The 230,686-nt window shown below is 38.6% G+C and carries 214 protein-coding genes, 3 tRNA genes, 1 other RNA gene, 4 pseudogenes and 2 riboswitches (1 of these 224 only partly in view); of the genes and pseudogenes, 48 read left to right on the top strand and 174 right to left on the bottom strand.

Annotated elements, in window-relative coordinates:
- Positions 1-1,594, top strand: the 3' portion of a protein-coding gene (gene efbA / locus RBL01_RS06700) for a fibronectin-binding protein EfbA (protein WP_307780889.1). Its footprint begins 98 nt before the window's first position; 1,594 of the gene's 1,692 nt are visible here — the last part of the coding sequence; the start codon falls outside the window, past its left edge; it ends in the stop codon at positions 1,592-1,594.
- A gap of 171 nt (positions 1,595-1,765) precedes the next feature.
- Here efbA and RBL01_RS06705 read toward each other — a convergent pair whose 3' ends face one another.
- From RBL01_RS06705 to RBL01_RS06795, 19 genes are all read right to left on the bottom strand, one after another.
- The gene (locus RBL01_RS06705) at positions 1,766-2,668 is read right to left on the bottom strand and encodes a LysR family transcriptional regulator (protein WP_002327919.1); all 903 of its coding nucleotides are present in this window, start codon (positions 2,666-2,668) and stop codon (positions 1,766-1,768) included.
- Positions 2,665-3,357, bottom strand: a complete 693-nt coding sequence (locus RBL01_RS06710) for a carbonic anhydrase family protein (RefSeq protein ID WP_002376854.1) — start codon at positions 3,355-3,357, stop codon at positions 2,665-2,667. Before RBL01_RS06710 ends, RBL01_RS06705 begins: the two co-directional genes overlap by 4 nt.
- Before the next feature lie 42 nt (positions 3,358-3,399).
- Entirely contained in the window at positions 3,400-4,041 is a 642-nt protein-coding gene (locus tag RBL01_RS06715; protein WP_002288886.1) for a YfbR-like 5'-deoxynucleotidase, read from the bottom strand.
- A 37-nt stretch (positions 4,042-4,078) separates the two neighbouring features.
- Positions 4,079-4,393, bottom strand: a complete 315-nt coding sequence (locus RBL01_RS06720; RefSeq protein WP_002288892.1) for a hypothetical protein — start codon at positions 4,391-4,393, stop codon at positions 4,079-4,081.
- Positions 4,381-5,010, bottom strand: coding sequence for an orotate phosphoribosyltransferase (gene pyrE, locus RBL01_RS06725; protein ID WP_002288884.1), 630 nt, complete (start codon positions 5,008-5,010; stop codon positions 4,381-4,383). Before pyrE ends, RBL01_RS06720 begins: the two co-directional genes overlap by 13 nt.
- A gap of 6 nt (positions 5,011-5,016) precedes the next feature.
- Positions 5,017-5,733, bottom strand: coding sequence for an orotidine-5'-phosphate decarboxylase (pyrF, locus tag RBL01_RS06730; protein ID WP_072538457.1), 717 nt, complete (start codon positions 5,731-5,733; stop codon positions 5,017-5,019).
- Entirely contained in the window at positions 5,730-6,662 is a 933-nt protein-coding gene (locus RBL01_RS06735) for a dihydroorotate dehydrogenase (RefSeq protein ID WP_002318759.1), read from the bottom strand. The genes pyrF and RBL01_RS06735 overlap by 4 nt, the downstream gene beginning before the upstream one ends.
- Positions 6,659-7,435, bottom strand: coding sequence for a dihydroorotate dehydrogenase electron transfer subunit (locus RBL01_RS06740; RefSeq protein WP_307780888.1), 777 nt, complete (start codon positions 7,433-7,435; stop codon positions 6,659-6,661). The genes RBL01_RS06735 and RBL01_RS06740 overlap by 4 nt, the downstream gene beginning before the upstream one ends.
- 53 nt (positions 7,436-7,488) lie before the next feature.
- Entirely contained in the window at positions 7,489-10,674 is a 3,186-nt protein-coding gene (carB, locus tag RBL01_RS06745; RefSeq protein ID WP_002318757.1) for a carbamoyl-phosphate synthase large subunit, read from the bottom strand.
- Positions 10,675-10,678: 4 nt separating this feature from the next.
- Positions 10,679-11,755: a carbamoyl phosphate synthase small subunit gene (locus RBL01_RS06750; protein ID WP_002288877.1), complete on the bottom strand. Its 1,077-nt coding sequence runs from the start codon at positions 11,753-11,755 to the stop codon at positions 10,679-10,681.
- A gap of 4 nt (positions 11,756-11,759) precedes the next feature.
- The gene (locus RBL01_RS06755) at positions 11,760-13,040 is read right to left on the bottom strand and encodes a dihydroorotase (RefSeq protein WP_002327046.1); all 1,281 of its coding nucleotides are present in this window, start codon (positions 13,038-13,040) and stop codon (positions 11,760-11,762) included.
- An 18-nt stretch (positions 13,041-13,058) separates the two neighbouring features.
- Positions 13,059-13,985, bottom strand: a complete 927-nt coding sequence (locus RBL01_RS06760) for an aspartate carbamoyltransferase catalytic subunit (RefSeq protein WP_002288872.1) — start codon at positions 13,983-13,985, stop codon at positions 13,059-13,061.
- A 12-nt stretch (positions 13,986-13,997) separates the two neighbouring features.
- Complete coding sequence (locus RBL01_RS06765) at positions 13,998-15,281, bottom strand: solute carrier family 23 protein (RefSeq protein ID WP_002327047.1); 1,284 nt, start codon at positions 15,279-15,281, stop codon at positions 13,998-14,000.
- Between the two features lie 13 nt (positions 15,282-15,294).
- On the bottom strand, positions 15,295-15,834 hold the full coding sequence (pyrR, locus tag RBL01_RS06770) for a bifunctional pyr operon transcriptional regulator/uracil phosphoribosyltransferase PyrR (RefSeq protein ID WP_002295862.1): 540 nt from the start codon (positions 15,832-15,834) through the stop codon (positions 15,295-15,297).
- Between the two features lie 234 nt (positions 15,835-16,068).
- Positions 16,069-16,980 (bottom strand): RluA family pseudouridine synthase, encoded by a 912-nt coding sequence (locus tag RBL01_RS06775; RefSeq protein ID WP_072538455.1) that lies wholly within the window; start codon positions 16,978-16,980, stop codon positions 16,069-16,071.
- A complete protein-coding gene (gene lspA / locus RBL01_RS06780) occupies positions 16,977-17,441 on the bottom strand; it encodes a signal peptidase II (protein ID WP_002327048.1) in 465 nt (154 codons plus the stop codon). The genes RBL01_RS06775 and lspA overlap by 4 nt, the downstream gene beginning before the upstream one ends.
- Positions 17,442-17,445: 4 nt before the next feature.
- The gene (locus RBL01_RS06785; RefSeq protein WP_002295857.1) at positions 17,446-18,144 is read right to left on the bottom strand and encodes a CBS domain-containing protein; all 699 of its coding nucleotides are present in this window, start codon (positions 18,142-18,144) and stop codon (positions 17,446-17,448) included.
- Positions 18,131-18,517, bottom strand: a complete 387-nt coding sequence (locus RBL01_RS06790) for a hypothetical protein (RefSeq protein ID WP_002295856.1) — start codon at positions 18,515-18,517, stop codon at positions 18,131-18,133. Before RBL01_RS06790 ends, RBL01_RS06785 begins: the two co-directional genes overlap by 14 nt.
- 171 nt (positions 18,518-18,688) lie before the next feature.
- Positions 18,689-20,359, bottom strand: a complete 1,671-nt coding sequence (locus RBL01_RS06795; protein ID WP_080489867.1) for a formate--tetrahydrofolate ligase — start codon at positions 20,357-20,359, stop codon at positions 18,689-18,691.
- Between the two features lie 182 nt (positions 20,360-20,541).
- Between RBL01_RS06795 and RBL01_RS06800 the strand changes: the two genes are divergently transcribed.
- On the top strand, positions 20,542-20,775 hold the full coding sequence (locus RBL01_RS06800; RefSeq protein WP_002303804.1) for a cold-shock protein: 234 nt from the start codon (positions 20,542-20,544) through the stop codon (positions 20,773-20,775).
- 98 nt (positions 20,776-20,873) lie between these two features.
- On the opposite strand, the gene RBL01_RS06805 is transcribed toward RBL01_RS06800, so the two are convergent.
- The gene (locus RBL01_RS06805; protein WP_002327050.1) at positions 20,874-21,305 is read right to left on the bottom strand and encodes an EbsA family protein; all 432 of its coding nucleotides are present in this window, start codon (positions 21,303-21,305) and stop codon (positions 20,874-20,876) included.
- 78 nt (positions 21,306-21,383) lie between these two features.
- On the opposite strand from RBL01_RS06805, the gene RBL01_RS06810 reads away from it, so the two are divergent.
- The gene (locus RBL01_RS06810) at positions 21,384-21,797 is read left to right on the top strand and encodes a ribonuclease HI family protein (RefSeq protein ID WP_002306768.1); all 414 of its coding nucleotides are present in this window, start codon (positions 21,384-21,386) and stop codon (positions 21,795-21,797) included.
- A gap of 37 nt (positions 21,798-21,834) precedes the next feature.
- On the opposite strand, the gene RBL01_RS06815 is transcribed toward RBL01_RS06810, so the two are convergent.
- The 3 genes from RBL01_RS06815 to alaS all read right to left on the bottom strand — a co-directional run bounded on the left by RBL01_RS06815 (position 21,835) and on the right by alaS (position 26,543).
- Positions 21,835-22,983 carry a cation diffusion facilitator family transporter gene (locus tag RBL01_RS06815; protein ID WP_002299705.1) on the bottom strand — a complete coding sequence of 383 codons (1,149 nt, stop codon included), beginning with the start codon at positions 22,981-22,983 and terminating at the stop codon, positions 21,835-21,837.
- Between the two features lie 121 nt (positions 22,984-23,104).
- Positions 23,105-23,701 (bottom strand): ECF transporter S component, encoded by a 597-nt coding sequence (locus RBL01_RS06820; RefSeq protein ID WP_002295844.1) that lies wholly within the window; start codon positions 23,699-23,701, stop codon positions 23,105-23,107.
- A 199-nt stretch (positions 23,702-23,900) separates the two neighbouring features.
- Positions 23,901-26,543 carry an alanine--tRNA ligase gene (gene alaS / locus RBL01_RS06825; protein WP_002299704.1) on the bottom strand — a complete coding sequence of 881 codons (2,643 nt, stop codon included), beginning with the start codon at positions 26,541-26,543 and terminating at the stop codon, positions 23,901-23,903.
- A 387-nt stretch (positions 26,544-26,930) separates the two neighbouring features.
- Between alaS and RBL01_RS06830 the strand changes: the two genes are divergently transcribed.
- Positions 26,931-27,362 carry a GNAT family N-acetyltransferase gene (locus RBL01_RS06830; protein WP_002295842.1) on the top strand — a complete coding sequence of 144 codons (432 nt, stop codon included), beginning with the start codon at positions 26,931-26,933 and terminating at the stop codon, positions 27,360-27,362.
- A 44-nt stretch (positions 27,363-27,406) separates the two neighbouring features.
- On the opposite strand, the gene RBL01_RS06835 is transcribed toward RBL01_RS06830, so the two are convergent.
- Positions 27,407-28,756 (bottom strand): DEAD/DEAH box helicase, encoded by a 1,350-nt coding sequence (locus RBL01_RS06835; RefSeq protein WP_307780887.1) that lies wholly within the window; start codon positions 28,754-28,756, stop codon positions 27,407-27,409.
- Between the two features lie 69 nt (positions 28,757-28,825).
- Complete coding sequence (locus RBL01_RS06840; protein WP_002300710.1) at positions 28,826-29,989, bottom strand: VanZ family protein; 1,164 nt, start codon at positions 29,987-29,989, stop codon at positions 28,826-28,828.
- A 128-nt stretch (positions 29,990-30,117) separates the two neighbouring features.
- Between RBL01_RS06840 and RBL01_RS06845 the strand changes: the two genes are divergently transcribed.
- Positions 30,118-30,441 carry a hypothetical protein gene (locus RBL01_RS06845; RefSeq protein WP_002318749.1) on the top strand — a complete coding sequence of 108 codons (324 nt, stop codon included), beginning with the start codon at positions 30,118-30,120 and terminating at the stop codon, positions 30,439-30,441.
- A gap of 182 nt (positions 30,442-30,623) precedes the next feature.
- On the opposite strand, the gene RBL01_RS06850 is transcribed toward RBL01_RS06845, so the two are convergent.
- The 9 genes and pseudogenes from RBL01_RS06850 to RBL01_RS06890 all read right to left on the bottom strand — a co-directional run bounded on the left by RBL01_RS06850 (position 30,624) and on the right by RBL01_RS06890 (position 39,643).
- Positions 30,624-31,973, bottom strand: coding sequence for an APC family permease (locus RBL01_RS06850; protein WP_002296108.1), 1,350 nt, complete (start codon positions 31,971-31,973; stop codon positions 30,624-30,626).
- Between the two features lie 68 nt (positions 31,974-32,041).
- A complete protein-coding gene (locus RBL01_RS06855; RefSeq protein WP_307780886.1) occupies positions 32,042-32,995 on the bottom strand; it encodes an L-threonine 3-dehydrogenase in 954 nt (317 codons plus the stop codon).
- A gap of 101 nt (positions 32,996-33,096) precedes the next feature.
- Positions 33,097-33,995, bottom strand: a pseudogene (locus RBL01_RS06860) (aminotransferase class I/II-fold pyridoxal phosphate-dependent enzyme); the annotation flags it as partial.
- A gap of 529 nt (positions 33,996-34,524) precedes the next feature.
- Positions 34,525-35,208: an HD domain-containing protein gene (locus tag RBL01_RS06865; RefSeq protein ID WP_002289185.1), complete on the bottom strand. Its 684-nt coding sequence runs from the start codon at positions 35,206-35,208 to the stop codon at positions 34,525-34,527.
- Between the two features lie 80 nt (positions 35,209-35,288).
- Positions 35,289-36,785 carry a carboxypeptidase M32 gene (locus RBL01_RS06870; protein WP_002289184.1) on the bottom strand — a complete coding sequence of 499 codons (1,497 nt, stop codon included), beginning with the start codon at positions 36,783-36,785 and terminating at the stop codon, positions 35,289-35,291.
- 45 nt (positions 36,786-36,830) lie between these two features.
- Entirely contained in the window at positions 36,831-37,997 is a 1,167-nt protein-coding gene (locus RBL01_RS06875; RefSeq protein ID WP_002318745.1) for a class I SAM-dependent RNA methyltransferase, read from the bottom strand.
- 208 nt (positions 37,998-38,205) lie between these two features.
- Positions 38,206-38,573, bottom strand: an RNA gene (gene rnpB, locus RBL01_RS06880) — RNase P RNA component class B.
- Positions 38,574-38,594: 21 nt separating this feature from the next.
- Positions 38,595-39,014: a cell division regulator GpsB gene (gpsB, locus tag RBL01_RS06885; protein WP_002295835.1), complete on the bottom strand. Its 420-nt coding sequence runs from the start codon at positions 39,012-39,014 to the stop codon at positions 38,595-38,597.
- Between the two features lie 89 nt (positions 39,015-39,103).
- Complete coding sequence (locus tag RBL01_RS06890; RefSeq protein ID WP_002318743.1) at positions 39,104-39,643, bottom strand: DUF1273 domain-containing protein; 540 nt, start codon at positions 39,641-39,643, stop codon at positions 39,104-39,106.
- A 63-nt stretch (positions 39,644-39,706) separates the two neighbouring features.
- Between RBL01_RS06890 and recU the strand changes: the two genes are divergently transcribed.
- The 3 genes from recU to RBL01_RS06905 all read left to right on the top strand — a co-directional run bounded on the left by recU (position 39,707) and on the right by RBL01_RS06905 (position 43,556).
- A complete protein-coding gene (gene recU, locus RBL01_RS06895) occupies positions 39,707-40,354 on the top strand; it encodes a Holliday junction resolvase RecU (protein ID WP_072538448.1) in 648 nt (215 codons plus the stop codon).
- Complete coding sequence (locus RBL01_RS06900) at positions 40,344-42,725, top strand: PBP1A family penicillin-binding protein (protein ID WP_010721743.1); 2,382 nt, start codon at positions 40,344-40,346, stop codon at positions 42,723-42,725. The genes recU and RBL01_RS06900 overlap by 11 nt, the downstream gene beginning before the upstream one ends.
- 297 nt (positions 42,726-43,022) lie before the next feature.
- A complete protein-coding gene (locus tag RBL01_RS06905; protein WP_025478951.1) occupies positions 43,023-43,556 on the top strand; it encodes a hypothetical protein in 534 nt (177 codons plus the stop codon).
- 125 nt (positions 43,557-43,681) lie between these two features.
- On the opposite strand, the gene nth is transcribed toward RBL01_RS06905, so the two are convergent.
- Together nth and RBL01_RS06915 are read right to left on the bottom strand one after the other, a co-directional pair.
- On the bottom strand, positions 43,682-44,359 hold the full coding sequence (gene nth, locus RBL01_RS06910) for an endonuclease III (protein WP_307780885.1): 678 nt from the start codon (positions 44,357-44,359) through the stop codon (positions 43,682-43,684).
- Between the two features lie 6 nt (positions 44,360-44,365).
- Complete coding sequence (locus RBL01_RS06915; RefSeq protein ID WP_002289610.1) at positions 44,366-45,064, bottom strand: DnaD domain-containing protein; 699 nt, start codon at positions 45,062-45,064, stop codon at positions 44,366-44,368.
- A gap of 267 nt (positions 45,065-45,331) precedes the next feature.
- Here RBL01_RS06915 and RBL01_RS06920 point away from each other — a divergent pair, with 267 nt between their 5' ends.
- A complete protein-coding gene (locus RBL01_RS06920; RefSeq protein ID WP_002318740.1) occupies positions 45,332-46,516 on the top strand; it encodes a tetracycline resistance MFS efflux pump in 1,185 nt (394 codons plus the stop codon).
- Positions 46,517-46,521: 5 nt separating this feature from the next.
- Here RBL01_RS06920 and RBL01_RS06925 read toward each other — a convergent pair whose 3' ends face one another.
- The 8 genes from RBL01_RS06925 to RBL01_RS06960 form a co-directional block, all read right to left on the bottom strand.
- Complete coding sequence (locus RBL01_RS06925) at positions 46,522-46,965, bottom strand: MarR family winged helix-turn-helix transcriptional regulator (protein ID WP_002289545.1); 444 nt, start codon at positions 46,963-46,965, stop codon at positions 46,522-46,524.
- A gap of 225 nt (positions 46,966-47,190) precedes the next feature.
- Positions 47,191-47,478, bottom strand: a complete 288-nt coding sequence (locus tag RBL01_RS06930) for a DUF5960 family protein (RefSeq protein ID WP_002289544.1) — start codon at positions 47,476-47,478, stop codon at positions 47,191-47,193.
- Positions 47,479-47,646: 168 nt separating this feature from the next.
- Positions 47,647-48,999 (bottom strand): NADH oxidase, encoded by a 1,353-nt coding sequence (locus tag RBL01_RS06935; RefSeq protein ID WP_002327056.1) that lies wholly within the window; start codon positions 48,997-48,999, stop codon positions 47,647-47,649.
- A 272-nt stretch (positions 49,000-49,271) separates the two neighbouring features.
- Positions 49,272-49,718, bottom strand: coding sequence for a Fur family transcriptional regulator (locus RBL01_RS06940; protein WP_002318739.1), 447 nt, complete (start codon positions 49,716-49,718; stop codon positions 49,272-49,274).
- A gap of 235 nt (positions 49,719-49,953) precedes the next feature.
- Positions 49,954-50,880: a cysteine synthase A gene (gene cysK, locus RBL01_RS06945; protein WP_307780884.1), complete on the bottom strand. Its 927-nt coding sequence runs from the start codon at positions 50,878-50,880 to the stop codon at positions 49,954-49,956.
- Positions 50,881-51,018: 138 nt separating this feature from the next.
- Complete coding sequence (locus tag RBL01_RS06950) at positions 51,019-51,906, bottom strand: glucosaminidase domain-containing protein (RefSeq protein ID WP_002295819.1); 888 nt, start codon at positions 51,904-51,906, stop codon at positions 51,019-51,021.
- A 245-nt stretch (positions 51,907-52,151) separates the two neighbouring features.
- Positions 52,152-54,149: a transketolase gene (gene tkt / locus RBL01_RS06955; protein ID WP_307780883.1), complete on the bottom strand. Its 1,998-nt coding sequence runs from the start codon at positions 54,147-54,149 to the stop codon at positions 52,152-52,154.
- Between the two features lie 101 nt (positions 54,150-54,250).
- On the bottom strand, positions 54,251-54,502 hold the full coding sequence (locus RBL01_RS06960) for a DUF896 family protein (RefSeq protein WP_002327058.1): 252 nt from the start codon (positions 54,500-54,502) through the stop codon (positions 54,251-54,253).
- 146 nt (positions 54,503-54,648) lie between these two features.
- Between RBL01_RS06960 and lexA the strand changes: the two genes are divergently transcribed.
- Both lexA and RBL01_RS06970 read left to right on the top strand, forming a co-directional pair.
- A complete protein-coding gene (gene lexA, locus RBL01_RS06965) occupies positions 54,649-55,272 on the top strand; it encodes a transcriptional repressor LexA (protein ID WP_002296572.1) in 624 nt (207 codons plus the stop codon).
- Between the two features lie 175 nt (positions 55,273-55,447).
- Complete coding sequence (locus tag RBL01_RS06970) at positions 55,448-55,666, top strand: hypothetical protein (protein ID WP_002297436.1); 219 nt, start codon at positions 55,448-55,450, stop codon at positions 55,664-55,666.
- A 287-nt stretch (positions 55,667-55,953) separates the two neighbouring features.
- Here the strand turns inward: RBL01_RS06970 and RBL01_RS06975 are convergent, their stop codons facing one another.
- From RBL01_RS06975 to obgE, 7 genes are all read right to left on the bottom strand, one after another.
- Positions 55,954-56,466, bottom strand: a complete 513-nt coding sequence (locus tag RBL01_RS06975; protein WP_002295813.1) for an adenine phosphoribosyltransferase — start codon at positions 56,464-56,466, stop codon at positions 55,954-55,956.
- Between the two features lie 13 nt (positions 56,467-56,479).
- Positions 56,480-58,777: a single-stranded-DNA-specific exonuclease RecJ gene (gene recJ, locus RBL01_RS06980; protein ID WP_002327059.1), complete on the bottom strand. Its 2,298-nt coding sequence runs from the start codon at positions 58,775-58,777 to the stop codon at positions 56,480-56,482.
- Between the two features lie 146 nt (positions 58,778-58,923).
- The gene (locus tag RBL01_RS06985) at positions 58,924-59,367 is read right to left on the bottom strand and encodes a lipopolysaccharide assembly LapA domain-containing protein (RefSeq protein WP_195419025.1); all 444 of its coding nucleotides are present in this window, start codon (positions 59,365-59,367) and stop codon (positions 58,924-58,926) included.
- On the bottom strand, positions 59,368-60,156 hold the full coding sequence (locus tag RBL01_RS06990; RefSeq protein ID WP_002328419.1) for an SDR family NAD(P)-dependent oxidoreductase: 789 nt from the start codon (positions 60,154-60,156) through the stop codon (positions 59,368-59,370).
- Positions 60,153-61,094, bottom strand: a complete 942-nt coding sequence (gene rnz, locus RBL01_RS06995) for a ribonuclease Z (protein ID WP_002295809.1) — start codon at positions 61,092-61,094, stop codon at positions 60,153-60,155. The genes RBL01_RS06990 and rnz overlap by 4 nt, the downstream gene beginning before the upstream one ends.
- A 175-nt stretch (positions 61,095-61,269) precedes the next feature.
- Positions 61,270-61,857, bottom strand: a complete 588-nt coding sequence (locus RBL01_RS07000; RefSeq protein WP_002295807.1) for a hypothetical protein — start codon at positions 61,855-61,857, stop codon at positions 61,270-61,272.
- Positions 61,858-62,077: 220 nt separating this feature from the next.
- Entirely contained in the window at positions 62,078-63,391 is a 1,314-nt protein-coding gene (gene obgE, locus RBL01_RS07005) for a GTPase ObgE (RefSeq protein ID WP_002318731.1), read from the bottom strand.
- A gap of 287 nt (positions 63,392-63,678) precedes the next feature.
- Here obgE and gap point away from each other — a divergent pair, with 287 nt between their 5' ends.
- On the top strand, positions 63,679-64,689 hold the full coding sequence (gap, locus tag RBL01_RS07010) for a type I glyceraldehyde-3-phosphate dehydrogenase (RefSeq protein ID WP_002289734.1): 1,011 nt from the start codon (positions 63,679-63,681) through the stop codon (positions 64,687-64,689).
- A gap of 84 nt (positions 64,690-64,773) precedes the next feature.
- On the opposite strand, the gene RBL01_RS07015 is transcribed toward gap, so the two are convergent.
- Positions 64,774-65,709, bottom strand: a complete 936-nt coding sequence (locus RBL01_RS07015; protein ID WP_072538629.1) for an alpha/beta hydrolase — start codon at positions 65,707-65,709, stop codon at positions 64,774-64,776.
- Positions 65,710-65,871: 162 nt separating this feature from the next.
- A complete protein-coding gene (locus tag RBL01_RS07020) occupies positions 65,872-66,966 on the bottom strand; it encodes a DUF871 domain-containing protein (RefSeq protein ID WP_002295800.1) in 1,095 nt (364 codons plus the stop codon).
- Between the two features lie 188 nt (positions 66,967-67,154).
- On the opposite strand from RBL01_RS07020, the gene RBL01_RS07025 reads away from it, so the two are divergent.
- Positions 67,155-67,916, top strand: a complete 762-nt coding sequence (locus RBL01_RS07025) for a peptidylprolyl isomerase (protein WP_002318728.1) — start codon at positions 67,155-67,157, stop codon at positions 67,914-67,916.
- Between the two features lie 114 nt (positions 67,917-68,030).
- On the opposite strand, the gene fabZ is transcribed toward RBL01_RS07025, so the two are convergent.
- Positions 68,031-68,471, bottom strand: a complete 441-nt coding sequence (fabZ, locus tag RBL01_RS07030; RefSeq protein ID WP_002309395.1) for a 3-hydroxyacyl-ACP dehydratase FabZ — start codon at positions 68,469-68,471, stop codon at positions 68,031-68,033.
- A gap of 218 nt (positions 68,472-68,689) precedes the next feature.
- Here fabZ and fabI point away from each other — a divergent pair, with 218 nt between their 5' ends.
- On the top strand, positions 68,690-69,445 hold the full coding sequence (gene fabI, locus RBL01_RS07035; RefSeq protein ID WP_002295795.1) for an enoyl-ACP reductase FabI: 756 nt from the start codon (positions 68,690-68,692) through the stop codon (positions 69,443-69,445).
- 110 nt (positions 69,446-69,555) lie between these two features.
- On the opposite strand, the gene RBL01_RS07040 is transcribed toward fabI, so the two are convergent.
- Positions 69,556-70,608, bottom strand: coding sequence for a branched-chain amino acid aminotransferase (locus RBL01_RS07040; protein ID WP_002321517.1), 1,053 nt, complete (start codon positions 70,606-70,608; stop codon positions 69,556-69,558).
- Positions 70,609-70,733: 125 nt separating this feature from the next.
- Here RBL01_RS07040 and RBL01_RS07045 point away from each other — a divergent pair, with 125 nt between their 5' ends.
- Positions 70,734-71,654 (top strand): mechanosensitive ion channel family protein, encoded by a 921-nt coding sequence (locus RBL01_RS07045; protein WP_002327061.1) that lies wholly within the window; start codon positions 70,734-70,736, stop codon positions 71,652-71,654.
- 279 nt (positions 71,655-71,933) lie between these two features.
- Here RBL01_RS07045 and cbpB read toward each other — a convergent pair whose 3' ends face one another.
- The 8 genes from cbpB to RBL01_RS07085 form a co-directional block, all read right to left on the bottom strand.
- Positions 71,934-72,434 (bottom strand): cyclic-di-AMP-binding protein CbpB, encoded by a 501-nt coding sequence (cbpB, locus tag RBL01_RS07050; protein ID WP_072538630.1) that lies wholly within the window; start codon positions 72,432-72,434, stop codon positions 71,934-71,936.
- A gap of 106 nt (positions 72,435-72,540) precedes the next feature.
- Complete coding sequence (locus RBL01_RS07055; protein ID WP_002288030.1) at positions 72,541-73,059, bottom strand: metallophosphoesterase; 519 nt, start codon at positions 73,057-73,059, stop codon at positions 72,541-72,543.
- Positions 73,060-74,415, bottom strand: coding sequence for a ribonuclease PH (gene rph, locus RBL01_RS07060; RefSeq protein WP_002319030.1), 1,356 nt, complete (start codon positions 74,413-74,415; stop codon positions 73,060-73,062).
- Between the two features lie 2 nt (positions 74,416-74,417).
- Positions 74,418-75,239, bottom strand: coding sequence for a glutamate racemase (racE, locus tag RBL01_RS07065; protein ID WP_033602723.1), 822 nt, complete (start codon positions 75,237-75,239; stop codon positions 74,418-74,420).
- A 163-nt stretch (positions 75,240-75,402) separates the two neighbouring features.
- Positions 75,403-76,059, bottom strand: a complete 657-nt coding sequence (locus RBL01_RS07070; RefSeq protein WP_002295785.1) for an amino acid ABC transporter permease — start codon at positions 76,057-76,059, stop codon at positions 75,403-75,405.
- A 15-nt stretch (positions 76,060-76,074) separates the two neighbouring features.
- On the bottom strand, positions 76,075-76,722 hold the full coding sequence (locus tag RBL01_RS07075) for an amino acid ABC transporter permease (RefSeq protein WP_002288038.1): 648 nt from the start codon (positions 76,720-76,722) through the stop codon (positions 76,075-76,077).
- 12 nt (positions 76,723-76,734) lie between these two features.
- Positions 76,735-77,550, bottom strand: coding sequence for a transporter substrate-binding domain-containing protein (locus RBL01_RS07080; protein WP_002288041.1), 816 nt, complete (start codon positions 77,548-77,550; stop codon positions 76,735-76,737).
- 13 nt (positions 77,551-77,563) lie between these two features.
- Positions 77,564-78,301, bottom strand: a complete 738-nt coding sequence (locus RBL01_RS07085; RefSeq protein WP_307780882.1) for an amino acid ABC transporter ATP-binding protein — start codon at positions 78,299-78,301, stop codon at positions 77,564-77,566.
- A 253-nt stretch (positions 78,302-78,554) separates the two neighbouring features.
- Between RBL01_RS07085 and trpS the strand changes: the two genes are divergently transcribed.
- Positions 78,555-79,565, top strand: coding sequence for a tryptophan--tRNA ligase (gene trpS, locus RBL01_RS07090; RefSeq protein ID WP_002319028.1), 1,011 nt, complete (start codon positions 78,555-78,557; stop codon positions 79,563-79,565).
- Positions 79,566-79,734: 169 nt separating this feature from the next.
- On the opposite strand, the gene pheT is transcribed toward trpS, so the two are convergent.
- From pheT to RBL01_RS07120, 6 genes are all read right to left on the bottom strand, one after another.
- Complete coding sequence (gene pheT, locus RBL01_RS07095) at positions 79,735-82,155, bottom strand: phenylalanine--tRNA ligase subunit beta (protein ID WP_195419113.1); 2,421 nt, start codon at positions 82,153-82,155, stop codon at positions 79,735-79,737.
- 4 nt (positions 82,156-82,159) lie between these two features.
- Positions 82,160-83,203, bottom strand: a complete 1,044-nt coding sequence (pheS, locus tag RBL01_RS07100) for a phenylalanine--tRNA ligase subunit alpha (protein WP_002295783.1) — start codon at positions 83,201-83,203, stop codon at positions 82,160-82,162.
- 308 nt (positions 83,204-83,511) lie between these two features.
- Complete coding sequence (locus RBL01_RS07105; RefSeq protein WP_002295781.1) at positions 83,512-83,853, bottom strand: winged helix-turn-helix transcriptional regulator; 342 nt, start codon at positions 83,851-83,853, stop codon at positions 83,512-83,514.
- Between the two features lie 68 nt (positions 83,854-83,921).
- The gene (addA, locus tag RBL01_RS07110) at positions 83,922-87,644 is read right to left on the bottom strand and encodes a helicase-exonuclease AddAB subunit AddA (protein WP_072538633.1); all 3,723 of its coding nucleotides are present in this window, start codon (positions 87,642-87,644) and stop codon (positions 83,922-83,924) included.
- A complete protein-coding gene (locus tag RBL01_RS07115; protein WP_072538634.1) occupies positions 87,641-91,168 on the bottom strand; it encodes a PD-(D/E)XK nuclease family protein in 3,528 nt (1,175 codons plus the stop codon). The genes addA and RBL01_RS07115 overlap by 4 nt, the downstream gene beginning before the upstream one ends.
- A gap of 178 nt (positions 91,169-91,346) precedes the next feature.
- A complete protein-coding gene (locus tag RBL01_RS07120; protein WP_002327067.1) occupies positions 91,347-92,813 on the bottom strand; it encodes a peptide MFS transporter in 1,467 nt (488 codons plus the stop codon).
- 387 nt (positions 92,814-93,200) lie between these two features.
- Between RBL01_RS07120 and RBL01_RS07125 the strand changes: the two genes are divergently transcribed.
- Positions 93,201-93,797: a nitroreductase family protein gene (locus RBL01_RS07125; RefSeq protein WP_002288054.1), complete on the top strand. Its 597-nt coding sequence runs from the start codon at positions 93,201-93,203 to the stop codon at positions 93,795-93,797.
- A gap of 57 nt (positions 93,798-93,854) precedes the next feature.
- On the opposite strand, the gene RBL01_RS07130 is transcribed toward RBL01_RS07125, so the two are convergent.
- The gene (locus tag RBL01_RS07130; RefSeq protein ID WP_002288056.1) at positions 93,855-94,337 is read right to left on the bottom strand and encodes a hypothetical protein; all 483 of its coding nucleotides are present in this window, start codon (positions 94,335-94,337) and stop codon (positions 93,855-93,857) included.
- Between the two features lie 105 nt (positions 94,338-94,442).
- The gene (locus tag RBL01_RS07135) at positions 94,443-94,640 is read right to left on the bottom strand and encodes a hypothetical protein (protein ID WP_002288059.1); all 198 of its coding nucleotides are present in this window, start codon (positions 94,638-94,640) and stop codon (positions 94,443-94,445) included.
- A 294-nt stretch (positions 94,641-94,934) separates the two neighbouring features.
- On the opposite strand from RBL01_RS07135, the gene RBL01_RS07140 reads away from it, so the two are divergent.
- The 3 genes from RBL01_RS07140 (at position 94,935) to RBL01_RS07150 (ending at position 96,299) form a co-directional block, all read left to right on the top strand.
- Complete coding sequence (locus RBL01_RS07140; RefSeq protein ID WP_002327068.1) at positions 94,935-95,693, top strand: C39 family peptidase; 759 nt, start codon at positions 94,935-94,937, stop codon at positions 95,691-95,693.
- 59 nt (positions 95,694-95,752) lie between these two features.
- On the top strand, positions 95,753-96,181 hold the full coding sequence (locus RBL01_RS07145; RefSeq protein WP_002295776.1) for a hypothetical protein: 429 nt from the start codon (positions 95,753-95,755) through the stop codon (positions 96,179-96,181).
- 45 nt (positions 96,182-96,226) lie between these two features.
- A tRNA-Gln gene (locus RBL01_RS07150) sits at positions 96,227-96,299 on the top strand.
- 149 nt (positions 96,300-96,448) lie between these two features.
- On the opposite strand, the gene RBL01_RS07155 is transcribed toward RBL01_RS07150, so the two are convergent.
- Entirely contained in the window at positions 96,449-96,820 is a 372-nt protein-coding gene (locus tag RBL01_RS07155; protein ID WP_002288062.1) for a YxeA family protein, read from the bottom strand.
- 214 nt (positions 96,821-97,034) lie between these two features.
- Here RBL01_RS07155 and RBL01_RS07160 point away from each other — a divergent pair, with 214 nt between their 5' ends.
- Positions 97,035-97,220, top strand: a complete 186-nt coding sequence (locus tag RBL01_RS07160; RefSeq protein WP_002288064.1) for a hypothetical protein — start codon at positions 97,035-97,037, stop codon at positions 97,218-97,220.
- 82 nt (positions 97,221-97,302) lie between these two features.
- Here the strand turns inward: RBL01_RS07160 and RBL01_RS07165 are convergent, their stop codons facing one another.
- Together RBL01_RS07165 and RBL01_RS07170 are read right to left on the bottom strand one after the other, a co-directional pair.
- Positions 97,303-97,491, bottom strand: a complete 189-nt coding sequence (locus RBL01_RS07165; RefSeq protein ID WP_002288067.1) for a hypothetical protein — start codon at positions 97,489-97,491, stop codon at positions 97,303-97,305.
- A gap of 23 nt (positions 97,492-97,514) precedes the next feature.
- Positions 97,515-97,778 carry a hypothetical protein gene (locus RBL01_RS07170; protein WP_002292935.1) on the bottom strand — a complete coding sequence of 88 codons (264 nt, stop codon included), beginning with the start codon at positions 97,776-97,778 and terminating at the stop codon, positions 97,515-97,517.
- A 157-nt stretch (positions 97,779-97,935) separates the two neighbouring features.
- Between RBL01_RS07170 and RBL01_RS07175 the strand changes: the two genes are divergently transcribed.
- The gene (locus tag RBL01_RS07175) at positions 97,936-98,193 is read left to right on the top strand and encodes a glucose uptake protein (RefSeq protein ID WP_002321369.1); all 258 of its coding nucleotides are present in this window, start codon (positions 97,936-97,938) and stop codon (positions 98,191-98,193) included.
- Between the two features lie 70 nt (positions 98,194-98,263).
- On the opposite strand, the gene RBL01_RS07180 is transcribed toward RBL01_RS07175, so the two are convergent.
- The 3 genes from RBL01_RS07180 to RBL01_RS07190 all read right to left on the bottom strand — a co-directional run bounded on the left by RBL01_RS07180 (position 98,264) and on the right by RBL01_RS07190 (position 99,373).
- Positions 98,264-98,455, bottom strand: coding sequence for a hypothetical protein (locus tag RBL01_RS07180; protein ID WP_002318449.1), 192 nt, complete (start codon positions 98,453-98,455; stop codon positions 98,264-98,266).
- A gap of 140 nt (positions 98,456-98,595) precedes the next feature.
- The gene (locus RBL01_RS07185) at positions 98,596-98,916 is read right to left on the bottom strand and encodes a hypothetical protein (protein WP_307780881.1); all 321 of its coding nucleotides are present in this window, start codon (positions 98,914-98,916) and stop codon (positions 98,596-98,598) included.
- Between the two features lie 22 nt (positions 98,917-98,938).
- Positions 98,939-99,373, bottom strand: a complete 435-nt coding sequence (locus RBL01_RS07190) for a universal stress protein (RefSeq protein ID WP_307780880.1) — start codon at positions 99,371-99,373, stop codon at positions 98,939-98,941.
- 334 nt (positions 99,374-99,707) lie between these two features.
- On the opposite strand from RBL01_RS07190, the gene RBL01_RS07195 reads away from it, so the two are divergent.
- Positions 99,708-100,331, top strand: coding sequence for a LysM peptidoglycan-binding domain-containing protein (locus tag RBL01_RS07195; RefSeq protein WP_410779628.1), 624 nt, complete (start codon positions 99,708-99,710; stop codon positions 100,329-100,331).
- Between the two features lie 372 nt (positions 100,332-100,703).
- Here RBL01_RS07195 and RBL01_RS07200 read toward each other — a convergent pair.
- A tRNA-Leu gene (locus RBL01_RS07200) sits at positions 100,704-100,787 on the bottom strand.
- Between the two features lie 527 nt (positions 100,788-101,314).
- On the opposite strand from RBL01_RS07200, the gene RBL01_RS07205 reads away from it, so the two are divergent.
- Positions 101,315-101,815 carry a GNAT family N-acetyltransferase gene (locus RBL01_RS07205; protein WP_002318447.1) on the top strand — a complete coding sequence of 167 codons (501 nt, stop codon included), beginning with the start codon at positions 101,315-101,317 and terminating at the stop codon, positions 101,813-101,815.
- Positions 101,816-102,001: 186 nt separating this feature from the next.
- On the opposite strand, the gene RBL01_RS07210 is transcribed toward RBL01_RS07205, so the two are convergent.
- Positions 102,002-102,346 carry a metal-sulfur cluster assembly factor gene (locus RBL01_RS07210; protein ID WP_002289113.1) on the bottom strand — a complete coding sequence of 115 codons (345 nt, stop codon included), beginning with the start codon at positions 102,344-102,346 and terminating at the stop codon, positions 102,002-102,004.
- Between the two features lie 153 nt (positions 102,347-102,499).
- Positions 102,500-103,420 (bottom strand): YitT family protein, encoded by a 921-nt coding sequence (locus RBL01_RS07215; protein ID WP_002289114.1) that lies wholly within the window; start codon positions 103,418-103,420, stop codon positions 102,500-102,502.
- Positions 103,421-103,605: 185 nt separating this feature from the next.
- Between RBL01_RS07215 and RBL01_RS07220 the strand changes: the two genes are divergently transcribed.
- On the top strand, positions 103,606-104,097 hold the full coding sequence (locus RBL01_RS07220; RefSeq protein WP_002318446.1) for a YajQ family cyclic di-GMP-binding protein: 492 nt from the start codon (positions 103,606-103,608) through the stop codon (positions 104,095-104,097).
- A gap of 23 nt (positions 104,098-104,120) precedes the next feature.
- Here RBL01_RS07220 and RBL01_RS07225 read toward each other — a convergent pair whose 3' ends face one another.
- Positions 104,121-106,496: an ATP-dependent DNA helicase gene (locus RBL01_RS07225; protein ID WP_002318445.1), complete on the bottom strand. Its 2,376-nt coding sequence runs from the start codon at positions 106,494-106,496 to the stop codon at positions 104,121-104,123.
- A gap of 325 nt (positions 106,497-106,821) precedes the next feature.
- Between RBL01_RS07225 and RBL01_RS07230 the strand changes: the two genes are divergently transcribed.
- The 8 genes from RBL01_RS07230 (at position 106,822) to rpsT (ending at position 113,311) form a co-directional block, all read left to right on the top strand.
- Positions 106,822-107,448 carry an MBL fold metallo-hydrolase gene (locus RBL01_RS07230; protein ID WP_002289118.1) on the top strand — a complete coding sequence of 209 codons (627 nt, stop codon included), beginning with the start codon at positions 106,822-106,824 and terminating at the stop codon, positions 107,446-107,448.
- Positions 107,449-107,470: 22 nt separating this feature from the next.
- On the top strand, positions 107,471-108,175 hold the full coding sequence (locus RBL01_RS07235; RefSeq protein ID WP_002327073.1) for a histidine phosphatase family protein: 705 nt from the start codon (positions 107,471-107,473) through the stop codon (positions 108,173-108,175).
- Between the two features lie 191 nt (positions 108,176-108,366).
- A complete protein-coding gene (locus RBL01_RS07240; RefSeq protein WP_002298973.1) occupies positions 108,367-109,200 on the top strand; it encodes an undecaprenyl-diphosphate phosphatase in 834 nt (277 codons plus the stop codon).
- 196 nt (positions 109,201-109,396) lie between these two features.
- On the top strand, positions 109,397-111,325 hold the full coding sequence (locus RBL01_RS07245) for a heavy metal translocating P-type ATPase (RefSeq protein WP_002327074.1): 1,929 nt from the start codon (positions 109,397-109,399) through the stop codon (positions 111,323-111,325).
- A 137-nt stretch (positions 111,326-111,462) separates the two neighbouring features.
- Positions 111,463-111,918, top strand: a complete 456-nt coding sequence (locus tag RBL01_RS07250) for a DUF441 domain-containing protein (protein ID WP_307780924.1) — start codon at positions 111,463-111,465, stop codon at positions 111,916-111,918.
- 79 nt (positions 111,919-111,997) lie between these two features.
- Positions 111,998-112,126: a hypothetical protein gene (locus RBL01_RS07255; protein WP_002295511.1), complete on the top strand. Its 129-nt coding sequence runs from the start codon at positions 111,998-112,000 to the stop codon at positions 112,124-112,126.
- A gap of 261 nt (positions 112,127-112,387) precedes the next feature.
- Positions 112,388-112,657, top strand: a complete 270-nt coding sequence (locus RBL01_RS07260; RefSeq protein WP_002289125.1) for a hypothetical protein — start codon at positions 112,388-112,390, stop codon at positions 112,655-112,657.
- A 399-nt stretch (positions 112,658-113,056) separates the two neighbouring features.
- Positions 113,057-113,311 (top strand): 30S ribosomal protein S20, encoded by a 255-nt coding sequence (gene rpsT, locus RBL01_RS07265; RefSeq protein WP_002292188.1) that lies wholly within the window; start codon positions 113,057-113,059, stop codon positions 113,309-113,311.
- 88 nt (positions 113,312-113,399) lie between these two features.
- Here the strand turns inward: rpsT and holA are convergent, their stop codons facing one another.
- The 28 genes from holA to chvE all read right to left on the bottom strand — a co-directional run bounded on the left by holA (position 113,400) and on the right by chvE (position 145,701).
- Entirely contained in the window at positions 113,400-114,446 is a 1,047-nt protein-coding gene (gene holA, locus RBL01_RS07270; RefSeq protein WP_002327076.1) for a DNA polymerase III subunit delta, read from the bottom strand.
- 37 nt (positions 114,447-114,483) lie between these two features.
- On the bottom strand, positions 114,484-116,757 hold the full coding sequence (locus RBL01_RS07275) for a DNA internalization-related competence protein ComEC/Rec2 (protein WP_002328571.1): 2,274 nt from the start codon (positions 116,755-116,757) through the stop codon (positions 114,484-114,486).
- The gene (locus RBL01_RS07280) at positions 116,750-117,289 is read right to left on the bottom strand and encodes a ComE operon protein 2 (protein ID WP_002295503.1); all 540 of its coding nucleotides are present in this window, start codon (positions 117,287-117,289) and stop codon (positions 116,750-116,752) included. The genes RBL01_RS07275 and RBL01_RS07280 overlap by 8 nt, the downstream gene beginning before the upstream one ends.
- A gap of 135 nt (positions 117,290-117,424) precedes the next feature.
- Positions 117,425-117,643, bottom strand: a complete 219-nt coding sequence (locus tag RBL01_RS07285; protein ID WP_002318439.1) for a hypothetical protein — start codon at positions 117,641-117,643, stop codon at positions 117,425-117,427.
- On the bottom strand, positions 117,640-117,885 hold the full coding sequence (locus RBL01_RS07290; protein ID WP_002297231.1) for an SGNH/GDSL hydrolase family protein: 246 nt from the start codon (positions 117,883-117,885) through the stop codon (positions 117,640-117,642). The genes RBL01_RS07285 and RBL01_RS07290 overlap by 4 nt, the downstream gene beginning before the upstream one ends.
- 115 nt (positions 117,886-118,000) lie before the next feature.
- A complete protein-coding gene (locus RBL01_RS07295; protein ID WP_025477749.1) occupies positions 118,001-118,729 on the bottom strand; it encodes a helix-hairpin-helix domain-containing protein in 729 nt (242 codons plus the stop codon).
- Between the two features lie 158 nt (positions 118,730-118,887).
- Positions 118,888-119,931: a SepM family pheromone-processing serine protease gene (locus RBL01_RS07300; RefSeq protein WP_002327079.1), complete on the bottom strand. Its 1,044-nt coding sequence runs from the start codon at positions 119,929-119,931 to the stop codon at positions 118,888-118,890.
- Positions 119,921-120,412, bottom strand: coding sequence for a pantetheine-phosphate adenylyltransferase (coaD, locus tag RBL01_RS07305; RefSeq protein ID WP_002318437.1), 492 nt, complete (start codon positions 120,410-120,412; stop codon positions 119,921-119,923). Before coaD ends, RBL01_RS07300 begins: the two co-directional genes overlap by 11 nt.
- Complete coding sequence (rsmD, locus tag RBL01_RS07310; RefSeq protein ID WP_002318436.1) at positions 120,409-120,969, bottom strand: 16S rRNA (guanine(966)-N(2))-methyltransferase RsmD; 561 nt, start codon at positions 120,967-120,969, stop codon at positions 120,409-120,411. The genes coaD and rsmD overlap by 4 nt, the downstream gene beginning before the upstream one ends.
- A gap of 129 nt (positions 120,970-121,098) precedes the next feature.
- Positions 121,099-121,437, bottom strand: coding sequence for a YlbG family protein (locus tag RBL01_RS07315; RefSeq protein ID WP_002295490.1), 339 nt, complete (start codon positions 121,435-121,437; stop codon positions 121,099-121,101).
- The gene (locus RBL01_RS07320; protein WP_002298984.1) at positions 121,421-121,867 is read right to left on the bottom strand and encodes a YlbF family regulator; all 447 of its coding nucleotides are present in this window, start codon (positions 121,865-121,867) and stop codon (positions 121,421-121,423) included. Before RBL01_RS07320 ends, RBL01_RS07315 begins: the two co-directional genes overlap by 17 nt.
- Entirely contained in the window at positions 121,848-122,972 is a 1,125-nt protein-coding gene (locus RBL01_RS07325) for a CAP-associated domain-containing protein (protein ID WP_002318434.1), read from the bottom strand. The genes RBL01_RS07320 and RBL01_RS07325 overlap by 20 nt, the downstream gene beginning before the upstream one ends.
- A gap of 20 nt (positions 122,973-122,992) precedes the next feature.
- Positions 122,993-126,421 carry a pyruvate carboxylase gene (locus RBL01_RS07330; protein WP_002327081.1) on the bottom strand — a complete coding sequence of 1,143 codons (3,429 nt, stop codon included), beginning with the start codon at positions 126,419-126,421 and terminating at the stop codon, positions 122,993-122,995.
- A 25-nt stretch (positions 126,422-126,446) separates the two neighbouring features.
- A complete protein-coding gene (locus RBL01_RS07335; protein WP_002327082.1) occupies positions 126,447-127,610 on the bottom strand; it encodes an FtsW/RodA/SpoVE family cell cycle protein in 1,164 nt (387 codons plus the stop codon).
- Between the two features lie 2 nt (positions 127,611-127,612).
- The gene (locus tag RBL01_RS07340) at positions 127,613-127,915 is read right to left on the bottom strand and encodes a YlaN family protein (RefSeq protein WP_002298990.1); all 303 of its coding nucleotides are present in this window, start codon (positions 127,913-127,915) and stop codon (positions 127,613-127,615) included.
- 113 nt (positions 127,916-128,028) lie between these two features.
- Positions 128,029-129,801, bottom strand: a complete 1,773-nt coding sequence (gene recQ / locus RBL01_RS07345) for a DNA helicase RecQ (RefSeq protein ID WP_307780923.1) — start codon at positions 129,799-129,801, stop codon at positions 128,029-128,031.
- A 260-nt stretch (positions 129,802-130,061) separates the two neighbouring features.
- Positions 130,062-131,891 carry a translational GTPase TypA gene (gene typA, locus RBL01_RS07350; RefSeq protein ID WP_002288735.1) on the bottom strand — a complete coding sequence of 610 codons (1,830 nt, stop codon included), beginning with the start codon at positions 131,889-131,891 and terminating at the stop codon, positions 130,062-130,064.
- Between the two features lie 167 nt (positions 131,892-132,058).
- The gene (locus tag RBL01_RS07355; protein WP_002295483.1) at positions 132,059-132,826 is read right to left on the bottom strand and encodes an inositol monophosphatase family protein; all 768 of its coding nucleotides are present in this window, start codon (positions 132,824-132,826) and stop codon (positions 132,059-132,061) included.
- Positions 132,827-132,831: 5 nt separating this feature from the next.
- Complete coding sequence (locus tag RBL01_RS07360) at positions 132,832-133,107, bottom strand: UPF0223 family protein (RefSeq protein WP_002292206.1); 276 nt, start codon at positions 133,105-133,107, stop codon at positions 132,832-132,834.
- A 161-nt stretch (positions 133,108-133,268) separates the two neighbouring features.
- A complete protein-coding gene (gene lpdA, locus RBL01_RS07365; protein ID WP_002289686.1) occupies positions 133,269-134,675 on the bottom strand; it encodes a dihydrolipoyl dehydrogenase in 1,407 nt (468 codons plus the stop codon).
- Positions 134,676-134,682: 7 nt separating this feature from the next.
- Positions 134,683-136,326 carry a dihydrolipoyllysine-residue acetyltransferase gene (locus tag RBL01_RS07370; protein ID WP_002300399.1) on the bottom strand — a complete coding sequence of 548 codons (1,644 nt, stop codon included), beginning with the start codon at positions 136,324-136,326 and terminating at the stop codon, positions 134,683-134,685.
- Positions 136,327-136,350: 24 nt separating this feature from the next.
- Positions 136,351-137,328 (bottom strand): alpha-ketoacid dehydrogenase subunit beta, encoded by a 978-nt coding sequence (locus RBL01_RS07375; protein WP_002289688.1) that lies wholly within the window; start codon positions 137,326-137,328, stop codon positions 136,351-136,353.
- Between the two features lie 2 nt (positions 137,329-137,330).
- Positions 137,331-138,440 carry a pyruvate dehydrogenase (acetyl-transferring) E1 component subunit alpha gene (pdhA, locus tag RBL01_RS07380; RefSeq protein WP_002318428.1) on the bottom strand — a complete coding sequence of 370 codons (1,110 nt, stop codon included), beginning with the start codon at positions 138,438-138,440 and terminating at the stop codon, positions 137,331-137,333.
- A gap of 461 nt (positions 138,441-138,901) precedes the next feature.
- Positions 138,902-140,326, bottom strand: coding sequence for a PLP-dependent aminotransferase family protein (locus tag RBL01_RS07385; RefSeq protein ID WP_307780922.1), 1,425 nt, complete (start codon positions 140,324-140,326; stop codon positions 138,902-138,904).
- Positions 140,327-140,590: 264 nt separating this feature from the next.
- Positions 140,591-141,568, bottom strand: a complete 978-nt coding sequence (gene guaC, locus RBL01_RS07390; RefSeq protein WP_002287992.1) for a GMP reductase — start codon at positions 141,566-141,568, stop codon at positions 140,591-140,593.
- Positions 141,569-141,825: 257 nt separating this feature from the next.
- The gene (mmsB, locus tag RBL01_RS07395; RefSeq protein WP_002327086.1) at positions 141,826-143,031 is read right to left on the bottom strand and encodes a multiple monosaccharide ABC transporter permease; all 1,206 of its coding nucleotides are present in this window, start codon (positions 143,029-143,031) and stop codon (positions 141,826-141,828) included.
- Between the two features lies 1 nt (position 143,032).
- The gene (mmsA, locus tag RBL01_RS07400; protein WP_072538397.1) at positions 143,033-144,559 is read right to left on the bottom strand and encodes a multiple monosaccharide ABC transporter ATP-binding protein; all 1,527 of its coding nucleotides are present in this window, start codon (positions 144,557-144,559) and stop codon (positions 143,033-143,035) included.
- Between the two features lie 53 nt (positions 144,560-144,612).
- Entirely contained in the window at positions 144,613-145,701 is a 1,089-nt protein-coding gene (chvE, locus tag RBL01_RS07405; protein ID WP_307780921.1) for a multiple monosaccharide ABC transporter substrate-binding protein, read from the bottom strand.
- 219 nt (positions 145,702-145,920) lie between these two features.
- Here chvE and RBL01_RS07410 point away from each other — a divergent pair, with 219 nt between their 5' ends.
- From RBL01_RS07410 to RBL01_RS07420, 3 genes are read left to right on the top strand one after another with little or no spacing between them, the layout of a single operon-like run.
- Complete coding sequence (locus tag RBL01_RS07410; protein WP_002327087.1) at positions 145,921-146,937, top strand: ABC transporter substrate-binding protein; 1,017 nt, start codon at positions 145,921-145,923, stop codon at positions 146,935-146,937.
- A gap of 13 nt (positions 146,938-146,950) precedes the next feature.
- Positions 146,951-148,402, top strand: coding sequence for a sensor histidine kinase (locus tag RBL01_RS07415; RefSeq protein WP_002327088.1), 1,452 nt, complete (start codon positions 146,951-146,953; stop codon positions 148,400-148,402).
- Positions 148,395-149,960 (top strand): helix-turn-helix domain-containing protein, encoded by a 1,566-nt coding sequence (locus tag RBL01_RS07420; protein WP_002318421.1) that lies wholly within the window; start codon positions 148,395-148,397, stop codon positions 149,958-149,960. Before RBL01_RS07415 ends, RBL01_RS07420 begins: the two co-directional genes overlap by 8 nt.
- A gap of 132 nt (positions 149,961-150,092) precedes the next feature.
- Here RBL01_RS07420 and RBL01_RS07425 read toward each other — a convergent pair whose 3' ends face one another.
- From RBL01_RS07425 to purC, 10 genes are all read right to left on the bottom strand, one after another.
- Positions 150,093-151,007: an aldo/keto reductase family oxidoreductase gene (locus RBL01_RS07425; protein WP_002288005.1), complete on the bottom strand. Its 915-nt coding sequence runs from the start codon at positions 151,005-151,007 to the stop codon at positions 150,093-150,095.
- A gap of 121 nt (positions 151,008-151,128) precedes the next feature.
- Entirely contained in the window at positions 151,129-152,403 is a 1,275-nt protein-coding gene (purD, locus tag RBL01_RS07430; protein ID WP_072538399.1) for a phosphoribosylamine--glycine ligase, read from the bottom strand.
- 15 nt (positions 152,404-152,418) lie between these two features.
- Entirely contained in the window at positions 152,419-153,954 is a 1,536-nt protein-coding gene (gene purH / locus RBL01_RS07435) for a bifunctional phosphoribosylaminoimidazolecarboxamide formyltransferase/IMP cyclohydrolase (protein WP_002318419.1), read from the bottom strand.
- A complete protein-coding gene (gene purN, locus RBL01_RS07440; RefSeq protein ID WP_002318418.1) occupies positions 153,951-154,529 on the bottom strand; it encodes a phosphoribosylglycinamide formyltransferase in 579 nt (192 codons plus the stop codon). The genes purH and purN overlap by 4 nt, the downstream gene beginning before the upstream one ends.
- Positions 154,526-155,578, bottom strand: coding sequence for a phosphoribosylformylglycinamidine cyclo-ligase (purM, locus tag RBL01_RS07445; protein ID WP_002327089.1), 1,053 nt, complete (start codon positions 155,576-155,578; stop codon positions 154,526-154,528). Before purM ends, purN begins: the two co-directional genes overlap by 4 nt.
- 22 nt (positions 155,579-155,600) lie before the next feature.
- Positions 155,601-157,040: an amidophosphoribosyltransferase gene (purF, locus tag RBL01_RS07450; RefSeq protein WP_002318416.1), complete on the bottom strand. Its 1,440-nt coding sequence runs from the start codon at positions 157,038-157,040 to the stop codon at positions 155,601-155,603.
- Complete coding sequence (gene purL, locus RBL01_RS07455; RefSeq protein ID WP_002327090.1) at positions 157,025-159,247, bottom strand: phosphoribosylformylglycinamidine synthase subunit PurL; 2,223 nt, start codon at positions 159,245-159,247, stop codon at positions 157,025-157,027. The genes purF and purL overlap by 16 nt, the downstream gene beginning before the upstream one ends.
- Positions 159,248-159,919, bottom strand: a complete 672-nt coding sequence (gene purQ, locus RBL01_RS07460) for a phosphoribosylformylglycinamidine synthase subunit PurQ (protein WP_002302316.1) — start codon at positions 159,917-159,919, stop codon at positions 159,248-159,250.
- 1 nt (position 159,920) lies between these two features.
- Positions 159,921-160,175: a phosphoribosylformylglycinamidine synthase subunit PurS gene (purS, locus tag RBL01_RS07465; protein ID WP_002295474.1), complete on the bottom strand. Its 255-nt coding sequence runs from the start codon at positions 160,173-160,175 to the stop codon at positions 159,921-159,923.
- Positions 160,175-160,903, bottom strand: a complete 729-nt coding sequence (purC, locus tag RBL01_RS07470) for a phosphoribosylaminoimidazolesuccinocarboxamide synthase (protein WP_002288021.1) — start codon at positions 160,901-160,903, stop codon at positions 160,175-160,177. Before purC ends, purS begins: the two co-directional genes overlap by 1 nt.
- A 255-nt stretch (positions 160,904-161,158) precedes the next feature.
- Between purC and RBL01_RS07475 the strand changes: the two genes are divergently transcribed.
- The gene (locus tag RBL01_RS07475) at positions 161,159-161,536 is read left to right on the top strand and encodes a hypothetical protein (protein WP_010727810.1); all 378 of its coding nucleotides are present in this window, start codon (positions 161,159-161,161) and stop codon (positions 161,534-161,536) included.
- A 181-nt stretch (positions 161,537-161,717) separates the two neighbouring features.
- On the opposite strand, the gene purB is transcribed toward RBL01_RS07475, so the two are convergent.
- From purB to RBL01_RS07545, 14 genes and pseudogenes are all read right to left on the bottom strand, one after another.
- Entirely contained in the window at positions 161,718-163,013 is a 1,296-nt protein-coding gene (purB, locus tag RBL01_RS07480; RefSeq protein WP_002306865.1) for an adenylosuccinate lyase, read from the bottom strand.
- A 12-nt stretch (positions 163,014-163,025) separates the two neighbouring features.
- Positions 163,026-164,150: a 5-(carboxyamino)imidazole ribonucleotide synthase gene (gene purK / locus RBL01_RS07485; RefSeq protein ID WP_307780920.1), complete on the bottom strand. Its 1,125-nt coding sequence runs from the start codon at positions 164,148-164,150 to the stop codon at positions 163,026-163,028.
- Positions 164,143-164,631 (bottom strand): 5-(carboxyamino)imidazole ribonucleotide mutase, encoded by a 489-nt coding sequence (gene purE, locus RBL01_RS07490; protein ID WP_002303771.1) that lies wholly within the window; start codon positions 164,629-164,631, stop codon positions 164,143-164,145. Before purE ends, purK begins: the two co-directional genes overlap by 8 nt.
- A gap of 415 nt (positions 164,632-165,046) precedes the next feature.
- Positions 165,047-166,354: a nucleobase:cation symporter-2 family protein gene (locus RBL01_RS07495; protein WP_002295470.1), complete on the bottom strand. Its 1,308-nt coding sequence runs from the start codon at positions 166,352-166,354 to the stop codon at positions 165,047-165,049.
- A 2-nt stretch (positions 166,355-166,356) separates the two neighbouring features.
- Positions 166,357-166,938 (bottom strand): xanthine phosphoribosyltransferase, encoded by a 582-nt coding sequence (locus RBL01_RS07500; RefSeq protein WP_002306871.1) that lies wholly within the window; start codon positions 166,936-166,938, stop codon positions 166,357-166,359.
- Between the two features lie 115 nt (positions 166,939-167,053).
- Positions 167,054-167,151, bottom strand: a riboswitch (purine riboswitch).
- Positions 167,152-167,509: 358 nt separating this feature from the next.
- Complete coding sequence (locus RBL01_RS07505; RefSeq protein WP_002327093.1) at positions 167,510-168,799, bottom strand: Gfo/Idh/MocA family protein; 1,290 nt, start codon at positions 168,797-168,799, stop codon at positions 167,510-167,512.
- A pseudogene (locus tag RBL01_RS07510) lies at positions 168,796-169,418 on the bottom strand (hypothetical protein). Before RBL01_RS07510 ends, RBL01_RS07505 begins: the two are co-directional and overlap by 4 nt.
- 2 nt (positions 169,419-169,420) lie before the next feature.
- Positions 169,421-170,257 (bottom strand): carbohydrate ABC transporter permease, encoded by an 837-nt coding sequence (locus tag RBL01_RS07515; RefSeq protein WP_002306876.1) that lies wholly within the window; start codon positions 170,255-170,257, stop codon positions 169,421-169,423.
- 16 nt (positions 170,258-170,273) lie between these two features.
- A complete protein-coding gene (locus RBL01_RS07520) occupies positions 170,274-171,161 on the bottom strand; it encodes a carbohydrate ABC transporter permease (protein WP_002295465.1) in 888 nt (295 codons plus the stop codon).
- 15 nt (positions 171,162-171,176) lie between these two features.
- Positions 171,177-172,460, bottom strand: coding sequence for an ABC transporter substrate-binding protein (locus tag RBL01_RS07525; protein WP_080489857.1), 1,284 nt, complete (start codon positions 172,458-172,460; stop codon positions 171,177-171,179).
- A gap of 681 nt (positions 172,461-173,141) precedes the next feature.
- Positions 173,142-173,825 carry a hydrolase gene (locus RBL01_RS07530; RefSeq protein ID WP_002298744.1) on the bottom strand — a complete coding sequence of 228 codons (684 nt, stop codon included), beginning with the start codon at positions 173,823-173,825 and terminating at the stop codon, positions 173,142-173,144.
- Positions 173,826-173,842: 17 nt separating this feature from the next.
- On the bottom strand, positions 173,843-174,460 hold the full coding sequence (locus tag RBL01_RS07535) for a glycoside hydrolase family 73 protein (protein ID WP_002327096.1): 618 nt from the start codon (positions 174,458-174,460) through the stop codon (positions 173,843-173,845).
- A 9-nt stretch (positions 174,461-174,469) separates the two neighbouring features.
- Positions 174,470-175,294 (bottom strand): D-alanyl-D-alanine carboxypeptidase family protein, encoded by an 825-nt coding sequence (locus RBL01_RS07540; RefSeq protein WP_002327097.1) that lies wholly within the window; start codon positions 175,292-175,294, stop codon positions 174,470-174,472.
- Positions 175,287-175,847: a hypothetical protein gene (locus RBL01_RS07545; protein WP_002318405.1), complete on the bottom strand. Its 561-nt coding sequence runs from the start codon at positions 175,845-175,847 to the stop codon at positions 175,287-175,289. Before RBL01_RS07545 ends, RBL01_RS07540 begins: the two co-directional genes overlap by 8 nt.
- 173 nt (positions 175,848-176,020) lie before the next feature.
- Between RBL01_RS07545 and RBL01_RS07550 the strand changes: the two genes are divergently transcribed.
- The gene (locus tag RBL01_RS07550) at positions 176,021-176,977 is read left to right on the top strand and encodes a Gfo/Idh/MocA family protein (RefSeq protein ID WP_080489858.1); all 957 of its coding nucleotides are present in this window, start codon (positions 176,021-176,023) and stop codon (positions 176,975-176,977) included.
- A 427-nt stretch (positions 176,978-177,404) separates the two neighbouring features.
- Here the strand turns inward: RBL01_RS07550 and RBL01_RS07555 are convergent, their stop codons facing one another.
- A complete protein-coding gene (locus tag RBL01_RS07555) occupies positions 177,405-178,361 on the bottom strand; it encodes an aromatic acid exporter family protein (protein WP_002327099.1) in 957 nt (318 codons plus the stop codon).
- A gap of 104 nt (positions 178,362-178,465) precedes the next feature.
- Between RBL01_RS07555 and RBL01_RS07560 the strand changes: the two genes are divergently transcribed.
- On the top strand, positions 178,466-179,068 hold the full coding sequence (locus RBL01_RS07560) for an FUSC family protein (RefSeq protein WP_002295450.1): 603 nt from the start codon (positions 178,466-178,468) through the stop codon (positions 179,066-179,068).
- An 87-nt stretch (positions 179,069-179,155) separates the two neighbouring features.
- Here RBL01_RS07560 and RBL01_RS07565 read toward each other — a convergent pair whose 3' ends face one another.
- On the bottom strand, positions 179,156-180,655 hold the full coding sequence (locus tag RBL01_RS07565) for a flotillin family protein (protein ID WP_002318402.1): 1,500 nt from the start codon (positions 180,653-180,655) through the stop codon (positions 179,156-179,158).
- 15 nt (positions 180,656-180,670) lie between these two features.
- Positions 180,671-181,195 (bottom strand): NfeD family protein, encoded by a 525-nt coding sequence (locus tag RBL01_RS07570; RefSeq protein ID WP_002295447.1) that lies wholly within the window; start codon positions 181,193-181,195, stop codon positions 180,671-180,673.
- Between the two features lie 174 nt (positions 181,196-181,369).
- Between RBL01_RS07570 and RBL01_RS07575 the strand changes: the two genes are divergently transcribed.
- On the top strand, positions 181,370-183,019 hold the full coding sequence (locus RBL01_RS07575) for an ATP-binding protein (RefSeq protein WP_156249540.1): 1,650 nt from the start codon (positions 181,370-181,372) through the stop codon (positions 183,017-183,019).
- The gene (locus RBL01_RS07580; RefSeq protein ID WP_002327101.1) at positions 182,988-183,704 is read left to right on the top strand and encodes a response regulator; all 717 of its coding nucleotides are present in this window, start codon (positions 182,988-182,990) and stop codon (positions 183,702-183,704) included. The genes RBL01_RS07575 and RBL01_RS07580 overlap by 32 nt, the downstream gene beginning before the upstream one ends.
- Positions 183,705-183,805: 101 nt before the next feature.
- Here RBL01_RS07580 and RBL01_RS07585 read toward each other — a convergent pair whose 3' ends face one another.
- From RBL01_RS07585 to RBL01_RS07610, 6 genes are all read right to left on the bottom strand, one after another.
- Entirely contained in the window at positions 183,806-184,825 is a 1,020-nt protein-coding gene (locus RBL01_RS07585; RefSeq protein WP_002327102.1) for a 2-hydroxyacid dehydrogenase, read from the bottom strand.
- An 18-nt stretch (positions 184,826-184,843) separates the two neighbouring features.
- Positions 184,844-185,845 carry an AEC family transporter gene (locus tag RBL01_RS07590; protein ID WP_307780925.1) on the bottom strand — a complete coding sequence of 334 codons (1,002 nt, stop codon included), beginning with the start codon at positions 185,843-185,845 and terminating at the stop codon, positions 184,844-184,846.
- 277 nt (positions 185,846-186,122) lie between these two features.
- Positions 186,123-187,271, bottom strand: coding sequence for an N-acetylglucosamine-6-phosphate deacetylase (nagA, locus tag RBL01_RS07595; protein WP_002318397.1), 1,149 nt, complete (start codon positions 187,269-187,271; stop codon positions 186,123-186,125).
- A 75-nt stretch (positions 187,272-187,346) separates the two neighbouring features.
- The gene (locus tag RBL01_RS07600; RefSeq protein WP_002292704.1) at positions 187,347-188,183 is read right to left on the bottom strand and encodes a helix-turn-helix domain-containing protein; all 837 of its coding nucleotides are present in this window, start codon (positions 188,181-188,183) and stop codon (positions 187,347-187,349) included.
- Between the two features lie 183 nt (positions 188,184-188,366).
- Positions 188,367-189,584 (bottom strand): pyridoxal phosphate-dependent aminotransferase, encoded by a 1,218-nt coding sequence (locus tag RBL01_RS07605; protein WP_025477742.1) that lies wholly within the window; start codon positions 189,582-189,584, stop codon positions 188,367-188,369.
- A gap of 148 nt (positions 189,585-189,732) precedes the next feature.
- On the bottom strand, positions 189,733-189,912 hold the full coding sequence (locus RBL01_RS07610) for a hypothetical protein (protein ID WP_072538408.1): 180 nt from the start codon (positions 189,910-189,912) through the stop codon (positions 189,733-189,735).
- A 116-nt stretch (positions 189,913-190,028) separates the two neighbouring features.
- On the opposite strand from RBL01_RS07610, the gene RBL01_RS07615 reads away from it, so the two are divergent.
- Positions 190,029-190,112 (top strand) — tRNA-Leu (locus tag RBL01_RS07615).
- Positions 190,113-190,165: 53 nt separating this feature from the next.
- On the opposite strand, the gene RBL01_RS07620 is transcribed toward RBL01_RS07615, so the two are convergent.
- Both RBL01_RS07620 and RBL01_RS07625 read right to left on the bottom strand, forming a co-directional pair.
- On the bottom strand, positions 190,166-190,456 hold the full coding sequence (locus RBL01_RS07620) for a hypothetical protein (protein ID WP_002295437.1): 291 nt from the start codon (positions 190,454-190,456) through the stop codon (positions 190,166-190,168).
- Positions 190,457-190,662: 206 nt separating this feature from the next.
- Positions 190,663-191,355, bottom strand: a pseudogene (locus tag RBL01_RS07625) (DNA-directed RNA polymerase subunit omega).
- 372 nt (positions 191,356-191,727) lie between these two features.
- On the opposite strand from RBL01_RS07625, the gene RBL01_RS07630 reads away from it, so the two are divergent.
- A complete protein-coding gene (locus RBL01_RS07630) occupies positions 191,728-192,366 on the top strand; it encodes a LysM peptidoglycan-binding domain-containing protein (RefSeq protein ID WP_072538410.1) in 639 nt (212 codons plus the stop codon).
- Positions 192,367-192,450: 84 nt separating this feature from the next.
- Here RBL01_RS07630 and RBL01_RS07635 read toward each other — a convergent pair whose 3' ends face one another.
- The 8 genes from RBL01_RS07635 to RBL01_RS07670 all read right to left on the bottom strand — a co-directional run bounded on the left by RBL01_RS07635 (position 192,451) and on the right by RBL01_RS07670 (position 200,416).
- Positions 192,451-193,173, bottom strand: coding sequence for a TatD family hydrolase (locus tag RBL01_RS07635; RefSeq protein ID WP_002319430.1), 723 nt, complete (start codon positions 193,171-193,173; stop codon positions 192,451-192,453).
- Entirely contained in the window at positions 193,163-193,900 is a 738-nt protein-coding gene (locus RBL01_RS07640; RefSeq protein ID WP_002327103.1) for an ABC transporter ATP-binding protein, read from the bottom strand. Before RBL01_RS07640 ends, RBL01_RS07635 begins: the two co-directional genes overlap by 11 nt.
- 11 nt (positions 193,901-193,911) lie before the next feature.
- The gene (locus tag RBL01_RS07645) at positions 193,912-194,904 is read right to left on the bottom strand and encodes an ABC transporter substrate-binding protein (RefSeq protein ID WP_002327104.1); all 993 of its coding nucleotides are present in this window, start codon (positions 194,902-194,904) and stop codon (positions 193,912-193,914) included.
- Positions 194,905-194,918: 14 nt separating this feature from the next.
- A complete protein-coding gene (locus RBL01_RS07650) occupies positions 194,919-195,662 on the bottom strand; it encodes an ABC transporter permease (RefSeq protein WP_038809803.1) in 744 nt (247 codons plus the stop codon).
- Between the two features lie 73 nt (positions 195,663-195,735).
- A riboswitch (TPP riboswitch) is annotated at positions 195,736-195,840 on the bottom strand.
- A gap of 62 nt (positions 195,841-195,902) precedes the next feature.
- Positions 195,903-197,225 (bottom strand): dihydrolipoyl dehydrogenase family protein, encoded by a 1,323-nt coding sequence (locus RBL01_RS07655; protein ID WP_002319424.1) that lies wholly within the window; start codon positions 197,223-197,225, stop codon positions 195,903-195,905.
- The gene (locus tag RBL01_RS07660) at positions 197,212-198,177 is read right to left on the bottom strand and encodes an ABC transporter ATP-binding protein (RefSeq protein ID WP_002319423.1); all 966 of its coding nucleotides are present in this window, start codon (positions 198,175-198,177) and stop codon (positions 197,212-197,214) included. The genes RBL01_RS07655 and RBL01_RS07660 overlap by 14 nt, the downstream gene beginning before the upstream one ends.
- Complete coding sequence (locus tag RBL01_RS07665) at positions 198,174-199,712, bottom strand: ABC transporter permease/substrate-binding protein (protein WP_002289765.1); 1,539 nt, start codon at positions 199,710-199,712, stop codon at positions 198,174-198,176. The genes RBL01_RS07660 and RBL01_RS07665 overlap by 4 nt, the downstream gene beginning before the upstream one ends.
- 416 nt (positions 199,713-200,128) lie before the next feature.
- Positions 200,129-200,416, bottom strand: coding sequence for a hypothetical protein (locus tag RBL01_RS07670; RefSeq protein ID WP_002289767.1), 288 nt, complete (start codon positions 200,414-200,416; stop codon positions 200,129-200,131).
- A gap of 133 nt (positions 200,417-200,549) precedes the next feature.
- Between RBL01_RS07670 and RBL01_RS07675 the strand changes: the two genes are divergently transcribed.
- Together RBL01_RS07675 and RBL01_RS07680 are read left to right on the top strand one after the other, a co-directional pair.
- Positions 200,550-201,218, top strand: coding sequence for a YitT family protein (locus tag RBL01_RS07675; RefSeq protein WP_002297002.1), 669 nt, complete (start codon positions 200,550-200,552; stop codon positions 201,216-201,218).
- 432 nt (positions 201,219-201,650) lie between these two features.
- Positions 201,651-202,940, top strand: a pseudogene (locus RBL01_RS07680) (ISL3 family transposase).
- A 41-nt stretch (positions 202,941-202,981) separates the two neighbouring features.
- On the opposite strand, the gene RBL01_RS07685 reads toward RBL01_RS07680, so the two are convergent.
- From RBL01_RS07685 to RBL01_RS07700, 4 genes are all read right to left on the bottom strand, one after another.
- Complete coding sequence (locus tag RBL01_RS07685) at positions 202,982-203,758, bottom strand: hypothetical protein (RefSeq protein ID WP_307780949.1); 777 nt, start codon at positions 203,756-203,758, stop codon at positions 202,982-202,984.
- Between the two features lie 127 nt (positions 203,759-203,885).
- Positions 203,886-204,833 (bottom strand): LacI family DNA-binding transcriptional regulator, encoded by a 948-nt coding sequence (locus tag RBL01_RS07690; RefSeq protein ID WP_002327106.1) that lies wholly within the window; start codon positions 204,831-204,833, stop codon positions 203,886-203,888.
- Positions 204,834-204,961: 128 nt separating this feature from the next.
- Positions 204,962-205,726, bottom strand: a complete 765-nt coding sequence (locus RBL01_RS07695; protein ID WP_002289259.1) for an alpha/beta fold hydrolase — start codon at positions 205,724-205,726, stop codon at positions 204,962-204,964.
- 3 nt (positions 205,727-205,729) lie between these two features.
- Positions 205,730-206,119 carry a hypothetical protein gene (locus RBL01_RS07700; RefSeq protein WP_002297001.1) on the bottom strand — a complete coding sequence of 130 codons (390 nt, stop codon included), beginning with the start codon at positions 206,117-206,119 and terminating at the stop codon, positions 205,730-205,732.
- 134 nt (positions 206,120-206,253) lie between these two features.
- On the opposite strand from RBL01_RS07700, the gene RBL01_RS07705 reads away from it, so the two are divergent.
- Both RBL01_RS07705 and RBL01_RS07710 read left to right on the top strand, forming a co-directional pair.
- Positions 206,254-206,796: a DUF2179 domain-containing protein gene (locus RBL01_RS07705; RefSeq protein ID WP_002289260.1), complete on the top strand. Its 543-nt coding sequence runs from the start codon at positions 206,254-206,256 to the stop codon at positions 206,794-206,796.
- 147 nt (positions 206,797-206,943) lie between these two features.
- On the top strand, positions 206,944-207,576 hold the full coding sequence (locus tag RBL01_RS07710; RefSeq protein ID WP_002319418.1) for a hypothetical protein: 633 nt from the start codon (positions 206,944-206,946) through the stop codon (positions 207,574-207,576).
- Positions 207,577-207,710: 134 nt separating this feature from the next.
- Here RBL01_RS07710 and RBL01_RS07715 read toward each other — a convergent pair whose 3' ends face one another.
- The 8 genes from RBL01_RS07715 to RBL01_RS07750 form a co-directional block, all read right to left on the bottom strand.
- Positions 207,711-207,836, bottom strand: a complete 126-nt coding sequence (locus RBL01_RS07715; RefSeq protein ID WP_002296999.1) for a GNAT family protein — start codon at positions 207,834-207,836, stop codon at positions 207,711-207,713.
- Between the two features lie 140 nt (positions 207,837-207,976).
- Entirely contained in the window at positions 207,977-208,876 is a 900-nt protein-coding gene (locus RBL01_RS07720; protein ID WP_002327107.1) for a DUF1803 domain-containing protein, read from the bottom strand.
- Positions 208,877-209,057: 181 nt separating this feature from the next.
- Positions 209,058-209,984 (bottom strand): manganese-dependent inorganic pyrophosphatase, encoded by a 927-nt coding sequence (locus tag RBL01_RS07725; RefSeq protein WP_002289263.1) that lies wholly within the window; start codon positions 209,982-209,984, stop codon positions 209,058-209,060.
- An 84-nt stretch (positions 209,985-210,068) separates the two neighbouring features.
- Positions 210,069-210,830, bottom strand: a complete 762-nt coding sequence (gene pflA, locus RBL01_RS07730; protein WP_002289264.1) for a pyruvate formate-lyase-activating protein — start codon at positions 210,828-210,830, stop codon at positions 210,069-210,071.
- A 243-nt stretch (positions 210,831-211,073) separates the two neighbouring features.
- Positions 211,074-213,305 (bottom strand): formate C-acetyltransferase, encoded by a 2,232-nt coding sequence (gene pflB, locus RBL01_RS07735; RefSeq protein WP_002289265.1) that lies wholly within the window; start codon positions 213,303-213,305, stop codon positions 211,074-211,076.
- Between the two features lie 276 nt (positions 213,306-213,581).
- Entirely contained in the window at positions 213,582-216,032 is a 2,451-nt protein-coding gene (parC, locus tag RBL01_RS07740) for a DNA topoisomerase IV subunit A (protein ID WP_002296998.1), read from the bottom strand.
- 11 nt (positions 216,033-216,043) lie between these two features.
- Positions 216,044-218,089, bottom strand: coding sequence for a DNA topoisomerase IV subunit B (gene parE / locus RBL01_RS07745; RefSeq protein ID WP_002324664.1), 2,046 nt, complete (start codon positions 218,087-218,089; stop codon positions 216,044-216,046).
- Between the two features lie 165 nt (positions 218,090-218,254).
- Positions 218,255-218,689, bottom strand: a complete 435-nt coding sequence (locus tag RBL01_RS07750) for a CoA-binding protein (protein ID WP_002319414.1) — start codon at positions 218,687-218,689, stop codon at positions 218,255-218,257.
- Between the two features lie 126 nt (positions 218,690-218,815).
- Between RBL01_RS07750 and plsY the strand changes: the two genes are divergently transcribed.
- Positions 218,816-219,454, top strand: coding sequence for a glycerol-3-phosphate 1-O-acyltransferase PlsY (gene plsY / locus RBL01_RS07755; RefSeq protein ID WP_002296995.1), 639 nt, complete (start codon positions 218,816-218,818; stop codon positions 219,452-219,454).
- Between the two features lie 131 nt (positions 219,455-219,585).
- Here the strand turns inward: plsY and RBL01_RS07760 are convergent, their stop codons facing one another.
- The 10 genes from RBL01_RS07760 to ylqF all read right to left on the bottom strand — a co-directional run bounded on the left by RBL01_RS07760 (position 219,586) and on the right by ylqF (position 230,532).
- On the bottom strand, positions 219,586-220,461 hold the full coding sequence (locus tag RBL01_RS07760; RefSeq protein ID WP_002296994.1) for an aldose 1-epimerase family protein: 876 nt from the start codon (positions 220,459-220,461) through the stop codon (positions 219,586-219,588).
- Positions 220,462-220,542: 81 nt separating this feature from the next.
- The gene (gene codY / locus RBL01_RS07765) at positions 220,543-221,334 is read right to left on the bottom strand and encodes a GTP-sensing pleiotropic transcriptional regulator CodY (protein WP_002290223.1); all 792 of its coding nucleotides are present in this window, start codon (positions 221,332-221,334) and stop codon (positions 220,543-220,545) included.
- Between the two features lie 17 nt (positions 221,335-221,351).
- On the bottom strand, positions 221,352-222,752 hold the full coding sequence (gene hslU, locus RBL01_RS07770) for an ATP-dependent protease ATPase subunit HslU (RefSeq protein ID WP_002298110.1): 1,401 nt from the start codon (positions 222,750-222,752) through the stop codon (positions 221,352-221,354).
- Between the two features lie 13 nt (positions 222,753-222,765).
- Positions 222,766-223,314 carry an HslVU peptidase proteolytic subunit gene (hslV, locus tag RBL01_RS07775; RefSeq protein WP_002288419.1) on the bottom strand — a complete coding sequence of 183 codons (549 nt, stop codon included), beginning with the start codon at positions 223,312-223,314 and terminating at the stop codon, positions 222,766-222,768.
- Positions 223,315-223,350: 36 nt separating this feature from the next.
- Positions 223,351-224,256, bottom strand: coding sequence for a tyrosine recombinase XerC (xerC, locus tag RBL01_RS07780; protein ID WP_080489859.1), 906 nt, complete (start codon positions 224,254-224,256; stop codon positions 223,351-223,353).
- A 197-nt stretch (positions 224,257-224,453) separates the two neighbouring features.
- On the bottom strand, positions 224,454-225,830 hold the full coding sequence (gene trmFO / locus RBL01_RS07785; protein WP_002375651.1) for an FADH(2)-oxidizing methylenetetrahydrofolate--tRNA-(uracil(54)-C(5))-methyltransferase TrmFO: 1,377 nt from the start codon (positions 225,828-225,830) through the stop codon (positions 224,454-224,456).
- Complete coding sequence (gene topA, locus RBL01_RS07790; protein ID WP_002288411.1) at positions 225,799-227,877, bottom strand: type I DNA topoisomerase; 2,079 nt, start codon at positions 227,875-227,877, stop codon at positions 225,799-225,801. Before topA ends, trmFO begins: the two co-directional genes overlap by 32 nt.
- A 121-nt stretch (positions 227,878-227,998) precedes the next feature.
- Positions 227,999-228,856 (bottom strand): DNA-processing protein DprA, encoded by an 858-nt coding sequence (gene dprA, locus RBL01_RS07795; protein WP_002306921.1) that lies wholly within the window; start codon positions 228,854-228,856, stop codon positions 227,999-228,001.
- 55 nt (positions 228,857-228,911) lie between these two features.
- Complete coding sequence (locus RBL01_RS07800) at positions 228,912-229,679, bottom strand: ribonuclease HII (protein WP_002296990.1); 768 nt, start codon at positions 229,677-229,679, stop codon at positions 228,912-228,914.
- A complete protein-coding gene (gene ylqF / locus RBL01_RS07805) occupies positions 229,672-230,532 on the bottom strand; it encodes a ribosome biogenesis GTPase YlqF (RefSeq protein WP_002296988.1) in 861 nt (286 codons plus the stop codon). The genes RBL01_RS07800 and ylqF overlap by 8 nt, the downstream gene beginning before the upstream one ends.
- Positions 230,533-230,686 lie beyond the last annotated feature (154 nt).

Here is a 230,686-nt window from a genome sequence, read left to right on the forward strand (position 1 = left end):
TGAAATCGTGCTGGTGATTCGTTCACGCGGCAAAAACCATCCATTATTATTATCTGCGCACCCAAGTTATGCTCGTGTACAGATTACCCAAATCGATTATCAGAATCCTGATAATCCGCCTAACTTCGTGATGATGCTTCGAAAATATTTGGATGGCGCTATTTTAGAAGACATCGAACAAATCGAAAATGATCGAGTGATCCATTTCCACTTTACTAAACGAAACGAGTTGGGTGATCTACAAAATATCATATTGATCGTTGAATTAATGGGACGTCATAGTACGATCGTCTTAGTTAATCGAGAAACTGGAAAAATACTGGATGCGATCAAACACATTGGAAGCTCTCAAAACACTTATCGTTCTTTGCTTCCTGGTGTAGAATATGTTGCTCCGCCAAAACAAGAGGTCTTGAACCCATTTAGCTCCGAGAAAGAAAAAATCTTTCAGCGGCTTTCCCAAACTGAACTAGAGCCAAAAGCAATCCAACGTCAGTTTCAGGGAATCGGTTTCGATACCGCTCAAGAGCTGACCAAAAGATTACTGGAACGTCCTAATGAAAAGATGGTTGTATGGGACGAATTTTTCTCAGCCATCAGCCATCAGCCTATTCCTACTTTTTACGAAACGGAAAATAAAGATTTTTTCACACCGATTGCTTATCAGGTATTGTCCGAACAGGCATCTGCTGTAACAGCTTATCCAACACTCAGTCAATTATTAGATAGCTATTATCACGAAAAAGCAGAGAAAGATCGGGCAAAACAACAAGGCGGAGAACTGATTCGAAAAATCGAAAATGAACTAAAACGAAATAAAAATAAATTGAAAAAACGTGAACAAACACTCAAAGAATCCGAAAACGCTGAGAATTACCGTAGAGATGGCGAACTACTTACTACTTTTCTGACACAAGTACCACGCGGCGCAAAAGAAGTTGTTTTACCTAATTATTATGAAGAAGATCGGCCAATCAAAATAGCACTAGATCCGGCATTGACACCAAATCAAAATGCACAGAAATATTTCCATCGTTACCAAAAGCTGAAGAACGCTGTTAAGCTGATTGGCGAACAAATCCAAGAAGCCAAAGATGAAATCCAATATCTTGAATCTGTCTTATCTCAACTGGAAATTGCCGGCCCAATGGATATCGAAGCAATCAAAGAAGAATTGACTTCAGAAGGATACCTGAAAAAGAAGAACTTAAAAAAACAAAAACGTAAGAAACCATCTCAGCCTGATCAATACTTTTCTTCTGATGGAACGCTCATTCTTGTTGGTAAAAACAATCTTCAAAATGACCAGCTGACAATGAAGACAGCTAAAAAAACCGACTATTGGCTTCATGCAAAAAATATACCCGGTTCGCACGTCATCATTAAAAGTGACAAGCCCTCAGATGAAACAATTACAGAAGCTGCCGAGTTAGCTGCCTATTTTTCAAAATACCGATACTCTGCCCAAGTGCCGGTTGATCTTGTACAGGTAAAGCATATCCGAAAACCAAATGGCGCCAAGCCTGGTTATGTTATTTATGAAAACCAAAAGACGATTATCGTGACACCAGAAGAAGAAAAATTACAGCTATGAAACAAAACAGGTAATCAATGAGTGTTTCTAGAATCATATTTGCGTACTTTCCCACAACAGCAATTAGTTATAAATTGTTTGCTACAAAAAGAGGAGTTGTGACAAAATTCTGTCACAACCCCTCTTTTTTGATTAACGGTGTTCAACAAACAGCGTTCTCATCTGCTTTTCTTAGCTCTGCTGGTTCAGTAACCGAATAAGCTCTTTGATAAATCTTTGAGCGATTTCACTGAGCGGGCGTTTCGCCGAATAAATGATATAAAATTCATTTAGTTCGCCTTCTGCCAAAGGGATTAACCGCAAATGCTCGCGAATCCCTCCAATCACAATACCAGATCCTGAAGCGTAAGCATCAGTTTCAAGAACGATATTCATCAAAGTCCCTCGATCACTCGTATAAATCACTGTTTCTTGATCAGGGATCTCGATAAGGTCTTCATAAAAATACGGGAAATTATTTCCATCCTGTGTAAAACGAACTTGAGGATAAGATAACAATTCTTCTTTGGTGATCTCTGCGTGTGTAGCTAGCGGATGTCCTTGCCTTAAAAAAATATGCGTTTTGAATTTTCCAATGCTGCGGCCACTTAGCTCTCCTTGTTGTAAATATCTTCTGATACCAGCTTGATTATGCTCATTCATATAAATAATACCGATCTCACTGTGCTGCTCTTTGACTTCTTCGATCACTCTCGCCGTTGTCGTCTCCATGATCCGGAATTGTTTGATCTCGTCTTTGAATTCCTCGAGTAGCTGTGCGGTCAAAGGACCTAAGAAATCATAATGCTGGGCAGCAATCGAAAAATTGTCTCTCTTTTCACTCGTTAGATAGTGAGTTTCTAATGTATCAAGCTGGACCAGTATTTTCTCGGCACGATTTAAGAAGTCTTGCCCTTCTTCTGTTAAATATGCCCCTCGATTCGTTCGAGTAAACAGCGTGATCCCTAACTCGGTTTCTAATTCTTTGATACCAGCTGAAAGACTTGGCTGGGAGACAAACATTTTCTTTGCCGCTTCTCTGAAACTACCATTGTTTGCTACAGCGACCACGTATTTCATCTGCTGAATATTCATTGCTCAAACTCCTCGAAATAATAAATTTCTCTTCCATTCAAGGGCTGGATTGGTCGGTTGTTCGGTCGAGCATACTGACCATCGAAGGGGAGAAGAAACTCTTGGTTCAGTTTTCCTACATGATCCATTACAAACCATTGGATTGGCCCGCTGGTAGGCGGAGTTGTCAATGAGCCAATATAATGGAAATGGCTTTTTTGCTCCGGAAAGAACACATCCGGATTTACCCAATGCTCATGTTTTTCTAAGTTCCAACTTTCCCCATTTTCTTGATTATACAGCCAACCTTCCTGTACCATTAGCTGGTACATGACACCCACAACTAGATTCTCTTTTTTGCTGTTCATATGAACAAAATGAAATTCAATATCTTCCTGTTTTCCGTTGATGATATGTTCAGAAGGCAAGTGGAAATGAATATCTGTCAAATAATAGCGTTCTTTCTTGAACTCTACATAACTGAGTTGGTCAAAAGGTACTAAATGAATCGTGTTTTTGAATTCCTTGTCAGTAAACCGTTGCTTTTCATAATGAAAGGAAAGCGTGTCTCCTTCTATTTTGGTTTCTTCCCCCTTGGTCAAATGAATAGGCGACTGCAATGGAAATTCCGCACCTCTCGCAAACCAATCACATAAACTCGCCCAATTTTCCGGACCTTTGTCTCCAGAATAGCCCCATTCGACATCCATATTCTTTTTCAACTATACTTCCCCCTGCATCTCATATCATTTTTATTTTTCTTCTTTCTTTACAATCGTTGAGACGGTTTCTAAAAACGCCTCTTTTCCATAAAATTCCTGGTTCAATAGTTCCGGAAATATCTCTTTAAAGAAATACTGAACAGAAGGCCGATGTTCAAAGCTTTTAATCGTAGTCACTGCCTCAATGAACATCTCCTTATAAACTTTTTCCGGGTTATTTTTGATGATTTCATCAAAAGATTCATAAAGAAGGTCAACCTTATCTGAAATGGCTAATAGTTCTCCTTCTACGGTTTCATCTTTTCCTTCGAACAACCGACGGCGATAAACTTCTTGGAACTCAGCTGGAATCTCTTGGTTGATGAATTCGTCCGTCATCTTTTCTTCAACTGTTTGCAGCATCCCTCTTAACTCTTTGCTTGCGTATTTCACCGGCGTTTTGATATCACCAATAAAACGCTCTGTGTAGTCATGATTCAATGATTTTTCATAGAGCAGTTTCCAATCGATCGGTTGTCCATTCGCTTCTTCAATGTCTCCTAGAACTTGCGCAATAGATGCTACACGATACGAATGTGCTGCAACTGTATGCTCTGTATATTTAAAAAATCCAGGTGCCCTTGTGATCGTCTCTAAATTGTTCAATCCTAAAATAAATTCATTCAATCCCATAAAAGTTACCTCCCTTTGAGATTTCTTTTTCCGAATATCATATCATTAAATAACTGATATTCGCAACATTTCCGCTCTTTACCATTTTTGAAACAGCTCCCTTACCAAAAAATAGAGAAAATCTATATATAATAGAAAAAAGAGAAGAGATTATTCTCTTCTTTCTGCTAACCAGTCTTAGAAAAATGAATTTTAAAAAAATCAAAAACTGATCACGATAGAAGTTTCTTTTCATACCTGATGAAAAGATGCTTCTCGCAATCAGTTTTTGGATTTTTGCTATTCCAATTGATGATTCTGGAGACACAAATCGGATTTCTCTATCTTCATCAAGCGCGCTTAAATCTGCCAATTTTCAGGATCTTTTTTCCATTCTTTTAGCAGAGTTAATTCTTGCTCATCGATATAACGATCTTCTAAAGCTGCTTCAATCAATACAGAATAATTGGTCAACGTCATAAGAGGGATTTCGGCTTTTTCGAAATTTGCTTTTCCTTTTGGCAACTCATACGTAAAGATAGCCGCAACACCAAGGATATCCGCACCTTCTCTTTTTGCTGCTTCAGCTGCTTCCAAGACACTTCCGCCTGTAGAAATCAAATCCTCGATCACAACCATCTTCTGACCTTCAAATATACGTCCTTCGATTTGGTTACCTTTCCCATGATCTTTCGCCTTACTTCGAATATAGACCATTGGCAAATCCAGTATTTCCGCTACCCATGCAGCATGAGGGATTCCTGCTGTTGCAGTTCCAGCAATCACTTGTACTTCAGGGTAAGCTTCTTTGATTTTGCTTGCTAATCCTTTTGCGATCTCTTTTCGGACTTTTGGATAGCTCATCGTGATTCGGTTATCACAGTAAATTGGGCTTTTGATTCCACTTGCCCATGTAAAAGGATTACTTGGATTTAAAAATACTGCTTCAATTTCTAATAAGTCTTTTGCGATACTTTGTTCAACATTCATTTTAGGTTAGCTCCATTCTGTTTGAATCGTTTGATATGCTTTATAAGGATTAGTTGACTGAGTGATTGGTCGACCTATAACGATAAAAGTTGAGCCGATCTCTTTTGCCTGAGAAGGTGTGACTACTCTTGTCTGATCTCCTGCGACTGTTCCTTCTGGTCTTATACCCGGAGTTAAGCAAACAAATTCGTCTCCTGCCATTTCTTTGATCGCTTCTACTTCCCAAGCAGAAGAAACCACACCATCTAATCCTGCTTTTTTGGCACAGCTAGCATAATGGATCACACTTTTTTCTAAAGAAACTTCGATTAGTTGATCGGCATGCATTTCTTCTTCACTTGTAGAAGTAAGCTGAGTGATAGCTAGAAGTAGCGGACGTTTTCCACCTTCTGGAGTCCCCACTTTTAATCCTCGCATTGCCGCCTCCATCATACGAATACCGCCAGCGGCATGAACACAGGTGAGATCAACACCAAGCTTTGCCAATCCCCGCATTGCTTTTTCGACCGTATTCGGAATATCGTGAAGTTTCAGATCTAAAAATACATTATGACCAGCCTCTTTTAGATAACATACGATTTCAGGTCCTTCTTGGTAGAACAATTCCATTCCGATTTTCACAAACAATTTTTCTTCTTTCGGGAAAAATCGAAGAAAGTCTTCTACCTCTTGCCTAGTTGAAAAATCTAATGCAATAATTGGTCGTTGGTCTAGTTGATTCATCTTTCACGTTCCTCTCTCACTTCTTTGATTAATCTTTCCAGCGTTTCGATGCCTAGTTCGCTCATTCGCACAGGGAGCTCTTTAATTAGTTTAGGACAGATATACGGATCGGTGAAATTCGCGGTCCCTATAGCTACAGCACTTGCTCCAGCCATAAACATCTCAAGAACATCATCCACTGTCTGCACGCCGCCCATCCCAATGATTGGAAGGCTGGATATACTTGCTACTTGGTGAATCAAACGAATAGCGACAGGCTTGATTGCTGGTCCGGAGAGTCCACCTGTTTGATTGGCTAAAATCGGTTTTCTTGTCTTAAGGTCAATCCGCATACCAAGAAGAGTATTGATCATCGTAAACCCATCTGCCCCTCCAGCTTCGATTGCCTGAGCGATTGGAACGATGTCTGTTACATTTGGGGACAATTTGACATAGACAGGAACAGAAGAAACTTTCTTTACTGCTTGTGTTAATTGAAAAGCAACATCAGGATCTGTTCCAAAAGCAATTCCGCCATGTTTGACATTTGGGCAAGAAATATTCAGCTCGATTGCTTTCACATTTGGCGCTTCGCCAATTTTGCTACAAACTTCTACATAGTCTTCTTCACAAGCACCAGCAACATTTGCGATGATGGGTAACTCATTGTACTCCTCTAATTCTGGAAGAAGTTTATGCATAACAACGTCTAGACCAGGATTTTGCAAACCAATTGCATTCAACATGCCAGATGGTGTTTCCGCCACTCTTGGTGTGGGATTGCCAAAGCGGGCATTTGGAGTCGTTGCCTTGACCATGATCGATCCAAGCTGATTCAAATCATAGTATTTTCCGTATTCTTTGCCAAAACCGAAACAGCCGCTTGCCGGCATGATAGGATTTTTTAATTCTAGACCGGGGAGCTTGACTGCTAAAGGATTCTCATTCATATAATTACCTCTCCTATTTTAAAAATCGGTCCTTCGTCACAAACTTTCACACTTTTTGTTCCTGTTTCATCTTCCGGCGTATGACAAACGCAAGCATAGCAAGCCCCTATCCCACATGCCATGCGGGATTCTAATGATAACTGGATATTTTGATGCGAAGAAAACAGCTGTTCCACTGTCTTCAATAACCCGTTTGAACCACATGCAAAAACAGCTGTAGGTTCCGTCTTCGTTCCTAACAATAAATTACCGACATTTCCGTGCATACCGTATGTTCCATCGTCAGTAGCGATTCTTGTTTCTCCTAGACGATTAAATTCTTTTTCATAATAAACGACTTCATGTGTGGCAAAACCTAAAAAATGCGTTGGTTTAATTCCTTTTTCGACTAACTGTTTTGATAACTCATATAGAGGAGGGACACCGATTCCTCCACCGATTATAAATACTTCGTCTCCTGTATGAAGATTGGACAAATCAAAACCATTGCCTAAAGGACCCATGACATCTAAATGGTCTCCGGCAGAAAGAGTAGTGAAGACTCTAGTCCCCTCACCTTCCACCCGATAAATGATACGGCAAGTATTTGTTTCGTGGTCGATATGATTCAAGCTAATCGGTCGGCGTAATAGCAAGTCTGCACGCGGCACGAGAATATGCAAGAACTGTCCTGGTTGCTGCATTTCTTTTACTAGATCACCTTTCAATGTCATTTCAAAAATCTTTGGTGCCAGCTGTTTTTGCTGAACGATTTCCATCATTTCTTGTTTCATCTGTCCCCTCCTGCAACGGTTTTTCGTCTTTTTGTCTTAACATGTGCTCGCCGTTAAATAGGGTTAGTTGAAAAAGCACGGGATTCCATCACTCGAACGATCGCATCTGCTGTGTCTAAAGAAGTAAACAATGGAATACCATGTTCAACTGCTTCTCTTCGGATGATGAAACCGTCTTTAGAAGCATTTCCCCGATCTTTATCAATCGTATTGACAACCACTTGTGTTTTACCATCTCTTATTAAGTCGACTACATTTTTTTCTGCTGCTTCCTCAGAAATTTTCGCTACTGTTTCAACGACCAGACCATTTTTTTCGAAATAAGCAGCTGTATGTTTCGTTCCTATCAGACTATAGCCAATTTCTGTAAAACGTTTAGCTAATTCTAGTGCTTCTTCTTTTGTTTCGTCCGCAATCGTAAATAATACGGCTCCATATTCAGGCAAGTGTAATCCAGAAGCTTCGAATGCCTTGTACAAAGCTTTGTCTAATTGTCTGTCAGATCCCATTACTTCTCCAGTCGATTTCATTTCAGGCCCTAAGTAAGTATCAACTTTCTGCAATTTCGTAAAAGAAAAGACAGGTGCTTTAACATGAACTTCTTTTGTTTCTGGATAAAGTCCGTTTTCATAACCAAGTGTCTTTAGTTTCTCTCCCAAAATAGCTTTCGTCGCAATTTGTGCCATTGGAATTCCTGTCACCTTACTTAAGAATGGAACAGTCCGACTTGCTCGAGGATTGACTTCGATCACATAAACCTCATTTTCATGGATGACAAACTGGATATTCATCATCCCGACACAATTCAAACCTAATGCTAAGCGGATTGTGTAATCTTCGATCGTTTTCTTGATCGATTCAGATAATGTTTGAGGTGGATACACAGCCATTGAATCCCCTGAATGGACACCAGCACGCTCAATATGCTCCATGATCCCTGGGATGAGTACTGTTTCACCGTCACAAATCGCATCCACTTCGCATTCACCGCCAAGCAAGTAACGGTCCACTAGTACTGGATGTTCTGGAGATGCTTTCACGGCATGTTCCATGTAATCTTCTAAATCTCGCTGGTTTTCAACGATTTCCATCGCACGTCCGCCTAATACATAGCTTGGACGAACAAGAACTGGATAACCAATTCTCGAAGCGATAACCACGGCTTCTTCTTTACTTGTAGCAGTATCCCCTAAAGGTTGAGGAATATCCAACTCTTTCAGCGCTTGCTCGAATAAATCACGATTTTCCGCACGATCCAAGTCTTCGATCGTTGTCCCTAAGATTTTTACACCAGCAGCAGTCAAAGGTTCGGCTAAGTTGATTGCTGTCTGACCACCAAATTGAACGATTACTCCTATCGGCTGTTCTAGCTCGATCACATTCATCACATCTTCGAAGGTCAATGGCTCAAAATATAATTTATCCGAAATAGAAAAGTCAGTCGAAACTGTTTCAGGATTGCTGTTCATGATGATTGCTTCGTATCCTGCCTGCTGGATTGCTTTGACAGAATGCACAGTCGCATAGTCAAATTCAACCCCTTGTCCGATACGGATAGGACCAGATCCCAGTACTAGAACTGAGGGCTTTTCTGATCGTGAACTTTCATTTTCATATTCATAGGAACTATAAAAATAAGGTGTTTTTGATTCGAATTCCGCTGCACAAGTGTCAACCATCTTATATACAGGAATCAAATCATTTTCTTTTCTCATCTGGCGAACGGCTTCTTCGTTTATTTCCCACAGCTCCGCCACTTTTTTGTCTGTAAAACCGTTTTGTTTCGCTGTTTTCAATATCTTGTCATCCAACGGCTGCTGTTTCAACTGCTGTTCGATTTCTACGATATGCAACAGTTTATCTAAAAAGAATAAATCGATTTTTGTCAAATCCGCTAATTCTTCTATGGTGTACCCTCTTCTAATAGCTTCAGCTACATAAAACAGGCGATCATCTTGTGCTCGAACCACTTTTTGGATTAGGTCATCGTCCGTGATGTCTGCCAACTCAGGAAGTTCGATATGGTGTGTACCGATTTCTAAAGAACGCACAGCTTTCAATAAAGACTCTTCGATATTCCGACCGATAGCCATCACTTCACCAGTTGCTTTCATCTGCGTGCCTAAAAGCCGTTCTCCGTTTTCAAACTTATCAAACGGCCAGCGAGGAATTTTAGCTACAACATAATCTAATGCAGGTTCAAATTCTGCAAAAGTCGTTCCTGTAACAGGATTTTTCATTTCGTCTAATGTTAATCCAAGCGCTATTTTAGCAGCTAGCTTAGCGATCGGATAGCCAGTCGCCTTACTTGCTAACGCAGATGAACGAGAAACACGCGGATTGACTTCAATCACATAATAATTAAAACTATGTGGATCAAGAGCGAGTTGGACGTTACAGCCTCCCTCGATCTTAAGTGCTCGAATAATCGAAAGAGAAGCATCACGAAGCATTTGATATTCATGGTCAGACAATGTTTGACTAGGGGCAAATACGATAGAATCACCTGTATGGATACCCACTGGGTCAAAATTTTCCATATTGCAGACAACGATTGCATTATCAGCCGAATCTCTCATCACTTCATATTCAATTTCTTTAAAACCTGCAATACTTCGTTCAATCAAACATTGGGTAGCGGGGGAAAGACTTAATCCATTTTCTGATACGATACGTAATTCTTCTTCATTTTCACACATACCTCCACCAGTTCCGCCTAAAGTAAATGCTGGACGAACGATGACAGGATAGCCGATTTTATTTGCAAAATCTACAGCTTCTTCTACTGTATTGACGATTTCAGACTCGGGGATTGGCTGATTCAATTCTTTCATCAACTGTTTGAATAGATCACGATCTTCTGCTTGATCGATCGCAGAAAGCTTTGTTCCTAGAAGTTCTATGTTCAATTCTTCTAAAATACCTGATGCTGCCAGCTCCATTGCCATATTGAGGCCTGTCTGTCCGCCTAAAGTTGGAAGGAGAGCATCTGGACGCTCTTTTCGAAGAATCCTTGATACAAATTCAAGTGTGATCGGTTCGATATATACTTGATCTGCCACTTTTTTATCCGTCATGATCGTCGCAGGATTAGAATTTACTAAAACCACTTCATATCCTTCTTCTTTTAAGGCAAGGCAGGCTTGTGTTCCTGCGTAGTCAAATTCTGCGGCTTGACCAATGATGATCGGACCAGATCCAATCACCATAATTTTCTTGATATCTGTACGTTTCGGCATCTGTTTACTGCTCCTTTCCTGCGTCCATCATTTCCATAAATTCATCAAATAAATGTAGTGCATCATGCGGACCAGGGGCAGCATCTGGATGAAACTGCACACTGAAAGCGGGATAATCTCTGTGTTTGACTCCCTCTACTGTTCCGTCATTTACTTCTACATGAGTTACGATGAGTTTTTCTGGATCAATCGTGGCTTCATCGACTGCATAGCCATGATTTTGAGAAGTAAAATCAATTCTTCCGGTCGCTACTTCTCGTACCGGGTGATTTAATCCTCGATGTCCGAATTTCATTTTATAGGTATCTGCACCGTTGGCTAAAGCAAATAACTGGTGACCGAGACAAATACCAAAAATCGGTACTTTTCCTTGGATTTTTTTGATCATTTCGATTGCTTCTGGCACATCTTTTGGATCACCAGGTCCATTCGTCAGCATGACTCCGTCTGGTGATAGCGCTAAAATCGTCTCGGCATCTGTGTTATAGGGAAGTACTGTGAGGTTACAGTTTCTTTTACTCAATTCTCGTAAAATACTATGTTTTAAACCGAAGTCAATGACAATGACTTTCCGACCTGTTCCTGGACTTGGATAAGGTTTGTTAGTTGAGACTTGCTGCACTTGATTGGTTGCTAGAACGGTTGCTTTCAGCTGATCAAATGCATGTTCGAAGGAATCTCCAGCATCAACGATACTAGCTTTCATCGTTCCGACTTCACGGATTTTGCGAGTAAGGGCGCGCGTATCGATACCTGATATTCCAGGAATTCCTTTTTGTTTCAAAAATGAATCTAGCGTCATTTGGTTTCGCCAGTTTGAAGCTACACGTGCATGTTCTTTTACTACTACTCCTTTGCATGTTGGAGAAATCGATTCATAATCATCTCTATTTACCCCATAATTACCCACCATAGGATAGGTAAATGTAATGATTTGACCGTTAAAACTTTGATCAGTGATAGTTTCTTGATAACCAGTCATACTTGTTGTAAAAACGATTTCTCCGAAGACACTAGCATCTGCACCAAAAGCCTTTCCTTCGAAAACTGTTCCATCTTCTAATATAAGCAAACGTTCCATACTTTTATTCTCCCTTCTGCCACACAAGTTTTCCGTTGACAAAAGTCATTTGTGTTTCGCCTTTTACTTTCCAGCCGATAAAAGGTGTATTCTCCCCTTTTGATAAAAAGTCTTCTTTATCGATCGTGCAAGTTTGTGTAATATCAAAAACTGCCACATCAGCGGGGGCACCAACCGTTAGCGTTCCTGCATTCAAACCAAAAATCTCAGCCGGTTTAACTGCCAACCAATTGATCACTTGTTCCAACGTGAATCGACCAGTTTCTACAAAATGAGTATAGATCAGTTGAAACGCTGTTTCGCTTCCTACAATACCAAATGGTGATTTCATGAAACTTTGGCTTTTTTCTTCTAATCCATGGGGGGCATGGTCTGTAGCGATGCAATCGATCGTACCGTCAAGCAAGCCTTCGATCAAAGCTTCTCGGTCCTCCCGTCCTCTTAGCGGCGGGTTCATTTTCCAAAAGCCGAAATCTTCGGGAATATCTTCGTCGATCAAAATAAGATGATGGGGTGAAACTTCTGCTGTTACGTGGATTCCTGCTTTTTTTGCGTCTCTGATTACACGGACACTTTCTTTAGTAGAAACATGGCAAACATGGTAATGAACATCAGTTGCTTCAGCTAGCAACAGATCTCTAGCAATTTGAGAAGACTCGGTTACGCTTAAGATCCCGGGAAGACCAAGTTCTTCTGCCTTCTTGCCAGCGTGCATAACGCCGCCAAATAATAAAGATTCATCTTCTGTATGGGCTACTAGGGCTTTATTGTTTTTTGCAGCTTCTTTCATAGCCAGATACATCGTCCCAGCTGTTTGGACACCTACACCGTCATTTGTGAAAGCAAAAGCACCTTCTTCAATCAGTGCTTCTTGATCAACTAATTTCTCACTTCGCAGATTTTCTGTGATTGGCGCATACTGCAATACCTTCACAACTGCATCTTTTCTAATGATGTCATATACTTGTCTCAGCTTTTCTGCCGTATCAGGTACAGGATTTAAATTCGGCATCGCGCATACAGTAGTGAAACCGCCACGAGCAGCTGAGCGAGTCCCAGCTTCGATCGTCTCCTTGTATGTAAATCCTGGCTCTCTCAAATGAACATGGACGTCCACTAAACCAGGTGTGATCAATTGTCCCTTTGCATCAAACACTTCATCAAATTCGGCTTCTGAGAATCCTGTACCGATTGCTTTGATTCGCCCATCTTCTATCCAAATTTCTGCTGGTGTCGTCATATTTTTTCGTGTATTGATCTGACCGTTTTTAATGAGTGTTTTCATTTTTTCATCCTCCTATAATTACGCTTTTCCATTTAGCACTGCTTCTAAGATTGCCATTCTGACGAATACTCCATTGCTCATTTGCTGAACGATCCGCGACTGTAATCCTTCCACTAATGAATCAGCTAATTCTACATCGCGGTTAACTGGTGCTGGGTGCATAATGATTGCATGTTTTTGCAACTTCTTCGCACGCTCAACTGTTAACCCATGTTCCTGATGGTAGCCTTCTTTTGAGAAACTTTCTTTTCCATCATGGCGTTCGTGTTGCACCCGAAGCATCATCATGACATCAACTTGATCTAGTAGTTCATCCAATGGCATATAATGCCCGTACACTTCGAATTCATCGTCGTACCATTCTCTAGGACCTGAGAAGAATACTTGTGCGCCTAGACGTTTTAACATCTGCATATTGGATTTAGCTACGCGAGAGTGAGTGATATCACCTACGATGGCAACTTTCAGACCTTCAAAATGACCAAATTCTTCATAAATGGTCATCAAATCAAGCAAGCATTGGGTTGGATGCTGTCCGCTTCCGTCTCCTCCATTGATAATCGAACACTGGATTGTTTTACTTTGTATCAGTTCGTCATAATAGTTCTCATCACCATGACGGATAACCGCTACGTCTACGCCTAATGCTGACATCGTCAGTACTGTATCGTATAGTGTTTCCCCTTTTTGGACAGAGCTTGTGCTTGCTTCAAATTCAATCACTTCTAGCCCTAGTTTTTTCTCCGCTACATCGAAGCTTTTATGTGTGCGAGTACTATTTTCGAAAAAGAGGTTTGTAGCAAAGTACTGGCGCTTTTGCGGAGTCCAATTAGCACCTTGCTTGAATTCCTGCCCTCTGCGGATCAAGCCCATAACTTCTTGATCAGTAAGTGCCTCAACGGTCAATAAATGCTTTAAGCTGATACGTTCTGATTTGATGATCATAATGTTTCCTCCTTAGTTTTCTTCGCTTCGTGAAGTTTCTGGTAAGATAAGATTTAAAATGATGCCAAGTACAGTTGCTAATGCCATTGCCGACAATGTAAATGTGCCTACTTCAAAGACGAGTCCGCCAATTCCTACTACTAAGATAACTGAAGCAATCAACAGATTTTTCTTTTTATCAAAATCGATTTTGTTCTCGATTAAAATCTTCATTCCACTTGCCGCAATTACTCCAAATAAGATAAAACTGATTCCTGAGATGACTGGTCCAGGGATACTTAAAATCAAAGCGCTTAATTTTCCTACGAATCCTAAAATGACTGCAAATACTGCAGCTCCACCGATCACAAACACGCTATGGACACGTGTGATAGCCAGAACACCAATGTTTTCACCGTAACTTGTTACAGGAGGACCTCCGACAAAGGCTGCCACGATTTGTGCTAACCCATCACCTGTCAACGTCTTATGAAGACCCGGTTCTTCAAAGAAATTACGTTTAGTTAGTTTATTCAATACCATAAGATGGCCGATATGCTCTGTCATCGTCACAAAAGCGATGGGTGCCATTGTTGTGATTGCTCCAAGATATAGCTTTGGTTCATATTGTACAAAGGGAATCTCAAAGTTAGGAACAGCAAACCAGGCAGCGTCTACGATTGGCTTAGTATCCACGATTCCAAACAGCAAGGCTACGATGTATCCGCTAATGATACCTAGTAAAATCGGAATCAATCCGAGAAAACCTCTTAGCCACATGTTGAAGAAAATGGTCAATCCTAATGTGATCAGTGCTACAGCAATATACTTGAAATCATACGTGCCCTGATTATACATAGCATTTGTTGCTGCATTTGCCGCAAGTCCCAACCCGATAACCATGATGACTGGACCGACGACGATTGGAGGCAAGATTTTATCCAGCCATGATGAACCGATCTTTTTGATGATCAGCGCAACAATCAAATAGACTAATCCAGTTGTGACTGCTCCTTGTGCAATAGCTGGATAACCATCTGTTTTCATCAAAAGCTGCATCGCCGCAATGAAAGCGAAACTGCTTCCTAAGTACGCCGGTATCTTTCCTTTAGTAGTAAATAAGTACACCAATGTACCTAGTCCTGAACTGACTAGCGCGATACCTGGATCGATACCTACTAAGATGGGGACTAACACGGTTGCTCCGAACATCGTGAACAAGTGTTGTAAACTTAATCCTACCCAATGTCCTGGGGTTGGGCGATCGTGGATATCTAACACCACGTCATCATTATGAAATCTTTTTTTATCCGACATGTTTCTCTCTCCTCTAATCTTCCTCTTTCAAAATCATGATGCGATCTTGTCCATCAAGCTCTTGCATCTCTACTAAAATCTCTTCCGCCCGAGATGTTGGAATGTTCTTCCCAACATAATCTGCACGGATTGGCAATTCTCGATGCCCACGATCGACCAGGACTGCTAATGAAATTTTTCTTGGTCTACCAAAATCCATTACTGCGTCCATTGCTGCTCGAATCGTTCGTCCTGTATACAAAACATCATCAATCAAAATAACTTCTTTTCCTTCTAAGGAAACTGGGATGTCAGAAGAATGAAGTTCCGGTTCTTCTGGATTTTCTTTTTTGTCATCTCGGTATAAAGTGATATCCAGTTCTCCTACAGGAATATCGATATCTTCTAGCTGCTTCAGGCGTTCGGCAATCCTTGATGCAATGTAGATTCCTCGTGTTTTGATACCTACCAATACGATATCTTGGATACTATGGTTTCTCTCGATAATCTCATAAGTAATTCGAGTCAATGCTCGCTTCATGGTTACCTGATCTACTACTTCTTTTGCTTGCATATTCATTCCCCCTACTTTTTTGCATAAAAAAACTCCTGCCCTAAGAGGACAGGAGGAATGTTTAGACTGAGCGTATACTGATACACTGATAGCTATACTATGTCAATGAGCAATCTACTTATGGCGCACCATACGTATCCTTGCTCCCACCCTTCTTAGCCTCACGGGACTAAACTTAAAGGAATTCTATTAAGTTTTATGCTTTCGTTGTTAATTACTATACCGTTATCTAAATTAAAATGCAATGTTTTTTCTTAATTTTTCTAAAGTTTTTTCAAAAACTTCTGGAAGAGGTGCTTCAAAGAACATCTTTTCGTTTGTAGTCGGGTGCGTAAAACCTAACATTTGCGCATGGAGAAACTGACCATTGCCTTTCAAAGTTTTCTTCGGTCCGTATACTGGATCTCCAGCTAACGGATAACCGATATACTTCATATGCACACGGATCTGGTGTGTTCTTCCGGTTTCTAGTTTTAATTCAACCAGAGTAAATCCTTCGAAACGTTCCAATACAGTAAAATGTGTGACAGCCGGCTTCCCATCTTCTCTTATCGCCTGCATTATCCGGTTTTCCTTCGAACGGCCGATTGGCGCATTGATGGTTCCTTTTTCGTGAGGAATCTCTCCATGGACTAAAGCAACATATTTGCGCAAAGAGGTCTTATCTTTTAATTGCTGAGCTAATGATTCGTGTGCCTGGTCATTTTTGGCAACCATTAGCAGTCCGGAAGTATCTTTGTCGATTCGGTGAACAATACCTGGACGAATAACGCCGTTGATCGTAGAAAGATCCTTGATATGGTACATCAGCGCATTGACCATTGTGCCATGCGTATGACCTGCTGAAGGATGAACGACCATTCCTTGAGGTTTGTTTATCACCGCTACATCTTCATCTTCGTAAACGATCGTCAACGGGATATTTTCTGGGACCACATCTAATGTTTCTGGTTCGGGGATCAAGACAGTAATATCGTCTCCTTGTTTTACTTTGTAATTTGCTTTGACTGGCTGTCCATTGACAGAAACCGCTCCATTTTTCAGCCACAGCTGAATTTGCGAACGACTGTAATCGGTGAATAAATTAGTCAATACTTTATCGATCCTACCAGATTCATGGTGAATCGTCGTTTTAAGTTCTGTCATTTTTTTCTTTGATCCTTTTCATCTAAAATAATATAAATTAATATACAAATCACTCCACATACAAGTGTCACATCTGCTACGTTAAAAATCGGAAAGCTCATAAAATCTGTCTGGAACATATCTACTACATAGCCAAGACGAATACGGTCGATAAAATTGCCAATCGCACCAGCTAGAATCAAACTCAATCCAATCATGAACCAGCGATTACCTTTTTCACGATTTTTAATCATCAATGTGAGAATCACAACGACTGCAATGAGTGTCACTATAGTAAAGAACCACATCTTCCCTTCTAGCATACTCCATGCGGCTCCATTGTTTCGAATATGATTCAGTGACAAAATACCTGGTATAAGATTTTTCGTCTCTCCAAGCGCAAGATTATCAGTGATCCACCATTTGACCAACTGATCCACTCCTACTAGCAAAGCGCTGAATATCCAATAAATAATTAACAAAAAATCAATCCTTTTCTATTTGTTTATAAATATCACGAGGTCGTACGATCCCGAGCAGATTACCATCGGGATTCCCATCTTTAGTGATAAGTACGGCTTCCAAAGTCCCTTGCTCACGAAACATCGCTTCAACCTCGTAAATATGTGTTTTAGCTGGAACAAAATGATAATTTGTGTACTTTCCGTTTTGGATAATCAAATCCAACGCTCGTTTATTTGTTAAATCAACCGGACCTTTTTGGCTTTCTTTTGCTAGCCAAAACCCTATATTACGTAAAGTAATCAATGCTACAAATTTTCCTTTATTGTATAACGGAAATTGTGAATACCTTTTTTCTGCTACTATCTTTAACAGTTCAAGTAACGGAAGATCTTGTTCAAAACCTGTTACACGTTTTGCAAATCGAGGCAGCACGGTTTCAGGCTGAATCAGTTCTTGTTCGATCAGCTGGATTCGCTTGACTGTCCAATCATTTGGCTCTGCAATGACAAAATCGACTGCGATCCGATCATGGACGATCGCATTCCTTAACTGAGCAAGCTGTAAAAGATCATCTTCGTACTTTCTGATCATTAATTGTTTTCTTTGAGCTAGGCGTCTGACAAGTTCAGTAAATCCCATATTTCGTGCATTTCCCATCTCGTCTCTCATCCATTTTTCGATTCGATTGAAACTGATTAAAAAAAGATCAGAGTTTGCCATAATTTTCCTCCTTGATCAAATATGCCCGGTTTTTTATATAGAAAAAGAACGCAATCAACACAATAACTGCAAAAAAACTGAAAAATAAATTTTGTAGGAAAACGGCCCCCAACCCAGTTGCTAGAAATAAAAACGGATAGATTTGAAGAATCAAGTAATTCATTGTGATCACATAAGCAGGCTTTGCTTCTTTCACTGTATAAACGGGGCTTTTTAGCCAATAAAAGGTGACCTGCATCGTAAAGGGCACTTCCAGATCAAGCGTTATCTTTTGTTCATGACTGAGAACACTGCGTTTTTCATTGTTGATTCTTAGCTGAATCGAGCTACCCATACCGTAAAAACCGGTTTTTCTTATAAATGTCGTTTTCATCATACCCTCCTATTATGCTTTAGTATAGCTCAAAATACAATAAAGAAAAAGAATGATCCTAGTGTAAACAAAATTAATTCCCTATCGTCTAAAAAAAGAAGCTGTAGTCAAAATACAGCTCCTTCGATGTTTAATGAAAGTTATTTAGTATACGGTAGATTATAATCAAGCTTAAAACAATCCCAACACTTCTCCGTCATTTGTCACGTCCATATTCAATGCAGCAGGTTTTTTAGGCAAACCAGGCATCGTCATAACATCTCCAGTCAAGGCTACTAAAAATCCTGCCCCTAATTTTGGGATGATTTCGCGGATCGTGATGGTGAAATCTTCCGGTGCACCTAGCAGTGAAGGATCATCAGAAAATGAATACTGTGTTTTTGCCATACAAATCGGCAGTTTGTCCCATCCATTCTTCGTAAACTCTTCTATTTGTTTTTGCGCTTTTTTGCTGAAAACAACACCATTTCCTCCGTAAATTTTCTTGACGATTATTTCTGTCTTTTCTTGTATCGTTTCTTCTAGGCGGTATAATGGCTTGTAATTAGCTTCTTTTCTATCAATCAATCGTACTACAGCTTTTGCTAAATCAACGCCGCCTTCTGCTCCATCTGCCCATACACTCGCTCTCTTGGCAATAATCCCCTGATTTTCACACAAGTGCTCCAACAGTGTGAGTTCATTGTCTGTATCTGTTACGAATTCATTGATTGCGACGATCACAGGTAGCTGATATTGTTCCATATTACGTATATGGCGCTTTAAATTTGCAAAACCTACTTTCAAAGCATCAAGATTCTCATTTTTAAGTTCATCTTTTTTCATTCCGCCATGCATTTTCAATGCACGGACAGTGGCGACAATCACCACAGCATCTGGCGCTTTTTTCAAGTTAGGTACTTTGATATCTAAAAATTTCTCTCCGCCAAGATCTGCACCAAATCCTGCCTCTGTGACAACGTAATCTGCTAATCTCAATGCTGTCTTGGTAGCTAAAATACTATTGCAGCCATGAGCGATATTGGCAAACGGTCCCCCGTGGACAAAAGCTGGTGTTCCGTAAATTGTTTGTACAAGATTCGGCTTGATTGCATCTTTCAGCAGTAATGCCAGAGCGCCTTCTGCTTTCAAGTCTCCAGCAGTCACAGGCTGACGGTCAAATGTATAGCCGACAACGAGCCTTGCAAGACGAGCCTTTAAATCTTCAAGGTCTGCCGCAAGACACAAGATAGCCATGATTTCGCTGGCAACTGTGATATCAAATCCATCTTCTCTTGGGACACCTTGGATTGGCCCACCCAAGCCAACAATTACTTTACGCAGTTCACGATCATTGAGATCGACTACCCGTTTCCAAATCACTCGGCGGGCATCGATGTTCAATTCATTTCCTTGATGAATATGATTATCTAAAAGAGCAGATAATGCATTATTAGCTGTTGTGATAGCATGCATGTCACCAGTAAAATGCAAGTTGATATCTTCCATAGGCAATACCTGTGCATATCCTCCGCCTGCAGCACCGCCTTTGATTCCCATCACAGGACCAAGTGAGGGTTCTCGCAATGCAATAACAGATTTTTTATTGATTTTATTGAGCGCGTCTCCTAACCCTACAGTGATCGTTGACTTTCCTTCGCCAGCTGGTGTTGGATTGATGGAAGTAACTAAGATCAAATGCCCCTCAGCGTTATCCTTTGATCGATTGATTCCAGAAAAATTGATTTTCGCCTTATATTTCCCATACAGTTCCAAATCGTCTTCCTTAAGATCTAATTTACTAGCCACTTCAACAATCGGTTCTAGCTCTGTTTCTTGTGAAATTCGCAGATCATTCTTCATTTGATTACCCCTTTTCACGAACTTTATTCAACAAAATATCTTCTTTGTTAAGATATGCCAATTATACCTTTTTTTATTCAGAAAAAAAACATAAAATTACAGGTTTTTAATTTATTTGACGTACTTATAAATACTCTTTATAATGAAGGCTATGATCAGACTTTAGAAAGGTCGTGAGTGCTTTGACCACAGGAATTGTAAAATGGTTTGACAACAAAAAAGGATACGGCTTTATCAGTTATGATGACACAGAAGAAATTTTTGTACATTTTACTGCGATTGAAGAAGAGGGATTCAAAACTTTGGAAGAAAATCAAGTGGTCGAATTTGAGATCATCGAAGGGAATCGAGGAACACAAGCTGCCCATGTCAAGAAAGGCAACGTTCAGACTACCGATACTAGTATGCATGAATAGATAAACAAATAGAGTGAGACGCTAAACGGGATGAACCGTACGTCTCACTCTTTTCTTTTCCTGTAAAAATTCGTTTTTTTAGGTTCTGATTTTTAAAATTAGCTTTTTCTTTTTTTCGTATAAGGATAAGGAATTGATTCTGATTTGGGTCCGTTTTTTTCAAAATGATCAAAAAGGACTACTTGATCTTTTTTTCGCATCATGAAAACAGATGGGTCTTTCTCATCTTGCAACATCATTTGCACCCCAGTATTAGTTGGCGTCAAAGATCGAATCTGTCCGACAGATATTTCTCGGTCTTTCCAAAAAGCAGCATAACGTATAATCACAGAGTTTGATTTTAAAATAAAAGAACGTCGCAAACCTAGAAATAGAAAAACAAGAAAAATACCTAGAACAAAATTGCTTTTCCAATAAGGACCTGTGTTTTCTAAAGAAAGAATCAGACTAAAAAACAGAATGATCAAGGTCAATGACCAATAGATGATCGTATGTGCCAGTTCAGGCTGCCATCGAATATTTTTTTTCATTCTCTAACCTCTCACCGATTCAGTAATGATATAATCTTACCATAACATTAGTTTGAACAAAAAGGAGAATCTCTTTTTATGTTAAAAGTATACATTGATGCCTCTACAAAAGGCAACCCTGGTCCTAGTGGAGGCGGAATCTTGATTGTCTATCAAGGTAAACAAGAACAGCTATCTATCCCGCTTTCTATAGGGACAAACCATCAAGCAGAGTTCGAAGTCTTTTTAAAAACTTTAGAATTTCTAAAGAAAAACGACTTACAGAATGAAACGATTTTCTGTTTTTCAGACAGCAAAACACTAGTTTCTACGGTCGACAAAAACGCAACGAAGAACGAGCTCTTCCTTCCCTACCTTCAAAGAATCCAAGAACTTCTATCCGAATTTTCTTTATTGATCCTGCAATGGTTGCCCGAAAACAAAAATAAAGGAGCAGATAATCTTGCACGTCAGGCTCTCTATAAACAATTAAAAGAAAAAAAGACTCTTTAAATTAAAAACTTTAAGGAGTCTTTTTATAGTTTCTCATTTAATATAAAAGGTAATTGTGATCAAACGTAATTTCCAATTGGTAATCTCCGATTTTTTCTTCTATTTGACTACGTAAGATTCTTTCTAGTTCTGTATCATCAAACTGGAATTTCTCAGGGACCACTACATCAAATTGCAGCGTTTTTCCTTGATGAATTACTCTAAAATCATGAATGTTAAGCCCTGTACCTGTTTCAAGAAGAATTTGCTTTAACTGCCGCAAGATATTATAGTATTTTTCGTTATCAACAGGCATTGGATCCAAGTGACAGACAAGTTCCACATCCAAAGACTTTTTAAAATCTTTTTCTATCAGATCAATAATCTTATGAGCCACATTCAAATTCATTGATTCATCTACTTCGATGTGGACTGATGCAAAGCGTTTATTGGGTCCATAGTTATGCACCAATAAATCATGATAGCCAAGTATATCATCGCAAGCATTTAAATGCTCTTCCATTTCTTCAATCTCTGCTGGCGTTGGGCGACTTCCTAATAGTTCGTATACAAAATTTCGAAGCATCGTCAATCCACTATAAAGGATATATAATGCTAAAGCAAAACCTATATATCCATCGATACGCCATCCAGTTACCCATTCGATTGCTGCTGAAAGCAATACAGCCAGTGTAGTAAAGACATCATTATAACTATCTGTTGCTGTAGCTCTCAATGTTTCAGAATCAATGGATTGCGCAATAACCTGATACATTTTGCCTTGTGCAAATTTCAAAAAGATGGAAATGATTAGGACAAAAAAGACGATGGGTGTTAAAGAGACATTTTCTGGATGGATGATTTTTTCAGCAGAAGACTCTAAAAATTGAAATCCTACATAAGTAATGATGATCGAAACAAATAACCCACTGATATATTCGAAGCGTTCGTGTCCATAAGGATGTTCCTGATCTGCTGGCTTTGCAGCAATTTTAAATCCGATCAAAGTCAATATGGATGAAGCAGTATCTGATAGACTGTTCACTGCATCAGCCATAATGGAGACACTTCCTGAAAAAAGCCCGATCATTAGCTTAGAGACAAACAAGATCAGATTCGTAACCAATCCTAAGATACCCGCTAGTACTCCTTTTTTTGTCCGCTGTTGCGGTATTTGTTTCTTTTTTTCTTCTTGTTTCTTAGCCAAGTTTTTTACCCCTTCTAGTTTGCTTGTTGCTCAGGTAAAAAGATGGAGAGGACGATTGTTTTCCTCTCCTCTCTTCCTTTTTCTATCTATCGTGCGTCCTATTACTATTAAAAGATGGTCATTATTCTGGTTTCAACGGTGTTGCTGCAAATAACGCTTTTGCTAGTAATGGTGTTATGATTCCCGCACCTATTGCTTCTGGTATCCCATTGATTGCTGCAACCCCTGCTAAGGTTTTAAATAAAAGAGCAGAATCTACACCATAGGCATCTGCCGTTGCACCTGTATAAAATAATCCCATGAATCCTAACACTAAGACTGTATTGACCAATGAACCCAGTACCCCTGCAAAGGCTGAGCTGATCGTTATTGATTTATTTTTTTGATAAATCCAGTGGAAAACCAAGCCTGCTACTAAGCCAACAAGTACTCTGGGAACTACCGAGATAATCGGATTCGTGAACACTAATGTATCAAATGGCGTTGTTGGCATGGCATAGGCACGAACAATTGTAGCGATTCCCCAAAACAAGCCAATCACCATGCCATCTTTTGGGCCTAATACTACTGCAGCAATAATTACTGTGATATGGATAATTGTTAAACTAATGAATCCTAATGGAATAAACCCCAGCCAAGGAACCATCGCTTGTACGATGATGATTGCTAACAAGATCGCACGTAAGACTAGTCGAAAGGTCTTATTTCTACTATTCATTTTTTCACCCCTTTTTATTTATACTAATCGTAAAAATTTCTGTCACTTTCGTCAACTAAAGACCATCCGAATCCGACCATTTGATTAGATGCGCCAGCCAATTGAAAAAAGTATGAGGGCAAGACATGTTTGTCTTCGCCCCCATAATCATGTTTCGTTCAATGTTTGAACTTTTGTTTTTCTGTCAAACGTAAACGCCCTATTGTTGCGCAACCCATTCTTTCGCAGCTTTAAGTGCATCTGGAATACCAGCAGGATTTTTCCCGCCAGCTTGTGCCATGTCTGGACGTCCACCACCGCCACCGCCTACTTTCGGTGCGATTGCTTTAATCAAGTCGCCAGCTTTTAGTCCAGCTTCATTTGATTCTTTCGTCATTGCCGCTAGCAGACTGACTTTTCCTTCTTGTTCGTTTGCTAAAACAAGAATATCTGAAATATTTTTTTGTTTCCATTGGTCAGCTAATTGACGCAGCTGATTCATATCTTTCACTTTTACTTGTGCTGCAATGATTGTTTTTCCATTGATCGTTTCTGGATCTTTGAATACATCACCAGCTTGTTGATTCGCTAACTTGCTAGCTAATTGTTCATTTTCCTTTTGTAGCTCTCTTACTTGCTGTTGCAATTGTTCCGCTTTTGAAACAACTTCCTTCAATTGAGGTGATTTAACAATTGTTGCTACTTGTTTTAGTTGTTTTTCTTCTTCTTCAAGTAGTTCGTACGCTTCTTTACTTGTTACAGCCTCGATTCGTCGCACGCCCGCACCAATTCCTGATTCAGAAACGATTTTGAAGATTCCGATGTTTTCTGTATTTGCTACATGTGTGCCTCCGCACAGTTCGATTGACCAGCCGCCAATATTTACTACTCGAACGTCATGTCCGTATTTTTCACCAAACAAAGCCATTGCACCCATGTTTTTGGCTGTATCGATATCTGTTTCAATTGTTTCAACTGGGATAGCTTCCCAGATTTTTTCGTTGACGATTCTTTCCATTTCAGCTAATTCATCTGAAGTGATTTGACCAAAGTGGGTAAAGTCGAATCGTAAATGTCCAGGAGCGACTAAAGAACCAGCTTGATTTGCATGCTCGCCAAGTACTTCTTTCAATGCCTTGTGCAGTAGATGGGTTGCTGTATGGTTTTTGATGATCCGATTGCGCATCGATTGATCAATCAATAGATGATAGGTTTGTCCTTCACTCATTGGTGCTTTTACTTCTACGGTGTGCATAAATTGACCATTAGGCGCTTTTTGAACATCTGTAACAACTGCTACGATTTCGCCTACTTCATTCATGATCCATCCTTGATCCGCTACTTGCCCACCCATTTCTGCATAGAAAGGTGTTTGATCAAAGATCATTTGAGCTTCACCTTCTGCGACTTCATTCAAAAGAGACTCACCTTTAACGATGACCAATAATTGACTATCTGATTCTTGTTCTGTGTATCCAATGAATTTACTTTCTACTTTGATATCTGTCAATAAAGCAGATTGTACCCCCATTGATTTTTCAGTACTGCGGGCAGAGCGAGCACGTTCGCGTTGTGCATCCATTTCTTTTTCAAAACCAGCATGATCAACTTTCAGTCCTTCATCTTCTGCCACCTCTTCCGTTAATTCTACTGGGAAGCCATATGTGTCGTATAGTTTGAAGATGTCTTTTCCTGCTAGAGTCGTCCCGTTTTCGTTTTTTACTTCTTGGATCACTTGATTTAAGATTTCCAAACCTTCATTGATTGTTTCATTGAAACGTTCTTCTTCTGTACGGATAACTTTTTCAATAAATTCTTTTTGTTGAAGTACTTCAGGATAATAACTTACCATGATTTCCCCAACAACAGGGACTAAACGATATAAGAATGCTTGTTCAATACCTAATTTTTTCCCATGCATGACAGCACGACGAAGCAAACGGCGTAAGACATACCCTCTCCCTTCATTCGATGGCAATGCACCGTCGCCAATAGCAAATGAAAGGGCGCGAATATGATCTGCGATTACTTTGTAAGAAATATCTGTTACTGGGTTTTCACCATATTTTACTTGTTTGCTTAGCTTTTCTACGGCGTGGATAATAGGCATAAACAAGTCTGTCTCAAAGTTCGTTGGCGCATCTTGAACGATTGAGACCATGCGTTCCAATCCCATCCCCGTATCAATGTTTTTATGAGGAAGTGGTTCAAATGTGTTATCAGGCTTATGGTTGAATTCTGAAAATACTAAGTTCCAGATTTCTAAATAACGTTCATTTTCTCCTCCTGGATAGTTTTCAGGATCGTCTTCTGCTAAATCGTTATAAGCTTCTCCACGGTCATAGAAAATTTCCGTATCCGGACCACATGGGCCTGCACCGATATCCCAGAAGTTGTCTTCTACATCAATAATGTGATCTAGTGGCAGGCCAACTTCTTCATGCCAGATGCGTTTTGCTTCTGTATCTTTTGGATAAACTGTTACATAAAGTTTTTCTGGATCGAATGCCATCCATTTTGGATCAGTCAAAAATTCCCATGCCCAGTGGATGGCTTCATTTTTGAAATAGTCACCAATCGAAAAATTACCCAGCATCTCAAACATCGTATGGTGCCGTGCTGTTTTACCGACATTTTCGATATCATTTGTTCGAATAGATTTTTGGGCATTTGTGATTCTTGGATTTTCTGGCACAACTGAACCATCAAAATATTTTTTCAATGTTGCAACACCAGAGTTGATCCACAATAAGGTTGGATCGTTCACGGGGATCAAAGACGCACTAGGTTCAATCGTATGTCCTTTAGATTGGAAGAAATCAAGAAACATTTGTCGAACTTGTGCACTACTTAATTGTTTCATGTCATTACCTGCTTTCTATAAATTAAATACAAAAAAACACCATCACAGCCAAGGACGAAAACTCGCGGTACCACCTTGATTGCAATGATGTGTAATCATTACCTCTTAAACTCGATAACGCTGAGCTGCGTCGGTATTTCTACCAAAATAGAAAAAGGGAGCAATTTGATTAGTGACTATTCTTTTTTCAGCCAAGAAAGAATTTTCTGTGAGTCTTAAAAAACAAATCATATCCTTTTCGTACTTAATTAGTATACGCATTCTATTGATCACTGTCAATATCTCAATTTTTATTTTCATTTCCTTTTGGTCATACTCCACGATTTTTGGTACGATAAGAATAAAGGAATCAATACATCTCTGCTATTCATGACAAGGAGGAATATGATGAAAAAAATAGTTGGAGCGGATGAATGGATACGCGCAGCTAGCTGCTTTTTGAGATATCAAGTTTTTGTATTAGAACAAGGGATTCCTGCAGAACTAGAATTCGACGGAAAAGATATCCCGCAACAAACCTATTATCTATTTCTTGATCAAAAAAGACCAGTAGCTACTTTGCGTTATGAAAAGAAAACACCTACTTGCTTCAAGCCGGAACGATTTTGCGTAGCAAAAGAATACCGAGGAAAAGGGTTAGGCGGTCAGTTGCTTGAAGCTGCTGAAAAACGGGCGGTTTCAGAAGGTTGTCAGACTAGTTATGTAGTAGCTGAAATGACGGCTGTAGATTTTTATGAAAAACAAGGGTATCATACTTGCACAGAACCTTTTATTGAAGATGAAGTACTTTGTATCGGAATGGAAAAAAGTCTAGCTTAAAAACAAGAGATTGTGACACGCCTTTTGTCACAACCTCTTGTTTTTTATTTATGTGAATTTTTCTTATTTTTACGAGCAGTACGGCTTTGCTGTCTGCGTTCGATTTTGCGTTCTTTTTTATTTTTTTCTGCAATTGCCCAATCGATTTTTTTCTTATAACCAGGCTTGATCTTTTTCTTTTTCTTCTTCACAAGACCAATCAGCGTGGGATCTAATACATCTTTTGATTTTTCTCGTTTGGCACGTCTATTACGATCGTATGTTTTGACGATTTCCCCGTTTTTGATTTCTTTTGGTTCAAATGAGACGCCCAATTTTTCTATCGCATCAATGGCTTGCTCATCATTTGGCGAATATAACGTAATGGCCGTTCCTTTTAAGCCATTACGTCCAGTACGTCCGACACGATGGATAAAGAAGTCTAGATCTTCTGGAATTTCTGCATTGATAACATGAGAAACACCTTCGATATCGATCCCTCTAGCAGCTAAATCAGTCGCTACAACATATTGATACTCCAGATTCTGTACTTGTCGCATCACTCGTTTTCTCTCTCTTGGGGTGATGTCTCCATGAATCTTTGCTACTTTCAAGCCTTGGTTTTTCAAGTAATCGGCAATTTCATCCACATGCTGTTTTGTATTGGCAAATACGATTGCTAAATAAGGATGACCAATTGTCAGCAGTTGATAAATCATTTGATTCTCATCTTTACCTTTTGTTGAAATCAGCCAATTTTCAATGTCTTCAGAAATAACTGCTTTTGGTTTGATTACTTCAATGATTGGATTTTCCATGTATTTTCGTAAGAATGGACGAAGTTTTTCTGGAATAGTGGCAGAAAAAACTAAAAACTGCAGCTTTTCTGGTAATCGACTTGCAATTTGGTCTACTTCATTTAAAAAACCCATATCCAATGTCATATCCGCTTCATCGACAACAAATGCAAATGCGGTGTGAATCTTCAGCGCTTGTTCATTCATCATGTCTAATATTCTACCAGGCGTGCCTACTACAACCTGTGGCTGTTGGTGATGCAGACGATTTAATTGACGCTGTTTGTCTGTACCGCCGACAAAATTCGAGACACGGATCTCCGGTGTAGAAAATTTAGCGATTTGTGTAGCTGCTTCATAGATCTGTGCAGCTAGTTCCCTACTTGGAGCTGTAATAACAACTTGTACTTCCTCTTTTTCTGCATTGATTTTTTCAAACAAAGGCAACAAAAACGTATGTGTTTTTCCTGTACCAGTTTGAGATTGCCCAATGATATTTTTTCCTTTTGCAATTAAAGGAATCAAACGTTCCTGGACCTCTGTGGGCTGTTTGAAGCCCTTTGCGGTTAACGCTTCATTGATAAACGGTTTGAAGCGGAATATATCAAAATTATTCATTCGTGCACCTCTTCTCTTTAAATTATCACGACTTTGGCATTATAACACAGACAAAGCGTTTTTGCTCAGCTAATTTCGAGAATCATCATCCTTTGTTTGGCCAATCGTGCTAACAGTATATGTGTGACTAGCTTTTTCATAAAACAGAATCCGTTTTTTTCTCAAAAATGATAGCAAGATATTTAAAATAAAAATACCTTGCAGTAACAAGACACCGAGAGAAATGAATACTGCACTCATCTGCAACACCGTATTCGTTGTCGAATTCATGATTTGCTGAAGCAACTGCCCCAACCAGCTTAAACCATAAAAAAGAAAGTACAGATACCCGTAGCGGATCATCAATGCTTTTAAAGAAATTCGTTCGCGGTCTTCTTCCACCAAACGGATACGCACAATTTTTTTGCCAAGTGTCCATCCATTGGTTATAAACGGTACAATCATAAAGTATACCCCTACTTCTAATAAAAGCCACCAGATATGAGAAGTAACTGTCCCTGAATCGAACGCAAGTTTAAAGAAAATCGCCGCTACCAAATTAATAAGAGATAAAAATGTCCAGTCGATCAAATAAGCGACCAAGCGTCGAGTCAATGAGACAGTCTTTCCTTTTTCATAAGAAAGTTCATCCATTCGTCTTCTTGTAGGAAGCATAAATGTAAATAACGGCGTAACGACAAAACCAATGATTCCACCCAATGTATTTGTCACTAAATCATTCACATCAAATAAGCGGTATGGTCTTGGGTAGATAAAATAAAGTCCACTTAGCTGCGTCAATTCAAAAAATAGAGAAAGGCAGAAACTAGCAATCATCGTTTTCATAAAAGAAAGCCGGAAATAATATCTTAAATAAATGCCAAATGGTATGAGTAATAAAACATTAAAAGCTGGTTCCAAAAATACACTCTGCTTCATTGCCGGCAGGTAGGTACTAGGTTCAGACAAGACCAATACCGTGTTGTCTCTGAAATGTTGCCATGAGGCAAATAAATGCAGCTCCATCTTTGGCCCTGTCATTTGGGCAACCGTCTCCTTTGCCGGAAGTGGTAAGATCACCAAAAAATACGCACACAATAAATAAAAAACGAAAGAATACAAAATAACTGCCCTTGTTACTAGAAATGTTCCATACTTTCGATATTCATAAATAAAAAAAACAGATGAGATCGCTAAGGCTAAAAATGGAAAAACAATCAGCGCAAAACGAATCGGTTCGATATAACTTGCCATATGACTCCTCCTTGATTCTTTGTATCTCTCTTATCTTAGCAGTCCTTTGCTGTTTCAAGCAAGTAACGAGGCTATTATTTCTCATTTCTTTCAAAGTAAAGTAAGATAAACACAAAGGGGGTGTCGAGATGCTGAATATGTACTTTGTTTTTGGCGTACCTATTTTTTTACTGTTCCTTTATGCTACGATCGCTTATGTAAGAAAAAGAACTACAATTCATTATTTAGGATTTATTCTCCTGATTATTTCGGGTTTCATGCTAGTCTTCAATCTTCAGACTTGGCAGCAAGCACTTCTTGAAATGGATAAAATTTCTCCACAAGCTTTGTCTAAAGTGCTTGGCTACCCTGTCTATCTGATTTGGCTTCCCATTTTCATTTCTGGTTGCTTGGTTTTATTAAATATTTATCGCGGCGTACGCCGAATAGTTCAGTTACGCAAATCAAAGTAAAAGGCAGAAATCGGTTGAGCCCGATTTCTGTCTTTTACTTTGCTATTTCATCGTAGACAAAACGACATTTACGTGATCAAAATTAACGAGTACTTTTGACATTTCTTCCACGTACTCCTCATTTAAATAAAATATTTTGTTTGGCAGAGAAGTGCAGTTCTAATAAAATTCGAATGTTTTAGCTATCTACGTTTTAAATAGAGATAAATCGGGATACCAGCAAGTGTCAATACTATCCCCATCGAAGCTAAAAAGGTCTGAGTGATAAGCGTGCTTGATACGATAAAAGTCCCTCCAATGATTGCTACTAGTGGAATAAACGGATACATTGGAACTTTGTATGGTCGAAACAAATCAGGTTCTTTTTTACGAAGAAGAATGACACCAACAAAGACCATCGTATAAAAAATCCAAATGACAAAGATCAGCATATCCGTTAGTGTATCAAAACCACCGATCATCATCATGCCAATAGCGATGACTAGCTCTAAGATACCTGCGGCTACAGGAACTTTAGTTTTATCATGAAGTTTAGCAAAGAGCTTGCTAAAAGGCAGGTTGTTTTCTTTTGCCATAACATAAGGGAGACGCATTCCAGTAAGGGTATAGCCATTGATGGTTCCATAAACAGAAATCAAGATACCAACTGTGACCAGTCTTCCACCGAAGCCGCCAAAAATCATTTTTGCAACGTCACTTGCCGCATTGCTGTTTCCTGCGACTCCGTCGATAGATGCGGTTCTTAAGAACACCGCATTTACTAATAAATAAACGATCATGATTCCGATGATTCCTAAAGAAATTGCTTTTGGCAAATCTTTCGCCGGCTTTTTCAATTCTCCCGAAATATTTCCTACGTGTATCCAACCGTCGTATGCGAACATCGTTGCTAGCAAGCCCGCTCCCAAGGCTGAGAAAAATGAAAGATTTTCTCCTGCTTGGATCGGAAACAGTTGGAAGTCTACTCCTTCTTGTCGGAACAAACCGAAAATGACGATCACAAACAAAGGGATAAGCTTGCAGACAAGCGTAATCGACTGAAAAGCCCCTCCAGCTTTAGAACCTAAAAAATTAATCAGCAGGATCGATACAGCAGCTGTAACAGCTACGGGAACAATCATTGACTGGGAAAGACCAAATAGATTGACGAACTGTGTACCGAAAATGATCGACAAGGCTGCTACATTTGCTGGAAAATAAATCACGACTTGCGCCCAGCCCAATAAAAAAGCTGCTGTATTTCCGTAAATCCGTTCGATATATTTAATCATCCCTCCTGTTTCTGGAATAGCAGCTGCCAGTTCAGCTCCTGTTAGTCCTGCACAGACAGAAATCATACCACCGAGAAACCAAGAAAACATATGCAAACTGGCGGATCCTGTAACTTCTGCTACGCTTGCGGCTTTAAAAAATACCCCTGCACCGATCACTGTGCCCATAACAGTCGATAAAGCAGTAAAAAATCCCATCGTACGTTTTAATTCATTTTCTATTTTTACTTCTTTTACTGGCGTGGCTTGATATTCTTCCATCCCTTGTCCCCTTTCATACCATAGCCAATCCCAAAAGTATAAAAAACTTTTTAGATGTGGTTCTTGTTTTATACCGTCTCTACCAATTTTTCTTTCAGTTTTTCCAACATATCCTTTGTCATCGCATCTAAGTCGTATTTCGGCGAAAAGCCCCATTCCTCTTGCGCACAAGAAACATCTAGTGAATTTGGCCAAGATTCTGCTATTGACTGACGTACAGGATCCACATCATAATCCATTTCAAAATCTGGTATGATTTTTTGAATAGATGCTTTGATCTCTTCCGGGTCAAAAGACATCGCCGATATATTGAAGGCATTTCGATGAACCAATCGATCAGGATCTGCATTCATGAGTTTTATAATGGCATCGATCGCATCTGGCATATACATCATATCCATTGATGCACCTTGATCAATGAAACTAGTGTACTTTCCTTCTTTGATTGCTGAATAATAAATATCGACTGCGTAGTCTGTCGTACCGCCTCCTGGCAAGGTTGCATAAGAAATCAATCCAGGGAAAGGGACACCACGAGTATCTACGCCATATTTCACATAATAATAATCACATAGTAGTTCTCCAGCTACCTTCGTTACCCCATACATGGTTGTAGGACGCTGAAGAGTATCTTGTGGGGTATGATCTTTTGGAGTATTTGGACCAAACGCGCCGATTGAACTTGGCGTAAAAAATTTCAGCTGGAATTCTCTAGCGACTTCCAATGCATTGACCAGCCCAATCACGTTCAAATCCCAGGCTAATTGTGGTTTTGCTTCTGCAACAGCTGACAAAAGAGCAGCCAAATGAATCAATGTGTCCACTTGATATTGTTCTGCTATGCTGCGCATTTTTTCGTAATCCATTACATCTAGGATCTCAAAGATATCGTTTTTCTCAATGACTTCAGGCATGCGTATATCTGTCGCAATGACATTTTCACTGCCTAGTTCTTGACGTAGCCGTGTGATCAACTCTGAACCAATTTGTCCTAAACATCCTGTCACCAATACTTTTTTCATGATGATCCTCCCTGATCTTTTTTACTACTATCTTCAGATGATTAACAATATATGCGTGAACATGTTCTCTAATTTTAAATAGACGAAAAAACTAAATTTAGTTAAATAATTTCCATTTCTTTTCCTATTTTTTGATAAACTGCTACTGCTTCATCAAGCATTTCCCTCGTATGTTCCGCAGTCGGCATATTTCTGATCCTGCCTGTCCCAAGAGGCACAGTTGGATAAACGATTGGTTTAGCATAAATCCCATGTTCGATCAGCTTCTTAGAGAAAGTCTGAGTCACTTTTTCGTCTCCCAAAATGACTGGAGTAATAGGTGTTTCAGACATACCGATGTTATAGCCTACTTTTTTCAATTCTTCTTTAAAATAATTAGCATTTTCCCAAACTTTTTCGACAAGTTCCGGATGTTCTTGCATCAAAGTAATCGAAGCCAATGCAGCTGCAGCTGCACCTGGAGTTAGCGAGGTAGAAAATAGGAATGGCCGACTTCTAGCTTTCAACCAGTCGATTAGTGTTTTCGATCCAGCTACATAACCCCCAACAACACCTATAGCTTTCGATAACGTGCCCATTTGCATATCGATTTTGTCGCTTAATCCAAAATGCTTGACGGTTCCTGCACCTTTTCCAGTTACGCCTGAGCCGTGCGCATCATCAACGTAGGTGATCAGTCCATATTTTTCAACAATCGGAATAATTTCCGGCAATCGTGCAATGTCTCCATCCATGGAGAAAACACCATCTGTGATATACATGATTTTTTTATATTTCTTACTTTCTATCGCTTCCTTTGCTTTTTTCTCAAGGTCTTTCATATCTTGATGTTTAATTCATCCGATAAGATAGCATCTTCTTTTGTCATTACTGCAGAGATAGCGCCCATATTGCAGTTGAATCCAGATTGAAAGGCGATTGCTGCTTCTGTCCCTTTGAATTCTGCGATTTTTTCTTCTAATTGCTGATGGATTTTCAGCGAACCACTGATTGTGAGAATTATTTAACCACATTTTTTATTTACAATATCTTTTTACTTTCAAATGACTTATATAGTATGAACAATTACCTTTTAGATAATGATCTATTTTACTCTACCTGGGCAGATAAATACAACACAACCATTGATAGAAGCCCTTTCGTTAAAATCAATTGTATTCTGAATATTTAATTTATTTATTGCATAGACCAATAAAAATACATAAAACTTCCATCTTCATTTATCAGCAATTTTTAATTTTACTCTCTGAATATTTCTTAAAAGTTTTACTTGTTGAATTCGAAAAAAGGACTGTGACAAAAGTCTTGTCACAATCCTATTCTTCCGAATAAACGGTGTTCTCCTGCCAATTCCGAATCACAAGTTACAATATTTATCAAACATGAGAAGCTATTTTTTGAAATTGTTCCTTGTGACTCGGAGCTGAACGGCAGGCTCACGACCTCTTGGTAAACAGTGTTCCAGAAGTAACTTTTACGGAAAATGATCCGAAATATCTTGGAGCTGACCACTTCTGTCACAACCTCCATCATTTTTTGTTATTTTTGATCCAATTGTCTGGAGTAAAATTTTCATCGTCAATAGACCATTCCAGAAAAAATTCTTCTAAGAATTCACGCATGAAGGTTTCTCTTCGTTTGGCTTCTTCATATCCGTAATCAGTATTCATTTTATCAGACAGCAAGAACAGTTTTTCATAAAAATGATTGATCACTGTCGTGCCTTTTCGGTAATTTTCTTTGTCCTTGAATGTTTGCGGATACAGTTCAGGATCAAAAATCGGGTGCCCATGTCCACCGCCGAAATAAGCAGTACGCAAAATGCCGATTGCTCCTAATGCTTCGATACGATCAGCGTCTTGAACGATCTTACCCTCCAGAGATAGTTCGGCCGCTTCAGAGAGATTTTTAGAAAAGGACATATTTTCGATAATGGAAAAAATCATCGAGATCTGTTCCTCTACTATTGGCAAAGAGCGAAGGAATACACGAAGCTGTTGCTTTGCCTCGTTCTCATTTTTAACGACTTTATCATCAATCGTATCATGTAGGTAAGCTGCTGCAAGCGTCACAAAGCGGTCTGCCTGCGGTTCCGTCTCCAAAATTTTTTCAGCTAACTTGACAACTCTTTTGGTATGATCGCTCCCATGTCCTGTTTGATCATGCGCTAATTGGTCCATACTATAATCAGCGATCACTTGTAATTTATCCATTCGTTCCACTTCTTTCTTAAGTAAATAGCTGAAAACATCTATAGATTAGATGAATTTCAGCTATCTTTGTAAATTGTATTTTATTTTACCTGATATACATTAAAATACAGGTCTTTCATATAGTCGATCAGGTATTGCGGATTAAGCGGTTCATGTGTTGCATCCATGATTAATTGATTTGGTTTTCTAGATGCACCATATTGATGGATATGCTCTGACATCCAATTTTTGATTGGAGAATAATCGTCTGACGCTAGAACATTTTCCACATCTATTTCTTGCTGCAAAGAATGAAGTAATTGTGCCGCATACATGTACCCTAATGCATAAGATGGAAAATAACCAAAGCTTGCACCTGACCAATGAACGTCTTGTAGGATGCCTTCCACATCATTTGTTGGTCGTATTCCCAGATACTCTTCATATTTTTGATTCCATATTTCAGGTAGTTCAGCAACATCTACCCCTTCATTGAAAATCATTTTTTCGATTTCATAACGAATGATGATATGGAGAGGGTAAGTCAAACTGTCTGCCTCGATACGAACCAAACTTGATTTTGTATGGTTCAATGAACGATAAAATTTGTCAAAAGGAATATCATCGAATGTTCCTTCTGCACATTCTTGAAAGAAAGGATATTGCTTTTTCCAGAAGCTGCGACTACTTCCAATAATGATCTCGTTAAACAACGATTGTGATTCATGGATACCCATTGATGTACCTTCATAAACCGGTGTATACGCATATTTATCATCGATGTCTTGTTCATACATACCATGACCAGCCTCGTGGATCACTCCAAAAACAGCCATTTTGAAATCTGTTTCGTTCCATCGTGTCGTGATTCGTGCATCATTCGGATTAATTCCAGTCATAAATGGGTGGACAGTGTCATCTAAACGACCACGACTAAAATCATAACCAAGTTGTTCGATTACTTTCACTACAAATCTCTTCTGTTGTTTTTTCGTCATTCTCCGATTTAAAAAGTCTGTTTCAGGTTCAGTCCCTTTTTCTTGGAGCGTACGGCGGATCGAAAGAATTCCTTCTTTAAGCTGATCAAATACCTTATCAAGGATTTCGACAGTCATCCCGGGTTCGTATTGATTCAGCAAAACATCATAATTCGTCTTTTCATCTTTTCTCCAGTAAGGTATCAACTGTTTTGTTAATTCAATATTTTGATTCAATGCGTGTTGAAAATCAGAAAATTGTTGTGTTTCTCTAGCTTTTTGCCATTGTCCGTGTGCTGAAGAAACGGCAGCTGTATATTTTCTCATAAGATCTTCCGGTACGCGATGTTCCAAATCATACTCTTCTTTTACTTTGGCAAAAACGGCAGTTCCAACTTCCGACAATTCTTCCGGATGTTCAGAAAAATAGCGAATGGCTTCTTTGATTTTTGGACCGATTTTTTTTGAAAAATAAATGCTGTAAAGATAGCTGTCTACTTCACTTCGGTATGCACTAGCTTTTTCTGGCATACCTGTTTGTGTATCCCAATCGAGGATTCCTAAAGCTTGTTGTAGAAGATTGATTTCTTTTACTTCTTGTAAAAACTCTTTTTCTTTCATTCCCTATTCCTCCAAACATCCAATTGAATGAATCAATTAGTAAGATTATTCGTCTTTCTCTTTTTTTCTAGGCGGACGAGTTCCCCAATACTGGAATAGATCCGTACGCAATGCACCATTGTACAATTTTCTTTTTTTGGTTGCTTTTTGTCCGTAAAATTCCTCAAACGCTAAGTCGCTAGTCAAGATATATTTACTCCATGTTTTCAATGGACGGAATACATCGCCCATTTCTTTATATAATTTCCGAACAGTTTCTTCTTCTCCTAGACGTTCTCCGTAAGGCGGATTAGCCACGATGACCCCGTATTCTTTATCCGTTTTGAAGTCTTTAACTGCTTGTTGCTTAAAGGTAATCGAAGAGCCTAATCCGATTTCTTCTGCATTGGCTTTGGCAATTTCAATCATCCGTCCATTGATATCTGAACCAGTAATATCTAATTCAATATCATAATCTGCTTTTTCTTCGGCTGCTGATCGAACATTTTCCATGATTTCTTGACTGAACCAATCCCAAGATTCGCAAGCAAACTCACGATTGAATCCTGGTGCGATATTATGGCCTATTAAGGCTGCTTCAATACAAAGCGTACCTGAACCACATACAGGATCATAAAATGGACGGTCTTTTCGCCAATTTGTCAACATAACAAGTGCTGCTGCCATGTTTTCTTTCAATGGTGCTCCACCTTTTTCTAAGCGATAACCACGTTTGAATAAACTTGGTCCTGTCGTATCCAGAGTTACCATCACATGGTCTTTCAGCAAAGCTACTTCCAACTGAAAATGTGCGCCTGTTTCCGTCAGTGGTACAGAAGCTGGACGGTGATAATAGGTACGGAGACGTTCCACGATTGCTTTTTTTGTGATTGCTTGGCAATCAGGTGTGCTATACAATTTTGACTTAATTGATTTTCCAGCTACAGGGAAAGCTGCGTCTAGTGGAAGAAAATCTTCCCAAGGCAATGCTTTTACGCTTTCAAACAATTCATCAAACGTATACGCATCGAATTCCCCAACCACGATTTTTACTCGATCTGCTGTACGTAACCATAAATTAGCTGTAGCAATCGTTTCCATTGTTCCTTCAAAACGTGCACGTCCGTTCTCAACTTGGCATTCGATTCCAAGATCTCTTAATTCTTTACCAACCAGTGCTTCTAGCCCGCTTGCCGCAGTTGCGACGAGGTTGAACTTCCTGTTTTTTTCCATACACAATCTCCTTATTTATAAAAAAAGGAGGTGGGACATCAGTCCTACCCCACACTTTTACTCAAATTCCGAATAACCGGTGATACAAAAGTTTGTTTTGTAATAAGAACGACTCATCTGAAGTATTGAAAAATAGCTTTCGAATGTTTTTCTTGTTTCTTATAACGCATTACTTTTGTCACGACCTAATTCCCTGATGTTTGCGGTTTTCTATAAGCCATGTTCTGTACTTTGCTTTTCCAGGGAGAAAAAACAAAGCGGTAACCATCTATCTGCAGTTATACTGCCTTTTTGTCCTGTTCTTCTTCCAGACAAAAAGCGCCCCTACCATTGTTTGGGTTGCTCGCTCGAGGGGTTTACCGCGTTCCACCGGATGAGTTTCCCCAGCCGCTTCGTCACTGTGGCACTTTCAAGGATACTTAAGCATAGCCGAAGCCTTAGCTTGTTTTCCTGCCGTTACTCCAAAGAGTACCTTAGCTTATGGTTTCGCTAAGCACGAACACTACAGGCATCACAGCCTGTACGAGCATGGACTTTCCTCAGCCTGATCAAGTCAGACCGCGATTACCCGAAAACCGCAAATTCATTAATCAAAAATTAAAATTGACGTGTTTTTTCATTATCATCTAAGCTTGTGTCTGCATTTGTGTAGTTATTTGGATTAGGTTGTGCTGGTTTGACTGCACTTGCTTGTTGATCAAGCTTTTTACCAAATACTTCACGTTCAAGATTTGACAAGCGTTTTAAGATATCAAAATTGGTCACTGCTGCGCTCTTTGGTGCCTCTGTTTGTTGCACGCGTGTTTGAGCTGCTCCTTGAGTTTTAGATAATTGAGCTACTTTTGCACTCAATCGATCGTTTTCTTCTTGTAAAGCAAGGAGTTCTTTGCTGTAAGTTTCATAATCTTTGATGATATTGTCTAAGAATTCATCAACTTCAACGGGATCATAGCCGCGCATTTTTGTTTTGAATTCTTGTTGTAAAATGTCTTTAGGACTATAAACCAAATTCGCCATATTTACACCTCTAGTTTTCATTTACGTAATAACATTTCTACCTTTTTCATTGTATAGGAAAAAAGTTGATAAATCAAACACAATATCGATTATTCACTAAAATTTTGAAGATCGTCCATACTGATCAGCCGAATTTCGTAGGGATGATCTGCTTGGTAATTCTGTGCATCTTCAAAAAAATACTTCGTTTTTCCAGGGAATTCTTCATCATAGATCAGCAAACAGCCCACTGTATGTTCAAGTATAAAACGAGTGTGATTCTTTAACTGACTAGGTGATTGATAGGGTTGATGGCTAACAGCTTCGACATAATCTGCTAATTGTTCTGCTAATTGTTTTTTTTCTTGGTTCCCTTCATTCCAGTTATTACCAAAATCAGCAAAAGGATACAAAATACCAAGAGATAGTTCCGGATATTCTTCTTTCAATTCCGCTACTATTTGCACAGCCCATAGTTCAACGCCCAAATTCCCACTGACAAGTACCCATTCCAGCCCTTCTTCTGCTAGCTGATGGAGTTCTTTTTTTAAAACATTTTTAACAACTTGGATTTTAGGATCATTTTCTTTAAAAACACCGAGTTCGAAACTTCGATACCCAGACACATAGATTACTTTTGACTTATCCATCTCAGATTCCTTTTCTTTCTATCCGCTTTTTTGCTATAATGTGGCCTAGGAGTGTGATTAAAGATGGTATTGCGCTATCCAAATGGCCAACCTTATTATAAGAATGCCTCTCCCGTCGAAAAAATTCAAGAAAAAAGAAATCAGATCACTGAATTCGGCAATCGGGGGATGCGCTTTGAAGAAGCAATCAATGAAAGTAATAAATATTATCTTTCCCGCAGGTTGGCGGTTATCCATAAAAAGCCTACCCCTATCCAAATCGTGAAAGTAGACTATCCTAAGAGAAGTGCTGCTGTGATCAAGGAAGCCTACTTTACCCAAGCCTCAACTACAGACTATAATGGCGTCTATCGAGGCTTTTACTTGGACTTTGAAGCAAAAGAAACCAAGAACAAAACATCTTTTCCCTTTAAAAACTTCCATGCCCATCAAATCGAACATATGAAAGCATGCCTCGAACAAAATGGGGTCTGCTTTGTCTTGTTATGGTTTTCGTCTTTGAAGCGCTGTTTTTATTTGAATAGTGTTCATTTGATTGCTTACTGGGACGCCCAAAAGGAAAAAGGACGCAAATCACTACCTTTATCTTTGATCGAAGAACTAGGAATAGAGATCAAAACTGGTATTTCTCCGCGGATTCCTTATTTGGACGCGGTTGACTTCTATTTATCAACATTATCTATTGAAGGAGAAAGCAAGAATGGCAAATGAACAAACTAGAAGCTCTAGACGACAGAAACAGCCTACTCCTAAAAAGAGTGTGAAGAAGAATTCTGGCAAAGGTTCTGGAAAGTCCTCTGGAACACATAAAAAAGGATTATTTATCAAGATCCTTTTAGGAATACTCTCATTTTTCTGTATCCTCTTTTTAGCAGGTGTAGGACTTTTCTGGTATTACGCAAAAGATGCGCCCGAATTGACGGATAAAAAATTAGATGCTACCGTATCTTCCAAACTATATACACAAGATGGCGAACTATTCGAAGATTTAGGCGCAGAAAAGCGTGAAAAAATTTCTGCGAATGAATTACCGAAAACATTAGAAGATGCGATCGTGTCGGTAGAAGATCGCCGTTTTTATAAACACATCGGGGTTGACCCTATTCGGATCATCGGTTCTGCCCTCTCTAACTTTACCTCTGGCGGACTGCAAGGCGGAAGTACTTTGACACAGCAATTGATCAAACTTTCCTTCTTCTCCACTAGTGCAGAGGATCAGACCCTGAAACGCAAGGCCCAAGAAGCGTGGATGGCTGTAAGATTGGAACAAAAAAAATCGAAACAAGAGATCTTGACCTACTACGTAAATAAAGTGTATATGTCAAACGGCTTGTACGGGATGGAGACAGCTTCTGAGATGTACTTTGGTAAGAAATTATCAGAACTTTCTTTACCGCAAACAGCATTGCTTGCTGGGATGCCTCAAGCCCCTTCCGCCTATGATCCTTATGTTTATCCAGATCAGGCGAAGAAAAGACGAGATACTGTTTTGTATACGATGCTTCAAAACGAAAAAATCTCTCAAACAGAATATGATCAAGCTGTCAATGTACCGGTAACGGATGGTCTGCAAGAACTAACTCAATCCGATGATAATACTAAGATCGTCGATAATTACGTCAAAGAAGTCATCAATGAAGTACAAGAAAAAACAGATAAGAATGTCTACACAGACGGTTTAGAGATTTATACGAATTTGGATCTGGACGCCCAAAAGAAACTATATGATATCGTCAACACGGATCAGTATGTCTCTTACCCAGACGACGAGATGCAAGTTGCCTCCACCCTTATCGACACCAATACCGGGAAAGTAAAAGCCCAGATTGGCGGACGTCACATCGCAGAAGACGTAACTTTAGGCAACAACTTAGCAGTGAATACTTCCCGTGATTTTGGTTCTACGATGAAACCTGTCACAGATTACGGACCAGCTTTTGAATATTTGAAATATTCTACTGGAAAAACTATTACTGACGCACCGTATAACTATGAAGGGACTTCGACTCCTGTAGGAAACTGGGATAATCAATATATGGGCACCATTACTTTACGCCAAGCACTTTACTTATCCCGTAATGTTCCAGCAGTCAAATTATTCAATGAAGTCGGTTCAGATAAAGTGGCTTCTTTCTTAAAAAATCTTGGGATCGAATACAGTACGATCCATCAATCGAATGCGATCTCTAGTAATACGGAAGAACAAGACGGGACAAAATACGGAGCTTCTTCCTTAAAAATGGCAGCAGCCTATGCGGCTTTCGCCAATGGAGGGACTTATTACAAACCTCAATATGTTAATAAAATCGTCTTCCAAGACGGAACAGAAGAAACTTATGAGCCAGATGGAAAAACAGCCATGTCTCCAGAAACAGCTTATATGATCACAGACATTTTAAAAGATACGATCACTGAAGGAACTGGTACGAATGCGCAAATCGCTGGGTTATATCAAGCCGGTAAGACTGGAACATCCAATTACACAGATGACGAGTATGCAAAACTTGGTATTTCTTCTGGGGTGTATCCAGATATCTTATTTGCGGGCTATACGCCAAATTATTCGATTTCCGTGTGGACAGGTTACAATAAAAAAATGACACCTGTCACTTCAGAATCGTCACACGTAGCCTCTGATGTTTATCGCGAGCTTATGCAGTATGTTTCAGCTAACGTGACAAATACAGACTGGGAGATGCCAAGCGGATTAATTCGTGTGGGCGGTGAACTGTACTACAAAGATCAATATACAGCTAGATCGAATGCAATTACACCATCAACAACTATTCCATCTTCCAGCTATGTCCAGACTCCTGGAAGCTCAACAACAGAGACAACGACTCAAAGCTCTAGCTCTACTAGTCAAAGCGAATCAACTGCTGAGTCCTCAAAAGAAAGCACGACAGCAGAAACAAGCGAGCCAGCGTCTTCAACAACGGTTCCTTCTTCTTCATCCGAAGAAAGCTCGACACCGTCTTCATCTGCTCCTCCTGCTTCTTCCAGTGATCCAGCAACTAGCGAAGCGGATGCTGCAAATGACCATACACCATCCAGTAGCACCTCAGCTTCTGGAAACAGATAGTAAAAAAGAAACCACGCTTGTAGACGTGGTTTCTTTTTTGTGTCTATGTAAAAAACAGCTACAAATAAAAATCATGTACCAAGCTGTATTACATGATTTTTTTATAAGACTATCCAGCGTATACATGTGTGATCTAACATTTAGCTTAAAATTAGAAAATCCATTTTTCTTTTATCATTTACATATACTTTATCCATTTACTTGTTTATAATTAAATTGGCTAAATACACACTAGTCTTTTATTTAGCGCCACTTCTTAATAATTCCATTGTTATTATCAAATAAAAAATACAATATATGGTTTTGAATAATTTTTTGAAAGAAGGCTTCATTTTGAGTTATCTAATAGTATGCTTAATTATCATAATTTGTCTGCACCATCTTTTTTTATCGAAAACAATACCTCGTTATTCCAAGAATAAAAAAGCTGAAAAATTTACTTTATTATTAAATAAATTTACTTTAGTTGCTCCTATCCTTGCATTTATTATTTTTTCTGTACTTTTAAGCACTACCCTTAAAGGAAAATTTATGGAAAGAAGCTCTCATGCAATGATTCTCACTTTTTTATGGTTGTTGTTCACCAGAATCTATATTTTTCTGATGAGCCTGAAACCGCCCAAATCCATTAGTTTATGTTTAGTTATAAATGGTATTTTTTTATTATCACTTATCATTTTTATTACACCTTTAGATAGATACGTCACTTATTTATATAATCCTTTGGAATACTGGACTTATTTTATAGGTATATTGGAAGGCATTATTTTCTACATCGGGTATTTTCCCAAGAAAAATAACAACATTTATTTTTATCGCAATAAATTGTAATAAGTTACCATCCTAGCTACTGAGTATGTACATTTACTTTTTCATGCAAAAAAGATAAACGAAACAGCTTTTCTCCATAATAACAAGATAATTCATACATTTATTTGCAATTAAAGAAACCACGTCTACAGGCGTGGTTTCTTTTTTAGCGCCTTTTCTTTTAGACGCATCCGATTTTTCCCATCTTGACATATTGATAGCAAAGGACATACCTCGCACTTGGGATTTCTTGCCGTGCAATGATATCTACCGAAAAAAATCAGTGTATGATGTGTCTTTACCCATAATTCTTGTGGTACTTTCCGCATCAGTGTTTCTTCTACTTCCATGACCGTAGCATCTAGTTTGCAGATCCTCAGGCGTTTTGAGACACGTTCCACGTGGGTATCTACTGCGATTGCTGGTATCCCGAATGCATCCCCCAATACGACATTTGCTGTCTTTCTGCCTACACCAGGAAGAGACATCAATTCTTCTCTTGACGTTGGCACTTGCCCATCGAAACGTTCAATCAGCTGCTGTGCACACGCTTTGATGTTTTTTGCTTTATTTCGATACAAACCAATCGTTTTTATTTTAAGAATGATTTCATCGATTGAAGCTTCTGCTAACGCATCGGGTGTCGGAAAAGAGGTAAACAAATCTGGCGTTGCTTTATTCACTGATACATCTGTCGCCTGGGCACTTAAGATCACTGCAATCAATAACTCAAATGGATTATTGTGCTTGAGTTCTCCATGTGCTTCGGGAAACATTCCATACATCGTTTCTAGAGCTTCCATTGTTTTTTGTTTGCTTAACATATTCCGCTACTCCTCCAACCAATTTTTCAGTGAGACTTTCGGCAATTCTTCTTGTTGAGCTGACTGTTCTACTTCTCTTTGAAGAAGCTGCTGTTTTCTTCGTTTTTGGTCTTCTTCCACTTGTTGTTTTGTACGTAGATTTTTTCTTTCCCACGATAGCAAAATGCGGTCAACGTAATTAAAACTATAAGCCTGATTTAATACGGCTTCCCGCAGTGCTAGTTTCAAAATTTCCGGCTGATAATGGTCTTCTTCTAGCCATTGACCGATTCGCTGGAACTCGATCGAAGAAAGCGGGCGTCCAAATTCTTGTTCAAATAATTGATACACTGATTGGATTTCTTTTTCTTGTGTTTTTTCTTCGTATTTTTTTTCTTGTGTTTTTAAATACTCACCTAATAGATCATAGATGGGGTAAAGATTATATCGATCTGCTTTTTTACCGTTGACAATCGTCGTTTCTATCTTGATAAACCCATTTGTTACGAGACGATCCAGTATTTGAAAAATCTGATCTTGCTTGATTCCCATATCCATAGCAATCATCTGCAAATCAGGGAAAGTATCTCCTTCAAGCTGTGCCATATGCAACTGTAGAACAAATAAAAATTCTTCAGATTGTAGACCGATCCTATGGTAATTTTTAAGTAAAAGATTAGATATAACTGTTTGTCCAGCGCTTAAGTAATTTTCTAAATTCAACATGATTTCTCCTCCGCTCAATCACAGTATACGTAAAAAAAACATGGGAAGCAAGAACAGGTTTCTTTTCTATTTACTTCACTGATCGGTCAGATTTACAATGTCGTCTACTTGATTTTTGTTTGTTCATGTTTTTGATGCGCATCTTCGCTTTTCGGAATAAATAAATCAAGTAGATTTCGCTGTTCCTTAGAATGTTGACAAGGAAACAAAATTACTATACACTATTTTTGTTTCCAAGTTAACATTATTGCATAAAGGAGTTTTTACATGTACAGTTTCACAAATAAACATTCTAAAGTTTTTGGATACGTCTCTGTCTTATTCACTGGATTAGGATTTACTATCGTCAGTCCTGTACTTCCGTTTTTAACGCTGCCTTATTCTCACCCCATACATCAGCAAGCTTTCTATATCACTTTGCTCATGTCTGTTTATGCTCTAGCTGCCTTCTTATCTGCCCCCATTCTCGGTAGCTTAAGTGATCATTTTGGGCGTCGTCCGATCCTTATTATCAGTTTATTAGGATCAAGTATCGGATATTTGCTTTTTGGTTTAGGAAATTCGATATGGATGTTGTTCCTTGGTCGTATCATTGAAGGATTGACGGCAGGAGAAATCTCCACCTTATATGCTTACTTTGCCGACATCACGGAACCTAATGAAAGAACCAAAGTTTTTGGATGGATGGGTGCTTTAGTCGGTATAGGAACAACGCTGGGTCCTATTATAGGGGGTCTATTAGCTGAGTTGGGGAATTCTGTTCCTATATTTATTGGAGCACTCTTTACTTTCTTAAATGCCGTTTATGGCTACACATTTATGCTAGAAAGCCTTCCAATAAAAAAACGTTCAGTAGATTTAAGTTTCTCCCATGTAAGACCTTTTCACCAATTACAACAATTATTCAAGATTTCATCCGTTATTCCTTTATTGACAGCAGGTTTTGCTGTTTGGTTGGCAGCTGGCTCTCTTCAATCTATCTTTTCTCAATTTTCGATTGACGCCTTTCAGTGGAAGGCTGGGTTGGTTGGTTTAAGCTTCTCTTTGATTGGAATCTTGGATACTGTCTCGCAATTGTTCATTATGCCTCGATTGCTCAAAAAATTTTCAGAACAGCAGATCACAAGAATAGGGATGTTCAGTGAAATCCTCGCCTATCTATTCATCACATTATCTGGAATTCTTCTACTGCCGATTTTGTTTTTATTTGGGATTATCTGTTATGGTTTCGGTGATTCTATTTTTACTCCTGTATTCAATGGCCAACTATCCAATTCTGTCTCAGATAACCAGCAAGGTCTTGTAATGGGCGGTACCCAAAGTATACAATCTCTATCGCGCGTCATCGGCCCGCTAATCGCAGGACAGCTTTATGCTGCAGCACCATTTCTTCCAACGGTATTCGGATTTTTGCTTATGATTTTTGCCTATTATCACTACAATAAAAAATAGTAGCTTCATTTGCTACTTCGTATAAATTCTCTGTATCGACCGATAAAACGAAATACTGTGTCAAATTCTTCTTTTGACATATTTTCAAATACAGTAGCATCTCGCTGTACCCATTTTTGATGGAGTTGCTCGTGTCTATTCCTTATTTTTTGTCCGATTGGCGTCAATTGAAAATAGATTTCTTTTTTATTCTCTTCGCTTTGATAAGTGTTTATGATCCCTCTAGCTATCAGTTTTTTTGTTAGCTTACTGATGGCTCCTCTAGTCATATAACTAGCATTCGCTAATTTTGTCACGTTAGGATCAGGGATTTTCCCGATATGTTCAATCACTTCTAGTTCATTTAGAGTAAATCCTGCAAATTCTTTTTCCATTTCTGGTTTATTACGATGAATAATCTCATTAGCTAAATCCAGATATTCTTCTATTAGCAGTTGTCTTTTATCCATTTCTACACCTTCTTTTTCTTTCATTATATTGTTTTTTTGTTTCCTATTCAACAAAGATAAAAATATTTTGCAGGAAAACCCAATCTGAAACCAAGAAAAAAAGGGGTTGACAAAGCTTGTCATAACCCCTTTTTCTGATTAAAAGATAGTAAAGAGACAGTCATCGGTAATTGTGATGATTTTTTGTCATCACTTAAGGATGAGCGGCCTTTTCAAAAACTGTCTTTAAAGATCATCATCAGTTTCTAGCACATACGGCTGACCTTCATATGTGTACTCTGTATTCAATGTGCCGTCATTTTCATCTGAGTAGATGCGTCTACTGAAAGGAAAACGATGAGAAACATTATCTTTGGCGTCTTTTGCTGGCATCGTGTAATATTCCTCTTGCGTTTCATTCAACTGAGAGAGTACTTGATCTGCCAACTCATCAATATTGATCGTTGATTTCTTCGAAGCACTTTTATAATCTTCTAAAAATGCATCTTGTTGGACAAAATATTCTTTATTCATCTTCTTTCTCACCTTTCTTTTCAAAATCAAATAAAGCTGCTTGTTCTTTTATGTAACAGCTTTATCTTTGCTGCTTATTGTGACAAAAAATGCGAAGAAAGACAACTAATTGTACTTTTCACAAAAAAGACAGAGGGTCGTGACAAAATTGTGTCACAACCCTTTTCTTTATTGTGCAGTTTCGATTTCGCCTAGCGCTGCTTGTGCAAGTAGGTTCAAGTAATTCCATGGGCGGTCAAAATGTGGTTGGAAGAAGAAATCTGAAAGTGCGAGATCTTCTACAGTCATTTTATTTTGAACAGCTAAAGACATGGTATTTGCTGATTGTGTAATGTCGTATTTGGACATGAACTGAGCACCTACGATACGATTCGTTCCTTTTTCATAGACTAGCTCCATCATTACTTTTTCAGTAGTTGGCATGAACTCTGGACGATAATTATCTTCAAATACAGTCGCTTGGACTTCTAGATCGTTCAAAGTTGCGCTTTCTTTGGTCACACCTGTCGAACCGATCGTCCAGCCAAATAGGTAAAGTCCTGAAGTTCCTTGGGTACCACGATACGCCATTTTATGATCTGTCAAATTATTTCCCACAAGCAAACCTTGACGAACGGCATTTGTTGCCAAAGGAATATAGTTTTGCGTGCCACTTGGATTGTAGTTGACTACTGCAGAGTCTCCAGCTGCAAAAATGTCTGGATTACTTGTCTGCATGTATTCATTCACTTTGATTGCCCCGTTTGGCAGTGTATCTACTTTTTCTTCGATCAGTTTTGTATTTGGACGGAAGCCCACACATAAAATGACCATATCTGTATCAAATGTATCTGTTGGTGTAGCTACTTGTTTCACTTTTCCTTCTTCATCTGTGATAAATTCAGTAACATTTTCGCCTAGCGCAAGAGTAACACCGCGGTCTGTCAATTCTTTTTCTAAGATATCTGTGAATGGTTTATCTAGATATTTATTCAAGATGCGATCTAATCCATCAATCAATGTCACTTGTTTTCCAGATTCGACAAAAGCTTCTACTAATTCAATACCGATATATCCACCACCAACAATTACTACACGTTTTGCTTCTTTCGCTTGTGCAATAATTTCATTTGCTTGATTGTAGTTTTTGCATAGGAGTACATTTTTCGCATCGATTCCACTAATCGGTGGGATAATAGGCCATGAACCAGTTGTCATCACTAATTTATCATAAGAAACCGTTTCTGTTTCTCCTGTTTTCAGATCTTTTGCCGTTACTGTTTTATTTTCTGTATCGACGTCTGTTACATCGTGTTCCATTTTAACTGTTGCTCCTAATGAAGATAATTCTTCAGGATTTGAGTAGAACAAGCCTGCTGGGTCCTTTACTACTCCGCCGACATAAAGTGCGATACCGCAAGATAAGAAAGAAATATTGTCATTTCTTTCATATACTGTCACTTCTGCTTCTGGATGATTTTTTAAAATACTTTTTACAGCTGCAGTACCTGCATGAGTACAGCCAATTACTACTACTTTCATTTATGGTCCCTCCGATTAACATTTTGTCCTTCGACAAAACTACTATAACAGAAATAAAACGGATACAACAGTTTAATGCTTGTGAATTCACAAAGGTTTGTTTGTAGTTTCATTCCTTTTCAAGCATAAGAACCCAATATCTACAAGATTCTTATTGTGATAATATTCACTTTGATATCTAAGATTGTGAATAAAAGACAAAAAAATAAAAAAGCTAGCGTTTTTTTTACACAGCTAGCTTTTTTTAGGTATAACACTTGTAGAAACTGTTTTTATATTTGCGCCTTTTTTGCTGACTCTTTACAATCCGGACAGAGTCCATACAATTCCAACCGATGTTCATTAATCTCAAAATCAGTCAGTCTGCTCGCAGCCATTTCTATATCTTCAAGCCCTGGGTAATGAAAATCAACAATCTTACCGCAGTTTTCACAAATTACATGATAATGACGCTTTGAACTGAAATCAAATCGGCTAGAAGCATCGCCGTACTTCATTTCTTGAACAAATCCAATCGAAGTAAATAAGCGAAGGTTATTGTAAACAGTCGCAACACTCATATTTGGAAACCGATGTTCAAGTGCTTTATAAATCTCATCAGCCGTTGGATGGGAATGATGTTCAATCAAATATTCTAAAACCGCGTACCGTTGAGGTGTGATTCGAATGTTCTCTTTTTTTAACTTTTCGATAACCTCTTCGACTAACTTATTTTCCATGTAAACACCCCACGTTGTTATTCTCGTCTTATCATACTATTTTTACATTTTAAAATCCACTTAACATGAAAAGAAAATTCAATTTTATTGTATTTTAATGAAAAAAGACGTAAAACAGTCGCGTTCACTATTCTACGTCTCTATTCAAATAATTTTTCTCATCATAAATTTTTGTGTGTTCTTTTCATCTTTAAAAGTTTTTTACATAAACCTATCTGGACAAAAACCAAGTGCCTTATATCTCTTGGTAAAGGGCTGTAGATAAATAACGTTCACCATTGTCGGGAACCACAGCTAATACCTTCTTGCCTTTTCCTAATTCTTTTGCGACTTTTAGCGCGGCAGCAATTGCAGCGCCAGATGAGATGCCTACTAAAATCCCTTCTTTTCGCCCAACTTCTCTAGCTGTTTCCATCGCTTCGTCTCCACTAATAGAAAGGACTTTATCATACACAGAAGTATCCAGTGTTTTAGGAACAAAACCTGTACCGATTCCTTGGATTTTGTGAGGTCCCGCTTCTTTCCCTTCTAAAATAGCAGATTCTGCTGGTTCTACCCCGATTAATTCGATTTTCGGATACACACGTTTTAATTCTCGGCTAGCGCCAGTGATCGTTCCTCCTGTACCGATACCTGCAACAAACGCGTCCAAGCCATTTACTCCAAATGCTTGATGTATCTCAGGACCAGTCGTCTTCTCATGCACAAGAGGATTTGCTTCATTTTCAAATTGTAATGGTAAAAAGTAGCCGTTTTCTTTTGCCAAACGTTCTGCTTCTCTGATTGATCCAGAAATACCATCCGCACCAGGAGTCAAAATCAACTCTGCGCCGTACCCTTTCATCAATAAACGTCTTTCGATACTCATCGTCTCAGGCATCACGATGATTACTTTATATCCTTTTGCAACTCCTACCATCGACAATCCGATTCCTGTATTTCCAGAAGTAGGTTCAATGATAGTATCACCTGGTTTCAGTAGACCACCGTGTTCTGCTTTTTCTATCATACTTAAAGCAATACGATCTTTTACACTTCCTCCTGGATTAAAAAACTCAAGCTTTACAAAAACATCTGCTGAATCTTCTGGTACGATTTTATTTAATTTGACGATTGGCGTTTTGCCAATCAATTCGGTGACTGAGTTATAGATAGCTGTCATCTTCAATTCCTCCTTGTCTTTGCTCTTCTTACTTATCATAATACAATCTGTTCATTTATGGCGAGTGATTCGTCTTTGACTAGCAAAAAAAGACAAAGATATACCATATATGGTAGTTTCTTTGCCTTTTTATCTAAATCAAACGTTTAGTTCTTGACCAACTAATAAAGAATAACTGGACATAGACATGCCATTTTTCGCCATTAGATCATCAACAGACATGCCAAATTTTTGTGCAATATCCCATAGCGTATCACCTGACACGACTGTATATGTCTGACCATTATTTGTATTTACATCTGTTGTTGAAGATGATGACGTTGAAGTCGTCGTAGTAGTCGTTGTTGTTGTACTTGTGGTTGTTGTAGCCGAACCTGTTGATGGCGTATCAAAACGGGTTAAATTATAAGTATTAATCAATGAGTTCAATTTGGCCCCATAATTTGGATCGGTAGCATAACGACCTGTCAAGTACGCTGTTGCATCATAAAAACTTGTTGTATTGCTTTTCCACACGCCAGCATAATGATAATCGCCCGTGGAAAAACTGGTTGAACGAAGAACATTCGCATGGTCTTGGAAGGATTCCCAATAAGAAGAATATTTTCGGAATGGTTCATTCATCGTTACCCATTGTCCGTTTACATATTCTTTGGTTGCCATATAAACGACCTGTCCGTTATAGCTTCCTTTCACACCGAATAGATTATAATTTGGCGCACTAGCTAATCCGGAAGTGCCATATGCACTTTCCAACAACGCTTGAGCGATCATGACTGAAGCATACAAGTCATTACTTGCAGCAACTTCTGACGCAGACCAGCCGATTTGATCGATAAACGCTTGAGGATCAGCGACTGTTTGAGATCCTTGTTCATCTGCATGAACATGTTGCGGTACCGCTGTAACCATCATCGGCCCAACTAAAAGACTCGTTCCAATTAAAGGAGCAATCGCTTTTTTATTGATCACCATTTTTCTTTTAGGTCTATGGTGTCGGGCACTGCGGGTCTTCAGCTCTTGCATTCAAATTCCTCCTCAAAATAAAAAAACTTAATAAAAAGTTCTCTTCTTAAAACAAACTTAATTAATTAAATTATACTTTTAATTCTCAAGAAACACAAACTAATCCGAAGAATTCTTTGTTTTGTCATTTAAATGTAACATAGCCGAAAACGAAAAGTAATATTGATTTATTCTTCTAACACATAAAGAACAGCTGTCTCCAACTTGCAGACAGCTGTTCTTATCAGTCAAACAATTGCTTGGATCTATGATAGTTGATTGTACGTATTCACGACATTTTCTACTGTAAATCCAAATTCTTCTAAAATTTTAGTGCCAGGGGCAGATGCACCGAAATGATCGATTGTAATCGTTGCGCCCTCTGTTCCTACGTAGCGTTCCCATCCAAATGATGCAGCAGCTTCGATAGCCACACGTTTCTTCACTGATTTAGGAAGTGCACTTTCTTTATATTCAGAAGATTGTTTTTCAAAGAGGTCAAAGCTTGGCATAGAAACAACAGAAACATCTTTGCCTTTTTCAGCCAATTCTTTTTGAGCTTTCACAGCCAAATCAACTTCAGAACCTGTTGCAATCAAAATACCTTCTGGTGTTTCTCCTTGTGATGGAGAAAGAACATACGCGCCTTTTTTCACCATTTCATCTGCTACTTCTTTTGTAGAAGGCAATACTGGAAGGTTTTGACGACTCAATACAAGGATAGTAGGCGCATCTGTTGTCTCCATCGCTACTTTCCAAGCAGCACGTGTTTCATTTCCGTCTGCCGGACGAATCACTTGAACACCAGGCATGCAGCGAACAGATGCTAGTTGTTCAATCGGTTCGTGCGTTGGTCCGTCTTCTCCGACAGCAACCGAGTCATGTGTTAAGACGTAAACAACAGGAGTATGTTGGATTGCTGCTAAACGAACTGCTGGTCTTAGATAATCGACAAAGACAAAGAATGTTCCACCGTAGATACGAGTTCCGCCATGAAGTTGGATACCATTCATAGCCGAAGCCATTGCAAATTCGCGGACACCGAACCAGATGTTGCGTCCTTCATAATGTTCAGGAGTGAAATCTTTATCTGCAGCCACCATTGTATTATTGGAACCTGACAAGTCCGCTGAACCACCCCAGAAGCTTGGTATAGCTTTCGATAATTCTTGGATGACTTCTTTACTTGAAACACGGCTTGCTTGACTGCTTCCAACTTCATAAGTTGGCAATTCTGCATCCCAGTTTTCTGGTAGTTTGCCATCAAAAGCATCTTCAAATTGTTGTGCTAATTCAGGATAAGCTTTTTTATAATTGGCAAACATTTCATTCCATGCATCTTCAGCTTTTTGTCCTTCTTCTATCATCGTTTGATGGAAGCGGGCAGCTACTTCTTCTGGAACAGTGAAATCTGGATACTCCCAACCATAAACTTCTTTAGCCATCTTGATGCCATCTTCACCAAGAGGAGCACCATGAACAGCAGATGTTCCTTCTTTAGGCGCACCATAGCCGATGACTGTTTTTACTTCGATCAATGTTGGTTTGTCTGTTTCAGCTTTTGCTTCTTCAATCGCTTTAGAGATTGCTTCTAGGTCATTTCCGTCTTTCACTAAGATATGTTGCCAGCCATATGCTTCATAGCGAGCACCAACGTTTTCTGTGAAAGCTTTTGAAGTTGGACCATCTAGTGAAATATCGTTTGAATCGTATAAAACGATCAATTTCCCTAGTTTCATATGACCTGCCATCGAACTTGCTTCTTGAGATACCCCTTCCATCAAGTCTCCGTCACCGCATATTGCATACGTATAGTGATCCATCACATTAAAGTTTTCTTTGTTATACGTTGCTGCAAGGTGCGCTTCTGCCATTGCCATACCGACAGCCATTGCAATCCCTTGTCCTAATGGCCCTGTAGTGGCTTCTACACCATCTGTATGATGTACTTCAGGATGTCCTGGTGTTTTAGAATTCCATTGACGGAATTGTTTCAAATCATCGATTGTCACTTGATAGCCAGCTAAATGAAGCAAGCTATACAACATTGCTGACCCATGTCCTGCCGAAAGAACGAAACGGTCGCGGTCAGCCCAGTTTTTTGATGTCGTTGGATTTACTTTCAGGTGTTTTGTCCATAACGCATATGCCATAGGTGCTGCGCCCATCGGCAATCCAGGATGTCCTGAGTTTGCTTTTTGGACTGCTTCAATACTTAATGTACGAATTGTGTTAACGCCAAGTTGGTCAATTTTGTCAAACAAAATAACCCCTCCTATTAATTTAGGTTTTTTTTACCTTTATTTCTTACACTTTCATTCTATAAGATGTCACACGAAAAAGCAATCTTTTTCAGTATTTTTTACTAAAAGTTGTCATTTCGGTTGTGTAAGCCCTTTTTCTTTTGAATTTCTTTTAATTTTTCCGGGGTCACGTCATTGCCCTCAGGATCGACGACTTTCATTCCTTCGATATGATGACGCATACCGGAACGAAAAGCTTCCAAATACTCTTTGCGCAAGTTGATTTGTTCTTGTTCTTCGGCTTTTGAGAGACCATTTTCCTTCTTTTTACGTGCAAGTTCATTGATCCGATCTATTTTTTCAGGTGACAGCATGCTCAGCCCTCCTTTTACTCTCCTTCATATTATATAAAAACTGAAAAAAAAACAACTAGATAAACTAAATAAAATACGAACATTCGTTTGATTTAGCGCTTTTTATATGGTACTATTTATTTATCAAGTGAAAGAAGGTGTACCTTGTGGCCCGACAAACTGAATCAAGACAAATCGAAGTCTTACGATATATCCATGAACAAGTAACCCAAAAAGGATACCCGCCGACTGTCCGTGAAATCGGGGAAGCTGTTCAGCTTTCTTCTACTTCTACTGTTCACGGTCATCTTGCACGGCTTGAAAAAAAGGGGTTTATCCAAAGAGATCCGACGAAACCTCGTGCAATCGAGTTGACAAAACAAGGTTTAGAAAAGATTGGGATTCGTCCAACAACTATTCCAGTACTTGGCGTCGTAACAGCTGGAGAACCCATTTTAGCAGTAGAGGATGCTTCAGACTTCTTTCCAATCCCTCCTAATCTTTCTTCCGAAGAAGGCAGTCTCTTTATGCTGACAATTCGTGGAGATAGTATGATCAATGCTGGAATCTTGGATGGTGACAACGTGATCGTTCGGAAGCAAGAAACTGCTCAAAATGGCGATATTGTCATTGCAATGACTGCCGAGGACGAAGCGACTTGCAAACGATTCTATAAAGAAAAAAACTTTTTCCGTCTGCAGCCTGAAAACGACTTGCTCGAACCAATCATCTTAGATCAAGTATCTATATTAGGACGAGTAGTAGGACTTTATCGTAGTCATATCTATTAATTGCTACTAATTAAAAGAAAACTTTTTAAAAAGAGTTTGAGACGATGGTCTCAAACTCTTTTTTCGCCCAGGTTCTTCTTTCAAATTTTATCACTTCCCTCTTTACAAACCGAACAAATATTCGTATACTAAATATACGAACAATTGTTCGCATAAATTAACGAGGTGAGAATTCATGAAATCAATGAGACGTCTTGGCTTAGTATTAACTGTTTTGTTTTTAGGTATTATTATTGGTAATTTCGGCATACGTCCAGCTTTACTTGTGTTTGTTCCGTTATTTACTTTGTGGTTCATGTTGTGGGATGAAAAGAAGTACCGTCAATCTGAGCGGCGCAGAATTCATGAAGATCATTTCTATCATGAGCCCTACTACAGATCCAGGCAATCATAATAAGGATTGACTGCTAATTATTTAAAAGACAAGAAGTTAAACTTTTACGGGGGTGTGACAAAAATCGGTCACATCCTTTTTTCGAATAAAGGGTGTTCTAAAGCCAGTTTTTCGGTATTAAGTCAAATTGCGGAAAAAGTGATTTTTTAAACTTCTACTGGTCTTTGCTTGTTTCCATTTATAAAAAAATAGCGACCCTCAAAAGTCAGATTCTCTATCTGACTTTTGAGGGTCGCTTTAAAATCGCTTCTTTAAGAATAACATCAAGAATAGCTTCTTTTTTCTGCTTAATATTCCATTAATGTAATGATGTCATATCCTTTGATTTTGTCGCGTCCATGGAGATCCATCAATTCGATCAAAAATGCGCAGCCTACGACTACACCGCCTAATTGTTCGATCAGTTCGATCGTCGCTTTGATTGTTCCTCCAGTAGCTAGCAAATCGTCACAAATCAGCACACGTTGACCTGGTTTAATGGCATCCTTATGCAATGTCAATGTATCTGTTCCATATTCTAATCCATAAGTCACTTCGATGGTTTCTCGAGGTAACTTCCCTTTTTTTCGGACTGGGGCAAAACCGACTCCTAACTCATAAGCAACAGGACATCCTACGATGAATCCACGGGCTTCTGGCCCAACTACCATATCAATTCGTTTTTCTTTTGCATAATTTACGATTTGTTTAGTAGCTTCCCGATAAGCGTCACCATCTGCCATCAGTGGGGAAATATCTCGAAACACAATTCCTTTTGACGGATAGTCGGGAATACTGGCAATATAATCTTTTAAATCCACTCTTTGTTTCCTCCTAGGTTGTTAACCATTTCTTTATGGTAGGAATATCGCTCAAAAGCAAAAATTCCTCAACTTTGATTTTATTGAGCCGCCGCTGGTATAATCTGCTCTCAGTCAAAGGATGACTTTCTGGGCTAGCGACTTTTTGTAAAACACCGTTCTCTATTGTAACAAATTTCAATTCAAAAAACACCTGTATCATAAAAATTAATAATTTTTCAGGGATACGCAAATATTGAGCTATTGCTTTTATTTTATGACGTATATCAATTCGTTCTTGAGAATGGATCAATTTAAACAATTTTGCGTACTGTTCTCTTGTGCCTACCCCATTCAAATAGGCCTCATCAGGTGAAATCCCCATCAGATAAACACGATTGAATGAATAAGACCGAAAAACTTCTTTCAGATCCGCTAAATCATCTGGACAATCCATAATAACTAGAGAGTTCGGTTTTCTTTTTTCAATTATTGCCTTTACAGAATCTAGTCCTTCGAAAACAATCGCAGCTTCCTGGATAATCTCAGGCACGAATTTCAACGTCGAAGAATCAAATGCTAAATAAAGGCTACCTTCCGACGTTCGGCTCTGTTCACGGAAACGTTTTGCCCGCCAATCAAATACTTGCAGACCACCCACAGAAAAATCAGATACCATCAGCTGCGGTTTCTTACGCCCGTTCCATTCATTGATCGAAAGCTTTCCTACCACATCTACCTGATTATTCAGCAGTTCTTCTTCTTGAGTACCAAAACCAAAAGCGACCGCATCAAGCTGACTCGATGCATCGGAAAGGACAAATTTCAGATGCTGTTGGTTTGCTCCGATTCTTTTGATATTTTCTGCTTGGACTTGTCGAAATAAAAACTGAGGCAAAGGATTATCCGTACCAAATGGCGCCAATAGTTTCAGCTCATCAATTCGCTCTACTGTTACTTCATTTGGCAGCAATACTTCATCAATTCTCAACTCAGGCCCTCTCATCAAATCAATTTGATGATCGACTATATATTGGTTCATCTTCTCCTGTAGTATAGTTACATTTTCACTTGGCATCGTTAAACCGACTGCTGCATGATGTCCTCCGAAGTAAGTAAATAAATCTCGCATCTGGTCAAGCATTTCAAAAAGATTCAAGGCTTCAATACTACGTCCAGATCCTTTAGCTGATCCATCTTCTTTTAAAGTAAGGACAAGCGTTGGTTTACCCGTTTCATTCATTATTTTCCCAGCAACAATGCCCAAAACGCCTTCATGCCATCCTCGGTTTACCAATAGATGGATATGATTCTCCTTATTGACCATCGCTAATGCTTCTTGTGTTATCTGCTCTACGATTGCCTTTCTTTCTTCATTGATCTCATTCAATTTTTTTGCTTGAACGGATGCTTCCTCTTCATCAAACGTCGCAAGTAACGAGACGGCAGGACGTGGATCGCCCATCCGACCGATTGCATTTAGTCTGGGAGCAATCGAAAAACCGATCGTTGTTTCGTCTGCGTCCCTCATTTTTACGCCGCTTTCTTCAAATAGCGCCTGAAGTCCTATCCGTTCTGAATGATGAATGGCATCGATTCCTAATGAAACAAGGATTCGATTCTCATCAGTCAATGAAACTAAATCGGCGATCGTTCCTATCGCTACTAAATCCAAAAATTCTACAGGCGGTTCTTCCAATAATGCAGAAGCTACTTTGAATGCTACTCCGACTCCTGCCAAATCTGGAAATGGATAGCGCCCCGCTGGATGACGAGGGTGAACAATCGCATAAGCGTCTGGTAAATTCTCAGGCAGTTCGTGATGATCTGTAATGATCACGTCTACACCAGCTTGCTGAGCGTATGCTACCGCATCATTTCCTGCTACCCCGTTATCAACAGTGATGATCAACTGGATTCCTTCTTCGATCTTTTCTTGGTATACCGATTGGTTTGGTCCATACCCATGCTCAAATCGATTTGGCAGGAATACTTCTACTTCTGCACCAAGTAATTCCAGTGTTTCTTTCATTACCGTTGCACTGGTGATCCCATCTGCGTCATAATCACCGTAAACGAGGATTTTTTCTCCACTGATTACAGCTTCTTGGATTCTGCTGATTGCTTTATCCATATCGTGCATCAGATACGGATCATGTAATTCTTGTTCCTTTGGATGTAAAAATCGGTTGATATCCTTTTCCTCATGGTAACCTCTTTGCCACAGTAACTTACCGACAAATGGAGATAATTTCAGTTCACGGATCATTTGGAGAAAGGATTCAGAAGGCTCTGTCTCGCTTAACTTCCAATCAAAATTTGCTTGTCTCACTTTCTCACTCCTAACTTAGTTATTATAGCAAAGGAAATCAGCAAAAAAAAGCAGAAAGAAAGAATAAAAATAGATCAGATCCGCTAGACAGATGTTCAGCAGGACCTGATCTTTTGTACGACCATTTATGAAATATCCCTATTAGTTTAGTCAAAATAATTGAAGCTTTGTTTGGGCGATTGAGTTTTTTGTTCTTCCGGCGCTTTCAATTGACTGATTTGTGCGGTTTTCGCTTGTAACTCCGCCTGATAAGCAGCTTCCAACTCCGCACGTTCGTTTCTAAACTCGCGTTGCTGTTCTTCTTTTGCTTCTTCAATTTTCTTTTGAAGTTCTGTTTGATATTCTGACATTTCCTGAGTCAGCTGTTTGATTTGCTTTTTTTGCTGCCATAGTGTTGCCGAAGCAGTCAAAAATACAATCAGCGCACCAATCAGCGCAGAACCGATGATCACTAAGATCAACGGCACAGAAAAGGAAGTGAAGCCAAAACTTACAGGAACATTTTTATTGTTCAATACAGCAAAAAGAACAATAATCAAAACTAAAACAAATCCAAGAATCACATTGGTTTGCTTTTTCAATTCCTTCACCTACTTTTTGTTAAAAATTCCGCTGGCTAAATAATCACCAATCGTTGGAAACAGCGTATAAAATTTTGATGCAACTTCTAAAATAAACGGTTGATTGATTTCCCGTTTTGGATGTCTCATATTGCGGACGATCATTTTTGCCAACTTGGCAGGTTCTAAAACGATTTGTCCGACTTTTTCCAAATAGCTTCCGCTTGGATCAGCCTTATCGAAGAAATCTGTCTCGATTGGACCTGGATTCACTGTCGTAACAGCTACGCCAAGTGGTTTCAATTCTAATCGCAAAGCGTTGGAGAAGCCAAGGACTGCAAATTTCGTGGCAGAATAAACCGTTGATTTTGCAGTTGCCATTTTTCCAGCCATAGAGGCGATATTAATGATATGACCTTGTCTTCTTTCTGCCATATCGATCGCAAATTTTTGTGTCAAAACCATCATTCCTAAGATGTTGACTTCAAACATATCGTATGCTTTTCCAAGGTCGAATGTAAGGAAGTCTTCGAAAATCCCAAAGCCCGCATTGTTTACCAGAATATCGACGCGCCCGACTTCTTCCATCACCTTTTCATATAATTCGTCCACGCTTTCAGGATTGCTGACGTCTACCTTGAAAGCATAAGCCTCTTTGCCGCTCAAGCGTCTGCACTCGTCTCTGACACCTTCTACAAATGCCATTCTTCGTGCGCAACTTAGAACGATTGCTCCTTGCTTTGCTGCTTCATAACAGATTTGTGCGCCCAGACCGCCTGAACTACCTGTTACTAAAACAACTTTATCTTCTAAATTCATGCCTCTTCCTCCTCGCGAAATGGAATCTCAATGCTATCAAAATCTTTCATGATCGTCGTGTTTTCAAACACTTCTTGTGCTTCTTTTTCAAGCTCTAAAGCTGCTTTTCCTAAATATCTTGCACTGATATGAGTAAGTAGCAGCCGTTTTGCCTGCGCTTCTTTTGCAACTTCAGCAGCTTGATGAGTCGTGGAATGGAAATAGTTGTGCGCCATTCTTGCTTCATCTTTATTAAATGTGCTTTCATGTACCAGAATATCGCTATTTTCCGCAAGCACAACGGAATTATGTGTTTTTCTCGTATCGCCTAAAATAGTCACGATTCGTCCTTTTTTATCTGGACCTACGAAATCTTTTCCATTGATCGTCCGCCCATCTTCTAGTTGGATCGTTTCACCTTGCTTCAGTTTGCCGTACAGTGGTCCAGCTGGAATACCTAATTCTTTTAGACGATCCACCTGCAATTCTCCTTTATGATCATGTTCAACCACACGATAACCAAAACTGTCGATCCCATGATTTAGTTTTTTTGTATAAACAGAAAATTGCTGATCAGTAAAAATCGGGGCTGTTTCATTTAGCTCAATGAATTTCAGCGGATAACTTAAACGCGTTTGCGAAATACCTAAAGAGACTTTTATGTATTCCTCTATCCCTTTTGGCCCGTAAATCTCTAATGGCGTATCCCCACCTTGAAATGACCGGCTGCTGATGAGCCCGGGAAGTCCAAAAATATGATCGCCGTGTAAATGTGTAATGAAAATTTTACCGATTTTTCTCGGACGGATAGTCGTTCGCAAAATCTGCATTTGCGTGCCTTCGCCACAGTCGAACAACCAAACTTCATTGCGCTCGTCTAAAAGTTTCAATGCTATACTTGTCACATTTCTATGTTTTGCAGGAACACCTGCACCTGTTCCTAAAAATTGTAATTCCATAATCTACCTGACTTTCTTTAAGTTCCTCTTTAATTTTAGGGGAAAAAGATAGGATAATCAACCGTAAGTCGAGAATGGGTTCAAATTAAAAATAACGTTCTAAAGCGATAGCGTTTTCTTTGAAAATTACTATAAAAACAGCAGCGAACCCGTTTGAGATCCTCTGCTGTTTTTATTAATTTGAAGATCCAGAACTTTCATTGTCGTTGGAAGTTTGCGGATGTTTGTCCTTCCAAGTCTTTTGTGCAGCTTCTTTCGCATGATTTTCAGCTTCTTTCGCATCATGCACATCTTTTTCGACATCTTCATAATCCAAGCGGGTAATTTCTCCGCCTAATTCCATCATTACCAATTGATTCAGTGGGCGATTGTCCTCTTCATCAGCAATCAAGATCAGTCCTGTAGCTCCTTCACCGATTTTATTTCCAACAAAGTCGAACACGGTCTGGGCATCTTTTATTTCTTTGGCATCTTGTGTCGCACCGATCATTCCTCCGGCAAACCATCCTAATAAAATCCCTAGCGGACCACCTAATACACCAACCAACATTCCGATTAATCCACCCGTAGAAGATTTGTTATTACCGGTAAAGTCGATAAAATCTTCTATTTTGAATTGATGTGTCCCATTAGGATCATGGCTGACAACTGCCATCTGTTCTCCTTTAATCGAACGAACAGCATGTAACTTTTTGATTTCTGAAAATGCCTGATATGCCTGGCTTTCTACTTGAAAATTTAAAATGATTACTCGTTTGCTCATTAAAAACGCCCCTTTCATACCTTCTTGTTATTTATTTTACCTTTAATTGTAAAATAAGAAAAGAAAAGCACTCTTTTTTTCCAATAAAATAGGGCTGTGACAAAAGTCGTATCACAGCTCCTTTTTCCGAATAAACGGCGTTCTTGAAGCTGACCACTTCTGTCACAACCTCCCTTAAATCTGAATCTATATTTTTTGGTATTTGTTTTTATTTGCTTGCCTATTCGACAAATTCAAATTCAAACTCACCGATACGTACAAGGTCGCCATCTTTCGCACCGCGTGCCCGAAGAGCTTCATCCACACCCATACCACGTAATTGACGAGCAAAACGCATCACTGTTTCATCATGATCGAAATTCGTCATTTGGAATAATTTTTCGATCTTCTCACCAGATAAGATCCACGTTGCATCTGAATCACGATCGATTTGGAACTCAGGACCTTCTGGATTGAATCCATAGTGTACAGTTTCTTCTTCCAGTTCTTCTTCGTACAATGGGAATTCTGGCGTTACTTCTAACAAATCTGCTGTAGCATTCAATAACGCGTCCAATCCTTGTCGAGTCACTCCAGAAATTGGAAATACTGGGATGTCATCAGCAAATTCATCTTCTTTTTCCTTGTTCAGCTGTTCTTTGAATTTCACTAGATTTTCCTGTGCATCCGGCATATCCATTTTGTTTGCCACGATGATTTGCGGACGCTCTAGCAAGCGTAAGTTATAAGTAGATAATTCTTTGTTGATGGCAAGATAGTCTTCATAAGGATCTCGTCCTTCCATCCCACTCATATCGATCACATGTAAAATTACTCGTGTTCTTTCGATATGACGAAGAAATTGTGTACCCAGCCCAACACCTTGTGAAGCTCCTTCAATCAAACCTGGCAAGTCTGCTGCGGCAAAACTTCTGCCATCACTTGTAGTAACCATTCCTAGATTAGGGACGAGCGTCGTAAAATGATAAGCGCCGATTTTTGGACGAGCAGATGAAATAACGGATAGTAAAGTCGATTTCCCGACAGATGGAAAACCTACAAGTCCAACGTCTGCCAATACTTTCAATTCTAGTTCGATTTTTCGCTCTTGTCCTGGTTCACCGTTTTCAGCAATTTCCGGTGCAGGATTCCGAGGAGAGGCAAAACGGATATTCCCTCGTCCACCGCGTCCACCTTTTGCCACAACTAGTGTTTGACCATTTTCAATCAAATCTCCTAAAAGAGCACCAGTCTCCGCATCTCGGACAGTGGTTCCTTGTGGTACTTTAACATAGGTATCTTTTGAACCACGACCGTGCATCCCTTTACTCATCCCATTTTCACCTGGCTGCGCTTTGAAATGGCGATTGAAACGAAAATCCATCAATGTACGTAACCCTTCATCGACGATCAAGATGACATCGCCGCCACGACCACCGTCTCCGCCAGCCGGTCCGCCGTCAGGAACGTATTTTTCGCGACGAAATGCAACCATTCCGTCTCCGCCCTTGCCAGCTTTCACATCGATCGTTACTTGATCTAAAAACATGGACATAATTAAGTCCTCCTATTATTCATTTATTTATTTGACTGCCTGAATTTCCACAATAAACAAAAGTCTTACTTATTTTATCGGTGAAATCTGATTTTGTCTATCATTTCAGCAAAAAGATTGTTTACCTTCTTCTTTTTTTATCATTTGATAAGGTTTCCAACCTTTTTTCTGCTACCAAGTATAATTTTTTGACAAAATATTCTTTGCGTAGCAGAATAACAGTGTATTAATTGTATTAATTGAGGATGCCGTTTCACAGCACCCCTAATAAAGGAGGAACTTTTGATATGACAGTAAAAGTAGGTATTAACGGATTTGGGCGTATTGGCCGTCTGGCTTTCCGCCGCATCAAAGAAGTCTCAGATGATATTGAAGTAGTAGCAATCAACGACTTAACAAGTCCAACTATGTTAGCACAATTATTGCAATTTGACTCTACTCATGGTACTTATCCTGGCACAGTTACTGCAACAGAAGACTCAATCGTAGTGGATGGCGAAGCAACTCGTGTTTATGCAGAACCCGACGCAAGCAAAATCCCTTGGGCAAAAGAAAACGGTGTAGATATCGTACTAGAATGTACTGGTTTTTATACATCTGAAGAAAAAGCAAAAGCGCATTTAGATGCTGGTGTCAAACGAGTAGTTATTTCTGCCCCAGCTGGTGCTATGAAAACCATCGTCTATAACGTCAATGATGATACATTAGATGAAAACGACAAAATCATCTCAGCAGGTTCATGTACAACAAACTGTTTAGCACCTATGGCTTATTTCTTAAATAATGAATTTGGGATCGAAGTTGGTACAATGACAACAGTTCATGCCTACACTTCCACACAAATGCTCTTAGATGGACCTGTAAAAGGCGGTAATTTGCGTGCTGCTCGTTCAGCTGCTGACAATACTATCCCACATTCTACTGGTGCTGCGAAAGCAATCGGCTTAGTTATCCCTGAGCTACAAGGAAAATTACAAGGACACGCACAACGTGTTCCAGTCGTTGATGGTTCATTAACTGAATTGGTTTCAGTATTGAAAACAAAAGTAACTGCTGATCAAGTAAACGAAGCAATCAAAAAACACACAGTTGACAATCCTTCATTCGGGTATGATGACCGTCAAATCGTTTCTAGCGATGTCATTGGAACAACTCAAGGTTCGATCTTTGACCCAACGCAAACAGAAGTAACAACTGCTGGTGATTTCCAACTTGTTAAAACTGTTGCATGGTATGACAATGAGTATGGATTTACTTGCCAAATGATTCGCTTACTAGAAAAATTCGCTAACTTGTAATTTGATAGATCAATCGATAAAAGAAGCCTTTGACTGGATCCAGTCAAAGGCTTCTTTCTTTTCATCCCCTACTTTTAAACTCGTTCAATGAACATATTGGCTTAAAAATTGTTGGACTACTTGCTGATATTTTTCAGGATCTGTCTTGTATGCTTCCGCATGCTCGGCTCCTTTTACAACATACTTTTCTTTTGGTCCCTTCGTTGCACGATAGACCTTATCTAACATTTTAAATGGTACAAATGTATCTTCGTCTCCATGTATAAAGAGCATTGGGCGCTGGTTTTTCTTCAATTGTTCCACTGCATTTGCTTCACCGAAAAAGTAGCCAGCACGGACTTTTGTCACTAGACTCGTTACTTGCATAAGCGGAAATGCTGGAAGACTAAACATATCGTCTAGCTGATAGGCAAGCTCATCATGGACGGAAGAATAACCGCAATCTTCAATGATTGCTTTCACATTATCTGGTAGCTTTTCTCCGCTAGTCATCATAACTGTTGCTGCTCCCATGCTGACACCGTATAGAACGATTTCTTGCGATTTTCCATTGTTTTCTAGCACTTTGTTTATCCACTGTACATAGTCTTTACGCTCTGGCCATCCAAATCCAATGTAATCCCCTTCGCTTTTTCCATGTCCTCTTGCATCAGGAACAAGGACATTGTAACCCATATCATGAAACATCTTTGCGTAATTGGTCATCGTTTCAGCGTTTCCCATATAGCCATGAGCCACAAGAGCTGTTTTTTCACTTTTCGTTTTAGCAGGAAGATAAATCGCTGATAATTTCAGACCGTCTTTTGAAGTGATGGTCCAATCGCTTCGGTTTTCTTTTGAACTAAACCATTTATGTGCATCCGTTTCTTTGGATGTCTGTGTTGTACCAGGTGTATCTTCGTCTAAAAAGTCTTTCTCAGAAGGCACAACAGCATAATTATAAAAATAATTCCCTGCAAACACTAACGCAACAATCAGAGCTAAAGCGACGCCTAAAAGGATTTTCATCCAAAGTTTCATAAATCATCCATCTCATTTCTCTTTTTTCATATAACCTTGAATTAGTATAATCAAAGAATCTCTACTATGCAATGTTCATTTTTATAACCTATAAAAAAACAAAATAAAAAAGCAGAAATAACTGGCTATTTCTAGCGGATTATTTCTGCAATAACTAATTATCTATTTTTTATTTTCAATTAATTTAAAGCTTGACCATGGTTTCAAAAAGTCAAGGAGGAATAATTCGTCATCGGAGATTCTTCCTACAACATTGACACGTCCGTCGTTTTTCATATCCTTCAAGGCGATTTGTGTTTCTCCTTTGTATTGACCGTACCCTTCATTGTCAATCAGTACATCCCCATGATGCATATCTCGCGTATTATGAGGCGGGAAATCTTTATCTTTGTAGTATACACGAGTCATCGTTGAACGAAGGATATATTCTGAGCGATCCCCTCGATAACTATGAAGGTTATCAAACAAGCAGATTCGTTCGTTTTCTGTAATACCTTCTTCCGTATCTACTTTCAATGTTGGATAATCCGCGTTAAATGCTTCTGCCATTTCTTTCAATTCTTCTTCACTTGCGTACGCATTTCCAATAGAAATATCATCAATCAATCCTGTAAGGATTAAATGCTTCACTTGTGTCGCAATTTCAAGATCTCGATGGTCTTCCAGCGTGCACAAGCCATCTTGCGTAGGCCAAGGGCCAAACTCAGCAGATTGCGAATTGACGAATGCCATCGTATTCAAATTATATTTTCTGAATTTTTCTGAACAAAAAACAAAGTGTTCGTATCCTAAACCAGAGTATCGATGAGGATAAAAATTATGAGAACCTAATAAATTATCCGTATTTGGTGAATAACTCATGATGTTGTCAACGTAATTCGTGCCCGAACTCATATTAATCTCGATTTTGATACCAAAAGGATTGCGCGTCATTTTTGCTTCTTCTGCTCCTGTGAATCCGATATCTAAGCGGACCCCGTAGGCACCCATCTTATGGAAAAAAGATAAGTCATCGTAAGAAATCTCCAACTGTTCAAATAACGCTGGATTGATATCAACCATTACTTCCATGCCTAGGCTATTCGCGTAATCAACTACTTCTTTAAATTCTGAAAGAACTTTTTCTTTATCATCATTGATCTGCAGCAAACTGGTAAAAACCCGTTTATACCCATACTTATGAGCTAAATCCAAGTACGCTTTGTCCTTTTCAAATGTTGACCGTTCTGGATAAATCGAGATTCCTAATTTTCCCATATTACCATTTCCTCCTGCATCTTTTCGTTTTTGTATCCACTTACATTATAGCAAACACAAAGTAAATGGTCTACACCTTTTCTTTTTCTTTTAAAATAAATGATAAATTCCAATAATTTAAGTAGGTATTTTCCCTCTATTTTGTTATCATTAAAGATAACAAAATAGTAAATTGGAAAGGAACAGTTATGAAGAAAAATAAAGTTATTTTAAGTATTAGTTTAGCAGCAGCATTGCTGTTTGCTGCTGGTTGTTCTGCAAACAACACGACTTCTTCTAGTTCGTCTACAGAAAGTTCAAAAAGTACATCTACTGCGGAAAGCACGACTGCCAGTAGCGTCGATTTGAACGCATTGGAATTACCACAATTGACGAAAGATGTCGCCGAAAATGAAGATCTGGTCGAAATGGTGACGAATAAAGGCACAATCAAAATCAAATTATTACCCGAATACGCACCAAAAGCGGTTGAAAACTTTATGACACATGCAAAAGACGGTTACTACAACGGACTAACTTTCCATCGCGTCATCAAAGATTTCATGATCCAAGGTGGCGATCCTAAAGGCGATGGCACTGGAGGGGAAAGCATTTGGGGAGAAGGATTTGAAACAGAGATCAACAACCACCTTTACAATATAAGAGGTGCGTTATCTATGGCTCGCTCACAAGATCCTAACAGTAACGGCAGCCAGTTCTTTATCGTTCAAAATACAGATGATATGCATGATGGTCTTTTAAAAGACGACTATCCTCAAGCAATCATCGACGCTTATAAAAACGGTGGTTATCCTTCACTAGATGGCCATTATACTGTCTTCGGCCAAGTGATCGAAGGAATGGATGTCGTAGATGCTATTGCAAATATCGAAACAGATAGTTCAGACAAACCAAAAGAAGAAGTAAAAATCGATAAAATCAATATACTGCAAGAAGCAAAACAAAAATAAAAAAATAACGTCTGAATCCCGCATAGATGACAACGTATGCTAGGATTCAGGCGTCTTCTTTTTACATAAAAAGCAAGTAAGCTTCCTTCTGTTTTGCTATATCAGGTTTTATAGTCAAGCATTTTGGTTGACGATGAACGTGAACTCGCACTCACAGACTTTTTTATCATCTACATATGCTGCAGATAACGCTGTACCGACTGATCCCTTCATTTTGGTGATTTCAAAATGACATTTCAGCACATCTCCTGGAACAACTTTTTGACGGAATTTGGCCTTATTGATCCCACCGATATAAGCTCTTTTTCCTAGAAACTCTTCTGATTTTAGGATAAGTATCGAACCTGCTTGTGCCAGTGTTTCTAGAATCAACGCACCCGGCATCACTGGATTGTCAGGAAAGTGACCTTGGAAAAAATCTTCATTGATTGTTACATTTTTTGTCGCAACGATCTTTTTTCCTGGTTCTAAAGTATCTACATAATCAATATAACAAATAGGATAACGATTAGGGATCAAGTCCATTACTTCAGTAGCAGATAATACGTAAGACATAATTAAACTCCTTCTTTCAGGCAATTGCCATTTTCATTACTTTGACTATCAAAGTATCATATTCCTAAATATTTAGCAATCTTTTTTTAATTTAAGAAAAAATAGTTTGACAATCAAAACATTTTGACTAATAATTAAGAAATCAAGAAGTTATTTTAGCTATTATTCTCTATTTTTTACGACTATCAAATTTTTATCAGAAACAAAGGAGAGTCATTATGTCATTTCTAGAAGGAAAAAAAATCGTCATTATGGGCGTCGCTAACAAAAAAAGCATTGCTTGGGGTTGTGCTGAAGCAATGTTGAAACAAGGGGCAGAAATTATCTATACTTACCAAAATGAACGAATGAAAAAATCATTAGTCAAATTGGTCGGCGAAGAAGCATTCACTGTAGAATGTGATGTTTCTAGCGACGAAAGCATCGAAAAAGCAATGAATGCCATCGGTGAATATGCTGGGGAGATCCACGGCCTTGTCCATGCAGTTGCTTACGCCAACAAAGAAGAATTGTCCGGAAATGTGTCTGATATTTCCAGAGACGGCTATCAATTAGCTCAAGATATCAGCAGCTACTCTTTAATTGCTGTATCAAAATACGCACAACCGTTTCTTGCACCAAATAGCGGAATCGTTAGCATGACTTATCTAGGTTCAGAGCGCGCAATCCCGAATTATAACATGATGGGTATCGCGAAAGCTTCTCTTGAAGCAGCTATCCGTTATTTGGCAGCTGAGTTTTCACCTAAAGGCATCCGAGTCAATGGTATTTCAGCTGGAGCAATCAAAACATTAGCTGTTACAGGGGTTAAGGACTATCAAAAACTGATCCAGTTATCTGAATCTCGTACGCCTGATCAGCAAGGTGTAACGATCGAAGAAGTCGGTAATGCTTGTGCTTTCTTGATCAGTCCTCTTTCCAGCGGAATCATCGGTGATATTATCTACGTTGACAAAGGTGTCCATCTTTCATAAACTTTTGTTGCATTCTTTAAAGTAAAACATATAAAAATCAGGAAAAAACTTTTTAAAGTCTCTTCCTGATTTTTTCTTTTTTACGTTTTTTTCAACTCATTACTTTGAAATTATTCCACGACTTCAATCCAGCCTTCTGGTGCTTCTATGTCTCCAAATTGAATACCTGTCAATTCATCATACAACCGTTTTGTTACTGGTCCTACTTCCGTTTCACTATAAAATACATGAAGATTGTTATTGTGATAAATCCCACCGATTGGAGAAATAACAGCCGCTGTACCACATGCACCAGCTTCTGCAAATTGATCTAGATCATCAATGAAAATATCTCCTTCTATTGCTTGAAGTCCTAGTCGCTCTTCGGCTAATTGCAGCAAAGAGTATTTCGTGATACTTGGTAAGATAGATGGCGATTGTGGAGTGATGAATTTTCCGTCTTTCGTAATCCCAAAGAAATTTGCTGCACCTACTTCTTCGATTTTCGTATGTGTGGCTGGATCAAGATAAACACAATCTGAGTAATCCAGTTCTTTTGCTTCTGTTCCTGGAAGTAAACTCGCTGCGTAATTTCCGCCGACTTTTGCTGCGCCTGTTCCCTTAGGAGCAGCACGATCGTAATCAGATACAATAAAGTTCGTTGGTTTTAGCCCACCTTTGAAATACGCTCCTACTGGCGTACAGAAGACGACAAATAAGTATTCTGGAGCAGGATGGACACCAATGTTTTCACCGACCCCAATCAGTAAAGGGCGCAAGTATAATGTAGCGCCTGTTCCATAGGGCGGCACAAAATCTTCATTTGCTTTTACTACTTGCTTGACAGCATCAACGAACATTTTTTCAGGGACCATTGGCATCAGCAATCGTCTAGCACTTTGATTCATCCGTCGACTATTTTGTTCAGGTCGAAAGAGATTGACCTTGCCGTCTTTTCGACGATAAGCTTTTAAACCTTCAAAACATTGCTGACCATAATGAAGCGCTGGAGAGCCTTCATGAATCGTCAGGTAATTATCTTCTGTCAATTCTCCTTCTTCCCATTGTCCGTCTTTCCATTTGGCAATAAAACGCCAAGGAGTTTTGATATAAGAAAAACCTAGATTGTTCCAATCGATTTGCATATACTTACCACCTTCGTTATTTTCTCCACATTTTATCATTATCCATATTATTTGTCATTTTATTTTCAGCTTTTTTCCTTCATTATAGTTATTTTTGCTATTTCCTTTTTTGAAAACTTCTTGGTACAATACAGAAAGAATCAAATTTTAGAAAAGAGGATTTTATGTTTTCATTATTAGCAACTGCCGGTACGACAGACTCTTCTGGCGAGACATTGACAGATCAAGCTGTCAGCAAAGTAAATGCGTTTCAGCGATTTTGGGACGGGATTGATTGGGACGCCATTTTGGCTGCCTTTATCCAAAAAAGTTTATATTTGGTTTTTTTGATCGTCCTTTTTTGGATTCTTCACCGTGTAGGAAAATATCTGATTGATAAGTCTTTCAATCAATATTCTAAAAAAGCCATTCTAAACGAGAGCCGCTTAAAGACTTTACATAGTCTTTTAAATACTATTTTTCATTATACTCTTGGTTTCTTCTTTATCTATGCAATTTTATCTGCTATAGGTGTGCCGATCGGATCACTTTTGGCTGGTGCCGGAATTGCAGGTGTGGCGATCGGTCTTGGTGCCCAAGGGTTCATGAGTGATGTTATTACCGGATTTTTTATTATCATGGAACAACAGATGGATGTTGGGGACTACATCAAGCTAGCAAACTTAACGATTGAAGGAACCGTCGTATCTGTTGGTATCCGTACCCTTCAGCTAAAAGCAACGGATGGTACTGTCCATTTCATCCCGAATCGAAACATCACCACGATTAGCAATCTCTCTCGTGCAAATATGCAAGTACTTTTAGATATCCGGATCGTTCCTGAAGAAGGATATGACAAAATCTATGAGATTATTGATCGAGTAAATCATACATTAGCTGAAAAATACCAAGAAGAGCTTCAAACTGAACCTTCCATCTTTGGATTAGTGGATCTTGGAAACAGCAATTTTGCGATTCGTACGGTCTGCTACGCATTGAACGGAAAACAATATGCCTTAAAAGAAGAGTTCTTGAGCTCCTATGTCAAAGAATTGACAGCTTCTGGTTTCACGATTCCGAACAGTCCAATTGCTGTCGGAAAATAATTTGGACAAACGATGCAACGAATCTCACTAAAAAGAGCGTGGGACAAAAGTAAAGAACACTTTTGTCCCACGCTCTAAACACGTATAAACGGCGGAAGCAGAAGCAACTCCTTCGGAAATAAGCTGAAATTCACAAAAATTTGAAAAGCAATTTTCGTGAATTCCTTCTTATTTCTTGGAGTTAAACGCTTTTGTCCCAGCCTCTTTTTCAAGATAAAGTCAAAACTGGTACGCTGTTTTTTCTCCTTATTTTTTGATTATCTTTTAGTTTCTCGTTCTTTAGCTCACGATATCGATTTGTTCTTTTAATTCTTCGATTTTCGGAGACAATATATTACGACGTTCTAATTCATGCACCATGAAGTTTACGGCTTTAAGCAGCTCTTTTCTTGTAATGATTCCTTTGAAAATCCGATCTTCTATGACAACCGGTAAAAAAGGCGAATCGACTAACAAATGGAGTACTTCTTCTAGTTCCCAATTTTCATCAATTGTCGGAACATCTGTTTCTGTCACATCAGCAACCGTTAGTCCTTCTAACGGGTCCATGCTGATTGTTTGCAAGTCAATCATTTTATTGACCACATCTGATAAACTTACTAGTCCTACAAAGTGATCATCTTTTCCTAATACAGGAATTTTGGAATAACCGACCTTCGATAACACAAGTAAACCATGGGATAATGGATGATGATACATAACATTTGCCACATTTTCTGCAGGAATCAAAAACGTTTCCTGATTTTCCAGCAGCATTTCTCTTACTATAGGTCCAATCATCTGATGGCCTCCATTTCTATTTCATTCAACACTACTATTTTACCGAAACCGGATGCAAAATTCATAAAATAAAGCTTATTTTTATTAAAAATTAGAGTTTTTTTATTCAGCGCTCTCTCGAAAAAGAAAAGGCCAACTCTTCAACTGCCTGATGGGCACGGTTATAGTATTGAACAGAAATTTGGTCATCTAAACTTTCGATAAGAGCATATGATGGGATTTGGATCGGGCCTCTAGGCTGAGAAATGCTACCAGGATTCAAAAACAGGATTTTCTGATCCATCTCACAGCCTATTTGATGGGTATGACCAAAAAACACCATATCGGCAGTTGCAGCTCGAGCTTCGATTGCTAACTGTGTCAAACCAAATCGGACATTCGATAAATGACCATGAGTCATAAATACTGTATCCTGACCAGTTTGGATCACTTTTTTCTGTTCGAATCCTGGTCCATAATCACAATTACCTTGAACCACTTGGAATGTATCCCATAATGGGTCAGAAGCTTCTAATTCCGAATCACCACAATGGAAAAAGATATCCACTTCAGAACGATAACGATCTACTAAGTCAACGAGGATATCTCTGTCTCCATGATTATCACTTACTACTAAATACCGCATCTATCTCTCTCCTTCCAGCCATTGTTTCCACTCGGCACTCAATTTTTTCATTGCTTGAGCCCGATGACTGATCTTGTTTTTTTCTTCGCTCGATAATTCTGCTGCTGTTTGTTTCTTACCTTCTGGGATAAATAAAGGATCATACCCAAAGCCATTTTCGCCAGATGGTATACGGGCTACTCGACCGGGCCATTCCGCTTCTACTACAAGGCTGTCTTTTTTGGGTGCCGCGAATACTAATGTACAATGGAATTGTGCTGTTCTTTTTTCATCCGGCACATCTGTCAATTCATATAATAATTTTGCGTTATTCCCCGCATCACTTTTTTGTTCCCCTGCAAAACGTGCAGAATAGATTCCTGGCATACCGCCTAAAGCATCCACTTTCAAACCTGAATCATCTGCTAAGACTGGCTGATCAAGCAATTGTGCAATCGTTTCTGCTTTTAATCGGGCATTTTCTTCAAATGTGCTGCCAGTTTCTTCCACATCTGGCAATTCAGGATAGTCAAGTAATGTTTTTACATGATATCCCGCTTCTTTGAACATATTTCGAAACTCTTCTGCTTTTCCTGGATTTCTTGTCGCAATGATGATTGTTTTTGTTTCTTCTATCCGCTCATCATTTTGAGCAAACTCTGTTAGCAAAGCATGTTTTTGCTCTTTGATCAAATCTTCAATCGCGTTTTTTCCAAAAAAGAGCATTTCATTCAACTGTTCACCATCAAACGTTGCTTCTTCTCCAGTTCCTTGAATCTCCACGAATTTTCCAGATTCTGTCATTACAAGATTCATGTCTACAAGTGCTGCGGAATCTTCTTGGTAATCCAAATCTGTGACGCAAGTCCCATCTGGTAAGATTCCTACGCTAACTGCAGCAAGATGTTCTTTTATTGGATCTTCTGACAATTCTTTTTCTCTTAAAAGTTTTTCAATGGCTAATTTCAATGCCACGAACGCCCCAGTGATACTTGCTGTTCTAGTACCGCCATCCGCTTGGATCACATCGCAGTCTACGATGATACTACGTTCTCCTAATTTTTCCAAGTCTACTACTGCACGCAAGGAACGACCAATAAGACGCTGGATTTCCATTGTTCTACCAGAAAGTTTTCCTTTGCTGCTTTCTCTACGATTTCTCGTACTCGTTGCTCGAGGCAGCATACTATATTCTGCTGTCACCCATCCTGTTCCTGTTTCTCTCAAAAAAGGGGGAACAGAATCTTCTATTGTTGCAGAACAAATAACTGTTGTATCACCAAAACGGATCACAACCGATCCTTCTGGATATTTGAAAACATTTGTTTGAAGCTCCAGTTTGCGAAGCTCTTGGGCTTTTCTCCCGTCATGACGCATCCTTATTTTCCTCCCAATTCAATATGATCTACATTTAGGTGTCCGATTCCAAGCCAGTCTTCAGCTATTTCCTCGAAAAGTTTGGCAGAGCCAGTTGTATAAAACTGGCATAATGTCCGACCATTTTGCGGTGAATTGCTCAGATTGAAATAATCTAACAGCATAGATACTTCACCTACTGTTTCTGCTCCAGAATCGATCAGTTGAACATTTTCACCCACTACATTTTGAATGATGGGGCGTAATAATGGATAATGGGTGCATCCTAAAATCAATGTATCGATTTTTTTAGTCGTTAAGGGAGCTAATGTTTCTGCTACGATTTTTTTCGCCACCGATGAATGGTATTCATTACTTTCGACAACTGAAACAAATTTTGGGCAAGCAAGACTTGTCACAGTCAATTCTGGTACTTTCTCTTTCAGTGCTTTTTCATAAGCTCGACTTTTTACCGTACCAATCGTACCAATAATGCCAACTTGTTTATTTTGTGTTTTTTTTACTGCCGCTCTAGTACCGGGAAGGATCACACCGATGACTGGAATAGAAAGAGCAGCTTTGATTTCTTCTAAAGCCACTGCAGTTGCGGTATTGCAGGCGATCACCAGCATCTTGATTCCTTGATCCACCAGATAATCCGTCATTTCCCAAGTATACTGGATTACCTGTTCCGCAGGTCTCGGGCCATATGGGCAGCGTGCCGTGTCTCCTACAAATAAAATATTTTCATTCGGTAATTGTTTCAGGGCTTCTTTTACTACAGTCAAGCCACCGACACCTGAATCAATAAATCCGATAGGGCGATTATCTGTCAATCGTATCATCCTTTTTTTCAATAAATTCTATCCTCCCTATTGTGTACTTTTTAGCGTGATTTTTCAAGTGCTCTCCCTTTTTTAAAATAATCAAAACCTCTGCTTTTCTAATTTTAAAGAAAAAAAGCCGGTTGTGACTTTAGTTTGCCACAACCGCTAAAAGAATCATCTATTAATAACTGTACCGTCTCTTTTCCAAGTAACCGGAAAGCAGAGAAAGCGCGTAACATACCACGAAGTACATAAGTGTCATGATGATGAACATCGGAAGCACATAATTGGTGTTCTGTCCATAAATAATACGTGCCTGATGAGAAAGTTCAGGTAAAGAAATGATTACTGCTAATGAAGTATCTTTGATCAGTGAAATCAATTGGCTCACAATTGCCGGGATCATTGATTTAAATGCTTGCGGTAACACGATCGTTCGCATCGTTTCTACATAAGTCAGTCCCGTTGATAATCCTGCTTCCATCTGTCCTTTTGGAACAGCATTGAGTCCAGCTCGGAAAATTTCCGACAACATAGCTGACTCAAAAATCGTTAATGCTGCAACAGCAGACCAAAAGATGTTCATCTGAATGCCGATTTGAGGTAAGGCAAAGTAAGTGAAGAAAATGATCAATAATAATGGAAGATTCCGTATAATGTCAATCACTACACCAAGGATTTTGGAAAAGAAAGGGATATTCGCAAAACGAATCACACCTGTCAGACCACCGATCAAGAAACTAAAAATGATCGAAAACAATGAAACTTCAACAGTAACCTTTAATCCTTCCAATAAAAAACGGATATTCATCCATGAAAAAGCGCCGCTAAAATCCATGTATTTCCCCTCCTTCTATGAACGAACCGCCCATTTTTTCTCAAGATAAACCATTAAGTAAGATAACGGTAGCGTGATAACTAAGTAAAATAACCCAACGATGATATACGTATCGAAGGTATTGAATGTTTCACTGGCGATCAAGTCTCCTTGATACATCAAATCTAAACCAGCTACGATTGCTAAAATAGATGAGTTTTTCACGAGGTTGATAAATTGGTTGCCTAATGGCGGAATAACAATTTTGAATGCTTGCGGTAAAACAATATAACGCATGATTTCTGAATAGGTAAAGCCAGAAGATAGTCCTGCTTCTGTTTGACCTTTTGGTACGGTTTGAATCCCTGAACGTACTGTTTCAGCAATAAAAGCAGATGTATAGATCGTTAATCCAATCGTACCTGCTTGGAATCCATCTAGATTAAACCAATAAATCGGTACGACAACATAAAAAAACATCACGATGATTAATAATGGAATGTTTCTAAAAAATTCTACATATGCCTTTGCTAAGGCGCTCACTACTTTATTCTTTGATAATTGGAAGATTGCCATTAACGTTCCGATAATCAAACTAAACACAAGTGCTAAGACACTCGAAAACAATGTGATCTTGAACCCGTCGACAAAGATTGGTCCATAAGTCTGTATCAATTCGCTCATTGCCTCTCCCCCTTACTCTACTTTTCCTTCAGTTTCATTTGGAAACCATTTTTGATAGATTTTATCGTATGTGCCATCTGCATGCATTTCCTCTAGCGCTTGGTTAACAGCTTTCAAGAAGTTTTCTTGCCCTTTGTTGATCGCAATCCCGTAAGGCTCATTAGTAAATGTTCCACCAACTAACTCATACTCTGGATTTTCATCTGCAATCCCTAACAAAATCGCATTATCTGTAGTCATCGCGTCTCCCTGACCAGATTGTAAAGCAGTGAATGCTTCTGCATAGTTTTCTAATTCTAAAATTTTTGCATCTGGTGCATGCTGTCGGATATTCGCAGCCGATGTAGAACCTTTGACTGCTAGAACCGTTGTAGAAGCATTCAAATCATCTACACTTTTGATTTGACTTCCCTTCTTTACCAACAAAGCTTGGCCAGCATCGAAATAGACATCTGAAAAGTCGACCTGTTTTTTTCGTTCATCTGTGATCGTCATCGTTGCAATAATTGCATCGATATTTCCGTTTTTCAATAATGGAATCCGAGTTTTAGAAGTGACTTCAACAAATTCTGTTTTTCCATTGTCACCAAGGATCTTTTTAGTGATTGCTTTTGCAATATCTACATCAAATCCTTGTACAGTTCTGCTCTCAATATCCATCATTCCAAATAATCGAGTATCATACTTGACACCCCAGATGATTTCATTGGTAGATTTGCTTCTCTCTAAAATATCTTCATTTGCCAACCCATTTCCTTTACATCCGGCTAGTGCAAGAAAAGCAATGCCTAAAAGGAAAATCAGGCGTATTTTTTTTAACCTGCGCATCTTTTTCCTCCTATCAATGATTGATAACTTTACTGATAAATTGCTGTGTTCGGACTTCATTTGGATTTTCGAAAAAGTCTCTCACATTTCTGCTGTCTTCCAATACTTCTCCATCAGCCATGAAGATGACACGATCCGCAACTTCTTTGGCAAATCCCATTTCATGTGTCACGACAATCATTGACATACCGTCATGAGCCAATTTTTTCATAACGTCTAATACATCACCAATCATTTCTGGATCCAAAGCAGAAGTAGGCTCATCAAACAGCAGCATCTCAGGATTCATTGCTAAACCTCTGGCGATTGCCACCCGTTGCTGTTGTCCACCGGATAACATGGAAGGATAAGAATCTTTCTTATCTAACATATTGACAGTTTTCAGAAATTTCTCAGCGTTTTTGACTGCAGTTGCCTGGTCTTGCTTCAACACTTTGATTGGTGCTAATGTGATGTTTTCCAGAACAGTTTTATTTGGGTACAAATTGAAATGTTGGAAAACCATGCCGATGTTTTTTCGGACTTCTGTCAGTTTTGTCTTTTTATCATGCAAGTCAGTATCATTAATCAGCAGCTTACCTGAAGAGATCGTCTCTAATCCATTGATACAGCGAAGCATCGTGCTCTTTCCTGAACCAGAAGGACCAATGACAACGACAACTTCTCCTTTCTCGAATTCGAGATTGATATTTTTTAATGCGTGGAACTTGCCATAATATTTATCCACGTGATCAAATTTAATCATTGCCATAGAATTACACTCCCATTATTATTTAGTAAGATTTCTTTTAAAGATGTATAATAAAATACATTATATCTGATAGTTTAGTAATTTGTAAAGTTTCTTAGAACGTTTATTCTCCCATAAATATTTCTTCCATTTCTAATCTATTAGTTATTTTATCCTCTTTCCTTGTTTTTTCCTTAGGAACTGTTGTTTCTTTTCAGGAAAAACGGTAAGATATTAAGTGCTCAGACTTACAAATCGTAAAGAGGTGTCTTTTTTGAAAAATATTATTTTAACGGGAGATCGACCAACTGGGAAGCTGCATTTAGGGCATTACGTCGGTTCTCTAAAAACCCGAGTGGCTATGCAGGCAGATGAAGACAACCAACTGTTTGTCATGATTGCTGACATGCAAGCACTGACAGATAATGCTAAAAATCCTGAGAAGGTTTCATCAAATGTCTTGCAAGTTGCTTTAGACTATTTAGCCGTGGGATTAGATCCTGCAAAATCTACTTTATTTATCCAATCACAAATTCCGGAATTAGCTGAATTAACCATGTATTATTTGAACTTAGTCAGCGTAGGACGTGTTCGGCGCAATCCGACTGTCAAAACAGAAATCGAACAAAAAAAATTCGGTGAAAGCGTGCCTATAGGATTCTTTATCTATCCTGTTTCTCAAGCAGCAGATATCACTGCATTCAAAGCGAATCTTGTACCTGTTGGTGAGGATCAAAAACCAATGCTAGAGCAGACACAGGAAATCGTACAAAGCTTCAATCATACATATGGTGAAGTCTTGGTGGAACCAAAAGGCGTATTCCCACCAAAAGGAATGGGTAGATTACCTGGAATCGATGGAAATGGCAAAATGAGTAAATCGTTAGGAAACGGTATTTATATCTCCGATCCTGCCGATGTCTTACAGAAAAAAGTCATGAGTATGTATACTGATCCAAACCACATCCATGTACAAGATCCTGGACAAGTAGAAGGGAATATGGTCTTCACCTACTTGGATGTATTCGGAACAGATAAAGAAGCAATTGAAGAAATGAAAGCTCATTACCGCCGCGGCGGACTTGGTGATGTAAAGATCAAACGATACCTCATTGATGTATTGGAAGCTGAATTTGCACCGATCCGTGCGCGCCGAGAAGAATTGGAAAAAGATCCTTCAGCTGTTATGGAAATCTTACGTAAAGGTAGTGAAGAAGCTGCTAAAGTAGCTGCACAAACACTTTCTGAAGTAAAATCAGCAATGGGAATCAATTACTTCCATTAATTCATTTACTCTAAAAAAACAGGCTGTAAAGGCCTGTTTTTTTATCTCGTCTCTGTGCTATTCCTTTTTTAAAATCAAAAAAAGAGATGTGACGAAGTTGTGTCACATCTCTTTTTCAAATGTATGGTCTTCAAAAGCTACTTGATCGTTACTTACTATATTTTCCCTCTTAGCGAATACTTGCCTCTAGGTTTTCTACCAACGCTTTTTCGACTTTTTCCATTGCTTTATTGATTTCTTCATCTGTCAATGTTGCTTCTGGGTTGACGAATGTCAGGCTATACGCCATGGATTTATGTCCTTTTTCAATGTTTTCTCCTTGATAGACATCAAATAATTGGATATCTGTTAAAAATCTTCCGGCAGCAGAACGGATAACTTCTGTTAATTCCTGATTTGTCACAGTTTCTTTTACAAGCAAAGCGATGTCCCGGCTGACTGCTGGGAATTTTGTCACTGCTTCGAAAACGATCCCTTTTTGAGCAGCTTCCACTACAGCAGATAAATCAAACTCAGCAACATATGTTTCTGGAATATCATAACTTTTTGCAATCGTTGGATGCACTTGACCGACAAAACCAATAAATTGTTCGCCAAGGTAAATCGCAGCAGTTCTTCCAGGATGCATTTCCTTCATTTCTGTCACTGTTTGATAATGGATATCTTCAGTGATGCCTAGTTGTTCAAATAAGTTTTCTAAAAGACCCTTGATGGTGAAGAAGTCTACATTTTGAGCTTTCGTCTGCCAATCTTTTTCTTTCCAAATACCAGAAATAGCGATTGCTGCATGTTTTACTTCTTGCGGCAGATGTGTACGTGGATCATTTTCTTGGAAGAATACCCGCCCAATTTCATATAAAGCAATCTCTGTATTTTTTCGAGCAGTGTTATAACTGATATCATCTAATAGTCCGCTGATCAAATTCATTCGCAATACAGAACGTTCTTCGCTCATTGGCCAGTCCAAACGTGTAATATTACTTTCATTTATAACAAACTGTCTTGATTTTTCTTCTGTTGTCAATGCATAACTGATTGCTTCGTTCAATCCGCTTCCTTCAAAGATTGTACGAATTTTACGAGTAGTTTCTTGTTCTTTTGACAAGCTTCCAGCAACCGTTTCTCCACTTGGAAGTGTAGATGGCAACTGGTCGTATCCATAAATACGAGCAATTTCTTCGATAATATCTGCTTCGATTTGGATATCCCAGCGTCTTGGTGGTACTACTACGGAATAAACATGATCCTTTTCTTCATAGCTAAATCCAAGTGCTTCAAAAATCTCATTTACTTCTTTAACGACAAGAGATGTTCCTAAATATTGATTGATGCGTTCAAGTGAAATCTTCACTGATACGTCTTCTGCTTTGATCTCTGAACCTTTGACCGCGCCTTGTAGAACTTCCCCACCCGCAAGAGAAACGATCATTGCTGCAGCAACCTCACTGGCTTCTCCAACAGTCGCATGGTTGATTCCTTTTTCAAAACGTGCAGAGGATTCACTACGCAAATTAAATTGTTTTGCTGTACGACGAATCGAAATTGGATCAAATAAAGCAGATTCTAGTGCAACTGTTGTTGTTTCATTCGTGATCTCTGAGTCTAACCCTCCCATGACACCAGCTAAAGCAACTGGTTCTTTGCCGTTAGTAATGACGAGATTGTCAGTTGTCAATTCCCGAGATTCTCCATCTAGTGTTACTAATGTTTCATTTTCTTTTGCACGGCGGACAAGGATCTCTTTTGATTTCAATTTGTCGTAGTCAAATGCATGTAGTGGTTGTCCGAATAAAAGCAAAATATAGTTCGTCACATCTACTACATTGTTGATTGGACGAATGCCTTCGTTCATCAAAAGATTTTGCAGCCATTGAGGACTTGGCTGGATTCTTACTCCTTCAATGATTCTGATTTGATAAGCAGGAACTGCTTCTTTATCTTCAACTTCCACTTGAATTTTATCGCTAGCAGGACGTGAGGATTCTACCAGCTTTTCGTCATCGAATGTAGGAGTCTGACGATAAATTGCCCCAACTTCATAAGCTACGCCACGCATTGACAATGCATCCGCACGATTCGGTGTGATAGACAATTCAATAATCGAATCATCCATATCCAAATAAGGAAAAACTGGATCGCCATTTACAGCTTCTTGTGGCATATAATAGATACCTTCAGCGTATTCTTTCGGTATAACACTATCTGAATAGCCAATTTCTTGTAATGAGCAAATCATGCCATTTGATACTTGGCCACGCATTTTTCCTTTTTTGATTTTTACATTACCAGCGATACGTGAGTTAGGAAGTGCAACAATCACTTTGATTCCAACCTTCACATTAGGCGCTCCACAAACGATTTGAGACAGTTCGTCTTCGCCAATATCGACTTGACAAATAGAAAGGTGATCAGAATCTGGATGTGGTACGCATTCCTTGACTTCACCGACAACGATTTTTTTCAAGCCTTCTTCTGGAACCGCGATTCCCTCGACTTCGATTCCTGTTACAGACATTTTATCCGCTAATTCTTTTGGTGTTACATTCGATAAATCCACATAACGATTAAGCCATTTATATGAAACTAACATTTTCTTACTCCCCCTTGAACTGACTTAAGAAACGTAAGTCATTTTGATAGAAATTACGGATATCATTCACTCCATACCGCAACATAGCTACGCGGTCTGGTCCAAGGCCGAAAGCAAAGCCTGAATATTCTTCTGGATCGATTCCTGACATCTTCAACACATTCGGGTGCACCATGCCAGCTCCTAAAATCTCGATCCAGCCAGTGTATTTACATACGTTACAACCGGCACCCCCACATTTGAAACAGCTGACATCTACTTCTACTGATGGCTCCGTAAATGGGAAATAACTTGGACGCAAACGGATTTCACGATCTTCCCCAAACATTTTTTTCATTACGACTTCTAATGTTCCTTTAAGGTCGCCCATCGTGATGTTTTTATCAACAACTAGCCCTTCAATTTGATGGAACTGATGGCTGTGGGTCGCATCATCTGTATCTCTGCGGAAAACTTTCCCTGGCGAGATCATTCGTAGAGCACCCTTAGAGAAATCATGTTTTTCCATTGTCCGTGCTTGGACTGGTGAAGTATGTGTCCGAATGAGTATCTCGTCTGAAATATAGAAAGTATCTTGCATGTCCCGTGCTGGATGATCTTTTGGCAGATTCATCCGTTCGAAATTGTAATGATCAGATTCTACTTCATATCCTTCTACGATCTGATAGCCCATACCCACAAAAATATCTTCAATTTCTTCCATGATTTGTGTCACGATATGACGTGTACCATGTTTTACTTTTCTACCAGGTAGTGTCACGTCTATTGTTTCTTTTGCCAAAGCTGCATTCAACGCTTCTTCTTCTAATACTTGTTTTTTTCGCTCGATCTCTTCTGTCAAAAGATCTCGGATCTCATTTGCGAAACTTCCGACTTTTGGTCGCTCTTCTGGACTTAGATCTTTCATCCCACGTAATACTTCTGTGATCGGTCCTTTTTTTCCTAACGTTTCAACACGTATTTGATTTAATTCATTTAAATCTTGTGCCGCTGTGATTTTGACGAGCGTTGCTTCTTTCAAGCTCTCTAATTGTGCTTGTAGAGACATGTGCTTGTTCCTCCTTTAAATTCCAAATACAAAACAAAAAGACCTCATTCCTGTTAAGGAACGAGGTCTTCGCGTTACCATCCTAATTTGCGGATAAATGACTTACACCGCACTCTTACTTCGTTAACGACAATTGCCGGTCTGATTTTATCAGACGAACTCGGAAAGTGAACTTCATTTTTCAAACACAGGATCTGCTTTCAGTCTGCGACAGATCTCCCTGAACTGGTTTAGCCAAACTACTCTTTTTCGTCATCGTTCTTTACTTATTCGTATGGACTATAGTTTACAAGATTTTTTTTACAAAATCAACCGCATTCTTCCTCTGTGACCCATTTTTCGCTCCAAACTTGTATTTGACGCATCGCTTTTTGCAAGTCTGCTCCTTTTTCAGTCAAGAGATATTCTGAACGGCTCTTTTCGCTACAGGCAAAGTTTCGAGTGACTATTCCTTCTTTTTCTAATTCCTTCAAGCGTTCGACTAATACTCGATCACTGACCATCGGGATTTTTGCCGCAAGCTCAACAAAGCGTTGCGGACCGTTTTCGAGTAGTACATCGATAATCAATCCGTTCCATTTTTTTCCTAAAATAGAGAATGTTTTTTCAAATTTAGGGCATAAAACGAATTCTGTCTGTGTTAGCTCCATCATACTCACCTCTTCCCAGAGTATAGCATAATCCTTACAAAACATAAGTCAAGTTTGCTCAATTATAATTATTTGTTAATGTTTATAATTTGTTTCACTCGAAGCAAAATTAGGAAAACATTTTCTACTGGCTTATTCAAAGCTTCTGACATTGCTTGTTGGTAAAGTCTTAGCTGTCCTTGATATTTTTGGACGATTGCATCTATTTCTGCTGGATCATCCGGATGTAAAATAAAATCTGTTTTAAAATCATAGATATTGAGATGATCTTTTTCTTCTAGGTATCCATCGACGATTCCGTGGATTAATAGTTCATCTTCTTGATTTGGATAGTCTTGAAATACTTCGTCAGCAGGAAGCAGCATGGAAAAAGGTTGTTCTCGTTTTACGTTTTCTTTGTTGGCAATCAGCTGTTGACCAAGTTCTGTTTGAAAGAACCATATAATAGAAGAAACATCTACTTTTTTCGCGACTTTTTCGTCTACTAACCGTTTCCTTACCAATTCCTGTAATTTTTGATGGATACTCTCTGTAGTTGGCATCTCTAATGGCAGTAATTGTAACAAAGCATGCGTAGCAGTTCCAACAGCAGCTGCTGACACTTGCCGATCTTTTTGCAAAAATTTTGGTTCTGCTAGTTGTTCTTGCGTATAACGAAATTGACGGGATGCTGCTTTGTTCTGACTGCTTTCCAGAGTCAAACGTGATTCTTGTGTATCATCTGGATCTTCGAATAATCGTTTGATTTCAGATACAGATTGATAACTTGTGGTTTGTGAAGAAGCTTGATAAGGATATTCATATGCCAGACGTTTTTGTAACGAATCTGCTAATACAGTTTCATCTTCTTTCATCTGCTGATCTAAGTTAACCAGTTCTTTTTCAGCAAGCAACTGTCTTTGTTCAATGATCGATTGCTGATTCATCCATGAAATAGAAAACTGTGCATTTGAATGTTGAAGAAGAGAAGTCGAAATTTCTTCCTCTAAGTATTTCTGCATTTCAGGATGACGGATCAATCCGTAACCAATCCAATTCATCAAGCTGCTTCTGCCCTTCAAACGTAGCGCAGGATCAAAAACCAACTCCTCATGATCAGCTGCTTCAGACCACGTTTGGATCATTTGCTCTTTATTTTTATAGGAACCGACAATGAAAAGCTTTTGTTCTGCCCGAGTCAATCCTACATACAATTTACGCATTTCTTCCGACAATAATTTGTTTTGCTTTGCCAATTTGATGGCTTGAAACGGTAACGTATCATATAACACTCGTGTTTCAGGATCCATATAGCGAATTCCTGCTCCAAGTTTTTCTTCAAAAGCATACCGATTGCGCAAGTCTTGTAAGTTGAACTCCTTTGTCATATCTAACAAAAATACAACTGGGAATTCCAAGCCTTTACTTGCATGGATCGTCATAACGCGAACAGCATTATCTTCTATTGAAATGACTGGTTCTGCTAAGTCTTTATCTTTTTCTTGCATTTTTTCAATGAAACGTACGAACTGGTATAATCCTCTGAAAGAACTTTGCTCGTAAGCTTTGGCACGATCAACCAATGCATAAAGATTGGCTTGTCTCTGTGCCCCTGCTGGCAGACCGACCACATACTCTAGATATCCCGTCTCATAATAGATATCCCATAACAAGTCAGTGATCGAAGAACGGCGAGCAAGTTCTCGCCAATGCTCTAGTTGCTTGCCAAAATGTTCCAGCTTAGCTACTAATTCATTTTCGTTTGATGCTTGATAAGCAAGCACAGCATCATAGTAAGTATGTGCACGGTCAGCTAATCGAATGCTGGCTAATTCTGGTTCAATCAGACCCACGATCGGTGAGCGCAATACAGCCGCAAGCGGAATATCTTGATAGGGATTATCGATTAATTGTAGCAGCGAGATCATCGTGCGAATTTCTGTCGCTTGAAAATAGTTTTGAGCATCATTCATCTCCAATGGAATATCCAATGTTTTGAAAATCTCTAAAATCGTTAAGTTGTTCTTCTTTGTAGGTGTCAAGAGAACAATGTCTTTGTACTCTATCGGACGACTTTTTTTTGATTTTTTATCATAAATCATAAAGGTGGAATCAATTAATTGACGAATTTTTAGTCCTGTCATAAAAAGTTCGCCTTCTGTTTTGTCTTCCAGTATATCATCCGTCGGAATCTCAATCTCTGATTCTTCCTGTTCTTTTTCATAGATCATGATTTCTGGCTCAAACTGTTCATTCTCTGGAAAGTCTGAAAATCCTTGGATCAGTTTGGCTGCTTCGTCATAATTGATTTGACCCACTGCTGGATCCATTAGTTGTTCAAAAATAAGATTCGTAAAAGAAAGGACTTCTTTTCTAGAGCGGAAGTTCTCAGCCAAAACGATTCGACGTCCGCCTTCTTTCTTTGAGAAATTCTCGTATTTCCCGATAAATAAACTAGGATCTGCTAAACGGAAAGAATAGATGGATTGTTTGACATCCCCAACCATGAACATATTTCCTTTTGTATCATCAGGTTCTCTTAGCCAGTATAAAATGGCTTCTTGTAATTGGTTCACGTCTTGATATTCATCTACCATTACTTCTTTGAATTTTTTTCGATAATGTTTTGAAGCTTCACTTGGTAGCCATACATCTTTCGTTTTTTCTGTGAGAATCTGCAACGCTAAATGTTCCAGATCATTGAAATCCAGCACACCTTTTTCCCGTTTACGCATACTGAAACCGTCCATGAAGCTTTGCGTGACTTTTGTCATTTCTTCGACTAACGGTAGTGCTTTGTCCGTTAATTCTTCCATTTGGCTTGGGGAAACAGGAAAATAACTTTTACTTATCTGCTGAATCAGTTTTTTTGCTTTATCCCTCATGCCCTTGACTTCATTGGAAATTTCTTTCAATTCTGCTTTCCGACTGCTCTTAAAAGTTGAAAAAGTTAGTTGTTCCAAACCAGCATAAGCTTCTTCTAACCGATCTTGCGAGAACGCTTCATAGATATTCTTGATCTGCTGTTGTTCTCCAGCTACTTGCTCATGCATTTTTTCTAATCCTTCACCTTGTGCTAACTGAGTCATCTGTTCATATAACTGTACACATTGGTATATATCTGCCAAAACTAAAGGACGGATTTGTTCTTGATATAATCGAGATTTCGCTAGCCCCTCAGGCAAACGATAATTATCGCTTAACTGTTCTAGCCATTTTTGGGGGTCAGGGTTGGCACGGGCAAACTCATAAAGAGAAAACACCAGATTCGTCAAGCCGTCATCTGAACGATCATTAGAAAAATTCATTGTTAATTGGAAAAATCGTTCATCATTTTCTGCATAAAGTGCTTCTCTCAGCTCGTCCCACACATCCTCTTTCATCAAGATCGTTTCTGTTTCATCTGTTAACATGCGAAAGACTGGATCAATATCAATTAAGTAATAATAACGTCGAATAACTGTCAGGCAAAAAGCATGTAAGGTTGAGATATTCGCTGTGGGCAATAAAACTAACTGCTTAGTAAAATGCTGTCTACGTACAGGGTCACTTTCGCTATTGACGGCTTCTTGTAATGCCTCTTGAATTCTTTCTTTCATTTCTCTTGCGGCAGCTTCAGTAAATGTCACAATCAATAATTCATCGATACCAAAACCCATTTTTAGTTTTTCAATCACTCTTCGAACAAGCACTGTAGTTTTACCTGATCCGGCAGACGCAGAGACTAATAGATTATCTCCTTGATCAAAAATCGCTTGCCACTGATCATCTGTGAATCGTTCATTTTGCGGTTTTAAAGGAATTTGATTCACTCTTCTTCACTCCTTTTCAATATTCTACGCAGTGCTTCTTCCTTATCTATTTTCTCCAGACGGTGGTAATTATTTTCTTTCAGCATCACATCAAACGTACAGATGCTTCTGAATGGACAAAATTCGCAGGCAATCCGCTGTTTATCTTTATAAGCTGGATTTAGTTTGATTTCTCCGGAAGTAATCGCATCTCCAGCTAACCGCATATTTTCCCGATTATGCGCCATGAATAGTTGCAGTTCTTCTTCCGTAAAAAACTTATCTTTGCTAAAACCGCCTTTTTGGTATTCATCTTTCGCATTTTTCTTCACTGGATAGATCAGTGATTGTTCTTTTGCTTCCAATGAATGGTCTAATACCTCTAAAAGAGCGGGGTCATCGACAAAAACACCATCATAACTAAATTTTTTCAATGTATTCTTCTCTACATCATCTGTCTCCGTCAATACAGGATTATGAACATGTAAATAATATGATCCTGCTGGTTTAACAGCCGCTTTTCCTGTTAAACGCACTGCATCCATCAATGCTACGTCCAGGTACGTCAATAATTGCATAGCCATGCCATAATAAGCTTCTGTGACATCGAATGAACGTCCGCTAGATTTGTAATCAACGACGCTTAGCCAAGTATCTTCTTGTTCAGAAGCTACATCGATTCGATCGATTTTCCCTCGAACATGGAGTTTTCCACCATTACTCAACGGTAATTCCAGACCTGTGATACCTTTTGCTCCAGCAATCTGACCAAATAAGATCTCCGTCTGAAGAGGATGCATGCCTGTATTTTTGCTCTGTTTTTGCAAAGCCCATGCCACTTTTTGAATCGTCTGTCCTAACTGGTAGCGAATATAGTTCATTCTTGCAGAACTATCCAATATCTCAAACCGAAGTTCTCCGAATACTTCCTGCAGCACTTTTTCAGTAAAGTCTCTACGCTGCGCATCGGACATATTCACTAAGGATAATTGGTTTGAAAACAGTAGCTTGAAGAAACGATCCAATGATTCATGATAAAAATCACCTGTTGCTGCTGGAGTTAAACCATAAACAGTTCGTTCTTTCAATTTCAAACCAAATTGCATGAAGTATTTGTATTCACAATTATAAAAATTCTCCATACGTGAAATTGAAGTATAGATTTCTTTTCCATAAAGCTCTTCCGCCATTTTTTCTGGCATCGAAACAGGAACATTTAAATGTTCCTGACTTTCAAAAATCTGTAAAGCAAAATTTCGCCATGACGAATTCAGTACTAATTCTTTGAGCTTTTGCCAGTGCTTTGGTACAGGTTTCTTTTCATCTAAAGCTAATCGATAAATCCTATTGACTGTATTGATTCCGCTTCTGTAAGTCCCTACATAACAATTAGGGTCGCTTTCGATCGTCAAATGCTCTTTTCTCTCGACGGGAACAGATAAATATTCTGTGATTCTACGCAAATAAGGAGACATCTTCAGCGAACCATCTGTGTCATAGCTTTGTGCATAACTAAGATATAATCGATCTGTTCCGGAAAGAAAAACAAGATAGGCTTGGAAAGGCTCAAAAGAGATACTTTCCTTTGATGGGTCGAATAAAAACTGTCCATCTGGCAAGGCCTGATTTAATACTTCTCGTTCTTCACTGGACAACAATCCTTTTGTCTCTTTGCGGTCTGGAAACACTTGATCATTCAACCCTAATGCAAAAGTGACGGCAGCTTGATTTGGTCGAACTAATTCCAAACGATTGATTCGCACTTGGTCGATTGCGGTAGGGATTTTACCATAACTTAGATTTTCTAGACCACTCGTAATGATTTCTTGGAACAGTGACCAGTCAAAAGCCGATTCACCATAAATTACTACATATTCATCCAACAGATCAATCAGCGCTCCCCATGTCTGCTCATGGTTTCTTGCCGCTTCTAGGTTTCCTCTGTCTACTTCCTGATTACGCCAAAACAATAATTGTTGCTGTACGCCACTTTGGATCAAAAATTGATAAAAAACATTTGCGGCCTCTTGTCCTGTTTTGCTTTTCTTTATTTTTTTCAAAAATACTGGTACAGCTTTCTGAAATAATCGTCTAATCGTATTTGACTGTTCTTCCAAATACTGTACGTCTTCAATCTGTTCTGCTTCAAAATCATACGCCACAAACTGCCAGTCTTTTTCACGAGTCCAATAAGTTCCTTGATAATTGTAAGCAAGTGCTACATTTTCAGTGATGTCCAGTTTTTTCCTGAATTCATCTCGCTCTTGTTTCCATTCATCAAGTTCGGTTTCTGCTTCCGTCGACAGAAATAATTCAGTTTTGAAAAAACGCATAATATCACTTAGCCGATAAGAATAGCGGTCAAGAGCGAACAGACTGTTGATCCATTCGATCAGCGGATGATTTTCCATCATTTGTTCTTCATCGATATAAAAAGGAATTGCCATTTCTTGAAAGATCGGCCGAAGGATATTTCCATATAAAGACATATTTTTTGTCAGCACTTGGATATCACGATAACGGTAGTTTTCTTCACTGACTAGTCGTCTGATTTCAACAGCTAATTGTCGGACTTCTTCAGTTGGATTTTCAGCTTCCCACAAATGGAGATGCTCTTGTCCCCCTAATTTGTGTACTGCCGCTTTCTTTTGGCTAGATGTCTCTTCCCACATTGTTTGCAGCAGTTGAAGCTCTGTCGGACGAGTCTGCTCTGGTGCAAATCGGTCCACTAATATAGGGACTTTCCGTTCTCTTGCACTTTGAAAAAGACGGAAATAAAGCTTTCCAGTCTCATGAAAGAGCGTAAGTACTTCTGGAAGATCCGCTGTATAAGGACGATCCAGCAATAAATCGACAACCAATTGCCCCTTTTCCATCATTGCCTGCAGTAATTGATACTCTTGACCATTGATTCGAGAAAAACCACTGACAATAAATTTGACGTTGTTGAAATCTTGTGTCTGCATATAATTTGCTAGTATAGATAGTGCATCTTCATTTGTTAGTGCACGTTGAGTCAATTCGCTGTCATAAGCTGAAAAAATCAGCTTCAAGTCTTTCATTTTAAGTTGCTGGTCTTCTGCATTAGGTGAATCACCAAATAAAAGCATCAGGTCTTCTGGTTGAATATTTCCTGTACGCAATTCACTGTAGAGTTCTTGTAATTGACGAGTAAACCCTCTTTTATTGATTTCTCCGCGAAAGATTGTTAATTCTTCCTCATTTTTTTCTAAAATCTGTCGCAAGATCATTGCAGATCCTGATTCTGATAATTCATTTCCTGTAAGAAGAGTTGTCTGTTGCAGCAAATACCAAGCCAGACGATAAAAACTAAATACTTGAACGTTTGTTGTGCTGAAAGCTTTTTTTCCGCTTCTTCTTCGCATCTCCGCTAAAATTTCTTGTTCCTGTTCGAATTTGCTGTAGTTGGGAACAAGGAAAAATACTTGGTTACTTGCATCCTGGTCGAGCCAAGCGGATGCTTCGTCGATCAAGACTTGACGGTGATCTTTTTTCCCGTTTCCAAGAATAAATTGTAAAGACATGCTTTTCCTCCTTCAACACATGATACGGTGCTCCTTTATTATATCAAAAAATACTGAACATTTGTTCTATATTCTTCAAATTATATCCTTTTAAGGTTCTGATATTTCTACTTTTTTAAGTATACGCAAAAAACAGGAACTGCTGCAAATAAGCAATTCCTGTCTTTATGTTCATTGATTAATGAATAGAGCCCATTAGTTTTTTGATTGGTTCTTTCACAGTAAATAGCAAGATACCACCGACGATTGCTACTGTACCGATAATACCGAAGTAGGCAGATTCTGTTCCCGGTGTGTAGAAGCGTGCAATTTGTGCATTGATTGCTTGTGAAGAAGCATCAGCTAAGAACCAAATAGCGATTGTTTGTGATTCAAATGCTCGTGGTGCTAATTTTGTTGTCACAGACAAACCAACTGGTGAAAGACACAATTCAGCAATAACCACGATGAAGAAACTTCCCAACAACCACAATGGACTTACTTTTCCACTTGTACCATAAAGCATACCCGGCAACATCAATAGCAAGTACGATAATCCTGCAAATAAAAGTCCAAGAGAGAATTTTACTACTGTAGATGGTTGACGTTCACCAAGTTTCGTCCACATCGTTACGAATACTGGTGTCAAAATAAAGATGAAAATTGGATTCAATGATTGATACCAGCTTGCTTGGATCGTTACACCAAATAGCGTAGATTGTGTACGTTCACTAGCAAATAAAGCTAAGATAGATGAACCTTGTTCTTGTAATGACCAGAAAATGATTGCTGCAAGGAATAATGGGATATAAGCCCATACTCTTGGTTTTTCTTCAGCAGTTACATCTTTTGAAGTCAGCATTTTGATAAAGTAATACAACGGTAAGATAATCCCCAATACACTGATTGTATTGACAAAAAAGTCAATTGTCAGATGACCAGTTAGTTGTGCCCCACCGAATACTGCAGCGATAACAACAAGTGCGATGATCAAGTTACGGATGAGTCCTTTACGTTCTTCAGTTGTCAAAGGATTCGGCGGTGTTGTACCCACTCCATCTAATGTCTTACGTCCTTGGATGATGTATTGTAATAATCCAAAGAACATCCCAATAGCAGCTAAAGAGAACCCTAAATGATAGTTATATTCTTGACCGATTGTCCCAACGATTAGTGGTGCTAATAATGCCCCTAAGTTGACACCCATGTAAAAAATCGAAAATCCTGCATCTCTTCGCAAGTCAGTCTTTGAATAAAGATGTCCGACCATGCCAGAAACATTTGGTTTCAAAAAGGCGGTTCCGATAATAATCAATGCCATCGAAACAAACAATGTACTTACACCAAATGGTAAAGCCAAGACGATGTGGCCAAGCATAATGAAAACTCCACCGAAGAACACAGTGCGTTTTGCTCCTAACACTCGGTCAGATACCCATCCGCCGACGATACTAGACATGTAGATCAAAGATCCGTAGATCGACATGATAGCTAATGCTGTTGCTCGTGGTAATCCAAGTCCCCCGTTGGCAACTGTATCGTACATATAATAGATAAGTAATGCACGCATACCGTAATAACTAAATCGTTCCCACATCTCAGTGAAGAACAAAGTTGACAATCCCTTCGGCTGCCCGAAGAAGCCCTTGTCTTGCTGTTTTTCCATAATCTATACCCCAATTCTTTAAATTTTCAGAAAATATTATACATCTTTACCGAAAAATTTAACTAAAAAACTTATTTAAGAAATATAAACTAATTTTCTATAAAAACAAGTAATTTTTAATGGCAATATCATAAAAAAAAGAAGATAGAGATTTAATAATTATATATCAGCTGTTTTTTTCAAATAAGCAAAAATTCCTAAAACACAATAATGAAAGCGATAACTAAGAAAAATCCTTTCATAACGATTTTTCTTATTAAAATTGTTTTTTGAACTTCGCTTATTTTTTGTGAGCATATCTGTTTACTTACTTTTTGTAAGGTGCTATACTTCATTTCGTAATCAATTAAAAAAATGCAAAACGCAAATCAAAGGAGAAATTTTATTATGACAACTTTTACTGACACTTTAAAAAACCGCCGTTCAATCTATCATCTAGGACGTAATGTTTCACTTTCTAATGAAGAATTGACAACTTTGATCAAAGAAGCAATTAAAGAAAGCCCAACTGCTTTCAATGCTCAATCAACACGCGCAGTTATCCTTTTCGGAGATGCACATGAAAAACTTTGGGAAATCACTGAAGAAGCACTTCGCCCATTGACTCCAGCAGAAGCTTTCCCAAATACACAAAACAAATTAGCTGGTTTCAAAAATGGTTATGGTACAGTATTATTCTTCAAAGATACTGACGTGGTAAAAGGTCTACAAGAACAATTTGAATTATATGCAGACAACTTCCCAGATTGGTCAGAACAATCAAACGGAATCGCAACAGCTAATACTTGGGTAGCATTAGTTGATAAAGGATTGGGCGCAAACTTGCAACATTACAACCCAGTTATTGACGAAGCAGTTGCAAAAGAATGGAATATCCCTTCAAACTGGAAACTACGTTCGCAATTAGTATTCGGTTCACCAGAAACACCGGCTGGGGAAAAAGAATACATGAACGATGCCGATCGCTTCCGCGTATTCGGATAATTTTATTTGAAATAAAAAACAGAGGTTGTGACAAACATCTTGTCGCAACCTCTGTTTTTATTCTGGATCAATCATAATATCAATCTCTGCCTCATCGTTTAAGCGTTGGGACAAAAATGGAACTAATTCTTCTAATGATGCAGAAAATTTCAGCATCGGTCCTCGCCATCCGTTTCGGAAAAAATTCATTTTTACGATTTTAGAACCTTTTGGCTGATATAATACAATTTTATTGATCTCAGAAAAAGGAACACCTTTTTTGTCAAAGCTATTCAAAACAAGTCCTTCTTCTGTGATTCCTCTACTGTCCAACAAAAAACTAATAAAAATCATTGCTGACAAGATCCCTTTTGCCAATTCATCTGCTGTAGGATGACTGATGAGTGTATACCAAATGACTAGTGACACTAAGAAGGGTATCACCAAGTAGACCCATCGATTTCGCACAGTCCGATAAATAATTTCTTTTCGAACCAGCCAAAGAAATAAAAACATCACAACAACGAATAAAAACAATAGAACCGTAAAGAATGTTACCATGACAACTCGCCTCGCTTTTTCTTCTCCAGAAAATAGGAAAAGAATACTGATTTACCTTCTCAAAGAAATTGGACTTGCAGCACGCCGCACGTCCAATTGTTTTCTTTATTCAAATGTATCATATTTTGCAACAACCATGCTTGCTTTTTCATCTAATAATTCTTGGTCCTCTGCAGCACATTGGGCAACTTTGACCACGGCGCAGTTTGTCATTTTTGATACAACTTCACCAATGACCGTTTTTGTAAAACCAATTGGTTTGCATGCATATTGTTCTCCTAAATTAATCATTTCTTCCGTCATCAAAATCCTCCTAAACTGCTGGAACTTTTCTCCACATTACCACCGCTATTTCTTTGGAGATTTAACTCATTGATTTTTATTTACAGTTAAAAATCAACCTTACAGGCATTATAGCGTACTGTTTTCGTTTTCACAATTAAAACAGCTGTTGTATTTAGAAGAATTTTTTTCAAAAAATTAAAACATATTCCTTAAAAACTAATTATTTCCTACATATTAAAATATAATACTTCCATTTCCAATAAAAATACATTTATAATAGGAAAGATAAACAGCTGAAAAGGGAGATTTCAAATGAAGAAAAAAACGTTCAAAAAACTATTGTTTCTAGGGGGCACAGCTGCTCTTTTATTAAGCGGTACAAGTTATTACCTACATATCCATTATCCAGAACATACAATGAACACTGCACAAAAAAGTTCAACACAAAAAACGAAAAAGACAAAAGAGAAAGCAGAAGTTTTGCTAGATGTTCCATTAGAGAGCCAGTTTGATTCTCCTTCTTTAGAAAATGGCTGTGAAGTCACTTCGCTTTCTATGCTTTTATCTTTTTATGGTTATGAAACAACTAAAAACCAGTTAGCTGAGCAATTGGATTACGTCCCTGTTTTCAATGCAGATGGGACTCATGGCGATCCTAATGAAGGATTTGTTGGTGATATCAGTGGCGGAGACTGGGCTATGGGCATCTATGTTCCCCCAGTTGCCTCCCTTGCTCAGCAAATCGTCCAAACGGATTATCACACTTTTCCAAAAACCGATGCTCAACTCGATGATATCAAAAAAGCACTATCTAAAGGAAATCCTGTCTGGACTTCTGTGACTATCAACTTTGAAGTCCCAGATGAAACTGATTTTATGACTTGGACCACAAATAATGGAGAAGTAAGAGTCACTCCTCTTGTTCATGCTTGTGTAGTCACTGGATATGACAAAGAAAATATTTATGTCAACGATCCCTATGAAGTAAAAAATCGAGCAGTACCGATCAACGATTTTTCGGCGATTTTCACTGCAATGGGTGGACAGATGCTAACTTTGGAGAAAAGCTAGTAATTCAAACAAAAATCCCTTATACTCAAGATACCAAACCTTTGAAGGGAGCGTAGATAATGGAAAAATTCACACATAAAAAAATGGATCCAAATGAAATTCCGATTATTTTTGTCCGTGACTGCAAGGGAAATGTTCAAGGTAAAGTCTCTATTAATGAGTGGAACGAGCGTCGCAGACCTGCTACCCTCAATGAACTGGAAATCAAATTGTATCGTCAATCTCTTGTTTATTACGCAGATCAAGAGTACGAGAAAGCCACCGATTTATTGAAATTTCTGATTGCTCGAACAGAGTATACTCGCTTTGAATATATTGAACGTTTAGCAAACATTTATCATATTATGAATGAACCTGTCAAAGAATATCAGTTATTGGACACCGTCTTGTCAGTAGCAGAACTGATTGCCCTTCCTGCTGGATTAGAAAAGAAACTAGTACGCCGCCTTTTACGAGTAAAGCAACAACTATCCGATCAAGAAAAATAACTTGCGTTTTTTTAGGAAAGTGCTATGATTATTTTGTTGAATAAATGGGATGTAGCCAAACTGGTAAGGCACTTGACTCTGAATCAAGCAATTGTAGGTTCGAACCCTGCCATCCCAATTTGATGTGCTTGCTGAAAAAATGAACCCCCTGTAAAAGAACAATCTTTTTGCAGGGGGATTATTGTATTATTTTTACTACTTCTATTTAGTTTACATAATTAAATTATGAATAATAAAATCGGGCGTATTCTTAATACAAAAACTGATTTACCCAATAATTGCTAATGCTTTCTCCGGAACTTTTTCTCTAGGAACTTCCTCATACGTTTCTATGTGTGCTCCTTTATTGCTGATTTTCAAATAATGATTTTCTTTTAACACAGAAAGACCATTAAATTCAACCGTTCGTTCTTTCCCATTGGCATCAGCAGCTTTCTGCACATACCTTGCTGTACCATATTCATTTACTTCCTCTGGTTTTTGTGTCTTTACATAGACCTCTCCTTTTTCAACTAATGGATTTAGCTGATCAAGTATACCAGGGATTTCTCCATAACTTCCTTCAGTATAATATTTCAGTCCAAATAGCAAAATACCACTAATCGCCGCCAGTCCAATCAAATATTTAATCACTTTCATCTTTCTACCTCCTTGTTATATATTCAGTATATGGGTCAGTTAAAGAAATTCCATCCGTCCCAAGTTGGAGATTTTTCTCCTACTTTAGAAGCGAGAATCGAGTGTTTTTTTAGTAAAAATGATCGTTATTTGATATTATTGACGTGTGGATAAATCAGTTTTTCTCGTTTTGTCCATGTAAAAAATCACGTTGATAGCAAAGGATGTGTTCAAAATGAATCAAGAAGAATTATTTCAAAAAGTCAAGGAAATGATTAAGAACGGCAATTTCGATGGCGCAAAACGATTTATCGAAGAACATAAAGAACAATTAGGACCTTATAAAGAGAAAGCCCAAAATCTTTTAAAAGATGTAAATATCGACAGTGTCAAAAACAAATTTAAAAATCTATTCAAATAAGTAAAACTTTCACTTTTGTAAAATCAAAGGAGGACAATGCTGCTGCATCGTCCTCCTTTGGTTCTTTTCTGAATACTTCATACTAAAATAAACGTGTCGGATCGTAATGATAAGTCACATTGCCGTTCAGTGAGGCTTTTCCCACCACATATTTACGATTCTCCAACTTCAGCCACGCTTCTCGAAAAGCCATTAATTCTTCTCTTTTTACATCGATCTTTTCGATTTTTCCATCGATCAAATCTTGAATAAGTTGTTCATATGGATTCATTTTTTTCCTCCATCTGCTGTCAATCAATAAGTTGTAAAAATAGGTTCATATGCTTTTTTGGTATCTAGATCTTCTCTGACTTTGACTGTCGTATAAATAATTTTTTCTACTGGGATACTATAATAACTTCCTTCACCATTATTGAATCGGTGAACGTCTTTCTTTGCTAAAATACCATTTATTTTATTCGTCAGTACACGTTGTTCGACACTGTTACTTACAACATAGTAAATCACCCGAATATTATTGATTAAATGCAAATCGATTTCTAACACTACATGATCCATGAAAATCTCACTCCTTCTTTCACTTTGATTATAGCAAGTTTCTCCTCTAATTTCAAAATCGATACAGATTTTACCGGATAAATCCACAAAACTGCTTGCGCCATTTCGCACAAAGTGTTATTTTGTATCATGGACTTTATTTATTGGAGGCAATAGTATGATCGCGATCGGTCAATTTGTTTTTTATATTCCTTTTTTTATTATGATAAGCATTCTTTTCTATTACATAAAATGGACAAAAAAGAAGTTTTCAGTTTTACTGGCCTCTTTACCTGCTGTATATTTTACTTATCAAATTTTTTCTTTTAGGCATTGGGAAACAACGTCTGTATTAATAACACACATCATCGAATTGACGCTTTCAGTAATTTTTCTTATTATTTGGATCTATTTTTTATATAAGAATCAGAATTGAATCCCTCGCATGTTTAAAAAGAAAACGATTAAAGATGCAGCAAATTTCTGCCGATCTTTAATCGTTTTTTCTATTCTGTTATACAAAAAAAATGTTTGAATCGGTGAAGGATCGTTCCTTGTTTTAATTCTATAAATTCTTGTGCGATCGGGTACTTTTCTTCCAAATTTTCTTTGTTCTTTTCGATCAGGCTTTTCGCTTCTTCATATTTTTTATCTGCACATAGTGCTTTTACTTCCTGTAATACTTTTCCTGCTTCCATTTGCCTCACCCTCTTGCCATTTTATTGCTTTAAGTTTTATTTAAGTTATACGCATTATTCTAGTTTCATCCCAAATAACCTTTTTTCATTTTTACTCCTCGAACTAATCAGTTTTCTAAAGGCTGATTGGTTCGTCTTTTTTATTTTTCCTCCATTTCATTTTGCTCTTCTGTTAATTTATCTAATGCTTTGATTGATGCTGCGGCTCTTGCATAATCATAGCTGTATAATTCCATAAATTTATCAGGCAGAACAAACCACGCTGGAGGATAACCGTTAGCTGTGACAGGGAATCCTTTATCTTGTTGGTTATCTCCATTCCATCTCAGAGCAACACCTTTTTTTCCTTTCCACTTTACTAAAGCGATCGAGTATCCCTTTTTTGTTTGTGTGCCGTCTTCAATAATTGCTAAAATTTCTATTTTTTCTTTTGGCGCACGGACTTCTTGAGGACGAACCATCTTCTATTCCTCCCTTATCTCATTACTTCACGACCAACACACTGCAAGGGGCATGTGAAACGACATAAGAAGCGGTCGATCCAACTAATGCTTGTTGTATAGCACCTTTTCCTGTCGCTCCCATAACGATCAAATCAATATTTTCTTGTCCAGGGATGACATTGGCAATCAAATTTCTTGGATCTCCAGTTTCAACTATTGCGTGGATCTCAGCAATGCCGAACTCTTTGGCATCATTGATTTTTTTCAGCATGGCTACTTCTGTTCTTTGTTTTTCATCTGCATAGATTTTTGAAAAGGCATAGGCACTATGGGTCAGCTCAACTTTGTTGATGATTGACACGATAAATAAGTGGGCTTCATTGTCCTTTGCTAAGTCAAGGGCTTCAGCGAACGCTTTGATCGATTGTCTTGATCCGTCAACTGCTACCATGATGTTCAGGTATCTTTTACTCATTGGAACCGCCTCCTTTTTCTTTTATTGTAACATCTCAAGCAAAAATACAAAAAATATACGCAATATGTAAATAAAATGATGAACAAAAGCAATTTCTTTCAAGTTATTTATACATTTCTTTTCTCATCAGAACACCCGTTCTAATCCCATTATTTCTGCATTATGTGAAATTCCTCATCATTTTTCACATCGAGCGAACATCATTCTGTTACAAAAAACGTGGATTTGTCATAAATTGTCATGCTTCTTTTACCTATGAAATATTTTCACGTGTTAAAGTATTCCTCGTTGAACACAACAAATAAAACTTTTTAACGAATAAAGGAGATTTTTCATGACATCACTTAAAACTTTACTTTTTGGAACAACTTTGGCTGCCGGCGCTGCATTCTTCATGGGAACGACTGCTCATGCGGACGAAGCTTATACCGTTCAATCAGGTGATACTCTATCAACGATTTCTCAAAAATACGTTGGTGATAACTCCTTGATCAATGCCATTGCAGAATCAAATTCAATTTCTGATATTAACCTGATCTACTCAGGACAACAATTAACAATCCCAACAGAAGGCTCTGCACAAGCAGCTGCTGAACCTCAAGCAGCCGTTCAAGAAGCACCAGTCCAAGCTGAACAACCTGTTGTACAAGAAACGGTTCAAACGGAAACACAAGCAGCGCCTGTTGCTGAAACACAACCTGCTCCTGCTGTAACAGAAACTGCTGCTACTCCAGCAAGCACAAGCTCTGCAAAAGAATGGATCGCACAAAAAGAATCAAGCGGTTCTTACACAGCAACGAACGGACGTTACATCGGACGTTACCAATTAGATTCTTCTTACTTAAATGGTGACTACTCTGTTGCAAACCAAGAAAGAGTAGCAGAACAATATGTTACTTCACGTTATGGTTCTTGGGAAGCGGCGAAAGCATTCTGGGAAGCAAACGGTTGGTACTAAGATTCATTATTTGAACGTTTAAACACATTCAAAATATAGTAAGAGGTCATGCGATTTATTCTTTCGCATGACCTCTTTTTGAGTTTAAGTTTAGTCTTTATTCCTTAACTATCGTTTGCCAGTATTTCTTGTATCAGAATCTATAAATCTACTATTTGAATCAATCTATTAGGTTTTAAACTGTCCCACCTTCACACAAATTTTTTTTGATTTATTTGAATCTGGTTCCGTTGTTTAAAATTTTTCCTATATTCTTTTAGATAATATGTTATTTTCTTTCTCATCGCTCCAGGTGTACCTTCTCTTTATAAAAAAAGATATCAACAGAGAAACTCCGTCGATATCTTTTTTCCTTCTCAAAAAAACAAATTATGCGGCTAAGAAGACTCGAACTTCCACGAGGTCACCCTCACTAGCGCCTGAAGCTAGCGCGTCTGCCAATTCCGCCATAGCCGCATCACATCTTTTAGTTTAGGATTACATGTGTTTTTTGTCAAGAACATATTTTTGTTCTTTTTCATTTCTGTACGCCCTCCCTTATGCCATCTACACAAATAATTCATCCGAGCAACTCCATCATCTATTGAGGGTTGGTGAAAAAATCTGTTTTATCCATATGATCGATTTCAATGTTAAACGAACGACTCTGGGATTAGTAACTATTTTATTTTTTTCTTCATTTCTTTTTTCCTCTTTTTCTCGATTCAGCTATCTTCTTTCATTTGGATATTGATTATTTCTTCTGTTGGTTACTATCCTTCTGGAATTCTAGACGCTGAAGTAATTCACGTTTTCTTTCTTCTAGAGATCATAAGTAACGAATGAACGAACTTCAAATAATTTTTTTATTGTAATTCATATTTATATTGTTCGATGATTCTTAATACGATATGACACAATAAATAAAAATAGGCATGGCTATTTACAACAATAGTGCTATAGTAGAAAACAAATGAATAAGGTTACTTAAAGAGGTGAATACGATGAAACTGATCAAACTATGGGAAGCAGATTTAAAGAAAGCTTATCAGCTACAAACTAGCTTTGGACCAAATGAGAATGGATTTATCAACAATGCTTATAGCTATACATTTGCTGAATTTTTAGATTATGTAAAAAAATGCGAAAAAACGTCTTTAGGAATCGATCTTCCTGAGAGTTACGTTCCCGCAACCGTCTTTATTTTAGAAAGTGATGAACATGAGTATGTAGGAATTTTTAATTTGCGCCATAAACTGAACGAAACATTAAGAAACGGCGCTGGCCATATTGGTTACGGCATCTCCCCTAATTATCGTAAAAAAGGATATGCCACACAAGGATTAGCATTAGTACTACAAGAGGCAAAAAAAATCGGCATTGATGAGGCACTTTTGTCTGTAAATAAAAAAAATCTTGGCAGTCTTAAAGCACAACAAAAAAATGGGGCTACGATTTATCGTGAAGATGAGAAAGAATACTATACGAAAATCAAACTGATGTAAAAAAGATGGATTGCAAAAGGAAAGGGATTTGAATGTCCTTTATCAATAGAACACATTTATTTAATTAACTTCTAATATAGCAGACAAAATTTTATAAACAAAGAAACCTTTTATCTCTTTTCTTCTAGAAAGGATAAAAGGCTTTTTTTTTCCTATTTGCTTCTCATAGCTAGTCAGCCAAGATTCCTATCGTATCCCCAACGCAATCCGTGCATAACGGCTCATCTTATCTGTCGTCCATGCTGGATACCAGACTAGTTTGACTTCTGCTTTCGTTACTTCTGGCACTTCTTTTAATGCGTCATGGATAGATTCTGTTAAAATATCTGCTAATGGACAGCCCATAGTTGTTAAAGTCATCTTAATGACTGTTTCTCCATTTTCAGGATTGAATTCTATATCATAAATCAAGCCTAAATTGACGATGTCGATTCCTAATTCAGGATCAATCACCATTTCCAAGGCAGCAAGAATACGTTCTTTGATTAGTTCTATTTCTTGTCCAGACCGTTCTTGGTTTGCTTCGCTCATCGTACGACACTCCTTAACACGATTTTTATTTATCATACTCTTTTTTTAGCTGCTTGTAAATGAGAATTTAGAAGGAAGATTCTCGTTTAAATTTATAAAAATGTTCTTATTAGATGTAATAGATTAAATTTATTCTAAAATAAACCTGATTCCTCATTTTTTTTGTGAACGATTTTTTATTTCTGGCAATACGCCAGTTGTTCGATACATTTTTTGTTCGTTTTCATTTGCAAACCGGCCAAATACTGAATGAGTTGGTAAAATATTGATAAATGCATCGTCGTCGATTTCATGAACGATCTGATCAAGATCATACATTTCGTAGCGGGTGATGACCATCATGATCATGTTCCCTTGTTTTTTTGAATAGCCACCGACAGACGGCAGTAATGTCATTCCACGTACCATCCGTTTTGCTAGTTCTTCTGTTACCTCTTCTGGCTTGACGGTAACGATCATTGCTGTTACTTTTTGATGACTCGTGTGGATGGCATCAATTACTTGAGTCATTGCATAAATGGAAATAATCGTATACAAGGCACTTTCCCAGTTAAAGAAGAAGCCTGCGATGACTACAATGATACCATTTAGAATCAGCATGTAGTTTCCGACTGTTTTTCCAGTTGTTTGTGAAAGTACAAGAGAGATGATATCCATCCCACCAGTTGTAAAGCCCATTTTTAAAGATAATCCTACGCCAAGACCTAATAAAACACCGCCTACTAGGGCATTCATCAAAATATTATCAGTGATCTGTCCGACTGGAAGCAGCATCGTCATCACCGATACACATACAACATTCACAAAACTAAGGATCGTTGCTCGTTTTCCTACTTTGAGAAACCCTAATACAAACACAGGGATATTCAAAAGAAAAATAAATGTTCCTGTGTCTATCTTGATATGAAACCATTCATATAAAAGCGAGGAAATGATTTGAGCGATCCCATTCATCCCTGCAGAAAAGACATTGGCTGGAATCAAAAAATAATTTAAAGCGACCGCAGCGGTCAATCCGGTTATCAAAATAACCACTATTTTCTTTAATCTTTCATTTTTATGATACGCAGTCATAATTTTACTCACAAGCACCTCTCCCCTACTTTGGTATTCCAAATGTAAGAATAACAGTTTATCTATTAAAATAAAATACTTCGAACTCAAATGAGAAGAATTTTAGCAAACAGGTAAGAATCTGCCTAATCCTATGATAAGATAGATGTATGGTAAATATTTATATGTATATCAGGAGGGTTCCTATGGCAAAAGATGCTAGCTTCGACATTGTATCAGAAGTCAATACAGAAGAAGTAAAAAATGCGATTCAGCAAACAACAAAAGAATTGTCCAATCGCTTTGACTTCAAGGATTCTACAGTAGAAATCAAATTAGAGAACAGCAATCTAGTTGTATTGAGCGATGATGATTTCAAAATCGAACAGATCAAAGATGTATTATTTGGTAAGCTGATCAAAAGAAATGTACCAATCAAAAATATCCATTTTTCTGAATCGGAACACGCTCTAGGTGGCAAAGCTCGACAAACTGCCGATTTGGTCAACGGAATCGATCGTGAAAACGCGAAGAAAATCACTACAGCTATCAAAAATGAAAAACTGAAAGTAAAAGCGCAAATCCAAGAAGATCAGATTAGAGTGTCAGGTAAGAACCGTGATGATCTACAAGCTGTGATTGCTTTATTACGTAAACTTGACTTACCAATTGAGTTGCAATTTACTAACTATCGTTAATCAAAAAACGAGGCTGACGTCTGTCATTCCTCGTTTTTTTGATTTACTGCTTCTTTTGATAACCAAAAACGCTGTATTCCTTCTTCTAATTCCCCAACACTTCGTACTTCTCTTGCTGTTTGCCAATGTTGTGGGAATAAACGTCGATAAGAAAAACTAGAAAATCGTTGATCTGCCAATACAACGATTCCTTGATCCGCCATGCCACGAATCACTCGACCACCAGCTTGCAAGACTTTGTTCATTCCAGGAAGCTGATAAGCGTAAGCAAATCCAAGGTGTTCCTTCTCATCATAATATGATTTGATCAGTTCCTGCTCATGATTCATCTGCGGCAAACCTACACCTACGATCATACTGCCGATCAATCGGTCTCCTCTCAAATCGATTCCTTCTGAAAAAATCCCGCCAAGTACGCAAAATCCAATCAATGTTTCAGCGGGATTTGTTTGAAATTTTGCTAAAAATCGTTCGCGTTCTTCCTCATTCATGTAAGTTTCTTGGATTAGCACATTGCTGTCGGGATATTGCTGTCTGAATGCTTCCGCCGCAAGATCTAAATATTGATAAGAAGGAAAGAAAACGAAATAATTCCCAACCTTTCCATCAGCAAAAGCATGAATCGTCTCTACTAATTTTGCCAGACTGTGTTCTCTTTTTCGATAAGTCGTCTCTAAGTAATTTGCAATGAAAACTTGCTGGTTTCCTTCTGGAAAAGGACTCGGCAGTTTGTAAGCCAGACTTTTTTGTCCCCCAAGTGTTTCCTGATAATAAGAGAGTGGTGAAAAACTAGCAGAAAAAAGAATACTGCTTTTTCCTTTATCCAACGACTGCTCAAGAAACAAGCTTGGATCAATACAAAACTCTTTTACTATCAGATCGCGATACGTTTTTTCGACTGTTGTTTCGTAGTGATCATCATAAAATTCACTGACCTTCAAAAAATGAAGCAAATCAAAATAATAAGGAAGCAATTGTTCTTGTGATGGGTGCTCAGGAAATTCTGCCAGCCATTCTTTAATTTTTTCGCTTAATTGATGACCTGCCTTTACTAAAGATTCAGCCGGTGCTTTTTGATGATGATAATCCCAATGATCTTCTTTTGCTATTTCTCGGATCGAACCAAATTCTTTCAATAGTTTGTTGAAACGGCGATGAAGTTTTTTGAATTCCTTTGGTATAGCTTCCTTACTTCGTTTCGTTTTTTCATAAGATAGTTCTGCCGAATACATCTCTCGGGAACGATTCACCAAATTATGTGCTTCGTCAATCAAAAACAGATAGTCCTCGTTTTTTTCATCTTCAAAAAAACGTCTTAAATAAACAGTCGGATCAAATAAATAATTGTAATCCCCAATGATTACGTCACACCAGATACTGACATCTAATGATAGTTCGAAAGGACAAAGTGTATGCTTTCTTGCATAAGTTTCGATGACTTCACGAGTGATCTGATTCTCATGATTCAAAAGATCCCATAAACCTTCATTAATCCGATTGTAATAACCATTGGCATATGGGCACTGATCTGGATTACAGGTCGTCTCATCTAAAAAGCAGATCTTGTCTTTCGCCGTCAAAGTGACACTTTTTACTTCAGCTCCTATATCTTTTAATGCTGTCATAGCATCTTCAGCTACTTGTCTAGTTATTGTTTTAGCTGTTAGATAAAAGATCTTTTCTCCCTCTTTTTCCCCTACAGCTTTCAAAGCGGGGAATAACGTAGAGATTGTTTTCCCTGTTCCGGTAGGTGCTTCTACAAACAATTTCTGTTTCGTACGGATCGTTTTATAAGCAGCTACCGCTAGTTCACGCTGACCTTTCCTATACTCATCATGGGGGAATTTCAAAGCCATCAAAGAGGCATTGCGTACAGTGCGCCAGTTTTCTTGAAAAACAAGCCATTCTTTATAATCTTCAGTCAGCTTTTTAAAAAAAGTTTCTAACTGCTCTCTTGTCTGATGTTCAACCTTTCTCGTGATCACTTCTTCTGCCGTCTGGAAGTAAGTCAATTGCAGATTTATTTCTTGTAAATCATGTTCTTGGCTATAGATATAGGCATATACCCTTGCTTGATGAAAGAAAAGTTCCACTTGTTCTGGTTCTAAATCTTCAAACCGTGGTTCGGATGTTTTGATTTCATCTATATAATAAATACCGTCTCTTTTGAAAATACCGTCTGCACGGCCTTCAACGATCAGGTGATATTCATCTAATTGAACTGTTGTTTTTAAAAAGACTTCTTTTTCATAGTCTTCTCCCGCGTCTTTTTGGAGCTTGCGGTGGATTCTCGCTCCTTCTAATGCAGTATGGCTACTTTTTTTACGATTATCGATACTTCCACGTCGCAAAATAAATTCTACTAAGTGCCGCACAGATATTTTTGACTGTTTGATCATTTCCACCACCTCTTTCTTTCTAAGATTACCTGAAAAAACCTAGTTTAGCAAAAAGAGCTCTCTTTCCAAACATAAAAAAACACCCTGCTGATTAGGCAGGGATATAGGATATAGAATTTGGATTTTTGGATGAATCTAATGTAACAAGGACATATTAAAATGCTATGAAAACTTACTTTCCTTCTCTTTAGAATATCCAAATACTTTTCATATATTCTGATAATTCAGATAAGTAAAGAGAAATAAGTACCTGTTTTTGTTTCCTAGCAATGAATGCGTTATACTAATGGATGAAAGAAGTTTTGTCTATCAAGGAGGAATGCACATGCATATCGAAAGATTAAAAACAGGAATGATTGAAGAAAACTGTTATTTGGTCTACAACGAAGAAGCACTTTTGATCATTGACCCTGGAGAAGATGCGGAACGAATCAAACAAGAAATCAAAAAAACAAACCAACAGCCGGTAGCGATTTTGCTTACCCATACCCACTACGATCATATCGGTGCAGTGGAACCTTTACGCGCGTATTATCAAATCCCAGTTTATGTCAGCCCACTAGAGCAAAAATGGCTAGGTGATCCGATTTTGAATCTTTCTGGACTCGGTAGACATGATGATATTGCTGATGTTATTGTCTCGCCTGCAGAATATGAATTTGAAATGAAAACTTATACTTTAGGAAACATGTCTTTTCGCGTCGTCCCTACCCCAGGGCACTCTATAGGAAGCGTCAGCTTTATTTTTGATGATTTTGTCGTTTCTGGCGACGCCCTGTTTAGAGGAAGTATCGGTAGAACCGATCTGTATACAGGGAATTTAGAACAATTACTTCATAGTATTCGGACCCAGCTGTTTGTTTTACCTGATGAATTTGCAGTCTATCCAGGACATGGCGATGCAACGACGATTGAACAGGAAAAAAGGACAAATCCTTTTTTCAATCGTTAAAACGACTTAGGAGGAGAATAAAATGACAGAAACTACACTTTATATCGTACGACATGGAAAAACGATGTTCAATACAATTGAACGAGTGCAAGGCTGGTGTGATACACCCCTCACAAAGCAAGGACAAGAAGGCATTCATTATTTAGGTCGCGGGTTAAAAGATGTCGACTTTTCATTTGCTTATTCTAGTGACAGTGGTCGTGCAATCGAAACTGCCCGTATTATTCTAAGAGAACATTCTAAGGGAAAAGAAATTCCTTATTTTATTGAAAAAAGGATTAGAGAATGGTGTTTCGGGTCTCTTGAAGGTGGATATGACATGGAAATGTGGGGTGTGATCCCTCGTGTATTGAATTTTAAAACATATGATGAAATGTTTACCACAGAAGTTTCTTTTGAACAAATTGCTAATGCTGTATACAACTTAGATACCGCTGGGTGGGCGGAAACTTATGAAACATTGCGAGACCGTGTATGGACAGGATTTGAAGATATCGCCCATCACTGCGAAAAAAATGGTGGCGGAAATGTTTTAGTCGTATCTCATGGTTTGACGATCGCCTTTTTGCTTAATCTGATCGATCCTAAACAGCCTGTTCGTGCTGGGCTTTTAAATGGCAGCGTAACAAAGGTCACTTATGCAAACGGTCGATTTTCTATCCACGGAATCAATGATACGTCTTATATCGATAACGGGAAAACACATAGTCGCGACTCGTTTCTATAATGAGGATATTTTAATTTTTACCAGAGAATCATAAAAGGCAAAGTCTGAACGAGGGCTTTGTCTTCTTTTTTCTCTTCGTGTACTTATCTACTTTATTTCTCAAGTTTTTCTTAATATTAAAAAACAGATTGGGTTTCTCAAAAAATAACGGTATACTATAAGATGTATCTTAATTGGGAAGGAAGGAATTTATGTTTTTTGCAAATATTATCAAAGCAGTGATTCTCGGTATTATTGAAGGAATAACGGAATGGCTGCCCATCAGTAGTACTGGTCATTTGATCCTAGCAGATGAATTCATCAAACTGGATGCCAGTTCACAATTTATGTCGATGTTCAATGTCGTTATCCAATTAGGGGCGATCTTGGCTGTCGTCGTTCTTTATTTTCACAAGTTAAACCCATTTTCTCCAAGTAAATCAACGGTAGAAAAAAAAGATACGTGGACACTTTGGTTTAAAGTGATCGTTGCTTGCATACCAGCCATCATCATTGGTTTGCCTTTGGATGATTGGTTAGAAGCAAATTTCCACAAGTTCTTACCAGTTGCCATTGTTTTGATCGTTTACGGTATTGCCTTTATTATTGTCGAAAAACGCAACAAAAACAAAACACCTCGTTGGACTTCTCTGAATGATTTTACGTACCAAGCAGCTCTTCTTGTTGGGTTATTCCAAGTCTTGGCACTTGTTCCCGGAACATCCCGTTCTGGCGCAACGATCCTAGGAGCTATCTTGATTGGTGCTTCGCGTTTTGTCGCTACAGAGTTTTCATTTTTCTTAGGGATTCCTGTCATGTTTGGCGCAAGCGGCTTGAAGATCGTCAAATATTTAGCTGAAGGGAATTCATTCAAAATGGAAGAAACTGTTGTTCTTCTTGTAGGAACATTCGTATCTTTTGTGGTTTCTGTCTTAGCTATCAAATTCTTACTAAGCTATTTGAAGAAAAACGACTTTACCGCTTTTGGCTGGTATCGTATTATCCTTGGTATCATTTTGATTGGTTATTGGTTTATTGCAATGTAGAAAAAACCAGAACACTTCTCTTATTTGAGAAATGTTCTGGTTTTTTATTTTCTTTAATAACAATCATTATAAATAATAAAAACAACATCAAGCTTAATCACCAAATGATAACCATTATCGTTCTCATTTAGCCGTTATTATTATCAATTACATTTTTATTATGCTATCCTTGTTTTGACAAGGAGGTCTGATAACGATGACTAATCAGAAAAAAGCTTTTGCAGCAACAATCGGCTGCCTTTTATTTATGATCTTCGGTTTTATCTTCGACCGATTCTCTCTTACCATCACCCCACTTTTTTATATCAGTGCCATTATCATCGGTGGATACAAACAAACATCGGAAGGCTTGAAAGAATTGTGGAATGATCGGACACTGAATGTGGACTTATTGATGGCTTTAGCTGCTATTGGTGCCTGTTTGATCGGTAATTATTTTGAAGGAGCAATGTTGACATTCATCTTTTGTTTAAGCGGTGCATTAGAGGAATACACAACTAATAAAAGTCAAAAAGAAATTACTGCTTTGATGAATCTTCAACCACAAAAAGCCCAATTATTAAAAGAAAATGGACAAATGCAAGAAGTAGATGTTTCTCAACTAAAGGTAGATAACTTGGTATTTGTCGCTAAAGGAGCAGCTGTTCCGATAGATGGCTTTTTAGAAAGCACACAGGCAACGATCGATGAGTCTGCATTAAGCGGTGAATCTGTGCCTGTAGAAAAATATTTAGGCGATGAGATGTATGCAGGAACGCTGAATCAAGGAAATCCCATCACGATTCGAGTAACAAAAACGAGTTCCGAAACTGTCTTTGCTAAGATTATCCAATTAGTAGAAGAAGCGCAGAATACTCCAACTCAAACAGCTTCATTTATCGAAAGAATCGAAAATAATTATGTAAAATTGATTTTGCTTGCTGTTCCTCTAATGATCCTTCTCCCCCACTTTTTCCTAGGTTGGAGTTGGGATGAAAGCTTTTATCGAGGAATGGTATTATTAGTTGTGGCTTCTCCTTGTGCGCTTGTCGCATCTGCTACACCAGCTTCTCTAGCTGCTCTTTCAAATTCTGCAAAAAATGGGATTTTAATCAAAGGCGGTATCCATTTAGAAAAGCTTTCTGAATTAAAAGCGATTGCCTTTGATAAAACAGGAACGCTCACTAAAGGAAAACCAGTTGTAACTGACAGCTTTTTCTTTGATGAAAAGGATTTGGCACAACAACTTCTTGTTGCTATGGAACAAAAAACGACGCATCCACTTGCTCATGCGATTTTGCAATATTTTGATTGCACAATACCTGAAGAAATCCAATACTTACCAATAGAAGAAATTACTGGTTTTGGATTACAAACTACCCATTTAGGTGCGCAATGGAAAGTTGGCAAGCACGCATATGATCCTGAGACGATGATAATCAGCAAAGAGATTGCGGAAATGATCGAACGTTTAGAAAATCAAGGTAAAACCGTGATTTATCTTTCTAAAGATCAGCAGTTAATTGCTGTTTTAGGTCTGCTAGATATTCCAAAAGCAAATACCCAACAAGTAATTTCCTACTTTAAATCCCAAAACATCCATACAAGTATGATAACCGGCGACCATTCTGGCACAGCAAAGGCCATTGCTGAACAAGTAGGGATTGAACATTACTATGCAAGCTGTACTCCGGAAGAAAAAACACAACTAGTCAAAAAAGAGAATGAACTTTACCAAGTAAATGCGATGGTTGGTGATGGAGTCAATGATGCGCCTGCTTTAGCAGCCGCTTCTTTAGGTGTCGCTATGGGGCAAGGGACAGATGCCGCTATGGATATCGCAGACATCGTCTTAATGAAAAGCGACTTAAATAAATTTGTCTACAGTCATCGGCTATCTTTAAAAATGCGGCGGATCATCAAACAAAATATTATTTTTTCGATTCTTGTTATTCTCTTGTTGATTGTTTCTAACTTCCTGCAATTTTTAAATCTACCTCTTGGAGTTGTAGGACACGAAGGAAGCACAATATTGGTTATTCTGAATGGCTTGCGTTTACTAAGACCTTTACCTGATCTTTCTGATTCTTCAAAAAAATGTAAGTCTTGTCCACTATACAAAGCGCGGCTGTCTTCTGTCAAATAAGCAAAGTGTTTTTTTATGATTTTGTTTATTTTATGAAAAAAACAGCTTATGAATAGGTCTTGAAGGATGAATTCCTACTTTTGCAACTTTCTAAAAACATGTTATGATTGTTTCGAAGAAAGTGAGGAATATATTTCATGGAAAGTTGGCTTTTTTTAGGAATTATTTTACTTGTAGCAATTTTAGCTAAGAATCAAAGTCTGTTGATAGCGGCAGCTTTTGTTTTGATTATGAAGTTCATACCAGCCTCCCGTTCCTTTTTCCCTTGGCTGCAAGGCAAAGGAATCAATATTGGGGTGACGATCATCACAGCGGCTATTCTAATCCCTATCGCAACAGGAGAAATCGGTCTACGTGATCTATTAGAAGCCTTTAAATCCCCTATTGGCTGGGTAGCTGTTTTTTGCGGTGGGCTAGTGGCTGTCTTATCTTCCAAGGGTGTAGGATTGATTGCTTCTGATCCACAAATCACTGTTGCACTTGTTTTCGGCACGATTTTAGGTGTTGTCTTCTTAAGAGGAATCGCCGCCGGACCGGTCATTGCTTCTGGTATCACTTACTGTATCTTACAAGTATTTGCTTTAGGAAAATAGAACAAATTTTGTCTATTTTAGGAGATTCTTAACACCCCCAATTTACTGATCCGTGATATACTGACAACGAGGTGATACAATGTTCGAAAAATTAAAGTATTTCATAGGAACAATCGGCTGGTTTCTTCTAGCGGTACTTTTGATTCTGGGCTTAGCTTATCTATTATTTCCTGATTTGATACAAAATGTGTTTGATACTGCTTTTTGATTGACCTATTAAAACGATATAGGGGATGCTCCTGCGATGCAGGGGCTTTTTTTAATCAATGTTTTGTAATAATTTAGGCCATGCCAATGAGACTTCCTATAGAATTCGATGCTCTTTTTTCTTTTTGGCTCTTCTGCTCTTTTTTGTTATACTAGATTACAGTGGACAAAAGAAAGAATGATCGCATCCACTTCAACGAATATCAAAATGGAAGAATTAGTGCCTGTTTTCAGGTTACTTTGAAAAGAAAGGAAGACGCTTGTGGAAACTTTTGAAGGTCTTTTAATTGATACGTACGTTTTACAAGAACAGCCAATGATGCTGACTGGGATCAACTTGCAGCTTGAGGACCGTGTGATCAATGGCCTGCTTAAAGATCGCTATTTGGCAAAATATATCTTACGTTTGCCCCTAAATAAATATGTGCTGGAAGTAAGTGGCAAATGGAACCGTCGGAACCAGTTGGTCATAAAAAAAATGTTGATAAAAAATATCGATGAATACATTAAAATAATCGGTACACCAGAATAGCCTTTACTGATCAAAGGATACTGGTTATAAAATAACTGCAGTTTCTTAATAGAAAAACAAAGAACAACAGGGAATCGTATCCCTTTTCAAAAAAAACTTTGCAAACGGTTCTCTTTGTTATATAATAACTTAGTACCAAACATTCCCATTCAAAATTTGTTTAAATAGATAAATAAAAATCTAGTTTGGTTTGACGCTATTGCCTCCCACAATAGCGTCTTTTTGATTTTTTTCAGCTTGTACTATCCGTTTTTACTGAAAAAAAATCCTAATAAAAGACTGTTAAGGAAAAAAACTTGTCATGTTCATATTGCAAAGCACGCTGCCTTTAGGTATAATAATGAATGTTGAATTATGCGGTAACACGCGTAAGAACTTAAGTTATCGGAGGTGAAACTAATGCCAAACATTGAATCTGCAATCAAACGTGTTCGTACAAGCGAAAACGCTAATGTGAAAAATTCATCTCAAACAAGCGCTATGCGTACTGCAATCAAAAAATTTGAAGATGCTGTAGCTTCAGGTGCTGACAACGTAGATGCGTTATATAAAGAAGCTGTTAAAGCTATTGATATGGCTGAATCAAAAGGTCTAATCCACAAAAACAAAGCTAACCGCGACAAATCTCGTTTAAGCAAAAAGATCGCTAAATAAAAGAATCGGCTTCGGCCGATTTTTTTATTTGTCAAAAAAAGGACAAAAACAAACGACCTTCCCGCATGCTTTGCCCTCGTCTTTCTTCTTATCGATTTCTTAACAACTGCCCTGTGCGCAAAACGAATAGTTGAAAACTTAATTCTTTTTCGATTTGTCCCGTTTTGATTTGATAATCCATCTCAACTAATTGATCAAACAACTGTACCAGCAAATGTTCATCGAATTTTTTTACTTCCTGCATGGCAAGTTTTACACGATATGGATGGATTTTCAATGTTTCAGCAATATTTGCCTGCTGATAACCAATCTTTACAAGAAATTTTGTCTGTAAAAATAAACGTAATTGAGAAAGCAAAATCGCATTAATTTTGATTGTTTCTTCCCCTTGCATAACTAAATCTTCGTATAAACGCAAAGCTTGTTCCGTCTTCCCTTTTAAAATATATTGGGTCATGTCAAAAATATTATGTTCTAACGTTTTAGGAACTAATTCTTCTACTTCTCTTACCGTGATTTGCTGTTGATTTTGTCCATAAAGGACCAATTTCTGTAACTCTCTCATCATTTTGGATAAATCTAAGTCGGTCAACCTCAAGAATAAATCAATTGCACTTCGTTCCATTTTGATTGAGGAATTCTCTAAGGTATTCATCAGATATTGACGTACTTCTTTTTCATTCAACTGTTGGACATTGATGATGATTGCTGCTTTTTTCAATTGTTTCGTTACTTTTTTCCGTTCATCCAACTTTTCATATGGCGCAAAGAATACTAATACAGTCGATTCTAATGGTTCTTTCAAATAATCCGTCAATAAATCAGTATTTTGTTCGATTCCATTGTTTACTTTTTCACCTGTTAAAAAATAAGGATTCTCTACGAATACTAACCGTTGATCTCCGAAAAACGGCAACGTCTCTGCTTCAGCTACTACCTCATCTAAACTTGCATTTTCCATGTCAAAACTTAAAAAATTTAAGTCATCTTCGCCCTCTAATTGGATTTTTTTGACAATTTCTGTCCGAACTTGATCTTGGAGAAACTTTTCTGTTCCTAAAATCAAGTAACAAGATGCAAGTTTTTCTTTACGTATTTTTTGTAACTCTGCTTGTATACTCAAATTACTCACCACTTTCAAAAATTATCCTACCATGAGCAGATGAGAATTACTAGTCTATCATTGTTTCCACTAGCCCATGAGGATGAAAAACTGGATGCCAGCGATAGGTGATCATTCCTTGTTGATCCGTTCGCCATGTTTTTATCTGATTTTCTTCTAGTGTCTCCAATACTTCGCTGTGCGGGTGACCATAACGATTATTTACGCCGCAGGATATAATCCCATGTTTTGCTTCAATATGGGAAAGAAAATCTGTGTTACTTGACGTACGGCTACCGTGATGACCTAATTTGACTACATCGGCTTTCAGATTAGGATAAATCAAAAGCAATTGTTTTTCCATTACTTGATTCAAATCTCCTAAAAATAAAAAGCGCCTATTGTTATATTCCATCCATAGACCAATCGAATCTTCATTTCTTCCCTCTCCCTTTTCAAAAGGAGTCAATACATAAAGATCATAATAACCGCTGATCCTGTCCCCATGTTTGATTTCAATGATCTCAGTACCATTTTTTTGAGCTTCAGATAAATGCCTTTGTAATGGCTCATTTCGTCCAGCGCCCCAACCGATATAAATTTTTTTGATAGTAAAATGCTGAGATAACGTGGGTAATTCTCCCACATGATCCGTATCGTCATGTGTCAAGATGAGTTTATCGATTACACTTATCCCCTGACCTTTTAGATATGGAACGATATTTCTTTCAGCAGGAGGACGTATCATACCTTGCGCCCACTTTTCTCTTTCAAAGTGTAACTGACCTCCAGTATCGATCAAAATCGTTTCTTTTCGAAAAGGACTTTGCAAAAAGATACTGTCTCCTTGACCGACATCGATAAAAGCGATCGTTGAAGAAAAGCGTAAAAATGGCAAAGTCAAAAAAATAAAAGAAAAAAGACCAACATAAAACAAGTGTTTCACAGGTTGTTCTTTCAACCTATCCGTACAAATCAGTAATCCGAAAATATACATCCCAGATAGTACAAGGGGCAAACGTCCTATAATGAGAGACGCCCCTGAAGAAAAATCGATTATTCGCTCAAATAAGATTAATCCCTCTTCTATCAGCAAAAGTAAAGTTTCCGGCAGCCAGCGATTGAAGAGTGTGAGAAATAACACACCAGGAAGAAAAAGAAACTTGAATACCGGTGCAATCAGTAATGTAAAAAGACTACCTAAAATAGGCCACTCATAAAAATGCCATACAATCAACGGCATCGTGATCATAGTAAACAGGACGTGAGAGGCCGTTTTTTTCAACCAATCTCCATCAAAAGAAATCAGGATAAACAAAAAACTCATGAAAAAACTAAGCTGTCCACCCGCATGAAAAAGAAATCGAGGATCAAATAGTAAAAGAAGCCAAAAGACAACTGCAAATAAGTCCATGGTGGAATAATGCTTATTCAGCAATTTGACTAGCAATCGCAATAAAAACAGCAAACTAGCACGCAAAACAGAAATAGAACTTCCTGCAATAGAAACATAACAGATAGTTAGTAGACTCAACGGAATAATACTGACGTGTAGTGGCCATCCGATACGTCGAAATAAATAATACAGCCACCCTAAATAAAATTGGATGTGTAGACCCGATAGACTGAACAGATGCAGCAAACCACTCTCCCTAAAAATTTCTTCTGATTCTCTGAATCCTGCATCTTTATAGCCCCATAATAAAGAATTAATATATACACTTGTTTTTTGCGGAAATTCAGATTGGATAAAGGAGATAAAAGATCCTCTTTTTCTCTGAAGCCAGTTTCCCCAGTGATTTTGCATGGTGATCTGTTCAATCTTTTGAATTTGGAACCGTCCAGAGATTCTATGGTTCCTGAAGTAAGCTTCTTGGTCAAAATTATAAAGATCCCGCTTTTTTGCTGGAGAAATGAACTCGCCTTCAGCAGTCAATTCTATTCCCTTTCCTCGGAAGTTAAGCCATGTTTTCAATTCTGCTTCTGTGTTTACTTGATAAGAAAGCTGGAGCTTTTGTTTATTCTCTGATAACCTTCCTTCCATTGTCAAAAAATTACCATTTGCACGAATCGTATCTGTAAATACAGTAATTTGCGCAGATGTTGTTTTTTCCTCTAAAAATGAATACTCTTGTAGCCAATAAGAAATGGATACCGTTATGCTACACAAAATACACAAGTACGCGATAAAACGCCCTTCTTTTAGCGAAAACCATAAAAAAATTCCGGCAAGAAGCAAACGATAACCCCAATTGTCAGTGTAATACAACAAACAGATAATCATCGACGTAATTGCCGGAAAAATCAACCGATTTCGAACATGCCTTTCTAAAACGCTAGACATGTTTTCCTGTTAATTCATTTTGAAGTTTTGAAAAATGCTGTGAGTCTAAAGCAACTTGGTGTACAGATACACCTAATTGTTCGATCAACGCTTGGGCATAAGGATCATTTCGATAGTCATGGAGATAATTGATCCCTTTCACACCAGCTTGCAACAAAGCCTTTGTACAGGCCAAACATGGAAAATGTGTGACATAGATTTCTGAACCTTCCGTCGGGATACCAAGTTTTGCACACTGTAGGAGTGCATTCATCTCTGCATGGATCGTTCGCAAGCAGTGTCCATCCACGACGTAACACCCTTCATCTATGCAGTGGACATCTCCACTGACTGCTCCATTATAGCCGCCAGCAATGATCCTTTTTTCTCGAACGAGTGTCGCTCCTACTTCTAAACGTGTACACGTACTACGTAAAGATAACAGTACTGCCTGAGCCATAAAGTACTGGTCCCAAGGAATGCGTTCATTATGTGACTTATCAGTAACTTTTTCTTTATTCGTATCGCATGCTTTTGAAGATTTTTCTAACATGTTTTATATTCCTCCGTTTTTTCAAGTTGATTAAAAAGTACTCATTGCTTAAACAAAATATTCTTCAAATATAACGAATCATCCTGTCTGACAAAAGATCCTACCCTTCACTGCCGAAATGAAGTCCGTCATCCATTAGCCCATTATAAAAATTCTTCGAATCCATTTGTTCAAGAAATTCCGTATAAAAATCGATACTTCACAATCATGGCGTTTTGCTACTTCTGCGAGAACAGAGATATATTCTTTGATCAACTTGTTATTCCGATATTTTTGTTTTGTCTCATCGACTGCTGGTGGCGTGATAAAGAAAGCATGATCAGAACTATAGTCTTTTTTCAGCTCAACTATCATCCACTGCAGATTTTTTGGTACGTTTCTTTAGAAAGTTGTTTATGCTCTGCTAGATCATTCGTCCCAATGAGAATAAATACTTTATCTGCTGTATAGCTAAGTACATCTTTGGCAAAGCGTTCTCGTAGAGCTTGACTGTTATTGCCGCTGACAGCCGTATTCATAATATGAATCCCAGATATTTTATTTTGGAGATAGACATTCAGCATTGGTTTTTTTAATGTTTCTTTGCGAACAATCAAGCTATTTCCTATCCAAAAATACTACCTCCTCGTCCTGCCAAGCTCTTAGAATTGGATTATTCTTAGTATCCATTAGCGTCCATTTATTGCTCGTGCCAGTCGATTTTGAATCATTCTATTTAATTGTAACGAAGTTTTTTAGTTTTTCAACTGTCTTTTCACCGATACCAGAAATCTCCTGCAGGTCTTCCACTTTCTGGAAGGATCCGTTTTCTTCTCTAAATCGAATGATTTCTTGCGCTTTGACTGATCCGATCCCAGGAATCTGCTGAAGTTCTGATGGAGTGGCTGTATTGATATTTATTTTGGGAGGCTCGGAATCTGCTGTAGGCTGTTTTCCTTCCGAGGATGCCAACTGATCAAGATGTTCTGGCAGCTCTTCACCTACAGCAGGGATATATAGGACTTGCTGATCTTCTATCTTCGCAGAAAAGTTGATTCGATCGCTATCCGCTTCTTCTAATAATCCACCTGCACGCTTTAGTACATCATGGACCCGTTCTTCTGAAGAAAAGGAATAGATACCAGGCTCCTTCACACTTCCTTTGATATCGGTGTACATGACCTTTGGACGAGCATCCTCTTCTACATCGTTTCCTTCAGCTGATGGATCTTCTCCACTGGAACTAAACGGAGAAAGTATTTCTTTTGCAGCAGTCTCTTCTGGTTCTCTATAAAATAGCAGATTTGATAATAAAAAACCACTTGCGATACAAAAGATAAGAACTAACATAGACATCCAAATGATCAATTTCGGTGAAGCTAGTATTTTCTTGCTGATTTTTTCTATCATTGTTCTTTTTCCAAAGAATGACCAGTAAAAATCATTCATTACTCCTTTCATTTGAAATTGAAGAAACGGTGAGCTCTGGCAAAATCGTCCCTTCAACATCTAATTACGTCAATTTTTTCTTTTGTTTTTATTTTTATCGTGAAGATTTTTGACGAAAAAGAGGGGGTGTGACAGAACTCGTGTCACAACCCCTCTTTAATTATTTAGTTTCATTTCATTTTCTCTAGATAGTCAAGCGCTTCTTGTACTGTTTTTACTGGTACGATTTTCATTGAGGAATTCAATTTTTTAGCGGCAGCTTTTGCTTCTTCGTAGTTGGTTTTTATTTCAGGATATTCTTTCTTAACATCGTCTGAAATCGTATCATCTGGTGCAAAGAAAATCTCTACGCCAGCTTTATCCGCACTTGCCACTTTTTTATCGATTCCTCCGATTCGGCCAACTTCTCCTTCACTATTGATCGTTCCAGTTCCTGCAATTTGCTTACCATGACGCAAGTTTTTACCAGTGACTTGTTCATAGATTTCTAAAGTGAACATCAATCCCGCTGATGGCCCACCGATAGAGCCAGAATTAATACGAACATCTGTATCTGATTCGATCTCGGTATGGTCAGTAAGCGTGATACCTATTCCTGCCTTTTTATCTGTTGGTAACTCGATCAGATCACCAGAAGCTGTTTTTTCTTCACCATTATGCAAATAACTGATTTCGATTGTTTGTCCAACTTTTTGGCTTTTTACATAATCCATAAATGCTTCTGTACTTTGAAAGCTTTTCCCGTCTACTTTTGTTACTGTATCTCCAACTGAAAGCTTGCCAAAGAAATTCGATGTTTTCTCTACACTCATGACATATACGCCTTTGAATTCCATTTTATAAGGCTTGTCTGCAAGTTTTAACGCTTGTTCGATTGCTGCATTTTGGGAAGAATCCATATAATACTGCTGCATTTTATTATATTCTTCATTTGTCGCCCCACCAGTCAATTCTTCTTCACTGATCAATTCTTCAAAAGGGGTCATTTTAGCTTTTAAAGCTAAGAAACCTGTAGCTTGCCTGATACCAACAGAGGTAAGAGAGAAAGACCCAGAACCTTTGTCTTCCTTATCATTGACCGTAATTAGTTCTTTCAGATCGATCGTGGCTCCCGGTGATTCTACATAATACGGCAAGGGAACTACTACAAATCCAATGATCAACATTCCAAATATGATAATTAGTACTGTTTTCAACCATTGTTTAGCTTTCATTTGATTCACGCTTTCCAGCTAAAGCTTCGTTGATCACTGGCGGTAAGTAGCTGCTCACATCTCCGCCAAAGTGCAGTACTTCTTTTAAAATACTGGAACTCACGTGACTATATTCTGGTTTTGCCAATAAGAAGACAGTTTCCAATTCATTATATAGATGATGATTCATCTGAGCAATCTCTCGTTCATATTCAAAGTCTTTGATACTTCGTATGCCTCTGATCAACGCATCTGCACCAATCTCTTTTGCTGTTTCTACCGTCAATTGATTTTCTTGATGCATGACTTTTACATTAGGAAGATGAGAAACAGCTTTTGTGATCAATGTCATTCTTTCTTCTGGGGGAAACAAACTTTTCTTTGAAGTATTGATAAAAACACCAATTACTACCTCATCGAATAATTTAGCCGCACGTTCCACCGTATCTAAGTGACCTTTTGTAAAAGGATCAAAACTTCCTGGGAATAATGCACGTTTCATTGATTTCCCTCTTTTCTATAGATAGTTACGGCCGTTATGCCATAAATCTGTTTTCTTATTTGATGGAATCCAGCCACAGTTTCTGGCAATTCGACTGTTTTATCCGTTTCGCATACGATAACCGCGTTTTTAGAAAAAAGTCCCAGTTCTTCCATTTTATGGATTTGATCGATTATTTTTTGTTTTGCATATGGCGGATCAAGAAACAAGTAGTCGAATTGTTGTTCCTCCTCTGCTAGCCGTTCGATTGCTTTGTCCGCATCAAGTTTTATTGTGGTAAATTTCTCTGGTTCTTTCGTAATTTCGATGTTTTCTTTGATGATTTTTAGCGCTTGGTAATTTTTGTCTACGCATACCGCATGACTGCAGCCTCTAGATACTGCTTCGATAGCTAAACCACCGCTTCCTGCAAACAGATCCAATACTGTCTCTCCATCAAAATATGGTCCAATCATATTGAATATGGATTCTTTTACTTTATCTGTAGTTGGTCTGGTGTTCGCCCCTGCTAAACTTTTTAAACGGCGCCCGCCATAATTTCCTGATATTATCCGCATCTACTCACTCCTTAGAAATGGTACTGGTACTAGTATACCAAAAAAAAGACAAAAAAATACTTGGACAATGATCAAAAATCGATCGTTATCCAAGTTATTTTTTATTTAAAAACTGCTCATAAGAGATTTTTAAAGATGTTCAGCTAATCGGATTTCTGTATTTAGCTCTTCGATTTCGAAACCTTCGTCTTTTAATACTGTTTTGTTTCCTATTTTTTCGGCAAAATTCATTTCGATATCCGGTCGGTAAGAACGTTCTACGTTTCGAACAAAATGTAATTTACGGATTCGTTCTTCTGTTTCTTCAAATGTCTCTTCATTTAAGTAAAGCACGACATATTTCATTCTTCTTGAGACATAATGCAACAAGCCGAACTTTTTCAGATTCTTTAATTGTTTTAAGCTGTAGACCCATACGATCAGCCCGCGTCGTTTTGTTATTTCAAATTCACTATTGTCTAATTGCATGACAATTACCTCCGCATCCAAAGTGTTTTTTCGTTTCAAAAAACGGGCTACCTGCATCTACTTTGATTTCATTAGAAACTTCTTCGGCAAGTACTTGGACAATTTGATCCAACAGACTTTGCAGCTGTGTTTCACTATATCGGAAAGCTGCAACATGCTCATCCATATCAAGCTGTCTTTTTGCTTTTCGAACAGCTCGTTTTTTTTCACGATAATCAGGTGCATACTCACCATATGCCGCTACATTTTCAAATGCTTCTTTCTTAGACAAGAACGCTTCTTTCAACTGGCAAACTTTTGCAGATTCTTCCATTGACTGTTTATGTTCAAGATAAGAAGCCATTGTTTTACTCTTTTTTATCATTTCAGCGACTCGGAGGCATTGATCCTCCAGTTGAAACAGCTCTTCGTTAACGATCACTGCTATCACTACTTTCTCCGTTTTCTTCTTGCAATAAGACTAACATATTTTCTTTAGAAAAAGCAATGCCTACAGAATCCGTTCCCGGGTCCATGAAACGGTCATGGTTGTAAGGATCGCTGTACCAATATAAAAACGAAAAAGTAGCGTCGATCGCCGGATGAATAAATAGCCCACTAGTATTTTCTAATTTTTGTTTACTGATTAACTTCTCCAATTCATCATTCGTCAGTGAGAATTTCACTGTCGTTTGAGCACTGCCTAGCGATTTTTGCCAATCAGCCATACGTTCCTCTGACAATATTTCCTCAGGCCTTGTCAAGAAATCATGTAGTAGCAGCTGACTGTGGTTTTGAAAGGCAAGCGTTTGATTGTATATGGGAAGTTCGTCTTCTCTTCTAAGCATATTTAATAAAGTCGTACTTTTTCGTTCTTTAACGCGATTGATTGATTCCCAATCAGCCGATTTATCTGCTTGATAATGTGGAAGGCCTTCACCAAACACTTGATATGGCAATAGTTTCAAAAGACTATCTTTATCTAAATACACAACTGAAAATAGGCCGTTTGTTGTTTGATCAAAAAATAAAATAGCAAAAGTGTCGTTATCAAAAGCAATTAGCGGACGGTAATTCATATCCTCTTCCATTAGTTCGATTCCAACTTCTGTATCATGGTACTCAAAAGTGAAATTAGTATAGATAGTAGTGATTTTCGTAAGATCTTGCATCGTCATCCCTAAATAAAACGGCGCGATATCAGCAGGCCCTGTTTGCAGTACTTTAACAGTTGTGACTCTGCTGTCTTGGATGTTCGCTTCAAATGTGAGATGACTAGCTTTATTTTCATAATATATTGTTTCAAAACCAAATCCGCTAGTTAATCGATCATAGGCTTGGCCAAAATCCTTTTCCAGCTGATCGATCGGTTTTCCGATATAAGTAGAAAAACCAGTTGCTTTAAGCTCCTGGTATTTCCACGTTGTCATTTGATTTGATATTTGTTGATCAGAGTTTTCCTTCACTTCAAGTTTTGGCGGAAACAAGACTGGTTCCATGTAGAATGCCACAATAACTAATAGCAGAATCAGCCAAAACAAACCCAGTCTTTTCATGTTTCCCCACCTTTCGCTTATTATTTCTCAGTCACTTCAATCAAAAGGTCACCAGACGAAATAGTGTCTCCTGAAGACACATATACATGTGCGACTTCTCCGTCAAAACGTGCTTCGATGGCCGTTTCCATTTTCATCGCTTCAGTAATCATCAACGTATCACCTTTTTTAACGTTATCGCCTTTTTTCACTAATACATCCAAAACAGAACCAGACATCGTTGCTCCAATTTGTTCTCGGTTTGTCGGTTCAGCTTTCAATCGGGTTTGGACCGTACTGATGATCGAATTATCTTTGATAGTGATTTCACGTCTTTGTCCGTTCAAATTGAAGAACAGTACGCGATTCCCTTCGATATCGGGTTCTCCGATTTCATCTAAACGAATGATAAGCGTTTTTCCGCGTTCGATTTGTACATTGATTGTTTCACCCAAACGTATACCTTGGAAAAATGTTGGTGTGTCCAGTAATGTAACATCGCCAAATTGATTATATGCTTTTTGATAGTCCAAAAAGACTTGCGGATACATCAAATAGCTTAATACTTCGTCTTGTTTTGGTTCATAGCCTATTTTTTCTGCCAATTCTTTTTTTACTTCGTTGAAGTCGACTGATTCAGCCAAAAGACCTGGACGTTCATTCAATGCAGGTCTGCCTTTAAGAATAATCTTTTGCAATTTTTTAGGAAATCCGCCAACGGGTTGCCCTAGTTCTCCTTGGAAGAAAGTCACAACAGATTCAGGGAAACTTAGTGTTTCGCCTTTTTCATAAATATCTTCTTCTGTAAGATCATTTTGGACCATAAATAGTGCCATATCTCCAACTACTTTAGATGATGGAGTTACTTTAACGATATCGCCAAACATCAAGTTGACAGTATGATACATTTGTTTGATTTCATCCCAGCGATGACCTAATCCGACAGCTTTTGCCTGTTGCTGTAGATTCGAATACTGTCCTCCTGGCATTTCATGCATATATACTTCTGTTTCAGGAGCATTCAAGCCGTTTTCAAACGGTTTGTAATACATGCGCACATCTTCCCAATAATGGTTTAATTTCTGTGCATTTTCAATCGTGATTTCTGGCAGCCGTGGACCATTGACCAGTGCATAATACAAGCTGCTCATGCTAGGCTGACTAGTATTCCCACTCATTGCACTCATTGCCACGTCAACGATGTCTACTCCTGCTTTTGAAGCAGCAGAATAAGTGATGATTCCATTCCCGCTGGTGTCATGAGTATGCAGATGGATTGGCAGATCTGTCGTTTCTTTCAATTCACTAATCAAACGATAAGCTGCCTGCGGTTTAAGCAGCCCAGCCATATCTTTGATTGCAATGATATGCGCACCCAGTTGTTCTAGTTCCTTTGCCATGTCTTTATAATACTGAACATTGTATTTTGCCCGACTTGGATCGTTGATATCGCCAGTATAGCAAATAGCTGCCTCTGCGATTTTACCAGTATCCCGTACAGCTTGGATACTTTTTTCCATTTGTGGAGTCCAGTTCAAACTATCAAAGATTCGAAATACATCGATTCCTTGCGCTGCTGCTTCTTTGACAAATTCCACCAATACATTGTCAGGATAATTAGAATACCCAACGGCATTTGAACCTCTGAAAAGCATTTGCAGCAACGTATTAGGCATTAAAGAACGAATTTTTCTCAACCGTTGCCAAGGATCTTCATTCAAAAAGCGGTAAGCCACATCAAATGTTGCTCCCCCCCACATCTCACTTGAAAAGAGTTCAGGAAGACCTTCTCCAGTCAAACGTGCAATCTGCTTGAAGTCCTTTGTCCGAACACGAGTTGCTAGCAGACTTTGATGAGCATCTCTAAATGTCGTATCCGTCAGCAATAAATTTTCCTGGCCTTTGATCCATTCGACCAAAGCATCTGCACCTTTCGCATCTAATACGTTCTTAGCCGTTACGTAATCAGTTCTTGTGATTAAATCTTTAGGCACACGTGGTTCTTCATAAAATGGTTTTTCGCCACTTTCGATACCTGGAAAACCATTCACAGTAATTTCACCGATATATTTCATCGTTTTGTTTCCGCGGTCTCGTAGTCGAGGAAATTCAAATAATATTGCTGTACTATCAATGAAGGTTGTTTTTGCATTTCCTGATTGGAATTCAGGATGTGTGATGACATTGAGCATAAATGGAATGTTTGTTTTCACTCCACGGATTCTAAATTCTTTCAAGCAACGTTCCATTTTCTGAATAGCTGTTTCAAAAGTAGCGCCATGCGTACATACTTTTACTAACAATGAATCAAAATACGGTGTCACTACATAGCCCGCGTAAGCATTTCCGACATCCAGACGTACGCCAAAACCACCAGGTGAACGATACGTATCGATTTTCCCTGTGTCTGGTAAGAAGTTATTCAACGGGTCTTCTGTAGTGATTCGGCATTGAATGGCTGAACCATTTAATTTGATTCCTTCTTGCTGAGGCAATCCGATTTCTTTATGCAGATCCAAACCTTGAGCAATCAACAGTTGCGTTGTTACGATATCAATATCTGTAATCATTTCTGTGATCGTATGTTCCACTTGGACGCGAGGGTTGACTTCGATAAAGTAAAAATCGTCTCCTTCAACAAGAAATTCTACTGTACCTGCGTTGACATACCCGACATATTTCATCAATTGGACAGCTGCCTGGCAGATTTTTTGACGTTGCTGTTCATTCATAGAGACACAAGGCGCTACTTCTACTACTTTTTGGTGGCGGCGCTGAACAGAACAATCTCTTTCAAAAAGATGGATGACGTTTCCATGCGTATCCCCGAGAATCTGTACTTCGATATGCTTAGGATTAGCGATGTATTTTTCAACATACACTTCATCACTACCAAAGGCTGCTTTTGCTTCGCTTTTCGCACGTTCGTAGCCCTCTCTTGCACTCTTTTCATCGTGAGCTACACGCATGCCGCGTCCGCCGCCGCCTAGAGCTGCCTTGATCATAATCGGATAACCGTATTGTTTCGCAAACTCCAAGGCATCGTCTATAGAAGCGATTGGTCCATCTGTGCCTGGAATCGAAGCAATCCCTGCTTCGATAGCTGCAGCTTTTGCTTTGATTTTATCTCCAAAAATATCTAAATGATGCAGTTTGGGTCCAACAAAAGTGATGCCTTCTTCTTCGCACCGTTGCGCAAAATTCAAGTTTTCCGACAAAAGACCGTAACCCGGATGAATGGCGTCAGCTCCGCATTCTTTCGCGATAGAAATGATCCCTTCAATATCTAGATACGCATCAATCGGTTTTTTTCCTTGTCCTACTAAATATGCTTCATCCGCTTTGAAACGGTGTACGGAATATTCATCTTCTTCTGCATAGATTCCAACAGTTTTAATTCCTAATTCTGTACAAGCACGAAATACACGTACAGCGATTTCACCCCTGTTAGCAACTAAAACTTTTTTCATCGAACCACTCCTACATCTTTTTTTATTATAAACCTAAGCTCTTGCGTTTTTCATCCGCACTGATGTTGAGGACAAAGCCGACACAAATCGAAAGCATCAGCAAACTGGAGCCTCCTTGACTTAAAAATGGGAACGTGATCCCTGTCAAAGGAATAACACCAGTGATTCCTCCAAGATTGACAAATACTTGGATCAAAAACATTGCGCCGATCCCTATGCACAAAAGCGAATTGAACGGATCTTTTGAACGGATACCTACAAGGACAATGCGCACAATCATAAAGAATAGCAACGCTAATATCAAAATCCCCATAATCACTCCAAGTTCTTCCACTACGATTGCATAAATAAAATCGGTTTGTGCTTCTTGTAAAAATCCTTTTTTCTGGATACTGTTACCTAATCCCCTGCCAAATAGTCCTCCGTTGAACATGGCATAGTAGCCGTTGACTAGTTGATGCCCTTTATTTAATTCGTCTGAGAAAGGATTTTGGTAAATAGCAAATCGATTATAGATATACTGTAAACGTCCAGGTAAGATCTTTCCGTTTGTGATATTGATCAGCCAGATCGTAAAAGTACTTAAACAAAAGCCTCCTACTCCTACAATCAAAGTATACACATAATTGACTCCGCTGGCTAAAAGCAGAACCAAAATAATCAAAAAGATAACTGCCGCATTACCAAAATCGGGAAGAATAGCGACTAATGCAGTAAGTCCGATAACCATTGCAAGTGGACGTTTCACAGTCCCAAGAAAATCTTTTTGTACACTGGTTTGTCTTTTAGATAAAGTCAGAGACAGATACCAGATAGAAATGATTTTTAGGTATTCGGCAGGTTGGATCGTGAATCCTGCAATTTGTAGCCAACCTTTCGCCCCATTGATCTCCTTACCGAAAAACACAACAATCAGCAGCAAAATCGTCAAAACTGCGATGACTGCCATGATCAAACGCTGGTTTTTCAAAACATCTGTTTTCATTTTATAAAGTAGTGCGATAGCAATCAAGCTAAGCACCCAAAAAATACTCTGGTTAATGACTGATGCGGACGGATTTTGTCCGTTTTCTAATAATAGATACGACGTAGAACTATATACCATGATCAACCCCAATACACATAAAATTAAATAGGGAATCAAGATGCTATAGTCTAATAGATGCCTTTTTTTCACTTTCTTAGGCAAGTCTATTCCTCCTTGCCAACTTCTTTTTTATCATAATTTTCTTGGTAAACCTCACTATATAACTGATTCAATTCTCGTTCTAGCTCACTTAACATCAGCTGACCCTCGTTCTTTCCGATTACTCCTATACGGACAGCAAAACCGACTTGCCGGGAAAAGCCGTACATCTGTGTATCTACCACTTCTTCGAAGGCTTTGCATTGTGAGATACAGAGACTGTTGTTTTGATTTCGGATTAATCGTTTGATCCGTTCTGCTTCATCATTTAATACTTGGATCGCAAGTTTTTTCGACAAAGAATCCATCTGTGCTTACCTCCCATTCTAATTCCTTAATTATAACATATTTGATTTTCATAAGGAGCAAAAAAAACAGATTTAACCAGTTGTTTTTATTCATTTTTACGTATTCGTTCTTTCTACTTATCCAGAACGTTAGAGTCCGCATTTTTTATCCGAGATAAAAAGGCTTCGCCATATTTATCAAGCTTGCTTTGGCCAACTCCTTTTATCTGAAGCATCTCCAATCTGCTTGATGGACGTATTCGGCTCATTTCTTTCAATGTGGAATCTGAAAATACGACATACGGGGGAACGCCTGCTTCTGATGCTAGATCCGTTCGCAGTTCCCGCAGCACTTCAAATAGTGTATCGGTTTCTTCATCCGATAGCTGCTGGACTTTCTTGGGTTCCTTTCGATAAACAGATTCTTGTCCTTTCAATACTTGTATCCCTCTTTCTGTTACTTTCAAAACAGGATACTCGCCATTGATGGTCAGAAGATAGCCATTCGATATCAAATATTCAATTAACTGCATCGTTTCTTTTTGCGATTGGTTTTTCATCAGTCCATAGGTAGATAAATGTCCAAAACTTAAAGCTTGCAACTTTTGTTCTTTCGATCCTGCTAAGACTTTCATCAGCATTTGTTTACCATAGTTCTCACCCATACGTTTTAAGCAAGAAAGAACCATCTGTGCTTCTGTCGTTACTTCTACTATTTCTCTGTCATCTAAACAGTTACCACAACGGTTGCACGGACTGCTTGTCTCGCCAAAATAGTTTAGGATGTATTGCTGAAGACAGGACTCAATATACACGTATTCTGTCATCGCTTTTAATTTTTCATATTCTTTTTGCTTTTGCCCTTCTTCTCTTTGGGACTGCTGGATAAAAAACTTTTGGACTTGGATATCTTGAGGAGAGAAAAGCAGGATGGCTTCACTGGAAAGACCATCTCTTCCCGCCCGACCAGCTTCCTGATAGTATGCTTCTAGAGAGCCAGGAATTTGATAATGGATAACAAAACGGACATTGCTTTTATTTATACCCATACCAAATGCATTTGTCGCTACAATCAGCTGCAAGCGATCATATAAAAAGGCTTCTTGCATTTCTGTTCGCTCATTCTCATTTAGACCACCATGATATCTACCCACGGAAAAATCGAATTTTTTAAGCAAATGATAGAGACGGTCTACCTCTTTTCTCGTTGCTGCATAAATGATACCAGATTGATTTTTGTTGATCTTTAAATATTCGATTAGATATTGTTCTTTTTTTTGATCTTTAATTACTTGAAATCGTAGATTTTCTCGTTCAAAACCAGTCTGAATATGGTTGTTTTCTGGAATTTTTAAAAGTCTTTTTATGTCAGTAGCTACTTGTACAGTCGCTGTAGCTGTCAAAGCAACAATTACAGGACGATTTGGCAGTTGATCTAGCTGGTTCGCCATCTGTAAATAACTTGGGCGGAAATCATGCCCCCACTGAGAGATACAATGTGCCTCGTCAATAGCGATCATACGGACGTTCCATCGCTTCATTGCTTGGATAAAATCTGGCATGATAAAACGTTCAGGAGCGATATAAAGTAAACGGTACTGCTGTCTATCGATTTCTTGGAAGCGTCTAGCTGTTTCGTAACCATCTAACGAGCTATTGATAAAAGTGGCGGGTATACCTAATTGATTCGCCGCGTCCACCTGATCCTTCATCAAAGAGATTAAAGGGGACACAACCACATCAAGCCCATCTAATAGTAAAGCTGGAAGCTGGTAACAGATTGATTTCCCACTTCCGGTAGGCATGATTCCTAATACATTTTCCTGATCAATGACTTTCTGGATAATTTCTTTTTGACCAGGTCTAAACTCATCATAACCAAAGTATTGTTTTAATAAGTCGTTCATCTTCCCGCTCCTTTCTCTTGCCATTTTACTTCGATTTTCTTCGAAGGACAAGTTGATCTCCTTTCGTGAAACATTCGCTTATTATGAAACAAAAACTCTCTAGAAATAAGTTTTTTAAAAGTCTTTCAAACGTCTTTTGGCGTATTTTCTGAATTTATGTCCATTGACAAAGATGACTTCTCCACAGAAAAGAGTTGGACAAAAAAAGAAACCAGCTATTTTTTATAACAAGCTGGTTTCTCTCTTCATCCTTTTACAGATTATTTTTTCTTTTTAGATGCTTTTTCACGAGCATTTTTCTCTAAAATTTGTTTTCTCAAGCGAATGCTTTCTGGTGTTACTTCGCAATATTCATCATCATTCAAGAATTCCAAAGATTCTTCCAACGTCAATTGTTTTGGTTTTTTGATGACAGATGTTTGGTCTTTAGTAGCAGACCGTACGTTTGTCATTTGTTTTGCTTTCGTGATGTTGACGGTCAAATCATTATCACGGCTGTTTTCCCCGATAATCATTCCTTCATATACTTCTGTACCTGGTTCTACGAAGACTGTACCGCGTTCTTCGATACTCATGATAGAATAAGTCGTTGCTTTTCCTGTATCGATCGAAACAAGCGCCCCTTGGTGACGTCCGCCAATTTGACCAGGAAGCATTGGCAGATATTGGTCAAAAGTATGGTTCATGATTCCGTAACCACGTGTCATTGAAAGGAATTCAGTTGAATAACCAATCAAACCGCGGGCAGGTGTTAAGAATGTCAAACGGATTTGTCCGTTTCCTGTATGGACCATATCTTGCATTTCACCTTTACGTAAGCTCAAGGACTCGATAACACTACCCATATATTCTTCTGGTGTATCGATTTGCACGCGTTCAAACGGTTCGCATTTTACACCGTCGATTTCTTTTTCAATAACTTCTGGACGAGATACTTGCAATTCGTATCCCTCACGGCGCATGTTTTCAATCAAGATAGACAAATGCAATTCTCCACGACCAGAAACTGTCCATGCATCTGGAGAGTTTGTTGGTTCAACTCGTAAGGATACATCTGTTTGAAGTTCTGCCATCAAACGTTCTTCAATCTTACGAGCGGTTACGAATTTACCTTCTCGACCGGCAAATGGTGAATTATTAACTAAGAAAGTCATTTGCAATGTTGGTTCGTCAATGTGAAGGATAGGTAACGCATCTTGATGATCCACAGGAGTAACTGTTTCACCGACAAAGATATCTTCCATACCCGAGACAGCAATCAAGTCTCCAGCTTTTGCTTCTTGAATCTCTAGACGTTTTAGTCCAAAGAAACCAAATAATTTCGTTACACGGAATTTCTTAACTGTTCCGTCTAATTTAATTAATGCTACTTGGTCTCCTACTTTGATTGTTCCTCTAAATACACGTCCGATTCCGATACGACCTACATAATCGTTGTAGTCAAGCAATGAAACTTGGAATTGTAATGGTTCGTCGCTGTTATCGACAGGAGCAGGGATTTTTTCAATAATTGTATCAAAAATAGGCGCCATGGTTGGTTCTTGATCTGCTGGATCATCTGACAAGCTTGACGTACCATTTAGTGCAGATGCATAAATCACAGGAAAGTCTAACTGATCATCATCTGCTCCTAATTCGATGAATAGTTCAAGAACTTCATCTACGACATGCTCAGGACGAGCAGAAGGTTTGTCAATCTTGTTTACGACAACGATTGGTGTGATATGTTGTTCCAGTGCTTTTTTCAATACAAAACGTGTTTGAGGCATTGTTCCTTCATACGCATCTACGACCAACACAACGCCGTCAACCATTTTCATGATCCGTTCTACTTCGCCACCGAAGTCCGCGTGTCCTGGAGTATCCATGATGTTTACGCGAATTCCTTTATAGTCTACAGCTGTGTTTTTGGCTAAAATCGTGATACCACGTTCTTTTTCTAGCGCATTTGAGTCCATCGCACGTTCTTGCAATTGCGTATGTGCGTCTAATGTATCTGATTGTTTTAATAGTTCATCAACTAATGTTGTTTTTCCGTGGTCAACGTGGGCAATAATTGCGACGTTACGGATATCGTTTCTATAATTCAATGTAACTAACTCCTTTTTTATTGGTTCTTTATGACAGGGCAAATTTTACTCGACTGCTAATTATAGCAGACTTTTTTCATGAAATATAGTAAAATGTTTTCATTTTTTCGAGAAAATTAATCTTTTGCCCGTTTTTATCATTTTTGTGAATGATTTCTACCTTTTTTTCAGCCTTCTTTTTTCAAAAGGTCTGCGATTTCTGCATATGCACAAGAAGTCCCTGCTAAATAGTATTCCCTTTTTTCAAATGTCAAAGGAGTACCAAAAAGACCGCTTGTTACCATACCAAACTCTTCCAATAAGACATTTCCCGCTGCATAATCCCAAGGGCTAAGGTTTGAAATATAAGCAATGTGGTTTCCTTTCAAGATTGCCACTAGTTCAAGACCAGCGCATCCGTACATACGTGTCCCCATGCTGCTTTCCGCAATTTCTCGGATTCCATATTTATTATGACCGAAAAGATAACTATTCACACCAAGTAAGCCTTCCGATAAGGATTTATTTGCTGGTCTAGGCAATGGCTCATCATTTTTATAAACGCCTATTCCTTTTCCACCCCAAAAAAGTTCATTTCTCATCACGTCATAAATGAAACCAAGCTTTCCAACGCCGGATTCATAAACAGCGAGCATAATACAAAAATTTTCCCCTTCAATCACAAAATTCAAGGTGCCATCAATAGGATCGATGATAAAGACTCTTCCATCGAGATCCGATAATTGATTACACCCTTCTTCTTCTGCCAATATTTTTGCCTCTGGATCAAAGGAATGGATTTTTTCGATTAGAAAATTCTGGATGTTTCGGTCGACATTTGTCACTAGATCCGTTCGATTTGATTTTTGCGAGATCGTTAATGTTTGTTGAGAAGATTTGATTTTCTCACCAGCTTCTTCAAGCCAGGACTTGATATGATCAATCATCTGTTCCATTTATCTCACCCGTTCATTCTCAAAGTTTTGTTTGGATTTTTTTTTGCTTGCTGCACTGTACGATATAAAGAATAACCGGAAGCTTTTTCAAATTCCCGTCCCAATCGTTTTTCCTCACCAATGGATTTGACAACAGTTTTAAACTGCTGATAAGTCTTCAAAAAAGCTTCATTGTTTATCCCTTTTTCATTCGCACGTTCCAGATCTTCCCACATCTTCATTACAATGACCATTTCGTCTGTTGTCCAATCTAAATCAAGTGGATACTGATATTCTTGCATCTTCAACTCTCCTATTTCATATTCCTCTTCAGTGTAGCATAGGAAGTGGTAATAAACCAAGAAGTTGTCATATTTTTAAGTTTACATAATAATATTATTGATAATTCTAAAAAACAAAACGCAACTGATTTTTCAGTTGCGTTTCGCCTGTACTATTCAAATCAAATATGGATTGGTAAACCTAATGCTAATTCCGAAGCATCCATGACGATTTCGCCAAGAGATGGATGCGGATGAATCGTCAAAGCGATATCTTCAGCATTCATTCCTGATTCGATGGCTAAAGCTAATTCAGAAACCATATCACTTGCGCCGACTCCACCGATTTGCGCCCCAATAAGCACGTTATCTTCAATCGTCGTGACTAAACGGATGAATCCTTCCGTTTTACCTAGCGATAATGCTCGACCGTTCCCTGAGAATGGGAATTTATATGCTTTCGCTTCGATACCTGCGTCTTTTGCTTCTTTGATCGTCATACCTACAGAAGCCAATTCGGGATCAGTAAAGGCAACTGCTGGCATTGCTTTATAATCTACAGCTACTTTTTTGCCAGAGATTGCTTCAGCAGCGATTTTTGCTTCGTAACTAGCTTTATGCGCTAATGCCGCCCCTGGAACGATATCACCGATGGCATAGATATTAGGTACGTTCGTACGTCCTTGTTTATCTACTGTGATCAATCCACGTTCTCCTACTTCGACACCCGCTTGTTCTAAGCCCATATCATCCGTATTTGGACGACGTCCTACAGTGACCATCACATAGTCAGCAGTAACAGATTCTTCTTTCCCGTCCACTGCATATTTCACTGTCACACTGTCACCGTTATCGACTGCTTCTTTTGCCATCGCATTCGTTACGACTGTTACACCTTTTTTCTTGAAATCATCTTCTACTAATTTTACGAGATCTTTTTCGTAAGTTGGTAAAATTTGTGGTGAGCCTTCAAGGATCGTTACTTCTGCTCCTAAGTTTGCGTACGCTCCGCCCAATTCGGCACCAATCACACCGCCACCGATGATCACAAATTTCTTAGGTACTTCTTTCAATGCTAATCCGCCAGTAGAATCTAACACACGTCCGCCGAATTTAAATCCTGGAATCTCGATTGGACGGGAACCTGTTGCAATGATTGCGTTATTGAACGAATAAGTTTGAGCTGAATCTGGATGAATGACGCGTAGTGTGTGATCATCTACGAAGAACGCTTCGCCTTCGATTGTTTCAACCTTATGTTTTTTTAATAGAAAACCAACACCAGAAGTCAACGTATGGACAACTTTGTTTTCTTTCCATTCTTGTGTTTTCGCAAAATCTAGTTTGACATTTTCGCTAGTTACTCCAAACATTTCGGAATCTAGTGACTCTTGATAATGGTGTCCCGCAGCTATCAATGCTTTTGAAGGAATACAGCCGACGTTCAAACAAACACCGCCAATATACTCTCTTTCAATGATTGCTACTTTTTGTCCCATTTCAGCAGCACGGATGGCAGCTACATAGCCGCCAGGTCCCGCACCGATTACAACTGTATCTAATTCTACAGCAAAATCTCCAACTACCATTTGTTTATCATCCTTCCATCATTAATAGCTCTGGATCAGCTAAAAGACGTTTGATATTGTTCATTGCTTGTTGCGCAGTTGCTCCATCTACGATACGGTGATCAAAACTTAGTGATAGTTTCATCACACGACCGACAACGATTTCGCCTTCAGCGTTTACGATTGGTTGTTGCGCAATCGTTCCTACACCTAAAATAGCTACTTCTGGATAGTTGATGACTGGTGTAAACCAACCGCCACCTACAGATCCGATATTGCTGATCGTAATTGTTCCATTGCGCATATCTTCTGCAGATAGTTTGCCGTCATGAGCTAATTTTGCTTTCTCATTGATTTCATCTGCAATAGCAAACATTCCTTTGCGGTCTGCATCTTTTACATTTGGTACATATAATCCGTGATCCGTATCTGTTGCAATACCGATATTGTAGTAATGTTTATAAACGATTTCTTGGTTTGCATCGTCAATAGATGCATTTAATACTGGGTATTTCTTAACAGTCGCTGTTAAAGCTTTCACGACATATGGCAAGAAAGTAAGTTTCGTACCATTTGCAGCAGCTACTTCTTTGAATCGTTTCCGATTATCCCATAGTTTAGACACTTCTACTTCATCATGCAATGTCACGTGTGGAGCTGTATGCTTACTATTGACCATTGCTTTAGCAATAGCTTTACGTGTTGGTGTCATTGCTACACGCTCTTCCAAATCTCCTAAGTTGGACTTGAATGGTTTTGCTGGTTCAGCGGGTTTGCTTTCTGCTGCAGGAGCTGCTTCTTTCGGAGTTGCCGCTTCTGGCGCTTCTGATTTCGCTGGTGCGCTGCTTGGAGCTCCTGCCAAGAAGTTTTCGATGTCCTCTTTTGTTACTCTGCCACCTTTTCCAGTTGCAGTTACTTGTGAGATATCTACATCTTTTTCACGGGCAAATTGACGAACAGATGGCATAGCCAATACACGTTTATTTGGATCGGCAGCTTCAACGACACTTGCTGAACCTGATGTTTCCACTTTTTCTTTTGGTGCTTCAGCTGATGGCGCACTAGTTGACGGTGCACTATTGTGTCCAGGAGCATCGATTTCTACTAATACATCCCCAACATTTGCTACAGTGCCTTCTGGAACAATCACGTTTTTAACTGTCCCTGTGACAGGTGACGGAATTTCTTCTACTGATTTGTCATTTTGAACTTCTAGTAATGTATCATCTTCATTGATCGTATCTCCTGGTTTGACGAACCATTTGACGATTTCACCTTCTGCGATTCCTTCACCGATATCCGGTAACTTAAATTGGAAGACTCCTTCGCTTGACGATCCAGCTGATTCTGTATCAACAGTGGGTTCAGCAGCCGGTTTAGCTGGAGTTTGGGATTCTGCGGCTACACCACTGTCCCCTTCATTGTCTTCGTGTCCTGGCGCATCGATTTCTACTAATACATCCCCAACATTTGCTACGGTACCTTCTGGAACAATCACATTTTTAACCGTTCCTGTAACAGGTGACGGGATTTCTTCTACTGATTTGTCATTTTGAACTTCTAGTAATGTATCATCTTCATTGATCGTATCTCCTGGTTTGACGAACCATTTGACGATTTCACCTTCTGCGATTCCTTCACCGATATCCGGCAATTTAAATTGATAAGCCATGACTTTGTTTCGTCCCTTCTTTTCTTAAAATTCCGCGATTTCTTTTACTTTGTCTTCGATATCTTTTGCATTTGGCAACCAGACATTTTCTGCTTGTCCAAATGGGAAGACTGTATCAGGTGCAGAAACTCGTCCGATTGGGGCTTCTAATGAAAGGATAGCGCGTTCTGAGATCTCAGAAACTACTTGCGCGGCAACGCCCGCTTGTCGTTGTGCTTCTTGGACAACAACTACGCGACCAGTTTTTTCCACGGATTGAATGATCGTTTCTACATCTAATGGCGCAACAGTACGAAGATCAATGATTTCAACAGAGATATTTTCTTTTGCAAGATTGTCTGCTGCTTTGATTGCTTCACGCACCATTGCTCCGTATGTGATAATAGATACATCTGTTCCCTCACGAGTAACTGCTGCTTTATCCAAAGGAACTTCGTAAGCTTCATCCGGCACTTCTTCTCGGAATGAGCGATATAGTTTCATGTGTTCTAGGAAAACAACCGGATCGTTACTTCTAATAGAAGAAATCAATAGTCCTTTTGCATCATAAGGGTTGGAAGGAATCACTACTCGAATACCAGGAGACTGAGCGATCAAACCTTCTAAATTATCCGAATGCAATTCTGGTGTATGAACACCGCCACCAAATGGCGAACGAATTGTGATGGGTAGATTTCTAGTGCCGCTCATTCGATATCTTGTACGAGCCATTTGAGCTACTACTTCGTCCATTGCTTCGAAAATAAAACCAAAGAATTGGATTTCAGGAACTGGACGAAATCCTTCTAACGCAAGACCGAAACTCAATCCTGCGATTCCAGATTCAGCTAAAGGAGTATCGAATACTCGGTCTTCTCCGAACTTTTCCTGCAATCCTTCAGTTGCCCGGAAAACTCCTCCGTTTTTCCCAACATCTTCACCAAAAACAACGACATTCTCGTCATTTTCTAGTTCAAGTGCTAAGGCATCTGTGATTGCTTGGATCATTGTTTTTTGTGCCATGATTATTTCGACTCCTTCGCTTCATAAATTGCAATTTGTTCTTTGATTGATTGTGGAAATACTTCGAACATGTTTTTCAAGAAATCTGAAACCTTTTGTTTTGGTACTTTGTCGGCTTCAGCAATAGCTGCTTTGATTTCTTCTTTAGTTGCTTCGATGACTTGTTCTTCTTTTTCTTCAGACCAAAGTCCTTTTTCCGTCAAATATTTACGGAAGCGGATCAATGGATCTTTTTTCTGCCAATCGTCATCTGTGTCTTTTGTACGGTAGCGGGTTGGATCGTCACCAGATAGTGTATGTGGTCCATAACGATAAGTCAGTGTTTCGATTAGGACTGGTCCATTTCCACTGATCGCCCATTCCCGTGCCATTTTAGATACAGTATATACTGCAAGCGGATCCATTCCATCGACTTGAATACCAGGAATCCCAGCTGCGACAGCTTTTTGTGCAAGTGTTTTTGCTGCAGTTTGTTTTTCACGAGGTGTAGAGATCGCATACCCGTTGTTTTGGATATAAAATACGGCATTTGCATGGTAAGCGCCAGCGAAATTGATTGCTTCGTAAAAATCACCTTGTGATGAACCGCCATCACCAGTATAAGTGAAGACGACATTTTTCTTGTTTCGTTTCTTCAAACCTAATGCAACACCGGCTGCTTGTACATATTGTGCACCGATGATGATTTGTGGTGGTAGAGCTTTCAATTCTTCCGGATAAGAATTACCTGCAGCATGTCCTCTAGACCATAAAAAAGCTTGAGATAAAGGTAAACCATGTTTTACTAGTTGAGGTACATCCCGATAACCTGGAAGAAGAACATCTTCTTTATCAAATGCGTAAGCACTAGCCAGCTGACTTGCCTCTTGTCCAGCAGTTGGTGCAAAAAAGCCTAGGCGTCCTTGGCGGTTCAGCGCTGTTGAACGTTGGTCTAATACACGAGACCATACCATATGAGTCATTAATTCAACGAGTTCATCATCGGATAAATCAGGTACTAAATCTTTGTTAACTACGTTTCCATCTTGATCAAGTGCTTGATATACTGGGAAATCTGCATTGACTTCATCTAGCAGTGCTTGGAAGTCGATCGGTGCTTTTTTGTTTGCCATTTGTCACACATTCCTCTCTCATCTATAAGAAAATCTCTTCATTCTGCGATTGAAACAGCGAATAAAACTGTATCACTATTTAACCGTCTTCATTAATAAATTATCATGGATTTATGAGAAATACAAGCTAAAAGCACAAATTTTCACGATGAAAGGAAATTATGCCAATCCGCATATTAACAGCATTAGTGAATAAAATCACAATAAGGAAAGCGTTTTATATTTCATCTGCATTTTTTCTATTTTCTAATCAAACTTACAACCATCTGTTTCTATTTAGAAACGTTGGTGTTATACAGTTTTGTTGCAAATATTTATTTTATTTACACATCGTGAACGGACGTACAAATAATGGTTTTTTCTTAGTTTCTTTATATCGTATTCTTTTTCCGAAAAAAAAAGAAACAGCTTGAAATTTAAATCCAAGCTGTTATATTCTTTAATCTATTTACTTTGTGAAATTATTCTGTTAACCACTTTTCTAGAATTTTCATCTTTGAATAAAACAACGGTATTTGGTTTTCATCCAGCCTACTGTAATTGATTCTGATTCCATTTATATCTTGCCCAAAAAGTAGACTTGGTGCAATTCCAAGACCCATATCTACTACTTTTTCTGCTAGTTTGGGGTCTAGTTTTTTCCCATCCCAAGTAATCCAGGCATAGTAACCACCTAAAATTGAATGAAGCTTGAAAAACGATTGTGAATCTCCCCAAGTGCTTATCAGTCGGCTTTTTTCTTTCAACTTTTTTCTTACATCTTGCATTTTCAAATCAATTGCTTCATTAAATACATTAGCCACTGTGATTTGTGTAAGGATATTCATCGAAAACTCCATCATTTCTTGCGCTTGAGCTAGTTGCGAGATAAAAGTCTCAGGTCCTATCACCCAACCGATTTTCGTTGTTTTTCCTAAAACCCTAGATAACGAACCGACGTATAACACATTATCCGGATCAATCGTTCGTATAGGAAGGACTTCTTCTTGGTTTAGAAATGAAAGATCCGTAAATACATCGTCTTCAATAATTGGAAGCCGATACTGTCGACACAATTCTACTAGCTTTTCTCGTCGTTTTTGACTCATCACTTTTCCTGTAGGGTTTTGAAAATTCGGGTTGATAAGCACTGCTTTCAATTTATTTTTATGGATCGATTCTTTCAGTTTTTCTAAGTCGATCCCTTCTTCATCCATCGGTATCCCAAATAAACGCGTTCCTGAAGCTTTGAAAAGAGGTAATCGGTAAAAAAAAGAAGGTGACTCTACAGCTATCCCCTCTCCAGCTGAAAGAATCGTTTGTAAAATCAAAAAGATTGCTTGCTGGCCGCCACCAGTCACAAGAAGCTGGTTGGGGGAAAATGCCAATTCAAATTTACTTTCCAAATACCGTTTGATTTTGTTACGTAACGGAGTATAGCCTAAAAGATCCATTTCTTTTTCTTCCGCTAAGATTTCTTCAAGAGAATAAGAAGGAAACTCAAAATTCGGCAAAAGCTCATCTGGCATCTCGCTAGCGTGTAAATCAAGAAACGATGTTTTTTGGATCTGCTTTGCTTCTCTTATTTTTTGCTCATACCAGTCCGTCTGCTCATAACGAGGAGAGATCATTTGCCGCCAATCGATTCTTGGAACAGCGAATTTCCCCCATTCAGTCTGATTAACAAACCATCCGCTGCCACGTTTGCTCGTTAGTACCCCAAGCTCCCTAAGCTCTTCCAATGCATGGACAACGGTGGAACGATTCACACCAAAAAGTTGCCCTAGTTTTCGTTCTGATTCAAGTTGACTTCCAGGATTGATCCTTCCGTTTTCGATTTCTCTCATAATCTGTTCCATAATTTGACGATAAATCGGTCCTTGTTTTTTCTCTACTTTTTCCCACATAAGCTTCTCTTTTCTATTGTCTATTTTTTCTTTTGATTTTACCGAATTTACGAGAAAAAAGAAAAACTTTTTTTGCAAAACATAAGGGACTGTGACAAAAATCTTATCACAGTCCCTTATTCTGAATAATGATGTTCAAAAGCTTGTATCTGCGATAATAATTCCAGCCAAACAAAACATATAAAGAACTATTTTTGTTTGGCTGTTCTTATTACTTAATGCAGGACAACTTTTTCACAACGTCCTAATATTTTATTTATTTTTTTAGATTGTGTCTCCATTAAAAATCGAATTTTTCACGATGACATAGTCAACTTTTCGAATGGCTTCCAGATCTCTTCCTCCAGCATAAGAAATAGATGATTGAAGGTCTTGTTGCATTTCCACTAGTGTATCTTTCAAAGATCCTTTATGCTGGATCCAGATTTTCTTTCCTTCAACATTTCGTTTTTCGCCTTTTTGGAATTCTGAAGCAGAACCAAAGTATTCTTTATACACGATTCCATTTTCGACTTTTGTTTCGCCAGGAGATTCCTCGTGACCGGCAAACAATGAACCAATCATGACCATTGTCGCACCAAAACGGACAGATTTTGCAATATCGCCATGTGTTCTGATCCCACCGTCAGCGATGATCGGCTTGCGAGCTGCTTTCGCACACCATCTAAGAGCTGCCAGTTGCCAGCCTCCAGTCCCAAAGCCTGTCTTGATTTTTGTAATACATACTTTTCCTGGACCAATCCCGACTTTTGTTGCATCTGCGCCCGCATTTTCCAATTCACGGACGGCTTCCGGCGTACCAACATTACCGGCAATCACAAAAGTTTCAGGCAAATATTTTTTAATATGCTGAATCATATCAATAACTGAGTTAGCATGTCCATGTGCGATATCGATAGTGATATAATCAGGATTTAGCGATTCTTCTGCCAACTTCTCTATAAAGGAATATTCCTCTTTCTTGACGCCAACACTGATTGAGGTAATCAATCCACGCTTTTTCATTTTTTTGATAAACGGAATTCGAGCTGCTTCATCAAACCGATGCATGATATAGAAATAACCATTTTCCGCTAAGAATTCTGCGATTGTTTCATCAATAATCGTCTGCATGTTGGCAGGCACTACTGGCATTTTGAATGTATGTTTACCTAATGTGACCGTTGTATCACATTCAGAACGGCTATTTACGATACATTTATTAGGAATTAATTGAATATCTTCGTAATCAAATACTTTCATTACATTATCCTCCTGATGTTCACATCCAGCAAAACACGAACATTATTAATTTAATCAAGGCTTTTTTTAGCGCCCTATGTAATTTAACTCAATTAAGCGAAAAAATCAAGAGAAAAAAAGACAAATTATACGAATAATAAAAAAACAAATATTATTTTTAACCTACTTTAACAAAGTGACAAATGTTCGCTTTTAGCGAAAAAAAGACTGTGACAAATGTCTTGTCACAGTCTTTTTTCTGAATAACCGGCGTTCTCCTACGTTGTTCGTTTTTTCTTATTATACAAGTCTAGCACAACGGCTAAAAGCAAGATCAATCCTTTGATTGCCTGCTGCCAATCTACCCCGACGCCTAAAATCGACATGCCATTGTTCAATACACCCATGACCAAGCCACCGACAATCGCACCCATGATTGTTCCAATGCCGCCGGAAGTCGAAGCACCACCAAAATATACTGCCGCCATTGCATCTAGTTCCATCGAAGTACCCGCTTGAGGTGTCGCCGCATTTAACCGAGCAGCTAAAACTAATCCGGCTAAAGCTGCCATGACTCCCATGTTGACGAAAACCCAGAACGTGATCCGCTTTGTTTTGATTCCTGATAATTCAGCCGCTTTTCGATTTCCGCCCGTCGCATAAATCTGTCGACCTGCTACTGTTTTATTTGTCAAAAACCCATATGCTGCAACGATCAAACCAAGAATGATCAAAATAATCGGATACCCTTGATAAGAGGCAAAGATATAAGTTATTCCTAGTACAACGACTGCTGTAAATACCGCCTTTACCAAGAAAGCTGCTGGAGATTCCACTTCAAATAAATGATTTTTCCGACGATTTCTTGTTCGCCATTGACCACCAACTAACACGATCGTGATGATCATTCCTAAAATCAATGTCAAGAAATGAAGGCTGCTTCCTTCGCTTAAGTCTGGTAAATAACCCGTAGACATTTTTTGGAAAACAGCTGGAAAAGGTGCTAGAGATTGGCCTCCTAGAACAACTTGTGTCAGTCCACGAAACATCAGCAATCCTGCTAAAGTCACGATAAACGCCGGTATCCCTGCATAAGCTACCCAAAAACCTTGCCATGCGCCGATCAGCCCGCCTACTGCAAGACATGCGATAACTGTCATCCACGGGTTCATTTGGCGATTGACCATCATCATGCCCGCAATTGCACCAACAAACGCCATCACTGACCCTACCGACAAATCCACATGACCTAAGAGCACAACTAATAACATCCCTGCAGCTAGTACTAATATATGGCTATTTTGCAGAACAAGGTTAGTTATATTCAATGGACGCCAGAAAATACCATCCGTCATCAATTGAAACGCAATAAGTAGTCCCGCTAAAATGATCACCATGCTGTAGCGACCAAAAAGATCAGCTGCTCTACTTTTCAAATTTAGTTTTTTCTCTTTTTTATCCGTAAGATTTTTTGCCTGTTCCAACTTAACCCACCTCTTCTTTCGTCATTAATTTCATCAAGACTTCCTGATCTGCATCTTCTCGCGAGACTTCTCCTGTAATACGTCCTTCGTTCATCGTATAGATTCGATCACACATCCCTAATATTTCAGGAAGTTCAGAAGAGATAAGACAGACAGCTTTGCCATTTGCTGCCATTTCTTCGATAATCGTGTAGATCTCATATTTTGCTCCAACGTCTATCCCACGGGTTGGCTCATCCAAAAAAAGAATATCGGGTTGTGTCATCAGCCACTTGGATAAAACGACTTTTTGCTGATTCCCACCACTAATACTACTGACAATTTGATGGATGGAGTTTGTTTTTATACGCATCTTTTTCCGGAAATTTTCTGCCTCAGTTACTTCTTTTTCTTTATCTAATACTCCTTTTTGACTTATTTTATCCAAACTGCTCAGCGTCACGTTTTCCCGAATATCCATCAGCAGATTCAGTCCTAAAGATTTTCGGTCCTCCGAGACATAAGCGAGTCCGTTTGCAATGGCTGAAGGAACGGTCTTAACTGATATCTCTGCCCCTTCCTTTAATATACGTCCGGATATCTTGCTTCCATAAGAATGTCCAAATAGACTCATAGCGAATTCAGTTCTGCCCGCTCCCATCAGTCCAGCTATTCCTACAATCTCTCCTTTTTTCAAATGCAAGTTGATGTGGTCGTTTATGATTCGCTCATGATCAAGAGGGTGATAGACCGTCCAGTCTTCTACTTTAAAATAAACTTCTCCAATATCCGGTTTTCTTTCAGGATAACGATCAACTAAATCTCTGCCCACCATCCCGCGAATAATATGCTCTTCGCTGATCATTTCATTTTCTAGTGTCTCAATCGTCTGTCCATCCCGTAAAATGGTGATTCGATCTGCGATATCCACGATTTCATTCAGCTTATGTGAAATAATGATGGAGGTTACACCTTGCTCTTTCAACTCCCGGATCAATCTCAGCAAATTCGTGCTTTCTTCTTCATTCAATGCAGCGGTAGGCTCATCCAAAATCAACAGACGGACGGATTTTGATAACGCTTTAGCTATTTCAACTAGTTGCTGTTGCCCTACGCCAATCTGAGATACTAGAAGATTCGGGTCGATAGACAAACCGACTTTATTCAGCAATTCATACGTTTTCTTTTCTGTCAGTTCCCAATCAATCACGCCTCTTTCTGCTTGTTCATTTCCGAGAAAAATATTCTCTTTTATTGAAAGATAAGGACTTAGTGCTAATTCTTGATGAATGATGACGATGCCTTTTTCTTCACTATCTTTCAAATCTTTGAATTGACACAGCTTTCCATCATAAAAGATTTCCCCGTCATAGGAGCCATATGGATACAAGCCGCTCAAGACATTCATCAATGTTGATTTTCCCGCTCCGTTTTCTCCGCACAATGCATGGATTTCCCCACGTTCAATCATCAGATTCACGCAATCTAACGCTCGGATTCCAGAAAATTTTTTGGTGATATCTGCCATTTTTAAAATACAATCCGCCATAATTCTTATCCTCTCTCTGACTTAGATCTCTTTAGTTCCTTGTTTGGTTCCTCTTAATTTTTCAGATCGGATTCTTTATAATAATCGGTGTCGATCAGCTCAGCTTGATAATTATCTTTATCGACAGATACTGTATTTGCTAAATACGTAGGAACAGTTTTCACCCCATTATCATAAGTTTCAGTATCATTGACCGGAACCTCTTCTCCATCACTGATTGCTTTGATCATTTCAATCGTATTTTTTGCTAAGATACGTGTGTCTTTAAAGATCGTTTGTGTTTGTTCCCCGGCCATGATCGATTTGACGCCAGCAACTGTCGCATCTTGTCCAGTAATCACAGGTAAAGGTTTACTTTCACTCCCATACCCCACGCCTTTTAATGACGAAATGATCCCTAAACTTATTGGATCATATGGCGACAAAACAGCATCCAATGTTTGGTCAGTATAATTTGCGCTTAACAGATTATCCATCCTTGCTTGCGCCGTAGAACCATCCCAGCGAAGCGTAGCGATTTGACTGAAACTCGTCTGTCCAGATGGCACGACCAACTGACCGTTGTCCATATATGGTTGTAAAACAGACATCACTCCGTTGTAATTAATTAGTGCATTGTTGTCGTCAGGCGAACCACCAAATAATTCAATCGTGAATGGTCCTTTTCCTTCTTTCAATCCTAAGTGCTCCTCAATATAAGCTGCTTGCGATACACCTACTCCAAAATTATCAAAAGTCGCGTAATAATCGACATTTTCTGAATTCATCAGTAAACGATCATAGGCGATTACCTTGATATCTGCTTCTTTTGCTTTAGCTAACACATCAGTTAAAGCCGAACCATCGATAGAAGCAATCACAAGTGTATCTACCCCTTTTGTAATCATATTTTCGATTTGTGCTACTTGATTTTCTACTTTATCTTCTCCATATTGAAGATCTGTTTTATAACCCAGTTTTTCTAATTCCGAGACCATGTTGTTCCCATCAGCGATCCATCTTTCTGCTGATTTGGTCGGCATAGCAATTCCTACATACCCCGTACTATCATCTGCAGATCCTGAATTGCCACACGCACTTAATAGAATGCATGCGGTCAAAATAGCCATACTCCCAAGAATCTTTCTAAATTTGTTTTTCATTTTTTATCCCCCATTCCAATTGATACACCGAGTATAGCTAATAAAGAAAGCGTTAACATTGATTTTTTTATGGGATTTACTTTAAATTTTTTAGGTGTACTTTTTTTGTCTTGGATTTTTTTAAGTTTCTTGGATTTTTTTCGATTGATTCCTTTTGACTTTGATTTTCCCTTTTATCTGATAAGATAGTACTAACAAATCCAGATGGAGTGATTTAAAGTGAAACGTGTTTTATTTTTTTTAGCCCTTGTTGTAATCGCTTACCGAATGATGGGGTGTACACCTAATACAAAGGAAGCACCTGACCCACTAGTCGTTGGTTTTTCGCAATCAGGAACGGAGAGTAGCTGGCGGAAAAAGCATACTGAATCAATTATCACTGCGCTTGAAAAAGAAGATTACCAAGTTCTCTACCGAAATGGCTACATGAATCAGGAACGGCAAATCCAAGATATACGGACGTTCATTGCCTATAAAGTGGATATGATCATTTTTACTCCTTTGCAAGAATCCGGGTGGGACTCTGTATTAAAAGAAGCAAAGCGAGCAGGGATCCCTGTCATACTTGTCGACAGACATATTCAAACGAATGATCCCGAGCTTTTCGTCACCCACATTGGCCCCAGTTTCAAAGCAGAAGGAAATCGGGCGGGTTTATTTGTCAGCAATCACTTCACAAATTCAAAGAAACAGGAAATCAGAATCCTAGAACTTGCTGGTTCAGAGAACTCCACACCGACCAAGCTACGCTCCGAAGGATTTTTGGAATCAATCAATCGTAAACCAACCCTAAAAAAAGATGGAACCATCGACCATAAACCTCCAATGACTATTGTTCACCGAATTGTCGGTGATTTTATTCGGATGAAAGGAAAAGACCAGATGAAACGGTATTTAGAAACAAATGATTTATCCGAAATCGATGTATTATACAGCCATAGTGATGAAATGACCCACGGTGCTTTAGCTGCGATAAAAGAAACATCGGTTAAACCTGGAAAAGATTTGATTATTGTAACGATTGATGGACAAGAAGATATGATCGAGAAGCTGCGGTCAGGAATCGTCAATTGCGTAGTCGAGTGTAAACCTGATGTCGGCTGGTATGTAGCCAATACCGTTACTCGTTATTTTGGAAATATTCAAACAGGAAAAACATTACCTAAAGATATTTTTATTTCCGAGACTGTCTTTTCCCAGCAGAATATAGCTAACATCCCAACCAGAAATTATTGACTGGAGAAGTATCATGACAAAAAATTTAAGCATAAAACAGATTTTTGCCCAAGCAAACAAAGCCATGCTTCTATTTGCTGTTATCCCTTTGCTACTGAGCATACTGTTATATTCGCAACAGCTTTTGATTTATCAACAGACGATCGCAAATATCCAAAAAGCAGATGCAATTGCTTTGAAGGTTGATCAAAAAGTTTTGGAAAGTATGTGGGACTTGATTTCTGGCCAAGTAACCGTAGATGAGTTCAATGAGGAAAATATCCTAGAAGAACTTAGGAATGATATTCGAGAGATCAAAAATAATACAAATACACTTAAAGAAATTAGTACGTTAGATGTATCGCTACGTACGATCGATACACTGGAAGATTATCAAAACGAGCTGATCAATAATATCTTGGCAAAAGATTTTATGGATACCAATGAAGAGATCATCAATCAGGTAGATTCTGTCACTCAACTGCTGTCAGATATCTTACAAGATTTTGTTCGTGTGGAGATCGACTTAGCAAGCAAAAAAAATACGACACTTGTCCGCTCGCTCATTCTATTAACAATAGTGGAACTTGGAGTTCTTAGTACCATTTTTTTCTATGCGAAAAAGAATCGTCGCTTTTTAGAGAGAAAGGTCCAAGAACCGATCAATCAGCTGATCGAGATGTCAGAACAACTTTCTTCAGGGAACCTTGGCTTTCGTTTAACCCTGCCGGAAACACTGGAATTACAAACACTTACCGCTAGCATGAATAAAATGGCGGAAGATCTAAACCAGTCTTTACGGGAGAACGCTTTGAAACAATACCATTTAGCACAAAGTGAAGTTCGTGTATTGCAAGCTCAGATTACTCCCCATTTTATTTATAACAGTTTGGATGCCATTATTTCTTTGATCGAACAAGACTGCTTTGAAGAAGCTCTGACTATGACCCATGCACTTTCCGGCTTTTTTCGTACGTCTTTAAGCAAAGGACAAGACTGGATTCCTCTTGAAAAAGAAATTAGCCATATCAATGATTATCTAGTCATCTTAAAAATAAGATACGGCCATATGCTTGACTATAAGATCGATATACCAGAAACACTTTTTCCTGTTTCTATTTTAAAAATGATCTTGCAGCCATTGATTGAAAATGCTGTATACCATGGAACGAAGTACGTCCGTCACAAAGGATTTATTCGTATTACCGCATGCAAAATCGATGAGATGATCCAATTCAAAGTCATAGACAACGGGATTGGCATCCCTGCAGAAAAACTGGAAGAAATACGTAAAGAGTTAGCCAAAGGGATCGATTCAGATTTCAGTATCGGCTACGGACTTTACAACGTAAACAAGCGTCTCCTTCTTTATTACGGAAATGATCAAAAACCTATCACGATTGACAGCAAATACCGAGAAGGAACAACTGTCACACTGATGATCCCTCTATCTCCCAAAACAATTGGAGGAAACAAACATGTATAAAGTTTTTATCATCGAAGACGAATACCTCATTCGCAATAACTGGCGGGAACAAATAACTGTCCTTGGTTCTTATTATCCAATCACTTATGTCGGCGAAGCTGGAGATGGTGAGATGGCACTGTCTTCAATTATCGACTTACAGCCCGACATCATTCTGACTGATATCCAAATGCCTTTCATGGACGGGTTGACTTTTTCAAAAGAAGCAAGGAAACTACTTCCTTGGACTCGTCTCATATTTATTAGTGGATTCGACGATTTCGATTATATGAAAGGAGCAATCCAGGTACAGGCAGATGATTATCTGCTTAAACCGATTAAAAGTAACGAATTGAAACAAGCAATAGAAAAAGCAGTAACTGCTTTAGATTTGCAGCAAAAAGAAACGCACACTTCTTCTGATCTTGTTTTCGAATTGAAAAAAAATCATTTTTTGAACGGTTTGTTCAAAGGCTCACTTACGATCAGTGAAACATTGAAACTTGCTGAATCTTTCAATCGCTCTTTAGCAGGGAAAAAAATGACCGTATTATTAGCAGCAAACCAAGTCAGTACAGACTTTGAAGATTACGCTCATCTCAGTGATTATTTGAAGTTTTTATTTAGGGAGAATCAACAAGTGATCTTCTCTGCTGTTTCCTCTCGATTCATCAAATTTTTAATAGTTGATTCTCTTAAAGAAAATGTGATCGAGACCAGTTATCAGGTAGCCCAAACGTTGGTCCATGAATTAGAAAAGGGACAAAAAAATAATTTTTCTGTCGCCATTGGTCCTGTCGCAGAAAGAATCAGCGAATTACCTGCATCTTTTGAGATCACGCAGATGATACTTGAAACCGCCAGTTCCCTTAAAGAACAAATTATCAGCTATGAGGATTTGATTCAAGAAGCGAAACTTCCAGTTGATTCTGTCTTTTACTTTGATCTCTCACTTGATTTGTCTTCATTATCGAAAAACGAAGTATCTAAGTACATCGAACACTTGACGAAACCACAAGGTACACCAACTCGAACACGATTATATCGTTTATTTGTCTTGACTAAGCTACTCCAGCATGTCTGCCTGAAAGAAAAGAAAATCCCGCAAGAAATGGTTCATTGCACATCCACCAGTCAACGCTTAGCAATCAGCGCCGACGATTCGTTTTACCGTTCGACTGTTTATATGTTCATTTCTTTCTTAACTGCTCTGCCCTCACAGCCTTCAAGGAACAAATATCAGCCAATTTTGAACCATGCATTGGATTTTATCAAAGAAAATTTTACCGATCCAGATATGTCCTTAACTTGGGTCGCTCAACAAGTTGCATTAAGTCCCTCTCATTTCAGTACGATTTTTTCTCAATCGTTTAACCAAACATTCATCGATTATCTGACAGAACAAAGAATCGAATTAGCAAAAAAATTATTGCAGCAATCAGACTATCGTATCTCAGATATTGCTTTTGAAATTGGTTATAATGACCCTAACTATTTCAGTTATTTATTTAAGAAAAAACAAGGGATTTCTCCAAAAGAATATCGGACACAGCTTTTCCTTAAAAACAAAAATAACTAATAAACGAAATCCGTACAATGATACTCTTTCCATTTGCAATTAAAAAAGACAGAATATCTCGAAGCTGAAAACAGCTTTCAAGTTATTCTGTCTTTTTAATTTATAGCCCTTTTGACCTGCTTATGACAATCTTTAAGGTAAAATGTTTCCAGCAGCACGGTACAATTCGTACCAATCTTCCCGAGACATATTAATTTCTGAAGCTTGAGCGATTTCCTTGATTCGCCCTACGTTCATCGTACCGGCGATCACTTGCATATTGGCTGGATGGCGTAAAATCCAAGCAGAAGCCAAGCCAGTTGGTGTCGTTTGATATTTAGCTGCTAGTTCTTCTAATGTTTGGTTTAATTCAGGGAATTTTTCGTTCCCGATAAATACACCTTCAAAAAATCCATACTGGTATGGTGACCATGCTTGGATCGTCATATCATGCAATCGGGAATAATCAAGTACACTACCGTCATGATCGATACTTGCTTCATCTGTCATATTGACATGAATCCCTTGATCGATCATTCCAGTATGTTTCAAGCCAAATTGCAGCTGATTAGCTACTAATGGTTGACGAACATATTTTTTCAGCAATTCGATTTGCATTGGTTTTTGATTGCTGACGCCAAAATAACGAACTTTTCCTGACCGTTCCAATTCATCAAACGCTTCAGCTACTTCCTCTGGTTCTACCAATGTATCTGGACGATGAAGAAGTAAAGCATCCACATAATCCATTTTCAGACGGGTCAAACTTTTTTCTACAGATTCAATGATATGTTTTTTAGAAAAATCAAACATCACACCTGGAACGATTCCACATTTTGTTTGAATAAAAAGATCTTCTCGTTTGATTGATGTTTTTGCTAGAGCATCTGCAAAGATTTCTTCACATTCACCGTTTCCATAAATATCTGCATGGTCAAAAAAATCAATGCCGTTTTCATAAGCTGTCTCAATCACTTTTACTGGATCTTCCGCATTGTTGATACGCATACAGCCTAAGATCACTGCAGCTGCTTTCTGATCAGAAGTACCTAATTGAATTTTTTTCATCTGAACTCCTCCTTATTTATATACACAACAAAAGTGTACCACACTCTTTATGAAAAGGCTTCACTAAAATCGGCGCTTCCGATTATGTTTGTTGTATTTTTTATAAATGGAAGCAGCTGATTTACTTCACGATCAGTTCGCTATTGGCAGCTTTTTCTCCAATATCTGTACGATAAAATGTTCCATCTGTCGTTTTATCCATTAACGCGGTGTAGATTTTTTTCTGTGCTTCTTTGATCGTCTCACCGTATGCTTCTACTAAATAAAGACGTCCTCCTGCTCCAACTAGTTTGCCGTTATTTGAGGAAACTCCAGCATAGTAAACAGAAAGCTCTTCTTCCGGAAAATCTGGTAGAACCATTCCTGTCTCATATTCTTCGGGGTAACCGGCAGCTGCAACCACAACGCCTACATTGTATCCTTCTTGCTGCCACTTTAACTCTACTGTACGATTCTCTAATAAATCATCGATTACTTGCGCAAAGTCACTCTTCAACCGAGAAAGAACGACTTGCGTTTCAGGATCACCGAAACGCGCATTGAATTCGATCACTTTTGGTCCTTCCTTCGTAGCAATCAAACCCGCATATAAAACACCCGTGAAAGAGCGTCCTAGTTCTTTCATTCCCAAAGCCGCTGGTTTTAAAACTTCTTCCACAGCTTTTTCAATCATCTTTTTTGAAATTTGCGGTACTGGTGAATAAGCACCCATTCCGCCTGTATTTGGCCCTTTATCGTTATCAAATGCCCGCTTATGATCTTGCGAAATGACCATCGGATACACCTTGGTATCACGGACAAACGCCAAAAGGGAGAATTCTTCTCCTGCCAAAAACTCTTCTACGACGATTTTTTTGCTGCTATCCCCAAATCGATGCTGGTTCAACATTTGTTCTGCCGCATCCAGCGCTTCCTTCACTGTGGTAGCCACGACTACACCTTTCCCAGCTGCTAAGCCGTCCGCTTTCACTACGATTGGCGCACCATTTTCTTTGATATACGCTGCTGCTTTTTCGTAACATTCAAAACTTCTGGATTTAGCTGTCGGGATTTGATAAGTATCCATTAATTGTTTAGCAAAACTTTTCGAACCTTCGATCAGAGCTGCTGCTTTTGTCGGACCGAAGATTTTCAATCCTTCCGCCATAAAATCATCGACGATCCCATTTAACAAAGGAACTTCAGGACCAACGATACTCCAATCAATAGCCTCTTTCTTAACAAAATCGATTAACGCTGAATGATCTCGCTCACTGATAGCGACACAATTGATACCATCTTTTGTCATCCCCGGATTTCCTGGCGCACAATACACCGTATCCACCTTCGGACTGGCTAAAAGTTTTTTACTTATTGCATGTTCACGACCACCTGCACCGATTACCAAAACGTTCATTTATCCGACTCCTCTCTAATGTCTAAAATGCCGAACATCAGTAAAGACCATTGCTAGATCGTATTTATTCGCCATATCAATAGAATCTTGGTCTTTGATGCTTCCTCCTGGCTGAATGATTGCTTTTATACCGTGTTTGGCTGCATATTCAACCGAATCATCCATTGGAAAATAAGCATCGCTAGCTAAAACTGCACCTTCCATTTTCTCTTGCGCTTGTTCAATCGCAATTTTTACTGAACCGACTCGATTCATCTGCCCGGCTCCGATTCCTACTGTCTGACGTTCGTTTGCCAGTACGATCGCATTAGATTTCACATGTTTGACAGCTTTCCAAGCAAACGCTAATGCTTTTGCTTCTGCTGGAGTCGGCTTACGTTTTGTCACGACTTTCCACTCTTCTTCATTTTCTATTGCCAGATCTTGATCTTGTACAAGAAGTCCACCTAAGACTGAGACCGTTTCTTCTCGATTTTGATTTTCTTCCTGCGCAAAGTCTACTGTCAGTAATCGGATGTTTTTCTTTTTTTGCAGTAATTCCAAAGCTTCTTGTGTATAAGAAGGGGCAATGATGATTTCTAGAAACAGCTTATGCATCTGTTCTGCTGTTGGCAGATCTACTTCTCGATTCAAAACGATGATCCCACCAAAGATTGAAACAGGATCTGCTTCATACGCTGCTTCCCACGCTTCTAAAATCGTAGATGCTGTCCCAATACCACAAGGATTCATGTGTTTCAAGGCGACTACCGTTGGCTCGTCATATTCCTTCATGATCCGTAGCGCAGCATCTGCATCTCGGATATTATTATAAGAAAGTTCTTTCCCATGGAGCTGTTTTGCTGCTGCGATCGAATATTTTTCCAGAAGAGCGGACTGATAAAAGGCAGCGGCTTGATGGCTGTTTTCACCGTAACGAAGCGTTTGTTTTCGTTCATACATAAGTGTCAATTTTTCCGGTTCTTTTTCTTCCACCCAATCCGTTAAGTATTGAGCGATCAGTGCATCATATGCCGCAGTATGACGAAAGACTTTTGCCGCTAGTTTTTGTCTGAAAGAAAGTGAAGTATGCCCATACTGACGTAATTCTGAAAGTACTTCTTCATAGTCAGATGGATCAACAACAGAGGTGACAAATTCATGGTTTTTTGCTGCACTACGGAGCATACTAGGACCACCGATATCAATGTTTTCAATAGCTTCTGCTATTTCGACATCTGGTTTCATAATCGTTTCTTTGAAAGGATATAAATTGACACAAACAAAGTCGATTGGTTGGATATTTTCCGTTTCCATTGCCTCCATATGGCTAGGGAGATCGCGTCTTCCTAAAAGACCACCATGGATTTTAGGATGAAGTGTTTTGACACGGCCATCCATCATTTCAGGAAACCCTGTCACTTCTTCGATCGAAAGCGTTTTGATCCCAGCTTTATCCAATGCATGCTTTGTTCCTCCTGTTGAAATGATTTCTACTCCTTGTTCAATCAAACCTTGGGCAAATGCTACAATCCCAGTTTTATCCGATACACTGATCAATGCTCTTGTCATTTCAGATAGCCTCCATTTTCAATAATTTCACTAATCACTTCTGGATAGATTCGATGCTCTACTCTATGGATTTTTTCTTCTAAAGAATCGAACGTGTCCTCCTGTTCAATTCTCACTTTTTCCTGCCGGATGATTGGTCCAGTATCTACACCTTGGTCGATATAATGAATTGTGACACCCGTTTCTTTTACTCCAGCTTCAAATGCATCACGAATGCCATGCAAACCAGGGAATGCAGGTAAAAGAGATGGATGGATATTGATGATTCTTTTATCATAATTTTCCAGCAATACTGGTCCAATGATTCGCATGTATCCAGCTAATACAATCAAATCGATCTTTTTTTCTTTCAATTTATGCAAAATTGCTTCTTCATACTCTTTTTTTGAATCAAATTCTTTAGGTGAAAAACAATCTGCCGGTACACTCAACGCAGTTGCACGTTTCAAAACATATGCTTCAAGCTGATCACAAAACAACCAGTCAATCGATGATTCCAATCCTTTTTTCGATAGATAATCGGCTAGCGCTTGAAAGTTGCTTCCGTTTCCAGAAGCAAAAACAGCGATTCTCATCGTTCTTCTCCTGTAAACACCACACGATGTTTTTCTTTGGCGATCACTTTCCCGATTTCATAAACTTTTTCGTCAGCTTGCTCAATTTCGTGTACTATTTCTTTTACTTTCGATTCTTCGACTGCCAGGACCATACCGATGCCCATATTGAAGATTTCATACATCTCCATCTCAGGAATTTCACCATATTTTTGTAAACAGCCGAATATTGGAAGAATCGGCCATGAGCCAAGTTTGATTTGTGCAGCCATAGATTCTGGTAACATTCGCGGGATATTTTCTACAAACCCTCCACCAGTGATATGTGCAGCTCCTTTTATTTTCTTTTCTTTGATCAGCGGAAGCAAGGAAGAAACATAGATTTTCGTTGGCTCAAGCAATTCTTCGCCAAGTGTTTTTTTCAATTCTGGCAGTTTTGATGATAAAGAAAACTGCTGCTGCTCAAAGAAAATTTTGCGAACAAGAGAGTACCCATTTGAATGAATCCCGCTAGATGCTATTCCAAGCAACACATCTCCTGGGTTGATCGTTTCTCCTGTCAATAATTGAGATTTTTCAGCTATCCCTACAGCAAATCCGGCTAGATCATAATCATTACCTGAGTACATACCAGGCATTTCAGCTGTTTCTCCGCCAATCAGCGCCATATTTCCTTGAACACATCCATCTGCTACACCTTTTACTACATTTTCCAAACGTAACGGATCATTTTTCCCCGTTGCTAAGTAGTCTAAGAAATATAACGGCTCTGCGCCTTGTGCTAAGATATCATTGACACACATCGCTACGCAGTCGATCCCGATTGTATCGTGTTTGTCTGCTTCGATTGCCACTGCTAATTTCGTCCCCACACCATCGGTCCCCGAGACAAGGACTGGCTCTTTTAATTGAAAGACCGATAAATCAAAACAACCGCCGAATCCTCCTATAGCGCCCATCATACCTAAACGTTCCGTTTTTTTAACATGCTTCTTGATCCGTTCTACTACTTCATATCCAGCTTCGACATCTACGCCAGCTTTTGCGTATGCATTTGCCATTGAATTCATATACTCCCTTCTTGGTCTGCTTTTAAAAGAACGATACTTTTTCTTTTAGCGATTCCTGATACTTTTCTTCATAGTCATATAACGGCGTTGGATAATCTCCGTTGAAATAAGCCATACACAATCCTGAATACGGGCTATCCTTTTTCAGTCCAATCGATTCGATCAGACCCTCTTCACTTAAAAATCCTAAAGAATCTGCACCGATACATTCTTTGATTTCATCAATCGTGTGATTTGCCGCAATGAGTTCTTTACGCGTTTGAATATCAATCCCGTAAAAACATGGATATTTCAAAGGAGGAGAAGCAATCCTCACATGGACTTCTTTTGCTCCTGCTTCTTTCAAAAGATGGACGATCCGTCTGCTTGTCGTACCCCGAACAATTGAATCATCGACCATAATCACCTTTTTACCTTCCACTACTCCTCGTACAGCAGATAATTTCATTCGAACACCTTGCTCTCTTAGCTCAGGCGTTGGCTGGATAAATGTTCGGGCAATGTATTGATTTTTTACTAATCCGATTTCATAAGGGATTCCACTAGCTTCCGCATAACCGCTTGCGGCTGACAAAGAAGAATTAGGTACGCCGACGACCATATCTGCTTTTACTGGCGATTCTTTCGCTAAATTCCGTCCCATATTTTTCCGTGCAGTATGCACATTGATCCCTGCGATGTTTGAATCTGGTCTGGCAAAATAGATATATTCCATCGAACAAATGGAAAGCTGCGTATTCTTCGTAAAGCAATCAATCTGGATTCCTTCGTCATTGATAATCACTATCTCTCCAGGCTGGACATCTCTTATAAAACGTGCCCCGATAACTTCTAATGCACAAGTTTCCGAGGCAATCACGTATGCTCCGTTTTTCATTTGTCCGATTGCTAATGGACGAAAACCATTTGGGTCCAAAGCGGCAATCATTGCCGTTTCTGTCATTAATAAATAGGCAAATCCACCTTTGACTTCATTTAAAGCACTTTTCAATTTATTTAAAAAATCTGTTTCTTCACTTCGTCGGATCAAATGCATCAATATCTCCGTATCGGAGTTAGAATGGAAGATCGCCCCATTTTCCTCTAACTCTTTTCTAAGTGAACGAGCATTGATCAAATTGCCGTTATGCGCTAAGCCGATCGACTGATCATGAAATTTGAATAGAAAAGGCTGAATATTGTCCACACTTCCATTGCCTGCTGTTGCATAACGTACATGTCCGATTGCAGCTTCTCCTGTTAACTGCTGCAATTTTCTTTGATCTTTGAATACCTCAGAAAGTAGACCCAGATCTCGATGACCCATAAGCTTTCCTCGATCATTGGACACGATGCCCGCACCTTCTTGTCCTCGATGCTGAAGACTATGGAGCCCGAAGTATGCCACACTAGCGGCATCCGGATGACCCCAAACGCCGAAGATCCCGCATTCTTCATTTAAACTCTTCACTTCATAAGACATACGATTGGATCCTCCCAGCACTTTCTTGCTACTGCAGTTTCTATTTTGATCTGACCGTCAGTTGCTGAAATTTCGATTATCGCTTCATCCGTCACCTTACCTGCTAAAACAGCAGCATCTCCCATCATTTCTTCGAATCGTGTCTTATTTTCCGGTGCGACTGTCAATACAAATCTTGATTGAGTTTCTGCAAATAACTGAGCAGAGGACAATTCAAACTGTACAGATATCCCTAGCTGATGTTTGAAAGCTGATTCTGCCAGTGCAATTGCCAAGCCACCTTCTGAACAGTCATGAGCACTTTCAATCAATCCGTTTTGGATGGCTGTCAATACTAACTCTTGGTTTCTCTTTTCAATGGATAGATCAAAGTTTCGGATCACACCTTCGATTCTTCCAAGCTGCATCTTTTGTAATTCACTGCCATCAAAATCTGCAAACGTCTTACCTAATATATAGATTAGATCCCCTGATTTTTTGAATTCCTGAGTAGTGATATGTTTATGATCCTCAATCAATCCGACCATACCAATCATTGGTGTTGGATAGATTGCTTGACCATCCGTTTCATTATATAAAGAGACATTTCCTGAAATAACAGGAGTTCCTAACGTTTCACACGCAGCAGCAATTCCATCAGCTGAAGTCGATAATTCCCAAAAAACTTCTGGTTTATCAGGAGAACCATAGTTCAGGCAGTCGGTGATCGCCAAGGGCTTGCCACCGCTAGCAATAATATTTCTAGCAGCTTCTGCCACTGCTATTTGTCCTCCGATTTTTGGATCCAAATACAGATAGCGCGCGTTGCAGTCTGTGGTCATAGCTAACGCTTTATTCGTCCCTCTAACCCTCATCACAGCAGCGTCGCTTCCTGGACGGACAACTGTATTGGTTTGTACTTGTGAATCATAAGTTTCATAGATTGAACGTTTCGAAGCAATCGTCGGTTGCTGCAGCAGATCAAGCAATACTTGTCCAGGTTCTTCGATAACTGGCTGATAAGGAGCTAACTGCTGAAATTCTGCGATTCGAGCTGGTTCTTTCATTTCTTTATGATAGACTGGTGCATCTTCAGCTAATGCATCGACTGGCAGATTTGCTACTTCTTCTCCTTGATGATATAGCCGATATTGCCCGTCATCTGTTACTTTCCCGATAGTGACTGCATCTAGATCATACTTCTGAAATAGTTCTTGGATTTTTTCTTCCTCTCCTGATTTGACACAAATCAACATCCGTTCTTGTGATTCCGATAGCATCATTTCATAAGGCGTCATTCCAGTTTCTCTTTGTGGGACTTCATCTAATGTCAATATAAGTCCTGAACCAGCTTTTGAAGCCATTTCCGCACTAGATGAAACAAGTCCTGCTGCTCCCATATCCTGTATACCTATTAGAGAATCCGAATGATGCAAGATTAATTCCAAACACGCTTCAAGCAGCAGCTTTTCCATAAAAGGATCGCCTACTTGTACAGCAGAACGTTGCTGTTCTTCTTCTTGATTAAATTCTTCTGAGGCAAAAGTTGCTCCGTGGATACCGTCGCGACCTGTTTTTGCGCCTACATACATGATCGAATTACCGACGCCAGCGGCTTGCCCTTTCTGGATATGTTTGTGTTCAATCAAACCTACGCACATTGCATTGACTAATGGGTTTCCTTCATAACAAGGATCAAATGCAATTTCGCCGCCTACAGTCGGTATGCCGATACAATTGCCGTATCCGCCGATACCTGCAACTACTTCTTCTAGTAAATATTTCGTTCTTGGATTATCTAATTCGCCGAACCTCAATGAATCTAGCAACGCAATTGGACGAGCCCCCATGCTGAAAATATCTCTGATGATTCCGCCAACTCCTGTCGCAGCTCCTTCATAAGGCTCCACGGCTGAAGGATGATTGTGACTTTCTGCCTTGAAGACAACTGCTAGTCCATCACCGATGTCGACGATGCCTGCGCCTTCTCCAGGGCCTTGCAACACATGAGGTCCACTAGTAGGAAATTTGCGTAGAACCGGTTTAGAATTTTTATAGGAACAATGTTCGCTCCACATAACAGAGAACAGTCCAGTTTCCGTATAATTAGGCATTCTTCCTAAGATATCTTCTTCGATCATTCGATATTCTTCATCAGTCAATCCCCATTCGGCATAGATTCTTTTTTTCTTGATCTCTTCAGCTGTCGGTTCTTTCAATGTTTTCATCTATACGGTCACCTTTCCGAAGTTTTTTAAAATGGAAGCAAAGAACCGTTTCCCATCTTCTGATCCTAGCAAGTCTTCTACTGCACGTTCTGGATGAGGCATCATTCCTAACACATTCCCTGCTTTGTTCGTAATCCCTGCAATGTTTTCCACGCTGCCGTTGATGTTGTCATTATAAGTAAAGGCAATCTGATTATTTTTTTTTAGTTCTTGAAGTGTTTCTTCGTCACAGAAATAATTTCCTTCCCCATGAGCAACTGGAAGATAGATTATTTCGTCGGCTTCATACTCTGAAGTAAAGGCCGTCTTGGAGTTGACTTTCAATGGTACAGTTTTGCAAATAAAATGCAAAGACTCATTTCGTCTCAGTACACCTGGCAAAAGTCCTGCTTCTGTCAATATCTGGAATCCATTGCATGTACCGAATACCGGTTTCCCTTCTTCAGCAAAACGAATCACTTCTTCCATGATTGTAGAAAACCGAGCAATCGCACCGCATCTCAAATAGTCACCATAGGAGAATCCTCCCGGCAGTAAAACCCCATCAAATCCTTCTAAAGAGGACTCATCATGCCGTACAAATTCGGCATCAGCGCCCATGATCTCGCGAACTGCCCATAACATATCTGCGTCACAATTTGAACCTGGAAAAACGATGACCGCAAATTTCATGTTATACTTCCTCCATTTTTTTGATTTCATATCGGTATGTTTCCATATTTACATTTGCAAGCAGCTTGTCACAAATCGTTTCAATCACTGTATCGATTGGTTCTTCTGCATCAGCAAGTTGTATCTCAAAGTATTTTCCTATTCGGATATCTTCGATTGTTTCATATCCCATACGATGGACTGCTTTTTTTACTGCCTCCCCTTGAGGATCTAACACTGAATCTTTATAGGTTACATATACTTTTACGAAATACATCATACTCGCTCCTTTTCTTCAGTTAGTTCCGATAGACGGTTATATACTTCTTGATAGACTGGGATCAAATCACCTAGATCTCTGCGGTAAACGTCTTTGTCCATATGTTCATTCGTACGTTCATCCCATAATCGGCAAGTATCCGGTGTTACTTCATCCGCAAGCAAAATTTGTCCATTCGACCGGCCAAATTCTAGCTTGAAATCTACTAAAACCAAACCGACCTTAGCAAATAATTCGGTCAAAATTTCATTAATAGCCAACGCTTGGGCTTTCAGCTCACTGATTTCTTCCGGTTTTGCAAGTTGTAAGAAATAGATATGCTCTTCATTGATAAATGGATCATCCAACTGGTCATCCTTATAGTAGAATTCAATGATTGGTTTGATGAATTCTTTACCTTCGGGAACACCTAGACGTTTTGAGAAACTTCCTGCTGCAATATTTCGGATAACCACTTCCAGAGGGATAATTTGTACTTTTTTTGCTAATTGTTCGGTTTTAGACAATTGTTCAATAAAATGATTTTTTATTCCTCTTTGAGTCAGATAACGGAAAATTGCACTTGTGATTTGATTATTCAATTCTCCTTTTCCACTTATCTGGTCTTTCCTCGCGCCATTCAACGCAGTTGCTTGATCTAAATATTCTATCCAAATCAAGTTCTCATCAGAAGTAAGATATATTTTTTTGGCTTTTCCTTCATACAAAAGTTCTTTCTTCTCCATGTACGTCTCTCCTTTTTATTTACATTAAAAGCAAATACATCGTTTTTTGTTCGTGTTTTCACTTTAAATTTTAGCAATCATCTTTTTATAAATCAACAAAAATATGTACATTTAAGGCATTAGATTCTTTTAATGTTCGTGTTTTATCAGAAACGAAAATCTTATACCATCAACAAGCGTTTACATTTATACTTAATGATGGTATATTAGAATTAACTAAAAATTTGGATAATGGGTTCGAGGAGGCACTTGCCGATGGAAGATGCAATAAAACAAGGTCAGCTTTTTTTATCAGAATTAACAGCTGAAGAACGTTCCTGTCTATATAATGATTTGCTGTCGATCAAAGACGTTTATTTATGCAATAAAGATACTAGTTTTTATACATTCCGAAAAATCCGCCGAGCAACCAAGCGCTGTGCTGAATGCCGTAAAAGGACTTTTCTTTATCAGACAGAACACAAAGGCGAACTTTCAATCAGTCAGATTCATGAACAGAAGCGTTTCAAAAATCATTATCGTATCCAGATCTTATTCAATGGACAAGAGATGGAATACGCTTTTCTCGAAAACTTGCTGCAACATCTCCATAACGAGCATTTTAGTTATAATAGTCACGCCATTTATGCTTGACTCCTACATTTTGTATAGATAAAGGTACGATAAAGCAGTAGTATGTCGCTTTTAAAGTCAGGTTCCTATCATTGATAAGAAAACATAATAAACTAAAAGAAGCAGAACCGCTAACGGATCTGCTTCTTTTTTGGTTATTTTTGCTATTCTATTTTAATTGAATTTTGCAACTCACTCTTCTTTATTCCAAACCTACTCGTTTGAATATCACGTCAACGTTTTTCAAATGATGATGATAATCAAAGGCATCGTCTATTTCTTCTTTAGATAATACCGATGTGATGGTTGGATCTTCTTCTAACAGCGGGCGGAACTGCACTTGGTTGTCCCAAGCGTACGCAGTTTTTGGCTGAACAAGATCATAAGCTTCTTCTCTTGTCATTCCCTTATCGATCAATTTCAGCATAACGCGCTGGCTATAAATCAAACCAAATGTTGCAGACATATTCCGCTTCATGTTTTCAGGAAAGACCGTTAGATTTTTAACGATATTGCCAAAACGATTTAACATGTAATTCAATAAAATCGTGGTATCAGGCAAGATGATTCGTTCTGCTGAAGAATGAGAAATATCTCTTTCATGCCATAATGTGACATTTTCATAGGCAGTGACCATGTGTCCGCGCACCACTCTGGCTAGACCAGCCATATTTTCTGAACCGATCGGATTCCTTTTGTGCGGCATAGCAGAAGAACCTTTTTGACCTTTCGCAAAAAATTCTTCTACTTCACGTGTTTCGGATTTTTGCAATCCGCGTATCTCTGTTGCAAAACGTTCAATACTTGTAGCAATAAGCGCCATCGCTGAGAAATATTCAGCATGTAGATCCCGAGGGAGAACTTGAGTAGAGATTTCTTGCGGACGGATCCCCAATTGTTTACATACATACTCTTCAATAAATGGCGGGATATTTGCGAACGTCCCCACTGCTCCTGAGATTTTTCCTGCTTCTACTCCTTTTGCCGCATGTTCAAATCGTTCGATGTTCCGTTTCATTTCTGAATACCATGTGGCAAGTTTCAATCCAAAAGTAGTTGGTTCAGCATGGACACCGTGTGTCCGACCCATCATCACTGTATATTTGTGTTCTTTTGCTTTTTCGCCAATGATTTCCGTAAAACGTTTCAAGTCTTCCCGTAAAATATCATTTGCTTGCTTGATGAGATAGCCATAAGCAGTATCTACGACATCCGTACTTGTTAGACCATAATGGACCCATTTTCTTTCTTCTCCCAATGTTTCAGAAACCGCTCGTGTAAACGCAACGACATCATGGCGTGTTGATTTTTCGATTTCCAAGATCCGATCGATATCAAATGATGCATGCTCACGAATTTTTTTCACATCTTCTTGCGGGATTTCACCAAGTTCTGCCCAAGCTTCATCTGCTAAAATCTCGACTTCAAGCCACGCACGGTATTTGTTCTCTTCCGTCCAGATATTCCCCATTTCAGGGCGTGTATAACGTTCTAACATGTTTTTTCTCCTCTAATCCCAAATATTCGTTTGTTTGATTTCTTCCAGCGTTTGCTGGATATCTTCTGTCAAGATAGTGATATGTCCCATCTTGCGACCTTTTTTTGCTTGTTTTTTTCCATAGAAATGAAATTGCCAGTCTGGCTTATTCTCGATCAAGCGATAGCTTTCCAGCAGTTGTTCTCCCAAAACGTTGACCATTACTGCTTTGCTTGTCAAACGTACTTTTTCTCCTAATGGCCAACCGCAAATACCTCGAATATGGGCATCGAACTGACTCATAGAACAAGCTTCAATAGAATAATGTCCAGAATTGTGAGGACGAGGAGCTAATTCATTCACATATAGCCCGCCTGTTTTTGTTAAAAACATTTCTACCCCTAAAGCACCTGAAAGGCTTACTGCTTCTGCAATCACACGGGCAATACGCTCAGCCTCTTCAATCACATCCTGATCAATCGCAGCTGGAGCAATCGTTTCATGAAGAATATTGTTGTGGTGGATGTTTTCCACGACCGGAAAAGTCGTGAAATCTCCTTGACCATTTCCTGCCACCATGATCGAAATCTCTTTTTCAAACGGGATCCATGCTTCTAAAACACAGGTTCCTTCTCTTAAAAGGTCCATGGTAGGAGCTAGATCCGCCCGACTTTTCAAAACATACTGCCCCTTGCCATCATAGCCACCTCGAGTGGTTTTCAAAACACAAGGATAGCCGATCCCGTCAATCGCATCTTGGATATCCGTCGGACTGACGATCGTTGCATAAGGAGCAATCACGATGTTGTTCGTTTCCAAAAAAGATTTTTCTAACAGGCGGTCTTGCGTAATCGCAAGCAAGTCTGTCCCTTGAGGAATAAATGACATGGGTAAAATCGCATTTAACGCCTCTACACTGACATTTTCGAATTCATAGGTAATGACATCTGTTCTTCTGGCAAGCTCTTTCAGCGCAAAGGTGTCATCATAGACACTTTCAATGTGCCAATCTGCAACTTGTGCGGCTGGACAATCGCTCACAGGATCCAGCACACCTACTTTAAAGCCCATTTCTTTTGCACTAATCGCCATCATACGACCTAATTGACCGCCACCGACGATCCCGATCGTTGAACCAGGCAACAAAGGTTTAACCAAGTTGATCACTACTTTCTATAACAGTTTTAGCCAACATTGAACGTCTTTCAGCCAATTTAGCCTCCAATTCTAAATCATACATGGAAAGCATCTGTATCGCAAGTAGTCCAGCATTAATTGCTCCCGCTTTTCCGATTGCTGTAGTAGCTACAGGTACTCCTCCAGGCATTTGGACAATCGAAAGAAGCGAATCCAAACCATTTAATGTTCGTGATTGGACCGGTACACCGATAACCGGCAAAGTTGTTTTTGATGCGACCATACCCGGCAGATGCGCGGCTCCCCCTGCCCCTGCAATAATGATCTTGATTCCTTTTTTTCGAGCGTTTTGTGCATATTCAAACATCAAATCTGGGGTTCGATGAGCAGAAACGACCTTTTTTTCATAAGACACACCGAATTCATCCAATATTTGACATGCTTCTTTCATTGTTTCCCAATCTGAAGTACTCCCCATAATCACAGAGATTTTTGCTGTCATTGTTTTTCCTCCCAGTTTTTCTACATTCATATTTTAACAATCACTTTTTTTTATGTCAAAGAAATTTCGAATGTTAACAAAGAAAAACATTTTATTGTTCGTGTTTATTAAAGATAAAAAAAAGGAATGTGACAAAAGTTAGGTCACATTCCTTTTTATGGATAAACGGTGTTCTCCTGCCAACTCCTCGGTCACAAGGAACAATATTCAACAAACATGAGAAGCTGTTTTTTGAAATTGTTCCTTGTGACTCGGAGATGAACGGCAGGCTCACGACCTCTTCCTTCAACGGTGTTCAATCAGCTGCCCCTCGGTATTAGCTCAAACAAACGGCAAAATACGAGGAACTATTTTTCCGTTTGTTTCTCTAATAATCAGGTCAAAACGCTGATTTCACAACCTTTCTTTTGCTCTATTACTTCTTGAAGGCTTCTTCCAATATTTCTTCATCTTTTTTCAATCCATTAAAGATCAAATTTAATATGATAGCCGTAATGCTACTCATTACGATGCCATTTCCAGTAAACATTTGCAATGTTTGCGGCATTTGACTGAATAATGTCGGCGTAACATTGAAACCTAGCCCAAATCCAACAGAAACAGCAACGATCAATAGATTTTTATCATTGCTGAAATCAACTTCCAACAGCATACGGATTCCTTGGACTGCCACCATCCCGAACATGACTAACATTCCTCCACCAAGTACCGGCTCAGGGATGATTTGTGCTAACGCACCGATTTTAGGGAATAAACCTAAAACAATCAAGAAGAATGCAGAGAAATAGATGGGTTTTCTTGTTTTGATTCCCGAAAGTTGAACCAATCCGACATTTTGAGAAAAGCCAGTATAAGGGAATGTATTGAAAATACCGCCTAAGATAACGGCAAGTCCTTCTGCACGATATCCCTTTTTCAATTCTTCTTCTCCAACATTTTTCCCAGTAATGTCACCAAGTGCAAAATATACACCTGTTGATTCTACCATGCTGACCATGGAAATGATGATCATTAGTAAAATCGACCATACGTCGAAAGTTGGTTTACCAAAATAAAAGGGTTGTGGAACATGGAACAACGGCGCATCTCCAATCGCGCTCAGATCAATCATCCCCATGAAAGCAGCTAAGATGCTTCCTCCGACTAAACCAATCAGTACCGCGATTGAACGAATGAACCCTTTTGCCAGCATTTGCACGCCTACAATTAGGAGAATCGTCACAAATGCAAGTAGCAGATTTGTTTTGTCACCAAAATCAGCTGCTGTTGCATTACCTCCACCCATTTTCTCGATTGCTACAGGAATCAAAGTCAAACCAATAACGGTGATAACCGTTCCTGTTACTATAGGAGGGAATAGTTTTTTTATTTTAGAAAAGACACCAGAAACTAACACAACAAAGATCCCAGAAGCGATAATAGATCCGTAGATAGCTCCTACTCCTTCATTGGTTCCGATCAAGATCAGTGGAGCTACTGCTTGGATCGCACATCCTAAAACGACAGGCAAGCCAATTCCGAAAAATCGGTTAACTGTCAATTGCAATAATGTCGCTAATCCACACATAAAGATATCAATTGAAATCAAATAAGTCATCTGTTCTTGATTAAAGCCTAGTCCTGTACCGATCAAAAGAGGCACCGCTACTGCTCCTGCATACATCGCTAGCAGATGCTGCAGCCCTAAAACCGCAGCTTTTCCATTTTGTGTTTCTTTTTCCACGATTATGCGTCCTCCTCAAGAAACTCAACTTGTCCATTCGTCAAGGAAGCAATACGCGCAAGAGAAACGACTCTCAATCCCATTTCTTCAAGTAACTGACGTCCATCTTGGAAAGACTTTTCGATGACGATCCCGATTCCTTCTACTTGAGCTCCAGCTTGCTGGCATAATTCGATCAATCCTTTTGCCGCTTGTCCGTTTGCCAAGAAATCGTCGATAATCAATACTTTGTCTTCTGAAGATAAAAATTTACGAGAAATAGAAATCGTACTTGTCACTTGTTTCGTAAAAGAATAAACAGAAGCTGTCAATAATTCTTCATCCATCGTCAAACTTTTTGCTTTTCTAGCGAAGATCATTGGAACATCTAATTCTTTTGCAGCAAATAAAGCTGGTGCGATCCCAGAAGCTTCAATGGTCACAACTTTCGTGATTCCTTGTTCTTTAAATACTTCTGCAAACCGTTTTCCCATTTGTTCCATCAATACAGGGTCTACTTGGTGAGTGACGAAGCTGTCGACTTTTAATACGCCCTCGCCTAATATACGTCCGTCTTTTTGAATACGTTCAACTAATTCTTTCACTTTATTTGCTCCTTTATCATTTATTAATACCGAAATAACCGCTTTTGTGCAAAAACCTACTATGTTTCTGTTAAAGAAAAACACCCTCCACTTTATCATAAGAAAAGAAGGGTGAAATAGCCAATCTTTTACTTATAGTCCAGCATTTACGGTACTGGCTAGAAACTGTCATCCATATTATGACGATATATAAGTAGGTATGTAAAACTAATAATAGTGTAAATTCATTTTCTTGCAACTGTTTTGCACGTGAAGGCAGTTTGCCATATTTGAATAAAAAATGTTGTTTCAAATATTGAAAACAGTCTAACACTACTTTCTGAAACTGACAACGTGGTTTACTTATTTTTTTGTAAAATCTAATGATTTTTAATGCATTATTCCTTTTTGTTCGGGTTTAAATAGTTATTTTTATTTTCTCCTATCTAAAAAAGCAGCCCACATAAAAAGAAGGCATGACAAAATGCATGTCATAGCCCCTTTTTCCGAATAAATAGTGTTCAAAAGACAGCCTATCGGCAATAAGGCAAGATTTTATAAACTACGGGAAGTAATTTCCGTAAATCTATTCTTATTCTTTTAAGCTGACAAGCTCGTCAATCACTACTGCTTTTCCTGAAGCAATAGAATGATTTGCTGCGATTCCTGTCAAAATCGACAAAATACCATCTACGTGAGTTGCTGCCCGATTCCACGAATCTTCTTTTTCTTCACCAAATAGATCATCTAATAAACGCGGATCTCCTCCGCCATGTCCGCCCGCTTCTTGTTCGACGATTACCTCATATGGCTCACCGAACATCGGATAGACATGGATGGACTGAAGAACAGCTGCTCCTTCATCCTTTTTATCTCCACCTGCATTGATGTAAGACTTTTCGATCACTTTCATTTCGATCCGTCCTTTACTGCCATTGAAAGAAACATTGAATCCTTCCCACGGCATATACGCATTTAGCGAATACGTCAAAATCGCACCAGTTTCATATTTGACCGTTACGCCTAGTGTATCTTCAATAGAGATATCATCGGAAAATACACTGCGGTCACGAATATATCCACTGTCTTTTTCTGCTTCTAAATACATTTCTCGCAATTCCTCATTGGCTGACAGGTCTATAGCAAATGGATCAGCTTTAGCTAGTTCGCTTCCATAGCATCGACTGTAAAATGTTTCTACTCCGCGTTTCTCCGCATTATGCATCCCATAAAAGTTTAATCCACCGAATGCAAATACCTTTTTGGGACGGCTGTTCAACCAAAAATTCACTAGATCAAAATGATGGGTAGATTTATGAACAAGAAGCCCGCCGCTATTGTGCTTATTTCGATGCCATCTTCTGAAATAATCTGCCCCGTGTTGCGTATTTAACAGCCATTCGAAGTGGATAGAAAACACATCACCAATCACATCACTTTCTATCAGTTCCTTTATCTTCGTGTGATACGGTGCATAACGATAATTGAAAGTGACTCGCGGGCTTCTCCCCGTCTGTTTTTGGACCGTTATTATTTCTTGAGCTTTTTCCTCATCGATAGTCAGAGGTTTTTCGCAAATAACATCATATCCTTTTTTCATTGCACGAATGATATAATCATGATGCGTTCGATCTACTGACGTAATAATGACTTCAGCCGGCCGTACGTCATCCAGTAGTTGCTCAAATTGTGATGGCATACATGTCTTTACTTTTTTCTGTCCATACTTGTTCACAAGTATCCGATTTGCATAATCCATCCTTGTTTGAGATACATCACAAAAACCGACTAGTTCACAAGTTTGATGATACGTAGAGGCAATTGCCTCATAAAAAAAACGCGCTCTCCCACCAAGTCCGACTTGTACATATTTTTTCTTCATTTAAAGTCATTCTCCTTTTCTTTTAAGCAAAATACTGTGACAAATGGCAGCCCTGGATACAGTAATGCAGTGAGTAAAAAATCATGCTGTATACACCAGAACAGTCCATACAAAAGGCATAAATACCACAGAAACCCTTTGACGTTTTTTGACAACAGCCAGATATTCCTTTTGATCAAATAAACAAGACTATCTGCTTTATCTTCTTTGCAGATATCAATTAGCGTACTAAAAAAACTATGGGATACAAAAAGCAACAGACACAATAGAAAAGGAATCAGATACCAAGCTCCAATCTTTCCCACTAATAAATACCAATCAACTGCAAAAATAATGACAAACAGCTGAAACAACGTAATGATGAAACACATCCGTTTGATTTTTTCTTTCCTCCAACATACCTTTTTTCTGCCAAGTAATGGACAGATAGATAATAAGAAGGATACATCATCAAAAAATAAATCAGATAGACAACACGAGCAGACAGCACTAATCCTAAAGTGAACAAACATCCTAGGACTAAAGCGAAAAGAGCATTACTGATAAGACTGGTTAAAAAAATCCGACAGAAATAGTAGTTGAGCTTGTAAAGAAACATCTCTTCTATTGGCTTTTTCATATTCAGCCCTTCAGACCGCTTGTACTGATTCCTTGGACGAGATATTTATTGAAGAATAAGAAAATCAGAAAAACCGGTAGCAGAGACAGCGTAGACATCGCAAACATACTGGCGTAAGTCGTGCTAGATCCAGCGTCTGCAAATAATTTGATGGCAATCGATACCGTGTAAGATCTCGGCTTGTTTAAATAAATCAATGGTCCCATGAAGTCGTCCCATTTCCAATAAAACTGGATGATGATCGTCGTGATGATCGAAGGTTTCAGCAAAGGAAAAATAATTTTGGTAAAGACACTATACTTGCTGCATCCGTCAATAATCGCTGATTCATCTAACTCTTTGGGGATGCTGACCATGAATTGCATGATCTGGTAAATGAAAAATGCTTGTCCAAAAAAATGTGGTAAAATCAGCGGCACATACGTCCCAACCAAATTCAGCCGATTGTAAATAATAAACTGCGGAATCAAAATCACTTGTGCAGGAATCATCATCGTTACTAACATGACGACGAACCAGAATCTTTTTCCTTTGAAATCGATTCTCGATAATGCGTAAGCAATACAAGTCGAGCTCAGAACTGTCCCTATCGTCGAAACTGCAGAGATGACAAACGAATTCCTAAAGAAAGTAAAAAATGAAATTCCAGCAAACCCTGCCCATCCTTTTGCGTAATTTTCCCATTGAAAAGTCTCTGGAATCAAATTCAGCGAACCACTCAAAATCTCTTGATCCGTTTTAAAAGAACCTGCGATCATCCATAAGACCGGATAAATCATGACTAGACCTAATAGCAAAATAAAACCGTATTGAAACCATTTCGTTACTGTTTTATTCATTTCTTCCTCCTCTCATTCACACAACGACCCATTTTTTTGATGATTTGAAAATCAGAAAGGTGACAGCTCCCATAATCAACAGCATGATCCACGAAATAGCACTAGCATACCCCATAGAATTAAAAGAAAAAGCTTGGTTATACACATAAAGAGCATAAAAGTTCGTGGCATCATTCGGACCACCTTGGGTAATGATAAATGCCTGCGTAAAAGTCATAAACGCCGCGATTGTCTGCATGACCAAGTTATACAAAATGATCGGCGAAAGAAGAGGTAACGTGATCTTGTAAAACGTCTGCCATTTGTTCGCTCCATCGATCTCTGCCGCTTCATAATACGAGCCTGGGATCTCTTTGATACCTGCAGCAAAGATGATCATTGCCGAACCGAATTGCCAAGCAGACATCAAAACAAGAGGGATCATGACCAGTTTTTGATCGCTAAACCAGGAAAGCGCAGGTGCGCCTAATCGTTCCAGAAAAATATTCACTAACCCGTTTTTAGAAAACAACTCCCGCCAAACTAGAGCGATAGAAATGCTGCCACCAATCAAACTAGGCACATAATACAAAGAACGAAAGAAAGTCGTTCCTTTGATATTTCTCGTTAAAAGATAAGCAATCAATAGACCAAAGATCAGTTTCACAGGTACAGATGCAAATACATAGAGAAAAGTGACTCGGATGGAGTTCAAAAAACGGGCATCACTCAGCATCTTTATATAATTATCCAAGCCGATCCATGAGACTGGATTTCCCAAACGATAATCGGTGAACGAATAATAAAGTGACAAGATCATCGGTATCACTGTTATCAATAGAAATCCTAGGATGAAGGGAGAAGCAAATACGTAACCAACCACATTGTCTTGATCCAAGAACCGTTTTAGTTTTTCTTTTTTCATGCCTTCCTCCTGCTGCTATCCTAGAATGTTTGACGCAAACTCATAAAGACTCTCTGCTGCTGCTTCTGCTGTTACTTCTTCATAAATGACTTTTTCAACTAAAAGATTGTATTGGTCTTGAATTTCCGGATTCAAAGCACTATCAAAGACATTCACTTTACCGTTATCCATATCGGAAATCATTTCTAAATAGTCAAATATCGCTTGCAAAGTTGCATCATCTGTACGAGCGAGCTGTTCTCGAATATTCGACATGATTGGTACACCACGTTCTCCTTTTAAAATTTCATTGGCTTCTTCACTGTTTTGAAAGAAATCAATAAACTTAGCAGCTTCTTCTTTATGTGCTGAGCTTTTTGCCATACTCAGCATTTGCGAAGAACGCAAAGGGATACCAGATTCTCCATCTGCTTTTCTGCGAGGTGGATTAATCAACTGGATCTCCATATCTTCAGGAGCCCCTGACAATATTTCTGTCAACTGGTTACTTGATAGAAACACCATTGCCGCTTCTCTATCCCTAACCGCCTGAAAAGACAGATCCGTCGTACTTGCAGCTCCACCACCTGGTTCCGGATGGGCCCCTTTGTCTACCAGATTTTTACGCAGCTGGAAAAAATCTGTTAGATAGTCTGGATTTTCAAATCCCAAGCTGTTAGATAGATCTTCCCGATTATAAAAATTCAATCCTTTCTCAACTTGTGGTATTTGAATAATACAGCCAGCTATAAAATCTTCGAATCTTGAAATAGCATAGATTCCTAATTCTTCAGTGATTTGATAGCTGATTTGTTCAAATTCATCCCATGTCCAATTTGAAGCAGGTTCAGGGATATTTAATTGTTCAAATATATTTTTATTGTAAGCAATCGCAAACGAATTCACCCCGTTAGACAATCCAACTAATTGCCCGTCGTAAGTCGTCGTTGCTAAATAGGATTCATCTGCATTAGAAATATCAATTATCCCTTGCTCCACATATTCATCTAATGGTTCAATCTGATTGATGTATTGAGGAAATTGATTGTTCAGTTGGAAAATGTCCCAGATATCATCTGATGCTGCTAGTGTACCTAATTTTGTGTAATATCCTTCATAATCATAAAATTCATAATCGATCGTCACATGGGGATTTTTTTCTTCATAAAGCTCGATTACTTTTACTGTTGCATCGTGTCGGACTTGCGAACCCCACCAAGCCATGTTCAGCGTGATTTTTTTGTCATCTTCTTGCCCACAAGCCGTCAAGAAGAATAACATAACACTTAAAGCTAAGATGATTCTCATTCTTTTCTTCATTCTCTGCACCTCTACTTCCATTGTTATTTTTCAATATACTGTATTTTTATACAGAACATATTTATTAAACGATCTTTTTTAAGGGGAATAAAAACCAAGACTTGCCCTATCGTTCTGCCTAGGATGAACAACTCAATACTTTCAAGGAAAATTAGATCGTGCTGATTCTTCTTTCATCGCTAAAAACACTTCTTGCTTCAAGGATGGGAGGATAATTACGCAAAGAAAAAAGGATATCAGACAACTGTCCAATATCCTTGACATAGCTAAATAAGCATGCTTCTTCGTGTACGCTCTTCCCTAAAAAACAGAAAAATAACTAGTAATTCTTTATGAAATTAGGTACAATATACACGTCGATGCACAAGCATTGACTATGGCAACTTGATTGGTCAGTTCCCGCTGACTTTTCAAGCCCCGACAATTTAGCTGCTACTAAATTGTCGGGTGCCTTTTTTAGTTTTTATTCGTTTTTCATTCTATAGAAAGCGCTTCAATAAATCAAGACATTTTTTTGTTAGAATGCTAATAATAACAAAAGGTTTTGACTCTTCTTATGTACATTACAGATAAAAAAACAAAAAAATTTCTCTTTTTTTGAATTCTGAACAAATAGTACTGGAGTACAAAAGACGAGGAAGAACCACTATCTGCTCTTCCTCGTCTTTTGATTCTCACCTGTTATTCATGATTCTTTTTCTCAGTTTCCCGATATTTTTCCATTTTACGACTAAAAAGCTCTCCGCTACTTGGTGGCGTATATGTGATGGCATTTGCTCCTGCTTGAATGGTCTCAGCAATACTTTCTTCCGTTGGACCACCTGTCGCAATGATAGGAAGTTCAGGATATTTTTTACGAAAATGGCGTACTGCTTCTGCAGTTTCTTTACCTGCACTGATATTGATAATCGAAATACCAGCTGCTAACTTTTCATCTATTTCTGTATATTTCGACGTTACCGTACTGATAACTGGAATATCAACTACTCGACAAACTTCTTTTACTGTCTCTAAAGGCGTAGGACCGTTCAAAACGACCCCTAACGAACCTTGCGCTTCTGCGAACATGCTCATGTAGGAAGAACGAGTACCTTGTGTCAAACCACCACCTACACCGGAGAAAACTGGAATGTCAGCTGCCTCAATAATGCTTTTAGTAATCGCTGGATGAGGTGTAAAAGGATACACAGCAATTACTGCATTCGCATTTGTATTACGTATGATCGCAATATCCGTAGTAAAGATGATCGAACGGATCAATTTTCCAAATATCTTGATCCCGCTTGCTTCTAAAATGATTTCCGGTACTCTTACGATATCTTTTCTCAATTCCGTCATGATTTCTGGCGTAAATTGTTCTGCCATCAGCCACTTCTCCTTTGCTATCTCCGGTCATACTGATTCAAATGATACGTCTCGATGACCTGGATGATTTTTTGCGCATAACCGGGGTCTGTCGCATAACCTGCATCTTGCAATGCTTGTGCGGCTTCCTGATAGTTGGTGGCCGTAATCACTTTTTCATACAGCGCAGGATTCCAATCTACTCCTTGAACGAACAGTTGTGTATGGTCATCCATGGACTGTTCCCATGAATCATACACTTTGAAGTCTCCTTGGATAGTTATCCATTCTTCGTTAACAAATTCCTTTGTTTCCAGGCTTACTTTCTTCTGATCCCCATAAGCCTTGATCCCGAAAAGATTATTGTATTTGCTAGCCAAGGTACTTTTTCCCCAATTTGATTCTAATATAGCTTGTCCTAAAATGATACTAGGAAGCACTCCATAACCATCTTGTAGTTCTTGGGCATGCGGAACAAGCCGTTCAATAAATTGCTGATGGGATTGCGCTTCATTTTCTTGCTGATTATCAGTAAAAGGAGAAGACAGATTCTTCAAGGAAAAAACAAAGGCTAAGAGTATCACTGCTACACCGGCAACCACTGCTGGCCAACGGATATTCTTGCGCTTTTGCTTTTTCCACTTTTTTTTCGCCATGATCAATTCCTACTTTTCATTTAATTCATTCAGATATTCTTCTAGCGTCAATTGGTGTTTGGTGATATACTCAGCATTTTCTTTACCGACATAACGTAAGTGCCAAGGTTCATATGTGATCTTAGTTATATCTTCGTGTCCTTTTGGATAACGAACGATAAATCCATACTGCGCAGCATTATCTGCGATCCATTTAGCTCCAGGCTGATCTCCGTAACTTGCATCCAATACAGTAGAAGGATAACTGTTGTACCAGTTTTGATCGACGACATCGACTGCCAGACCTGTGTGGTGTTCGCTGTATCCTGGCTCCGTAATCGTCTCTTTAGTAATCTTTGTCGCCTCCTCTTCTGATACACCTTGACGACTCATCACATCGTGGACATTTTGTTCGAAAACTTGTTGTTGGGATGATACAGACCGGTAAGCTGAGACCATCACTAATGGAAATCCAGCTGCTTCAGCAGCCTTAGCAAATGCTTCATATTCTGGAGCAATGCGTTTGTCGATCAAGTATCCGTTACTTAATGATGCCAATTGAGTAGACTCATCGATTTCTTTTTCTAATTTGTGATCTGGACCAACCAAAACTAGCTTCCAATCGTCTGTTTTAACATCTGGCAATTGTTTGGACGTACGATCTTTTGTTTCTTTGTCCTTTACCTTGCTGCTGGTTGTTTGACTGTTCTTTTCTTTACTAGCAGTTGTTTTGGTGCTTGTTCGTTCGACTGCTTGATTACCGGCTTGAACATGCGAATCATCATCGCTAAAAATAACATAGCCCATTGCTGCGATCATAATCACAACTGCTCCAAATCCTAAAAATTTATTCACTTGAAAAATCCTTTCGTTGTTCTTCACGTTCCCCGTTCACCTCATGAACGTAAGTTTCTTCCAGATTTTCATTCACCCAATCGAGAAGTTCGATTTTTTCTCCTTCAATCTGTTTTTGAACATCTGCTGGCAGACGAAAATTCAAAATATCATCATAGCCCCATTCATCATATTGAATACTTACTTTCAAGTCAAGGTATCTACCAGCCTGCTGATTATTTTTCAAAGGGATCAGCTCGACTTTTGCTGCTTTGCTGCTAAGCCATTTTTGTGCGATGCGTGTTTTGATTTGCTTGTACTCTGCAACGGCAACGTTTCGTTTTTCGGGAAAAATAATCGTTTGACGCAAAATCTTTTGCGTTAGCATCCATTCATAATCAGTGAAAAGATTTTTTACTTTCTGCATCGCTTCAGATGGCAGGTTTTTCTCGCCATCTTTCCATTTTTGCCATTGTTCTGGACTGATCAGCAAGTATTCATCTAAAAAATTTTTTTCAGTTTCAAACTGTTCTAATAATACACTCATAATAAGATCAATATATACTTGATGCACGTTTATCCCCTCCTTTTAACTATTCTACTTAAGTTTTGATCAAAAAGCACCTCTTAAATCGCTGCTTTCATTTTTTTTAATGTTTCAAGTCCTCTCCCCTTTATTCTTCGTGATTTTTGTTATAATAATAGACAGACAAGAAACTCAATCCAACTATGAAGGAGCGTTTTCAGATGAAAAAATATCAATGGGGAATCGTTGGTCTTGGTACCATCGCACATGAGTTTGCCGAAAGCTTCAATCAAGAGACGAGCGAACTAACAGCAGTTGCTTCCAGAACTTCAGAAAAAGCGGAAAACTTTGCTCACCGTTACAATATTCCAAAAGCTTACGGAAGCTATCAAGAAATGTTAGACGATGCTGAAATCGACATCGTGTACATTGCTGTACCAAATAGACAGCATATCGACCATATCTTGGCAGCCTTGGAAGCAGGCAAACACGTTCTATGTGAAAAAGCCATCACGATGAATAAAAAAGAACTGGCTGACGCTATGCGCTTAGCAGAAGAAAAGAATTTGATCTTAGCAGAAGCGATGACAATCTTCAACATGCCACTTTATCAGCAGTTACGCTCAATAATGGATACAGGAAAACTAGGGACTTTAAAAATGATCCAAGCACCTTTCGGCAGTTACAAAGAACCATACCCCAAAAACCGGTTCTTCAACCCAGAATTAGCTGGAGGAGCTCTGTTGGATATCGGTACGTATGCTGTATCTTTCGCTCGTTTCTTTTTAAGCTCTCAACCTGAAGTAGTTGCCTCTACAATGGTTCCTTTTGAAACAGGCGTGGACGAACAATCAGTCACTATCTTGCGTAACAAAGAAAATGAACTTGCTGCTGTCAGCTTGACTTTTCAGGCAAAAATGCCAAAAGTCGGCATCGTTGCCTTTGAGAACGGTTATGTGACGATTGCTGATTACCCGCGTGCTGATCGTGCGGAGATCTTATTTACAGACGGTACAAAAGAATTCATCGAAAGCGGGAATACATCTGAAGCAATGAATTACGAAATAAAGAATATGGTACACATGATTGAAGGTGACTTGCCCAATCGCTCTCTCTTCTTGACAAAAGATGTCATCGAAATCTTGGATCAAATGCAAGTTCTATGGAAAAAGATGTAATTTTAAAAGGTTGTGAAAAAGCTGTTCTGCATCAAGTAATAAGAACAGCCAAACAAAAATAGCTCCTCCTATTTTTCGTTTGGCTGGACTTATTACCGCAGAGGCAAGCTTTTGAACACCGTTTAAGAAAGAGGTTGTGAGCCTGCCGTTCAGCTCCGAGTCACAAGGAGCAATTTCAAAAAACAGCTTCTCATGTTTGTTGAATATTGTGACTTGTGACCGAGGAGTTGACAGGAGAACACCGTTTAAGGAAGAGGTCGTGAGCCTGCCATTCAGCTCCGAGTCACAAGGAGCAATTTCGAAAAACAGCTTCTCATGTTTGTTGAATATTGTGACTTGTGACCGAGGAGTTGGCAGGAGAACACCGTTTAAAGAAGAGGTTGTGAAATCAGCTTTTTGACCTGAATATTAGCTGAATTCACAACCTCTATTTTTGGATTTTTTGTTGGGAGAATTCTGCCTTGATTTCAATAAAACTTTTAAAAGACTGCAAAAACTGGAACAATTCTGCTCGATCCTCGAATTCAGGGCGGCTAGTCGGCAGAGGCATTTGCCGATACAATACATAAACTTCTTCAATACGTGCTAAAATTTGTCTGCCATCATTTGACTCTGAAAATGTTTCTGCAGTATAAATCAATAAACCATAGATATGTTTTCCATAATAAGCTGGTTGCTGGATTCTCTCTAGGTTTTCCAACATGTCTTTAATCACATTGGCCTGTGCTCTTCTCATAGAGAAGTAAGTTTCGTAGTATAGCGGCTGTCTGAGCCAGTAGTTTTCTTGATGTTCTCTGGCATCTTCTTGGCTTTCGCGAATGAATGTCAGTAAATGTTCGCACTTGATCTGCACATCTTCTTTATTTTCTGATAAAAGAAATTCTGCCATTTGTCTCAAAATATTTCGAAATTCTTTTTCGATCTGTATTTGGTTTTCCTTCAGCTCCTTCGTACGATCTGGCATGTAGACATTTGCAAGCAAAGCAAATACTAATCCAATCGCCATTAATCCCGCTTCATTGCCGATTAGCTGCCAAGACATGTTTTCCTCCACTAAATAATGAGTGACCAAAACCGAATTTACTACGATCCCTTCGGTTAATTTGAAGCGAGAGGCAAGCGGGATGAACAGGAATAAAAAAAGACTAAAGCCAAAAATAGTATACCCAACAGCAAAAAAACTGAACAGTGCTGTTGCCGTAGCTAATATAAAGGCTGCGATTCGATTCATGCCCGTACGCAATGTAGAGCGCTTGGTATTTCCTACACTTAATAATGCAATGATCCCTGCAGCTGGCCAATACAACAGCGATAAGCTACCCGCTGTGACCATCGAAAAGAAGACACTGATCACTGTTTTGACTGTTCGCATTCCTATACGCATTTACTTCCCCCTTTTTTTATTTTAATTATACTTGAATAATGAAAAACTAGCTATCAGACAAAAGTTTAGGTATGATAGTAAAAAGACCAAAAAGGAGAATCTCTATGCAATTTGGCCGTTTTCGACTAGGTATGCGTACGATCAAAAGTGCCTTAGCTGTTTTTTTATGTATCTTGTTTTTTCATTTGACTCAACGAGGAATCCCGATGATTGCTGCATTATCTGCTGTTTTTTCTTTGCGTCAGGACTTGACTACAACCGTTTCTTTTGGAAAGTCTAGGATCATCGGCAATACATTAGGTGGTACATTAGCTATCATTTATTTTTTTGTCAAAAGCTATTTTCACAATGATTTTTTGGTAGAATTGATCTTGCTTCCTATTCTAGTTATTATTGTGATCGTCGTGTCAGATGGTATTAACAATAATTCCGGTATCATTTCCGCAATCGCTACGTTGTTGCTGATTGCGTTGAGCATCCCTCAAGGCGAATCCGCTTTGTATGCGATCCAACGTGTACTAGATACTTTTATAGGGACATTCATTGCAATCGGTATCAATTTCTTTCTTCGTCCTCCGGAAACAGAAAAGAAGGAAGAACTATCAGAAGATTTGGTCGAACTCCAAAAGAAAGAACGATTGCTAAGAACAAATTTACAAGAGATAGAAGCTAAGATCCAAAAACAAAAGAAAAATAGCGAGGACTAATTTTCTTTTGCAATAAAATAAAAAAATGGAGAGAAGAACTTTAAAAAGTCTTCCTCCATTTTTGATTGAACGGTGAAGTGTACTACTTTATTCTTCCTTCATCGAGTTTTGTTCTGCCTCTTTTGGTGCTTCATACATATTTACTTGGCTAGTAGTCCCACGTGTCGACAAATTCTCTACGATTTCCTTCAAGTCAAGTCCTGTTGTCGCTTTTAATGTTTCTTGAGTAGTAGAAAGCAAGTTTGTGGCATAATTTGTCACTCGGTTCGCTCCACTGGTTTCTCCTGAGCTGCTTCCTGTATCGACAACAGAGATTTTTTCGATATTTCCTAGCGGCTGTGCTGCTTCGCGCATCAATTGCGGTAACATATCGATAACCATGCTCAAGACAGCTGCTTCGCCATATTCCTTGAAGGCATTGGCGATCTTTTGTTTTGCTTCGGCTTCTGCTTTTCCTTTTGCTAGTGCTGCTTCGGCTTCTGCTTGTCCAGCTAAACGTGTCTTATTGGCTTCGGCTTCTGCCAGTGCTTCCACACGGAATCGTTCTGCTTCGGCTTCAGTCACTTCTTTGACTTTTTGAGCTTGTGCTTCTTGTTCTTTAGCGTACCGATCGGCATCTGCTTTTTTCTTCACTTCCGAATCGTATTGCTTTTCTCGACGTGTAATTTCTTTTTCTTCCAATTCGATTTGTTTTTGACGCTCTATGATTTTGATTTGCATTTCTTGCTCGATTACTTGTTGTTGTGCTCTGGCGCTTTCCAAGTTGTAGGCTTGGTCTGCTTTCGCTTTAGCAACATCTTGTTCTTGTTTGTAGGTTGCTAATTTCAGTTCTTTTTCTTTCAATGATTCTGCGATTTCTGTTTGTCGTTGTAATTCAGCTGCTTGTGATTCTTTTTCTGCTTGAGCTTTTTTGATACGCGTTTCTTTTAGAGCTTCCGCTTCTGCTATATCTGCATCTCTTTTGACTTGGGCGATTCTTGGTTTCCCTAAAGAGTCAAGATAACCGTTTTTGTCTCTGACCTCTTTGATAGTGAAAGAAACGATGATCAACCCCATTTTTGCAAGGTCTACAGAAGCGACTTCTTGTACGCTTTGACTGAACTTATCGCGATTTTGATAGATTTCTTCTACAGTCATAGAACCAAGAATCGAGCGCAAGTGTCCTTCTAATACTTCTCTTGCTTCATTTTCCAGTTCTTCTCTTGTCTTGCCTAAAAACTGTTCTGCTGCTGTAGCAATCTCTTCTACAGATGAACCGATTTTGATGATCGAAGTACCATCACACATCACCGGTACGCCTTGTTCCGTATACACTTCAGGGGTGGAGACGTCCAATTTACTCGATAATAGACTGATCCGATTCGAACGTTGAAAAACCGGCAAGACGAATGCGCCACCTCCACGCACAATTTTGATTTTGTTATTGCTTTCATCAATGTGCACATTTTTGCTTCCTAAATAACTTCCACTGATGATCAACGCTTCATCCGGTTTTGCTGTTTGGTACTTCGCTACAAAGACGATCAGCAACATCAGTAAAATCAAAGCTGCAATTGCGATCGCGATAAAAACAACTGGTATTTCCATTCAACACACGCTCCTTTAAGCTTTTATCATGCTTTCATAAGGCATGACATAACAGATTCTTTCCTTGATCTCAATGATCAATACTTTCGTTCCCCGCTCAGCTGTCTGTTCTTGGGGGCTGTAAAAACAAGCTGGACGACTAATGGAACCGGTAACACTTTTCAACTGAATTTCTCCCATACCTCGTACAGGGATCGGTGTGATCACAACAGCTACTTGTCCTTCCAGAGTTTTTTCAGAAGACGACATCGTTGATTCGGCATGTTTCATCGGCATCAATATATAGAAATTAAGCAAAAATACCAACACTATCGATATGCCTCCACTAGCAATAAATAAAAATAAAGATGATTGATCTGTTAAACGCTCACCTAGAAAACCAAACAAGCTTGTGAAAGTTAACCAAGGGATAATAAGCATCGGATCAAGCGGGCCATCAAAATCGAATACATCTCCAAAAATAATCAATAGGACTGCCAATCCTGCACAAATCAGCAATGTATACCAATAAATCGTCTCAAGTGCGATCCCCCCTATCATATACACGCCTCCTTCCATTTCTACGTCTATCATACCAATGTTTGAAAATTCTGTATAGCTTCTTTTACCGACTCAGTGGTGTTTTTTATAGGAAGGTTGTGTTTATCGCTGACAATTTGTTAATTTTTTGTTTTCATGTTAAAATTTTCACAATAAATTCTTTCGAGGTAGCCTATGTTTCCTTTTTTTAAGAAAAAACCATTAAAGCTCCAGAACACGATCATCCTTGTCGTTTGTTTCTCCACATTCGTTTCTTTGATTGTTTCTGCCATATTGATCAGGAATTTTATTCTTTCGATGAACCGATCTAGTGTGTCAGATAGAATCTCTAGCATTGCTAAAATCGTTGCCAATGATAAACTCATCCAAAAAAAGCTGCAGACTGGTGACCCGACACATGCGATTCAAGGAATAACAAATGAAATCATGATTGCATCAAATTTAGATTTTATCGTTGTCATGGACCCTAAAGGTATTAGATATTCTCATGCGGATCCTAGTTATATTGGTCTTCCTTTCTCAAGTCATGAAGATGTGAAGAAAGTAATTGGCGGACAAGAATTTTTCTCTGAAAAAGAAGGAATGCTAGGGTTCGGCTTCCGCTATTTCGTTCCTATCTATTACAATCAAGAAATCATTGGTGCGGTTTGTGTTGGCTTAACAAACAACACGATTGACAATCAAGTCAAAGATGGACAGAAAATGATTGTTTTTTCCTTGATCATCGGACTTAGCGTAGGCATCATAGGCGCCGTTTTTCTTGCCCAAAAAATGAAAAAAATACTGTTTGGACTTGAACCGCAAGAAATAGCGGAGCAGTTAAGCGAAAAAACGATTATTGAAAATGAAGTAGATGAAGGAATCTTAGCCATCTCTTCTGATAAAACTATCCTCTTGATCAATACACCTGCAAAAAACATTTTCTACCAAACAGAGCAGCTATTGGATTTCGAAGTAGGAAAAAAAATCAGTGATAATCTATATGACGTTTTGTTTAAAGAGACGATTGAGCATCAAACGACCGTTCGCACTCAATCCATGTATTTAAATGGGATAGAAACTATTTCTAGCGTTACACCTCTTTTTAGCAATGACCGGTTTTTAGGAGCAGTAGCAACTTTGCGGAACCGATCGGAAGTAATGAAATTAATGGAGGAGCTTGGGGGGACGAAACAATATATAAACTCCATGAGAGCTCAAACCCATGAATTCATGAATAAACTTCATGTCATTTCTGGTTTTATTGATTTGAAGAAGTATGAAGAAGTCACCCATTTTATCCAGCAGCTAAATCAAAATTATAAAAAAGAGATTGGCCAAGTCTCAAGTCTGATCAAAGTTCCTGCAATTGCCGGTTTTTTATTAGGCAAAATAAATGAAGCCAAAGAACAATCTGTTGAAATGCTGTTAGAAAGCGATTCTTTTATCCCTAAAATGGAGATGGATGACTCCATCCATTCACTTTTGCAAGTGTTAGGGAACTTACTTGATAATGCAAAAGAAGCCGTGCTACAAAAACATGAAAGAAACGGACAGGTCCGGATTCATTTAAACTATGACACAGAAGCTGAAGTATTCATCGTGACCGTCTGCGATGACGGTGTCGGGATATCAGAAGAAATCTCAGAAAAAATATTTACGCTAGGTTTTTCGACGAAGGGAATCAATCGTGGGTTTGGGTTGAATCTCATCCATTCAATCGTCAAACGCCACGGTGGATTTTTAGAATTTTCCAAACAAACAAATGGCGGTACAATCGTCTATCTAGAATTACCAAAAAAGGAAGATCAAAATGATGACAAATGTCCTGATAATCGAAGATGATCCAATGGTTGCAGAATTGAATCGTACTTTTGTGGAAAGTATCCCTAATATAAACGTAATCGAAAGTTTCAGAAATGTAGAAGAAGGAAAAAAATATTTCAGACAAAAAAACGCAGATCTGCTGCTGCTTGATGTATACATGCCTGGCGAAAGTGGTATCCATTTTTTATCTTGGCTTAGACAGCAAGGAAATGATATCCCAGTGATTTTGATCACTGCTGCAGATGATATCGAAACCATAAAGAATGTGATCCGCTACGGTGCCTTAGATTATTTGATCAAACCGTTCACTTTGCAACGTTTTCAGCTGGCGATCGAAAAGTATCTTGCTTTCTCTCAGACAATCCAAACGACTGAAAAAGCCGATCAGAAATTGATCGATCAAGTATTCAACCACACCACTCCCATTCACGAAATACCAGCATTCATCGATTTGCCTAAAGGTCTGTCAAAACTGACTTTAAAAAAAATAAGTGCATTTATTCTAAAAGAAGATACTATTTTTTCAACAAAAGAACTGGCTCAAAAAAGCTCACTGTCACGTATATCCGTCAAGAAATATTTGAATTTTTTAGTAGAACAAGATATATTGAACGAAAGAATCAAATATTTGGAAATCGGCCGGCCGCTAACCTGTTATGAATTGACAAAGAATGGGCGGAAAAAGCTCACAGATTACTGTTGAGTCATCGAATTATCCCATACAAAATAGTCCAAGTATAAAGAAGTAACAACTGTTTACTTGGACTATTTTTAAACATTTTATTGACGAATATCCATGTTTTCTTATCTTAATTGACGGGCTTTAGGAAGAGATACCTCATTTTTCGTTTTTCCAGTTTCTATTATTTCACGAAAGTTCTCGAAACTTGTCGAAATCATATTTGATAATGCCTCATCTGTATTTGAACCTACATGCGGGGTTACAAGAACTCTAGGGTACATTTCTACTAATTGCTGGATAGCAGGGTCTGGAATCGTCTCCCATGGCTTGAAGGATCGGAAAAAAACCTCTGTTTCATTTGCAAAAACATCGGTTGCAAAACCAGCTAAATGATTGCTTTTCAAAGCTCTTAAAATAGCTTCATTATCTTGAAGCTCTCCACGGGCTGTATTGATCAAGATGCTGCCTTTTTTCATTTGAGCTAAAAATCCTTCATTGATCATTTGATCGTTTTCACCTGGGATATGAGGTACATGAATACTGACAATATCGCTTTTGGCTAATAACTCTTCAAGCGAGTGGAACGTCAATACTTTTTTAGCAGCTTCTGTCTGATGAATATCGTAGCCGATCACTTTGGCTCCTAGTCCCTTAAACAAAACAGCTTCCGTCAACCCTATCCTGCCTGTTCCTATGATCCCTACTGTGCAATTTCTGATTTCACGACTAAACATTTGCTCATCCACTCGAAAATCTTTGAAAGATGTTCGGATCGTCGTATACGCAGTATTTCTCAAAAGCATCATGGCAAAAGTCAAAGATAACTCTGCTATCGCATTTGGCGAATACGATGGTACACGGGCTACTGTCATACCAAAATCAGCTGCCGCTTGTAGATCGATATGATTGACTCCCACAGTCCGTGTAAAAACATAACGAATCCCATATTCCTGTATTTTTGCAAGATTGGTCTCATCTGCTATACAATTTCCCCTCAACAATACAGCATCATGGTCCTTTGCTGACACGATATTGTCATGTGTCAACAGTTCTTCATAAAGACTGAGATCATAATGGTAAATATTCAATTTTTCAAAAAAATCTATCTCGTTCGGACGAACACCGTAACATGCGATTCTCATACTTTCTTCCTCCATTTCTTATGAAAACAAACCTATGCCATGAATCATTTGTAATACAACGATCCATACAGGTGTCAGTACCACAGCAAAAATAGTTGACAGTAAGGATGCATTGGAGGCTAAAAGTGCCTCCCTATCAAAACTGATAGCATAGGCTGCTGCCACTGTTGCAGCTGGTGTAGCCATCATGATAACGATTGTTGCCAGTGCTTCAAAATTGACTGGTAGAATATTCGTTGCCGTCAAAACTGCTAGAATCACGATATTCAATGCAGGTACAAATACCACTTTGACTAGACTGTAATACCATGAAGTTTTTTCAGATGCAGCTTTTTTGAAGCTTACTTCACCTAATGTTGCGCCGATTGCTAGCCACGCCAATGGTGAACTTAAACCAGCTAAATAATCCATCGGCTGAAATAGCCACGGTGCAGTCTGGTCAATTCGCAAAAACGCTACTTGGCTTATCTCTCCTTCTGCACCTATAACTGACACTTGTGGCAGATACCCTTGGAACAGCCAAATGAAAAGGACGGCAAAAGTAGCGATAATGATTGGATTGACGAACATCGCTTTGATATTTTTAGCTTCCATCTTCAAGCCACTCATTTTTATGTATCCATAAGAATACAAAAAGATTCGATACCCAATATTGAAAATTGAGGAATACATCACGCCGACAGGACCATAAATCGCACTGACGATAGGCGTTCCGAAAAAGGTCGTAGAACCAAAGATCGTCAGGACACGCAACGTTGTTTGCTTATCCCCTTTATAGCTTAAGAAAAAAGGTTTTGAAACTAGAATAAGAATAATATAAATAACTAATCCCCAAATCAAGACATTGATTCCTTGCATCAGTAATTCTGTATTGATATCTTGCATGAAAGCTCGAAATGCCAGTGCTGGCAAAGCCACTGTTAAGACGACTTTCGATAGAATTTTTCCAACAGATTCAGAAAAAATCCCCTTTTTTCTACAAACAAACCCTAATAATATAATAAAAACTGTTGAAGTGATTGCACTGACAATCGACATATCTGTCAAAGTCGATCGAAAAATGTCAAATAAGTTCATCTTTCTCCTCCCAATTATGTTCATTTATTCACAATAAAAAACGCTTTTATTTTGCTAATACGTATTAACATTTTTAATTTTATCTTTATATTGTTACTTATTGAACAATAGGAAATTAAAGAAACTTTTGAAACTTATGTAAAGTGATTTTTACTAGAACGCAAAAAAAACCTTAAAACCAAACTTAAGAAGTTTAGTTTTAAGGTTAACTTAAATTATATTATGCGTGGAAACGTTCTACGCCATCTAGATAAGTTGCTTCCAATGTCATATCAGGGTTCAATACGATAAAGTCTGCATCGCGTCCTTGAGCGATTTTTCCACATGTATCATCGATTTTACAGCTGATTGCTGGAATCAGACTAGCCATCATGACTGCTTGTTCTGGTGTTGCTAATCCCCAGTCTACAACATTTTTAATTGCTTCTTTCAATTTCAATATACTTCCAGCTAAGTTGCCAGATTCTAGACGTGCTGTTCCTTCTTTTACTACTACTGGAAATTCGCCTAAATTGTAATTTCCATCAGGCATCCCACCTGCCATCATACAGTCTGTAATTAATGCGACATGATCATGTCCTGCTTTTTCCATTAGGATTCCCGCAACATTTGGATGTACATGATGGCCATCACAAATCAATTCAGAAAAGACATGTTCTAAAGATAATAACGCACCCACCATACCTGGTTCGCGATGATTCAATCCACGCATACCATTGAAAGCATGGACAAATACACTTGCGCCTGCTTCAACAGCTTTTTGCGCTTCTTCTAGTGTAGCATTACTGTGTCCTAGAGAAACAACTACTCCTTCTTCAGTCACTTGTTTGACAAACTCTTCCACACCTTGACGTTCTGGTGCTAAAGCAATCTTTTTGATCAAACCGCCTGAAGCTTCTTGCCATTCATGGAAAGTATCCAAATCAGGATCACCAAAGTAACTTGGGTTTTGTGCGCCTTTGTGTTCTTCCGTGAAGAAAGGACCTTCAAAATAGATTCCTTTGATTTTAGCTCCAGGTGCTTCTTGATAAATTTTACCGATTGTTTCAGCTACATCTTTCAAACGTTCTTTGCTTGACGTTAATGTTGTTGGTAAAAATGATGTCACTCCACAAGATAACAGACCTTCAGACATCACTTTGATGCCTTCTGCATCATTATCCATTACATCATGATTCATATAGCCGTGAATATGTGTATCTACCAAACCAGGAGCAATCCATTTGCCGCTTTGGTCAATAATGTTGACTTCTCCCTCAGGTAGTTCTTTAGTGTATTCACCAAAACGTCCATCGGTAATTTCAAGATAGCCTGCATGTTTGACACCTGACGCTAAAAAGAATTTGTCAGCATAGATAAAAGTTCTCATTCTATTCTCTCCCTTTGTTTTTCTACCTCTAAAGTACTCTTATTTAGAGAAGAAGTCAAGAATGGTCTACACCATTTACAAATTTTTTGAAATTTGTTTCACAGCTTGTGCTAAACCTTCATAGAATGCTGCTCTTTCTGGTTCTTCTTTACGCTTGTATATTAAGCTTTTAAGCACAAATAAATCATTGAGGTAATAGTAGCTATTCTTCTCTTGAGCCCAATAGATTCCTTGATTCACCTGTTCTAACGCTTCGTCGATTTCATTTTGATGAAATAAGAAATTTCCATAATTATAAAAAATTTGCGAAAATTCACTTTTTGATCGTTCGTCAGCTGATTGGTGCAACAGCTGGATGCTTCGGCTCAAATAATAGCGTGCTTCAGCCGTTTTTCCTGCAACACCATATATTTTTCCAATGCAACTGATCAGTTGTATTTCTGTGTCAGAGACATGAATTCTTTCTTTTTGGCTAGAGTAACTCAATGCTTCTTTCAAATAATAAAGGGACTGAGAGATATTTTGACGCAACGTGAATTCGCAAACGCCGAGATAATAATAATAGCGTTGAAAGTCAGTTGCTTGATACAGATTTTCAGAAATATCAGAAGATTTTAGTACTTGTTCTAATTTCCGATAATCACGTTTTTGGAAACAACTATCCAACAGTTCAAATAATTTATCGTTTGTCCGAGTAGTTTTTCGAGAGAGATTCATCACATGATCAATCGTTACCCCTAGCCGTTGACAAATCTGCATCATCACCAATACATTCGGCAGTTCCTCATTATTTTCGATCCGACTTAATACACTTTGTGAACAAATATCTTGCGAAAGCATTTTTTGCGTCATTTTTTGTTCTTTTCGAATCTCTTTAATGATCGTTCCAAAGGACTCGATTAACGTTTCCATAAGTATCCTCCCCAAAATATGCGTATTCGCATTCTATTCGTATTTTACTTTAGGAAGTCGCAAACTTCAAGAAAAGACTTGCAACTAAATAATATACTTTAGTTATTTAAGAAAACTCCACTAGAAAGAGAGCCTCAGTGTGTTTGTCTGTGGCCCTCCTACTGAAAAATTTGGTTTTTAAAATCATTTTTGGCGATAGGTTGCTAGGAATTCTCTCATTTTCTTAGCTGTTTGTTTCAAATCATCCATTTTAGGAAGATAAACGATTCGAAAATGATCTGGCTGGCTCCAATTAAATCCACCACCATGTACAAGTAGAATATGATGTTCATGTAAAAAGTCCAAAACGAATTTTTCATCATCCAAAATATTGAATCGCTTTGTATCAATTTTTGGGAATATATAAAAAGCAGCTTTTGGTTTTACGGCTGAAAGACCAGGAATATCATTGATTGCATTATAGATATATTCTCTTTGTTCATAGATCCTTCCGCCTGGCAGGAGCAGCTCATCGACACTTTGATAACCGCCTAGCGCGGTTTGGATAATTTGCTGAGACAATACATTGGAACACAAACGCATGGAGGACAACATATTCAGCCCTTCTATATAGCCTTTGACGTGTGACTTATCTCCACTTAGGACCATCCAGCCTACTCGAAATCCTGCTACACGATGAGATTTGGATAAACCATTCAGCGTAACAACGAACAAATCAGGCGCTAATGTAGCAATCGGAATATGTTCTAGACCATCCATCACTAAGCGGTCATAGATTTCGTCGGAATAAATAATCAGGTTATTTTGTCGAGCTACTTCAACGATTTCTTCTAATAATTCTTTTGGATAAAGTGCCCCAGTAGGATTATTAGGATTAATGATAACAATAGCTTTTGTCCGACTCGTTATTTTTGATTTGATATCATCAATATCAGGATACCATTCTGCCTCTTCATCGCAAATATAATGAACAGGTGTGCCTCCAGCTAATGCAATAGAAGCCGTCCACAAAGGATAGTCCGGCATTGGAACCAGTACTTCATCTCCATTGTCCAGCAACCCCTGCATACACATCGTGATCAATTCGCTCACTCCGTTGCCGGTGTAGATATCATTGATCGTCACATTCGGAAAATGTTTCAGTTGGCAATATTGCTCAATTGCTTTTCTAGCAGAAAAGATCCCCTTGGAATCTGAGTAGCCTTCTGAATCACGAGCATTCATGATCAAATCACGAATGACTTCGTTTGGTGCTTCAAATCCAAAAGGTGCGGGATTTCCCGTGTTCAATTTTAAAATACTAATGCCCTCTTCTTGCATCCGCTCCGCTTCTTCTAGAACGGGACCGCGAACATCGTAACTGACACCTTCTAATTTGTTGGATTTTTCAAATTCTCTCATCACTTAGCCAATCCCTCATTTCAAAAAGTTAGAACTTTCCAAATTTTTTGTTATTTACTATTTCAATATCATACTCCATCCTAGAAATTTTTGCCACTTATTTAGGAAAAACGTAAGTATTAAAAAAACACAAACAAGCGTTGAGAACTTAATTGTCATGATAGTCATTCCATAGATTCGCTGCCCAATCCATTGCAATTCCACAAATGATTCCTAGCATAAAACCAAGCAAAAAACGTCCGAATGCAAGTCCAATCAATATACCTAAGATCATTCCCAGTCCTGAAAATTCTCCGTCATATTTCTCCATCTTAATAAGTCCTCCCATTTTTGAGCTTGACAACTATGTAAAACCTCGCTATCATTATTGTGTTATTATTACGCAGACGTGATGGAATGGCAGACACGCCACTTTCTATTAGTAAATCTGTGGTTTTATATCGAGCAGATGTGTTGGAATTGGCAGACAAGCATGATTGAGGGTCATGTGAGCGTTAGCTCGTGTGGGTTCGAGTCCCATCATCTGCATCCATCTTTCCAAAACAAGCGGCTAGGACATTTTTGTCTCAGCCGCTTGTTTTCTAGTTTATTCTTTCATCTTGTCGGACCTTTTTTCTTGGGTATAGACTTTTCTCATATTCTACCACAATTTTGGGTTTCCCTAACACATGATAGGATCTCACAACAAATTGCTTTCTATTATTATAATAACCTGTAACGACTAACTTCATCCCTTCGTCTACTTCAGCTAGGAAGTTCAAACTATGGGAAGCAATCAAACAATTGACCCCATTTAAACTGAAACGGATCAACGGTCTGGCACTGACTTGCAAAGTACGGATCTTATCTACTGTTCCATATTTTTTCTCCATAACCTTCACCTCAACACCATTATACGAACATACATTCCCTTTGTAAAGAAGAAACTCTGTTTTATCTTGTTGACTTTTTGTCTATTACCTTTCTTAAAATCATATTGGCACTTCCTGCGAAGATGAAGGACATGTACTAAAAAAAGAGGCAGCAGTATAGATTACTGTTGCTTCTTTACTAATTCAGGTTTACTTGTTAAGAAAGATTATTTACGCAAATGTTGTTCAACAATTTGCTGAGATTTATCAGCTGTATCTTCCACTTCATCTTTTGCTTTTTCTAACTTTTGAATATATTGTTTCAAGCTTGAGTTTTCAGCAGTTGCTTCGTCTAATTTCTTTTGTGTATCTGTTAACTGAGTTTCTACATTTGTTTTTTCTTGTGTAAGTGTTGTGATTTGTTGGTTCAAACCATTTACAGTATTTTGTAATTCTGAAAATTTTGCTTGTGCTTCTTGTAGTCTTGCAGTCCAATCTGCATTCAAACGATTGATTTCATCATTTTTTTGGTTGATTTCGTCTAGTTTCGCATTGATTTCATTTTGTTTGCTTTGTAGTTGTGCATCCTTGCTGACTAATTGACTTTCTAAGTTTTGTTTTTCTGCTGCCGATTGATTTTTTTGGTTTTCTAATTCATTTACTTTTGTTTGGTATTCTTGGACATCTGCCTTTGAATCTTGCAATGTCTATTCTTTTTGTGCTAGTCGAGCGGTAAGATCTGTAATCGCTTGCTCTTTATCTGTCAATGTATGATCAAGCTGTGTCAGATTCTCATTGATTGTATCAATATCTGTCTCTCCACCCCACAAAATAATTTCATTTGCGTACCGCGTGCCTGTGTAGCCAATTAGACATAGAAATGCAACGACAATCCCACCAGTAATAAATTTCTTTTTCATTTGCATAGCTCCTTAATCCAATACTTTTACATACTAAAAGTAAGTGATCTCAAACACAATGTCAAGTGTTTTTAAATTACATATGTAATTTTAATATAAATACTATCAAATACTCATTTAATCCTCCTTTTTTATAGAGAAAAATGCAGGTTAATACTTTCTTAAATAAATATTTATGGTGAACAAAAACAAAAAAGCAAGTTTTATTAAACGTAACCCTTTTCATTTCATAGATTACTGTATTTATTACAAAAAACGTGGATTTGTCATAAATTGTCATGCTTCTTTTACCTATGAAATATTTTCACGTGTTAAAGTATTCCTCGTTGAACACAACAAATAAAACTTTTTAACGAATAAAGGAGATTTTTCATGACATCACTTAAAACTTTACTTTTTGGAACAACTTTGGCTGCCGGCGCTGCATTCTTCATGGGAACGACTGCTCATGCGGACGAAGCTTATACCGTTCAATCAGGTGATACTCTATCAACGATTTCTCAAAAATACGTTGGTGATAACTCCTTGATCAATGCCATTGCAGAATCAAATTCAATTTCTGATATTAACCTGATCTACTCAGGACAACAATTAACAATCCCAACAGAAGGCTCTGCACAAGCAGCTGCTGAACCTCAAGCAGCCGTTCAAGAAGCACCCGTCCAAGCTGAACCTGTTCAAGCTGAACAACCTGTTGTACAAGAAACGGTTCAAACGGAAACACAAGCAGCGCCTGTAGCTGAAACACAACCTGCTCCTGCTGTAACAGAAACTGCTGCTACTCCAGCAAGCACAAGCTCTGCAAAAGAATGGATCGCACAAAAAGAATCAAGCGGTTCTTACACAGCAACGAACGGACGTTACATCGGTCGTTACCAATTAGATTCTTCTTACTTAAATGGTGACTACTCTGTTGCAAACCAAGAAAGAGTAGCAGAACAATATGTTACTTCACGTTATGGTTCTTGGGAAGCGGCGAAAGCATTCTGGGAAGCAAACGGTTGGTACTAAGATTCATTTATTAATCGAACGGTTTACTTTTATACAAAGAAAGCCAAAAAGGAGGTGTGACACAACTAGTGTCACACCTCCTTTTTATTTACCTAATCTAATGAAACGTTCCAAGTTTTGATAAGTATTTTTCTTAACTTCTTCAACTGATAGCTCTTTGATCTCAGCGATTGTCTTTAACTGTTCTTCAAGCAGTGAGACATAATCTTTTTCTGAAAAAATCCCCCCTAATGCCCACTCTGCTGCATGTAGTCCATCCGTTTCAATAAGTAAGTGGTCGATTGGGACTGCTTTAGCTAGTTGCCAGACTGCTGGATTCTTTTTCAAATCAAGACCAATGCTGAAATAACAGCCTAAATCAATATAGTCTTGTTGATAGTCCAAAGAAGAATACCAATGGATCAAATAGTGATTAGGGTAAGCTTGGATATAACTTAAGATCTCTTTTTCGCATCCTTTTGTATGCAGTACAACAGGTTTCTTATTTACGGCTGCAAAAGCAAGCTGTCGCTCAAATACTTTTTTTTGTGTAGTCATCGGTACATTCGTCCAAATATTATCTAACCCTATTTCACCGATTATTCTTGTTTTTTTCAAAAAAGGCTCAACTTGTTCAAACGTATAGCTATCTGCTTTCCAAGGATGGATACCGTAACTTAAGGCTTGATTCTTACTTGCTGCAAGCTGTATGTTTTCCTCCCATTCTTCTGGCGAATCACAATTGATGATCGTCAAAATCGTGTGTTCCTGCTGAAGGAGTGCTAAATTCTGACTCCCATCTAAATGACAATGAGCATCACTTAACATCTAATTCACCTGCCAATAACTGATAAATCGTTTGCTTCAACTCTGATTGCTGTAGCAGCCATTCACGTGACCGTCGTTTTTCAGGCACTTGAATCTCAGCAATCACATGTGCCGGACGGGCAGAAAGCACAAGAATCCTGTCTGATAAATAAATTGCTTCTTCAATATCATGTGTCACGAGCAAAGTAGTCCGCTTTGCTTTTTTAGGCAGTTTCAGCATCCAATCTTGCATCTGCCCTCTGGTCATAGCATCTAACGCTCCAAATGGTTCATCAAGAAGCAAGTAAGAAGAAGGATTCATGATTGTTCGTAACAAGGCCGTTCGCTGCTTCATCCCGCCAGATAATTGTTCCGGCAAAAAATGTTCATAGCCGTTTAACCCAAAGATATCCAAATAATCCCTTACTTCTTCTTCATCAATTGCTAGATGATTGATTTTTTGATATAACGTAACGTTTTGATAGACGCTCAGCCAAGGAAGTAACATATCTTCTTGTGGCATATAACTAAATGCTGTATGAAGACCAGTTATTTTTTGACCGTCTACTTTGATCGTTCCATAAGTCATAGGCTGGACTCCTGTTAAAGTCTTCAGCAATGTTGACTTACCGGCTCCGCTTGGCGCGACAATCGATGTAAAGGTATCTTTAGGGATAGTGAAATGGATGTCTTCTAATATTTTCAGTTTTTCAATGACTACATTCAAGTGGCTGATTTGGATTGACATATCTATCACTCCTATTTTACAAATTGATTAGTGAATAGTTCTTGCGAAGGTACGTTTTGCTTGATCAATCCGTTTTCTTGCATGAAATCTGTATAATTGCCCCAAACTTTTTCTTCCATCATTCCCCATTTCTCAGGATCATCCGTATAATTTTTTGACAAGAATGCTTGTGATTCTTCTAAAAATGACAATTCATTTTCTTTTGCATATTTTTGCAACAGTTTAGCACTGTCATTTGGATCCTTAATAGCTTCCTGATAGCCTTTTTTCGTTGCATTCATAAAAGACTGTACCAATTCTGGATCACCTTTGATTAGCTGGTCATTCGTAATAATTACTGGAGTATAGTAATCTAACCGTTCATCTAATTCTTTCAATGGGATATAGTTGAGTTTGATACCGGCTTCTTTTGCTTTGATCATATCCCAACCTTCAAAGTACCATTGGATATCTGAGGATTTTCCTAAGCTTTCTGGCCCTTCTCCATTGCTTCCTACCATTGTCAGTTTCGAAAAGTCGCCACCATCTTTTTCCATCACAGCTTTTAAGACAGCTTCTTCACTTGGACTCTGCCAACCTGAATATGTTTTGTCTTCAAAATCTTTTGGTGAATGGATATTACTGTTTGATAAGGCAGCAAACCCAGAAGTATTATGTTTGATCACTGTAGCAATTGCTTTGACTGGTATATTCTGTCCATCTGCGTGAGCATAAGTGACGTCTTCTTGATAACTTACACCAAATTGTGCTTTGTCAGCACCTACTAGACCAATACTTGTCGAATTATCTCCTGGTTCGATGATTTGGACATCTAAACCAGCTTCTTTATAGTAGCCTTTTTCTTTTGCTAGGTAGATACCAGTATGATTAGTATTCGGTACATAATCCAAAACAAGTGTCACTTTTTTCAGATCCTTCGTTTCTTGCTTGCTACTCGTTTCTTTTGCTGTGCCACAAGCTGATAGAAGCAACAGTAGCGGTAATAAAAGCCATATTTTTTTCATTTGATCCCCTTCTCTTACAAAATATAAAGCATACGATAATACCCTTTTTTCAATAATGAACAAGCGCCATTGAGCAATAAACTCAGTAGAATAACACAAATGATCGCAGCAAAAACTTTATCGATCTGGTAGCTGTTTTTTACGCGTATCATATAATAACCCAAACCTGCTTGAGCACTTAGCCATTCTCCAACGACTGCTCCGCTGACACAGTAAGTAGCGGCTACTTTTAAACCGGAAAAAAATCCGGATAACCCCTCTGGTATTTTATATATTTGATAAATCTTCCATGTGTTTGCTCCCATCGTTTTCAAAAAGATGACTTGCTCTTTCGATACTTTCCTCAATGTATCGGAAAAAGAGACTACGATCGGAAAATAACTTATCAAGACAACAAGAATCACTTTTGGAAGCATACCGAAACCAAACCATAGGGTAAGTAATGGCCCTAACACCATGATTGGCAACATTTGTGAAATCACTAGTAACGGATAAAAAGACATTTCTAAAAACTTCCAATAATCCATTGCCAAGGCAGTAATAAAAGGAAGAACGCTAGCTATTACCAAACCAAGCACTGCTTCATTTAATGTCGTGACAGAATGGGAAAGTAATACTTGTGCATCTGCCGCTAATGCAGAAAATACAGCAGCAGGTCCGGGTAAGATAAAGGCGGGTATTTTCCAAACTATGACAACAATCTGCCAAATAATTAAAATGAATGCCATACTGACTGCTGGATAAAGATTTTTCTTCATTTTGTTACCTCCTTTCTTCTAATATGGATAACAAAAAACGCTTGAAATGGGCACGACATAGTAACCCGCTTCAAGCGTCTGCTATGTTTCTCCCTTCACCAGTATTAACTGACAGGTTCAATGGGTCTAAGTTCACAACTTACTCTCATGTCGTCTACGACATCCCCAGAAACAGGTATTCATTTTTTAAAGTGTAGCACAAGAAGGAAAAAGCAACAAGCGCTTTAGTCATCATGCTGATTATTTCAATAAATAGGAGAGATCACTTGCCAATGTTGGATACCCCATGATATAGCTATCCAACTCTTTTTTAGTCAATTTTTGATTGATGACTAGTGTCAAATCATCGATCAATTCGTCTGCTTGCTCGCTAATCACTGCAGCACCAATCAAATAATTTTGCTGGTCAAAGGTCAATTCAGCCTTAGCAACTGGTTCATTGACACGATGATAGGTGAACCAATTGGTAAGATCCATCTCTACCACTTGATCTGACAAAGAGGCGTGACTTTTTGTAACTCCTACTTCAGCAAGTTTAGGACTAGCGTAGACGATCGTGGGTATAATTGGATATTTGATAGGGTCGCCTGTTGCATCCGTTATCCGCTTAGCTACATAATTTCCTTCAAAAGTGGCGACTGGTGTCAATTTGGGTGTTTTCCTTGAAACAATATCTCCACACGCAAAAATTTTTGGATTGCTCGTTTGTAGATAATCATTGACTGCAATTCCGTGTTTATCAAAGACGACATTCGCTTGTTCAAGTGCTAAAGATTCTGTATTCGGCTGTCTCCCAGTCGCACAAAAAATCATATCTGCTACTAATTCCGTCTCTTTTCCGACTAAACGATAGCGAGTACCTTCTGAAATGATTTTTTGGGTTTCAACATCAAAAGCAAACTGAATGCCAGATGCTTCCATTTGATGGACGGCTTCCTCTACCAAAGACGCCTCAAATTCTTTTAATGGCCGTTGATTATGATGGACAATGGTTACTTTGCTCCCTGCAGCATTGGCAATCGTAGCTAGCTCAAAAGCAATATAACCACCACCGATAAAAATGATTTCTTTAGGCAGTACAGGCAATGATAAAAAGTCTGCACTAGTTTTCAAGTATTCCTTTCCCTCCACTGGTAAGATCGTAGGTCTTTGCCCGGTTGCCAAAACAAAGTAATCCGCATGGAAGACTTCTTCGTTGACTTCAATAGATGAATCATCCAAAAAACGAGCGGTTCCTGAAAGATGATCGATTTCAGCTTCTGCTAATTGTTTTTTTCGGCTTTCTGGGACTGGATCCGTAAATGTTCGTTTGAATTTTTGAAGTTCTTCCCAGTTGGCAGTTGGGATCTCGTTAAAACCTTTTCCACTCAATTGTTTTACCCGATTACGTGCCTCTACTGCACTTAACAAGACTTTTTTAGGATCACATCCACGGTTAGGACAAGTCCCGCCCCATAGATCTTCTTCGACCACTAGTACTGTTTTACCTGCTTCTTTCAATCCATAAGCAGCACTTAAGCCGCTCACACCTGAACCGATGACGATTGCATCATATGTTTTCATTTCCTTCCTCCTCTCGACTTAAAAAAGCAAAGATTTCTTTACTTGTCAGCGACCCAATACTTCTTTGCTTTTCTACTATCACAATGCTTGGATACACCGAAAGAAGCGAATATACTTCTTTCATAGGCGTATCAAAGCAAACTTGTTGACGAGCATTTTCTGGTATTTCATTTAAGAAATATCCATTGACGACTAAATCTTCTACTCGCCACTCTTTCGTCTGTTTCGGTTCATCAAAGAAATGCTGAACGTAGTCGTTTTTAGGATTCATCAATAACTGCTCTGGTGTGTCACATTGGATAATTTCTCCATCCTTCATAAATGCAATACGATCACCTAGCTTGATTGCTTCTTCCATATTGTGCGTAACGAAAACGATGGTCGTGCCCAATTCTTCGTGTAAGGACAAAACCAATTCTTGTAATGAGTTTCTTGAAATCGGATCTAATGCGCTAAATGGCTCGTCCATCAAAATCACATCTGGGCTTGCAGCAATAGCTCGGATGATCCCGATCCGTTGCTGTTCTCCTCCAGACAACTCTCTAGGCATACGATCTCGATAAATATCAGGAGATAAGCCAACTTTTTGAAGAAGTTCATCTACACGGTCTGCTCTTTTCTGCTTTTCCCAACCTAACATTTCAGGGATGACTTCAATATTTTGCTTGACTGTCATGGTCGGGAACAAAGCGATTTGCTGCAACACATATCCCATATTCCACCGCATTTTCTGCAGATTATATTCATTTAACGATTTTCCTTTGAAGTAGATGTCTCCTGCTGATGGTTTAGATAATCCATTGATCATTTTCAAAGTAGTTGTTTTTCCACTACCGGAAGGACCAACCAAAACAAAGATTTCTCCTTTTTTGATTGCCAGATTTAGGTCATCGATGACATACTTTCCATCATACTTTTTTTGCACATGTTTGAACTCGATTAATTTAGTCACTGATCTTCCTCCTTTACTAATCCTTCATTTTTCAGGAAGATTCGTGCTACTTCTGTCGGCTTTTTCTTTTCGACATTGACTTGGTAATTCATATCAATCATTTGATCCTCTGTTATTTTTCCGCTTAATTTATTCAGTGCTTTAACGATTTCAGGATGTTCTTTAGCAAAATCTTTTTTCATCAGCGGTGCGCCTTGATAAGCTGGGAATAACCCTCGATCATCTTCTAGAGTCACTAGATCGTACTCCTTGAGCTGGCTATCTGTGGAATAGGCATCCACAATATTGACATCTCCATTATTGATTGCTTGGTAACGCAAACTTGGCTCCATGCTTTGTACACTTGAAAAATTCAAGCCATATGCTTCTTGGATTCCTTTATATCCATCTGAACGATCAATAAATTCCAGTGTGAATCCCGCTTTGATCTGATCAGAGATAGCTGCCAAATCGGAAATCTTTTTAAGTTGATGTTCGTTCGCAAAAGATCTCTTGACTGCCAAGGCATACGTATTTTGGTAAGCCATTGGTTTTAATAATGTCATATCGAATTGTTTATTCAATAATTCTTCTGCTTCGTCATATGTTTTTTCTTTTGTCAAATCAGCACTTTTCATTGCTTCAGGTACCTTCACCAAGCTTTCTAGGACAGTACCTGTGAACTCAGGATAGATATCGATTTGACCTTGATCCAGTGCATTGAACAAAAAACTCGTCTTGCCAAAATTCGGTTTTAATTCAACTTCTGTTTTTGTGTTGTCTTCAATCAATTCTTTATACATTTGGATCAGGATTTCAGGTTCCGCTCCTAATTTTCCAGCAATCGTGATGGTTTCATTTTTAAACAAGGCAGACTGATATAAAGAAACGCCGCCAAATAAACACACCACTGCTGCTAAAGTAATGATGGAATATCGAGGTTTCTTATGCTGCAACCAGCGAATCAGTCCGCTGAATATAATGGCAAGCAAGGCAGAACTGATCGCACCAATCAATGTCAAAACAGGTGTATTTCGGTCAATACCTAACAAAATAAATGTCCCTAATCCACCTGCTCCGATCAATGCTGCCAAAGTAGCCGTACCGATGATTAAAACTAAGGCAGTTCGGATACCTGAGATAATGACAGGTAATGCGATTGGAAGCTCTACTTTCAGCAAGCGTCTCATTCTGGACATACCAAATGCTACCGCTGCTTCTTCAATAGACGGGTCAATTTCAGCTAGACCAATATACGTGTTTTGGAAAATCGGAAGCAAAGCGTAAATAACAAGTGCAATCAATGCTGGAACAGTTCCGATCCCTACAAATGGGATAAGTAAACCTAATAAGGCAAGTGAAGGAATCGTTTGGAGCACACCCGTGATCTGTAATAAGACTTCTGCCATTTTTTTATGATTGGCTGCCCAAATCGCTAAAGGAATAGCAATCAGTGCTGCAATCAGCAAAGAAATGAGAGAAATGGACAGATGTTGAAATGCAGCTTCCAGCAACTCGCCTTTTCTTTCACTTAATGTTTGTATAAAATTATTCATGCGACCTTCCTTTCTGTTATTCTTTAAGTATAAACATTTCTTTCCTTTTTCCCAACTAACTTGTCTTGCCTTAACCTTACAGCACGAACAAAAAAAAGGAAAAAATACCTCTAAATATGCGGACAAAAAAGAATCCAAGCAACAAAGTCGGATCAACTTTTTGGTTCTCGTTTTTTCACTACGAATACCATAAAAATCTATACGAAATTGTCACTTGGAATCAGCTATATCTTTTTTACACACACACAACTTTTATTTTAATAAAAAGAAACAGCCAATAAAGTAGAAATCTCGTGGGGGAGAACACCTTTATTGGCCTATTCAACGAATATTATACTGTATCATGACACTTTTTTGCCAAAAATGTAAAAAACGGTTGTTTTGACATCATAAACGTCTTGTTTTCTTATTTTTACTTATATCACCACTTTATTTTCTATCTCTTTCACTCCATAAAGCGGAATGAGTTCTTCTTTTGACTGATAATAAACAGCTTTCTCACGGTTCTTCATCAAAAAAAGAAAGATGTCTTTCATAGCAAGTGGTGCTTTGCCGTGTTCAAATAAAAAGATAAATTGATTTGCTTTATTTATCTGGACCATTGTCACAGGCACCAGTTTTTGTTCTTGAGCCAAAAAAACTCCTTGATACTCTGTTTTTTTGGGTGATTTTGTAAGAATTGTCAATAAGTCTGCTGCTCGCATTTTTCCACTCCTTATTTGATAAATAAAAAGAAACAGCCAAAAATAATTTTTTTTCATTTTCCTCTTGAAGTAAGAGTATAAGTCAGTATAATAAAGAAGTTGCTGAAAATTTTCAAAAGAAAAGAGGCTAGAAATGAAAAAATTAAATTTATTTACAGAATTGTGCGGAATCATTTTAGGCGCAGGAATCTACGGATTAGCTGTGACAGGAATCAATATTCCATCTAAGCTGGCAGATGGTGGGGTTACTGGTATTGCTTTGCTCTTGCATAATCTTTTTGGATTCGCTCCTTCTGTCACTTCACTGCTTTTTAATTTACCTTTATTGCTTATCTCATTGTTTCTTTTTGGAAAACACGCTTTTCTCCGGACGATCGTTGGAACATTTGCGCTAGTTTTCTTTTTACATTTATGGGAGAGCCTTCATATACATTTTGCTGTAGATAGTCTACTGATCAATAGTTTGATGACAGGTATTCTTTCTGGCATTGGTTGCGGTCTCGTCTTTCGATTCGGCGGAAGCACAGGCGGAACAGATATCATTTATCAAGCCATTGAAAAATATTTTCATATTAAGATTGGCAAAAGTCTTTTCTTGATTACTTTTGGTATTTTAGTTGTCTCCTTGCTTTATTTGGATCTCACACATTTTCTGTATACATTACTTAGCTGTTCTATTCTATCTTATACATTGAATAAAGTGAAGTATCTGGAAATTGGATCTGTTTTGCCCCAATTGGAAGCAAAACAGACTACAGAAACATTTGAACCACTTGACCCTCTTGAACAGTTAGAGCACTGATTCTTATTTTTCACTACTTTATTTAATTTATAGAAATATCATTATGTAAACTAAAATGATATTATTCAGTAAAATCTTCTTTATAAAAATAAAAAATAAACTATTTTTGCAAACGATCTGCGAAAATAGTTTGTTTTTTTATTTTGTCATTATTTTCTTACTTATTGGGAGAAAAAATTCGCTTAAACTCAAAAAAATCTGAGGATACGATATAAACTTTCGGATAGAGTATAAAATAAGGAAACGCCGCAGCGTTTCCTTTCCAACTGTAGCCGAATATAAATTTGTATATCACTTATTTAAAATGGCTCTATACTTTTTGATGTTGGTGGATGACACCAGCATCTTTTTTATTTTCCAAAACATATAGAAAAGACACCTTGAAATCCTTTAGAATTAATTTGGCGAACCAACCCAAAAGGAGGAATCAAGATGTCTTACACTCACCTTATCAAAGAAACATTAGATATTCTAGACTTATCAGTTACTTTTAACGAAAATTGTCTCACAAAAGAAAAATACAAAGGGCAAATCTGTCATATTTATCGTGGAAACTTGATTTATACAGCCCAAGAATGCATCCACTGTAAACACCAGATTGCTTCAGATATTGTGCGTTGGGGTACAACAACCGTCCGGTTGTTAATGAACGATGTTTCTGAATACCGTACCTACCTCGAATTGAAAAAGCAACGCTTCAAATGCAAAGCTTGTCAGCGGACCTTTGTCGCAGATACTTCTGTTGCGAAAAAACATTGTTTCATCAGTGAGAAAGTCCGCTGGTCTGTCGTGACTCGTCTGAAAAAATACCTCAATGACAGAGATCGCCGCTCAGAAAAATCTATCGGTCTCTTCTGTTTACCGTATTATGAAGCGATTTTATCGTCCGTTGAATCCTTTTCGGACACCGTTACCTAAGGTACTTTGTTTTGATGAATTCAAATCAGTTCGGGGTGTTTCAGGTGCTATGAGTTTCATCATGATGGATGGACAAACACAGCGCTTATTGGACATTGTCGAGAACCGACAACTGCCTTTTTAAAACGTTATTTTAGTCATTTTTCACGAGAAATTCGTGAAGCGGTCGAATGGATCGTGATTGATATGTACGCTCCTTATGTATCGCTCGTTAAAAAGCTGTTTCCAAAAGCACAGCTGATTATTGACCGGTTTCACATCGTCCAACATATTGGTCGTACCTTTCGCAATCATCGAATCAAAGAAACGAACCAACTATTAAAAAGCAAAGAACAAAAACACTATCAATTAGGTAAGCAATTAAAAAGATACTGGAAACTTCTTCAAAAAGATGAACGCAAGCTTGATTATACTCGACGCCTTTGGCGACCTGGCTTCAAAGCTCATTTAACAGAGACCGATATTGTGGATCGCTTACTGAAAGGGAGCCCTGCTTTGCGTGTAGGCTATCAGTTATATCAAGACTTTCTTTACGCTGTAAAGGAACGAGACTACGTATCGTTTGAAGAACTACTTACCAATAATATCATGCTTCCCGAAGGCTATCAGACGACCTTGAGAACGTTCCAGAAATTTCTGCCACAAATCAAAAATGCTTTACAACAAAGTTATTCAAATGGCCCACTTGAATGTCTGAACAACCATATCAAAGTGTTAAAACGAAATGCATATGGCTTTCGTAGCTTTTATAATTTCAAATTGCGCATCATGATTCGTCATGGCAACGCATTGATTTTCAACTAAAAAAGATCAAGAGGAACTGATCCACTTGATCTCCAATTATTCTAAGATTTCTCTTTACCAACATCATTTGACAAAGAGCCTTTAAAATAGCTATTTTCTTCCAAAGAGTTTCCTTGATCATCGATCAATCCTTGTAATGAGCGTTCTAAGATACCATGGCTTTTTTTCGATTTTTTTTCTTCTGACTGCTTTGTTTCCTCTAACGTTTTTGTTCGATTGAATGTCCGTACAGACGGCTCACCATTTCTTTTTTCTTGATACGGCGTCGGTTCTGTATCGAACAACAGATAAGAGTCATCCGTTTTTTTCATCGATTCGATTAAATGATCCTCAGAAATTTTGCTTTCTCTAGGGTCTGGAATAATCGATGCGGGTACATATTTAGGAACAAAATAAGAACGCTCCCGCACCTTCGTGTCAACAGATGCGTTTCGTGTAGTATGCTTGGACTCTGTCCTTGTTTCACTTTGTCTGACAGAACGAGAGGAATCACCAAAAAGTTTTTTTCGTCCTGTCGATGTGATTTCTGATTGGTAATGGCCGGTATAATCCGGTAATTTTCCTTTATGCTTTTCCAAATTTTCCTTACGCGGAGCTGACTTCAATCCATTTGTTGCACGACGCTTGCGACGGATTTTCTCGGTGTTCGTGTTCGTGAAATGAAATTCTTTCATCTGCTCAAACGGGGACTGATTCTGGTCAGTCAAAAGATCTTCTTGTCCGTCAAATAATACTCGCTTCTTGTCGTTGGTTAATTTTACGCCTAACTCATCATCGTACGCAGGAAAACGGAAATGTTTTCGTCTGATTTCTTTCATTCAAACCATCCTTCTCAAAAATGGAACTTTTCTCAATAATAGCACAGTTTCATTGTTTTCAGTAGCAATGCGCTGATTATTTTAAGAAAATAGCGATGAATTTCATAAATGTATATAGTAATAAGACTTAATTCGTTGTCTCTCTGATAACTAGTTCAGGAAAAAAACGACGATAACCTTGACTCGCCCCTTTTTCTTCTATTTTTTTTAACAACATTTCTCCACATACTTCACCCATGCGTATAATATCTTGCTTGATCGTTGTCAATTTAGGTGAACTGATTTGGTCTAAAAATACCCCATCAAATCCAATCACACCAAATTCTTCGGGCAAGTGTCCTCCAGCATTTATAATCCCTCTTACTGCTCCTAGTGCTAGCCGATCTGAACTACATACAAAACAAGTTTTATCTGTAAAATCTGCCCAGTTTTCTGTCATATATCTTTCTACTTCTGTCGAATGATTTGGAAACCGCAAGATTTTACTAGGAAGATCAGCTTCCTTCATCACAGATAAATAACCAGTTTCCCTTGAAATTTCAAAAGGCTCGTCCACTTCGATACCGATATAAATAATCGTTTGATAATCTCTTTCTAAGGCATATTGCGTTGCTTTTGCTGTACCATATTCATTATCGCTGTCTACATAATCATATCCTTCAGAATTTTCCCCAAACAAGACAACTGGTTTTTCCAAACGGTCGATCCAATCGAAGTCTTTTTTTCTGACACCTGTGATGATGTATCCATCACAAGAACCGACGTCGAAGGCATCATTTGTAACTAATTGGAGAGAATAATGCGCTTTACCGATCCGTTTAGCGATTCCCATCAACAAATTCATGTAATAGGGCTCAGTTGTGTCGATTTCTTCCAGTATAAATAATTTGATGATCTGCGACCGATTCGTGACAAGTGCTTTTGCAGCAATATTTGGACGGTAATCCAGTTCAGCCATTGCTGAGAAAACTAACTCTTTCAATTCGTCAGTCACCTGTTCCGGATGATTGATGACTCGAGAGACCGTCATTTTTGAAACATTGGCACGTTTTGCAACATCTGCTAAAGTGGGCATGCTCTCTTCCTTTCTAACATGTTGTCATTCTTACTATCAATTATACCAAATTTTCCTAACAGAGTTCATTATAGCCCAAAATAAAAAACGGAAAATCCTCTATCGTCATGAGTGATTTTCCGTTTCAATTATTTATACTTTTTTATCAAATTTTTTGCTAAAAAAGTGGAAGCTTCTTCCATTAGTGGTATTTGTACCATATGTCGCTGTGTTTTTGAGGAACGAAAAACAATTTCTTTTCCGTAAGACTTATGCCGGTTTTTTTCTACAAATCGTTCCGTTTGTATATAAGGAATTTTTTCGTCAGCTTGTCCATGCCAAAAGAACAGAGGACGTCCAGCTAACTTTTCCGGCTGCAATGACAAATCATAGCTCTTAACCCATGAAATCAAATCAAAATAGTCTTTTGGTACGACATAATTATATTCCGATGCGCGCCTTACGATTTCTTTTCCATATTCCAAAGGTGCAGGGGAACCCATCAAACACACGCCCGCTACTATATGAGGATGTTTAGCCAACAAGGCGCATGTTGTCATTCCCCCCATCGAAACCCCGCCAACTGCAAGCTGATCATGTAGAAGACCTCTTTTTTCTAAATGCTTGATAAGTGTGTCAAATTCAAACAGATTTCCGTAGATACTATCCCAAAATGTATAGGATGGAATAGAAGAAACCGGCTGTTTGCGCTCCCCATGATTCATCGCATCTGGCAGGATCACACGAATGCCCTGCTGCGCAATTTTTCTTCCTTGCGTCAAAACTAACTCCTTACTTGTCTGCCATCCGTGATAATAGATGACAACGGGAATACGTTCCTCTCTTAATTCTTTCAGAACAACTTCTAACACTGGAATATGATGGACAGAACGTTTCAATATAATTGGATTCAATTGTTACTCACCTATTTTCATTAAATTTCCTGATCGCCATAGCAACCACGCTCCAACAGTTGTCTGGAACAGGTTCAGTGTACCAAATAATATAAATGCAGGACTGAATGGCTCGGGAAATAAGCACAGAGAACAAAGTCCCACCACTCCTAATGCTAGCGAAAGGAGTGGATAAATAGAAAAATTCAAAAAACTGGCAACGCTACCGAAAATATTACCAATAAACAGTATCAAAAAGAAAAAAACGCTTAAAATTAAACCATCTGTCAGCGACATCTGAAAAACAATGTTCTCTACCTCAATTGGCTGTTGAATCGAATAGACACCTAAGTATATACTGAGAAGGAGACTTAGCACGTGGCTGGCACAAAACACACGATTGACCGTTTTCATTTTAATCACCTAACCTATCTTTATAATTCTATTATAATCATTTTATCATTTTTTTGTATGTATAAAGTTTCAATTTTTCTTCACTTACGATTTTTTTTGATATTGTTGTTATATAAATGAAAGGAGTTTTATAAATGATTGATCCAAAAATGTTGGGGATGATCTTCCTCATTAATTTTGCTTATATCACTCTGAACACGTTACGTTTCATGTTGACAATGAAAGGCTATCGACTGATTGCTCCACTTGTCAGTATGGTCGAGATCACGATTTATATCGTCGGCTTATCCCTTGTTTTAGATCGTTTAGATAATCCACTGAATTTATTTGTCTATGCGTTAGGTTACGCAGTAGGTATCAGTGTCGGAATTTTGATTGAAGACAAATTGGCATTAGGATACATCATGGTCACAACGATTTTGCCAGCAAATAGCGCAGAAGATAAAAGTTTGCCGGGTATACTGAGAGAACACGGTTATGGTGTGACACAGACTTCTGCAATGGGGCTGGAAGGTGAGCGGCTAGTTCTCGAAATACTTTCTCCTAGAAAAAGCGAACGTGAACTGTATCGCCTGATCAAAGAAATTGAAGAGCGTGCTTTTATCATTTCTTATGAGCCAAAATATATTTCAGGTGGTTTCTGGACTAAAAAAGTGAGAAAACGACAAGGAAAATAACTCACAAACTTAAAAACTGTCTAATATCTAAATTAAATTTTAAATGTTAGACAGTTTTTATTTATTATTTTGATTAAAAAACATCGACATATACTCATCAATTTGTTATTATACTTTATATACTTATCAATTTAATTTGGAGATATTATGGAAATTCAACGTAGAACCACTAATTTTTTACATTTAGGCTCTTTTTTTGCAACTTTGACGATCTTATTTTTTCTATGTTATTCATACCTTAAGACCTCACATGCGCCTTCTAGTGCATTAGGCTGGTTGCTTTTGGATCATTCTGATATCACAGAAGCCGAAGAAAATCCGTTTTTTTTGATTTTGTCTTCTCTTTGCGGCTTACTGTTTTCTGTTTATTTTGGTGCCTATTTTTTTCATCGACATCCTGGTACGTTAAACGAAGCTTCAAGCGTATTGATTGCATTTAAAACGTTTTCTTTTTTAGCAATTCTTTTTTATTCGTTTAATCACAATACGCTTTTCTTCTTTATCGTGAATGGTTTAGTCGTGATTTTATCCATTTTTACTTATTTTATTTTTTCACTCATTTTTAGCCAATTGAAATGTCCACTCTTCTTTCGATTAGTTCCTGTCACCTGTTTTATTTACAGCTTGTTTTCCTTTTTTGTCCTTGCTTTAATGCCACTGACCAACCCTTCTACGATCCAAGTCGCAGGAAATCTGTTGGATATGCTCTTCATCGTCAGTCTAGGTGTATTTATGTGGCAAAGAAAAAACAAACAAAATAAAAAGCATTTTGAAGCCTAACTATTACGACTTCATAAATGCTTTTTTAGTTTTAAACACTTCAATCTAAAAAGAATAACCCAAGATTGGATAAATTATTAATGACTCGCCATTCGTTTCTTAGTGATTCTGGATCATCAAATGGACTTCCTAATCTAATCAGCTAGTTCTTCCCATAAAATGCCATACTTGACTGAATCATAATATTGATTATTTAAAAATCTAACTTTTCTTATCACTACTTCCTTTGTCATTCCACATTTCTCACCATTTTTTTGCATTCCTTTGTTTCCAGACCATGTAGTGAATCCAATAGGTGGTAGATAGGCAAAATACTCAAATAATTCTTTTAACCATAAAGGAAGAGAAAGGCTCCTCCTGCAAGAGTCAGTATAATTTTTGCTTACTGCTCTCTTAAATTTTACGCACTAAAGCTGTTATATATTGTTCCATATTCTTTGATATAAGAAAATGCATGCGGTATAAATTTCTTGCTCAGCTCAGAAAAGATTTGTCGTTTAAGAAAGGCCGTTTCCTCCATTGTCAATGAAGGATCCAATGTTGGTAATTCAATCTCAAAATTGTTTTTTTCGACAATAGGTAATTCTAATGTGAATGATTCTTCTTCCTTTATAGTATTCGTCACAAGTAGAGACTGGTGGAAAATACTAGGTCGGCGATTTTTATATTTATTCTTACGTATCCTGTCAACGATAACTTCTATTTGATCAAAAAAGTACGCTTCATTTACGTCTCCAATAAGTTCGGCTAATTCTTTGAATGCCTTCGTTACAGGAAGCTGATTCTTCTGTACAAAAAAGTAATTAGCCAAAGTAAGCGGGAAGTGTTCTATAGAGGAAAGTGTGATAAAACGGTACTTCTCATTTCCTGCAGTTGTCCTCAGCAATTCTGTCTCTCGGCTGTTTCTTACTCCATAAAAATACGCTTCTTTCCGTTCATCTTCGAAACAATACGCCCAAATAACTTCTCCCATTGCTAATTTTTGTTCATCAAAAGAGAGTCTCTTCAATTGTTCAGCTATGGTTACAGCAGCCGAAATGGTTTGTTGCAAGTAATCTTTAGGATCAAATATTGGAAAGTTCAAATGATATCTTCGTTCTTCCCTCTTGATTAATCCTGCATCGATCAATAGATCAAGAAAATGGGAAAATTTATTTTGCGAAAATTCTTTTTTCAATTCTCTTAGAATCGTTTCTTGTTCTCGATGTTCATATAGATAATCGGTCAATGAAGAAAAAAGCGGATCATCGGTCAGTTTTTGATAAAAGTTTTCCTTATTTTTTGAATAATAATAGTTCATATATGTTCTCTTTTCTATCCGTTTTATTTTACTTAAAAGGCTTTTACGTAAAAAGGAGGAAGAACAAGAGTCATAATTGACTGTTATTCTCCTCCATTTCTTCGGCCTTTAGTATGTTCTATGTTTCTTTTTAGATCAATCGCTTATCCATTCATTTTGAATGCTTCATACTACCATTTGATTAGCTAAATACAGCCGTCAATTGAGGTACGACTTGTTTTTTACGTGAAACGACACCTTTAAGCAAAGCACGGTTGTTGGTCAAAGTTGTTTGGAAAGCTTCTTCTACTTTTTCTTTTCCTTTACCAGCAACAAGTAATTCTGAATCACTGTCTAAGATGTTTGTGACAACTAATACGAACAGATCGTAGCCATTTGCTTTCATTTCATCTTCCATTGCTGCTTCTAGCTCTGCTTGTCGATCCATCACTTCATTAAGGTCCACTGTATTGACTTGAGCGATACGAACGTTGGAACTGCCCATTGGGAAACTTTTTGCATCCAAATCAAGAAGAACCGCAGCTGATTTATCACTTAGATTTGTTCCTGCTTTCAACATTTCAAGTCCATAAGTGTTTAGATCGACTTCAGCGATTGCTGCAAGTTCTTTTGCAGCTGCTTCATCTTCAGGCGTACATGTTGGTGATTTGAACAACAATGTATCTGAAATGATAGCTGAGAGCATGATTCCTGCGATTTCTTTAGGAATTGTTACTTGGTTTTCTTTATATAGTTTTAAAATAATCGTACTTGTACATCCAACTGGTTCTGCACGATAGTACAATGGATTAGCTGTTTCAAAGTTTGCAATACGATGGTGGTCTACTACAGCTAAAATATTTACTTCGCTGATATCTGAAATACTTTGTTGGAATTCATTATGATCCACAAGCATGACATCTGCATTTTCTGCTTTAGCTGACTCTACTACTCGTGGTGCAGATAGCTGAAAGTGGTCTAATGCGTATTGTGTTTCTTCATTAGGTGTACCTAGAGCAACTGCTTCTGTTTCTTTACCTAATTCATTTTGCAAGTGTGAAAACGCAATGGCTGCCCCGATTGCATCTGTATCTGGATTTTGGTGACCAAAAACTAAAATTTTTGACATGTCATTCGCTCCTTTGTGATTTCTCCTATTTAATAATAGCAAAAAAACGGAAAGAAGCAATACTTATCTTCTTTCCGATGCGACCTATCGCGTTAAATATTTTGTATACTCTTCTGTATGAAGCAATCGTTTAGCATTTTCGACACGTTCTTTTGTAGGTGGTTCGATCCCTTCTAATGGATATTTCAAACCAAGTGTTTCCCACTTGTATTTTCCCATCGTATGATAAGGAAGAATCTCTACTCTGTCTACATTTGACAAGGTTTGAATAAAGTTGTCTAGTCGGATCAAATATTCATCATAATCACTTCGCTCAGGAACTAGTACATGGCGAATCCAAACCGGTTTGTTGATTTTTGACAAATATTGAGCCATTTCTAAAATATTTTCATTGTCCCAATGCGTTAGTTTTTTATGCTCTTCATTATCGATGTGTTTGATGTCAAATAACAGTAAATCTGTATACTTCATCAATTCTTGAAAACGTGAAAAGAAAGGTTCTTCATACGTAAAAGGTTTTCCGCATGTATCCAATGTAGTATGCATCTTCCGCTCTTTTGCTTTTTTAAATAGTTCGATCAAAAAATCGATCTGCAATAGAGGTTCTCCACCACTAACAGTAATACCACCTTTATCTCCCCAGTAAGGTCTGAAGCGTTCTGCTTTATCTAAAAGTTCATCTGCTGTGTATTCTTTCCCTCCGCCAATATTCCAAGTATCTGGATTGTGACAAAATTGGCAACGCATGCGGCATCCTTGCATAAACACGACAAAGCGCAGTCCAGGTCCGTCTACTGAACCGAAAGTTTCGATAGAATGAACATAGCCGATTGTTTTTTCTTCCATTTAAGTTCACATCTTTTCTTTGATTTCATTTTAAGTACAAGTTAGCTGTCGAAGCGAAGCTTTCTGAACAAAATTTTTCGCAATTGCCGCTTCGTTATGTGTAAAATTTACAGGGACGGAACATACAAGTCCTGCCCCTGTAAATCGTTTCTTTCAAATAAGCATACTGATTATTCGATTTTGATGCGATGGCTATTCAACGTCCTTTCGACGCTAAGTCGAAAAACTTTTTTCACGAACTTTTTACATTCTGTCGTGTGAAGTTCTCATCAAGACATCTAATTGTTGTTCTCTTGTCAAGTCACGGAATTTAACTGCATAACCAGATACCCGGATCGTCAAGTTCGGATATTTCATTGGATTTTCCATTGCATCACGCAATAAATCATTACTGAATACATTGACATTCAAATGATAAGCTCCTTTTGAGAAGTATCCATCTAAGACATTACGCAAGTTTTCGATTCTTGTATCTTGTTCTTTTCCAAGACCTGAAGGATTGATTGTTTGGGTATTTGAAATTCCATCCAATGCACAGCCGTAATTCATTTTAGCTGTTGAGTTCAGGCTAGCTAATAACCCACTTTGTTCCGCATTGTAACTTGGATTTGCTCCTGGCGCAAGTGGTTTTCCAGCTTCACGGCCATCAGGAGTATTTCCTGTATTTTTACCGTAAACAACATTTGAAGTAATCGTCAATAATGAAGTTGTTGGTTTTGAGTTGCGGTAAGTTTTATGACGTTTGATTTGTCCCATGAAGTATTCCAAGATCCATGAAACTAATTCATCTGCACGGTCATCATCATTTCCGTATTTAGGGAAGTCGCCATCCACTTCAAAATCAACTGCTATTCCTTTTTCATTACGGATTGCTTTTACTTTTGCATATTTGATCGCTGACAAGCTGTCTGCCGCATGAGAGATCCCAGCAATACCTGTAGCAAATGTGCGTTGCAAGTCAGAATCCATCAAAGCCAGCTGAGCTGCTTCATAAGAATATTTATCATGCATATAATGAATGATGTTCAACGTATTGACATATAGTTCTGCTAACCAATCCATCATATTCATGAAGTTATGTTTCACTTCTTCAAAGTCTAGTATTTCTGATGTGATTGGACGATATTCTGGTCCAACTTGGGCGCCAGTCACTTCATCGACTCCGCCATTGATGGCATATAATAGTGTTTTAGCCAAGTTAGCACGAGCACCAAAGAATTGCATGTCTTTTCCGACAACTGTTCCTGATACACAGCAAGCAATCGCACAATCATCAGAACCCCATTGTTCACGAAGCTGATTATCATTTTCGAATTGAATCGAAGAACTTTCGATAGCGATTCTGCTAGCATATGTTCTGAATCCTTCTGGAAGGTGTTCAGAATACAAAACAGTCAAGTTTGGTTCTGGTGAAGGTCCCATATTTGTTAATGTATGAAGCAGACGGAAATCATTCTTTGTAACTAATGAACGACCATCTAACCCCATACCTGCAATGGATAAAGTAGCCCAGATAGGGAATCCTGAGAATAATTGGTTATATTCAGGTGTACGCGCGAATTTGACCATACGTAATTTCATTACTAAGTGGTCGATCAATTCTTGTGCTTCTTTTTCTGTGATTACTCCATTATCCAAATCACGTTGGATATAGATATCAAGGAATGCTGAGATACGTCCGATTGACATCGCAGCACCATTTTGTGATTTGATTGCTGCTAAATATCCGAAGTATAGCCATTGGACAGCTTCTTTTGCATTTGCAGCTGGTTTAGAAATATCATAGCCATATTTCGCAGCCATTTCTTTCATTTGCGCTAATGCACGATATTGTTCAGTGATTTCTTCACGTAAACGAATCACTTCTTCACTCATTGTATGATAACCAGTCATATCATGATCTTTTTTCTTTTGTTCCATCAAATAGTCGATTCCATACAATGCCACACGACGATAGTCACCGATGATACGTCCGCGACCGTAAGCGTCTGGAAGCCCTGTAATGATTTTGTTTTTACGAGCAGCACGCATTTCAGCAGTATAAGCGTCAAATACACCTTGATTATGTGTTTTGCGCCAGTCAGTGAAAATATGTGTCAATTCATCGTTTGGTGTATAGCCATTGCTTTTTAGCGCATTGTTAGCCATATTGATTCCGCCGAACGGCATGAATGCTTGTTTCAAAGGTTTGTCTGTCTGTAGACCGACGATTTTTTCCAAATCTTTATCCAAATAGCCTGCATCGTGTGAAGTAATAGTTGATACGATTTCTGTGTCCATATCATAGACACCGTTACGTTCGAATTGGATATCATTTAACTTTTGCAATTCATCCCATAGTTTTTCTGTTGCTTCTGTTGGGCCTTCCAAAAAGCTGTCATCACCGCGATATTCAGTGTAGTTATTTTGAATAAAGTCTCTAGTGTCTACGCCTTCTTTCCATTTGGTACCTTTAAATCCATTCCATTGCTCCATTGTATGGACCTCCTAAATTTCTTTTTTATGTAACAGTTTTTACGTGATTAGTATAACACAGCACCCTATCTTTGCAAGGGTTTTCTTGTTTTTTATTTAACAATTTTTATGTTTTATTTACATATATTTAAATAAACGTTGACATACCAACATTTAAGCATTGTGAACACTTTCATCTTTTTTTTCAAACGTATAAGGATTTATTAAAAATGAATGAAAAAGAGACGCCATCTGTATTAATACAGACGTCGTCTCTTCATTAAAATACTACAACAGTTACGACTCGATGAAAATCTCAGGAGCATCGATAACTTCGATGACTTCTCCACCTTTTTTCTCATCCATCGCAAATGATCCATTCGATGTTCGATCACCTATAGGGAAATCAGTTGGGTCAATCGTTAACTGCTGCCCTTTTTGATTCATCAAGGTTATTTCTTTTGATCTTCCTTCCGACATATAGATAATACGGTGCGGATTTTTTTTCAGCTCACGCATGACCGTCACTCCCCGCTTCGCACGTGAAGTTTGGCTGATTTCTTGAGCAAGCATGCGTTTAACAGCTCCTCGCTGAGTAACGATTACGATCGGCGTATCACCTTCTGCTAACACAAGCAGCCCGTTGATAATCCTATCTCCATCTTTCAAATTCATAGACTTCACTCCAGCTGCCTTTGCTCCAACAACGGGAACATCTGTTAAAGGATAGCGCAAACCCATTCCTTGATGCGTTACTAAGAAAACATCTAAGCCTGGCTGATCTTCTTTCAGATACACAGCAATCAGTTCATCTTCTTCCGCCTTTAGCTTCATACAGCTGAGCGGACGGCTCTTATAGGTGCGCCATGGTTCGAACTCTGTCATTCGTGTTTGCTTGATCAATCCATTCTTGCTGATGAATACAAATGTTTTCTCTGCTTGAATTTTTTGGTATGGGAAAACAGCTAAAATCGATTCGTCTACAGACAGATTGGAGATTGTTTGAGAAATGTGCTCACCAGCATCTTTCCATTTCAAATCGGGTAGTTCATGGACAGGGCGGTAGATCACATTTGCTTTATTTGTGATCAGAAGAACATGGTCCAATGTACTCAATTCACCTGAGTATAGCAAGTAGTCGCCTTCTCGCATCCCGATTTCTTCTGGTTTGGAAGCACTATAAGAACGAAGGCTTGTTCGCTTCACATAGCCTTCTCGCGTTACACTGACAATTACGTCTTCTTGTGCCACTAAGACTTGCGTATCAATTTTGATTTCTTCGATTTCGTCTTCGATTGTCGTTAGACGAGCGGAAGAATAATTTTTTTTCACTTCTCGCAATTCTTTTTTCATAACAGAGAAAAGCTCTTTGTCATTTGAAAGGATTTTATTCAACTCTGTGATTTGCGCAATCAAGCTTTCGGATTCCTTTTGAAGCTCTGTGATATCCGTGTTCGTCAAACGGTATAATTGCAATGTGACAATTGCTTCTGCTTGTTCTTCTGTAAATTGAAAGACGTCGACTAAATTCTTTTTGGCGTCTTTTTTGTCTTTACTTTCACGAATCGTTGCGATTACTTCATCCAGAATCGATAAAGCTTTCATCAATCCTTCTACGATATGCTGTCTTTTTTGAGCTTTGGCTAAATCGAATTGACTACGTTTTGTTATGACTTGCTTTCGATGCTCGATATAACTTCTTAAAATGTCTTTCAGTCCAACTTGATGCGGAGTCATATGGTCGATAGCGACCATATTGAAATTGTAATTGATCTGTAGCTCAGTGTTTTTGAACAAATAATTCAAAATTCCTTGAGCATTGGCGTCTTTTTTCAATTCGACGACAATTTGCAGACCTGTTCTATCACTTTCATCTCGTACTTCAGCTATTCCATCGATTTTCTTATTCAAACGGATCTCATCCATTTTTTTCACCAAGGTCGCTTTATTTACTTCATATGGGATTTCTGTGATCACGATTTGCTGTTTATTACCCTTCATTGCTTCTATCTTTGTTTTCGAACGAAGAATAACTTTTCCTCGCCCTGTTTCATAAGCTTTTTTGATTTCATCTTTTCCTTGCAAGATCCCTCCTGTTGGAAAGTCAGGTCCAGGAATATATTCCATCAATTTTTCAAGGCTCGCTTGTGGATGATCGATCATATAGATTGTGCCATCGATCACTTCAGCTAAGTTATGAGTCGGGATTTCTGTTGCATATCCAGCAGATATACCTGTCGATCCATTGACGAGAAGGTTTGGGTATCGAGCTGGAAGGACTGTTGGTTCTTTTTCTGTATCATCAAAATTCCACACGAGATCGACTGTTTCTTTTTCGATATCTGCTAGCATCTCTCCACTTAACTTGGATAATCTGGCTTCAGTATAACGCATCGCAGCAGGTGGATCACCGTCCATACTCCCGTTATTCCCGTGCATTTCGATCAGTACTTCCCGCAACTTCCAGTCTTGGCTCATGCGGACCATCGCTTCATAAATACTGCTGTCACCATGAGGATGATAATTCCCCATGATATTTCCGACAGATTTTGCTGATTTACGGAATCCTTTGTCATACGTATTGCCATCTTTGTTCATGGCAAATAATATCCGGCGTTGCACTGGCTTCAATCCATCACGGATATCAGGCAGTGCACGTTCCTGGATAATATATTTGGAATAACGTCCGAAGCGGTCACCCATCACTTCTTCTAAAGTTAATTCTTGTACTTCTTGTCGATTTTCCATCAGGTGACCTCCTATTCTACTTCAAATAACTGATTTTTTTCATTTTTATCTGCTCGTTCTTCATCTAATAAATCATTAGAAACTGAAGGAGAGATTTCAGTATCCTCTTTTTTATCTAAGATACTGCCATCTTCTTCGAGCGTAAATTGTACGTGATTTTCGATCCATTTTCTTCGAGGTTCTACTTTGTCACCCATTAGTGTGGTTACTCGACGCTCAGCTTGCGCAGCATCGTCGATACGGACGCGGATCAACGTACGGGAAGTTGGATCCATCGTTGTTTCCCACAATTGTTCCGCATTCATTTCTCCAAGTCCTTTATACCGCTGCAGCATATATCCTTTGCCGACTTTTTTAATCATTGCTGCCAATTCGTCATCTGTCCACGCATATTCAATGACTTGCTTCTTCCCTTGTCCTTTGGATACTTTATATAAAGGCGGTAACGCGATATATACTTTCCCAGCTTCAATCAGCGGTTTCATATAACGATAAAAGAAAGTAAGCAGCAATACTTGAATATGGGCGCCGTCAGTATCCGCATCGGTCATGATGATTACTTTGTCGTAATTACAGTCTTCGATAGAAAATTCAGGGCCGACTCCTGCACCAATCGTATAGATCATCGTATTGATTTCTTCATTTTTCAAGATATCTTGCATTTTTGCTTTTTCGGTATTGATGACTTTTCCTCGTAAAGGTAGAATTGCTTGGAACTTTCTGTCTCTTCCTTGTTTAGCAGATCCGCCAGCAGAATCCCCTTCGACTAAATACAATTCATTTTTCTTAGGGTTTCGGGATTGTGCGGGTGTCAATTTTCCTGAAAGAAGAGATTCGCCTTTTTTACGCTTCTTCCCATTTCGGCTTTCTTCTCTGGCTTTACGTGCTGCTTCTCTCGCTTCTCTGGCTTTGATTGCTTTACGGACCAACATCTGGCTCATTTCGCTATTTTCCTGCAAATAAAAGCCCATCTGTTCACTGATGACGTTATCTACTACGGTACGAGCAACTGGCGTACCAAGTTTTTCTTTTGTTTGCCCTTCAAATTGCAGAAGATTTTCAGGTACACGGATAGAGAGAACAGCAGCTAATCCTTCTCTGAAATCACTACCTTCCAGATTCTTGTCCCGTTCTTTCAGCAAGCCGACTTTTCTCGCATATTCATTATAAGATTTCGTCATCGCCGCTTTCATACCAGCTTCATGGGTTCCCCCATCTTTTGTCCGAACGTTATTGACAAAAGATAAAACATTTTCTGAATACCCGTCATTGTATTGATAAGCGACCTCTACTTCGATACCTTCTTTTTCTCCTGAAAAATAAACAACTGGTGTCAATGTATCTTTTTCTTCATTCAGATAATCAACAAATTCTTTGATTCCTTCTTCGTAATGAAAAATTTCCTTGACTGGTTCTTCTCCACGAAGATCAGAAAGAGAGATTTTAACGCCTTTTAGAAGAAAGGCAGATTCTCTTAACCGTTCAGCTAAAATTTCATATGAAAATTTCGTTGTACTGAATATTGTATCGTCTGGTAAAAAATGGACAGTCGTCCCGTTTGCTTTTTTTGTTTTTCCTATCTTTTTCAACGTACCGTCAGGTTTACCGCCGTTTTTAAATTTCTGCTGATACTCTACGCCATCTCTAACGATCGTTACAGTTAGCCATTTCGATAAGGCATTTACCACACTGGCTCCTACACCGTGCAGTCCACCAGAAGTTTTGTACCCTCCTTGACCAAACTTTCCGCCAGCATGCAGCACAGTAAAAATCACTTCAACTGTTGGTATTCCGGAAGCATGCATTCCTACAGGCATCCCACGTCCGCTATCTGCAACAGTTATACTATTGTCTTCATGGATGGTCACATCAATCTCACTGCCATAACCTGATAATGCTTCGTCAACTGCATTATCGACGATTTCATAGACTAAATGATGCAAGCCTCGGCTGTCAGTGGATCCAATGTACATCCCTGGTCTTTTTCTAACTGCCTCTAATCCTTCCAATACTTGGATGGACGAGTCATTGTATTCGTTGTTTACTTTTTTTGCCAAGGCAAACGCTCCTTCAATAATACTTTGCGGCAAAACCGCACCACGATTATCATACTAGAAAAGGTCGTGAAAAAAAAGAGGGTAGACGAGAAATCAATTTTAATTATCTCCTAACCGCTTTTTCGACATTCCCCTCTATCGATCATCTCTTCTTTGTGGTCATTTTTATTTTTGGTTTTCTTTCAACTTACCAAGTTCAATCTTAATACAACGATCCATCACGATATCTGTACGTCCTGCTTTTCTTAGCATCTCAGCTGCTTCTTTGTTTTCAATCCCTAATTGTGCCCAGAACACTTTAGCATCAGTTTTCAAAAAATCATCTGCTACTTCAGGTAAAAATTCACTCCGTCTAAATACATCTACGATATCGATTGGATCATCGATTTCTGTCAAATTCGCATAGACTTTCTCGCCTAGAATTTCTTCACCAGCCAATAATGGATTTACTGGTATGATTTTATATCCATTGTCTTGCAATGCCTGTGCAACCATGTAACTTGTTCGTTCTGGTTTATTGCTCAAGCCTACGACGGCAATATTTTTTGCTTCTTCCAAATAGTTGAAAATCGTTTCTTGTGTTGGATTTTTTACAGACATTTCTGCCACCCCTTGCTTTTCTTTTTATTCCATCTATTATACTTGTATCTTTCATTTTTTCAATTGTTCCTGTTACCTATTCATGCTAAAATAAAGGATAGTTTTCAACTTGAAAGAGGGTAAAAAATGAAATTGATCTTATTACTTATTTTAGCATATCTTTTAGGTTCTATTCCTTCCGGTGTCTGGATTGGCAAATTGTTTTTCAAAAAAGATATCCGACAACACGGGAGCGGTAATACTGGAACGACCAATACATTTCGTGTATTAGGCAAAACAGCCGGGATTGTTGTCCTGCTTATGGATATTTTAAAAGGTACATTGGCTACTTGTTTGCCGATGATCTTCCACCTTTCTGGGATTAACCCTCTTTGGTTTGGGGTATGCGCCATTCTTGGCCATACATTTCCGATTTTTGCTGGGTTCAAAGGAGGAAAAGCTGTTGCGACAAGTGCAGGAATGCTTTTAGGATTTAATCCTGTATTTTTTGTTTATTCTTGTATCATCTTTATCGTTAGTTTATTTTGTACAAGTATGGTGAGTTTGAGCAGTATGATCAGTGCAGTATTGATCACTTTATCTACGATCGTCCTTCCTTATGTAGCTCCTGTGATTTTGGCTAAGCCCAATTGGTTACTGACGATCATTGCCTTTTTAGTTTCTTCCTTTATCTTTTATCGGCATAAAGACAATATCAAGCGTATCAGAAACCATACAGAAAGTCGAATCCCGTTTGGTTTGAACAGCAGCAAGAAAAAATCCTGATACTTTTTCATTCCAAAGAGATAAAACGGGAGTGTGACAAATCGATGTCACACTCCCTTATTACTTACAGGATAGCTTTTTTACACACCTTGGTAAACGGTGTTCCCTGCTAACTTCTCGGTCACAACCTCTTACTTCACTGTGATGGAATATTTTGTCTTGAAGATTTCATGGGCACCTAGTTGATTGATCCCTACTTTTTCCATCAAGTTTCCACTACTGTTCACCGTGTCAGCGATTCCGCACCACGGTTCGATACAAACGAAAGGCGCTTCTTTTGGATAAGGAGACCAGATCCCTACATAAGGCATATCTTTATAGCTTAAAGTTACGCTATGGGAAGATTTTTCACTTCGAATGGCATACGCATTTAGACCCCTTGTTTCAAAAACCAAGGCATCTTGCTCAAAAAGTTCACGATTCAAAGCCAGATTCGTATTTGTCTGACCTAACGTCTTTTGATCCATATCGATGAATGGGCCTTTCAATGGTAGGCGTAATCTTGATTTCAATGGAGAAAATGCCAGATAGAAATCTTCAAATGACAATCCTTCTTCAAGAGGTACATTGAAAGCAGGATGTCCACCGATAGAAAAGAACATTTCTTTTTCACCGGTATTTGCCACTTGATAATGAACCGTGATGCCGTCTCCTCCTAATTCATAGCTGATCACTAATTCAAAATCAAATGGATACTTTTCTAATGTCTCCGGCGTACTCCTTAAGATGAAACTAGCCATTTCTTGTCCATGTTCAATGACTTCAAAATCCATATCCCGAGCAAATCCGTGTTGCCCCATTTGATATGTTTTCCCTTGATAAACATACTGATCATCTTTTAAACGTCCAACAAAAGGGAATAAAACCGGTGCATGTCTGCCCCAATACGCTGGATCACCTTGCCAGATATACTCTAAACCATGTTCTTTTGATTTCAGACTGATCAATTCCGCACCGTGTTCAGCGATTTCGGCGATCAGCTGGTCATTTTGAATAATAACAGTCATTGCCATTCCTCCAACTTCGACTTACTTTTTAAAATGGGAAGGCTGGAACAAACATTTCTATCTGCCCCAGTCCCCTTACTTCTAATAACTGTGTTTTGCTAACTCGTCTTTAAAACGGGAATTCAATACTTTTAAATAAGTTCCCTTCATGCCTAACGAACGAGATTCAATGATTCCAGCTGATTCCAATTTTCGTAAAGCATTGACGATCACAGAACGAGTGATGCCGATACTATCGGCAATATTAGAAGCAGTCAGACGACCTTCATCTCCATCCAATGCTTCAAAGATAGCTTGTACAGCCTTCAATTCGCTATAAGATAATGTGTTGATTGCCATTTGGACAGCCGTTGCACTCCGTACATCTGCTTCGATGCTTCGAGACTTCTGATAAAGGATCTGCATACCGACAACCGTAGCTCCATATTCTGCTAAGACTAGATCGTCATCTGCAAACGATTGTTCCATACGAGATAAGATAATCGTACCCAAACGTTCGCCAGCTCCAAAGATCGGAACGACAGTCGTCAGACCAAATGGATATTTCTCTCTTGACTCTACCGGAAATGCAGTAATATCACTAGTAATTGGGATATTAGCTTCAGTTTTCATCAACTGTGCCACTGTATCAGTATAAGATTCAGGAAACTGTTTCTCAACAAACATTGTTTTGATTCGTTCATTGTTCACATCGTGACGTTCATTATAACCTAGTAATACTCCGTCACTTCCTATGATATAGGTGTTGCTGTCAAGAATACCACCTAGTGTGACAGCCATTTTATCGTAAGGCAAATCTGCTTGCATGTCAAAAGTATTCTTTTGCTGCAAAAGTGTGTTTATCTTGCGGGTTTTCGTTAGCAAGTCTGTCATTGTCGTCCTCCGATTTTTTATAAAATATAGCGACTTAAATCTTCATTTGCCGCAATTGAGCCAAGTTTGTCATCCACATATGCTTCTGTGATCGTTATTTCTCCCATTTGCATATCTGGTGCTTCAAATAATAGATCTTCTAGTAGTTTTTCCAAAATGGTATGCAGTCTGCGTGCGCCGATATTATCTGTGTCACGGTTGACATCGAAAGCAATTTGAGCGATCCGTTCAATTGCTTCTTTTGTAAACGTAACTGACACATTTTCTGTACCGATCAACGCGACGTATTGTTTTATTAAAGCATTATTCGGTTCAGTCAGAATTTTCACAAAATCTTCAGCTGTCAAATCATCTAATTCTACCCGTATTGGGAAACGCCCTTGGAGTTCTGGAATCAAATCACTCGGTTTAGATAAATGGAACGCTCCTGAAGCAATGAATAAGACATGATCTGTTTGGATGATCCCGTATTTTGTATTTACTTGTGAACCTTCGACGATTGGTAATATGTCTCTTTGAACGCCTTCTCTGGATACTTCTCCAGATTGCTGTGATTTAGAAGTGATCTTATCGATTTCATCGATAAAAATAATTCCACTTTCTTCCGCTAATTTGATTGCCTCACTATGGATATCAGCATCCTTGACTAATTTTGCTGATTCTTCCTTGATCAATAACTCTAAAGCTTCTTTGACTGTTACCGTCCGTTCCACTTTTTTCTTCGGTGTCAAAGCACCTAGAGTTTCATTTAGGTCGATCCCCATTTGCTCCAATCCATTGTTCATCATTGGTGCAGGTTTCTTTTGGTCCTCAACTTCAATGGTTACTTCACGACTATCCAGTAAACCCTTTTGTAGTTGTTCCAAGACTGTACGGCGATTGATTCGAATATCTTCTGTCACTTCTTCTTGCGGTTCAGCGGTATTTTGCTGACTAGCATTAAAAAGATTCATCATTTGTTCAAATTGATTAGTGGATTGTTTCTGTTCTTTTTTGATACCAGGTACCAAGATTTTTACCAAACGTTTTTCTGCATTTTTTTTAGCACTTGTGTATACACGGCTGTACTGCTCTTTTTCTACGATTTGGATCGCATTTTCTACTAAATCCCGAACCATTGATTCTACATCTCTTCCGACATAACCGACTTCAGTAAATTTTGTTGCTTCGACTTTGACAAATGGTGCATTGACTATTTTTGCCAAACGTCGTGCGATTTCTGTTTTACCGACCCCTGTAGGTCCGATCATCAGCATATTTTTTGGTGTAATATCTTGTTGCATTTTTTCATCTAACTGCAAACGGCGATAGCGGTTACGCAAAGCAACGGCAACAGATTTTTTTGCTGCGTGCTGTCCTACGATATATTCATCTAATTCACTTACGATTTGTCTTGGTGTTTGTTTTAATTCATACATATCTACTCACCTCTTACAGTTCTTCTACGATAATATTATGATTAGTAAAGATACAGATATCTGCGGCAATATTTAACGCATTTTCTGCAATTTCTTTCGCACTCATGTCGTTTTGAGCATAGTTTTTCATTGCTCGGGCTGCAGCCAACGCAAAATTCCCGCCTGATCCGATAGCTAAGATACCATCATCTGGTGTGATAACTTCTCCTGTACCTGAAACAAGAAGCATTTCTTTATCATTCATTACGATCAACATCGCTTCAAGTTTTTGCATAGATTGCTGTGTCCGCCATTCTTGAGCTAATTCGACAGCTGCGCGTTGTAGATTCCCGTTATATTCGTTTAGTTTGCCTTCAAATTTTTCTTCTAAAGTAAACGCATCTGCAACACTTCCGGCGAAACCTACAACAACTTCTCCATTGTAGATACGTCGTACTTTCTTTGCAGTGCCTTTCATGACAACAGATTCACCCATTGTTACTTGGCCATCTCCAGCCATAGCAAATTTCCCGTCTTTTTCGACGGCACAGATAGTGGTTGAATGAAATGGTGATTCGACCATGTTTGTTTCCTCCTAAATTTGTTCTTTTCCTTATTTTTACGCTCTTGGATGGAAAGAACGATAGTTTTTTTGTAAACTTTCTTTTGTTACATGGGCATAGATCTGGGTAGTCGATAAATTGGCATGTCCTAGCAATTCTTGGACTGTCCGCAAATCTGCCCCATTATTTAATAAATGAGTAGCAAATGTATGGCGCAGCATGTGAGGATGGATATCACTATCCAAACTGCTTTTTTTGATCATTTGATTCAAGACATATTCAATTCCAGTAGGCGTGATTGGTTTTCCATGATGATTCACAAAAACGATATCATGCTCTTCGTGATATTTTGTCATCAATACCTGGCGGCCTTCCCTGAAATATTCTTGCAGAGCATCTTGAGCAAAAGAACCTAGAGGAGCATATCTCTCTTTGTTCCCTTTACCATGGATCAACATGACCTCTGAATCAAAATCAATGTCTGATACTGACAAAATGCTACACTCACTTAAACGGATGCCTGACCCGTAAAGGACTTCCAGCAAAGCGCGGTTCCTCAAATCCAAAGGACTATCTCCTGCTACGCTGTCAAAAAGTGCTTGCATTTCATTTTCATAAAAAAAGCGTGGCAGTCTCAAATTTTTCTTTTTGAGATGAACGTAAGAAAATGGATTTTCTTTTATCACTTCTTCTTTGAGAAGATACTGATAAAACGAACGTAGGCTGGCTATCTTGCGACTGATAGAATTTCTGCTATAGCTAGGACGATGATCAGCTAATGCACTCAAATAGACACGAACCGTAAAATATTCCGCCTTCAGCAGATCAGCGTCTCCAGATTCCTCCAAAAAATGTTTGAAATGGAGAATGTCTTCTTCATATGCTTCTTTCGTTTTTTCTGAATATCCTCTTTCGACAATCAAATAACGCAAAAATTTTTGTTCCCACGTGGCTTCTGTCATTTTCTCACCTTCCTTTTGTTCCAGAGAATAATTTAGCACAGCGTTTATAAAAAGACAAATAAATTGTCAGAATTTAAACAATATTTCTAAGTTTGTTCACAATTGGCGCAATTCCTCACATTTTGTTTGAGAAATTCTTAAGAAAAACGCAAGAAAAAGAGCGAGACTATCCGTCTCACCCTCTTCATGGAGTTTCCTTACTCATTTGGGACTGCAGTTTTTTCTAATTCTGTTTTTATTGCCTCATTAGCTTTTAAAGCTCGTTGTGCAATTGCTTCATATCTTGCTTTTTTGTCTCGAATGCGCTCTGGCAGTTCAGGAAACAGACCATAGTTGGCATTCATCGGTTGGAAATGTTTTCCTTCCGCATGAGTAATGTAGTAAGCCATGCTCCCAATAGCTGTTTCTTGTGGAAACTCGACTGGTTCCATTTCTTTTGCTAAGCGTGCGGCATTGATTCCAGCAAGTAGTCCGCTCGCTGCACTTTCAACATAGCCTTCTACACCAGTCATCTGACCTGCAAAGAACAGATCTTCGCGTTTCGTTGATTGGTAAGTCGGTTTCAGCAATTCTGGCGAATTCATAAAGCTGTTTCGGTGCATCACACCATAGCGAACGAATTCAGCATTTTCCAACCCAGGAATCATCCGGAAAACACGTTTTTGCTCGCCCCATTTCAAGTGAGTCTGAAAGCCCACGATGTTGTATAAAGAAGCTGCAGCATTGTCTTGACGCAGCTGGATAACAGCATAAGGACGTTTGCCAGTTTTAGGATCTTCCAATCCAACTGGTTTCATAGGTCCGAAAAGCATCGTTTTGAATCCTCGCTGTGCCATTACTTCAATTGGCATACATCCTTCAAAATATTTTTCTTTCTCAAAAGATTTAAGTTCCGCCACTTCGGCATTGATTAGTGCCTCATGAAAAGCTTTGAATTCCTCTTCTGTCATCGGACAGTTCAAGTAAGCTGCTTCTCCTTTGTCATAGCGGGATTTCAAATATACTTTATCCATATCGATCGTAGCTTTGTCTACGATTGGTGCAGCTGCATCATAGAAATAAAAACCATCTGAACCATTGAATGCTTTGATGCTTTCTGCTAATGGATGAGAAGTCAAAGGTCCTGTTGCTACTACGGTGATTCCTTCCGGTATTTCAGTAATTTCTTCGTTTATCACTGTTACTAATGGATGCTCTTTGACTTTTCGGGTAATTGTTTCAGAAAAAGAATCGCGGTCAACAGCTAAGGCACCACCAGCTGGCACTGCTGTTTCATCTGCCGAAGTGATTACTACTGAATTCAATCGGCGCATTTCTTCTTTCAATAACCCTACTGCATTAGCCAAACTGTTTCCTCTTAATGAATTGGAACATACTAGTTCAGCAAAATTACTTGTGTGATGCGCCTCAGTCGATTTGACTGGACGCATTTCATATAAACGGACAGGGACTCCTGCTTGTGCGATTTGCCAAGCAGCTTCACTTCCGGCAAGCCCTGCTCCAACAACATTTACCATTTTCAATGAAAGAACCTCTTTTCTATTATTTTTGAATGTCTTCTTCGTAATCTCCATTTACACAGACTACTTGTTTACCGCCTTTGACTTTCTTCTCGACCAGATATCCGTCACATTTTGGACAATTTCTGCCCACTGGTTTATCCCAAGAAGTGAATTCACATTCTGGGAAACGAGAACAACCATAGAATAGTCTGTTTTTCTTAGATTTTCGTTCAATGACTTGTCCTTCATGACATACTGGGCAAGTCACACCGATTTCTTTTACGATTGGTTTCGTATTCCGACAATCAGGAAAATTACTGCAAGCATAAAACTTCCCATATTTCCCTAATTTTATCACCATCGGATGTCCACAGACATCACAATCGAATCCTGCTGGTTCATCTTTGATTTGAATTTTTTCGATTTTTTCTTCCGCATTCGTCAGTTCTTTTTCAAACGGTTTATAGAAACGATCAACCACTTTGACCCACGCTTCCGTGCCTTCTTCAATTTTATCCAAATCTCCTTCCATTTCTGCTGTGAAATGGATATCGACGATTTGAGGGAAGAATTCACAAATCAGTGAATTGACAATTTCTCCTAGTTCAGTCGGCTCAAATCTTTTTTGTGTCAATTTTACATAGTAGCGTCTTTGGATCGTATCAAGTGTTGGTGCATAAGTGGAAGGTCGCCCTACCCCGTTTTCTTCTAGTGCACGAATCAACGTAGCCTCACTAAAACGTGCTGGTGGTTGAGTAAAATGTTGTTTTGGTTCAATATCAACAGATTGGACTACATCGCCTTCTTCAAGTTCTGGAAGAATATTTTCTTTCTCTTCTTTGCCGTCATCTCTACCTTCCACATACACTTGCATGAATCCTTTGAATTTGATTTTTGAACCGTTCGCAATGAAGATGACACCATTTTGTTCTAATGTCACTTTCATTGTATCTAAAATAGCTGGTGTCATCTGACTAGCCACAAAACGTGACCAGATCAATGTATAAAGTTTCAATTGATCTTTATCTAAATATTGTTTGAGTTCATCTGGTGTACGAAGCACACTCGTTGGACGCACAGCTTCATGGGCATCTTGTGCGCCTTGAGCATTTTTGATCTTTCGGTGATCATGTCTAGAAAATTCTTTTCCATACGTATCTTCAATAAATGCTGCGGCCTCTGCTTTTGCTGTATCGGCAATCCGGGTAGAATCAGTACGCATGTATGTAATCAAGCCGACTGTTCCTTGTTTACCCAAAGTGATTCCTTCATATAATTGCTGTGCTACCATCATGGTTTTTCTTGTTCGAAAGTTTAACTTACGGGCAGCTTCTTGTTGCAGGCTACTTGTAGTGAAAGGATTCGCAGGGTTTCTTTTGCGCTCTTTCTTTTCTACTTTTTTAACTTCGAAGTCTGTTCCATCAATTCTAGCAGTGACTTCTTTTACACTTTGTGCATCTGGTAATTTCTTTTTCTTACCGTCGATTCCCCAGAAATTTGCTTTGAATTTCTTGCGAGCTTTTTTAAAATTACCGTCGATGCTCCAATATTCTTCTGGAACAAATTCTCGGATCTCTTTTTCACGGTCAATAATAATTTTTAAAGCGACAGATTGGACACGTCCTGCACTTAACCCTTTCTTGACCTTACGCCAGAGAATAGGACTGATCGAATAACCAACGATTCTGTCTAAGGTACGACGAGCTTGCTGTGCATCTACTAAATCTACATCGATCGTTCTTGGTTCCTTAAAAGCTGCTTTGACTGCGTCTTTTGTGATTTCATTGAAGACCACCCGATTTTTTTCTTTCAGATCCAACCCAAGTAGGTACGCTAAATGCCAAGCAATCGCTTCTCCTTCTCTATCCGGGTCACTTGCCAAGTAAACTTTTTGAGCTTTTTTTGCTGCGGCTTTAAGGCTTTTGATGACATCGCCTTTTCCGCGTATAGAAATATAATGGGGTTCATAATTGTTTTCAAAATCGATACCCATTTTACTTTTCGGTAAATCTCTTATATGGCCAACACTGGCCATTACTTTATAGTTTCGTCCAAGATATTTCTCAATTGTCTTGGCTTTTGCAGGTGATTCTACAATCACTAAATATTTATACGCCATTACTGAATGGACTCCTTTCCATTGTCGTGTTCCTACTATTAAAAGAGGATTCATACAAATCGTAGCTAATCATATCCATTCAGAAAACGTTTGTCAAGAAAAGCAAATGAAAAGTATGGTGTTATTCTTTAAATTCTGCCAAGATATCTTCACCCGAAACCGTGCAAACTGCACCGTCTTGGATCAAATGATGACATCCGGTAGAATGTTCTGTTAAAATATTTCCTGGAACAGAAAAAACTGTTCTTCCAAGATCCAATGCTTGCTGTGCTGTTATCAGAGAGCCGCTTTTTTTCTTGGCTTCAAAGACACATGTTCCTTTAGACAAAGCTGCGATAATCCGATTTCTCATTGGAAAACGATGCTTTTTCGGGCCGGATTGAGGAGGATATTCACTCAAAAGAAGATGATCATTTGCAATCACCTCTTGCAAGTCACGATTTTCAGCAGGATAGACTTGCTCTATCCCTGTTCCAATGACTGCGATTGTCCGTCCACCATGAGAGATTGCTGCTTGGTGACCGTATGTATCTATCCCTTTCGCGCAGCCACTGACGATCACATATCCAGCTTCTACCACTGGTTTTAGTAAATAATAAACTGTTTTTTTGGCTAAAGCAGAAGTGTGTCTTCCACCAACAACGCTTAACATGTTACAAGAAAGTAAAGATAGATCACCATTATAAAACAGTACAATTGGCGGATAGGTCAAGTGAAGCAGCTGAGGGGGATATTTGGGATCAAAGCAAGTGATAAACGACTGTTTCGATTGGATTTTGCCCCAGTTAGCGTGAATTTCCTGCCAACTTTTGCGAAACAGCTCCCGATGTGTGGTTATTTTACCTATCTTAATGATGTCTTCAAATCCGATTTCTTTATAAGGATACTGCATCATCCAGTTAGCAAGTGCCCATTTTCCTTGACTACTGATTCCTTTTGTATAAGCAAGTTTCAATAAATTCTCTTCTATTTGATACATCATAAAACCGCCTTTCGTCTCTCTTTCTAATAAGATACGTAAAAGCGGCTGTTTTTTATTGTAAATATTTTTTTACAGGTGCAAAACTTTTACGATGGATTGGCGTAATTCCTTGTCGTTCAAGTCCTTCTAAGTGTTCCTTTGTTCCATAACCTGCATTATGCGAGAAACCATATCCAGGATAAAGCACGTCATATTCTTTCATCAATTGGTCTCGATATACTTTAGCAATGATACTTGCAGCAGCAATCGACACAGATCGTGCATCCCCCTTGATTATTTTTTCCTGCTGAATAGGCAAATCCAAGGTCATCGCATCGATCAACAAATAGCTTGGTACAATGGACAATTTTTCTACTGCTTGGATCATCGCTAATTTACTTGCTTCATAAATATTCACATCATCAATTGTCTGCTGATCAACGATCCCGATCCCGATTGCCAGGGCTTTTTCTTGAACTTGTTGATAAAGAAGTTCTCGCTTTTTCTCTGATAATTGTTTGGAGTCATTCAGCCCTAATATGATCTCATTTTTCGGCAAGATAACTGCAGCTGCCACGACAGGTCCAGCTAATGGTCCTCTTCCTACTTCATCAATGCCGGCGATCCATTGGTGACCTTGTGCGTACCCTTGCTTTTCAAAGCAAAACATTTCTTCATATTTTTCCTTAATTAATGCTTCCTTTTTCAATCGTCGTTCAAAAGAAGCCAGTGCTTGCTGCACGCCTTTGCGTGGATCATTTCTTAATGATTCTAGTGTAGGATCATCTATTCTCTGTATGCTTTTCAATCGTTCTTTGATACTTTGGATGGATTCAGTCATCACTTTTTTGCTCCATTTCTTCGCAACGATCCAGTGTGTATCGTCCAAGTTTTCCTTGGCGAATATCATGCACGACTAATTCGCTGCCGCGGTCATAGTCTTCTTTATACCCACGTTTTGCTGTAATATCCATCAGTAATTCCGGTGCCAATTTTTCTTCTTGCTCGATTGATAAACCATAACGATCGCTGATTCTTCCTGAATAATATCGGGCAAAAAAGTCTAATCCGTAAATCGCTAAATCATCTAAATGGACAAGCTGGTCTTTGATCGCGCCTGTCAGCGCTAGTTTTTTGCCGATTTCTTCATCTTCAAATTTGGGCCATAAAATCCCTGGTGTGTCTAACAATTCCAACTCATTACCTAAACGAAGCCACTGCTGACCTTTTGTTACGCCAGGCTTATTTCCTGTCTGTGCAATTTTCTTGCCTACTAGTCGATTCATCAACGTAGATTTCCCAACATTTGGAATACCTAAGACCATTGCCCGAATAGCGCGAGGCTTGATCCCCCGAGCAGCATCTCTTGCCCGTTTTTCTTTCAATGCTTCTTTAGCCGCAGGTACTAGACCTTTAATTCCTTTACTTTCTTGTGCCGTGATAGCTAATGCAAGATGGCCTTGTTTACGAAAATATTCTTGCCACAGCTTTGTCTGTTGTGGATCTGCCAGATCCGCTTTATTCAATAAAACAAGGCGAGGTTTTTGCTGAATGATCTGATCTAGCATTGGATTACGAGAAGATAAAGGTAATCGTGCGTCTACCAATTCAAATACGATGTCCACATATTTCATTTTTTCAGAAACTTCTCGTCGGGCTTTTGCCATATGTCCCGGAAACCATTGGATGGTCATTGTTCTCTCCATTCCTTTCATACCGGAATATTCCCCGGCTTTACTTGTTTTTTTCTTTTTCAATATAAATTCACTTTTTTATTATAAAGAAATTCCATCTATTAGTTAAGAGAAAGTGAACCAGTCCTCATTCTATCACATCTTCACTTTTTTG

This window comes from Enterococcus sp. SB12 (assembly GCF_030910025.2).
GTDB lineage: Bacteria > Bacillota > Bacilli > Lactobacillales > Enterococcaceae > Enterococcus_B > Enterococcus_B faecium.

Excerpts from the sequence above, each read along its gene's own strand:
- RBL01_RS06705 (WP_002327919.1), bottom strand. The coding sequence starts at position 2,668 with ATGAATATTCAGCAGATGAAATACGTGGTCGCTGTAGCAAACAATGGT.
- RBL01_RS06710 (WP_002376854.1), bottom strand. The coding sequence starts at position 3,357 with ATGGATGTCGAATGGGGCTATTCTGGAGACAAAGGTCCGGAAAATTGG.
- RBL01_RS06715 (WP_002288886.1), bottom strand. The coding sequence starts at position 4,041 with ATGGGATTGAATGAATTTATTTTAGGATTGAACAATTTAGAGACGATC.
- pyrE (WP_002288884.1), bottom strand. The coding sequence starts at position 5,010 with ATGAATGTTGAACAAAGTATCGCAAAAGACTTATTAGAAATTGAAGCA.
- pyrF (WP_072538457.1), bottom strand. The coding sequence starts at position 5,733 with ATGAATCAACTAGACCAACGACCAATTATTGCATTAGATTTTTCAACT.
- RBL01_RS06735 (WP_002318759.1), bottom strand. The coding sequence starts at position 6,662 with ATGAATGAGAATCCTTTAGCAGTCAAGCTCCCCGGTCTAGAATTAAAA.
- RBL01_RS06740 (WP_307780888.1), bottom strand. The coding sequence starts at position 7,435 with ATGAAACAAGAAATGATGGAAATCGTTCAGCAAAAACAGCTGGCACCA.
- carB (WP_002318757.1), bottom strand. The coding sequence starts at position 10,674 with ATGCCGAAACGTACAGATATCAAGAAAATTATGGTGATTGGATCTGGT.
- RBL01_RS06750 (WP_002288877.1), bottom strand. The coding sequence starts at position 11,755 with ATGGAACGTTTGCTTATATTAGAAGATGGAACAGTTTTCGAAGGAAAG.
- RBL01_RS06755 (WP_002327046.1), bottom strand. The coding sequence starts at position 13,040 with ATGAAAACACTCATTAAAAACGGTCAGATCAATACACGAAAAAATATG.
- RBL01_RS06760 (WP_002288872.1), bottom strand. The coding sequence starts at position 13,985 with ATGATCATCAAATCAGAACGTATCAGCTTAAAGCATTTATTGACCGTT.
- RBL01_RS06765 (WP_002327047.1), bottom strand. The coding sequence starts at position 15,281 with ATGTCGGATAAAAAAAGATTTCATAATGATGACGTGGTGTTAGATATC.
- pyrR (WP_002295862.1), bottom strand. The coding sequence starts at position 15,834 with ATGCAAGCAAAAGAAGTAGTAGATCAGGTAACCATGAAGCGAGCATTG.
- RBL01_RS06775 (WP_072538455.1), bottom strand. The coding sequence starts at position 16,980 with ATGACAGAACTTAAAACGACGATTCACCATGAATCTGGTAGGATCGAT.
- RBL01_RS06785 (WP_002295857.1), bottom strand. The coding sequence starts at position 18,144 with ATGGCAAACTCTGATCTTTTTTTAATCAGTTTCAATCGAATCGAAAAA.
- RBL01_RS06790 (WP_002295856.1), bottom strand. The coding sequence starts at position 18,517 with ATGAAAACGACATTTATAAGAAAAACCGGTTTTTACGGTATGGGTAGC.
- RBL01_RS06795 (WP_080489867.1), bottom strand. The coding sequence starts at position 20,359 with ATGAAGAATGATCTGCGAATTTCACAAGAAACAGAGCTAGAACCGATT.
- RBL01_RS06805 (WP_002327050.1), bottom strand. The coding sequence starts at position 21,305 with ATGAAAAAAAATATTCGATGGCAGCCTGAACTGGCACATACGATCATC.
- RBL01_RS06810 (WP_002306768.1), top strand. The coding sequence starts at position 21,384 with ATGTTAAAAGTATACATTGATGCCTCTACAAAAGGCAACCCTGGTCCT.
- RBL01_RS06820 (WP_002295844.1), bottom strand. The coding sequence starts at position 23,701 with ATGAATAGTAGAAATAAGACCTTTCGACTAGTCTTACGTGCGATCTTG.
- alaS (WP_002299704.1), bottom strand. The coding sequence starts at position 26,543 with ATGAAACAATTAAGTAGTGCACAAGTTCGACAAATGTTTCTTGATTTC.
- RBL01_RS06830 (WP_002295842.1), top strand. The coding sequence starts at position 26,931 with ATGAAAAAAATAGTTGGAGCGGATGAATGGATACGCGCAGCTAGCTGC.
- RBL01_RS06835 (WP_307780887.1), bottom strand. The coding sequence starts at position 28,756 with ATGAATAATTTTGATATATTCCGCTTCAAACCGTTTATCAATGAAGCG.
- RBL01_RS06840 (WP_002300710.1), bottom strand. The coding sequence starts at position 29,989 with ATGGCAAGTTATATCGAACCGATTCGTTTTGCGCTGATTGTTTTTCCA.
- RBL01_RS06845 (WP_002318749.1), top strand. The coding sequence starts at position 30,118 with ATGCTGAATATGTACTTTGTTTTTGGCGTACCTATTTTTTTACTGTTC.
- RBL01_RS06850 (WP_002296108.1), bottom strand. The coding sequence starts at position 31,973 with ATGGAAGAATATCAAGCCACGCCAGTAAAAGAAGTAAAAATAGAAAAT.
- RBL01_RS06855 (WP_307780886.1), bottom strand. The coding sequence starts at position 32,995 with ATGAAAAAAGTATTGGTGACAGGATGTTTAGGACAAATTGGTTCAGAG.
- RBL01_RS06865 (WP_002289185.1), bottom strand. The coding sequence starts at position 35,208 with ATGGATAAATTACAAGTGATCGCTGATTATAGTATGGACCAATTAGCG.
- RBL01_RS06870 (WP_002289184.1), bottom strand. The coding sequence starts at position 36,785 with ATGAAAGAAAAAGAGTTTTTACAAGAAGTAAAAGAAATCAATCTTCTA.
- RBL01_RS06875 (WP_002318745.1), bottom strand. The coding sequence starts at position 37,997 with ATGGAAAAAAACAGGAAGTTCAACCTCGTCGCAACTGCGGCAAGCGGG.
- gpsB (WP_002295835.1), bottom strand. The coding sequence starts at position 39,014 with ATGGCGAATTTGGTTTATAGTCCTAAAGACATTTTACAACAAGAATTC.
- RBL01_RS06890 (WP_002318743.1), bottom strand. The coding sequence starts at position 39,643 with ATGGATAAGTCAAAAGTAATCTATGTGTCTGGGTATCGAAGTTTCGAA.
- recU (WP_072538448.1), top strand. The coding sequence starts at position 39,707 with ATGGTATTGCGCTATCCAAATGGCCAACCTTATTATAAGAATGCCTCT.
- RBL01_RS06900 (WP_010721743.1), top strand. The coding sequence starts at position 40,344 with ATGGCAAATGAACAAACTAGAAGCTCTAGACGACAGAAACAGCCTACT.
- RBL01_RS06905 (WP_025478951.1), top strand. The coding sequence starts at position 43,023 with ATGGTTTTGAATAATTTTTTGAAAGAAGGCTTCATTTTGAGTTATCTA.
- nth (WP_307780885.1), bottom strand. The coding sequence starts at position 44,359 with ATGTTAAGCAAACAAAAAACAATGGAAGCTCTAGAAACGATGTATGGA.
- RBL01_RS06915 (WP_002289610.1), bottom strand. The coding sequence starts at position 45,064 with ATGTTGAATTTAGAAAATTACTTAAGCGCTGGACAAACAGTTATATCT.
- RBL01_RS06920 (WP_002318740.1), top strand. The coding sequence starts at position 45,332 with ATGTACAGTTTCACAAATAAACATTCTAAAGTTTTTGGATACGTCTCT.
- RBL01_RS06925 (WP_002289545.1), bottom strand. The coding sequence starts at position 46,965 with ATGGATAAAAGACAACTGCTAATAGAAGAATATCTGGATTTAGCTAAT.
- RBL01_RS06930 (WP_002289544.1), bottom strand. The coding sequence starts at position 47,478 with ATGAATAAAGAATATTTTGTCCAACAAGATGCATTTTTAGAAGATTAT.
- RBL01_RS06935 (WP_002327056.1), bottom strand. The coding sequence starts at position 48,999 with ATGAAAGTAGTAGTAATTGGCTGTACTCATGCAGGTACTGCAGCTGTA.
- RBL01_RS06940 (WP_002318739.1), bottom strand. The coding sequence starts at position 49,718 with ATGGAAAATAAGTTAGTCGAAGAGGTTATCGAAAAGTTAAAAAAAGAG.
- cysK (WP_307780884.1), bottom strand. The coding sequence starts at position 50,880 with ATGACAGCTATCTATAACTCAGTCACCGAATTGATTGGCAAAACGCCA.
- RBL01_RS06950 (WP_002295819.1), bottom strand. The coding sequence starts at position 51,906 with ATGCAAGAGCTGAAGACCCGCAGTGCCCGACACCATAGACCTAAAAGA.
- RBL01_RS06960 (WP_002327058.1), bottom strand. The coding sequence starts at position 54,502 with ATGCTGTCACCTGAAAAAATAGATCGGATCAATGAACTTGCACGTAAA.
- RBL01_RS06970 (WP_002297436.1), top strand. The coding sequence starts at position 55,448 with ATGAAATCAATGAGACGTCTTGGCTTAGTATTAACTGTTTTGTTTTTA.
- RBL01_RS06990 (WP_002328419.1), bottom strand. The coding sequence starts at position 60,156 with ATGAATTTAGAAGATAAAGTTGTTTTAGTAACAGGTAGTTCAGGCGGT.
- rnz (WP_002295809.1), bottom strand. The coding sequence starts at position 61,094 with ATGGAATTACAATTTTTAGGAACAGGTGCAGGTGTTCCTGCAAAACAT.
- RBL01_RS07000 (WP_002295807.1), bottom strand. The coding sequence starts at position 61,857 with ATGAGCAAACGAGTAATCATTTTAAATTTTCAAGTAGAAAGCCAGGCA.
- obgE (WP_002318731.1), bottom strand. The coding sequence starts at position 63,391 with ATGTCCATGTTTTTAGATCAAGTAACGATCGATGTGAAAGCTGGCAAG.
- gap (WP_002289734.1), top strand. The coding sequence starts at position 63,679 with ATGACAGTAAAAGTAGGTATTAACGGATTTGGGCGTATTGGCCGTCTG.
- RBL01_RS07015 (WP_072538629.1), bottom strand. The coding sequence starts at position 65,709 with ATGAAACTTTGGATGAAAATCCTTTTAGGCGTCGCTTTAGCTCTGATT.
- RBL01_RS07020 (WP_002295800.1), bottom strand. The coding sequence starts at position 66,966 with ATGGGAAAATTAGGAATCTCGATTTATCCAGAACGGTCAACATTTGAA.
- RBL01_RS07025 (WP_002318728.1), top strand. The coding sequence starts at position 67,155 with ATGAAGAAAAATAAAGTTATTTTAAGTATTAGTTTAGCAGCAGCATTG.
- fabZ (WP_002309395.1), bottom strand. The coding sequence starts at position 68,471 with ATGTCTTACGTATTATCTGCTACTGAAGTAATGGACTTGATCCCTAAT.
- fabI (WP_002295795.1), top strand. The coding sequence starts at position 68,690 with ATGTCATTTCTAGAAGGAAAAAAAATCGTCATTATGGGCGTCGCTAAC.
- RBL01_RS07040 (WP_002321517.1), bottom strand. The coding sequence starts at position 70,608 with ATGATAAAATGTGGAGAAAATAACGAAGGTGGTAAGTATATGCAAATC.
- RBL01_RS07045 (WP_002327061.1), top strand. The coding sequence starts at position 70,734 with ATGTTTTCATTATTAGCAACTGCCGGTACGACAGACTCTTCTGGCGAG.
- cbpB (WP_072538630.1), bottom strand. The coding sequence starts at position 72,434 with ATGATTGGACCTATAGTAAGAGAAATGCTGCTGGAAAATCAGGAAACG.
- RBL01_RS07055 (WP_002288030.1), bottom strand. The coding sequence starts at position 73,059 with ATGCGGTATTTAGTAGTAAGTGATAATCATGGAGACAGAGATATCCTC.
- rph (WP_002319030.1), bottom strand. The coding sequence starts at position 74,415 with ATGCGTCATGACGGGAGAAAAGCCCAAGAGCTTCGCAAACTGGAGCTT.
- racE (WP_033602723.1), bottom strand. The coding sequence starts at position 75,239 with ATGATACGATTGACAGATAATCGCCCTATCGGATTTATTGATTCAGGT.
- RBL01_RS07070 (WP_002295785.1), bottom strand. The coding sequence starts at position 76,059 with ATGGATTTTAGCGGCGCTTTTTCATGGATGAATATCCGTTTTTTATTG.
- RBL01_RS07075 (WP_002288038.1), bottom strand. The coding sequence starts at position 76,722 with ATGAGCGAATTGATACAGACTTATGGACCAATCTTTGTCGACGGGTTC.
- RBL01_RS07080 (WP_002288041.1), bottom strand. The coding sequence starts at position 77,550 with ATGCGCAGGTTAAAAAAAATACGCCTGATTTTCCTTTTAGGCATTGCT.
- RBL01_RS07085 (WP_307780882.1), bottom strand. The coding sequence starts at position 78,301 with ATGGCAATGATTAAATTTGATCACGTGGATAAATATTATGGCAAGTTC.
- pheT (WP_195419113.1), bottom strand. The coding sequence starts at position 82,155 with ATGTTAGTTTCATATAAATGGCTTAATCGTTATGTGGATTTATCGAAT.
- pheS (WP_002295783.1), bottom strand. The coding sequence starts at position 83,203 with ATGTCTCTACAAGCACAATTAGAGAGCTTGAAAGAAGCAACGCTCGTC.
- RBL01_RS07105 (WP_002295781.1), bottom strand. The coding sequence starts at position 83,853 with ATGGAGCTAACACAGACAGAATTCGTTTTATGCCCTAAATTTGAAAAA.
- RBL01_RS07115 (WP_072538634.1), bottom strand. The coding sequence starts at position 91,168 with ATGTCTTTACAATTTATTCTTGGAAACGGGAAAAAAGATCACCGTCAA.
- RBL01_RS07120 (WP_002327067.1), bottom strand. The coding sequence starts at position 92,813 with ATGGAAAAACAGCAAGACAAGGGCTTCTTCGGGCAGCCGAAGGGATTG.
- RBL01_RS07125 (WP_002288054.1), top strand. The coding sequence starts at position 93,201 with ATGACAACTTTTACTGACACTTTAAAAAACCGCCGTTCAATCTATCAT.
- RBL01_RS07130 (WP_002288056.1), bottom strand. The coding sequence starts at position 94,337 with ATGGTAACATTCTTTACGGTTCTATTGTTTTTATTCGTTGTTGTGATG.
- RBL01_RS07135 (WP_002288059.1), bottom strand. The coding sequence starts at position 94,640 with ATGACGGAAGAAATGATTAATTTAGGAGAACAATATGCATGCAAACCA.
- RBL01_RS07140 (WP_002327068.1), top strand. The coding sequence starts at position 94,935 with ATGAAGAAAAAAACGTTCAAAAAACTATTGTTTCTAGGGGGCACAGCT.
- RBL01_RS07145 (WP_002295776.1), top strand. The coding sequence starts at position 95,753 with ATGGAAAAATTCACACATAAAAAAATGGATCCAAATGAAATTCCGATT.
- RBL01_RS07155 (WP_002288062.1), bottom strand. The coding sequence starts at position 96,820 with ATGAAAGTGATTAAATATTTGATTGGACTGGCGGCGATTAGTGGTATT.
- RBL01_RS07160 (WP_002288064.1), top strand. The coding sequence starts at position 97,035 with ATGAATCAAGAAGAATTATTTCAAAAAGTCAAGGAAATGATTAAGAAC.
- RBL01_RS07165 (WP_002288067.1), bottom strand. The coding sequence starts at position 97,491 with ATGAATCCATATGAACAACTTATTCAAGATTTGATCGATGGAAAAATC.
- RBL01_RS07170 (WP_002292935.1), bottom strand. The coding sequence starts at position 97,778 with ATGGATCATGTAGTGTTAGAAATCGATTTGCATTTAATCAATAATATT.
- RBL01_RS07175 (WP_002321369.1), top strand. The coding sequence starts at position 97,936 with ATGATCGCGATCGGTCAATTTGTTTTTTATATTCCTTTTTTTATTATG.
- RBL01_RS07180 (WP_002318449.1), bottom strand. The coding sequence starts at position 98,455 with ATGGAAGCAGGAAAAGTATTACAGGAAGTAAAAGCACTATGTGCAGAT.
- RBL01_RS07185 (WP_307780881.1), bottom strand. The coding sequence starts at position 98,916 with ATGGTTCGTCCTCAAGAAGTCCGTGCGCCAAAAGAAAAAATAGAAATT.
- RBL01_RS07190 (WP_307780880.1), bottom strand. The coding sequence starts at position 99,373 with ATGAGTAAAAGATACCTGAACATCATGGTAGCAGTTGACGGATCAAGA.
- RBL01_RS07195 (WP_410779628.1), top strand. The coding sequence starts at position 99,708 with ATGACATCACTTAAAACTTTACTTTTTGGAACAACTTTGGCTGCCGGC.
- RBL01_RS07205 (WP_002318447.1), top strand. The coding sequence starts at position 101,315 with ATGAAACTGATCAAACTATGGGAAGCAGATTTAAAGAAAGCTTATCAG.
- RBL01_RS07210 (WP_002289113.1), bottom strand. The coding sequence starts at position 102,346 with ATGAGCGAAGCAAACCAAGAACGGTCTGGACAAGAAATAGAACTAATC.
- RBL01_RS07215 (WP_002289114.1), bottom strand. The coding sequence starts at position 103,420 with ATGACTGCGTATCATAAAAATGAAAGATTAAAGAAAATAGTGGTTATT.
- RBL01_RS07220 (WP_002318446.1), top strand. The coding sequence starts at position 103,606 with ATGGCAAAAGATGCTAGCTTCGACATTGTATCAGAAGTCAATACAGAA.
- RBL01_RS07225 (WP_002318445.1), bottom strand. The coding sequence starts at position 106,496 with ATGATCAAACAGTCAAAAATATCTGTGCGGCACTTAGTAGAATTTATT.
- RBL01_RS07230 (WP_002289118.1), top strand. The coding sequence starts at position 106,822 with ATGCATATCGAAAGATTAAAAACAGGAATGATTGAAGAAAACTGTTAT.
- RBL01_RS07235 (WP_002327073.1), top strand. The coding sequence starts at position 107,471 with ATGACAGAAACTACACTTTATATCGTACGACATGGAAAAACGATGTTC.
- RBL01_RS07240 (WP_002298973.1), top strand. The coding sequence starts at position 108,367 with ATGTTTTTTGCAAATATTATCAAAGCAGTGATTCTCGGTATTATTGAA.
- RBL01_RS07245 (WP_002327074.1), top strand. The coding sequence starts at position 109,397 with ATGACTAATCAGAAAAAAGCTTTTGCAGCAACAATCGGCTGCCTTTTA.
- RBL01_RS07250 (WP_307780924.1), top strand. The coding sequence starts at position 111,463 with ATGGAAAGTTGGCTTTTTTTAGGAATTATTTTACTTGTAGCAATTTTA.
- RBL01_RS07255 (WP_002295511.1), top strand. The coding sequence starts at position 111,998 with ATGTTCGAAAAATTAAAGTATTTCATAGGAACAATCGGCTGGTTTCTT.
- rpsT (WP_002292188.1), top strand. The coding sequence starts at position 113,057 with ATGCCAAACATTGAATCTGCAATCAAACGTGTTCGTACAAGCGAAAAC.
- RBL01_RS07275 (WP_002328571.1), bottom strand. The coding sequence starts at position 116,757 with ATGTCTAGCGTTTTAGAAAGGCATGTTCGAAATCGGTTGATTTTTCCG.
- RBL01_RS07280 (WP_002295503.1), bottom strand. The coding sequence starts at position 117,289 with ATGTTAGAAAAATCTTCAAAAGCATGCGATACGAATAAAGAAAAAGTT.
- RBL01_RS07285 (WP_002318439.1), bottom strand. The coding sequence starts at position 117,643 with ATGATAGTTGAGCTGAAAAAAGACTATAGTTCTGATCATGCTTTCTTT.
- RBL01_RS07295 (WP_025477749.1), bottom strand. The coding sequence starts at position 118,729 with ATGAAAGGAGTAATGAATGATTTTTACTGGTCATTCTTTGGAAAAAGA.
- RBL01_RS07300 (WP_002327079.1), bottom strand. The coding sequence starts at position 119,931 with ATGAAAGCTAAACAATGGTTGAAAACAGTACTAATTATCATATTTGGA.
- coaD (WP_002318437.1), bottom strand. The coding sequence starts at position 120,412 with ATGAAACGTGCATTATTCCCAGGAAGTTTTGATCCTTTTACAAAAGGT.
- rsmD (WP_002318436.1), bottom strand. The coding sequence starts at position 120,969 with ATGCGGATAATATCAGGAAATTATGGCGGGCGCCGTTTAAAAAGTTTA.
- RBL01_RS07315 (WP_002295490.1), bottom strand. The coding sequence starts at position 121,437 with ATGCAATTAGACAATAGTGAATTTGAAATAACAAAACGACGCGGGCTG.
- RBL01_RS07325 (WP_002318434.1), bottom strand. The coding sequence starts at position 122,972 with ATGAAAAGACTGGGTTTGTTTTGGCTGATTCTGCTATTAGTTATTGTG.
- RBL01_RS07330 (WP_002327081.1), bottom strand. The coding sequence starts at position 126,421 with ATGAAAAAAGTTTTAGTTGCTAACAGGGGTGAAATCGCTGTACGTGTA.
- RBL01_RS07340 (WP_002298990.1), bottom strand. The coding sequence starts at position 127,915 with ATGGATTCTTTGTCGAAAAAACTTGCGATCCAAGTATTAAATGATGAA.
- recQ (WP_307780923.1), bottom strand. The coding sequence starts at position 129,801 with ATGAACGACTTATTAAAACAATACTTTGGTTATGATGAGTTTAGACCT.
- RBL01_RS07355 (WP_002295483.1), bottom strand. The coding sequence starts at position 132,826 with ATGGAACAGATGATTGATCATATCAAGTCCTGGCTTGAAGAAGCTGGT.
- RBL01_RS07360 (WP_002292206.1), bottom strand. The coding sequence starts at position 133,107 with ATGCAAGAATATCAGTATCCACTTGATTTAGATTGGACAACAGACGAA.
- lpdA (WP_002289686.1), bottom strand. The coding sequence starts at position 134,675 with ATGGTAGTTGGAGATTTTGCTGTAGAATTAGATACAGTTGTAATCGGT.
- RBL01_RS07370 (WP_002300399.1), bottom strand. The coding sequence starts at position 136,326 with ATGGCTTATCAATTTAAATTGCCGGATATCGGTGAAGGAATCGCAGAA.
- RBL01_RS07375 (WP_002289688.1), bottom strand. The coding sequence starts at position 137,328 with ATGGCACAAAAAACAATGATCCAAGCAATCACAGATGCCTTAGCACTT.
- pdhA (WP_002318428.1), bottom strand. The coding sequence starts at position 138,440 with ATGGCAAACAAAAAAGCACCGATCGACTTCCAAGCACTGCTAGATGAA.
- RBL01_RS07385 (WP_307780922.1), bottom strand. The coding sequence starts at position 140,326 with ATGTGGGAAAAAGTAGAGAAAAAACAAGGACCGATTTATCGTCAAATT.
- guaC (WP_002287992.1), bottom strand. The coding sequence starts at position 141,568 with ATGAAAGTATTTGATTACGAAGATATTCAATTAATTCCTAATAAATGT.
- mmsA (WP_072538397.1), bottom strand. The coding sequence starts at position 144,559 with ATGGCGGATTGTATTTTAAAAATGGCAGATATCACCAAAAAATTTTCT.
- chvE (WP_307780921.1), bottom strand. The coding sequence starts at position 145,701 with ATGAAAAACAAATTTAGAAAGATTCTTGGGAGTATGGCTATTTTGACC.
- RBL01_RS07415 (WP_002327088.1), top strand. The coding sequence starts at position 146,951 with ATGACAAAAAATTTAAGCATAAAACAGATTTTTGCCCAAGCAAACAAA.
- RBL01_RS07420 (WP_002318421.1), top strand. The coding sequence starts at position 148,395 with ATGTATAAAGTTTTTATCATCGAAGACGAATACCTCATTCGCAATAAC.
- RBL01_RS07425 (WP_002288005.1), bottom strand. The coding sequence starts at position 151,007 with ATGAAAAAAATTCAATTAGGTACTTCTGATCAGAAAGCAGCTGCAGTG.
- purD (WP_072538399.1), bottom strand. The coding sequence starts at position 152,403 with ATGAACGTTTTGGTAATCGGTGCAGGTGGTCGTGAACATGCAATAAGT.
- purH (WP_002318419.1), bottom strand. The coding sequence starts at position 153,954 with ATGACAAGAGCATTGATCAGTGTATCGGATAAAACTGGGATTGTAGCA.
- purN (WP_002318418.1), bottom strand. The coding sequence starts at position 154,529 with ATGAGAATCGCTGTTTTTGCTTCTGGAAACGGAAGCAACTTTCAAGCG.
- purM (WP_002327089.1), bottom strand. The coding sequence starts at position 155,578 with ATGAATTCAATGGCAAATGCATACGCAAAAGCTGGCGTAGATGTCGAA.
- purF (WP_002318416.1), bottom strand. The coding sequence starts at position 157,040 with ATGTCTTATGAAGTGAAGAGTTTAAATGAAGAATGCGGGATCTTCGGC.
- purL (WP_002327090.1), bottom strand. The coding sequence starts at position 159,247 with ATGAAAACATTGAAAGAACCGACAGCTGAAGAGATCAAGAAAAAAAGA.
- purQ (WP_002302316.1), bottom strand. The coding sequence starts at position 159,919 with ATGAAATTTGCGGTCATCGTTTTTCCAGGTTCAAATTGTGACGCAGAT.
- purS (WP_002295474.1), bottom strand. The coding sequence starts at position 160,175 with ATGTATTTCGTAAAAGTATATGTAACCTATAAAGATTCAGTGTTAGAT.
- purC (WP_002288021.1), bottom strand. The coding sequence starts at position 160,903 with ATGGAGAAGAAAGAACTTTTGTATGAAGGAAAAGCCAAAAAAATATAT.
- RBL01_RS07475 (WP_010727810.1), top strand. The coding sequence starts at position 161,159 with ATGGAAGATGCAATAAAACAAGGTCAGCTTTTTTTATCAGAATTAACA.
- purB (WP_002306865.1), bottom strand. The coding sequence starts at position 163,013 with ATGTTAGAACGTTATACACGCCCTGAAATGGGGAATATCTGGACGGAA.
- purE (WP_002303771.1), bottom strand. The coding sequence starts at position 164,631 with ATGACAGCAAAAATCTCTGTGATTATGGGGAGTACTTCAGATTGGGAA.
- RBL01_RS07505 (WP_002327093.1), bottom strand. The coding sequence starts at position 168,799 with ATGAAGAAAAAATATGTACAAGTCGGACTTGGTGGGAGAGCGCGTTTT.
- RBL01_RS07515 (WP_002306876.1), bottom strand. The coding sequence starts at position 170,257 with ATGAATAAAACAGTAACGAAATGGTTTCAATACGGTTTTATTTTGCTA.
- RBL01_RS07520 (WP_002295465.1), bottom strand. The coding sequence starts at position 171,161 with ATGAAAAAAGAAAAACTAAAACGGTTCTTGGATCAAGACAATGTGGTT.
- RBL01_RS07525 (WP_080489857.1), bottom strand. The coding sequence starts at position 172,460 with ATGAAGAAAAGAATGAGAATCATCTTAGCTTTAAGTGTTATGTTATTC.
- RBL01_RS07530 (WP_002298744.1), bottom strand. The coding sequence starts at position 173,825 with ATGGCAGAACAATTTACGCCAGAAATCATGACGGAATTGAGAAAAGAT.
- RBL01_RS07535 (WP_002327096.1), bottom strand. The coding sequence starts at position 174,460 with ATGGCGAAAAAAAAGTGGAAAAAGCAAAAGCGCAAGAATATCCGTTGG.
- RBL01_RS07550 (WP_080489858.1), top strand. The coding sequence starts at position 176,021 with ATGAAAAAATATCAATGGGGAATCGTTGGTCTTGGTACCATCGCACAT.
- RBL01_RS07555 (WP_002327099.1), bottom strand. The coding sequence starts at position 178,361 with ATGCGTATAGGAATGCGAACAGTCAAAACAGTGATCAGTGTCTTCTTT.
- RBL01_RS07560 (WP_002295450.1), top strand. The coding sequence starts at position 178,466 with ATGCAATTTGGCCGTTTTCGACTAGGTATGCGTACGATCAAAAGTGCC.
- RBL01_RS07565 (WP_002318402.1), bottom strand. The coding sequence starts at position 180,655 with ATGGAAATACCAGTTGTTTTTATCGCGATCGCAATTGCAGCTTTGATT.
- RBL01_RS07570 (WP_002295447.1), bottom strand. The coding sequence starts at position 181,195 with ATGATAGGGGGGATCGCACTTGAGACGATTTATTGGTATACATTGCTG.
- RBL01_RS07575 (WP_156249540.1), top strand. The coding sequence starts at position 181,370 with ATGTTTCCTTTTTTTAAGAAAAAACCATTAAAGCTCCAGAACACGATC.
- RBL01_RS07580 (WP_002327101.1), top strand. The coding sequence starts at position 182,988 with ATGATGACAAATGTCCTGATAATCGAAGATGATCCAATGGTTGCAGAA.
- RBL01_RS07585 (WP_002327102.1), bottom strand. The coding sequence starts at position 184,825 with ATGAGAATCGCATGTTACGGTGTTCGTCCGAACGAGATAGATTTTTTT.
- nagA (WP_002318397.1), bottom strand. The coding sequence starts at position 187,271 with ATGAGAACTTTTATCTATGCTGACAAATTCTTTTTAGCGTCAGGTGTC.
- RBL01_RS07600 (WP_002292704.1), bottom strand. The coding sequence starts at position 188,183 with ATGGAAACGTTAATCGAGTCCTTTGGAACGATCATTAAAGAGATTCGA.
- RBL01_RS07605 (WP_025477742.1), bottom strand. The coding sequence starts at position 189,584 with ATGAGAGAATTTGAAAAATCCAACAAATTAGAAGGTGTCAGTTACGAT.
- RBL01_RS07610 (WP_072538408.1), bottom strand. The coding sequence starts at position 189,912 with ATGGGAGGACTTATTAAGATGGAGAAATATGACGGAGAATTTTCAGGA.
- RBL01_RS07620 (WP_002295437.1), bottom strand. The coding sequence starts at position 190,456 with ATGGAGAAAAAATATGGAACAGTAGATAAGATCCGTACTTTGCAAGTC.
- RBL01_RS07630 (WP_072538410.1), top strand. The coding sequence starts at position 191,728 with ATGACATCACTTAAAACTTTACTTTTTGGAACAACTTTGGCTGCCGGC.
- RBL01_RS07635 (WP_002319430.1), bottom strand. The coding sequence starts at position 193,173 with ATGTTAAGTGATGCTCATTGTCATTTAGATGGGAGTCAGAATTTAGCA.
- RBL01_RS07640 (WP_002327103.1), bottom strand. The coding sequence starts at position 193,900 with ATGTCAATCCAAATCAGCCACTTGAATGTAGTCATTGAAAAACTGAAA.
- RBL01_RS07645 (WP_002327104.1), bottom strand. The coding sequence starts at position 194,904 with ATGAAAAAAATATGGCTTTTATTACCGCTACTGTTGCTTCTATCAGCT.
- RBL01_RS07650 (WP_038809803.1), bottom strand. The coding sequence starts at position 195,662 with ATGAAGAAAAATCTTTATCCAGCAGTCAGTATGGCATTCATTTTAATT.
- RBL01_RS07655 (WP_002319424.1), bottom strand. The coding sequence starts at position 197,225 with ATGAAAACATATGATGCAATCGTCATCGGTTCAGGTGTGAGCGGCTTA.
- RBL01_RS07665 (WP_002289765.1), bottom strand. The coding sequence starts at position 199,712 with ATGAATAATTTTATACAAACATTAAGTGAAAGAAAAGGCGAGTTGCTG.
- RBL01_RS07670 (WP_002289767.1), bottom strand. The coding sequence starts at position 200,416 with ATGCGAGCAGCAGACTTATTGACAATTCTTACAAAATCACCCAAAAAA.
- RBL01_RS07675 (WP_002297002.1), top strand. The coding sequence starts at position 200,550 with ATGAAAAAATTAAATTTATTTACAGAATTGTGCGGAATCATTTTAGGC.
- RBL01_RS07685 (WP_307780949.1), bottom strand. The coding sequence starts at position 203,758 with ATGAAAGAAATCAGACGAAAACATTTCCGTTTTCCTGCGTACGATGAT.
- RBL01_RS07690 (WP_002327106.1), bottom strand. The coding sequence starts at position 204,833 with ATGCCCACTTTAGCAGATGTTGCAAAACGTGCCAATGTTTCAAAAATG.
- RBL01_RS07700 (WP_002297001.1), bottom strand. The coding sequence starts at position 206,119 with ATGAAAACGGTCAATCGTGTGTTTTGTGCCAGCCACGTGCTAAGTCTC.
- RBL01_RS07705 (WP_002289260.1), top strand. The coding sequence starts at position 206,254 with ATGATTGATCCAAAAATGTTGGGGATGATCTTCCTCATTAATTTTGCT.
- RBL01_RS07710 (WP_002319418.1), top strand. The coding sequence starts at position 206,944 with ATGGAAATTCAACGTAGAACCACTAATTTTTTACATTTAGGCTCTTTT.
- RBL01_RS07715 (WP_002296999.1), bottom strand. The coding sequence starts at position 207,836 with ATGCAAAAAAATGGTGAGAAATGTGGAATGACAAAGGAAGTAGTGATA.
- RBL01_RS07720 (WP_002327107.1), bottom strand. The coding sequence starts at position 208,876 with ATGAACTATTATTATTCAAAAAATAAGGAAAACTTTTATCAAAAACTG.
- RBL01_RS07725 (WP_002289263.1), bottom strand. The coding sequence starts at position 209,984 with ATGTCAAAAATTTTAGTTTTTGGTCACCAAAATCCAGATACAGATGCA.
- pflA (WP_002289264.1), bottom strand. The coding sequence starts at position 210,830 with ATGGAAGAAAAAACAATCGGCTATGTTCATTCTATCGAAACTTTCGGT.
- pflB (WP_002289265.1), bottom strand. The coding sequence starts at position 213,305 with ATGGAGCAATGGAATGGATTTAAAGGTACCAAATGGAAAGAAGGCGTA.
- parC (WP_002296998.1), bottom strand. The coding sequence starts at position 216,032 with ATGGAAAATCGACAAGAAGTACAAGAATTAACTTTAGAAGAAGTGATG.
- RBL01_RS07750 (WP_002319414.1), bottom strand. The coding sequence starts at position 218,689 with ATGTCTGTAAAAAATCCAACACAAGAAACGATTTTCAACTATTTGGAA.
- plsY (WP_002296995.1), top strand. The coding sequence starts at position 218,816 with ATGAAATTGATCTTATTACTTATTTTAGCATATCTTTTAGGTTCTATT.
- RBL01_RS07760 (WP_002296994.1), bottom strand. The coding sequence starts at position 220,461 with ATGACTGTTATTATTCAAAATGACCAGCTGATCGCCGAAATCGCTGAA.
- codY (WP_002290223.1), bottom strand. The coding sequence starts at position 221,334 with ATGACAGACTTGCTAACGAAAACCCGCAAGATAAACACACTTTTGCAG.
- hslU (WP_002298110.1), bottom strand. The coding sequence starts at position 222,752 with ATGTATGAATTAAAACAAACACCAAGACAAATCGTAAGTGAATTAGAT.
- hslV (WP_002288419.1), bottom strand. The coding sequence starts at position 223,314 with ATGGTCGAATCACCATTTCATTCAACCACTATCTGTGCCGTCGAAAAA.
- xerC (WP_080489859.1), bottom strand. The coding sequence starts at position 224,256 with ATGACAGAAGCCACGTGGGAACAAAAATTTTTGCGTTATTTGATTGTC.
- trmFO (WP_002375651.1), bottom strand. The coding sequence starts at position 225,830 with ATGGAGATTACGAAGAAGACATTCAAAAATAATAGAAAAGAGGTTCTT.
- topA (WP_002288411.1), bottom strand. The coding sequence starts at position 227,877 with ATGGCGTATAAATATTTAGTGATTGTAGAATCACCTGCAAAAGCCAAG.
- dprA (WP_002306921.1), bottom strand. The coding sequence starts at position 228,856 with ATGTATCAAATAGAAGAGAATTTATTGAAACTTGCTTATACAAAAGGA.
- RBL01_RS07800 (WP_002296990.1), bottom strand. The coding sequence starts at position 229,679 with ATGACTGAATCCATCCAAAGTATCAAAGAACGATTGAAAAGCATACAG.
- ylqF (WP_002296988.1), bottom strand. The coding sequence starts at position 230,532 with ATGACCATCCAATGGTTTCCGGGACATATGGCAAAAGCCCGACGAGAA.